Genomic DNA, 230,686 nt, shown 5'->3' on the forward strand with positions numbered 1-230,686 from the left:
TGTTGGGTGTCTATTACCCAGTGACCGGAATGGTGAAGGGGCTGGCAAAGGGAAACATTGATTTGCACACGCTGATTTCGCTAAGCGTCTTTGGGTGCGGGTGTCTGTTCGGCCTGCTTGCTTTTTCGCGGCTTCTGCATTGGTTGCTCGACCACAAGAAAAGCATCACCATGGCGGGGCTGATCGGATTGATGCTGGGAAGTGCTGAAAAGCTTTGGCCTTTGCAAATCCCGACGCCAGAAACAGCGACACTTAAGATGAAAGAACGCGTGATGGTGACGATGTCGCCGTCGCAGTGGGAAGGTAGCAGCGTTTATCTGCTTGCCGGGCTGGCAATTGTTTCGGCCGTTGCAATTCTATTGCTCGAGCGAGTTGCCGACTCCGGTCTGGAGGCTACTCCGGATGAAACCGACGGTTAAAGATCGAAGGGTCGAATGGGTTTTCGACTTTGGGCATGCGTCGAACCCCTTCGTTCGTTGCGCCGTTTTGGGGCAAGTTTTGCGAATCCTCTTGAAGGTTCTGATCTGCCCAAGGGTTTGAGGTTGGTGTCGGAATTGACTGAGCCGCTCGCATCTCAGGTGAGTTCAAAACGGCTGAAGCAGGAGTCGACCCAGAGGGTGCGGTGATGTTGCTTTGGAAAGCTTCCGTGCCATCCGAGTGCGCGTTGGTGCTTGGCGAACGCTGTCCGAATTGACTCGTATCACCGTTGCTTGTTCCTGACAATTGGTTCAGCCAATGGTCTAGACGCTGCATCATTGCCGAGCGTTCGTTGCCGAAGGAGTGATTGCTGCCACCATGCCCATCGCTCGCCCTGACGCGGATGACGCTTGCTTGGGGATTTTCGCGGTCAACGAATTCCAAGATCGACGCGATGTTGTCTCGCGCGGTTGTTGCCGGAGCCCATCTTGCTCGCGAGGCTGGGTGGATCTGGAATGCTCGATCGTTCGATTCGTGTTTGGTGTGGCAATTGTTGCAGCGATTAAGAAAGATCGGCTGCACGCGAGCTTGGAAGTGATAGACAAGTTCGTCCGGCAGGCCAGAATTGTTTTGTGACGGCTGTGAAGTCTCCTCGGCGGGTTCTTCATGTGAGACCGTTTGGATCGCAGATTCGGCGTCGGCTGGCTTGGGTGATGATTGTTCGAGTTCGTTTCGCAAGCGAGAGGCGATCTGTTTTAGAAGCCGACTGGTTTCGGGATGTCTTGGTTCCAGTGCTCGAGCCAGCAAGGCATCTTGCGCGGCTTGCCGTATCATTCCGTATCGAAGGTACCAACGGACATCATTTTGAATCGCTTTTAGATCGACATCGATTCGGTTGCTTTTTCGATACGCGTACAACGCTTCGATCGACGGAGCCACATGCATAATTTGCTGCGCCGAAACCCGGAGTGACGATCCGTCACCGCGATCGACTTCGACCAATTCGCCCAGTGGCAACACACGTCCGACAAGCAGGTTGTCGTTTCGAAGTAAGACGTAGGATGGTGACTCGGCGACGGCGGGCGACGCCGTTTTCAACACAGGTGTGCTGTCATGAGGCGTTGATAGGGTTGTATCTGGAAACGGAAACGCATTCGGTGGTGCGGCGTCAACCGTTGCAAAACTAGCAATCGCCCATGGCATCGCAATTCCGATCGCCATAACGGCGATTCGAAAATGTCGGAAGGAGGCGGTGGAAACGGTTCGCATGATGAATGCCAAAACGATCTTGGTTTTCGCGGGGTCGGGCAACGGAGCGATGAAGGCTGGCTAATCAGTGGAAGCTAACAAATGTTTTTGCCGCCATCGGATCAGTTCCGGTTTTGGGATTCGCTTGGCCTGATCATCGCTTCGAAAAAGCCGGAAAGAACCGCCAAGATTTCTCCCACACGCGTTCACCAGCTAGCAAGATCATCAAGCTGGCGTCAACAGAGAATTCGCAATCTGGTGTCAAAGTGCCCTGTCAAAAGCGGTATTCATAAGCCTGGTTCTTTACCCCGGATTGGCAGGTTCAAGATGTCTGCTTGGGTGTGGATCACGCAATCGTGTTACGCACGATTGGGGCGATGCAACGTAGACCTGAACAAGCAATCTTGCTAAGAAAAAGGTTTCGACAATGCCTTTTCACAACATTGTGTTCGAGAACCCCATTGCGACTTGAGTGAGTCGCTGCGTTTTCGTTGATTTCAAAAGGCATCCTAAAACTGCAAACTCTCTCGACGCCGAAGGACCGAATGTCGACGAAGCCATGCCAGCCGAGAATCCTTTTCGTCGACGACAACGTCCGGTCGATCGGTGGGCATTATTTGGAACTCGCCAGTTTGCTGGCCGAAGGCGCCTCGTCCCTTGGGTATCAGGCTGAGCTTGCAAGTCATCGCAATCTAGGTGGTTTGGTCGCATCAGGCGAACAGGATTCGCGTTTATCTGCATTTAAACTTCACCCGGTTTTTTCAGTCCGAAGGATGGAAAACTGGTCGCTGGGAATCGATGGTCCATCGAACTGCAAACGGGACTTGAGCGGCAGGCCCGTCGGTACCACCACGAATCGGCTTCGTCAGCGGATGTCAGACTTACTTTGTCGGCCGACACGCCGACCGACTGCGATGCTGGAAGCATGGTCCGATAATTTTTTGAAAGCCCTTCGCGACTTTAAGCCAAGCGAACATGACATTGTTGTGGTCAACACTGGCGGCGATTTTCAGTTGACTGCACTTGCCAATGCGGTCAAACGTTTTTCGGTCGGGAATCCCCTTCAGTCGCTGCGGATGCATGTCATCTTTCACTTCGCCGTTTACGATGATCGCCCCGATCGACGAGCCAATTTGTTTGGCGAACAAATCAACGAAGCAATTGAAGGGATTCATGAGGCGGGGCCGCACCGAATTCGACTGCATGCGACAACCGAGCCGCTACGCGAGCAAATGCGAGCAGTCGGAGTCGTTGCGAGCGACGTTCCCTATCCGACTCGTGAACCTATTTCTGTGAAGTCATATGTAGCTGCCAACGTCAGCAAACAAACTGATCAACGGCCCATCAAGCTTTTGTTGGCAGGACTACCGCGAGCGGAAAAAGGACGCGACCAGATCAAGTCGATGCTTAGCGGTATTGAGCTCGATCATATGCGTTCCGGTCAATTCAGTGTCTCGATGCAATGTGATCCCAATCGTTGGCAGCGGGTGATTCCCGATTCGATGGCGGACCTCTATCAACAAGCTGTCCAAGGTCTGGCGACTGGATTGGACAACGATGCGCCACTTGAGATCAAACACGGGAACCTTGACAACTTGCAGTATCACCAATGGCTCGATAGCGCTGACATCGGTTTGTTCTTATACGACCCTAGCCGCTACGTCGCTCGCTGCAGCGGCGTTTTGCTCGAGACGATGGTGCGTGGTGCTGCCGCGATTGTCCCTGATCGGTGCTGGTTAGCGGATCAGGTCCGGCAAGTCGAAAGTGAACTTGGTGGCAACAAGATCGGATGGATTTATCAATCGATCGAACAGATTCCCGAGCTTCTCAGTCAGGTTCAAACCGAGTTTGCGGAAGTCCGGGCGAACTGCGTCCGTGTCGCCGGTTATCTTGCCGAACGACATTCCGGAAAAAATACACTTCTCGAAATGGGGCTCCGACCGGCATCCTCAATGGGCTCCAGTCAGGCGGCATAGGAGGCTTGAAACAATGAAGCTAAAGCATCTTCTCCGCTATCCGTCATGCATTCAGACTGCAAAGGCTCTGCTGAAGCGTGACGAATTCCTGCGGCCAGATTATCGCGGTTCGATCGGGTTGGATCTTTACACCGACCATTTGTTGTTCGATTGCGGGCGACATTTGACGTGTATCGCTGCGTTGGCAACACAGGCCGGACTTGAGGTCCATTTGCGTTGCAGCAAATGGATGCTTGCCGCGATTGCGCACAAGCCGTTGGGGCGTCAGTTTTTGTCGATGGACCATGTTCAATGGTTGGCCCCGTCGCAGATCTTTCCGGGGCATGCGGTCGTGCTTTGTGATGTTGCCGAGTACCAAGCCAATCGGATCCATGCGGGGCAGCACCTGATCGAAATGCTGATCGGAAGCGACGTGGTGCCGGGAACGATGGCAATGCCTTACCCGACTCACCCACGCCAAATCACTAGCGAAAGCATCGCCGATCGCGGTCGGCTCCGTCAGCAGACAAAGCATGGCATCTTTTTCGCGGGCAATCAAAAGCAGCGGTATGGCCGATCGAAAATGGAGAATCAGTTCGGAGTGATTTCCAGGCTCGAGATCATCTCCACGTTGCAGCAAGCATTCCCACAGCAGGTCTGCACAAGCGTCGCGGCAGCTTCAAACGTGCAAGATATTGTCTTGGTTGATACGTCCGTCGACAGGATTGATGTTGATCAATGGATGTCAACCCTCGCGGCGCATCAATTCTTCGTTTGTTGTCCTGGTGCGGCGCAGCCGATGTGCCACAACGTCATCGAAGCGATGAGTGTCGGAGTGATTCCGATCATCGAATATGACGACCGATTCAGGCCGGTCTTGCAAGATGGTGAGAACTGCATCGCCTTTCGGGGACGGCAAGGGTTGGTCAAATCGATTCAGCGTATCAACGCCATGAGCGTTGGCGAACGATTGAGAATTTCCGCGAATGTCTCGCGTTACTTTGACCGCCATCTTGATGGTGTCGTCTTTCTACGTAGGCTGTTCGAAGCTGGACGCTTGCGCCGCGACAATTATGTCTCGATGCCATTTCACGAGTCCAACTTGTTCGATCCGGCGTCTGTTTCTGTCGAAGCGGACAAAAACGACGATCCAAAATCGATCGGTTCTGGGCGACGTCACGCAGCATAGCAGACGGTTGCCTTTGATTGCCGCTCTTCAATCCGTGGAAGTAGCGTTCTGTCCTGCCGGTGTTGCTGAAGGGTTGGCGACTTTGTGAGAGTTCACATCTAAAAATTGACAGGTCGTTAGACGAGCACCAGATCTCAGGTCGGTTGTTGTCAAACCGTCGATCTGTTCAACTTGTTATCGGTTTACAGCCGACAGACGAGTTTCTTTGATTCCGCAAAGTTTGCGTTTTGCACAGCAGTGGTCGCACTGAATAAACGCCATGCCGATGTCATCAGCGCTGCACTTTTATCGATACCGATCGTTTGAGACCGCACTGACAGACTCTCCAATAGGTTCGATTCATCATGGAGAGCCCGAGCATCGAAAGGAGTCAGCTAGGGCTTTGACGTCAACTTCGTCGGTCAATCAATCCGTTACAGCTTGCCGCAACATTGTTTCGCTGAATCCCTATTGCCCCATATCAATCGATGAGAGTGCTCGTTACCGGTCCCGCAGGATTCCTTGGTGGGGAAATTGTTCGCCAGCTGTTGGAACGTGGAGACGAGGTCGTTGGGGTTTCTCGCGGAGATTACCCGGCACTGGCTTCGCAAGGCGTGGACTACCGCCGGGGGGATCTTTCGGACGAGTCGTTCACGCTGTCAGCGGTACGTGATGTCGATGTGGTGGTCCACACTGCAGCGATCGCAGGGGTTTGGGGGGCCGATGAGATGTTTCATCGGATCAATACCTTGGCGACGCAACATGTGATCGAAGCGTGCAAACGCAATGGGATCTCCAAGCTGGTTTTCACCAGCAGTCCTAGTGTCACGTTTGGTGGTGAAGACCAATGCGATCTCGATGAATCTGCGTCCTATCCGGAACGCTGGTTGTGTGCATATCCGCGAACGAAAGCGGCTGCCGAAAAGGCTGTTCTTGATGCCCATCATGCCGGAAGCCTGCATGCCTGTGCTTTGCGTCCCCACCTGGTTTGGGGCGAGGATGATCCACACCTGCTGGCACGTGTGATCGACCGAGCGAAAACCGGAAAGCTAAAGATCGTTGGCGACGGCAATAACTTGATCGATACGGTTCACGTGATCAACGCCGCCGGTGCACACCTCGATGCGATCGACGCGTTGCACAGACAGCCGGATGTAGCGGGGGGGCGAGCCTATTTTATTGCTCAGGATGAGCCAGTGAATTGTTGGGAATGGATCCAGACCATCTGTGAAGCTGCCAACGTGGATCCTCCAACGAAGCGTGTTTCCTTCGGCGTTGCCTACGCTGCCGGAGCAATGCTGGAAACCGTTTATGGGATCCTCGGAAAGACGCAAGAACCACCGATGACACGGTTCGTCGCCGCACAGTTGGCCAAGCACCACTATTTCGATATCAGCGCTGCAAAGGAACGGTTGAACTACCGCGTTCGGATCTCGATGGCGGACGGGCTGCAGAGATTAAAGGACGCGTGGGCGAATCAATCGAATTAAATAGGGGAACGCAAGCTCCGTTTTTATCAGTGAACCTGTGAATCAGTTAAACTGTAAAGAGTCATCGGCAGCGTTTGCCGTCCGCCAAAACACGTTGTGAATCCAGGTCCGAAATGACGACAAGTGATGTTCGAAACATCGAATCCTTGGAACGGTTTCGTCAGGGGGTTCTCAAACTCGCCGACGATTGGGACAAGACGCTCCAGGAAATCCGCATCAGCGTTCATCGGGCTCAGCGATATTACAGCGATGAAGTTCCCCGGTATTGGCGACATCAAGTTGAAAAAGCCGAGCAGGAACTGACTGAGTCGAAAGACGAGCTGCAACGCAAACAGTCCGCCGCGCGGGCGTCTGATCGGGTGAGCGCATTGGAAGCGCAAAAGCGAGTCGCTCGGGCCAAAGCACGGTTAGATCTTTGCCGCGAACGTCAGCGATCTGCAAAGTCATTGTCGATTGAAATCAGCCACCAATGCGACGAGATGCTAGGGCCGCTGGCTGATATGACCGACCACAGCGAAAATCAATTGCCGGCGGCAGCGGCAAAGCTGCAAAACTGGCTCGAGGCACTACATCGATATACCGATTCGTCGTCGCTGCCTCGAATCGAAAAAGTCAATCCGGACAACGAGCAATCTACGTAACAGACTATGCAATCTGAAGTATCAACACGGTCGGACCAGGACGCCGGACTTTTAGACAACATTCGGAACGCCTCTGGCAGTCCGAGAGAGATGTTGGAGCAACTTGTGTCTTTCTATCGCCAGCAGCAGCTGCCCATGGAGTTGTTCGAGGCACGCAAGTTGTTGGTACGTGACCAACTGGGGTTGCCTTTGGTTACCGAAAGCAATGAACCGATCCGCGACGATGAGACCGAGCGGCAGCTGGAGCAAGGCTTGCTACAGGCTTGCCGAGAATCCGGAGAAATGCTGCTGCGACAAGGGCGTGTATTCGAAGGTTGGACGTATCTGCGACCGGTTGGCGACAACGAATTGGTTCGTGGATTGTTGGCCGAGGTTCCAATTACCGAAGACAACTGCGAAGAGATGCAACGTGTGTTACTACACGAAGGCGTCGATGTCGCACGTGGATACCAATCGGTTTTGGATTTCCAGGGGACGTGCAACAGTATCACCGTCTACGATCAGTTTGTGGTTCAGCGTTCCAAAGCGGATCGACAAGCAGCGGGGGCTTGTCTGCTTGAGCATTTTTACAAAGAGCTAACCGACTTGGTCCGTGAAGACATCACGTCACGCGACAAGGCACCCGGGCCAAACGAAACCTTACACGAAATGCTGGTCGCACGACCGTGGGTGTTGAAGGAAGGCGGCTATCATCTTGATACGACACACTTGTCGGCGACAGTGCGGATCGCCTCGGTCCTGACCGATCCCGATCGTCTACGCAAGGCATGGGAGTTGACCCAATACGGGCGACAGCTTCACCATCAATTCCAGTACCCCGGCGATGAACCCTTTGTCGATTTCTATCCGGCTTACTCGGCCTACTATGCGATATTGCTGGGCGAAAACGTCGATGCAGGATTGAAGCTTTTTCAGCGAAAGGCACTTTCCGTTGACCCACAACAGCATGGTACCGGGGCGATCGAAACGTATGTCGATTTACTTGATCGTGTCGGACGACCACTCGAAGCGATCGAGTTCGCAGTCAAGCACGTTCCCGAAGATGTTGCCGCAGCGACTTTGGTACCACAATTGATCGAGATCGCACAACATGCCGATGCGGTTCCAAGTTCGGAAGAATCTTCGAAGGATGAAGCTTACGAAATGATTATGGATTACTGCGTCGATCGAGGTGACGCGCTAAGTTTGGCGATCGCGAAGCACAGCGAGATGCGAAAATCCTGAGTCTGGAATATTCCTAGACTTTTTGAAATTTTGGTTGCCTATCAGCTATATCGATACCAGTGATTTCGATACCAGCGATGCCGACTTGCCCTGAGTAAACGTTTTTCGCGTTCAAAGAAAAATGCCAGCCGGCCGCGTCACCAACGAAATTTGCCGGGTTCGTTGTTGACGCGTCCGACTGGCATCCTAGGACGATTAAGCCGAGTCGTTGAAGTCGATCGCTGCAGAGTATTTCCTCTTGAACAGCGATCCTGTTGTTTTCCATCCTCGGCTTTCACGCTGGTTTCGCGGAGTCGAATTTGACTTTGCGAGGGACCAAACCTGAAAATCCTTAAGTCGCTAGCGAATGCCTCGCGGGCGACCGGCAACACTCTGTTGTTCTTGCATGTGCCCGATCGACATTCCGATCCAGCCATCACGCAATTCGAATTGGGTTATCTTGGTGTCTTCGCTGACACGATCTTGCAACAGTGAAGCCTTGGTCAGTTCCAGTGGACGCGAATGGGCGAGCACTTTGTTGAACACCGCTCGTACGGGTAGACGAGTTCGCATCGACATCCCAGGACCGCTAATGCTTAGGTGACCTTCGCGAACCAACGACGCGTTCAAGCCATCGACCTGAGGCACGTAGGTGGCGCGAACGATGAAGTTGCGTAGGCGTAGTCGTTCGCTGTCTTCAAGTCGGATGATTCGCATCGTGATCCAGACCTTGCCGTCTTCGATTTCAACGGTGATCGGTCGATGCTTTGCGAATTGAATCTGGATGTCTTCTGGAATGTCATCGGGAACCGTTTTGTCCTGCATTCCGAGCAAGTCGAAGCACTGGGCAAGCACATTGCGAATCGGCATCACTTCGTTCTGCGGGACCAGTTGCTCCAAAGTGTTATTGAGCGCCGATTGGTGAATCTGCAAGCTCATCAAGCTATCCGACAATGCACGCGGGCGAGGTGTCATCGCGGCCAATTGCCAGTCACCAGCCATCCGGTAGCGAGCGATCAGGCGGTTGTCGGTCGATTGCATGTCGACAACTTGAGGCTTCAGTTGCAAACGGGTCAGTGGTCCGAAGATCGATTCGCTGAACCGGTCGCTTGACTGGTCAATCTTTTCGCGAACCGACTCAGTGATTTCATCACCGATCTGATTTTGAATTCGCTGACGAGCAATGCGGTTCGATAGCGATTCCTTTTCCATGTACTCCATTTCGGCAAACGTACGGACAAGGCTGCCTACCAGCGGCCATCCATCGTAATCGGTGTTAATGCCTCGCAGTCGCGAGGTGCCACCAACTGAAACGTCAACGGCACCCAATTCAATGTTTGATGGTTGAATCGAAATCGGCGTCGATGCAGAAAACGGATTGTTGCTGGATGTTCGCACGGCCGCAGGACCACGCATCCCGACGCTTCGTGTAGCGACACTTCCGTTCGTGTGCAAATCGATATTCCACGATCCGAATGCCGGGCGAATGCTAAGGCCGAGTTGGCTTTCGATCGTGCTGACGCCGGTCACGCGGCTGCCCAGCATGGTGGTTCGGACCGGTACGTTGCGGGATGGAATTTCTGGTAGGAGCTGATTCAGCATTTCGTCGCTGATCGAAAACCGAACGTTCGCGTTGCGGTAGTACAGGTTGATGTTGTCAGCCAACCGTTGAATGCTTTCGTGGCGTGCATATCGCAACGCTTGCATCGACTGGGCGACTTCGGCGGTGACAAGGTCGATAGCGTTAGATTCAGCTTTTTCGATCTGGTGCAGGAATGCCGAGTAGTCGATCGCACCGGTTGCCCAAGGGCGGATGGCGACGGCAACAGCTTGCACCGAATCGCTTTCAAGCCATTGGCGGTGGGAATCGTCCAGGTTCGGCCACTGTGTCCGCGATAGGAATTTTTGTGATAGCTCCTGGCGATCGCCGTCGTTGCCCGATGCGAACGCTTGCTCAAGCTCGCTTAGAACAAGGAACTGATTCCAACCTTCAGCATCGCCCGTTTCTGGAAGAGCTGCTTTCAACGTCTCAATCGCTTCAACAGCCCCGACAACGTCGTCACCAACGTATTGGGTTTGAGGATAATCACCGGAATTGATTTCGTAGATCGGACGCCAAACGGTTAGCCGACGCTGAATCGAAAAGGCTGCTTGCAGCCAAGCGACTTGCTCGCTTCGTGGTTGAATCGATTCGGCGTGGGTGAACGCGAAGTCGCATGCCTGTTGAAGTTGATCCAATAGCATCGGTACCTGTTCGTCGCCCAGGCGTTTGGTGCGCGGAAGCTGCTGCAGGATTCCACGCACAGACGAGGACCAGTGAAGCAAGTCGTCGGTCGATAGAACCGGTTGTTGATCCGATTGCACGCGGGTGCTAGCGACACGCATCAGGTTTTCGCGTGGTTGGATCACGGCGACCCGTTCAAGTTGATCGAGTTGCTCGATCAGTTTTGCCGCAACAGGCCAAGTCTTCGAACGGGCTTCGGCGAGCGGGCGAGATTTCTCGGAATCGTCTTCTGCAATATCAACGACCGCGGGTGAAGCGGGTTCCATCTCGGGACGAGATAGAACGTTGTGTGTTTCCAGGGCAGGAATTTCTTGTGCCGATAGGTCCGATTCCAACTCTGGCGACAATGCCGTTTGAGGACGCGTCTCTTTCGCGATTCGATCGGGACTCGGTTGATTTGTCGTCGGACGTTCTGCCAAACGCGGTGGAATGAATTCGACTGTTGGCTCGGAAGCTTGGCCCATCAAAGGGAGCTCCAGGTCATCAGTTTGGTTCAATACCGACGCACCCACAGTGCGATCGAGCAATTCAGGATCGAGATTGATCACCGGATTGGTGGATTCCGTTTCGCTGGCAACTTCGTCAGACGCTGGTGCGTTTTGTGATACCGCAGGTGTCCGACTGGCGGCAGGCTCGATTACCAGGTCGAAACCGAACAAGTCGCTCTGGCTGTTCAGGGCTGGCGCGGGGATCGCAGAGATCTCGGCAGCCTGTGGCCCGATCGGAGCCTCCAACCAAGACTCGATCGAGTTTGCTTGATCGGTTAAGGCAGTATTGCTTGATTCAGACGAGGGCGAATCGCTGCTAGCGATCTGAGGTGCCACTAGGGTCGTCGAAGGTAGGACGATCGCGTTTTGAGCAGCCGAATCTTCAGAGGCACGATCTAGTCCAGCCGACGATGTTTGCTTCGCGATGCCACTGGGAATTAGAACGCTCGTCGGAAGGTCAGCCAATTCAGACGCTTCGACACTGGCGATTCGGTCGCTAACTGAGTGTTCGGCGGTTCGAAGCTGTCCAACCGTGGGGAGAGTGATTTCTCCATCAGGCTGGACTAGAGACAACCAGATGCCGCTGGCGCGTTTCGCCAGAGCTTTGGAAAAGGCATCTTTCTGAAGAGCCACGCCACACAATAAAATGGTGAGCGTCGACGCCGTCAGCGGCCAAACGAAAAGTGAGCGTTTCACATCCTTGCGCATTGCATGACCATCGGTCTTGGGGAATAGGAGGTGGCAATCCAAACCGCCTTGCCACAAAATCGGCTAGATCTCCACGATGGTTCAGCGAGGATGGATCGACGTCCGTAAATCTCGCCGAAGTCGCGACGGCATGCTCCGGCAAGGTTTGCCCGTTACCAGAAAATCCTGCCTGTTTTACTCATGTGGACCCCAACAGAGTTGCGGTAGATCCCCAGCGAGGGCGATCCCGGGTGTACGTCAGGCGTTTCGCCAGCAAAACTATGTCACATGGCGACAGGGGCTGCGCCCTGAGGGTGGTTGGACAACGATCGGACGAAATACAACCTCGTGGGCGTGAACAGCAGGGATTTGTCGTTTCGATTCGGTTCCGTTGCCGTCGGCAAAAATGGACAATCATTCGATTGCCCCTATTTAAGATATAAGTGTCCTGGAGAGGAAATGGCGAAGAAGAAATCAAATGCGGCGTTCGAGTATGTTGAACCGATCGGTGACCGCGTTTTGGTCCGCAAGGATGAACCCAAGCGAGAAACACGCGGGGGCATCGCGCTACCCGATGCGGCTGAGATCCCAACGATCACTGGCCGCATCGTGACCATCAGTGCGGTGGTCGAGAACGATGAAGAATTGCCCCTTCGCCAATATGACAAAATTCTGTTCCATCCAAAGAATGCCATCCCTGTCGACTTGGAACACGACAACCAACTTTTTGTAGTTCCGGTTGATGACATCGTTGCGGTCTTTCGGCGGGACAAACCGGAAGAGGCATAGTCAGTCGTATTGGGCGATCAAAACGGCTTGTGGTAAAGCGAGAATCATCGGAACTAAATCCTGTTACCCTCGTAGTTCAGTTGCGGCTCTGCCTTTTCACCTGAACGGCATTTCACCCCGACTGGGCAGTTCGTTTCGTCAACATTGCGATGTGAAGATCGCTGCCAGCGTCCACAGTTTTAGACATTTCGGTTACACTGAACGTGCCATTGTTGAACGCATTGGAACCAGCAATCGACTTCGGATGTCAAAGCAAGGACGATCTGAATGAGGCAGATGTGCGGTCGGTAGTGAACGCGATTGGAAATGCTTTGAATGACCTCCGTTACTGAACTTATCAATCGAAGCCAAGAAGGTGGTGGCGGAGAAACCGACAAACTTTTTTCGGCGATGTATGACGATCTGCGTCGGCTCGCCGGGCGGTTTTTGCAAAACGAACCGCTTCGGAATCGGCTAAGCAGTTCATCGTTGGTTCACCAAGCCTACATGCGGATGGTGGACCACTCGCGAATCAACTGGCAAGGCAAGACCCACTTCTTTGCCATCGGTGCGACCGTGATGCGGCGAATTCTGGTCGACCATGCAAGGAAGGTGCAGTCTCTTAAGCGTGGTGGCGACTGGGAACGTCGGCAACTGCACGATGACGTCACATTCGAGCTCAACCGTGATGAAGACGTCGTGGCGCTAGATGATCTGTTGGAACAACTGGCGACGTTAAATCCACGCCAAGCAAAAATTGTCGAACTGCGTTTCTTCGGCGGGATGACGATGCGAGAAATCGCGGGTGAAATGAAGCTGGGCCTTCGCACCGTCGAAAAGGAATGGGCGATGAGCCGCGCATGGATGAGACGTGAACTGAGACGTGACCAGGAATCGATCGACGGTTCGTCTGCGGATTCAGAGTCGACTTGATGGATGTCGAACGCTACGCCAAGGTTCGAACGCTGTTTCTCGCTGTCGAAGCGATGGAACCTGAGCAGCAGCGGGCCTATCTGGAAAAGGAATGTGATCAAGACTCTGAACTCCTAGGCGAAGTGCTCTCGCTTTTAGACGAGCACGATGTCGAGTCTGCACGGCTAGAAGGCAATTCCGCAAAGCAACCCGCCTTGCCATCCGGGGAGCGAAGTGGCGATTCACTCGATGCATCTGACGTGTCTGGTTCGATCCCGTTTATGCCGAACGCGAGAGATCATGCGGTGGGGAATCCATCGGATCAGCCTCGATCGCCGCGTCAATTCAATCGACGAAAGCGTGACTTGCCCAGCAAGTCGGCGACCGCCAAAGTGGCCGATGCTGGCGAAAAGGAAAAAGCGCATGCGTCTCAAATTACGATGCAGGGTGCACAGCGAACGCATGCATCGCCACGCTATAGCAATGATTCGGCACCGCCACAGCGACCGCCTTCACCTGGGTTGTGGCAATCACGCGCAAAGAAACATCGGCGATTCAATTCCGGTTGGCTGTGGCTAGCTGCAATCCTTCCAACTGTTTTGGTAGGCGCCTGGACCTACACGACCGTCGTCAAAAGTTTACGCCAGTCAACTGAACAAGAATTGGATGGTGTTGCCGACAGTATCAGTTTGACGGTGAAGCGTTACTTGGACGATCAAGCCCGATTGGCTCGTTCGTGGAGTCAGCAAGTCGACCTGCGGCAGTCCATCATTGCTCTGATCGAAACCACTCGGTCCGACGAGTCGATCGACCTACTACGTGACAGTCCTCACGCACTGGAAATTCGATCGCAGCTAAAAGCGCTCTCCCAATTGCAAGAGATCAAGTACTTCGTCTGGGATCGAACCGGACGAATTGTGGCCAGCTGGCGCGAAGACGGAAGTGATCTCGGAGAGCATATTCCGCCGGAAAACGCTTCGTATCTTGCCCGTTCGATGCGTGGCGAAACGGTGTTGTTCGGACCTGAGTGGATGACGGAAGAAAGCTCGCTCGGCGATCAGCACGATGATCAGCCGGTCATGGCTGAAATGCTACCCATTCGCGACAGCCAATCACGAATCATTGCGACGATTTTGATCGGTGGTTTTGGGATGTTCGAAAACTTTGACAAAATCTTTCATCAAGCTTCGCAGTCCGGTGGGTTGGATGTCTATGCGGTCAACTCGCAGGGCAACATGATCACCAATAGCACCCAGGCGATCGCAGAGTTGCTGGGCGATGGTGACAAAAACAAATCGCGTGAAATAGCGGGACAGTTAAGGGTTTCTGATCCAACGGACTCGGGGCAGTCTAGTGCCGTTTCACTTGAAAGCCGACGAAGCCAACCATTGACGTATGCGGTTTCTGGTGTGTCCAACGGGAACAGCGATTCGATGCTGACACCGTACTCGAATTATTCGGGGACATCGGTTGTGGGTGCGTGGCGTTGGATTGACGACTACGACATAGGTATCGTTGTCGAACAGTCCAGCGATTTTGCATTCGCGACGGCAAGGATCGTACGATACGGTTTTTTCAGCCTGGGCTGCATGTTGACCCTGACCGCTTTGGTGGCTGCAAGCGTAATTGCCAAGCGGACCGCATTGGCACAAGCAGCGGTTCATCCGCTGAGCCGCTATGAAATCGTTTCTGAACTGGGAAGCGGTGGAATGGGAGTCGTTTATCGAGCAAAACACGCTCAGTTGGGACGTGATACGGCACTAAAAGTCTTGCGCGCCGATCGCGACAATCTCGAAGATCGCTTGCGGTTTGATCGTGAAGCCAAATTGGCCGCTTCGCTTAGCAGCGCGCACACGGTAACGATTTACGATTACGGTCGTGGCGAAGAAGGTGAAGCGTATTGCGTGATGGAATTCCTAAAAGGGATCACGTTGTATGATGCGGTCGCGCGGAGCGGGTACCAAGAAATTGGCCGGGTGTTGTATATCCTTCGTCAGATTTGTGACTCCCTCGGCGAAGCACACAATTTGGGCTTGGTGCATCGCGACATGAAACCCCAAAACGTCATGTTGTCGATTGACCCATCGGTGGGTGACTGGGCTGTCGTTTTTGATTTCGGTTTGGCGAAGCCGCTTCATTCCGCATCGGACGCTTATCAGACCAGTGAAACGATATGGGCAGGAACTCCGATGTATATGGCTCCCGAACGCTATCGGGAACCGAACAAGATTGATCCTCGATCGGATATCTATTCGGTCGGCTGCATCGCGTACTTTCTGCTTTCAGGCCGACCGCCGTTTATCGAGTGCGATCCTGAATCGTTGTTCGCACTTGTATTGACCGAAGACCCGATCAGTATCGCTGTCCACCGCGACGAGGATGTTCCAGAAAAGGTGGCGGCGTTCGTCAAACGCTGCATGGCGAAAAACATGGATGAACGCTTTGGGTCCATCGATGAATTGGCCAAGCAGCTTGACGAATTGATCCGCGAATACCCCTGGTCGGTCGAACAGTCTCGCGCATGGTGGCGCATTCATGGTGATGATCTCGACTGATGTAATCATCGGGGCAACCTCCGAATCGAAGTCGACTCAGCGATGTAATCCGATCCGGCCAAGACAGCAATACTACGCTCCAGCCCGGCTTCGGTGAACACATCACGCATTCCGATCATCAGCGAATGCCATTTCTGGATGGTATCAGGAACCGGAATTGTCTTGCTCTCATGACCGCCGATACCAACCTCGCTAATCCCGATTTCGGTCGGTAGGTGCAGCAAGGCTTCCAGCATCAGGTGTTGGAGGCATTCACATTCGGATAGATCTGGATCATCGTAGATCCAAAGGTGTGGGGTAAGGATGCGATCCATCATCGCAAGAGCGGCTGTTTCAGCCGATTCAGAATTCAAAACCAATTCCGCTTGCCCGCACCAAATGTAGAATTTTGCCACCGCTTCGCTCCTTCTTGTTGGGACGATGCCAACCGATCGCAATCGATTGCCATCTTTTTGAATTCGAACATCGCGGGTGAAACAGCCGGTTGATCAAAACCGTTGTCCCTTCCCGCGACAGAAGGAATATCGAGAGTGCAATGACACGGTTGGTCACGTCGAAAAAACGCCGCCTATTTGCCGCTGGAAAGCTCGAAAATGAGCATTCTTACCAGGGCGATTTCGATGGGGATGCGCAACGCTCACCTGCCGTTATACTGCTAGTCTTTACCCCTGCGAACTTCCGCAACGCCGCGAAGTTCCGTACCGTTACGAAGTCAGGACGGGGCCCTCGGGGGGCGAAAGGCTCCACGCTCGGCGTCTTTAGTGGTCGCCGACTCCGATTCCTCTAAACAACCTTGCCGATGTTTCGATTTGTCGCTTTGACCGCCGTGTTTTTTGTCCTATTTGCGGCCGGGATTCTATTGCTGTTCTCAAAGCCCGCTGGGGATGGCAAGCCGGAGTCCGATTCAGCGGCGGCGGCTGGTCAGGAATCGACGCAAGTTTCTGATTCGTCGGCGGAGAAAGCACCCTCGTTCAGCTACACGCCGGAAGCTTTCCGAGATGCGGCTTATGAAGGCAAACTGGATGTCGTTCAAAAATGCCTTGACGAAGGGATGGATGTTGAAATCGCAGATTCGCTGGACCATACGCCACTGATCATGGCGGCCTTCAATGGGCACAAGAAAGTTTGCAAGTTGCTGCTTGATGCTGGAGCCGATGTCAACGCTCGCGATCGCGAAGGTAAAGGACCGCTGTATCACGCGGCCAGTATCGAATCACCAGAAACGGTCACTTTGTTGTTGGATTCAGGAGCGGAGATCAACGCGATTGAAGCGACTGAACAATTTACGCCGCTGATGGTAGCCGCTGCAGAAGGAAACATCGAAGTGGTCAAAGTCCTTTTGAAAGCCGGTGCAGACAAGAACATGAAAGACGTTGATGGTGACGATGCCCGTGTTTTTGCGGCTGAGAAAAACCATCAAGAAATCGTTGATCTTTTGGCCGATTAACTTCAGCGTCTCCGACGAAGATCCTATTTTTTTCGCCCTCGGCGATGACCATTCGAGCCTCCAACCATTCCCCCCCTTTCTCGATGAGAGTATCCGTGCAGCAAGTCAAGATTTTCAAAGCGACCGACACCGAACTTGAAGATATGGAGAAACAAATTAACCGCTTTATTCGCAAGAACGATATCCGTGTCTTATCGATTAGCGGTAACCATTCACCGGCACCGTCGGCCGGTAGTGGCCCGATGAATACGTTCGCCGGGGGAGATGTGACGGTCATCATGATGTATGAAATCGACATCGAGAAACGATCCTAAAACCCAGAGCTGCCCCGGTGATCGAAGTCTCCGATTTTGTAAAAAGCTATGGCGATTTCACCGCGGTCGGCGGCGCATCGTTTTCTGTTCCCGCAGGAAGTGTTGCAGCACTGGTGGGGCCAAACGGCGCTGGAAAAACGACGACGATTCGGACGATGTGTGGCATCCTTCGTCCGACTTCTGGGACGATCAAGATTGCCGGTTTCGATTTAGAAACGCAATCGATGGACGTCAAGCGACAGATCGCCTACGTCCCCGATGATCCCCCGTTATTTGACTCACTGACGGTTTGGGAACATCTGCAGTTTGTCGCCTCGTCCTATCAGCTTTCCACTTGGCAGGACGATGCCGATCAGTGGTTAACGCTGTTTGAATTACAGGACAAACGCAAGACATTGGCATCTGAATTGTCGCGTGGAATGCGTCAGAAAGTTGCAATCGCCTGTGCGTATCTTCGGCGACCTCAGGTGCTGTTGTTGGACGAACCCATGACGGGACTGGATCCGCCAAGCATTCGGCGTTTAAAGGAAACGATCAGTGAGCAATCCCAGCGTGGCGCCACGGTACTTGTCAGTTCGCACCTGCTTTCTCTTGTTGATGACCTTTCAGATCACCTCGTGCTGATCCGCCGTGGTGAGATTCTCTACAGCGGAAACCTTGATGAAGCACGTCAAAAGTACGGCGGCGAAAGAAGGTCGTTGGAAGATGTGTTTTTCAATCTGACCAGCCTTCCAGAGTCAGGTGAAAGCGTTTCATGATTCATCCGGCTCTCGTTCGCCTTACATGGATGCTGACCAAAGCTGGTTTGCGCCATTTGTACAAGCGGATTAAAACCCCAGCCGGCGCCGTGTTCGCGGTGGTCATCTTAGGGTTCCTTGGGTTTGCATTTGGGCCATCCCTGATCTTGCTTAACAAGCCTACCGATCTGAAGTTCGAAGGTTTGGCGACATACGGATGGAGCGTGGGGCCCGTCGCACTTTTCTCTGCCGCTGTCATCGCGGTTCTCACCGATAGCGGAAAGTCGATGTTGGATCTGCGACCGCCGGAGTTGCAGTTTGTGTTGGCAGGGCCGTTCACTTCCCACCAAATACTCACGTACCGTTTGTGGACGATCGGGATGGGGTTGGCGCCGGTTTGCCTGATGTGTTCGCTGGGGCTAAAGCCTCATTTTCAAAGCTGGATCGCAGCGACGATTGGAGTTTTTCTATCGATCTTTTTTATCTTTTTGATCGCGTTCCACTACACGCTGCTGTTGCCAAGGCTTTCGACGTTTGCGGTTCGGTCGATTCGAATTTTATTGCTAGGTGCCAGCGCCGCTGTTGCCGCCGAGTCCGCTTACAACATCCTTCAGTATTCTGACGAGCTGAACTTTCCGGCACTCGCTGATTGCATCGGTCACTCATACACGGGGACGGTGTTTGGTTTTCTATTTCGTCCATTCGCTTTCGCGGCACTTTCGCCGCTTGATAGTTCGCTGTTGCTTTGGGCATCGGTAAGCTTCGGTTTGTTGTCGCTGGTCACGATCAGCTGCTACATCAATAGTGTTGGCTTCGCCGAGCTTGCGGTCGCAGGGGTGGCGCGTCGTCAGAAGAGGATCGAACGAATTCGTAGCGGAAACTTCCACGGAGCAAGCCGAAACGATTCCAAACAATACCAATCGCCGATTCCGACGCTCCCGTTTATGCATGGAGCCGGACCGATCGCTTGGACAGAGTTGACGACGATGATGCGCCGGACCGGCAAACTGCTGATCGGGCTAATGCTGTTAAGTTTGGTTGCCAGCATCACGGGGATATTCATTGTCAATGTACATCCGGAGACGCTAAATCCCAACTTTCGCACCTACAGTCCATTTATCGGATTCGGAACGGCGTGCTACGTTGCGGGATTGATTTCGGTTGGCAACGCGATCGGATTGGCGAGGCCATCAAAGGTTTTAACTTGGTACAAGCTGGTACCAATCGACCCGTTGGCGATCGCGGTCGGAGCCCTCGCCGGTCAAGGCGCGATCTTTTTTTGTATCCAGTTTGCGATCCAGTTGCCAACGATCATCATCAGTTCAAATTCGCTACTGCAGTCCGCCAGTATGCTGGTACCGGGGTTTGCGTTCGCGATTGTGCTGTCTTCGCTGACGAACTTGATCGCCACGTTGACCGGTCTGCGTCCGATTCCGCAGGGGACACCCGACATCTTTCAGGGCACGCGGGTGTTGTTTTTTATGCTGCTGCTGGGGATCGGGATGATTCCGCCTGCCATGACCGCATTGGGGACATCCGCCCTGGTGGCTTCGATCTTCGGGATGCAACTGGCATCTTTCGCACTCGGCGGATCGGCGGGGGCCCTGGTGTGGGTGCCCGCGATTTGGTGGATCACGGGAAGAAAATTTCATCAAAGCGAAACCATCAACGCCGATTGACGGTTTCGCGTCCTAATCCGTGGTTTTGCAAGTTGTCAAATTTGGCGGCAAATCCGTACAGTTGACAATCTCACTGTTCCCCGACGAATCACCTGATCGATACACAGTAACAAACGGTGATATTCAGGGGGGATTCCTGAGTGAACTGTTCAATGCATCCGATGACCGATCACGCGTCTAAGCCCCCCGTGTCAGGAGGGGCAATCCAATAAAAACACCTTCTGAGCATGGACTCACAACAGAACGACAACGAATCCGCCAAACCACTCAGTGGTCGCCCCATCGAGAAGACCGTGGAAGCGATCGCTTTGGCGTTGGATTTGCGAATCGACAAACATCCGGTGCGCCGAGTTGTTGAAGAGCCCAAGACGTTGGCTGAGGCTCGGCAGCAGACAATCGAAGTCGCGATGGACGCAGGAATCGTGCTCCGTCTGACCGAATACGTTTCCGGTTCCGAAACATTTGCGGCGGTGCGACAGGGCTATGCCATCGCATTTCAATTAAGCGACGGCAGCTGGTTGGTCACCCAGCATCTGTCAGGAAAAAAGCTGGATGTGATTCGAATCGACTCGAAACAGGTCCACCAGGAAGTCACGCAGTCACAGCTTGAACAAATGCTGCGGCAGGCGGGGAATTTCAAAATGATGGTCGCCAAGAAAGAGATGGAGTGCGAAACGCTGTCGTTAAACAATCCGAATGTCGCTGCTCATCGACATCATCCGGCACCGCTTCAGCGCTTCATTGCTTTGCTGAAATTGGATCGCCACGACATTGGCCTCGTTGTGCTGTTTGCCGGAGTGGCAGGAATCCTTGGCTTGGCGACGCCACTGGTGATCGAAAGTTTGGTCAACGTTGTCAGCTGGGGAATTTACTTTCAGCCTCTGCTGATTTTGTCGGGGATGTTACTGGTTTGCTTGGGGATTGCTGGCGTTTTAAAAATCTTGCAAACCTGGGTGGTCGAGCTCATTCAACGTCGTCAGTTCGTTCGGATTGTCGGTGACCTTGCGCACCGCTTCCCGCGCGCCGGGCGAGCCCAACTGGAAGGCGTTTTCCCTCGGGAACTCGCCAATCGCGTGTTTGACATCATGACGATCCAAAAGGCGAGCGCGGTGTTGTTGCTCGATGGGATCACCATCGTTTTGACAACCATCTTGGGCCTCGTATTACTCGCGTTTTACCACCCGTTCTTATTGGGGTTCGACGTCATCCTGGTGATCACCATGGTCATTCTGACTTGGGTTCTCGGACGTGGCGGGATTCGTACGGCAATCGAAGAATCCAAGACGAAGTATTCGGTCGCGCACTGGCTACAAGATGTGATTTCGATGCCCGGGGCTTTCAAAATCGGTGGTGGTGAATCGCTAGCGGTTTTAAGAGCCAATCAATTGACCAGTGAGTACATCAAAGCTCGCAAACGTCAGTTCGGTGTCGTGATCAGGCAGGTCATTTTCGCGGTCGGACTACAGGTCTTTGCATCTACCGCACTCCTTGGGCTGGGCGGTTGGTTGGTCATCCAGGGTCAGTTGACACTTGGACAATTAATCGCGAGCGAACTGGTGGTCACCACGGTTGTCGGTGCATTCGCAAAGGCCGGCAAGTCGCTCGAAAAGTTCTACGATTTGATGGCCGGCATTGATAAAGTCGGCTACATGATTGATCTGACCTACGACGAACGCGGCGAAATCGGTGATGTTCCCTACGGACCACTTTCGGTCAGTTGGTCGGACATCGTGTTTGAGTCAAAAACATCAACATCAAAGATTCCCGCGACAACAATCGAAGCGGGGCGAATGGTTGCTTTGACCGGACAGAACACCTACGGGAAAACGGAATTGCTGAAAGCGATCGCCGGATTGTCACGGCCAAAGTCTGGTGGCGTCCAGGTTGATCGATTCGATGCATTCGAGGTTGCGTTGGCAAAGCCTGGAGTCTTGGTGGGTTTCGCCGGACCGTCAGAAGTTTTTCATGGCACGATTGGCGAAAACGTCGGGCTCGGACGGGACGGACTTTCTGCCGGTATGATTCGTGATGTGCTTCAAATCGTCGGTTTGCAGCAGGTTGTGCTGGGGCTTCCCGATGGGATTGATACCCGTTTGCAAACCAACGGTGCTCCGTTGGACGAAGTTCAGGTGCTGAAGCTGGTTATCGCTCGTGCGATCGTTTCGAAGCCACAGGTGCTGCTGTTCGATCGCGTATTTGATCATCTCAGTCCAGACGATCGAACAAACATCTTCGACTACCTGACTCAATCGGGACCGCCGGTAACGATTGTGATTGCGACCGACCTGCGCGAAATCGTGGACCGTTGCCAGAGCAAGATTTCGATCCATTAGTGTCAATCCAATGCAGCACTTATGTGTGGCAGTGAAAAGGCGTCAGAACAGGACTGAGTTGTCTCTGTCGTTTTTGTGTCTGCCGATGGCCTGCTGGAAATTGAAAACCGAATTCATAAAAACTGTCGTTCGTAGCGAACTCGATTGAATCGCCAAAGCCAAGCTCGACCAAAGTCAAATGTCCAACGCTAACGATTCCAAAAATCACTTGTCCATCATCGCCACCCGACTTTCTGCAGATGACTTTCCGGCTTTGCAGATGGTCAGGACAGGCCGCTATGTTCGTATCGCCGGGCGGCTAACGATTTGGGTATTGGTTTTCTCGATCGCCGCAATGATCTTCGTCCCTTGGCGACAAACGGCTCGCGGAACCGGTGTCGTCGTTGCGCTCGATCCACAGCAACGGCCGCAGTCGATGCTAAGTCAAGCCAAGGGGGTGATTAGCTACGTGAAGCCTGGTCTTCGCGAAGGAAGCTATGTCGAACAAGGTGAATTGCTGCTTCGGATGACCCCATTCGCTGCCGACGGGGTATCGCAGCTTGACAGTCAGATTATCGCTCTTGAATCCAAAGAGGCTGCGCTGAAAGCCAGTTTGGATGTCGCCCGACAGAACGAAACGTTGCAAAATTCGAGTGGGCAAAGCCTGAAGAATTCTCTGGAACGTGAATTGGAAGCTGCCAAGCAGAAGTGGGAACAGTCCAAGAATGAAGTCTCCGCGGTACAGGCTGAACTCAGCAACAAAGAGAACCAATTACAGGTTGCCGAGCGTGTCTTCCCACAGGGACTGATCTCACAAGAAGAACTAATCACCAAGCGTCGCGCTGTCGAGGCACAGCGTGCCAAGGTTCTGCAATCGGAAAACAAAGTGCAGGAAGTCTACGCGACTTTGGCTTCCAAAGAAGAAGAGATCGAAGCGAAGAAACAAGAGATTTCCATCAAAAACCAAGAAGCGGCGAACAAAGTTTTTGATGCGATCAGCAAGTTGAACACCATCGAAAAAGAGATCTTGGACCTCCGCAACAAACGTTCGGAATTGGATCGTTTGGAAATTCGCGCGCCACGATCTGGATACATACAACAGTGGTACGGTCGGGCGGGTAGCGACACCATCAAGGAGGGCGAACGGCTGTTCGTCATCGTTCCGGTCGCAGATCAATTGGCTGTCGAGCTAAGTGTGAACGGCAACGACATGCCACTTATTAAAGAAGGGGATCGCGTTCGGATGCAATTCGAAGGCTGGCCAGCAGTTCAGTTTGTCGGTTGGCCTTCGGTCGCTGTCGGTAGCTTCGGCGGCAAAGTCAACCGAGTTTTCCCAACTGATGATGGCAAAGGAAACTTCCGCGTAATCGTTGTCCCTGACAATCACTTCGAACGGGAGAACGGCTGGCCGGATAGCCGATATCTTCGTCAAGGTGTACGCGCAACAGGATGGGTTTTGCTGCGTCGAGTTCCTCTGGGTTATGAGATATGGCGTCAATTGAACGGATTCCCGCCGGTTGTTTCCGACGAAGCTCCCAAAGAAGCGAAGGGCGGCAAGGTCAAACTTCCCAAACCTTAGCGAAACGGTTGTTATTGGCCGCCTACGTTTCGCTTGTGGGCGTTAGCCATCTTCAGTCCGATAGTTTCGCGGACGATCCATGGTCGAACCAATCGCAGCAAGAATTGACTGAGACTGCGATGCCGACAAGTGATCGGCAAACATTTGCTGCGTTTTTGCAGATGGTCGAATCAGATTCACTGCATGCAGACGAAGCGATCCGAACCGTTGAACCGACAGCGTTGTTCGTGCAGGAAGTGTCTCAGGACGATGATTCGCAGGCCGCCGAAGCACGGGAACAGCCGTCAGGCCTGACGCTGGCCGATGTTGTGGCAAGTTTGTACCGATCTTATCCCGAGATCGAACAGGCTCGTGAAATAAACGTGATCGCCTCCGGTGAACGTGTTTCAGCATACGGAGCCTATGACACGAAGTTTCAGGCGGAATCACTATCCGAACCGACCGGCTTTTACGAGAACTATCGAAACAGTCTTGGTCTTGCTCGCCAGTTATGGTGGGGGGGCTATCTGTCGGCCGGGTATCGGATCGGACGTGGTGAGTTTCAACCATGGTACGGCGAGCGGGCCACGCATGAAGCTGGCGAAGGCAAGCTGACTTGGATTCAGCCCTTGCTGCGTGGACGGGCACTTGATGCCGAGCGTGTGGCCGTGTTCCAAGCCTCATTGGCTCGCGCCGCGGCCGGACCACAGCTTTTACAACAGATCTTGGCTTCATCGCGAGATGCGACGATTGCTTATTGGGGATGGGTGACATCGGGTGCAGTGCTGGAAGCTCAACAAGAACTGCTTGCACTTGCTGAAGTCCGATCCAAGCAAATCACTGCGGGTGTCGAGGCTGGAAAGTTTAAACGTGTTGACTTAATTTTCAACGAACAACTGATCGCCGAACGGAAAGCAGAAGTCCTCAAGGCCGAGCAAAAATATCGGTCATCATCGATCAAGCTAAGTCTCTATCTACGTGACAGCACGGGCAATCCACTGGTTCCTGAAGACGAATGGTTGCCACATCAATTCCCGAGCATCCAGTCGGACTTGCAAGTGAATCTGCAAAACGAACTGGTGTCGGCATTCTCACGGCGGCCCGAGCCTCAGATTTTGAACTTTCAGCTGCAGCAAGTGCACTGGGATCGTCGGCTCGCTTGCAATGACATGCTGCCAACTTTGGATTTCGTTTCGCAGGCAAGCCAGGACGTTGGCCCGCCCGCATCCAGCAAAGACGACAAGGGCGATTTTGAGCTGGTGATCGGGATCCAAAGCGAGGTTCCAATCCAGCGGCGGAAGGCTCGCGGTAAGATTCAGTCGACGTCTGCGAAGATGCGGCAATTGAATGAAAAGATTCGATTGGTTCGAGACAAGATCGCAACCGAAATTGCGATCGCCAACAATCGGCTGAATCTATCAGCACAAGTTGTCGAGCAACGCGAAACTGCGTTTCGGTCTGCCTTGGATACCCTAACCCGATATCGCATCGGATTCGAACAAGGCTACATCGACTTGATCTATTTGAATCTTCTTGAAACCAAAGCGAACGAGACGGAAATCAAATTGGTCGAGGCTCAGCAAGACTGGTTTCTGGCGCTAAGCGAGCTGCAGCTTTCACTCGGATTGGATCCACTCGAGCAAGCGATGATTATCGCGTCGCTTCCAGAAAGCGAGTTGGTCGGGCCTGGCAATGTCCCTGAAATCACCATTGAGGACGATGACGTTCCTGGAAAACGTGACTGATCACACCGACTGAAACTGTGGCCTGGTCATCTCGATATCGCGATGCACGCGATGGCGATACGATTTCTCGCATGTCCGGCGAGTTTTCAGGCTACCACGGTCTGAGAATTGACAAGATCGTGCTTGTATTTCCCGAGTCCAGCGTTGTTCCGGTCCCGTAAGCTGCCCAATTGTGCTGTGTGTCGGACTCGGCGCGGAAATCATTGGTCATTAGATCAATGGAAGAACCAACCGTTCCATCGCACTCAACCCAAAGTTGGTTTCCCGTGTTGTTGTATTTCAGGGTCACGTGTTCGAAACCCCCGTGCACTTGGTCAACCCAGTAGTGCACTGGTGCCTGATTTGGAGCGATCACGGTCAGTCGGTCGTCCGTTTCGAAACCCGCTGGTCGAGCTTGAAAATATACTTCGGTGCCATTGGGCAATATCCCACCAATTCTTGGCCCCCAAGGTGCTTGGCCGGTGAGGACACGCCCGGCGGCGAAGCATATCCACAGCAGAAAGATTAGTACAACCGCGATGAAAACAACGACGTAAGACCACTTCGTTCGCTGTTGGGCTTCTGCGTTCATGTATGCAATTCCCGATTAACTATTTCTTGTCGTGGCTTCGCTGAGCGAGAAAGCGTCGGTGTAGATCATCGACGATGTCAGAATATTGATCGGAGACATCGTTGCTTTCTTTGGGATCACGGTGGAGGTCGAACAATTCCCAGTCACTTTTCGATGTCGGTTCCCCACGCCCGTATTTGACAAGTTTCCAATGGTCGTACCGCAGCGCCCAGCGGTTTATACGGCTGTTCCAAGTCCAGTACAGAACCCGTTTGGGCGATGCCTCGTTGTCAAAGATCAACTTGGACAAGTCGATCCCGTCAAGTTGTAAATCGTCGGTGTTGAGGCTGCCTGCTGAATTTGACTTGCCAATCGCCGCTAGTGTTGGAAGCCAATCGACAATGTGTGTTGGCGTTGTTTCCTGACGTGGCTTGATTTTCCCTGGCCAGTTCATCAGCCCCGGCACATGGATGCCGCCTTCCCACACGTCCAGCTTTTTGCCGCGGAATGGAAGCGGTTGATTGAAGTCTGTCAATTTCAAGTCATCTGGATAGGCATTCCCTGGCCAATTCCCTTGTGGACCATTATCGGAAGAAAACAGAATCAAGGTGTTCTGCCGCTGGTCGGTCTCATCGAGAGTTTTGATGATGCGGCCGATGCAGTCGTCCAAGTGATGGACCGCAGCGAGTAGCAATCGCTTCTCGGGATCCTTTTCATTTTGAATCTTGCCAGCAGGGTCATTGAACCAAGGGATGTCCTCTTCGTTTAACCAACGATTCGGATTCGCTGGATCCAAAGCTGTCGGTTGGTCAACAAATCGACCACGTTCATCAAGTGGCGTATGAACCGAATGGAACGGCAAGTATAAGAAAAACGGTTTGGAACGCTCTTGTCGGATCACTCGGATTGCTTCAGCAGTAACCAGTTCGGTTGCGTGCACGCCATTCTCAGAACCGTTGATCAATTCCTGATCGCGATGCCAGTTGTATTCGAAGTCGCCTTTACGATATCGGTGGTCATACATTCCTACGGCTCCAGCCAAAGAACCGTAGCTGCTATCGAATCCGAACTCGTTGGGGCCATGAGAAGGCATCGAACCTAGATGCCATTTTCCGGCTAAGAATGTTTCATAGCCACTCGCCTTCAGGATCGATGCGAGCGTCGGTGTGCCTTTAGGAAACGCTTGGGCATTGCTGGCTTGCAATGCCGCCCCGCCAAAGCGACTGGGATAGCGACCCGTTAGCAATGCGACTCTTGTCGGCGTGCATTGAGGCATCACATAGTGCTGTGTGAAAACAATCCCCGTGCTCGCCAATTGGTCCAGATTGGGACTGTAGACGTCAGGATTGTTGTATCCAATATCAGCCCATCCCTGATCATCGCTCAGAATTAAAACGATGTTGGGCGATTCGGCGTAAACGCAGAAAGCATGTCCGAACAGCAAGCACATGATGTGCGTTATTACCAACACCGGGAAACGACGGATCGAATGGAAGGGCATGATTCGCATCACCAGAGAATGGGAAGGGTTGTGGCAACATGTTACACGGTGCTCTGGATAGGGTGTGTGGACCAGCGGGGGGCTGTGTTGTTTTCCAGCGTGTAGTCCAGTCGAATTAGCACAGTCGAATTACCCTGCCGAACAGATTCGATTCCCCACCATCCTGAGACAAGAGGCGGTTCAATCCGTGTGAAGTGCAACGATCTCGCGTATAGTGGATGTCATTGCTCTGTTGGCTCAACGACTACCGCCGGTTTGTGTACGCGGTGTGGTCCCAAGCTGGCGCGTTTTCGCACAAGTTGCAGATGTGGTTGAAGGCCATCATTTGAATTGTCGGTAATCGCGCATCGAGGACAGAGAAATCCCCGCCGACAATTTATGCCCACCTCATCGATTGGATCCTTCCGATGGTTCGTCTTTGGCTTGCTTTGGTAGCTGTTTCTGTTTGCGTGTCGAGGCTTCCTGCTCAGTCGCGTTTGCACGACGATCTTGCGCGGCAACCGACTGCAGAGCTAGCTCGGCGAGCACGGGTGTTGGGCGATCCAAAACGCGGTGCGTTGATTTTTCATTCCCAAAGTCTCGGCTGCATTCAATGCCACGGTGCCAGTAAGGGGAATCATCTGCTGGGCCCGAACCTCTCTGAACTGAAGGATCGTGCGAATTACCTGCATGTGGTTGAATCGATTCTGCGACCCAATCAATCCGTTTTGAAACCCTACGTTGCCGAAAAGTTTCTGCTTGACGATGGGCAGATCGTGACGGGGATGGTCCGCGAAGAAGATGACGAATCGCTTGTCTTGTCGGTGCCTGGTGATGACAGCGTTAAGACCATTGAATTGGATTCGGTTGAAGTACGCAAACCTGCCGACTCTGTTATGCCGGTAGGCTTGGTCAATCAGCTAGACAGTGAATCCGAGTTCTTTGATTTGGTGGCGTTTGTTTTTGAACTAGGGAAAGCCGGCCCAGAAAACGCCTCCTTGTTGATTCCTGATCTCGCATCGATCGCACCACCGCCACTGCCTGCCTATGAAAGCGATCTGGATCATGCCGGATTGATTCGATCATTCAATGACCGCTCGTTTGAAAATGGCAAGCGAATCTACGAGTCGTTGTGTATCAATTGCCATGGCACCAAGGAACTTGTCGGATCGTTACCCAACGCGTTGCGGTTTGCCAGTGGGAAATTCAAAAACGGCAGCGACCCATTGGCAATGTACAAGACATTGACACATGGGTTCAAAATGATGCTTCCGCAGCATCAGTTGGTTCCCAAACAGAAGTACGACGTCATTCACTATATCCGTGAAGCGTACATCAAACCAAACAATCCGGAACAATTCGTTGCGATCACCAAATCCTATCTGGATGCTCTACCGAAAGGGAAGTTGCGCGGACCCGTTGCGGTGCGAAATGAACCCTGGAAAGAAATGGACTACGGCCCATTTCTGATCAGTACCTATGAGATCGTTTCTGAGGATGCGCCTCCACGTCTGGGGATCACCCAGCAGGAACGAATGCAGGCACGAGATGAGGACCGACCACCGTCGGAGGTTTGGCCTGAGGATGTGAATTTTGCCTACAAAGGAATCGCATTACGGTTGGATGACGGACCCGGTGGAATTTCCAAGGGAGATCACTGGCTCGCCTTTGACCACGACACCATGCGTGTCGCTGGGGCTTGGTCAGGTAACGATTTCATCGATTGGCGAGGCGTTTTGTTCAACGGCAATCACAACATGACGCCTCGGACGAAAGGGAAATTGCATTTCGGTTCGCTGCCTGGGCCGGGGTGGGCTCATCCCCGGACAGGATCGTTTGATGATCCGCGACTGTTGGGAAAGGATGGACGTGCCTATGGACCGCTTCCTCGTGACTGGGCTCGGTACAAAGGTCTCTACAAACACGGAGATCGCGTTGTTGTTTCTTATTCGGTTGGTGATGCGGATGTCCTCGAAGGTTATGCCATTGAAAATCAACGTGATGCGACCGTTTGGGTGCGGACAATCAACCTGGGGAAATCGGAGAACGACCTGCAGATGCGTTTGGCACCAACTGAGAGTGCTAGCGCCGCAGTGAACGCGGGATTGGAAGTATCCGAGCAAGGTGGCTACTGGACGATTTCAATCGCCGCGGAACAGACGCCGATTAACTTTTCCGTTCGCCTAGCTAGTAAAGATTCCGACATAGACTTCGATGAATTCACCGCTGCGACCGAAGATCTAAAAGAGTTGACGAAAGGTGGTCCCAAGCAGTGGTCAGATTTATTGACCCGGCAGTCAGATGGTGACCAATCTGGTCCGTTCGCTGTCGACACACTCACGCGTCCGGCGAACAACCCTTGGAAAAGCCGATTGCGGATGTCGGGATTAGATTTTTATTCGGACAATGATTCTCTGGTAGCGTGCTGTTGTGACGGAGATGTTTGGAAAGTCAGTGGACTCAGTCGTTCCGACGGCGAATTGACATGGACCCGAATTGCGTCGGGGCTTTTCCATCCTCTGGGGATCAAAATTGTTGATCAACGTATCTTTGTTACTTGTCGCGATCAGATCGTTGTCCTCAATGATTTGAATGAGGACGGTGAAGCAGACTTTTACCAGTGTTTCAACAACGACCATCAAGTCACTGATCATTTCCATGAATTTGCGATGGGTCTGCAGGCGGATGAACAGGGAAATCTTTACTATGCCAAGAGTGCCCGGCACGCGCGTGATTCGCTGGTCCCACAGCACGGGACGCTTTTGAAGGTCAACGCTGACGGATCGGAAACGTCGATCATTGCGAACGGGTTTCGGGCCGCGAATGGCGTTTGTCTGAACCCCGACGGATCGTTCTTCGTGACAGATCAGGAAGGACATTGGAATCCAATGAATCGGATCAACCGCGTGGTCCCAGGTGGGTTCTATGGCAATATGTATTCCTATGGGGCACCAGATGATTCGAGCGACGAAGCGATGGAGCAACCGCTTTGTTGGCCCAACAAGGCCTTTGACCGTTCACCATCAGAATTGCTGTGGGTGCAAAGCGATCAATGGGGGCCGCTAAACGGTTCGTTATTAAATCTGTCTTACGGATATGGAAAGGTCTTCATCGTCCCGCACGAGGAAATTGATGGCCAATGGCAAGGGGGCATGTGCCGACTGCCTTTGCCGAGATTTCCGACTGGTGTCATGAGAGCGAGGTTCCATCCGACGGACGGACAGATGTATGCGTGCGGAATGCAGGCATGGGGTAGCGATCAAGATCAAAGTGCTGGTGGACTGTATCGAATCCGATACACAGGTGTTCCGGCAAACCTTCCTGTCAAGTTACATGCACATCATGCCGGCGTAACGATTCGCTTTAGCGATAGGATTAGTTCAAAGATCGCGGCTGATCCATCGAATTACTTGGTCGAGACCTGGGATTTGAAGCGTACAAAGAACTATGGAAGCGACCTATACAATGAGCAGGTTCTGCCAATTGCCAGTGCGAAAGTTTCTGATGATGGCCATGCGGTAACGTTGGTCATTCCCGAGATCAAACCAACCTGGTGCATGAACATTTCTTACAAGTTGGAAGACGAAAACGGCACCCAGTTTCTAGGGACCATTCAGAACACGATTCATCAGCTCGGTGGCAACGATCAATAGTGAAGAGTGCTGAAATTAATCCTTATACGCCGGCGAGAAGCGATTCCTCGAATCGGCTTTGTAAGTCGGTTATGCGGCCCGCAATCTTTTCGATGATGTCTATCGCGATGGGGCTGTTCGTTTCCATTCCCGGTGTCGTGATGCTCAATCAAGAATTGCAGTTCATCCCCACCAACACCTTTGTCACGGGAGTCACGGTGGGGGAGACCCAGATCAGCAATCATGCAATCATCACCTGTTCGTTACTGCTCGGATTAGCTTTGTTGGGTATCGGTGCGATGTTATTGCTGAAGTCACTGAGCAACTGGTCGCACAATCAAAAGTTCGAAGACATCGCCAAGCCATAAATCGCCATCATGATCGTATCCAGCACACTCCGCCGTCCTGGGGACATTGGTAAATAGTACCCGTCACAGTCCCTGTGACGCTGGGGATTTAGGGACCGTCGGCACGACGGAGCGTGCCGGGTACTTTGGTTGATAGTACCCGTCACAGTCCCTGTGACGTCCAGGCGTTGGTTCGCTGAGAAGCGCTGTGCGATCAAGCGGTCAGCACGGCGGAACGTGCTGGGTACATTGGTGATAGTACCCGTCACAGTCCCTGTGACGTCCAGGCGTTGGTTCGCTGAGAAGCGCTGTGCGATCAAGCGGTCAGCACGGCGGAGCGTGCTGGGTACATTGGTGATAGTACCCGTCACAGTCCCTGTGACGTCCAGGCGTTGGTTCGCTGAGAAGCGCTGTGCGATCAAGCGGTCAGCACGGCAGAACGTGCTGGGTACATTGGTAAATAGTACCTGTCACAGTCCCTGTGACGCCCGGGCGTTGGTTCGCTGAGATGTGCTGTGCAATCCAAGCGGTCAGCACGGCGGAGCTCGCTAGAATTTGCGTGCACTCATGGAACACCGGTATCCGTTTTTGCCGGCGAATTTAGATTGGGCACGATGTTTGCATCAGGGATTGGTCGCAAAAGTCACCGGCTTTTGCATTTCAGTTCGATTGAAAATAAACCAGTTCTATTCGCCGTGGGATCCTACCGTTCCAAATGGTTCGTCTGGATTTCGGGTGCATTCCCGGATTCAATCGTTGGTCGAGCGTTTTGGTCGGAAAGGAGCCATGCCAGACGACAGGCCACAAAATTGAATTTGTGCCTTAGGCGTTCCCAGATTGCAGGTCCGCTCCTATGTCTAGCCTTCTCGTCCCAGCTCTTCTACACCCGACCCCTCGTTCGACCAAACCAGAGGCTTCGCTTCGGTCCAAAGTATTGGGCATCGTATTGGCGTGTGCCCCAGTAGGATTCGTTGCCGCTGCAGAGCCGCCGACCAGTTCGGCCCAGGTTGCTGAAACCAAAAGTGGTGCCCATCAGACCCCAATTGTTCTCCGTGTGTCGGAAGACATCTTCAATTCGAACTCCGAGTTGGAAACACAGTCGGACGTGGATTGCTGCATCCTGGGTGTGAGGAATCTTGGTACGGCAGACGTCAACGCCAAAACTTTGATTCGGTTTGTTCCCAGCGACGAAAACGCGAGATTGAAAATTCACTTCACTGGACATTTCATCGCGAACACTCATGGTCAGAAAGGTCCAGCCAGAATTCATTCACGTAGCAAGATGAAATTCGACTTGGCGATGGAAGCCACGTTTGATGAAGAATCTGGTTTTAGCAGTGGTGAACCGAATGGATCCGTCGTACCCGTCGATTCAAACAGGCGTATCACGAGTACGTTACCTGGGATCCGAGGGCGTATCGTCCATTCCGTCGCGAAACGCCGTATGGCAGAAACGGAACATCAAGTGGAGCAAATCTGTATCGCCAATGCGAAATCCGAATTGATCAAAGAGATGGAACGAAGGGTTCAAAAAGAACTCGCTACAGCCAACGAGCGTTGGGCACAGATGAAGACAAGTTTGGAAAAGCAGCCATGGAACGAGGAACGGCCTACTTTTCAGTTCACCAGTGATGACGGCTATTTGGTCATCCACGTAAACGAGCCCGGACCAGATCAAAATGCGGAATCGCGTGGATTGCAAATGATCGCGGAATTGCCAGACCCAGCTCCGGACGCGATGACAGAGATTCTATTGAGTCGTGATTGGGTGGAAAGGAACGAACAAAAAGGTGCGTTGCTGTCTTTCGCGGCGTCCTACCCACGCCTGCTAAACTTCACTCTGAAGGCGGCGACGGACTTCAGTTTGCCGTGCAAAGAGGAAGACGATTGGTTGGTCTACACGTTGCATAAGAAAGAGCAACCTGAAGCCGTTTCCACAGCGAGAAAGATCGCGTCGAACTAGCGGTCAATCTTTCCGCACTTCGTTGTCAGTGTGAGAGGCACTTCGATCACGCACGCCCTAGCGAATCGATTCATCGGGGAGTTCAGTTCCGATTCCCTGATCGATTGGCATCTTGTCGTTCGCCTGGCTCAGTCCGACCGATTCCATCGATCGGGCCAAACGGCCTTCCATTTCTTGGACGATCGCGGCGAACTTGGGAAGGTGAATCAAGTTTGTCGTTTCCTTCGGATCTGCTTGCATGTCGTACAACTCAGCCATGTGTTTATCGGAAGAACTGTCACCGTGCGGATACCGGATGTACTTGTATCGGTCACCTCGCACAGAGCGTACGTTAGGTGTGTACGGGAATTGTTTTTCATAGTTGTAGTAGTACAGCCATTCGGTACGCCAGTTGGAGTCATCTCCTGAAACAAGGGGTTTGATCGATGCCCCGTGAATGTTTTCCAGCGGGTTTGCTCCAGCAGCATCCAGGATCGTCGGAGCGACGTCTGCGGTGAGGACTTGCTTTGAAATGCGAACCGGGCTTTTGGTCCATTTCGGGTACCGAATGATCATTGGAACGCGAATACTGGCCTCGTGCGCCGTTCGCTTATCGACCATCCCGTGCTCGCCTTCCAGAAGCCCATTGTCGCCCAAGAACACAAACATGGTGTTTTCCAACTTTCCGTTCCGGTCTAAGTAATCGACCAAACGACCGACACTATCATCAACTGACAGGATCGTTCCCCAGTATGCACGGACCATTGCGGCAAAGTCTGTAACCGCTTCTGCCTTGTCATTGGGAAAGTCTTTTCGCCAATCAAACAATGGGCCATAGATTCCGTGCCAGGTCATCAGACGCTGTGTGATCCACTTTGGCTTGTCGTCTAGTTTGAATGACGAGTGTGGATAGTTCACTTCCACGTGATCGAAAGCGTGTTCGTATTTCGGCTCCGGGTAGTAAAAGCTATGTGGAGCTTTCTGTCCGATCATCAGCATGAAAGGTTCGTCGTCGGACTGTTTCTTCATCCAGTCCAAGGACATGTCTGTGACGACCGTCGTGTAGTAGCCCTCGACGACTTTGGCACCAGCCCCGTTGACATTGAACGCGGTGTCAAAATATTGACCTTGTCCTTTGTGTGTGACGAAGTGATCGAAACCCGGACGCGGTTCATCGTTCTTTTCCCCCATGTGCCACTTGCCGATGTATGCCGTTTTGTAACCGGCTTTTTGCAGACGCAGTGGAAAGCTGTCTAGATCGCGAGGGTACTCGGTGAAATTGTTGGTCACACCGTGAGCATGTGCATAGAGACCACTGAGGATTGTTGCTCGGCTGGGCGAACAAAGGCTGGTGGTGCAGAACATGTTTTCGAAGTAGATCCCCTCGGACGCCAACTTATCGATGTTGGGCGTCTTTAAATGAGGGTGACCGGCGCATGACAGTGCATCGAAGCGAATGTCATCGCAGAGCATCACGACGATGTTCGGCTTGGCTTGGGCTGCCGCTTCGCGAGTCCCTTTAAAGACACTTAACAGGGCGAGAAACGCGAAGGCCGAAATCAGTCGTGATGAAGTTGTCATTTGATGATCGATTTTTCTCGGAGGAGTTCAATGATCTGATTGGCACACTCGTCGATCGAGTCTTTCGATGTATCGACGACAAGGTCCGGAGATTCTGGCGTCTCGTAGTCCGCCGTGACGCCAGGGAAGTTTAACAGGTCTCCGGCGTCCGCTTTGGCATATTGTCCTTTGGTGTCGCGTTCTCGGCAAACTTCTAGCGGAGTCGCGACATGGACGACGAAGAACTGATCTTCGCCGATCACTTTCCCAACACGTTGCCGCACCGCTTCGCTTGGCGCGACAAAGCAGCCGATGCAGATCAAACCGGCATCGTTTAGCGTGTGAGCTAGGTAAGCACTTCGACGCAAGTTTTCACTGCGGTCTTCAGCACTGAATCCCAAGTCTCGCGACAGGCCTTTGCGGACATGCTCACCATCGATGATCGAGACCGCTCGTCCTGAATCGAACAGCTTTCGCTCGACCGCTTGGCCGACGGACGATTTACCCGAGCCGGTCAATCCGGTTAGCAAGACGGTCGCTGGCTTTTGGCCAAATCGAGCCGAGCGTTCTTCGTCGGTGACTACCGAAATTGCCACATCATCGCCGCTCGCCGTCGAGTCTTCGTCATCCCAGACCGACTTGGATTTTCCGTCACCGGATTTGTCCAAGATCATGCCCGCCGCGACGGTCGCGTTGGTGATCCGGTCGATCACGATAAAGGCACCGGTGGACCGGTTGCGTCGATAGGCGTCGAAATGAACCGGTGCGGATAGGCTAATGCCGACACGTCCGATTTCATTGAGTGCGAGTTCTGGTGCGGGGCTGCGGTGCAATGTGTTGACATCAACGCGATAGTTCAGCGTGTCGATTGTCCCTGGCACGGTCTGCGTGGTGTGCTTGAAAAGATAGGTCTTTCCGGGGACCATCGCTTCGTCGCTCATCCAGACCAACATCGCTTCGATGGAATCACGCGACTTAGGCACATTGCCTGGGCGGACAATCATGTCGCCGCGCGAGGCATCAATCTCGTCCTCCAGTGTCAGCGTGATGGACAGCGGAGCGAATGCCTCGTCCAAGTCGCCGTCATAGGTGACGATCGATTTGATCTTGGATGTCTGCTTGCTAGGCAACACCATGATTTCGTCGCCTTTGCGGATAATTCCAGACGAAATGGTGCCGCAGAAGCCACGGAAATCGAGGTGTGGACGGTTCACAAATTGAACGGGCATGCGGAAGTCTTGCAAATTCCGATCGCTACCGATGTAAACCGTTTCCAAGAAATTCATCAGTGTCGCGCCGGTGTACCACGGCATGTTTTCACTGCGTTCAACAACGTTGTCACCATCAAGTGCACTGATCGGAATAAAGTGCAAATCGGGCAGGTCCAGCCGAGTCGCGAATGAACGGTACTCATCACAGATCGCTTCAAATTTCGATTCGTCGTAATCGATCAAGTCCATCTTATTGACGGCAACGACGATGTGCCGAATGCCAAGCAGGGAAACGATGAACGAGTGGCGTTTTGTTTGCGTCAGGACTCCGTGCCGCGCGTCGATCATTAGGATCGCGAGGTCGGCTGTCGAACCGCCCGTCGCCATGTTCCGTGTGTATTGTTCGTGGCCGGGCGTGTCGGCGATAATGAATTTTCGCTTGGCGGTGCTGAAATAGCGATACGCAACATCGATCGTGATGCCTTGTTCGCGTTCGGCTTTTAAACCATCCGTTAGCAGGGCGGGATCAAACTTGCCGCCAGTGGTACCGACGATTTTGGAGTCCGCTTCGATCTGTGCCAGATGATCTTCATAAATCATCTTGCTGTCGTAGAGCAAACGCCCGATCAGCGTTGACTTGCCGTCATCAACACTGCCGCACGTGATAAACCGTAACAGCTGTTTGTTTTCGTGCTGCTTTAGGTAAGCGTTGATATCGGTGGCGATCAGATCGGATTGGTGCGACATTAGGAATTTGGATTCGGTTGATTCGTCTGGGCTTGACCATGGTGGCCACGAAAAGATTCACGGCCAGTCAGGAAAGAATGTGGTGATCGGCTAATTGATCACCCAGCGATGGAAATGAGGGGCATCGTTGATATCTACGCCCCGGCGGTGGACTAGAAGTATCCTCGGCGTTTCTTTTCTTCCATTCCCGCACCGCCTTCGTCTTGGTCGATGATTCGACCTTGTCGCTCGGAGGTGGTTGCCAGCAACATTTCTTGGATCACATCGACCAAGTCGGTCGCTTCCGATTCGACCGCACCGCTTAGCGGGTAGCAGCCTAGCGTTCGGAAACGAACCATCTTTTCTTCTTCGACTTCGCCTTCGAGCAATGGCATGCGGTCGTCATTGCGGAGAATCAGCACGCCGTCGCGGTTAACGACGCGTCGTTTCTGTGACAGGTACAGCGGAACGATCGGAATCTTTTCCAGGTGGATGTACTGCCATACGTCCAACTCGGTCCAGTTGCTCATCGGGAACACACGAATCGATTCGCCTTTGTTGACACGCGCGTTGTAGAGGTTCCAAAGCTCGGGACGTTGATTCTTGGGATCCCAGCGGTGCGACTTGTCACGGAAGCTAAAAACACGTTCCTTGGCGCGGCTCTTTTCTTCGTCGCGGCGAGCGCCACCAAAGGCTGCGTCAAATTTGTATTTATCGAGGGCAGCTTTCAATGCGTCGGTCTTCATCAGTTCCGTGTGACGCTCGCTGTCTTCCCATGGCTTGATGCCGTGCTTGAGTCCTTCTTCGTTGATGTGGACGAGCAGTTCTAGGCCCAAATCCTTAGCGACGTAATTGTCGCGGAACTCGTACATCTCCTTGAATTTCCAAGTCGTATCGACGTGAAGCAACGGAAATGGGGGCTTCGCAGGGGCAAAAGCTTTCAGAGCCAAGTGCAGCAGAACGGAGGAGTCTTTGCCGATGCTGTACAGCATCACTGGATTTTTGAATTCCGCGGCAACCTCGCGAAAGATATGAATGCTTTCTGCTTCGAGTTGTTTCAGGTGGGTCAGGCTATAGTCCGACATCAGCTCACTTTAAGGGAGGCGAAAATCACATTCGCGGAAAACTCATCGACATTGACCGCAAATTGGGGTCATCGAGGTGGCGAGTATAGACAGGAGAGTGCGGAGTCGGAACGGGTTTTGGTTTGAGATCTCGCCTGGGTGGCGATTTTGGGCCCAGCCGGGCGGCTTCATCCGACTTTTCGCCGCTCCCGTTGTCACCACGTCCTTTGACGTTTACGCTTTCGGGTTCGTGCGCTGGCGAAATGACTTTGTGCCAGCCAATCCATTTGCCTCTGGAGTGAATCGGTGTCGGGAACCTGTGTAATCGGTTTGCAGTGGGGAGATGAAGCAAAAGGCAAGTTGGTCGATTTGCTCGCGCCCCAGTTTGATCTAGTCGTGCGTTATCAAGGCGGGGCCAATGCCGGCCATACCGTCGTTGTAGGCGATGAAGTTTACAAACTGCACCACATCCCCAGCGGTATCTTGCATACCGGTGTCGAGAACTTGATCACCCCCGGTGTGGTCATTAACCCAGAAACCATGATCGCGGAAATGGATGGGTTGGCTAAACGCGACATTGATTGCGCTAAAAATATGCGCATCAGTGAACGAGCCCACTTGGTGATGCCTTGGCATATCGCCGAAGATCGTCAGATCAACGCGACAGCGGTTCGTGGCGAATCGATCGGTACGACCAATCGCGGGATCGGACCCTGTTATCGCGACAAAGTCGGGCGGACTCACGCGATCCGAATGATCGACTTGATTCAGCCGACTCGAGACGAGCGAATCGGAACCGTTGCAACGCAAAAGCAGGCGATCTTGAGAAGCCTTGGTGCTTCCGAAGAAGAGCTTGAAACGATCGCTCCAGAAACAGTTATCGCGAAAGCAGCTGCCTGGGCTGAGCGACTGGAGCCGATGATCGCCGATACCACGGACTTCGTGCTTGACGCTTGTGAAGCCGAAAAGCGAATTCTGTTTGAAGGCGCTCAAGGTGCGTTGTTGGACATCGACCACGGGACCTATCCTTTCGTCACCAGCAGCAACAGTAGCGGTGTTGGCGTTTGTGCCGGCGCCGGGGTCCCTCCCCGCTGGATCAACACCGTGCTTGGGGTTTGCAAGGCGTACAGCACACGTGTTGGTGGCGGACCGTTTGTCACCGAACTTGAAGACGAAACAGGTGACCGAATTCGAACGCTAGGCAATGAGTTCGGAACCACCACGGGGCGTCCACGACGTTGTGGTTGGTTCGATGCCGTCGCGGTTCGCTATACGGCTCGGTTGAGCGGGGTAACTCGTTTGGCTCTGATGATGATGGACGTCTTGGCACACTTGGATGAGCTGAAGATCTGCGTCGCATATGAGCTTGATGGAGAACGGATCACCCGTTTCCCAAGCCATGCTGAGCAGCTACGTCGTTGCAAACCGATCTATGAAACGATCCCAGGCTGGAAGCAACCAGTCGATGACGTGCGCCGTGAAGAAGACTTCCCAGAAGGTGCACTTGCCTACGTTCGCCGAGTGGAAGAGTTGGTGGGGATTCCGGTTGGAGTCCTTTCGGTGGGCCCGGACCGCTCGCAAACGATTTTCACATCGAAGTCTGACAAGTTGAACTTGCAGCCGATCGGAGCCTAGACGCTTCATTGAGCGATCAAGTTATGAACGCTAAGGAATCGAACGTCGAAAAGTCGACTGAGGCGTCGGCAAAACGAGGTAAATTGCCCGATCACATTGCGATCATCATGGATGGCAATGGTCGTTGGGCTCAGGCTCGTGGGATGCCGCGTATCGAAGGCCACCGTCGTGGTGTTGATACCGTTCGAATGGTCAGCGAGACCTGTACGGAGTTGGGCATCGAAGCTTTAACTCTGTACTGCCTGTCCAGCGAGAACTGGAAGCGTCCCAAGGAAGAGCTTGCCTTCCTGATGGAACTTTTGCAGCAGTACTTGGTCGAAGAAAGACCTTTGATCATGGAGCAAAAGCTTCGACTGCAAGTCATCGGTCGACGAGATCGCTTGCCTGAGTCGGTTCTCAAGGAAATGGACGAAACGATTCGTGTTTCGGCCGATAACCCCGGAACCAAACTGGTATTGGCGATTGACTATGGCGGACGTGATGAACTGACACGTGCGGCCGTTCAGATTTGCCAAGACGTGCAAGCAGGTCAGCTTCGCTTAGAAAATATCACCGAAAAATCCATCAACGAAAGGCTCTATACGCATGAGCTACCAGATGTCGATTTAATGATTCGCACCGGTGGCGAGATGCGGGTTAGCAATTTTTTGTTGTGGCAGCTTAGCTATGCCGAGTTGTGGGTGACTGAGAATTGTTGGCCCGAGTTTTCTAAGTCTGATTTTGAACAAGCCATCGAAAGTTTTCAGAATCGCGATCGGCGGTTCGGAGGTCTTTCGGTTGGACAGTAACTCATTGCGGGTGAACTTCCCAATGTTCACTAGGCATCTGCGGGGGCGGACAAGTTAATGCTGCGCGATCGAATTTTTTCGAGCACGATCTTAATCACACTGACAGTCATCCTGCTGTGGCTTGACAGTTATCAATCAGTCAGCGGTGCAGAAGGGTTGTGGCTGATGCCATTGTTAGCCTTCTTTGCGATCGGTACCGGCTGGGAAATGGCGTCGATGCTGAAACGCGGCGGTCACCCGATTCGTCCTGTAGACGCCGTTTTTGGTGCCGGACTTGTCGCGCTGTCCGCTGCGGTGCCATTTGTTTGGGGCATATTTGGGTCGACCTATCCGGTTGATTGTCCGGTCGGTCGCTTGGGCTGGATCGTGCTAGCCGCGACGGTCGCCACCTTTCTGATCTTGATGGCCGAGATGCGTGAATATGGACGTGTCGCAGAAGTTGAACTCGGTCGTGCAATCCGGCGAACCTGCTCAGCAGTTTTTGTCTCGATGTATGTCGGACTTCCGATGGCAATTCTGGTCGCGATTCGGAGTCTCGATGGTCCCGGAATTCCGGGGCGTTTTGGGTTGGCCGCAATCATTACAACCGTATTGGTGACCAAGGTCGCTGATATGGGGGCGTACTTTTCGGGACGGGCGTTTGGACGCCACAAATTGATTCCCCGATTGTCTCCCGGAAAAACGATTGAAGGGTCGATCGGTGGGATCTTGGCGTCGACCGTTGTCGCCTACTTTTGCCTGAGTGTCTTATTCGAAGCTCTTGGTGCTGCCCCTGCCGTTTCCGCAAACCCTACGTCTGCGCAAGCCGTTAAATCTGGCTTGGAGGCTTTTTTGGCACAGCCACTATGGGGGGCTGTTCTTCTTGGCCCATCGCTCGCGATCACCGGAATGATCGGGGATTTAGCGGAATCACTGTTCAAACGTGACTGTGGCGTGAAGGACAGTGGAAGCTTGCTTCCCGGTTTAGGGGGGGTCTGGGATGTGACTGATTCGTTGATCGCATCGAGTATCCCAGCATTTTTCTGCTTCGTGTCCGGAGTTGGTGGGTAATAATCGCGTGTGGAATGAGGCACGTGTAGATACGATCCCTCGCATGCCTCGATTGGATAAATGCCCAGCAAATCGATCAGAGCCTTCTAGGCAGAATGCCGTCGCCCTGCAAACAATTAGCGAAAACTTAAGAACCGAGGAGACCACGGCCCACAGTCGGCCCCCTGCTGAATGACTGAAGCCACACTGACCGTCAGTGCCCCCGAAGAGCTGTTGCAGCTATTTGGGCCACGAGACCAGCATTTGCGTATTCTGCGACAGTTGTTCGATGTCACCATCACACATCGAAATGGGCGCGTTCGTATCGCCGGCGAAAGCGATAACGTGAACGGTGCACTGCGCGCATTGGAAAAACTGCGTCACAAAGTTCAAAAGCAGGGCGCGATCGGAAATCAGGATGTCGAAACCGCCGCCCTCGAAGAAGGCGCGAAGCCTCGTAACGGTGAAAAGACAGTCAAGGCTGCCCCTAGTAGCGAAGACATCCAGATTCGACATGCGGGACGGCGAATTCGGCCTCGTACCGACGGTCAGGCACGCTACGTCGATGCGATCCGCAAATATGACCTAACATTTGCAACCGGACCTGCCGGTTGTGGAAAGACATACTTGGCGGTTGCAACAGCGGTCGAAGCCCTCAAGGCTGGCCAGATTCGCAAGATCGTTTTGGTGCGACCCGCGGTAGAAGCCGGTGAAAGCCTGGGTTTTTTGCCGGGTGATTTGCGTGCGAAACTGAACCCTTACCTAAGACCACTTTTGGACGCCTTGGGCGAAATGGTCGACTATGACCGTGCGCGAGAGCTGATGGAGCAGGAAACGATCGAAGTGATTCCGCTCGCCTACATGCGTGGACGCACCCTAAACGATGCGTTCATCATTTTGGACGAGGCACAGAACACAACGATCGCACAAATGAAGATGTTTTTGACCCGGATGGGCGAACGCAGCAAGATGGTCGTCAGCGGTGACGCGACGCAGCTGGATTTGCCACGTGGGGTTACGAGCGGTTTGCACGACGCGTTGCGACGTCTGAGCCGGATCAAAGCAATCGGGGTAGTGCGATTGACGGGCGAAGACATCGTTCGACACGCACTGGTACAACGCATCGTCGAAGCCTATGACGACGACGACAACGCAATCCCAAATCGACAACGGCGCGGCGGTGTTCGCGTCATTGCCGAGTCCAACGCAAATGGCGAGGAAACTTTGGATCGATAATGCCCTCAGTGGCTTCGATCCGATGTGATGAACGGTCAATCCAAAACGCGGACCCGCCAGGAACGAATTGAGTCGCTGGGTATTCCCAAGCCTCGATTCGTCCAGTGGTGGATCGATAGCGACAAGACCGACTGGGCTGTTCGTTCCGCCATCGGTCTGCTTGCTGCCGCAGCACTGCTAATCATTTGTAAGACTTGGGAACCCCGTTTCGCATTCCGCACCGGTTCGATTCCCACACGCGATATCGTTGCCAAAGTCGACTTCGAAGTTGAAAACGAGATCGAAACGCACGCCCGGCGATTGCAGCAGATTCTCGCCGTTCCGGTCTTTTACCGAAACAACCCAACGCCGCTACAGCAGCTTGGTGCGCGATTAAGCAATCGGCTATTCGTCGTTCTCGAAGCTCCCTCGATCAAGGACATGAACGAGGATGAGGGAACGGCGTTTCGTGAGTTCATTTCAAAAGATCCGCTGACTCCCGAAGCGGTCGATGGTAGCCAGCCCAGCGACGAGGATCGTTTCAGCGCACTTAAAGCTGTTTTCAAAAATGATTCGGAGCTAAAGAAGCTGCAAACGGCATTCAAGCATCTTGTCAAAGACGAGTTTGACTTCGGTGTTATTCAGTCGCTTAAGCATGATCCCGAACAGGGCAACCAGCAGTTTATCCGCGTCTATACGGTCGATCCCTCCGATGCGACCACGGTCAGCGTTGAAGACGTTCAAGTCGCGCTGATGGGTGAACGCATCGAATCGATGCTGAAGGAAGAGTTTCGATCTCTCTATAGCGATGAAGTCAGCACCGAACAGTACAGTCTGGTCGCCAAAATGATCAGCCGCTGGATCAGCACTCGATTGCCCGAATACGAGACCCTTTCGTACGACAACGAGGCGAGCGATAAGGTTCGAGCCGAAGTTGCCGCCGGAGTCGCGCCGGTGATGAAGCAGTACTACGCTGGCCGATCCGAGCTGGCCAATGCGGGTAAGCCGCTTGATCAAGACGAGCTCAAGTTGCTGCGGCAAGAGCACCTTCAATGGACAAAGTATCGCGGGATGCTGGATCGGATTTCCCGACTCGCCGCATATGCCGGTATGATTGCCGCGTTGTATTTGCTCTGCGGTTCGTACATCTTCTTTGTAGACGACCGATCACTGGTCATGGATCGGGTCAAGCTTTCGAAGTTGTTGCTGTTGTTTGTCGCCACGATAGGCCTGAGTTTTTGGGCGGCGAGCGACCGCTATCGCAGTGAGTTGGCACCATTGGTGGTCGCATCGATTATTGCCGCGATAGTCTATGGTCGTGACTTGGCATTGTTGTTGATGGCTGCGGCTAGCATCAGTGTGACGCTGTTTCTTAATGAAGACCTTCGCCACTTGGTAATGCTGGCTGCGGCGACAACCAGCGCGACTCTGTTGACCGGCCGAATTCGCTCGACCAGTCACTTACTATTTGTCGGACTGATATCTGCCGCGGTGACAATGCTGACGATGGTCGGTGTCGGCATCGTTGCTGGCGAAACGATGTCGTTGGCTGCCGTCTCGACACCCAAGGTCGAACAGATCGTTCCGACAACGACGACGTTTCTTGATGTGTTGACGGTGTTGTCGCTAGAAAGCCTGCGTGCCGGGGTGTTTATTCTCGTGGCCGCAGCGGCCTTGACTCCCGTGCTGCCGTTTATAGAGAAGTTCTTCGGTGTGCAGACTGACCTCAGCCTATTGAAGCTCAGTGATGCCAGCCACCCGTTGCTACGCCGGTTGGCCCAGCGGGCACCAGGGACATACAACCACAGTATCAATGTTGCGTCGATCGCCGAAGCGGCTGCCGATTCGATCGGAGCCAATGGCCTATTGGTCCGCGTAGGTGCGTACTTCCATGACATCGGAAAGATGTTCAAGCCGGAGTACTTCATCGAAAATCAAAATGGCGTCAATCAGCACGATTCTTTGCAGCCGGCGATGAGCACGCTTGTGATTATCGCACACGTTAAGGATGGTGCGGATCTGGCTCGCAACCACCACTTGCCGCAACCATTAATTGACTTGATCCTGCAGCACCACGGCACGACATTGGTCGAGTACTTTTTCCATGAAGCTGCCAAACGCAGCGAAGAAAACCCCGACGAGAAAGAAGTTAGCGACAAGGATTTTCGCTATCCGGGGCCCAAACCCCAGACTTTGGAAGCAGCCGTTATGATGTTGGCCGATGCCGTGGAAAGTGCCAGCCGAACGCTGGTCGATCCGACACCGGCACGCATCCAAAGCTTGGTCGATAAGATTGCCCAGAAGAAAATGGGCGATGGACAATTTGATGAATGTGGCCTGACTTTCCGGCAGTTAAATCTGGTGCGAAAAAGCTTGGTCAAATCTCTTACCGCGATCTATCACGCACGTGTCAAATACCCCAGTCAGCAGCAGCCCGCTTGATCTTTCGATGAACGAAGGAAGCGACACTTCTCCGGAGGACGACTGTAGTCGGTCGGCCCCATCATCATTCACTGCCCTGGCAGATCATGCTGCCGGAGCTCTTGCCCAAAACGATGCGATGATCATCGATCTAATCTGGGATGATTGTGTCGCCGATTGGCGAGATCAGTTGGGTCTGTCAAACCAGAGGATCTGTGATGCCGCAAAAGCTGCGGCCGCGTTCCGAGGTTTCGACCAAGGACAATTGGGTGTGCTGATCACCGACGACGCATCGATTCATGAGATCAATCGTGATCACCTTCACCATGACTATCCGACCGATGTGATCAGTTTTCCCTATGCCGCCACGGGCGATCATCTTGAAGGTGAACTTGTCGTCAGCATCGAAACGGCAGCCGAAAATGCCAAGGAATACGACAGCACCACCGATGTCGAATTGTTGCTGTATGTCATCCACGGCGTCTTGCATATCGGCGGGATGGACGACCACGAAGATCATGACCGCCAGGAAATGCGTGACGCGGAACGAGCAGTGCTTGCTCGTTTGGGGATAGAGATCGGTGAGGCACCTCAGGCATGAGCAGCGCGTGGCCATACGTGGTGATCTCCGCCAGCGGTTTCATGCTTAGCAGTATCGGTGGGCTGGGGGCTGAACTGCTCGATTCTTTTGCCGGACGATCTTTGGAAGCGTTCTGCCGCGTCAAGCGAAATCGAGATCGATTCGGCGCCGTGCTTGAACACCAGGATTCCGTGATCCGTGGTAGCGAATACCTGCGGATGATCGGGACGGTGCTCTTTCTGGTCGCCGGAACAGCGGCGCTGATTATTTCGAAGCAGGATACCGAAACGGTCGGTCTGACTTGGGAAATCGGATCGTTGCTGGCATGGACTCTGCTTGCGATGATTTCAATGATGTTTGTGCATTCATGGCTACCCGAAGCGGTAACGCGTTTTGCATCCGCACCGGTGCTATATCACACCTGGCCGTTCTGGCGGGCTTTGTCGTCCGCAATGAACCCGTTTTCAATTCCAGGTGATGTGATCGAAGCACTTACAGCACGACTATCCGGGCAAGGTGAAAACGAAGACGATTCGGAAGAACTGCTAGAAGACGAAATCCGAACGATCGCCGCTGCCGGAACCAATGCCGGATACTTTGGTCCGGGGGTTCGCGAAATGATTCAGAACGTGATGGAGCTAAACGACGAAACCGTCGGGCACATCATGACCGTTCGCAGCGATATCGATGCGGTCGAAATTGGCGACAGCTGGAAAGAGATTCTGCACACGGTGATCGAATCTGGCAGAACTCGATTGCCTGTCTATCACGAAACCTTGGATGACATTGTTGGCATCCTGTACGTCAAGGATTTGCTTCCTGAAATTGTTGGCGGGAATAAACCCTCGAAGAGTCTAGAAGAATTGATGCGTCATGCGTGGACCGTGCCGGTCGACCGCAGCGTGGAGTTTCTGCTGCGTGAGTTCCTGCACAGCCGGAGTCATATGGCGATCGTTTTGGACGAATTTCAACAGACATCGGGCGTCGTGACCATTGAAGATGCCTTGGAAGAAATCGTCGGCGAAATCGTTGATGAATCTGACGAAGAAGAAGAAACACGATTTGACGTGATCGATGATCACACCGTCGTGGTCAGTGGTCGCGTGATGATCGACGATTTGAATGACCGACTGCATTGGGATTTGCCAGAGAGCGACGACTATGAAACGATCGCCGGGTACGTGTTAAGCCATCTGGGCGAAATTCCAGAGCCTGGGGCAAACTTCACCATCGGCGATGCGGCGTTCGAAGTCCTGCAGGCCACGCGTCAAAAGATCGAAATGATGGAAGTGCGTTACGAGCCAGGGCAGCGTTTGGCTGTCTGACGTGGTGTTTCGTTGAACAAGTCAGTCTGGCTTTCTTTCAAAAGATGCGAATGAACGTATTCGCTGCGCCGTCATTGCGTTTTGGCTAGAATGGGAACAGTGGTACCGATGTGCCATCCTGCCAATTCCGTCCCGCCCAAAACTACCGTGATGAATGTGTAGGTTGCGATGCCGTTTCGCGGCTCTCGCTTCCTTACAGATTCAGCTTTTGATGAAAGAGTCTACTACTTCGCCATCGCTGTTTCCGTCTGCGGCCTTCACGTTCGGCTTGCTCATCATCGCGGTTATGCCGCGTTTTGCCGACGCGGACGAGGTTTCGTTTTCACACGATATCCTGCCGTTGCTTTCGGACCGATGCTTCCACTGCCACGGTCCCGATGAATCGCATCGCGAAGCCGGGCTGCGTCTGGATCTTGAAGACAACGCAAAAGAAGACTTGGGTGGATATTCTGCGCTCGTCCCCGGTGACTTGGATGCGAGCGAGCTATGGGCCCGTATAACGACAAGTGATCCTGACTTGGTCATGCCGCCGCCTGATTCGCATCGTCCTTTGTTGGACGAATCCGAACAGCAAATGATTCGCGATTGGATCAGTAGCGGAGCCAAATGGGGAAAGCATTGGTCTTTGGAACGCATTGAGCGGCCTGAACTGCCGAGCGATCGAACGCACCCCATTGATGCCTTTGTTGTAGATCGGCTAGATGCAGCCGAACTGGACCTTTCTACGCCAGCGAACCCAATAACGCTACTGCGCCGGTTGTCATTCGATTTGATCGGGATGGGCCCGACAGCGAACGAAATCAAGGCTTTCCAGAGCCGTCTGGATTCGGGAAAGGATTCGTTGGATATCATTCTGAACGACGAAATCAAAAGGCTTTTGAATTCCCCACATCACGGCGAACGGATGGCCATGTGGTGGTTGGATGCCGCCCGGTATTCCGATTCCGATGGCTTTCAGCAAGACGCGACTCGCCAAAATTGGCCATGGCGCGATTGGGTGATTGGTCAGTTCAACCAGAACACTCCGTTCGATCAGTTCACGATCGAACAATTCGCCGGCGACCTTCTACCCGAGCCAACAGAAACGCAAAAGTTGGCAACTTGTTTTCATCGCAACCACATGACCAATGGCGAAGGTGGACGCGATCCCGAGGAATCACGAATCGACTACGTGATCGACCGCGTCAATACGATGGGCACCGTGTGGATGGGACTGACACTGGGCTGTGTTCAATGTCATTCGCATAAATTCGATCCGATCACACAGCACGAGTACTATTCGCTTGCAGCGTTTTTCAACAGCATCGATGAAGACGGGCGGGCCGGAAATCGTGCAAAGCCCTACCTGAGTTATACGTCCCCGGATGCGGCCGCACGGATGGAGACGCAGGCCGAATTTGCTGCACAGCTTGAAAAAGCAGAGTCAGAAGAACGACAAGCGGCTGAGCAACGTTTCGAACTCTGGTTGTCCAGCCTGAACGAAGAGAAGGCAGAAGACTATCAAACTTGGCGGACCCCAAAGCCATTGTCTGTGACGAGTTCCGAAGGTACCGAATTCGAGATTAGTTCTGAGAATGTGGTGCAGACATTCGGTCTTTCATTGATGCATGATGACTATCGCATCACCTTCGAATTGCCTGCGGATATGGTCCCGGTGACTGGGCTTCGATTGGAAGTTTTACCGGATCAAGCGAACGTTGGTGGACGTTTCACGCGGGGAGGAAATGGTGAGTTCGCACTGACCAGCGTCCGTGTTCTTGGCAGGCGTTCGAACAGTCCAAGTGAGCAACAGATTGAGTTGTCAGGTGCGATTGCTGATTATGAAGCTGATAAAAAGCGAAAGACCACGTGGGACGATCGCTATTCACCGATTGCAAAAACACTGAACGATGACGCACGTGATGGTTGGACAACCGAAGGGGCTGAAGCGGTCGAGCCCCACGTCGGCGTTTTTGAGTTCGAGCAGCCTTGGAAAGCGGATAGCGGCGATCGCTTGATTGTGATGCTCCGCCATCGATCAACTCATGGCCATTCAAATATCGCGAAGTTTCGATTGTCTTTGACCAGCGAGCGAGGAGAGACGGTTCGTCGGCATGATGGCGACTCGCCAATCGCCGCTTATTTTCGGCATCACAGTGTGTCTGTTGGAAATAGGGGGCCTGTTGAGAACAAGGAGCATGCTGAGAATGCGGAACTGCCGGGTGAACTTCCGGGGGAACTTCGCGCTCGGCTGTTTGATCAATTCCTATTGGGCGATGATGGATACCAGCAGGTGCTTCGCACATTGCAAATCGCCAAGCGTCAGCTAAACGAATATAAGGATGCAGCAAAACCGCGAAACGTGATGGTGTTGGCAGAGCGGGAAACGCCTCGCGCCACACATGTTCTTGTTCGAGGCGTTTGGGATGCGAAAGGCGACGAAGTTCAGCCCGGTGTGATTCGTCAGGTCTTGGCTGATGAACGCGGTGAGATTCGCACGCGTCTTGATTTAGCGCAGTGGATTCTCGACCGAGAGCATCCGCTGACTGCACGAGTTGCCGTCAATCATTTGTGGCAAATGATGTTTGGGCAAGGGCTGGTGAGAACGCCCGGCGACTTTGGATTGCAGGGTGAGTTGCCGACACATCCAGAATTGCTTGATTGGCTAGCGGTTGAACTTATCGAAAGCAAATGGGATCTTCGCCACGTATTGCAGCTCATCGCTACCAGTCAGACTTACCAACAGTCCAGTGGGACATCGCGATCGCTCTTGGAACTAGACCCGGAGAATCGATTGCTCGCTCGGGCGCCTCGGTTCCGTTTGCCGTCTTGGATGATTCGTGATAATGCTTTGCGTGTGTCGGGGCTATTAAATCCGGCAATCGGCGGGCCTCCGGTACGTCCTTATCAACCAGAAGGTGTGTGGGGCGAGATCACGATGGGGCGATTCAGCTATGAACCAAGTGTTGGAACCGAGCAATATCGCCGGACTGTCTATGCGTTTTGGCGGCGCTCGATTGCACCGACATTTTTGTTTGACAGCGCACAGCGACGCGTGTGTGAAGTCAGCTTGCGACGGACAAATACACCGCTGCAGGCTTTGACGCTGATGAATGACACGACCATCCTGGAGGCGTCGCGAGCCTTGGCTGATCGAGCAGCAACCGTGACAAAGGAAGATGACTTCGATGCAGGGATCAAGTGGCTGGGACTTGCTGTTTTAGGACGTCACTTTGACGCCGATGAAACGGCATCGGTTCGCTCGGTCTGGAATCAAAGTGAAAGTCACTTCCAGCGGCATCCCAATGACGCGATGGCGTACTGCAGTGTGGGGCAGCAAAAGGCACCTGCCGAATCGGAAGTAGCTTCGATCGCTGCCTGGATGGCCGTTGCCAACTTGGCATTGAACTTAGATGAGGCGATGACCCGTGAGTAGTCAATCAAAATCAATAGTCAACGCACAAGCGCACGATCGACTGGGCCGTCGCAGTTTTCTAAACCAAGTCGGATTCAATTTCGGTGCCATTGCAGCCGGCGTCATGCTGGGGAATGAATCATCGAAGGCGAGTTTTCAAACGGCACTGCCACATTTCGCGCCGCGCGCTAAGCGTGTGATCTTTCTTACTCAGTCAGGCGGCCCATCGCAAATTGAACTTTTCGATCACAAACCCGAATTGCATCGACTTGCCGGAACAGAGCTTCCTGACAGCGTCCGGCAAGGCCAGCGACTGACCGGGATGACGGCAGGAAAGAAGCAACTGGTGCTTCCACCGATTACCAAGTTTAAGCCCAATCGGCGCTGTGGCACGATGATTGGTGAATGGTTGCCTCATATCGGTGCGATCGCAGACGAGATCTGTGTTGTTCGGTCGATGGTCACTGACCAAATCAACCACGCGCCGGCGATGACAAAGTTCCTGACGGGGCATCAATTGGCAGGACGTCCAAGTTTTGGCTGTTGGGCAAGCTACGGTCTTGGCAGTATGAATCGGAACCTTCCAGACTATGTCGTCCTACTTTCCAGGATGAAACGCGCAAGCGATCAACCGTTGTACGATCATTACTGGGGCAGTGGTTTTCTGCCCTCGAAGCACCAAGGGGTAAAGCTTCGCAGTGCCAAGGATCCTGTTCTCTACCTGAATGATCCCGAAGGATACCCACGCCAACTCAGGCGAGGCATGTTAGACGGCTTGGAGGCATTGAATCGAAAGCGTTTCCGGCAAACACTTGATCCTGAAATCGAAACTCGGATCGAGCAGTATGAAATGGCGTTTCGGATGCAGGCTAGTATCCCTGAACTGACCGATTTGAGAGATGAAGCGGATGCCACGTTCGAGCTTTATGGACCCGACTCTCGTCGTCCCGGAAGTTACGCCGCCAACTGTATTCTTGCTCGCCGTCTCGCGGAACGAGGTGTTCGTTTCATTCAGTTGTTTCACCCTGATTGGGATCACCATTCGCGTTTGAGTTCCTGGTGTGTTTCGCGCTGCGTCGATACAGACCAACCGAGTGCCGCATTGATCGTGGATTTGAAACGACGTGGTTTGTTGGATGACACGCTTGTGATTTGGGGCGGCGAGTTCGGAAGAAGTGTTGCCGGACAAGGCGATTGGAAATCACCCGAAGCTGGCCGTGACCATCATCCTCGTTGCTTTTCGATTTGGATGGCAGGCGCCGGAATCAAACCAGGGATCACGTACGGTGCGACGGACGACTATAGCTACAACGCCGTCGAAAATCCGGTGCATGTGCGAGACCTTCACGCGACTGCCCTGCATCTAATGGGAGTCGATCATGAACGGTTTACTTACCGTTATCAAGGATTGGACTTTAAACTGACCGGCGTGGAAGATAGCCGCGTGGTCAACGAAATTATCGCGTGAAATTCGGTGCTGACTGAGGAAGTCGCTCAATGTCCGAATGCATCCGGCAATCGGACGTTGACTATGCCCAAGCGTTCTGGATTTGGTGGGGCAGGGTGATCTTGATTGCCGCACCGCCCATCTCGGAGACCCTTTGGTCAACTTCGATTTCACCTTGATGTGCTTCGACGATCCGTTTGACGATAGCAAGGCCCAGCCCTGTACCACGGGTTTTGGTTGTAAAGAATGGTTCGAATACACGGAGGCTTTGGTCTCGCGAAAGACCTGGGCCGTTATCTGTCACCAAAATCGTGGTGTCGTTTTGTTCGTTCTGATCAATCCGAATTTGAATCTTGACCGGATCGCTAGCCGCCGCAAGCGAGTTTTCAAACAGGTTTCGAAAGACCTGTTCCAAGCGAAGCGAATCGAAGAGTGTCTTTTGCTGATGACGATTGTCAATTTCTGCCAGCTCGCAGTCACGGTTTTCTCGGTTGGACGCAAGATTGCGCCAAGCTCGTTGGTAGACGTCACGCAGATCTGCGCTGACTAAATTCAGCTGGATGGGGGCGGCGAAAGAACGAATCTCTTCCAGAAGTGAATTCAGGTCCGCCGCGGCACGCTTGACGGTGGAAAGGTCTTTGATCGCCTCCGGATCATTGCCGACATCCAATTCCAATAGCTCCAAACCCGATTGGATCCGCTGCAAGGCGTTGCGACTTTCATGGGCCAATGAAGCCATCGTCTGGCCGATCGCCGCCAATCGTTCACTTTGAGCAACTTTTACTTGAGCGTCAACAAATTCGGTCACATCAACACCGACGGCAAGCACTGAATCGATGTCGCCAGAATCAGTGACAAGTGTTGTATTGCTCCATCGGATCTGTCGTTCAGCGCCTTCGCGCGTAATGATCGCGTTAATGACGCCCGTTGAAGATCCGTTCGCTTGGGTCAGCAAAAACAAATCGCGAATCGTATTGTGATCACTTTTGGGAACGAAAGTAGAAAACCAATCCTTTCCTTGCACCTCTTCAAGTTTCCATCCCGATAGGCGTTCAAAGTACGGATTGAAGCGAACGATTTTGCCTTCAGGATCGAGCACCAAAACGATGGCTTCGGCAGTCGAGAGTACCCGGTCTGCGAACTGCTGTTCCTTGCGAAGCTTAAGCTCAGTCGTTTTCTTTTGAACGATCCGGCAGACCGTGTGCCGAAGGGCTTCGGGGTTGATCGGTTTAAGCAGAAAGTCTGACGCCCCAGATCGGAACGCGGAAATCGTGCTGTCCATGTCGGCGTAGCCGGTCACGACAACGATGTCGGCATCGGGCGCTTGCCGACGTAGCTTTGGGATGTGCTGTTCGGCTGGTCCGTCAGGAAGTTTACGATCGAGAATGATGATGGCGACTGAATTGTCGAGCAATTCGATTGCCTCGGCGATTGAGCTCGCGACGATGACGTGGTTGCCATCGATCTCCAAGACATCGGTCAGCGTGATGCGAGTATCGTCATCATCTTCGACCAAGAGGATCGAAAGCTCATCCTGCATTTTCGATGGGTTGGTTTCGGAGTAAGTCGATCAAGGATGCTTTGGCGATCGCCGTTTGCAGTATAGCAAATTCGGATTTCAGCTTAATGCTTTGTTGCCGATCAACGATCGCGAATCCCGTTGTAGCCAATCCATTGGCACTATGCGGCAACGTTGGCAATTCGATTGCCAATCGTTGTTGCGGATCGTTTACGAGGTTCGTTTTTCGTAGCGGACACGGTAGACAGGAATTTGATTCTGGCGACTGCGTCGTTCGAAGTGGGTGCGGTAGTCCAAGTCATGCGTCGAGGTTTTTTTCTGCTCTGGGATCGGCACACCGAATTCGGGTGTGACCGCGGCGATCATTTCGACGGTCGATTCAAAGTAGTCCAAGACGTCGGTCCAAAAATGGAAGCGACCACCCGGGCGAAGCACACGCAAAAAATTCTGAATACTGGTCTCGTTAACAACGCGTCGTTTACGATGCCTTTTTTTCCACCAAGGGTCCGGGAAATAGACGTGGACCGCTTCGAGCGAACCTGGCGTAATCCGCTCGCTGACGAGTGGGCCAGCATCCCCCGAGATGACTTTGGCGTTTACACGTTCCGCTTTTGAAAGTCGAGCGGCGGTGTGCTTGGCGTATTTGTGAACGATCTCGATGCCCAAGAAATTGTGCTCAGGCGTCTTTTCAGAAGCCGTTTTCAGGAACAGGCCTTTGCCGCTTCCGATTTCTAATTCCAAGGGGGCTTCGTTTGCGAATAAAGTCGGACTGTCGAGTCGCTGCGGTACTTCTGCCAGTTCTTCCGTGGCGGCAGGATGATGGGGGGAGTGTCCGCGCATGATCAACAAGTGCTCGGACAGGTCGATTGACGGTTTTGGGGATCGAAGTGGGCTGCGAGGCATCTGAAAACGCAGAAAAACGGTCTGGGCGACAGGGATCGGGTTCCAAAGCAGGAAACATCCCTCAATGTGAACCGATCGACAAAAACGGAAGGGTAATCGTAACCTAGGCACAAACGTCTACAATGCCGCCAGATAGGCTTCCGACCGAAAACGATATGCGTCGAAAGCCTTTTCAGCCGATTGATTGATCACCTCCGATTGCGGTCACTTGGCTGCTCCACGGCAAACGTGCTATTTCGCTGAGCCTATTTCGCTGAGCTGAGCATATTTCGCTGAGCGATGCGGTCGTTTGAACGATTTAGATCGATCCGTTGAAGTCATCGCCAATCCCCTCCTTTCTATCCTTTCGCCGAATTGCCCATGTCTGTCGAAGCTGACTATTCTGGATTGCACGTCGCTTCTCTTGAAAGTCGTCGCGCAAGCGAGATGGAACGTTTGATCCAGCGGTATGGTGGTGTCGCACACGTCAGCCCTTCGATGCGTGAAGTTCCGATCGATCCGAACCGTGAAGCGATCGATTTTGCCTATCGGGTGATGACGGGCGAAATCGGAATCGTCGTTTTTATGACCGGCGTCGGATTCCGTTTTCTCATGAAGGCGATCGAAAAGCACGTTGATACCCAGCGATTTATCGATGCCCTTTCGGATATCACGACGATCTGCCGTGGCCCGAAACCGGTGGCGGCCATGCGGGAATTCGGGATCCAGCCGACACACCGCATCGGTGAGCCAAACACTTGGCGTGAAATCCTGCAGTACATCGACCGCGAAAAGGTCGGCATCGCGAATCAAATCGTGGGCTTGCAGGAGTACGGGATTTCCAACGCTTCGTTGATCGCTGGACTCGAGGCTCGTGGTGCAATCGTGGCACCGCTGCGGGTTTACGGTTGGGAATTCCCAGAACAGACTGACTTGCTACGTGAAAACATCAAGGCGCTCTCCGAAGGAAAACGCGACGTTCTGCTGCTGACCAGTGCCCATCAAATTGTCAACATGTTGCGTATGGCGGAACAAATGGGCATGTCAGATCAGCTTCGTCGCGGACTACGCAGCACAGCAATCGTCTCGATCGGTCCGACCACAAGCCAGATGCTCAATGAATGTGAGTTTCGAGCTGACATGGAACCGTCGCATCCCAAGATGGGGCATTTGGTCGTCGAATCGGCTCGCCAGTCGGCAACGATGGTCGCACGAAAACGACGTCTTCGGCAAACCGATGTCGCGATCCAAGAATCCAAAGACTTAGCAATGGAAAACGAACAAGCGTCTACAAATCATCCTTCGGTCGATAGCTTGTTTATGAAAGCTTGCCGAGGCGAAGCGACCGAACGGACGCCGATTTGGTTGATGCGGCAGGCCGGTCGATACATGGCTGAATATCGCGAGGTACGCGCAAACCAGAGCTTCCTGGAGCTTTGCTACAACCCCAAGCTTTGCAGCGAAGTGATGTGCACTGCGGTCGAGCGATTGGGAGTCGATGCGGCGATTATCTTTTCGGACTTGCTGCCCCTATTAGAACCGCTCGGGTTCGACCTGGAATTCGTCGCCGGCGATGGTCCTGTTATTCACAATCCCATCCGTAACGAAGGCGATTTGACACGGCTGAAACGCCTCGAAGACCCGCAATCGCTGGGCTTCGTCTATGAAACTGTCAAGCAAACGAGAAAGGATCTTCCCGAATCGATACCTGTGATTGGGTTCTCCGGTTCGCCGTTTACATTGGCTAGCTATGCGATCGAAGGCGGGGGAAGCAAGGTTTATACGCAAACCAAAAAGTTGATGTATGGTTCGCTTAGCTCCACGACTGGTGGGGCTTGGGGCGAGCTGATGGCGACGCTAACCGAAGCGATCACCGTGTACTTGAATCATCAAATCGCAGCTGGCGCGCAGTGCGTGCAACTGTTCGACAGTTGGGCGGGTTGTCTGTCTCCGATCGAGTACACCGAATTTGTTCAGCCCTGGATGGAGAAGATCATTGCCGGGATCGCTCCCAACGTTCCGGTGATTAACTTTGCAACCGGAAATCCAGAGTTGCTGCCTTTGCTCCGAGGCGATAGCCGGACTGTTGTCGGAGTCGATTGGCGAGTTCCGCTACGAGACGCTTGGGACCGGATCGGTCACGACAAGAGCGTGCAAGGAAACTTGGACCCGGCTGTTTTGTTGGCGGAACCCGATGTGATTCGAAAACGGGCAGGTGCGATCCTCTCCAGCGTTTCCGATTTGGACGGACATATCTTTAATCTAGGACATGGCGTATTCAAGGAAACACCCGTGGAACATGCCATCGCCTTGATTGAAGCCGTCAAAGAGCTGAGTGCCAAGTAGTTTTTGGTCGGCTAGTCGTCGAACTGAACTTTGGCGTAGGCCCCTTTGCCGCTGTAAGAATCACGACGCAGCAATCGCCCTTTCGTCCAAACTTCTGCGCCCTCGAAGGTGGCTTTCAGTGGCAAGAAGTTTGACCGTGCTAAGGCATAGTAAAGTTTGTCGACACCGTTTTCGCGTCGAACTTCCAACAGTAGCAAGGCTTCTGGATCCGTAGCACGGGCGAATGCGAACAAGGCACCTTCTTCGATCCCATTTTCAGGATTCTGGTAGCGGTAAAGCGGTTGTGAAAGCAATCGCAGTGTTTCGACCGAACCGTCTTTATCGGTTAGCTCCACCTCGAATCGTTTGGCAACAAATCGCATCCGAGTGAAGGCTTGCGCCGCTGTCGTACCGGTCGATGGGTTGCCTGGAACCGGTTTCCATGTGATTCCGGGCTGTTCCGTTTGCCAGTCCGTTTTGCCATCTCGCGTTGCCCGGATCGGATCGGTGACAAGAGATTGAAACTCGTGGGTTCGGTGCGTGAACGGTGCATACCATTTGAAGATAGACGCGATCACTGCGGGACGTTTGTCATCGGTCCAGATAAAAACCGCTCCGTAAATTTCACCGACCTCGGGATTGGTCCACGTCAGAACGGGCTCGCTGCGAAGCTTTAGCGTCTGATCCCCGGATTGAATTTCGTAGCTGGAGGCAATCTTTGTTGCCAGTTTTGAAAACCGTGATGAAGCCTCGGTTTCATCTGCCGCTGTCCAATCGTTAGTAAGTATCGACAGTCCGATCAGCAACAGTAGACAACGCATCATCAGTTTGATCCTCATCCAATTTGGATAGTGCGAAAGACGCAACACAAGCACGGTGTTACATGATGAACCGCCGATACCTCAAACCTTTGGGAAGGCGCTGGTTGGCTCGGAAGGTTGAGTGTAAGACGTTCTGTCTAATATCGCAAGGAAAAACTCCGGTCGATGCATTGACCGAAGTTAAGTAGGTGCTCCGTTCCATATCAAAATACGGGTTCGGATCATCAGCCGACGGGCGTTAGCCCCGGTTGTTGCAATGAAACCGTGGCTAACGCCAAAGGGCTAATCCAAAAATCGCGTTGGAACGAAGCGTTTGTGAAATGAGGCTAATGCAATGAGATCGCTTCTTGCAGTGGGCGAAGAACGTTGCCGACCAAGAACTCGTCAATCAGGTCTCGGCCGAGGGCAGCCAATCGTGAAAACTCGGTATGAAACGCCTCATTGGGACCGAGGCTATCGAAACGGCGCACGGTCATGTAGACGCTTAATTGGTCTTCGCTGTATTCACCTGTTCTGACTTGATAGGCTGTCGTGCGTGATTCGAAACTGACGCGGCACTGTGTTCGACATTCCTCATCCAGAGAAAACTGAATCGAAGGCTCGTTGGAGAGAACCTTGCCGTACGGTTGGCTGATCAGTTTTTCTAGCGCCGGTGCCACGCCGATCGCTTGAGTAAGAATCTCGTTATGGTTGCCGCGATACCCAAAGTCGAAGCCGAACATCACGCTCAACGATTCACAGTCCAGCGGAGTAATCGATAACTCGTATGGCACCAATTCCAAGATGGTGCGATGCAGTTCGAACGCGGACTCGATCGACTCGGGGTTGACCGTTCCACTGTTCAGTCGGCGTGGTTCGGACGAAACCCAGCGATAGGCACCACGTTCTTTTTCTTCTTCGAGAACGTATTCGGACTTTTCCCGAGAATAGAAGTTTGCCATCTCGGGAAATCGGCGGCGGACCTGTTCAAAAAAGTGCAACACGGATTCACGGTTCTGTGGCAAATCCAATTCGGTAGCCAAGTTCATGTTGATGTAAAAGTCATCGCTGAACATGCCGTAATCACTCATAAGCAAACATTTGTCCTTGGGGGCAATTCCGATAGTTGGAATCGGTTCCAGGTGAATTGTTGGGGGAAAGGGCGATTGCCGATCGACACTTTGGCTATTTGGCAATCGCAGTATTACATCGCGAGCAAAGCACCGTTTGGCAAATCACCATTGATGAAGGCACGGTGTAGCAACGCGAGGCACTCTGCTACTTCGCAAACACTTTGATGTCATCGAATGCATCCAAGTCGTCGAATGATCCAACTCCAATCCGCCCATTGGAGAACGTTTTGTCGACAACTTGCATGTGTGGTTTTTCCATGTCGTCGAAATAGATGCTGATTTCGCCCGTTTCGACGTCACGGATCAGTTTGACTTGGTGCCACTGGTCGTCCCATGGTGTGCGTTTCTCATTTTTAGTCAAAGGCGCTCGGGGAGCTTCGTTGACGATCATGATTTGACCACTCGCAGGGTCCGGCTTTGCCCCGAGGTGTACATAGTAAAAATGCTGGTCGTCTTTGTAGTTGAAGAAGACACAGCAGTCGCGGTGGTTCCCGGTGTCTTTGGTGCTTTTAACTCGGAAGGTGAGTTCAAAACTTCCCAGTGAAAGATCCTTGATCAGCGCCACGTGATGAGGGCTACGAACCGGTGGCTTGTATTCACTTTCACGAGCGGTGATCTCAATCGCCATGGAGCCGTGCTGAGCGTTGTGGTTCCACGTTTTGGGGTCGAGAAACTCCCAACGTGATGTCCCGGACTCGAAATCCTCGCTGAACTTTTCAGTCAACGCCTTGTCTGGTGACTGACCATACAAAGACGTGTGGGGGGCGAGGGTGGGGAAAAGCAATGCGACCACATAGCCGAACTTGGCCACGGATCGAAAATGTAGTTGTGAGACCATGGCTCTGTTTGGACGAGGGGATCGGTCGTTCAGTGGTTCGCGGTTATGCGGTGTTCGCACCACCGGTTCTGCCAACAGAAGCAAACGTCATGGCGAAAAAAACAGCGGTGTCCCGCGAAACCCGTTCGGCAGTGCCCAACGTGACCGGGTCACGTAGTATAGACCAGCTCGCGCACGCGAACCATGAGCCAACGCCCGTGGTAAACGAGGGATTTTGAGGCTTCATCGGAGGTCCAGGTGCTTCGTTCGATATGAAAATACGGGTTCGGGTCATCAGCCGAGGGGCGTTCGCCCCGGTTATTGCGCTGGAACCGTGGCTAACGCCATACGCTAATCCTGAAATCGAGTTTGAACGAAGCACTAGCCATCCTGAGGTACCGTTTCGGCCGGCCACACGACTTTGATTATTGGGCTTTTTCGTATACTTTCGCTGGAACACATCGCCAATTTGCACGGATCGGTCAATGAACACGCTTGCGACGGACACCACGAAGTTACTCGGACGATTCGGACTGCGTGAATTTCGCAAAGGACAATCGGAAGTCATCGAGGCGGTCGCCGACGGACACGACGTGATGTGTGTGATGCCAACTGGCGGTGGGAAAAGTCTGTGCTATCAGCTTCCTTCGTTGGCTCGCGACGGAGTCACGATCGTTGTTTCGCCCCTGATCGCACTGATGAAAGACCAGGTCGACGGTTTACGACAACTGGGAATCCCCGCCGATCTGATCAATTCGACGCTCGACCTGCGACAACAGCAGGATGTCATGGACTCGATGAAACGAGGTGAGCTGAAACTCGTTTACATCGCTCCGGAAAGATTGCGCAACGGTCAGTTTGTAGAAACGCTTGGGCATTGCAATGTCAGCCTGCTAGCGATCGACGAGGCCCACTGTGTAAGCGAATGGGGGCACGATTTTCGACCGGACTATGCGCGTTTGGGGAAGATGCGCAAAAAGTACCTGGGGAATGTTCAGACGATCGCTCTGACGGCGACAGCGACGGAAGCTGTGCGAGAAGATATTTGCTCGATTTTGGAGTTAGAGTCTCCAAAAATTTTCGTCAAAGGGTTCGCCAGGACCAACCTGTTTCTCGAAGTCCAGCAGAGCAAAGGTGAAGCTGAGAAACAGGAGCAGCTGCTGAAGTTCATCAAGTCGCAATCCGGTACCGGAATCATCTATGCGGCGACACGACGCAACTGCGAATCTGTTGGTGAGTGGCTGCCTGAAAAGTTACGTCGTCCGGTAGGCGTCTACCATGGCGGTATGGAATCCGAGCAGAGGCGGATCATTCAGGAAAAGTTTATGGCTGGCGATTTGGCTGCCATCGTCGCGACCAACGCGTTTGGCATGGGGATCGACAAGGCGGACATTCGATACGTCGTCCACTACAACATGCCGGGCACGCTAGAAGCCTATTATCAGGAAGCCGGTCGTGCAGGACGCGACGGTCTGGAAAGTGCCTGCAAGCTGTTGTTTTCCTACAGCGACCGATACACGCAAGAATACTTTATCGAGAACCGGTATCCGTCCAAAGAGATCGTTCAAAAGGTCTACGAATACCTTTTGTCACGTCCCGAAGATCCGATCGAACTGACATTGGAACAGGTCCGCGATGCGGTTGGGGCAGAAAGCGCTGAATCGGTTGGCATGTCGGAGTCTCTGCTTGCGAAAGCCGGTGTGCTGCGGCGATTGGATAGCAGTCAGAATCAATTGATGCTGCGAATCGACAGTCAAACGCCCACGATGCTTGACTACCTTCCACGCGAAGCCAAGACGCGGCGGAAAGTGATGAAAGCCATCGAGCAATTCGTTGGCAAACGTCGATTCGAAGACGTCTTTGTTCGGCCGGATCGTTTGATGAAGCAGGCCGACGTCAGCCGTGACCAGTTGATGCGAACGTTGCGTGAGCTGAAACGTATGAAGGGATTTGATTATGTGCCTCCATTCCGAGGCCGTGCGGTCCATTTCATCCAGCGTGACGTGCCCTTCGAGATGGTCAAAATCGACTTCGAAGAATTGGCTCGCCGGAAAGCGGCTGAGTATGGAAAGCTGGACGCCGTGATCGGATTTGCCCGCAGCGGAGGCTGCCGCCAACGTGTGATCCTGGATTACTTTGGCGACCCAGACAGCAAGAATTGTGGCAAATGTGATCGTTGCTGTGTCGGCCAATCGCAGGCTTCCGGCAAAACACTGCAAGTCGACGATGCTGACGCCAAGGCGATCTTGTGCGGTGTCCGTGTGATTCTAAGTGGTTTTACCCGAATGCACGGTCGCTTTGGCAAAACGATGATCGCGCAGATGCTGTGCGGTTCGCAGAACAAAAAGATGGCTCAGTGGAAACTGAACCGGCTGAGCACCTATGGCATGCTTTCAGAAATGAAGCAAAGCCAATTGTGCAAGGTGATCGACGCTTTGATCGAACATGGAATGGCGGTTCAACGAGAGGTGGACCAGCGACGCCCGACAGTTGAAATCAGCGATTTCGGCAAGGAAGTGATGCACCTACGCACCGCGTTGCCCCCTTCGTTTTTTGCATCGCTGAGCAAAAGCCTGGCGAAGTCCTTGGTGATCGCTTCACGACATATCGAAGCTGCTGATGTTGGTGAGCCAAGCGATTCAGCCAGTGCTTTGGAGTCAGCCAGTGCTTTGGATACAAGCGATGCCGAGTTTGATGACACCGACGATGCTGCTACTGAGCCCAGCAGCGCTGATGCAAGTGAAACAACTGTGCCAGAGACGAATTCGGCCGCAAGTCCGGCTACCAATATTGACGAAGCCGGTGAGCCTGCTGTGTCTAGCGGGATCAGTATTTCGCTTGATGATCTGACAAGTCCGGAGCAGAAGCTTTCCCAGGTGGTCGCCGATGCGCTGAAGCGATGGCGTCGCCGAACGTCAGCCGCGTTAGGGTTGCCAGCGTTCCGTGTATTGAGCAACGCGACGGTGCAACGCCTTTCGGAAATTCGTCCGGCATCGAGCAGCGAACTCGAAGAGATCTCCGGCATCGGGCCTTCGACGATGGAGCAACACGGTTACGACATCCTTGAAGTGATTCGTTCGAGCGAAAGCGAACATCTGTCTTTGCAGCCGGAGCAAGGTGATGATCCCGTGGCGACGGGTCGTGAATCGTCGGGAGCCGCTGCTGGCATCGTCGACCGTTTAAAGTCTGAGTCGGAAGTGGAAGAGCATCATCCGGTCAGTCGTGCTGAACCAGCGGATAGCAGCGTGGCGACTGGCGCCCAGTCATTATTGGAGCAGCCATCATTGGAGCAGACATCAATCGAGAACGTGAGTGATCGAGATGCCTACTGGACTTGGCGTCTGTTCACCGAAGGGTTCAGTTTTGACGAGGTGTGCGAGATTCGTCACTTGGGGAGGGCCGATGTCGACACACATTTGTCACAAGCGGAATCTGCCGGGCGTCGAGTGCTGCCAAATTGGCGTCTGTGAGCCGGATTCGGTTTTTCGTCGAAATTGATACAATCGTAACGTCACTCGTTGAATCACGACGGAATGTGCCCCCAACAGTAGCTGACCCCTGCGGAACCCCGACCCATGTTTTGACACGCCGTTAAACTGGCACTAGGCGGTAATCGTGTTTGAGCGTTGGAAAATGGCATCGGGTTTGCTGACCCGAACCAAGTCCGCAAGGTCTGCCACGAATGTCCGTTGGAGTCTGTCCGTCGGAGTCGTTCGTTGCTCGACACAAAGCCTGATGAACCGGAACAAAGATCAAAGGATCAATACCGCTTCAGCAGGTTGGACGTGACCGCCCGCTAGGATCTTCACAAACGTTCCGATCAATGCAAGGTCGCATTCGGGGCTCGAACAGTGTTAGCGGCATCATCTGTACTACTTAAAATCTGCGTCCGCTACGGAACGCATCGCACTTAAAACAAATCACTTATGGAAAATCGTCGCGAAGAACCGGAAGCAAAAAGCGATCCACCACGTCGAAACAGCGGTTTGTTGATCGCGTTGGTGATCTTGGCGGCTTTCGCGATCCTGTTTTGGAGAACCGAGGACAACGGGTCTCGGGTTAAATACAGCTTCTTTCGGAACGAACTGCTAACCAAGCGTAACGTCGAGTCCGTCAGCATCGGCGCTGGGCGCGTCTACGGTACGTTTAAAACCGAACCGACCGCACCGCCCGTGATCAAAGACGGTCGCGAAGTCTACGAAAAGGATGACGACGGCAACCCGGTTAAGCTGCAAAAGAAGTTCTTTGTCAATCGGTCGCTCGATTCCGAATCGGCTGCCCGTCTCGAAGAAGACTTGGCGAAGGCAAATGTTCCATTCGAATATCGTGATCGCGACAACTCGCGAGAGATGTTCCAGCTGCTGATCTTCGTCGGATTGCCCATCTTACTGCTGCTGTTTGTCTTCATGATGATCCGTCGAACACGGAACGACATCATGGGCGGTGGCTTTCTGTCGGGGTTCGGCAAAAGTCCGGCGAAACGATTTGAAGCCAACGAAAGGACCGTTACGTTCAGCGATGTCGCCGGATTGGAAGGCGTGAAGGCTGACCTGCAAGAGATCGTCGACTATCTAAAAACGCCCGATAAGTTCCAAAAGCTGGGTGGGCGAGTTCCCAAAGGCGTCTTGCTGAACGGACCTCCCGGAACCGGTAAGACTCTGTTGGCTCGTGCTGTGGCTGGTGAAGCCGAAGTGCCGTTTTATTCGGTCAACGGTAGCGAGTTCATTCAGATGTTCGTCGGCGTCGGTGCCAGCCGTGTTCGTGACTTGTTCCAAACGGCAAAGCAAAACAGTCCAGGCATTATTTTCATCGACGAAATCGACGCGGTCGGGCGCCAGCGTGGTGCCGGGCTTGGCGGTGGCCATGATGAGCGTGAGCAAACGTTGAATCAGATTCTCGGCGAAATGGATGGGTTCACGCCTAGCCAAGCTGTCATTGTGATTGCCGCGACCAACCGGCCTGACGTTTTGGACCCCGCACTTTTGCGTCCAGGGCGATTTGACCGTCACATCACCGTGAACCGTCCGACCATGAAGGGCCGTGAAGAGATTTTCAAAGTTCACGTCCGTGACGTCCCGCTTGCCGACGATGTCAAACTGGATCGTCTGGCTGCCGGCACGATTGGTCTGACCGGTGCCGATATTCAGAACATGGTCAACGAAGCAGCTCTGTGGGCCGCTCGTAATGACAAGAAAGAAGTCGATATGGATGACTTCGACTACGCCCGTGACAAAATCCTGATGGGAGCCAAACGCGAAGAAGTTTTGCGTGGCATCGAAAAGGAAAAAACGGCGTACCACGAGGCCGGGCATACACTGACCGCGTGGCACCTCGACGGCGCTCACACTGTTCACAAAGTCACCATCGTTCCGCGTGGTCGAGCACTCGGGGTGACGCAGTATGTGCCAAACGAAGACCGACTAAACGTCAGCAAGAAAGAACTTGAGCACCAGCTGATCGTTCTTTTGGGAGGCCGCGCGGCCGAAAAGATCATCTACGACGAACCAACTGTCGGTGCAGAAAACGACATCGAACGCGCCACCGGCATCGCTCGGCGAATGGTGACCACGTGGGGGATGAGTCCTAAGCTTGGTCCCGTTTGCTACAAAACGAGCGACGAAGATCCGTTCTTGGGCCGCGAAATGCACCAGCAGCGGCAGTTCAGCGAGCATACGCAGGAACTGATCGACGAAGAGGTGTCGCGAATTTTGTTGGAGGCCGATCAGCGTGCCGAGCAACTGCTTCGCGAGCATCGTTCCGATTTGGACAAAATTGCGCAAGAGTTGGTCGAGCAAGAGGAGCTGGACGAAGAGCAGATCACAACTTTGATCGGCGAATCGATCCAGCGGAAAATGAAGTCGCAAGACTGCGAACCCGAAGGTGTGGTTTCATCGCCCGAAGTCAATGACGCGGGAATTTCCAACCCGGTGATCAACCGCGACGAATGAGTGACACCCAGCCGGTAAAGTCCGATGTCGCTTCGGCTGCTAAGAAAGCGGTCAAGCTTGGGTTTGGACGATCGACACACGTTTTGGTGATCTGCATGGATCGCAAAACCGGGAAATGTTGCAAGGGCGATGCGATGAATGAGGCGTGGAAGCACCTCAAGTCGCGTTGCAAAGAATTGCGGAAGAAAGGGCAGTCACCGGTTTTGCGCATCAAGTCAGCTTGCCTGGATATCTGCAAGGCTGGGCCGATCATCGGCGTGTTGCCCGATGATGTCTGGTACGGCTTCTGTACTCCGAAAGTGATTGATCGCATCTTTGACGAGCATCTTGCTCAGGGGCAGGTGGTCAAAGAGTTTGTTATCGCTTCGAAGGCGGTTTCAAATTAGGCAGTTTGGCATCAACGCGGGGCATCAATCATTGGTGCCTAGGCTCGCAAGGCCGATGGCAGCGAAGCGATTGCTTTCGATGCTTTGACACATTCACGAGTCGTTTGCGCATCAAAAACCGCCGTGCAGTCAGGGCTGCACGACGGAGTGTTTGGTGTCCGGATTGGTTGCTAGCTCGATTAGCCAGCCATTCGGGAAATGCGGTTGCCCGGTTGCGCGATTTCGTTCGCGTTGGGCTGATAGCGATATTGCATAAGGTAGGCGTCTTCGACGGTGTCGTCGTAAAAATCACGTAGGACACTGATCGCTCGGAATCCGAGGGACTTGAAGAACAGTTGTGCTTCAAGATTGGTTTCGCGTACTTCGAGCATGATTCGGTTACGTCGCTCGTGAGAGAGCTTTCCGAATAGCTTGCTGCACATTGCGTTTCCGACACCATCACGTCGGTGGTCGGGGTGAACCGCAAAGTTCAGGATGTGCAGCCGGTTCTTGTGCAATTCGTAGATCATGAATCCTACGATTTCATCATCCTTTTCGGCGACCATGCCAATGCAGTTTCGTTGGCGAAGGCAGCGAATAAAGTCATCTTCGTTCCAAGCGAATTCGAAGCATGCTTTTTCAATACCGAGGACTGATGGCATATCGCGGCGAATCATCCAACGAATATGTACACAGACCGGGGTTTCTTTGGCTTGTTTCACTTCTGGTCTCCTTTCCAGCGAGACGATTACCCCGGCCAGCGCTCCGAAATGCGCGGGGAATCGAATTTAATCCGTCAACCAAACCAGCAAATCGTCCCGTTCATCGTGCCGTTTGCCGTTCTCACGGGAAAATAGCAGACGGTCCAGAGTGAACCAATACGGATTAGGCTTACTTTCCTGGCTGACCGAGATCAGTCGTCGTCGGTGGAATTCTGTCACGTCGTTTCGTACGGTGGTCAGGTGTAATCGACCGACTGGTCCGTACGAGCGTCGCTCATGTGGGGCGGTGTTATTCAACTGGCATGTCGATTTGCCGCCAAGTGAAAAATGAGTTGAAAACAGGAAAAGATTTCGTCAACTCAACGCAGCTTGCCAAAGCCCTAAAGCCGGGTTCTGGATGAAGTAGTAATCGCTGCCGTCGACATCTTTGTGCCATCCATCGGTCAGTTTCGAAGGGTTGTAGCGGGCCATCAATTCGTTGATGTCGCCAGGGGTATATCCGACGGAACTGATTTCATCGGCGGTCAGTTTTCCTGCCGCGTAAACGACTTCAAAACGGTTTTCCGAGGAACCGTGAACCAAGTGGGCTGCGGCGGATGGGTTGGCCGCGAGATCTTCGTTCGTTTCGACCAGACCGACGATTTCGCTTTTGGTCAGGTAACCATAACGACGGATCAGTCGGTCAATTTCGTGGTCCTCGCCAAATTCTTCGACCGCTGGGCCAAGTATGGTCAGCCGACCGCCGTCTGCGATCGCTAGCCTTGTCCGGTAGATCGCCTTGTTACCCAGCCAGGTGCTTTTAAATTCACTCGGATCGAGATAGGCGACAATGTGCTCAGGTGGCTTTTCGAGGTGTGTGATGTTGACCTGATGCGATAACTCGGCAGCTTTGAAGAAAGTTTCGTGATCGTCGCCAATATAAAGGCCGCGAGTGTGCAGGCTGCCGTCTGGCATTTGCTGGATGACCGTCAGTGCGTACAGCAACGGCAGTTCCTTGCAGAACTGGTCCTGAGCGTAGTTAAGGATCTGGCGAAGCGGTGTGTTGGCTCGCCCCAGTGTTTGTTCGATACCGTAGACGGCACTTAAGTAATGACTTTCGTTGATCCCTTCGGCGCCGCCGGTGCCAACGAAAATGTTCTTGTTGTAGTTCGCCATCCCGATGACTTCGTGAGGAACGACCTGACCGATCGAAAAGATCAAGTCGTGTCCACCGTCACGCAGCAATTTATTGACCTGAGCTTGCCAGGGTCGGTTGTACAGCCCGTCGGTTACTTTTGCGACGTACTCAGCAGGGACCGTCCCCAGCGTTACGACATCGTCACGCCAGCGGTGAGGACGAAACAGGTCCAGCGGTACCCCAGGAAACATGTGTGACAGCTGTTCCGGCTTCATCGGGCTGTGTGTTCCCAAGGCCGGCATGATGTCCTTGATCGCATCGCCGAGCATCTCGTAGCACAGCGAGGTGATCTCACCGGCGCGGCTGAAAAATCGCGTATGGTCGGGCGGCAGCAGCAAAGCTTTCTTGGGGGCACCGATTTTTTCAAACGTTTCGCGCAAGGCTTCGCGAAGGTCGTCACTGGTCAACGAGGTCGACGCACTGCCGGTTTCAAAATAAGTCGTCATTAGGCGAGGTGGGGAAGGGCTGCGGAAGCGGATAGGGCAATGGAAAGGATAAGAACACAGCAATGTAGCAGCCAGTAGGGATCCGGTACCGCGAGCCGGCATGGTCCTTTGGCAACTCCGCGTGATTGAGATCTGCCCTGGGAGTTGGACTCTGGTGATATTGGCCTCTGGGAGTTCGATTGACTTTGTCAGGGCAGGTTTGCTACCCCAGGGGCTGGAATCTTCCTCGGAACCTATGGCAATCTCGGATGAAAAGCTCTGTTACAAGCCCGATGCAACGATTAATTGCGGTCCTCGCCGTGATCGGTTTGGTTGTTTCAGCTTCCCAGCGGACGCTCGCCCAAGAACCGGAAATTCCGTTGTGGCAGATGGGCATTGCAACCTTTCCCGGTAAAGCCCCAGCGACGGAGGGAGCCACGTTGTCCGGTAGTGTTCAGGCACCGCCAACCGATGTACCGACAACCGCCGTTCCGTCATCCGAAGTCGCGACCGTCAGTGCAAATCTTCCGGTACCGATTCCCGAGTCGATGATGGATTTGCCATTGGTCGATCCAGGAAACTTGGTCGCAGATGGGCCGGCCTCGGAGTTGCCGATCGGCAGTGCGATCGAATCAGGGCAGACCGCGGAGGAAATGCCTTTGGCGGAAGAGTCGATGTCGTGGTACCAGGTTCCCTGGCAATGGGTGACACAAGGTTGGGTCAATCATGCCGAATTTGGGCTCGATGGTAGCAGCGGTAACTCTAAAACGTTGGCGTTGCAAACGGGTCTGGAAATGAAACGCAAGACGGATCAATACACATTGGCTTTGGATTTCGACTATCGCAAAGCGACCAATCGTGGCGTCACAACAGAAGACAACGGACGCTACAACTTGGATTATGATCGGATGTTTAAAAGTTCGCGTTGGTCAGCGTTTGGCAAGTTCGGCGCGGAGTGGGATCAGTTCAAAGCGTTCGATCTGCGTCTGAATATGAACGGCGGTGTGGGCTATTACTTTTTACGGAGTGATTCGGCCACCTTTGCGACTCGGTTTGGTGCCGGTGCGTCGAAGGAGTTCGGTGCCCCGGATGATGATTGGAAGCCGGAAGCTGTCTTTGGGACCGAGGGTGAGTTTCAAGTCAACAAACGCAACAAGATCAAAGGCAAGCTTGAATATTTTCCTGCTTGGGAAGATTTCTCCGACTATCGGTTGGTCGCCGATGCGGCATGGGAGATCTTGCTGGATGAGGCTGAGAACTTGTCATTGAAACTTGCCGTCACCGATCGCTACGACAGCACCCCTCAGGGGGCTCGTCCCAATGACGTCTACTATTCGATGCTGTTGTTGATCAAGTTTTAACAGCGAGCCTTGTTGAAGCTTTGACGATTGAAATAGAAAAGGCCAACACCAGTTTCTGAAAACTTGTGTTGGCCTTTCGCGTTAGTTTCTGATCAGCAGCTACTCGGGGCTAGATCAATTCAGTTTCGCCCGGCACGGCAAAGCTTGGCTCAGGAAGCTCGCTGTCGTAGCTGAGGTTTTCTGGGAACAGGCTGAGCTTGGATTCTTCGGTCAAGAATTTCCAGTCGACCTTCTTCCCGGTGTAGGCTGCGATTCGTCCAAGGACCGCGGTCATTGAGCTGTCGGCGGTTTCTTTTAGTTCGACGATTGGCTCGCCGGCTCGGATCGAATCGACAAGGTCTTTGTGTTCTTGGCGATAGGCATCTTGGATGTTGCCTTTCATCGACCAGATTTCATTGCCGTCTTTGTCATAGATCATCGCCCCGCCGTTGCTGCCGAGGATCGTAGCGGTACCGTTGGATCCGAAGATGCGGTTACCGACTTCGGACTGTGTTCCGCGGATTTGGCGACACATGAACGAGACTTGTCGGTCGCCTGAGTAGGTGTAGTCGACGGACATGTTGTCCCACATCTCGCTGTCGTCGGGGCGAGTGAATCGTCCGCCACCGGCGTAGGCCGATTCCGGTGGTCCACCCATGACCCAGTTCATCACGTCGACGTTGTGAACGGCTTGCTCGGCAATCTGATCGCCAGACAACCAAATAAAGTGCATCCAGTTGTAGATCTGATACTGGGCATCAGTCATGCCTTCCTTGCGTGGGCGATACCAGATGCCGGTGCTGCAATAGCGGGCGGTCATGTTGATAACGTCGCCGATCGCACCTTCATGGATTCGTTGGATCGCTTCGACGTAATTGGTTTGACGTCGATACTGAGTCCCGGTGACGATTGCGGTTCCTGATTCCTTGGCCAAGTTATGGGCTACCAAGCAAGTTCGGTAACCTTCTGGGTCAACACAAGATGGCTTTTCCGCGAAAACGTGTTTGCCTGCTTGGACTGCCTCAAGGACGTAGTAGGGGCGAAAGCCAGGAGGTGTTGTCATCAACACCAAGTCGATTCCGGGATCATCAAGGATGCGTTTATAGGCATCTAGCCCGACGTAGTTCTTGCTGGAACTGACATCGACTTTTTCACCAAAGGTTTTAGCAAGACGCGGCAAGATGCCTTCGTGCTTTGCCGGATCGATATCCGCAGTGGCGACAAGTTTGATGTTGTCGTTGATCGTCATCGTGTCGTTGAGCGCACCGCTACCACGACCACCAAGCCCAACGATCCCAATTCGCAACATTTCTGTGTTTGCCGCGGCTGGTTCTGCTGAGTGGACCGCCGGGGCATGAAGTGCAGTGGCGCCGATACCGGAGGCGACAGCCGAACCTTTTACCAAGAATTCGCGTCGAGTAGGCGAGTTGTTGGTGTCAGGCGTCGGTTTGTTTGACGGTTCAAAGCGATCTTGCATTGCGAGAGATTCCTAGGCAGTGAAATTGGCGGGAATTGGTGTGGTTAATACAGGCTCACACCAGATCGTAAATGGAGGGAGGAACTCGCATTCTACTCCGCTGCGCCAGTAGCGTGTACGACAACTTGGGCCGTCAGAACCCAACAATCGGTTCTTTGTCAGTGAGCGGTAATCACACCCCGTGGGCAGCTATTGCGCTCGCGAAATCATCAGCTGATCCGGTGATGCTATTGGCGAATGATCCCACAGAGTGGTGTGGATTGGGCAAAGGTTGCGCTGCTGCGAAGCGACATTGGCCATGGTCATCAGCCAGCGAGCGACCTGGTCGAATCGATCACCTTTCGTGTGTGTGGTAGCAGATCCACCGATCCAGTGGGGGAAACGCCTCAATTGGCCTGTCGGAAAACTCTGGCGAAACTACATTGGTGCGTTCGCAAATCGGCCGTATGAAAAATGACGCGAGTCCGCCGCTGCCAGTCGAGTGAAGAAGTCGAGGTGTAGGTCAGTCCAGCTGTGCGAGCCGTCGTTTCCCCTTAATGACACCGGCCATAAAACTGATAAACTTTTGAAATGACAGAACAACAACCAACCAAATCAACCAATCCGATGGTCGCCCCTTCGCGAGCCATCCGTCCTCGCGGTATCGAATACAGCCGCAAACTTGCTGCTGCCGCAGCCACTGTCGCGCTCGATAACAAGGCGCAGGACGTTACTGTGATCGATGTCTGTGGCCAATCTGCCGAGTTTGACTTGTTTGTCATCGCGACCGGCCAGAGTCGTCGTCAATTGCACGCGATCAGCGAACAAATCGATGATGCCCTGGAAAAGGGGCTCGGTGATAAACGCTATGGGATCGAAGGCTATGACGAGAGCCATTGGATCGTTCTGGACTATGGCAGTGTTGTCATTCACCTATTCGACGAAGAGACTCGCGAGTTCTACGACTTGGAATCCCTGTGGGCGGACGGAACGCCGATCCCACTAGCAGACCTTGGCGTCAAAGCTGATCAGTAGGTCAGTGCCCTAGCGCCCCGATCACTCGAGCGTCGATCAACCCTTTTATCGCGACCGGGATCTGGGTCGCTAATGGTTTTCTGGACTAACGATGCACATTCCCCAATTGCTTTCTCAGCGTTTCGCAGACGCCATCTCTCAATGCCCCTTCGCTGACAAAATTGATGACGTTCAGCGTTTTTCGGGGATGATTCGAATCGCGGGGAATCCCAAGTTTGGTGACTACCAAGCCAACTTTGCGATGCCGATCAGCAAGCTCGTCGGTGGATTGAATCCGCGTGACGTTGCGCAGCAAATTGTCGACTTGGTCAAGATTGATGACCTTTGCGATCCACCCGAGGTTGCCGGCCCAGGTTTTATCAACCTGAAGTTGCGCGATGACTATATCGCCGCGAAGATGACGTCGATGCTGGACGACCCACGATGCTTGGTCGATTCGGTCGAGGATCCTAAGAAGATCCTAATTGACTATTCGTCACCCAACGTTGCCAAGCCGATGCACGTCGGGCACATCCGAACCACGGTAATTGGTGACTGCCTTGCCAAGACGCTTTCGTTCATCGGGCATGAGGTCATCACGGACAATCACTTGGGTGACTGGGGCACACAGTTCGGGATGATCATCTATGGCTACAAGCACTTCGGCGATCCCGATGTGGTTGCCGCCGATCCGGTGCCTGAACTTGCAAAGCTGTATCGGTTGGTCCATCAGCTGATGTCGTACCACAAGGCCGTCGATTCCCTCCCGCGACTGCGTGAGCAGATTGATGCGTTTGGTCAGCAGGTAGATGAAGCAAAATCCAAAGCCGCTTCGGCGGAAGGCAAGGAAGCGAAGAAACTGCGTAAGCTTGCCGATTCGTTGGGCAAGAAGATCTCGGCATGCAAGGAAAGTTTGACGAAAGCTGAGGCGACGATTCAAGAGATCGAGTCAGACCCCGATGCGAAGAAACGCGCCGACCAGCATGCGCAAATCGCGACGGCAGTATTGGAAGAAACATCCAAGTTGCACGCCGGTGATGAAGAGAATAAGCGACTTTGGGAGCAGTTCCTGCCGTACTGTAAGGACGAGATCAATCGTGTTTACAAGCGTTTGAATGTCAGCTTTGACCACACACTTGGTGAGTCGTTCTATCACCCAATGTTGCGGGCCACGGTCGATGATTTGCAAGATCGAGGGTTGGCCAAGGAAAGTGACGGCGCGATCTGTGTCTTCTTGGATCAGTTCGACGCACCGATGATCATTCAAAAACGCGACGGAGCGTTTTTGTATGCGACCACCGACTTGGCTACTTTGAAATACCGCGAGGAAGAATTCTCGCCAGATGAAATTTTGTATGTCGTTGATGCTCGACAAAGCGAACATTTCGACAAGCTCTTCGCGGTTGCCGATTTGACAAAGCTAACGACCGCAAAGTTGGTTCACGTTAGCTTTGGAACCGTGCTTGGCGAAGACGGTAAGCCGATCAAAACGCGAAGTGGTACTTTGATAGGACTTGAAAGCCTATTGGACGATGCTGTCGATGCGGCGCACCAAGTGGTGTGTGATCCTGATCGATTGGTGAGCCTGGACCCACCCATGGATGATGAGGAAAAACGCAAGGTCTCCGAAACGATTGGTATCGGAGCCATTAAGTATGCTGACCTATCACACCACAGAACTAGTGATTATCAGTTCAAGCTTTCAAAGATGGTTGCGTTGTCAGGAAATACTGCAACGTACGCCCAATATAACTATGCCCGGACCCCAAGCATCCTTCAGCGAAATGGTGTAACGGAGCAGGATGTACACCAACGCGTGGCGAAATCAGGACTGCAGTTGACGCATCCTGCCGAGCGTGACTTGGCTCTGATGCTGTTGAGATTCGAGGAATCGTTGCGCAGCGTTTATGAAGATTACGCCCCCAATCATCTCGTTGACTATGTGTACGGACTTGCAGAGACGTTTGCAAAGTTCAATGTACAGTGCCATGTGTTAAGGGCTGAATCGGAAGAGATTCAAACAACACGGTTAGCGCTCGTGTTATTAACCGGACGTGTTCTACAAACAGGTTTAGGTTTACTTGGTATTGATGTTGTCGAGAGAATGTAGATAGCAATTCTCGTCCGCATTAAAAAAGTGTGTATAAGCATCGTGTTTTTCGGGGGGGCCCTTGACGATGCTGATTGACACTTGGTTTCAATGCTCTATTTTTAAAAGCGCGTTGAGATGCTTGACTGTCGCAAAGGGCGAGTCATGGATGGTCTTTGAGACCCAATCGCCTTATCAGACTCAACGATCCGGCTTTGATATATGTTGAAGGGGCAGCCGCAAGGATGACTTCTAGGCGGCGGTTTGGGGCTTGGTTTCGATTGTAAGTCGATCGACAAAAGCATCTTGTTATTGTTGAATCCTTTCAAATGTTTCTAGTACCTCCAATGGATGAGGGTATTTGAGAAACCAGTAGGTAAGAGAAGATGGCCAAAAAAGGTAGCGGACCAAACAAGTCACTCGAGATTCGTAACTATCTCGCGAAAAAGCCTGACGCAAAGCCACGTGAAGTTGTCGAGGCGATGAAGGCGAAAGGCATCGAAGTTTCTGCACAGTTCGTCAGCACTGTAAAATCGACGAGCAAGAAGTCTGGTGGGGTTCATCGTGGCCCAGGGCGTCCAGCCGGATCGACGAAGAAATCTGTCGCGCCAGCTCGTCGGCCTGCCGCAAGCACTTCAGGTGACAAGATCTCTATCGAATCGCTTATCCGACTCAAAGCAGTCGTTGAAGATCTCGGTATCGAGGAAACACGCGTTGCTCTGAACGCTCTTGAGCAACTGAGCAGCTAGGACCCACTAGCTGGCAACCATGTGTTGCAGTTCGCGCGTCCATGGCGATTGAATGCGAAGTTGCTCCAGTGCAACATTTATTCTGTCCTGTGGTCGCATGATAAGTGCGTACGCGCAAAACATTGCTGCGAATCTCCCTATCGAACCTGTGTTACCGCTTGGTGCTTGAGGTTTGGACAGCTTGCCCAAAATGTTTGTCTGTTGGGCATCCTGCCTGTCTATTTGGTTCGGCAGTAAGACTTACGATTCCAGCGTCATTGCAATGGTCCGCAGGTATTGCGGGTCGACGGAGGTTGCGAGGCGCTGGCAAGGGGCAAGTGCTTCGATACAACTCGATTTTAGAATTAGCCGTATAACGCTAGCCACGATTACAGTGCGCTAACCGGGCCTAATGCCCGTCGGCTGATGGCTCGAGCTCGTGTTTTCATGTGGAACGAAGCACTCGTTGATTTTGGCAAATCGCTGAGCTTCTTTTTGGGGGCTTCTTTTTCTGGGCTTCTGTTTCTGAGCTCCCGTTTCTGGGCGGCTGTTTCTAATAGCCAATGGCAGGTCGCCGTCTGTTCGGTTTCGTTTCCTGCGTCAAAGACGATTCCGCAATTTCGACTTTTGGCAATGGCGTCCATCTGGGTGGGGTGATAGCCATCGTGCGGTTTTACAGGCAGTTCGTCGCATAATCAGTAAACCAGTCGTCTGATTTTGCTATCGGTGGCAATTGTGTAGAGACGACTTTTCGTTGGTTGGTGTAAACTGTTGGCAGCTAACACCCCCCACACGCGCTGCAAAAATCTGTTTGTAACCGATGCAAATCCAGACTCCGGAAGACTTTGCCCGCCGAATTGTCGATTTAGGCCTCGCCGAACGTCGCCTTGTTGAAAGTGCCATGGGCGAGCTTGGGGGCACCGAATTTACGCTCGACGCAGTTGTCAATCAAATGCAGCGTCGCGGTCTGGTCACTACCTTGCAGACCGAAAAGATCCTGCGTGGTGACCGTATCGGCTATTTCTATGGCGAATACAAAGTCCTGTACCTGATCGGTGCTGGTACGTTCGCGCGAGTTTACCGAGCCAGTAAGGGCGACAAAGTCTTCGCGGTAAAGGTGCTTCGCAAGCGTTTCCGGGACGAGCCCAAGGAAATGGAGCAGTTCTTGCGCGAAGGGCAGATGGGGCTCAAGCTCCGACATCCAAACATCGTCAGCATTTATGAGGTCATTGCCGATCCAAGAAACCCATTCTTGGTGATGGAATTTGTCGAAGGCCAAACGTTGCGCGAATTGGTTCGGTTGCGTGGCAGTTTGCCTTATGATCTTTCGCTCAAGTTGATGGCGGAGATCGCATCGGGACTGGCGCATGCGGCGAGCATGGGGATCTCGCACCGTGACTTGAAGCTCTCGAACGTTTTGATTTCTTCCGACGGAAAAGCGAAGCTGGTCGACTTTGGATTGGCCGCGCTTAGCGATCGAAAGAACCCTGATCAGATTGCCGATTGCCCGAACGCTCGAGCGATCGACTACGCGGCACTGGAGCGTGGGACGAACGTTCGCAAAGACGACCCCCGAAGCGACATTTTCTTCGCCGGAAACATGCTTTATCACATGCTGGCCGGGACTCCCGCGTTGTCGGAAACCCGTGACCGCTTGGCTCGATTGAATGTGACACGTTTTCAGCAGATCAAGCCGATCAACGAACTGGTCGATGACTTGCCGGGTTTGGTCACGCAGCTTGTCGGTAAGATGATGGAGTTCAGTCCTGCGGATCGGATCCAAAGTGCGGCGGCACTGACCGCCGAAGTTCGTCGAGTGATCGATCAACTGGAAAAAGGCGTCACGACAGTTCGTGAAAAGTCTGACGACGGGACGGGGCAGCACTACGATGACGATGACTCGCCGACCAACGAAGGCGAAGGTTACGTTGTGATGTTGGTTGAGTCCAAAGCCAATTTGCAAAACGCGATTCGCGAGCGTCTAAAGGCACGTGGCTATCGTGTACTTATCATCCAAGATCCCAATCGTGCCCTCGCGAGATTTGAGGATAGCGATGAGATGGCAGCTGATTGTGTGATCTTCAGCGCCGCGGAAATGGGGACATTGGCGTTAGAGGCGTACAACAAATTCGCTTCCGACGAGCATACGGCCGAGATCCCTGCAATCTTGTTGGTCGACCGACGACAGGTGAAAATTATTGCCGAGGCGAAACGCGGGCCTCGTCGGCAACTGCTCGCCCTGCCGTTGAAAGTTCGTGAGTTGCGTGCCGGATTGATGAAGGTACTCGCAGGGACGCAGCGTCGTCCGCTGGGAACTTACTAATTTCCATCGGTCTGTACTGACGGCGCATCCTGCTGAGTTCCTGTTGTCGCCCTTGACTCCGTGAAGCCAGCGTTCACTCCCGCTGGTACTGTCTTGTCCAAGGCGACTTTGTGAGAAATCAAAGCTGAAATCAACAGGTCGTTAAACTCTGCGATCTACTTTGTTGTCCATTTCGGCTCTGGTTCGATCGTCTCCGCAACTGGGGAACCTTGGTCTTTCCGCCCGCTGCCTTCCAAGCGGCTGATGATTTCGACCGACATGTCGTCGTCGCAGGCGATTTGGCAACTGAGTCGAACGCCGGGTTCAGTCACCTCACGGACGCGTAAGGTTTCCTTCTCTGCCTCGGTCATCTTTTCTGGTTCGCCTTCGACAATTTTGACGCGACATGTGGTGCATCGAGAGACGCCACCGCACGCGTGCAATTGGTCGGTTCCGCCTTCTTCAACCAGGGCTTTGACCAAGCGTTTCCCGGCAGGAACGTCAACTGTTTTGTCACCGTTAATTGTCAATTTCGGCATTCTAAAATCCGTTGTGAATCGAGGCTTCCGCCGGGGCGGACTGTGAAGTTTGGATCGAACTAGAATCTGAGGCCACTTGGCATCGCATCCTGTCGCCGCATCGGTAGAATAGCGTGTTGGCCACCGTCCTTCACAGCGGACTGGCCCCGCACCCACGTTTGCATGTTCTTTCGTTACGCCTTGTTGGGGTTCGGGAACAAGTTGGGGCTCGGGAAAGTGATCGCTCAGAGAAGGACAACGGATCGACAATGACGAAACACCTAGAAGTTCACTGACAAGTGACGGTAGGGCGATCGATCGGATTTTGTTGTGATGGCAAAATCCGGAAGCAACCGTGTGCGATTGAGCGATTGCAGATTGCCTCAGAAGCTAGACGAACAGGAATTGATTGAAGCATGGATTTGATGACGGAGAACTTGCCTGCGGCGTTCGGATTGCTGTTGGGCGAAGCAGTCTCCAGGCTCGTGGACGATCATCACGAGTCATTGGACAAGCGGGCCGCGATGCTCAAAATTGAACAGCCGAAGTTCTCTCAGAATGACGGCGGGATTTCGTTTGAGTTTCGTTTGCGACCTGATCGAAGCCTTCCCTATGTCGTGCAGCTCGATATCGCCCCCGATTTGGACGACATGGACGAGTCGGACTCACCGATGGATTTGTCCCTTCGGGCCGATGTCAAATGCGAATGCCGTGACTTCCTTCGCACCTTTGAAAAGGTTGGTGAAGGCCGTTGTAGCTGCACCCTTGCTGCCGCTTGGTGGTTGCACGAACAAATCGCACGGCGAAACAGTGAGGAAGTCTTGCTGTTTTTGAGTGACCTTAAAGCTGACAATGTCGCGGCAGGACGAGAAGTCATTACTCAAATCCTGAAACTGACCGACGAGGCTCAGGAAGACGAAACGTCATCGGATTCCCGAGTGCAGTGGCGCGTGCAGATGTCTGGCAACCTGTTGTACGGACCGGTCGCCATCAATCCATTTGTTCAGAAGCTAAAGAAGAACGGGAAAGGTTGGTCACGCGGAAGACAAGCGACATCGTTTGACTTGATTCGACCACAGCCCGGATCTACATCACTGGATTGCCAAGTCGCCGCCTTGGTGTCGCAGGCCAGTGGTGATGTCAATCGTGAATACTACAACTTGTTTCAAGCGATCGATCTGCTTGTCGGACATTCCAACATCGCTTGGGACGACACCAACGGAACGCCGTTGGAAATCATGCGAGGCGAATTAGGCATTTCGCTTCAACCGGTCGAAATCGACTCGTTAGAAGACGACGAGCGAACTGGAGAGATCGTTTCGGAAACGGAGTCGGACCCCAGCCGCAGAAAGACTCTTTATCGAGTCGGCTTTTCCGTTCCGGGAATTGATATTCAGATCGATCAGTGCGAGTTGGTTCTTGGCAATTTGCATCCGGCACAGCCCGTTGTCTTAATCGCCGAAACCAATGGCTCGCGATTGATTTTGGCACGGCTGCGTGACCGTCGGGCCACACGGCTGGTGTCGTATCTATTGCGTAGTGAGCTTTCAGAGATTCTGGTTGATGACGAAACCGCTTCGAAGCTTTCGCTTAAAGCCGGTGCACTCGGTCAATTGGTGCGCATTGACTTGCCAGGCCAGCTTGCCGGACCGATCGAAGACGTCTCCGCCGAATTGGTGATCGAACTGCGTCCGCGTGGTGGGGCGGGTATGTTCGTGCGTTTGGCAATGTTGGATCCACGATTGCACCACACGCTCACACCTGGTGAAGAGCCAGCAACCGTGCCGGCGTTTACCGATGACGGGCCGATCCGTTTGAAGCGAGACGTTGTCGATGAGCGTCGCCGAGCGGCGGACGTCATTAACCGATTCAGCTTGCAGGAACTTGCTCCCGAAGATGCCTATCACTGGGTCGTCCAAAGTGACGAACAGGCACTCGATTTACTTTCCAGGCTCTATGAAGCGGGCGACAACGCACCGCGAATGATTTGGCCAGAAGGCGAAACGATTCGCGTCCGCGGCGAGATCTCTCCATCGGCGCTTCGGGTTCAAATTGACGATTCGAAAGATTGGTTTGGCTTGTCTGGAACCGTGTCTGTTGCAGGACGCGACATCAACCTAGCAGATCTATTGCGCGCCGTGACCCAGCGGCGAGCGTTGGTGCGAGTTGGTGATCGTGAGTTTGCGAAGATCAGCGAATCGTTCCGAAAGCGCTTGGAACAGCTCGGCGATACCTTGGTCGACGATCGCGGAAACTTGCGAGTTGCCGACGCGGCTGTTCCTGTCGTCCAGGATATTTTGGGAACCGATGTTCCGATCGAAGCGGCAGCGCGATGGACACAGACGATCGAAAACCTCGAATCGCTGAAAAATTTCAATCCTGATAAGCCAGACTCGTTGGATGTCGATTACCGCGACTACCAGCATGACGGCTACCGTTGGCTTGCAAGGTTGTCCCGATGGGGCGTTGGTGGCATTCTGGCCGACGATATGGGTCTTGGGAAAACGGTGCAAACGTTGGGCGTACTGGTCGATCGATCCACCGAGGGACCGGCGCTTGTCGTTGCACCAACCAGTGTGGGTGACAACTGGGTGAGGGAAACGCAGCGTTTCGCTCCCGAGCTGAATCCGCTGTTGTATCGCGAATCGAATCGCCAAGAATTGATTCAGGCAGCCGGACCGGGCGACGTTGTCGTTGTCAGTTACCAACTGGTTCAGCGCGACGCCAAGCGCTTTGGTTCTCGCGAGTGGAATACACTCGTGCTCGATGAAGCTCAGTTCATCAAGAACGCGCAAACGAAAACTTCGAGAGCGATTCGTGACTTAAACGCGAATTGGCGAATCGCTCTCTCGGGTACTCCACTGGAGAACCATTTGGGCGAGTTGTGGAGTTTGATGCGAACGATTAGTCCTGGCTTGCTGGGCTCATGGGACCGTTTCCGGAATCGTTTCGCCGATCCGATCGAACGTCATAAAGACCAAGAACGACGTGAGTCGTTGGCCAGTTTGGTGCGTCCATTCATCCTTCGGCGAACCAAAGAAAACGTATTGAAGGAACTTCCGCCACGAACCGAAATCACTTTGCGTGCACAGCTTAGTGGTGAAGAACGTCAGCGGTACGACGATGCCAGGGTCGCAGCGTTGGCAGAACTGTCCGGTTCGGCAACGGAGAAGCCGGGCGAACATCGCATGCGTACTTTGGCGTGGCTGACAAAGCTCCGTCAACTCTCTTGTCACCCTCGATTGGTCGATCGACTTTGGGACAAAGGGTCAGCGAAACTGGACCTGTTGGCAACGTTGATTGATGAGCTTCGTGACGGTGAGCACCGGGCGTTGATCTTCAGTCAATTTGTGAAGCACCTTTCGTTGGTTCGAGAGTTACTTGATCAGCGCGGGATCAAGTATCAGTACCTTGATGGCGCGACGCCTGCCAAAGAACGCGCACGTCGCGTCGATGCTTTTCAAGACGGCGAAGGCGAATTGTTTTTGATTTCTTTGAAAGCCGGCGGAACCGGGTTGAACTTAACTGCGGCTGACTACGTCATACACTTAGATCCTTGGTGGAATCCAGCGGTTGAAGACCAAGCGACTGACCGTGCGCACCGCATCGGACAAGAAAGGCCGGTGACGGTCTATCGGCTAGTTGCCGCCGGTACGATCGAAGAGCAAATCTTGGAAATGCATGCGGATAAACGCGAGTTGGTTGCAGGCGTTTTGGATGGCACCGATCGGGCGGCAAAGATGGATACCGAAGATCTGATTCGTCTGATTAAGATCGGCGACGCGACTTAGTGCCCATTCTATTGGATGTGATCCGATGCTGACGATATTGGCGGAGCAACCTTGGTTGATCTCGATGATGGTTGCCATCATCGTTGTCGGACTGTTTTTCGGTTGGACTAGCACTGGCGAAAAGCGATTGGGAATTGCCGCCATTCTGTCTGCTTTGCTGATTCCACTCGCGTTTCTGTATGCCAGTTGGGTTGAAACGGATCGTGAGACAATCTTGCGGGTCATTGATGAAACAGCAACCGCAGCGGAGTTAAACGACCACGAGTCCGTTGTCGCGATCATCGGCGATCGCAATGTACGACAACGTGCATTGAATGAACTTCCCAACTACCAATTCGAACGAGTTCGGGTCGGCAACATCAAGATACAAATGGTCGAAGGAAGTGTCCCACCGGAAGCGACTGTCGACCTTGATGCGACGGTTCGTGGTGGGCTTGCCAGTGGCGCTGTTCAGGGAATGACCATTCCGCGTCGCGTGATTCTTACCATGCAGAAACAGCCCGACGGACAATGGATGGTGACAGACTACACACACTTGTCACTGATGGGCGAAGCAGATGGCTTCACCCCAAACCGTCTTTAGCGATCAAAGCCAAATCGCAAACGAATCGCATCAATCGCAACTCGTTCGCACATTTTTGTTTCGCTACATCTTTTCGACGTAGACAAAGTAGGCACCAAAGACTTCTTTTTCCGACGTCTCAAACGAAGCCCACATCTTTGTGGTCTCTGGTGTTAGGTCCAACTCCAAAACAACTTCGCTTTCGTTGTCACTGACGGGTGCTGATTTTGATTGGTCACCGATGACCAATGTTGCTTTGACAGGCGAAATAGCTTTTCCTGGAGTTTCGCGGAATGCCCGGTCGCCAGGGACAGGGTCTCCAGCGGGAAGCGGTTGTGATAAAGGTCCATCGACTTCGTTTGGCCAGCGACGCAATCGAAACCGATATCGGCCGGCTTCGGTGATGCGAACATTCCAAAATCCGGTATTTGCGTCACCGTTCATCGCGGCACGGACTTGAGCCTGATTCCATGGAGTCATTCGTGTGGTGATCCAGTCGTGGCTCGTTAGACGCGCGGGATTGTCAGCCGGATGCCCCAGGTCGATTGCGGTCGATTGGGCAAAGGTCGGTTCCAGTTCCGTCCACCACTTTTCATAGAACGATCGCATCTCAGTGACGACTTCGGGATGTTTGTCAGCAACGTTCTTTTTCTGACCGGGATCAACATCCATATCAAACAGTTCCTTGCCGTTGCAAAGACGCCAGCGATCCGACATCACCGCAGAGCTTTTCCATTTGATCGGATCTTTGACTCGCTGCGAGTCGGTGACCAAGTATCGATGCGGCCAATCTTTGACTCGGTCGAAGATCAACGCGGAAATATCAACTCCGTCAAACTTGATGTTATTCGGTGATTCGACGCGGCACATCGAAATCAGCGTCGGCATTACATCGACGTAGCTCGTGATCGTTTCAACATCTCGGCCGTCGGTCAGGCCGGCTTCAGGCCAGCGGATGAAAAATGGGACACGATGGCCGCCGTCATAGTGGCTGCCTTTCTTGCCCCGCATACCCGCGTTGAAAACACGATCACCCGATGATGTTCCGTTGTCGGTTGTATAGATAAAGATCGTGTTGTCGGCGACTTCTAGTTCGTCAAGCAGTTCGCGAAGCTTTCCGACATTCTCATCGATGTTGGCGATCATTCCGTAGAAATTGGCCAGGTGCTTGCCCTGGTCTTCATACGGTTTGCTGTATTCGACTGGTGCATGCATCGGCCCGTGCGGTGCATTCGTCGCCACATAGGCAAGGAATGGCTTGTCAGCGGCAACTGACCGGCGGACGAAGTTCTTCGCATAGTCAAAGAAGACGTCAGTGCAGTAGCCATCAACCGGTGTAATCTTGCTGTTGTGCCAGTATGCACCGTCGAAGTAGGCGTTATCCCAAAAGTCGGGCGTCTGGCCGACGCCACCACCACCGTGACGCATGACTTCCGTGAACCCGCGGTCTTCCGGACGATAGGGATGGTTGTCACCGAGGTGCCACTTCCCGAACATTCCCGTCTCGTATCCCGCATCGGAAAACACCTTGCCGAGCGTGACTTCGTTTTCTCGAAGCATCGATCGACCCATGATCGTATGCCACACGCCGGTTCGATTGGTCCAATGACCGGTCAGGAACGCCGCCCTTGTCGGAGAGCATGTCGGTGCGACGTGGTAGTCTGTCAGCCGTACCGATTCGGCATACAGTCTGTCCAGTTGTGGCGTCTTGATGATGGGATTTCCGTGGCATGACAGATCGCCATAGCCTTGGTCATCTGTCATGACGATCACAACATTAGGACGCGACGTCGGCTCGGCAATTGCGGTTGTTCCGAATGCCAACAACAGAAACACCGAAAACAATTTTCGCCAAAGATTGGTCGGTTCTATTGGCGTGGTGTTTGGAATACCAAGAGGGTTCTTGCTGCGTTGCATGATAGACCTGTTGCCTTCGTCAAACAGAGGTGCGGGCGGCGCGTGGACACACTGCAATCAGTCGCCATTGTTCATCGCAGCAATTGCTGGCCGAGAACGGCGACTGAACTAGTTCGATAAAAATCAAAGCCGTGAACGGGCTGTCGGATTAGAAACCGCGGTCGTTCAGGAACGATTTCAATAGCGGAAGCCAAGCATCTTTTTCTGCACCCGTATCGCGTCCGCCAAATCCGTGACCGCCGGTAGAGAACACATGCAGTGACGATGGAATGTTGTTGGCTTTCAATTCTTTGAACAGTCCGACGCTGCCCAGTGGAGTCAAAGGGTCATCAAAAGCGTGTGCGAAAAAGAACGGGGGCGTATCTTTGGTGACCACCAAGTCTTCGTTCATTTCAATCGAATTGCGATCTTTCGTCAGATACGCTGGATAGATCAACGCGGCAAAGTCAGGGCGTAGTGAGGCTTTGTCGTGTTCGTCTTGTTCTTCATACAAACGTTTCGTTTCCAGCGTCCCGCGGACAACGGTGTGTCCTCCTGCGGAGAATCCTAGGACGCCAATGTTTTCAGTTGGCAGTGATTCAATCGCGCCGGATCGCACAAGAGAGACGCTGCGCTGCAAATCTTGAGCGGGCGGTAACCATTTCGTTTCTTCGCTGTTGGTCGGGACGCGGTATTTCAGAACTGCTGCGCTGATACCGTTGCTTTGAAGCCAAGCAGCAATCTCGGTGCCTTCAAGATCCCACGCCAAGATGCTGAATCCACCGCCAGGGCAAATCACTACGGTTGTTTTCGAATCTTTCGCAGGGAAAACATGTAGCTGCGGAGTGGCGACGTTGCCCAGGCGAATGACGTACTTGTCCGCTACCGTTCGCCCGTCCGGTTTTGTCTGGTCAGCTTCGGGAGCTGTTGGTGCGTTCCAAGCAGGCGGATCGTTCGGCCAAACGTTGACCACCGAATCCGCTTTTGGTGACTCTGCCGAAACGTTTGAAGCGAGCGGGATTGCTACAAACGCCGCGATGGCAAGCACAGGGAACCAATAAGACTGAGTCATCAGATCGGAGCTCGTCGATGTGGGAGGGCAAGGAGAAGGAAGGTGATCCGTGGATCAACCCCGATTATACCCAAGTCGACGCTACGATGATGGTGGCACGGCAGCTACATTGCTGCCGGTGTTAATTCATCACTGGCGGTATTAAAAGTCGGACCCTATTTGTGAAGCGATTCTAAGACTTCATCGGTCGGTTTTGGATCGATCGCTTCAAGTGGGCTGTCGTCGCGTGCAAAGAACATTAAATGCTGCCAGGGCAGACCGTTGTATTCGCGAACCAGTTTCAATCCGTTCGCTTGGTACTCTTTCATGATCTGCTGCTTTGACATTTTGTGCAGCGGCTTGATCGGAACGTTTGGATCTTCCTCGCGATATTCGAGCAGCGCAACGACACCCTTCGGCTTAAGGCTGCGACGAATTTCCCAAAGCATCGATTGCGGATGAGAAAACTCGTGATAGACGTCAACCATTAACAGAAGGTCGATCGCGTTTTCTGGCAATCGTGGGTCATCGATTTTTCCTAGCGTCGGGCGAATGTTTTGTAGGTCAAACTTTGACGCGCGCAGATCCAGTTTCTGCAACATCTCTCTTTGGATGTCGACAGCATAAACGGTTCCTTCGGGGCCGACATCGCGGGCCATCGGCAGAGTCCAATATCCGTTCCCGCAGCCAAGGTCGCACACATCCATTCCCGGTTCCAGTCGCAGTTCTTTGAAGGACTCCGAGGTGTTTTCTTCTTCATCTCGTTCGCGACGGACCAACCAGGGAGCTCCAAGGTGACTCATCGGTTGAGCGAGGACGCGTCCGAGGTAGCTTTTACGTTTCTTTTCGCGTGGCTTTCCCGGCTTTGCTTCCGAGGTGTCGCTTTGGGGGATCGTTTCGGCATTTGACTCATCGACCGCTGTGGTGGCTTCATCCTGACTTGTATCTGCTTGCGCGATCGTCGTTGATGGTAGCGTCACGATACAGACGATGGCGACGAATGCGAGCTTCATCGGTTGGAAGAGCGAGCCGATGCGTGTCGTGTGGATACTTCGGGATCGAAGAATTGACCTGACAAGAATTGAACGCACGGAGAGCATTAAGTTCATCGATGGAGCCATCGTCTGGGAGAGCGGTGAACGCGCCGGGGCAAATGTCGGTTTCTCGATCGATATTCTAGCAAGCATGCCTGCCGTTCGCGGGAAACCAAAACCGGGCGTCCGTATCAACGGCTTTTCGTTGCTAGAACGCCTTGGTCTCTTTCAAGATCGTTTGAATGTCACGGCGAGTCTCCGAGGATAGATGGTCGAATTTTGGTCGCTGATCAGCACCTGACAACACGCCATCGAGTTTGCGAAGGACCTCGGATAATAGCGGTGCTTCCAGGCGTTTGAATTGCTCGGAGTAGATCACGTAGCTACATGGAAAGCGAAACATGCGCGACTGAAGATCAAATTCACGCAGCGACCGGCCTTGCGAATCAAACGGTCCGCGTTTTGAAAATTCGTCGGCAAATTGATTCGATGAAACAATAGGTGATGTCAGTTTTGTTTCATCGCAAAACAGAAGGTACTCCAAGATCTCTTCAGCACTTTGGTCCAAGATGGCTCGGTAAGCTTCGTCGTCAATCTTGCCTTCGTCCTGCTGGAAAGCCGCGCGTCGAACAGCGTAGTCGGCTCTAGTTAAGCGATTGTGCATTTCCACTTGGTGCTCAAGAACCATCAAGGCAACGATGTCACTGTGTGGTGTGGGCCAATCGGCTGTTCGGATCACACCATCAAGAGAATTGAATTGATGTGGATCCATCGGGACCAGGGTTTCGCCTTCAAGAAAAGCGTTTCCCATGTGTTCTGCCTGGCCAGAGTTTCCTGTGACGTACCATCCGCCCCAGCGTTCAGACAATGGGCTCGTGTGGTCGGTCTTGTACTCCGCAAGCAACAAGTTGACTTGGCCGGTCTCTCGTGCCATCACACTGGTAATCGTGTGCATCGGCACTTTACCACTGTCAGTCGTCTTTTCGTGGCAGACGAGGCAGCGGTGATGTTCGCGACGAACCGATGCGCCGCGCGGACTCATTTGCACTGAATAGAACACGGCGCCAAGCTTGGGATCAGCGGTCGCGACCTCCATCAACGAACTGCCGCGAATCCATCCAACGTAAACGTCATCGTTGAAGTAAAAAGCGCGAGGGTTTTGAGGGGAGATACGTCCCGATTGCAGGCTCGTTTTGGAGAATACCAATGACTGCGAAGAAACTGGGATCTCAAGTTCTTTGAGGATCGATCGCAGGTATCCCGTACCGTTTTCGTACTGCAATCGCGTTTCACCCGAAGCGATCTGGGAGGCAAGTTTTTCGATCGGGTTATCTGCATCGGTTTGCCGGTAGTTGATCGGCGACTCATCCAGTCGTCGCTGGGCGTAGGTTTGATGCGTATGTGCGATTGCGACAGCGAAGATGACGGTGATGGAAACGATCGCGCGTTGCATGCAGATGTCTTAAGGGGGGAGATGCGGTAGCCGGGGCCGATCGGGTGTGCATCTTCGGATTTCAGGCCATTAGATGCACTCGCTCAACAGTAAGGCAGATGCGTGGTTGAACAGAATTAGTTTAACGTCCTTTCAACTTCTCTGTGCTGTGAAGTGCATCGTCATACGAATGCGATTCGCCTGCCGGGTTGCTACCGATCGATCTGTTCGGCGTGCTTGGAGCCCCTAGGAGTGACTGTGTGTGAATCGCCGCAATCGGTCGGTAGGGACGGGTTAGACGCCCTCATGCCATCTTCAACGGCTAGATCCTTACGAAATTGGATTGATCCGATATTTTAGTGGTCTCCGTGGCTCCCGGTGAGAGCTTCGTGCGGGCATCTGAAACGCATTGTATTCCCCTAACGGACACCCAACAGGAATTGGAACTATGGCAGTGAAACGTGTCGGAATCTTGACCGCTGGGGGCCTGGCACCCTGCTTGTCGTCGGCGATTGGTTCATTAATCGAAAACTACACCAAGCTTGCACCCGAAGTCGAAATCATCTGCTATCGCAGTGGCTACAAAGGCCTGTTGTTGGGCGATAGCTTTGTTGTCACGCCAGAGATTCGTGAAAAGGCTGCGATCCTTCATAAGCACGGTGGCAGCCCGATTGGCAATAGCCGAGTCAAACTGACAAACGTCGCCGATTGCGTCAAACGTGGGTTGGTTCAGGACGGACAGAACCCGCTTCATGTTGCGGCCGAGCAATTGACCAAAGACAAAGTCGACGTGCTTCACACGATCGGTGGCGACGACACGAATACGACCGCTGCTGATTTGGCTGCGTTCTTGGCAGAGAATGACTACGACCTGACCGTTGTCGGTTTGCCGAAGACGATCGACAACGATGTGATCCCGATCAAGCAAAGCTTGGGTGCGTGGACAGCGGCAGAGCAGGGTGCGTTGTTCTTTGAAAATATCGTTGCTGAGCACAATGCGAATCCTCGCATGTTGATCATCCACGAAGTCATGGGACGGAACTGTGGATGGCTGACCGCAGCGACCGCAGTTGAGTATCGCAAGCGACTTGACCAGATGAGCTTCCTACCCGAAGCCGGGCTCAGTCGAGAACGAAAAGAAGTACACGGGGTGTTCATCCCCGAGATGCACTTCGACATGAAAAAAGAAGCGGACCGCTTGCGTCAAATCATGGACGAAAACGACTGCGTCAACATTTTCATCAGTGAAGGTGCTGGTGTGACGACGATTGTCGAAGAGATGAAGGCACGTGGTGAAGACGTTCCCACAGACGCATTCGGCCACGTCAAACTTGACGCCGTGAATCCAGGGAAATGGTTCGGCAAGCAGTTCGCCGAGATGCTCGGTGCCGAAAAAACACTGGTCCAAAAGAGCGGCTACTTCAGTCGTGCCGCGGCTGCCAATGACGCCGATATCGAGTTGATCGGTAAGTGTGCTGAGAAAGGCGTGCAGTGTGCCTTGGTCGGCGACGGTGGTGTGATCGGACAAGACGAAGAGCGTGGTGACGAACTTCGTGCGATCGAATTTGAACGCATCAAAGGCGGAAAGCCATTCGACATCGATACGCCATGGTTCGGCGAACTTCTCGATGCGATCAATCAGCCCAAGGGCGAAAGCGTCGCAACCGAGCACGCGTAACCAACCGGTTCTAGTGGATCCATTAAAAAACGTCGCGTGGAGCTTTATTCCACGCGACGTGTTGTTTTGCCGATTGCTTTGGGGGCTGTAGTATCGTCCTCAGCCAAGCCTGTTACCAGCGAAGCTCATTGTCGGCCACGCCGATGAGCCATCACGATTACAAAGGCTTGACTTCCAGGTTGCGGAAGTAAACCTTGCTCTTCGGATCATGGGCTTGCAAAGCGATGGTGCCTTCGTTCAGTCGACGCTCGAAGTCTCGACTGAACGCTTCTTTGTCGGCAGGCTCCGTATAGTCAACCATGGTCTTGCCGTTGACTTTCAACTGGATGTGATGGCCCTTCACGATGATCTCTTGGGTGTACCATTCGTTGTCCTTCACGCCTGGATCGGCAACGTTTTCGACCGCATAGAGGCTGCTGGTTTTCTTTGGGTCTGTATGCGACACATTGACTTGGCATTCGTACCCATACTTAGGCCATCCGGTCGCCTGGTACTTCGTGTGGAAGTAAATGCCAGCGTTGCTACCTGGCGTCGTTTTCACTTCGCAGCGGAAGTGGAAATCTTTCATTGGCTGCAGAGGTCCTTCGTAGAACACATGGCAGCGTTCCCCATCACAAACCAGCATGCCGTCTTCAACGTGCCATGCTTTTTGGTTCTCCTCGGCTAGCTTCCAATTGTCTAGCGTCTTTCCGTCAAAGATTTTGACAAAGCCATCTTCGCTAGGTTCTTCGGCGCGAAGTGTCTGTGGTGCCAGCGAAGCGACCAGCCCAAGCAGTAGGGCGATGTAATGAGTCTTTTGCATTTGGTTGGTGTGGGGAGTTGGGGGAGGAGGTGGGATTAATGTCCGCAGAATTATTGCAATAAAAAACGCCTGCCGCACGCGATGGTGCAGGCAAGCGTTTAAAGTTTTATCAAAAGCGGCTGACGGATCAGTCTTTGCCGTGGTCGGTCGCAGGAACCTTGCCCGCTTTGATCTTGTCGCCGAAGGTGTCGCCGTCTTTGCTCTTTTCCTTGGCGGCTTCTACCAAGCCAGCGAAGATCTTCGTGCGAGCTTCTTCTGGATTGTCTTTGACCCAGTCTTTCGGAAAGTCTTCCGCTTTCAGGTACTTGTGAACGGCTTTGCCGTATTCATTGCGGACGTCTTTCTTTTCACCGCTAACGTGGCAGATGTAGCAGCCGTGCTTTCGAGCTGTCTTCTTGAGATCCGCGTTGACGTCGTCGCCTTCGAGGTACTTGGCTTTCCACATCTTATTGAAATCTGAGGTGGCAAACGCCGGTGCACCCATCAGGGCCACACAACCAAAAAGAATCGCAAACCGTTTCATGCATCGTCTCCAAGGGATCTAAAACTGACGGATGGTCTGCCTGAATTAATGCAGGCGACATTGCCGGGACCGAGGCAACATTCCGTCTTGCCCAAGAAAGTGGGGCAAATGGGTGGGATAGCTCGATAGCGGCCGAAATCGACCGCTTACTAGTATTAACGCTCAAATGGGCCCAAAAGTCAAATCGGGGATGACGAAAAAAGGCACCGCGCATGCGAGACGACCTGGATTTTCTGCCCCACGGAAACTGTCGCTCGCACAGCTTCGCTTGAGAAAATCCAGGCCGCTCGACTTACCTATGCAACTGAATCCACTGACAAGGCCTGCCCCACGCACTCCTGATCAGCATCCGTTGCACAAACGGTCATCGGTCGGTGCGGGGGATCCGATTCAGCACGGACACTTCAATTGAGGGGCAACCGCCATCGAATCGATGACGGAATGATCATCTCCCGTCGGAAGAATGCGGCATCAATGTAATGACGCCTGATTTGCCCTTCTGCTGGGCGGGGCGACGCGAGAGCCGTGTTTTTTAGAGGGCTGCGTTCACACTGAAGGGATGTCTTCCCTCCACCAAACGTTTGGCGGGGTGCTTCCAGCTCATCGGGGTGTGTGAAGCACCCCGTTGCCCATCTGGTGATTGGCCTGGCCGGGGGCCTGGCGAGGAACGATGTGCAGACGAGAAGGCTTTAGAAGCACTCGGCAGAATGAACTTACTTGCGCACGAGTTCTCGAAACGCTTGGTTTAGCTGTTGTGTGATCGGACCGACTTTTCCGTCGCCGATCTCTCGGCCGTCCAGCTTGACTGCGGGGATGACCTCAGCCGCGCTTCCTGTCAGGAAACATTCATCGGCGATGTAGATATCGTGGCGAGTCATCGGCAATTCTGTTGTTGGGATACCCGCCTCGATAGCGAGTTCGAGGACGGCGTTTCGCGTGATGCCTTCGAGGATGCCGGCTTCGATAGGTGGCGTGTTCAGTTTGCCATTCTTGATGATGAAGATATTGTCGCCGGTGCATTCGGCAACTTCGCCCTTGTGGTTCAACATCAGCGCTTCGATGCAGCCAGCTTTCAAGCCTTCCATCTTGGCAAGGATGTTATTCAAGTAGTTCAGCGACTTGATTCGTGGGCTGAGTGCGGCAGGGTGGTTGCGGATCGTCGACGCCGTGACCAATTCCAAACCATTTTGGTAATAGGTTTCGGGATACAGGGTGATGCTGTCGGCGATGATGATCAGCTGCGGGTTGGAGCACTTGAAGGGGTCCAGTCCCAATGGTCCTGATCCGCGAGTCACGATCAGGCGAATGTAGCCATCTTCGATCGCGTTCTTTGCGACTGTTTCGTTGGTGTCCGCGGCAAGCTTGTCGAGATCGATAGGCAGCGACAAACCGATTGCACGTGCTGATTCATCGAGACGCACCAAGTGTTCTTTGAGTCGAAAGACTTTGCCGCTGTAGATGCGCATGCCTTCGAACACGCCATCGCCATAAAGTAGGCCATGGTCATAGACACTTACTTTGGCATCTTCGGGAGCAAAGAATTCACCGTTGATATAGATCTGTCGACTCATGATCGTCGTGGCAATGGGTTTCGAGGCAGTGGGCGTTGATTTGAAGTATCGACACGTGTTGCGAGGTGTCGAGTTAGCGCTTGGCTAGGAGCCAAATTTGGAACGGGTTGGCTAGGAGCCAAATTCGGCGTTGGTCACGGCCGAGACGACCGAGGCGTCAAAATAATTGATCGCCATTCCTGCGTCGACAACGATCGATTGAGCGGTAATGCCGCTGCTACGAGGCGAAATCAGGAAAGTGGCGGTGGAAGCGACTTCGTCGGTTTGTAGCGCTTTTCCGCGTGGGATGACCTGTTCGGCGAACAGGTATGAATCGACGTAACCGGGGATTCCCGCCGACGCACTGGTTTTCAGCAAGCCCGCCGCGACCGCATTGAATCGCACGTTGCTAAATCGACTGAAGGACTTTGTTAAAAATGCCAGCGACGATTCCAAGGCTGCTTTGATTGGCGCCATGAAACCATAGCTTTCACTCGCCATTCGAGTCGTGCTTATGCCAATCGTGACAACCGAAGCATCGTCCGTGAAGCGATCCTTCAGGGCGTTGCAAAGGTTGATCAATGAGAAGGCTGAGATGTCCACGGCTTGCAGAAACTGTTGCTTGGTCGTTTCATGAAATGGTCGGATGCCTTCGGGGTAGTCCGCAAATGCGATCGAGTGCACCATGCCCGCCAATTGGACTCCGTCTTCTGCAAGCTGGTTCGCGAGTTGTTCAATTTGATCTTGAAACTCGACATCACAAATTCGCACATCGCGATCTTTGAGCAGCTTTGCGGTGCTTTCCAGACGACTTTGACTGCGGACGACGTAAATGACTTTCGCCCCGGCCTGTTCGAGTTGCTTGGCGATCGCATAGGCGACACTTTTGCGGTTGGCGACACCCAGGACCAAGATCGACTTGCCGGCAAGCTGCAGGAAGTCGAATGCCGGGAAGTTGGGCATGGCATCTTGCGATTCAAGCTGACTCATGACGCGTCTCCTTGGGCATTTCCGCTTGAGCCTTCGACTTCGGTCACGCTGCAAGCGAAATCAAGCCTCATCGCAAGCTTTCCGGCCAGCATGACTTTGCCGGTCAGGAAGTAAGCATTGGAAACCTGTTCTTTGAGAGTGACATGGATTTCCACGCTGTCCCCAGGACGGACGATGCGTTTGAATTTGACACTGTCCATGCGGGTCGCGACGGGCAACAGGTTGCCGGATCCGGACATGAACTTTTCCAGCAGCACCGCGCCAGCCTGCAGACAACATTCGCATTGAATGACGCCCGGGACGACAGGATTGCCGGGGAAGTGTCCTTGGACGAAGAACTCTTCTGCAGAGAATGTCTTTTTGCAGACGATCGACGACTCGTCACGCTGCAAAACTTCGTCCAGCAGCAGCATGTGCGAGCGATGAGGAATCGCTGCCTCGATTTCTTGTTTACTCATCCGGATAATTGAAATGTTTCCTGGGGCCGCGCCAAGCGGGCAGCGAATTGCTGACGACGTTGTGCACACGGGGCTCCGTTGTGCCGCTTGTCGTATTTGAAACCAGCCACAGATGCCGGTGTAGGCGGTTGACGCCCTCGAATCGTGATTGTGCCCCGTTCGTGGTATTTTGTGGGCTGTGTCAGTGGACCGATCCATCGAATCCGAAGAAAGCCGGGGCTGACGGGCCCTTTCCCGAGTAGCTTCTTGGGATCATGATGAATAGGGAAACAAGACATGAATCAACCGAACCATGCCCCGCTCCGCAGGGTGTCACTCGAACCACAAACATCGTTTAAGTTGGCCGAGACGAATTCTCCTGTATCGCGATCGATTTACAACGTCCCAAACATGCTGACCAGCATCCGTTTCGGGCTTGCGATTGCGGTGATGACACTGATCCCATTTGGGCAATATTTCGCCGCCATGGTGGTATTTATTGTCGCCGCCTCCACCGATTGGATGGACGGATACTGGGCACGTAAGTATGGCCAAGTGACGAAGTTCGGTCGGATCTTTGATCCGTTTGTCGACAAGATCATCATTTGCGGCTCGTTTATCGCGCTCGTCGGTGCGGTCGGATCACCGATTGTCTCGTGGATGGCGACGGTCGTCGTCGGACGTGAGCTTCTTGTGACAAGCTTACGTGGGATGATCGAAGGCAGCGGCAAAGACTTCTCGGCCAGCCAGCTGGGGAAATGGAAAATGGTCCTTCAGTGTGCTGCCGTTGTCGCGGCACTGTTGTTTCTGCAGTCCAATACACCCGCGCAGGCACCCGCACAATGGTTGCAGTTGACCACTCAGGTGCTCGTCTGGTCTGCGATCGCTCTTACCGTCTATTCGGGTTACGACTACACCGTCATCGCCGCTCGTTTAATGCAGGACGAGCCGGACGAGGTGAAGTAGCGGAATGGAAAGCGTTGGAGTGTTCGACGAGCAATTCTTTCGTGTCGGCTATTTCGCGATTACCGGAGTCGTAATTGGATCCGTGATCGCAGGAAGTCTTCTGTGGATCGCATGGCTTGCGAGATTTCGCCCAAGGAATCTTTGTGGTGACAAGTCGCCTTTTCTTGTCACGCGATTGCCCCAGTCGGTCCAACGCTGGTCTGTGGCAGATTTCTTTGTCATGTTGGGCATGATCATTGTCATCCAGTCGATCATGAACCCGGCAGCAAAACCTGTCGATCCGTCCGCCGAAACGACATCGCAGATCGTTGCTTCGGAAACAGAGTCCGACGGAAGCACGGTGACTGTTCCTGCGGAAGCGAATTCTGAGTCACCTCAGGAAACCGGAAATCAGGATATTGGCAGCCAGGACGGTGATGCTCCGGCGACACAACCGGTTGACTTGACCAGACGCGTCGCCAGCCAAATGGTGGCCAACGCGGGCTCGTTCGCGATGATGTTGTTTTTCTTATTTACGGCGAGAGATGCGACACCGAAAAGTCTTTCGTTGGTCCCGCACGAATCCGATTTTCGACGCGGTTTGGTTGCCACGGTTTGGATTCTTGCCCCGGTGTTAATCATCAACATCGTTGTTTCTCAGTTGGTCCCCTACAAACACTCTGTAACGGACTTGCTAGCGGAAAGGAACAACGTCGAAACCTTTTTCGCGTTGTTGATTTCTGCGGCCTTCGTGACCCCGATTGTGGAAGAGTTTTGGGTGCGTCTGCTGCTTCAGGGCGGGCTGCAAAAGCTGATGAAAGATACTTCGTGGAAGGATTCACACCCGGCATGGAGCTATTCTTCGGTGGTACCTGTATTGGTCTCCAGTACCGTTTTCGCTGTGATGCACCGTGGCCAAGGCGCAGCACCGATTCCACTATTCTTTTTCGCGATGGGATTGGGGATTGTCTATCAGCGCACCGGTCGGCTTTGGATTGTGATCGTGGTCCATATGCTTTTGAACGGCGCGACCATCTGCAGCGAATTCTTGCGGATCAATTCAGGGCTTATCAGCTAGACGCTTCGGTTGGCCGCGTCGGTGTTCTGGCGAACATGAATGATGTGGCCAAGCCTGGCAATAAAATCGCTGCCGCATCGGCAAATCGGCCGATCGGAGGGCTGGTCAAAATGATGAAGCCGACTTTGAATGCGAAGTAGCTGATCGCAATCATGGCGAATCCATACCAGCCATCGGAAATCACGAATTGACCGACGGATTGACCGCTAGCAGCGATCCAAATCAGCCAACCACACACACCTACAATCCCTATCAGGAACAATGGATGCATCGCGACATTGGCCATTGAACCCCAGACGGCCCGCCGACCTGCCAATGCGATCCACTTCAAGTATGAGATCGGTGACGATCGCAGAATCACTCGGTTAAAGTTCCCGATCAACCGATGCGTTTGAATTCGTGCGTCCACGTCAGTCGATTCGACGGGGATGCTCGCTTGGACACGTTTAGCAGCCGGCCAGATTACTCCGTAGTTGATTTGGCCCCACTGTGTTTCGAGAGTCAAAGTCGGGATCGTTTTTAGTTCCGACGTTGGTAAAACAAAGTCCCGACTTTCTAGATCGCTGGCAATCTCTGCTAACAACTCTGCCGTGCGTGGCTCGGCTTCGGCTGATAGCGATCGCATGTCGTCTGGCGTGACCAATTGAGCCAAAACAGCTGACAGGTTTTGATGACCAAAAGGAAGGATGGCAAAGTCGTTGACGAACACCAGACGTGTTAGCATCCAGCAGAGTACCGCAGCACCAACGCAAATCGAAATCAGTCCACCGCGAAAACGATGGCTTGGAAGTTTAAGGTCTCGTTCGCGATCGCCACGGTGTAGCAGCCAACCTGCAACGGCGATCCAGGGTATGAGGAAAAGATAAGCCGGCCGGGCAAAGATGCATAAAATGGCGGCTGCAATACAGCCTACCGCACTGGAAGTGGTCCCCGAGCGATAGGTGCGTAACAAAAAGGCAACGACCAAGACTGCCATCGATGCCGCAGGAGCATCGGTGCTGATGGTGTTGATGTTGTCATTGAAGGTGCATCCCAACAGCACCGTAATCGCCACCGACATGGACGATTTCACCGAAAGGCCGCGAGCGATCAGTTCGTCACCAAGAAAGGCACTGGCCAAGGTGTGAAGGACCAGTTGCAAGAACGGGACCGCTGCCAATCCTACACTGAGGCTGACGACTTTTAGAAAGAGCGGATAGACCGGCGGTCGGATCGACAGCAACGATTCGGCCAGGGAATCAAACGGATAGTTGATGTAGCTGGGCGAATCGTTGACAAGGTGAACTTGCAGCCGCCCGGTCATCGCTGCCCATACCATTGCCAAACCAAAGTAGGCGATCAATCGAACGATGGCGGCGCGGTTGGGCATGGTTGTGAGCGTCAAATCTTACTTGTTAATCGCGTCCATTTCGTCGTTGCGAGCACGTTTCTGCAGGTACAGCTTGATTGGAACTTCGCCAAATTTTAAGTGATCTCGCAGCACGCTCAATAAATAACGTCGATAGTCATTCGCGAATGCCTTTGGGTCATTGCACATCACGACGACGGTCGGCGGTTCAGTTGCAACTTGGGTCGCATAGTAAACTTTCGGCCGACGGTTTTGATACATCGGTGGTTGGTGGGCTTCGATCGCGCCTCGGATCAGGCGGTTAAGCTGTCCGGTGGAAACGCGTTCCCGGGCTTGCTTGAACAACATCGTCGAGTGGTTCAAAAGTGCTTTCACGTTCTTGCCGGTCTGCCCGGTGATGAACGCGATCGGGGCGTAGGCAAGCGTGGGGAATTGTCGCCGGATGTAGCGGACCCAGCGGTCTGTTGGGACGGTGCCGTGCAGTTGATCCCATTTGTTGATCACAAAGATCACCGGCTTGTGGTTTTCGATCACGTAGCCGACCAGTTGTTTGTCGACTTTGCTGACCGTTTCGGACGCGTCGAAAAACATCAGCACCACATCGGCGCGGCGGATACTCCGTTGGGCCCGGTGTGTACCGTAGAATTCCAAGTCGGTTCGCTGACTTTTTCGCTTGCGCAGACCTGGCGTATCAATCGCGATGAAGGTTTGTCCGTCGACTTCGAAGCGGACGTCAACGCTATCGCGAGTCGTTCCGGCGACTTCGCTGACAATCATCCGATCGGACTCGGCCAACGTGTTGACGAAGGTACTTTTACCAACGTTTCGACGTCCAACGATCGCGATCTTCATCGTCGGTTCGTTGATCGATTCGTCCGACGGTGGCAGACGATCGAGGATCAATTCCATCAGTTCAGATCGGTTACGGTTCTGAGTGGTACTGACGGTGACCAATCGTCCGCGACCGAGTCGGTGAAACTCTTCCGCCAAATTGTCTTGGTGTGGCTGGTCGGCTTTGTTGGCGACCAAAATCACCGGGCGTTCGATACCACGCAAACGCTCCACAACCAATTCGTCCAGCGGCATTGGGCCGGTTAGGACGTCGACGACCAGCAAAATGACATCGGCCGATTCGATCGCCAAATCGATCTGTCGTCGAACATCGGCGGTCAGGTCGTCCGGGTCATCGATGCCCAACCCCCCGGTGTCGGTCAGTTCGAAAAATGCGTCTTCGTTGTTGATAAGCGTCGTCATGCGGTCGCGCGTGACGCCCTCAAAGTCGTCAACAATGGCCAAGCGACGGCCTGCTAACCAGTTAAATAGACTGCTTTTACCGACGTTGGGGCGACCGACGATGGCTACTTGGGGAACAGGCATGGTGTGAGAGTTTTGGGCTGATAATCAATGAAATCGGACGAAAATGCCGGCAGCTACCCCTGAATCGTGGACGCCCGCCGCTGGTATGTTAAACCGCGTGGTGCAATTCCAGTAGCCGGTGTGTTATCAAACCATCATGAACGACTCATCAAAAAAACTTGATCCCTCCACGGTTCTGTCCGGGACTGGTGCTCTGGCTGACCATTTGCAGCGATTGGGAGTTCAGTGGCTGCCCCAGGTGAACGCCGATTCGGTAAACGCATTAGCCGAGTTTTTTGCGATTGGTGGGACCGATGAGGAGCATTCTTCCGCGAAGCCAGCGGTGTCGGATGCACCGGCGGCAGCGATTTCAACTGCTTCGCAGCCGACCGAGACAGTCGCTCCGCCGCAAACTTCGGCACCGGCGTTTTCCCTCAGCGGTGAAGTCGACAATGCCGCCGCCAGCTACCCCGGAACTTCGTTGTCAGCGGAGGCCCGGACAGAGCGACTGGCAAAGGCCGCCGAGCGGGTCGCCGGATGCATGAAGTGCGAGGTGCTTGCCAAGTGCCGCACCAAGACGGTCTATGGCGAAGGCAACGTATCACCTCGTGTCGTGTTCTTTGGCGAAGGCCCCGGACGTGATGAAGATATCTCCGGTCGTCCCTTCGTCGGCAAAGCCGGTCAGCTGCTCACGAAGATGATCGAGGCGTGTCAGTTCAAGCGTGAAGACGTTTACATCATGAACACCGTCAAGTGTCGCCCTCCAAACAATCGCAATCCCGAAACGACAGAGATCGAAAACTGTCGCGAGTACTTCGAGGCTCAACTCGATACCTTGCGTCCGGAGTACATCGTTTGTTTAGGCTTGGTCAGCGCACAAGCACTGCTGAAAAACAAACTGTCGGTCGGACGGATGCGAGGAAAGTTCCATCGATACTTTGATAGCAAAGTGCTCGTGACGTATCACCCTTCTTATCTTTTGCGAACGCCAGCGGCAAAAAAGGCGGCGTGGTCTGATTTACAGATCATGTTGCGAGATGCTGGCATGATTTGATTGTCCGCAGTTTGAAAAATCGACCTTGACCGAAATAGCGATCGAAGAACAATCATCATTGTTGCGGGTGCCTAAAAGAGAGCGAATGGATCGCTCGGCACTTTGCATCTCTGAAATACAAAGATGTGCACGGAGGCCATCCTATGCGTCACGCGTTCTACGATCGCCATTCGATTGATTTTCAAACATCAATCCATCACGACGCAGTTGAGCGAACTGTCTCGATCAGCAAGTCAGAACCTCGAGCCTGGGTGCCGCCGATGATGTCGGCCTCGGTTGAGGAAGTCGAAGTCTCAACCGTCGAAGTTTCTGTCGTGCTCTCGAAAGCTTTGTCGCACGCACGGTTCTTTGGTTGCCAAGACATGGAAGTCGAGACGATCGCGTACGACTTCCGAAACTGTTCCGAAGGTGAAACCGTTTTGTATCGCGTTGGACAGGACGAGCCGACCGAATTCGTCGCAACGGTGCTTGCTCGCGGTGCATCCGGAATCATCACCGAGCAGATGTTGCCATGTCCTTTGCCACAGTGTGTGGTCAGCAGCGTTGATCATGCGTTGGCAAAGATCGCGGCGAAACGAAACAACCGACCCGACCGTCGATTGTTGACCGTGGGCGTTCTCGGCAGCAGTGGTAAAACGTCAACATGTCTGATGTTGGCAACCATGATGAAGTCCTTCGGGATGCGAGTTGCCTATCAATCTGATCTGGGCAGCAGCGACGGTGTGATGTCCGAAACCGCCGGGCAGGCTTTGCCTCGCGGAGAGCAGCTGATTAACTGGCTAGGCGAGTCTGCAGATTGCATGAGCCGCGCGGCAATCATCGAGATTGATGATCAGATCGCCCGCAACGGAGGCTATGACTGCATTCAGTTCGACGTGCTGATCGTGGCGGGTAAAGATGCACCGGGTGAAGACTTCGGCCCAAGTTCACTGCAGTGTATGGCTGATCGATTGACGCCATCGGGCGTCATCATTGCTCCTGAGGGCAACGAGCGAATCGACCAAGTCGTCGCCCAGGCAGAGTGTCAATCGCTGGGCTATGGCACGACAACCGGTTGTGAATTTGGTGCAAACATTATCGACCAGTCGGGCGGCATGTCGACGATCATGTTGTCCGCAGGCGATACGAGCGCGATGATGGAAACATCGTTGTGTGGTCACGCGATGGCGGCAAATATCGCGGCCGCTTCGACATTGGGAGTTTTGCTGGGTTATTCGGTCCACCAAGTCGCCGAAAGCTTGTCGACACTTCGTAGTATTCCGGGGCGAGCACAGCGGTTGGCAGACTTTGGTCGTGCGACTGTAGTGTTGGAAAACGGCGGACGCCCGGATCGCATTTTTGCGTCACTTCGAACCGCACGTGCAACCACGGTGGGTGGAAAAGTTTGGTGCGTCTTGTCGCTTGGTGACTTTGCGAACTCGAACGAACTTGCCCGAGTCGGCGCGATGATCGAACGCCATGCCCATCGATGCATTGTGACGGGCGACAGTGACGACGCCGCTTTTCTGCAGCGTGCACATCAGTTGCTTGATGGAGTAAAAGAGTGTGCGGCGATTCGTTTAGTAGCCGACAACCAGAAGGCGCTTCGTTGGGCAATCCGCCATGCGGATCCGCGAGACACGATCGTCGTATTCACGAATCAAAAGGCAACTTCCCCGCACCAGGATCGTTTGGTGTGGAGCGAAATCGAGTCTTGGGTTGAAGACGAACGCAAGTCTGTTGAAGTTGCCGATGCGTCCAGTCCTCAGGCGACAAAAATCTCTTTGAAGCTCTATCGATAAACGGCGACGGCTGTTTGGAACGACCAGATAGAAAGTCTGGGAAGTCGACAGTCAAAAACAAACAATGAACATCGCAAAAGTGTCCGCGGTAACCGCGGGCACTTTTTTATTTGACGAAACCCTGCCGGTGGTTGGTCAAGAACAATGACTTGAGCTTTGGCGTCGAAAGTGAGGGAAAGTCCTCGGGTCAATAGGGCAATCCTGGGAATGTGAAGATAACCACAACCTAAGCTCCGAAATGGACACTAATTCCCCCTGAATAACTTTCGACCTGTAACAGACCCATGCTTCACCACGATCCGTCAACGTCATTGAACGACATGCGACCGATCGATGATGTACAGCAAGATGAGCATGGGCAAGCAGTCTTGTCGATCCTTTGGCGATTCCGCTTTCTTGTCGTGTTTTGTGTGACCTGCGGGATCACACTGGGGCATTGGTATCACCGGCAAAAACCCGCACAGTACCGTGCGACGACGAAGCTGATGTTCCGAACGGATGCCCCGCTTGCACTGGACAGTTCGACCGGATTGCTCCGTGGCGGATTGCCCAGCGGGCAACTGCTAAAGTCATTGATCAATTCGAAAGCGATCGTCGGTCGGGTCAAGGACAACGAAAACCTTCGCAATGTTCCGGCACTGCAAGGGATGACGGACCGTGCGATCGTTCGGCTCGTCAAACAAGGGATTCACTTTCAGTCGGAAACCGATTTGAAAGACTCTCACGATCGGCTCATTGCAGTCCTGTCGTTTGAGCACAGTGATCCGGCTGTGTGCGCGGCTGCCGTCGATGCGGTCAGTGAAGCAATCGGCGAGCATTTCCAAGAGGAACGCGAGTCGACGATCAACGAGTTCACGCGGCTAATCAACAAGGCGCAAGACAAATTGCTGCCACAGCAAGCTTCATTGGAAAATGAATACAAGCGTTTTCGAAGCGAAGCACCTTTGGAATGGGATACCGCTGGCAAGGCGATCAACCCGCACCGTGAACGATATGACCATCTGCAAGGGATGCGTCAAAGCCTCGAACGTCAAAGACGGCAACTTGGCACCGAATTGCTGTTCGTGACGAACATGAAATCACAAGGGCAAAATCCTGACTATGTCGCACGAGTCATCAGCGAACTGAGCGACGCGGCTCACGACTTAAGCGACGCGCCGGTCGGGATTCGAAAGCTATTGGAGATGAAAGGCGACCTGGATTTGCAACAGATCGAAATCGAAAAGTCTCTGGTGCCGCTACAAATCAAACTGGAGCAACTCGAAACAACGTTCGGTTCGTCACACCCAGAAGTGAAAGCGTTGTCGATGGAAATCGAAGCGTCGAAGCGACGACTGGGAGAGCTGAATCGATTGGTCATGGAACGCCGACAGGAATTAGAATCTGTTGACGGTCATGGCGTCGGTCACCTGTTTGGCAAAAACGATCGTTCGGTTGCGGCCGATTTGGTCGATGCGTTCATCTGCGGGTTGCGCGAGCGAATGAAGGTGACTCAAAAGGAAATTGAAGATCTTGATAAGCAGATCGATGCCGAAAAACGCGCAGCCGACGAACTAAAGCACTTCGAAGAAGATGAGGCTTCGTTTCAACGCCGGATTGCCAGCGTTCAAGGAATGTTGATCCAGCTCGAAGAGCAGCTCGCAGGGCTGAAGCTTGTCGATATGGATGGCGGAATCATTGTCGACCATCTTTGGGGCAGCGCCGGTGCAGCACGAATCGGTCCCGACCAAAAGAAGGACTTGCTTGCCGGCGGAATGATAGGATTCATTCTCGGCGGCATCATTTCAATTCTGATCGAATTCTGGTCGATGACGTTCCGCAGTGCCGGAGAGATTCAGCGGGCATTGCGAGTGCCAGTGTTGACTCATATTCCAGTCGACGCGAGCCGAGTCAAACGTCGACCTAACGACGGCAACGATGCCTTGTCGACCTTATGCGAAAAAATTGCGGTGGTCCACCGTCCGCATTCGCCTGCCGCCGAAGCGGTCCGTGCGGTCCGTACTGCGTTGTTGCTTGAACGAAAGCAAAGCGGTAGCCAAGTGTTCCAAATTACCAGTCCGTTGCCCGGCGATGGAAAAAGCACCTTGGCAGCCAACGTTGGTTGTTCAATTGCCCAAACCGGCAAACGCACTTTGTTGATCGACTTGGATTTGCGCAGTCCGCGATTGTCGCTGCGATTTAACCTGCAAGCTGACGTCGGATTGGCCAACGTCCTCAACGGCGAAATCAGTGTTTCCGAAGCGATTCACCAGTCGTCGATCGAATACTTGGATATTTTGCCTTGTGGGCCACTGCCGGCGAACCCTGCCGAAGCGTTGACGATGCCGGATATCGTCGAAATTATCAGCTGGGCACGCGAACGCTACGACTGCATCATCATCGACACGCCACCACTGTTGATGGTCAGCGACCCATCGATCGTTTCTAGCTACGTCGATGCAGCCATCATGGTGATGCGAATCGGACATCGGTGCAAGCCAAACGCAAAAGAAGCATTGTCGATGCTGCGTTGGTCGGGAACCAAAGTCATTGGCGTCGTCATCAACAAACTATGCACTCGTAGCCAAGCCTACAAAGCGAGCGCAAGTGGCGGCTACCAATCGATTGGGTATGGCTACGGTGACAAGTATCGCCGTCGCTATCAACGCGAGGTCAATGCGAAGGACACATACCTAATCAAAGCCAAGGGGTCGACACATCGGATCGATGGTCCGGGGCAGGAAGTCGAACCGGTGAAAGAGAATGCCAGCCGCAAAACCAGAAAGCGGGACAGGCGACGTTGATCGAGGTCCCGGCTTGTTATGACGTTGGTTAGCAACGTCGACGTATTGATCACCCATATGAAAATACGGGTTCGGGTCATCAGCCGACGGGCGCTAGCCCCGGTTATTGCACTGAAACCGTAGCTAACGCCATGCGGCTAATCCTAAATACGGGTTAGGGTCATCAGCGGATGGGCGTTTGCACCGGATATTGCATTGAAACCGTAGCTAACGCCATGTGGCTAATCCTAAATACGGGATCGGGGCATCAGCCGATGGGCGTTAGCCCCGGTTATTGCACTGAAACCGTGGCTAACGCCATACGGCTAATCCTAAATCCGGGTTCGGGTCATCAGCCGACGGGCGTTAGCCCCGGTTATTGCACTAAAACCGTGGCTAACGCCATTCGGCTAATCCTAAATACGGGTTCAGGGCATCAGCCGATGGGCGTTAGCCCCGGTTATTGCACTGAAACCGTAGCTAACGCCATACGGCTAATCCTAAAATCGAGTTGGATCGAACCACTAGCGTTGCCAAAGGAGCTTACTCGGCGGATTCTTCCACCGACTCTTCAGCAGGTTCTTCTACAGGGCCCAGCAGCTTTGCCAACTGTTTTCCCAGTTCTGGTCCGCGTGCGTTCAGCGAGACCACTTTGCCTTCTTCATTAACGAGCCAGACTGATGGGATCGCGTTGATTCCGTATTCGACGGCCATCGGGTGCTTCCATCCGGCGTCGTCTTCGAAAAGGTTGACCCACGGGACGTCTTCTTTTTCGATGAACGTTTCTAAGCGTTCGCGGTCGGTGTCCAGGCTGATGCCAACGACGTCAAAGCCTTTGTCGTGATAGCGTTCGTAGTTTTCCCGAACATTGGGCGCTTCTGCGATACAGGGACCACACCATGTCGCCCAGAAGTCAACGAGCACAACTTTGCCACGATATTGCGACCAGTCGAACTTGTCTCCACTGACCAGATTGCCAACCAAATCGATCTCTTTACCGAGCAGCGCCAAGCGTTTAGCTGACGATTCGAAACGTGCTTGTAGAGATCGCAATCTTGGGTCGGAAAGCTCGCTCAAGATCTCCGCAAATGACTTATTCGCTTTTAACGCCAAATCTGGATCGCCGGCACGTTCTAGATACGTTGCCAGATTCAAAGCGTTCCTCAGGTTGGGCTGTTGTGGGTTGACTTCCAGGATGATGTTAAGCTCACGCGTTGTCATCGCGAGTAGCTTTTCTTGTTCTTCAACACTCAGGTCGGCAACTTCACGGATCCGGTTGGGCAGAACTAACTTCGCTGCGATCGCGAAGTGACGATCGGAAAGGTCGTCGCCCTGGGCCAAGATCTGTTCCGACGCTTCACGCATCGCGTCATTAATTTTGGCCTGAGCGTCGTTGAACTGTCGATTCAGCTCGGTTTGCAACTCACTGAGTTCGTCGACGTATTGAACGATTTCATCCAAGTCACCATCAGGGACTTCGAATTCGCCAATATCAATCATCGTCGCTGGTTGCGATTGGGTGTCTTGTTCAACGTCTTGAGCGACTGCTGGGGTAGCGGCAAGAACAGCAGCAACGACTAGTGACAAGAATTTACCTTGGCTCATCGCAATTCCCTTTCGGTTTTTGTAAGAGACTGGTCGTGAACGTCAGATTGACGATCAGGTAAAGAATAACAAGTCCGGACGATTTGGCTGAACAAACCCATTGAAAAACCTTGTCATTCTGATTCATTTCATCACGCAATGGTGGGTGTTTGTACCCGGCGGAATTGGGCAAGGCTTCGCTGTGTTTGTCTAAAACACTTTGTCAACTCGCGTTGCCTAAACGTCAAAGTTGGCGTCGACACTTTGCCGACCACCTGATCCAACTTTGGTAAACTAGGGCACCGGACCCCGGTCGTTCCCCCCACGCTATTTGGCCTTCCAACAATGCTGCCCAAGCTTTCACGTCGACGATTTGTCGCAGCCGCTGCTGCTGCCGTTCCTGCAATCATGACTGCCAAACGATCTGCCGCACAAAACGTGCTCGGTTCGGGCGACTTTCAGTTCCGCTATGAACACGCTTGGCCACAGCTTCCAGACCAGTACCACTGGCAAACGACCCATAACGTCACTGTTGACGATCAGAACCGTTTGTACGTCATCCATGAAGGTCAGTCGAAACTCGCTGACCATCCTGCAATTTTTGTCTTTGACGAAGACGGTCGGTTTGTCAAAGCGTTCGGAGAACAGTTTCAGGGTGGTGGACACGGCTTGGACATCCGAACCGAAAACGGTACGCCTTTTATCTACGTCTCTGGCTATCAGCACCTGAAGACGATTTGCAAACTGACGCTCGACGGCGAGGTCGTTTGGCAAAAGTACGCACCGATGAAGTCTGGCAAGTACGCCGAGGGCGAAGCATCGAACCCCAAAGCAAAATGGGGACGCGACCGATTCATGCCAACCAACTTTGCGTTCTTAGACAATGGAGATTTCTTGGTTGCCGACGGGTATGGCGCGTATGTCGTGCACCAGTACGATGCCGACGGGAATTGGAAGGGCGTGTTTGGTGGGGCCGGTGATGGTAACGGAACATTTAACCTGCCGCACGGGATCTGGATTGACCGACGCGGTGATTCGCCAATGATTGTTGTCGCAGATCGAGCCCACAACTCGTTGCAGGTTTTTGATATGGATCACAACTACATCAGAACCGTTGATGGGTTTGGACTGCCAGCCAATATCGATACGCACGGTGACTTGATGCTCGTCCCAGAGTTGGTCGCACGAGTTTCGTTGTTGGACAAAAACTTCAATACCGTCGTCACATTGGGGGATGATCGCGAAAGAGTTTCTGCGGACAAAAAGCGATCGATTCGTGCAAACCCCTCGAAATGGATTGATGGAAAATTCGTCCATCCCCATGACGCTTGCTTTGATAAAAATGGCGATATTGTCGTCGCCGAGTGGGTTTCGACCGGCAGAATCACCAAGCTCACTCGCGTCTAACATCTCAATATTCGATGCGAAATCGCAACATTCGCCAGCGTTTCGCATGGAATCGATGCACCATCGGCTAGGCAAGTTCACTAAAGTGCATCAGGCATGATCAAATATCGAGCCTGCATTCCGTGTAGGCTTTTAGCGGCAGTCAGAACGAACACCACACGCAATGAACTTTTCGACGAATAACGACGGCCAAGCTTTAACTGGCAACAGCTGTTTCGTCTCCGATCTACACCTATTCTCTCGCCGTTCGACGGGCGATCAGGTCGTGCAGTCGCTACATCAGAAAGCACGCGATTGCCATACGCTGGTTCTCGGTGGCGATATCTTCGATTTCAAGTGGAGCTCCGATCCCTGCCCGGATAGCACACTGAACCGAGCCGAGACGTGGATTGAAGATTTACTTCGTCAAAGTGATCGTTGCGAGTTCCACTACATTCTTGGCAACCACGATTCGCACCCTCTGTTTGTTGATCGATTGAGGACTTTGGCGGCACGGTTTCCGAATTTTCAGTGGCATCGCTATTTTGTGCGATTGGATCACTGTCTATTTCTTCATGGCGATGTCGCAGACGGTTCGTTGGATCACGCGCGTCTGGATGCGCGACGTGAGAGGATGGAGAAAAAGAAACGACGCCATCCGGTGCTGCACTATGCCTACGATTTGGCAATCCACGCCAGGTTGCATCGGCTTGCGATCCTTTCGATTCGTGAAATCGTTGTGCTCGGACGCATCCGCGAGTACTGCGAAATTATCGGGCAAGATCCCGATGCCGGTGTGACGGACGTATATTTCGGTCACACCCATTTCGACTTGGACGGAGTCGACTATCAAGGGCTAACGTTTCACAACGGTGGGGCAGCGATCAAAGGCCTTCGATTTAGAATTGTCGATGCATCCTTGCGTTCACCAGCGACGATTCGGGTTTGACGTTCGTCCGAGCTTGATTGCCGGTTGTGCAGGCTTTTTGCGAATGATGACGACGCAATCCGCGTCTGTTGATCGCTCACTATCGGCATCGATCGAGTGAACCACACCGGCGACGGGCGATGCGAAATCTTGCGAGCTTGTGCGTTGGACCAATTGGTCGCGTTTGCTGTTGAGCGAATCGAGAAACCGTTTTGCTTCATCGATCGAGCTCTGCAGATAGGTCCTGGATTGGAAGACACCTGCAGAAACCAACATCTGCTCTTCGCTTTTGGCGGACGCGAGCTCGGCCTGTTTGAGTGCCAACTGTCGCTCGGCAAGGACTAGCTCGGCTGTTTCAAGTTCGTCATGCAATGCGACAACGTCTTTGCGTTCGACTTTGCGTTGCCGAATCAAGGGGATCATTTCGTCCGCACGTTTTTCAAGCGTTGCAAGATTCGCCATCGCCGATTGATAAGATTCACGGCATGACGCTTCGGTCTGATCAAGTGATAAGCGAATCCGTTCGACCTGCGCTGTTAGTCGTTCAAGTTCGGCAGTTTGATCGGAAAGGTAGGTGGCGACGGTCGCAATTTCAAATTCCAGTTTTTTCAATGTGTTCGGATCGACCGGATGTGAAAACCGAGCGAGTGAGTCGCCAACCCGGATGGTTTGCCCTACGACAACGTTGACCTGTTCAAGTAAACCATCGGCCTTGAGAACGATGGGGATCAACTGCTCGGGTGCGGTTGCGACGCTATCAGGAAGTCGCGGCCTGGTTGCTGGTCCCATGGCCCACTGCATGGATCCCCAGCCAATCGACATTAGCACTGCTGCGCTAAGGCCGCGTCCCAGAGTTTTAAGCAGTTGCCGCTGCCTAGCGATGCGAGTATTGGCAAGGTTTCCAGGGGAAGGTTCCGGAGTCGTTGTGATCGTATACCGGGGGAGTTCTTGTTGGAAAACCAGTCGCTGCGGTGGCGGTGAGTCGGCAGGCGGTTGCGGACCGGTCAGGGTGAGCACGCTGGGATCCAGCAGCCAGGGGACTTGGTTGGTCAGGCTGGTTTCAGACGGATCAGACTGATGGGACGGATCGGACTGATTCGAATCGGTCTGATCGGACAGATCCGTCGGATTGGTCTGGTGATTGCCCGGCGCGTCCGGCAGGTCAGCCGGGATTGTCAGGTTGGTTTCAGACGGATCAGACTGATGGGACAGATCGGACTGATTCGAATCGGTCTGATCGGACAGATCCGTCGGATCGGTCTGGTGATTGCCCGGCGCGTCCGGCATGTCAGCCGGGATTGTCAGCTTGGTTTCAGACGGATCGGACTGATGGGACAAATCGGACTGATTCGAATTGGTCTGATCGGACAGATCTGTCGGATCGGTCTGAACCAATTCAGACTGCACGACAGGCTGTAGCTGGGCCAAGGATTTCAGCAGCACTCTCAGTTTCTGTTCGGTGCGTTCGGACAACTGGCCCAGTTCACCGACTAGCGTGATGTCATCGTATCGGTCAACCGCAAACTTAATGGGCAGTGAAACGCCTGAGGCTGTCACTAGAATCCCGGACCGGAACTTTCCATTGCCTGCCGATTGCCGAAGTGTATCGTGGTGCTCCTCAGAAACTGGGCTGTGCTGAGCTCTTGCGACAAACTTCAGTCCGTTGATCTGCGACAGCTGAAACCGACATCCCAACCAGCGCACCTCTCCCCAGCCAGGTTGAACCTGAAGTGAAAGCGTTGACGAAAAGGGAAAGCCCTCGTTCGTGTCCATGTCGGTCAAGGATAGATGGTTGGTCCTAAAAGTTGCGCTGGCGTTTGGCCCCAACCATCTTTTCGACATTCATCACTGTGACCGAGTACGCATTTCCGTGGCAATCGTGGAAGCGTTGCCGCCACGGAGATTTTATCACCTTGATATTCGGATCAATTGGTACGCCTGCTATCGGCGCACGCAATTGTCCAATCCGACCATTGGCTACTGGGCAGTAACGACGCCGAGGCTCCGCAACCACTTTTCACAAAGGGACGGCCATACGGAAGCTCCTGGCTGATCCTTTGCCAAACCAAGTCCGTGGCGGCCTTCTGGGAAGATATGAAGTTCAGCGGGGACTTTGTTATTAGCCAAGGCGTAGTAGTAATCCAAACTGTTTTGCGGTGGGACTGCTTTATCGGCGGCGGTATGAAACAGAAACGTCGGAGGTGTCTGTTCGCTAACGTGAGCTTCGCCAGAAGTGTCTGCGATGGTTGCTTCGTCAGCGTCGGGGCCAAGAAGATTACGCTGGCTCCCTTTGTGCGTGTGATCTTTTCCGAATGCGATTACCGGGTAGCACAAGATGCTGAAATCTGGACGAGACGAGACTTTGGAAATCGGGTCTGTGCCGGCATCCGTATCTGCATAGCGCGTCGACACGGTCGCACAGAGGTGACCGCCCGCTGAAAAGCCGATGACGCCGATGCGTTCCGGATCGATGTTCCATTTCGATGCATTGGAGCGCAGCGTTTGGATCGCTCGTTGAGCATCGTTTAGGGGGATGGGGTGCCCATAGCCTTTACCAGCGTTTCCTTTGCCGCGAAGTCGGTAAGTGCAAATCGCGGATGAGACGCCACGTTCTTTAAACCACTCGGCAAAGTCGTAGCCTTCGTGTCCGATTGCGTGACCGCCATATCCGCCACCGGGCAAAATCACGATCGCTGCGGTCGGTTGATCTGATTTGACGAGTGTCACGATCAACTTCGGAACATCGCCGTCGCCTTGGTGCTCCGATCCGGGAGCCATTCCATCCCAAAGCGGCATTTCGTGTTGCTCTGCAGCGAACTTGGGGCCTTCATTTTCAGCGGCGTGCATGAAACCGGTGTGGAGCAGCGCAAGGAGTAGACAGGAAACGGTGGCGACGTATCTCATTGGTGGGACCTGTGGGGAGGAATAGCAGAGTTGCTCCCACAGTTTAGCGAGCTCAGGCCCTCGAGTCTTAAACCGCGTGGGGACCGGCGACAAAAAAGAATTTGTCGATGATTCGGATCGGTTTCTGCGATGACGCTAGCTGAGACTCAGCAGCAGGCTCAAGTAGCTTCGACGCTCCGTTTCGTGCAGGCCCAGTTCAGCAGCCAGTGAGCGAATGCGATCGCCTGCCGCGGCAACCGCTTCTGGGCTTTCGTCATGGAGTAGGAGCTCGATCTCAGCATATGTGCCAACTTTTTCGACTCGGTCAACCGTCACCGAAAAGTCCGCACGTTCATCGTCTGGCGACCACTTAAACGTCTGACGTTGTTTGCGGACTGTTGCGACAGGTTCAAATCCCAGCGCGTTCATCAGCGATGTCATCTGCTCGCCTTCAGCGTCCGCGGGGGCCAAGCACCATTCGATCTCTTTACGAGCTTTCAAGTCTGAATCAGCGAGGTTTAGCTTGGGACCTTTATAGGTCACCGATGCGACACCATCGACGAGCCGTACCCTCAAGGCTTCTTTTGTTTGAGCGAAGTCGCGGCAGGGATGTCGCAGATACGTGTCAGCATGGGTTTCAATCGGTTGCCGCTGAGCACCAAGCGAAATCAAGTGTTCGCAGACAGCCGACGGGTCGTCGATCCGATATTTAGATTCAATTTCTAGCATCGCGAAGATGGATCACCGTGTTTGTTTTTCAAAGTAGTTGCGGATCAGCTTTGCAACGTGAGGGTCTCGTTCATTCACGATATGTGAACTGAGAATTCTAGCAACACGGGGGTGGGCGATCTTCGACAACGTGGTGACTGCTTCCATCCGATCGAGACGGCTTTGTCGTGAGAGCATCTTTGCCCAGTAATCGATGCGTGCGTTTTGGTATTCCTGCTCGCGTTGATCCGATGCGGTTTCTTCGGGAGTGTCCTGTTGTGGGCTCGATGCACCAATGCTTGGGCGAACCAAAACTGCAGCCGTCCGGCGATCGTTTGGTTCATCGGACACCTGATTCAACACGACAGCAGGTTGGTTGACTTTGTTTAGTGACGTCACTTGCTTGCGATAGATCGTTGGCGAAGTCGGTGGCCAGTCCGTCCAGTTGGTATCCGTCTGGCTAAGCATCGTTGGTGGAGTTGCCATGGAATCGCTCGAAGATTCTGTCTTGTCAGCGGTTGCGACCGATGCTGTGTCAGCGTTGTTGTTCTGCAGTAGCATCGCGATCGCATCAATCGCCATCATGCGAGACTGATTTTGTTCGGCGTCGATCCCAGGAGGAGTCTCTACCAGTTGTTCGAAAACTGCACGCGCGACTTGCTGGGCATGATCTTGGTGATGTCTAGTATCGGATTCCCGCCCCATCATCGAAGCGGTCAGTTCTCTAGCCAAGTTGCAGCGCAATCGCAGCTGTTCGTCGGTTTGGATTGTTGTCCACTGCGAATTGAGTTCGAATAGACGCCTCGCCGCTTCCTTGCAGGTCGCTTCGTTTTCACTGCAAAGGGCTTTGACCAGCAGTTTGGTTTTGTCTGTGTCGTCTTTGACAGTATCGATTTTCGACAACGAGTCTCCCGCATTGGGATCGTCTGTCAAATCGAATTGAGACAGCAGGTCGGCGACACGCAGCTTTTGCGAGTGCTTTTGCGCGAAGGTCAATCCGACGAACATCAAAATCGCGATCAACAGCCATTTTGCCGTCGATACGAATGTCTCACGAGATCGTTTTCCTTCTTCGGCGAAAGGTGAAAACGGATTGGGCATCCGGTCCAAGTCGCGGTCATCCATGAGACAGTCTGTGGCAAAAAGCGAGGGAGCGTATCGGGGGCGCTATCTTCGCCGAGTCGCTGATTTCGCCGCAAGATCAGCTGCATTTGCTGTCAAATGCATTCGCGGTGCCACGGCCATCGGCTACCTGTCAATTTTCATTTCATACAGCTTTTCACGATAAGCTTTTTGATCGGCCTGCCACTGTTTAAGAAGCGTATCAGTGACATCGACTCCGGCTAGCGTGTCGGAAATGATGGCGGGCAATGTGGTCAATTGGTTCGCCATAAATTGATGAGCGGCGAATAGGCATTTTCCACGGGCGTTAATCAGAACGGCTGTTGGTCTGGAGTCGAATTCACGAAGCGCCGCAGGTGCTGACACCAGGATCCATTCTGATTGCTCGACTCCGATCTGCCTCAGTTGCGCAGCACGGTCTGGACTGGTTACGACAACGGGCCGGACTTGTGCTCGCTGCTCTGGTGTAAGATTTGCCAGCTGCAGTGAAGCAAAGCTAATCAATTGCATGTCGGCAGCGACATTCGATTCGGCAGCGTCGTTCGTCGCTATGAAAAGCGTCAGAAGACGATCGACGCCTCGCTGGGTGACATCGTAGCGATCCGATGCATCGCGGACGCGAAACTTGGATAGCTCGCGACCAAGCTGTGGGTGGGGTGCGTGCGGAGGTAGCGGAAGCAGCGAACGCAGGTAAACGGGTCTTGAGGGAAAATCGTTTTTGGGCGCGCTTGGGAACGGTGCGCTAGATGTGTTAAATGTTGCGTCGGCTAACACCAGTTCTAGCGATGCGATACGAAAGCCTTCGACGGTGACTTCGACCTCGGCGACCGATGTTGGTAATTCGATCAGCTTGACGATCGAACGCTGACGGTCTACCCAGAATCGGTAGTATTCGCCTTCGACTTCGGCGAGCACAACAACGCAGTTAACGTTTTGCAATTGCATGATGCCGACGTATTCGATGCGGCTGACTTGTTTGCCGCGAAAGAGGTTGGCCATCGGGTCATCAGCGAGCAGCCATTCCAGTTGTGGAGGCGGGCCGCCCAGTCCGGCTTTCATTTTGGATGTCAGGATGGGATCGCGAAGCATCAGTTCCAGCGTCGGACGTTTGACCACCGCATCGCTGCCTCGCAAGCTTCCTCCGACAACAACCTGGCCATCATGCATGTTCGTACTGGGGTCGGCGATCCACCCCAGTGTTTGCTTTCCATCGGACCAAAGTCTTGCATCATAGGCTGCAAGCTGAATTTTGCCTCCTTCGAGGTGAACACTCATCGGCGCTTCTTCGGTGGTGCTCTGCCCATCACGCTCGACCACCATGCGAACAAAGCCTTGGTCGCGGTAGTGCTTTTCGTTTTGGTAGCGGCTGATCACGCTACGCAAATACTCGCTTGGCTGAATCGCTGGTAGCGTGACTTCTGCCACACGATTGTCGCCATCGCTGGATTTAGCAGCGGGTTGGCTATCCGTTCCGCACCCTGATTGTGCAAGCAATACGAAAGCGAGAAACCAAACCACCGATTGATGAAACCACAATTTGAAGTGGCTGTCGCGGCGAAGGCATGCAGTAACACAGAATCCCGTCTGATGCTGGCCGGAAAAAGGATTCGATTGGCGGGACATTCTGAACTGCAGAAAGAAGGGCCTTTGAATGGGCAGATTGGTGACGGTATGTCATACCAAATTGTTGGCTTTGACCGCGAGGTGGTTGCGTTTCTGCATCGAAACCGACATAACCGCGCTGAGAATGTGTGAGTCCGGAGCCGCAATTGAGCTCGGAAACGTGTTTTGCGTGACCGGATTTTCAGTCGGAGTGTAGATGTTTGTTTTTGCCACTAGGAACGATTTTCCTCATGCTGTTGTTTTCCGTACAAGACGCCAATATTGCTTCGGGCGAGACCTGGGAATTGACGCGGCCCAATGGTGCGAGCTGCGAGAACATTGTCGAAGCGACGGTCGACGCGCTTGCGGCACCCGTTGATTTTCCAGCCTTGGCGGCGGCCATTGTCCCCGGCGACCGAGTTGCTTTTGCCGTTGATCCGAACATCCCGTTCATCGATCAGGTGGTCAAAGGCGCGATTGATGCTGTTCGGAAAACGGAGGCGGGTGAAATCGACATCGTGTTGTGGGATGAAGCGACAGACGAGACAGTTGAGTTGGTCAAGCAAGTCGCCACAGGGTGTTCGGTCTACAGGCATCAGTGCGACTCAAGAGCCGAGTTGAGCTATTTGGCCGCGGACGCTGAGGCGGATCCGATTTATCTAAGCCGGTACTTGGTCGAAGCGGATTTCGTGCTTCCGATCATGGCGATCCGGCCCTGCGAACCAGGAGCGGACGTCGATGTGACGGGGATTTTTCCGACGTTGACCGATTCGGCAACCCGCCAAAGGGCAACGGAGCAATCCCTCCAAAAATCAGCCCATCGAAAAATGCCGACGGGCAATGTGATCAACAAAGAAGTCCCTTGGCTATTAGGCGTTCAATTGGTTTGCGGCGTCGTCGTCAACGATGCCGGTAACCTTGGGGCCGTTGTTGCCGGGACGATCGAAGCGATGGTCGAACAACAGCCTCCACAAGCCGCACCTGCCCGGGCCAGTTTGGTGATCGCATCGCTTGATGGGAACGATCAGCAGCAGAGCTGGGAAAATATTTTACGGGCGATTCGAGGTGCAGAATTGCAGGCTGACGACGATGCGACGATCGTTGTGTGGACTGAATTGTGTCATCCACCCGAGGGGGCCATGTTGGCGATTGACGATGATCAATTCGAAGAAACCGTTTCGCCAATCGGTGACGAAGCGGACGGCTTGCCCGCTTGGGACAGATCATACTCCCATGCCATCGCGTTAAGGCCAATGCTGCAAGATTATCGAATCTTGCTTCACAGTCAGCTTGCACAGGATGACGTCGAGCGTTTAGGTCTGGGGGTGGTTGAATCGCTAGCCGAGCTTGCGAACCTTTCACGTGGATTTGCGTCCTGCTGCGTTGTTCGTGCTGCAGGATATGCGGGCAACCTCTAGCTGCCCCACCTACTACTGGTTTGCGAGGGCTACTATCCTAATGATCAGACAATGAGGCGATCGGGAAGCTCTATTCTGGTTGCCACAAAACTCGCATCACCTCGATTTGATGACCGGAATGGTCACAGCCACCCGTCATGACGACTGCGATCGAAGATACCTACAAGTTCTGCCCGCGTTGCGGTAACCAGCATCCGACCCCGGGGGCGATTCCGTTCCGTTGCCCCGAGTGTCAATTCACAAACTTTTTTGGCCCGGTAGCGGCTGTCGGCGGTTTGGTGGTTGATGACCAACAGCGGTTGTTGCTGGTCCGCCGGGCTCGCGATCCAGGAAAAGGCCGTTGGGGGCTACCCGGTGGATTTGTCGATGTCGGAGAGACGATCGAAGACGCCTTGAAGCGTGAAATCACCGAGGAAACGCAGTTAGCAGTCGATTCGATCGATCTGCTCATGACTTTTCCAAATCAATACAACTACCGCGGTGTCGTCTCACAAGTGATCGACTTGTTTTACACATGTGAGGCCGTTGATGCCTCTGCGGTAACACTTGAAGAAAGCGAACTGGACGATTTCGTTTGGACGGTTCCTGATCAAAGCTACCTCGACAACATGGCGTTCGATTCCAATCGACGAGCGGTCGAGCGGTGGTTGCAGATGAGAGAACGCGATTGAAAACGCTTGTCTTGATTCCGACGGACATGGAGCGACGTGCGATCCAGTCCTCGTTGCCTGCCCTGCCCGAAGATTGGCAGGTGGAAGTGGTCGGTTTTGGTGTCGTTGCGGCGGCAATTCGAACGGCCGAACTGATCGGGCGATTGAAACCTTCAAAAGTCATCGTGGCAGGAATCGCAGGCGTCTACTGCGATGCACAAGTTGATCTCGTGGGCGATGCCTTTTGGTTTGATGAAGTTTCGATCGATGGAATCGGGATCGGGCAAGGCGATCAATTTCGCTCGGCGACTGAGCTCGGATGGAACTGGTACAACAGCGACTCCGATGACGGGGTTTCGCTTAAGCTCGATCGTCCCGAGCTATTGACCAATGATTCCCGGGCAATGAAGTTGCTGACAGTATGCGCCGCTTCGGTATCGATCGAGGAAGCCGAACAGCGTCGCAAGCGATACACAGGTGCGTTCGCTGAAGACCGCATCTGCTGTGAAGACAGCGTTTGCTGTGAAGACATGGAATCCTTTGCGGTTGCACTGGCATGCAAACGCAGTGAGATTCCCGTTCAAGTTTTGCGTGGCATTTCGAACGTTGCCGGCAATCGAGACAAGACAACTTGGCAAATCGGTGCGGCACTCCATGCCGTTGCTAACGAAATTCAAAAAGCGATTATCGAACAATAAGCCTTCGCCGCACGGTTACGTCGTCGGCGACATTGGCTTTGGGCAAATGACGACAAGTCGAGCAAAGACGACGACTGGATCTTAGATGACAACTTCACCGATTCGCCTGGGGATATCGACCTGCCCCAACGACACGTTTGCTTTTCATGCGATCTTGGAACGCAAGATCGATCTGGGCGGACTGGATTTTCAAATCGAGTTGTTGGACATCCAGCAGTTGAACGAACGGCTGTTCCAAGGCGACTTTGATGTCGCCAAATGTAGCTTCCATGCGGCATTGTTGCTGGCGGATCGGACCTGGGTGCTGCCTAGCGGTTCGGCATTGGGCTTTGGCGTCGGACCGCTTTTGCTGGCCAAGCAGTCAGGGATTCTTCCGCAGGAATCGGGGCGGATCACTTTGTGTCCTGGTGAGCACACGACGGCGACGATGTTGCTGAAGCTTTTCTATCCAGAGGCTTCGCAGGTCGAACAAGTCGTGTTTTCGGAGATCATGCCGCGTCTACAGGATCGCACGGCCGATTTTGGTGTCTGTATCCACGAAGGGCGTTTTACGTGGCAGCAGCAAGGGCTTGCCTTGATCGAAGATTTGGGGACTCGCTGGGAACGCGAGACATCGTGCCCGCTTCCGCTAGGCGGGTTGGTTGCCAGCCGAAATCTACCATCAGAGCTGACCAAGGCGGTGCAGTCGGTGGTGCAGCGATCGATCCAGTATGCAAAACAGCATCCGCAGGAAACGCTTCCGACCATGCGGCATTACGCTCAAGAATTCAGCGACGAAGTCTTAATGCAGCACGTCGATCTTTACGTCAATGACTGGACGGTTGACCTGGGGGAAGTCGGCCGAAAAGCACTGGCGATGTTGAATCAGAAAGCGATTTCGGCCGGTTTGATTCAGAGTGATACCCACGCGATCGAAGTGTTTTTGTCCTAAAGCTGGCTACCGCTTCCGGCATTGCCGCATTCTCTGTGCGACCGGCGGCCACGTTATCCGGTTATGTTGGCGGCGTCGTGTCAATTTAGGGCACTGATTCGGTGCCCCTCCCGCAGACCATTGATCGACCGATGAGGCATCGCATAGGCTATGTCCTTGCGATTTAACTCTGTCTATAAAAGATCAATGACCAAAAGTGTGCTATTTGTCTGCATGGGGAACATTTGCCGATCACCCGCAGCAGAAGCCGTAATGAAGCGTTTTGCCGAGGAATTCGGCGCCGATGTCGACGTCGATTCGGCTGGAACGCATGGGTATCACGTTGGCGAAAAGGCTGACGTCCGGATGCGAGCCGCGGCCGAAGCGCGTGGCTATGAATTGACTAGCTTGGCGCGGCAGGTCACCAAGGATGACTTGGAACCCGGGAAATTTGATCTCGTCCTCGCGATGGATAACGAGAACTACCACGGCTTAGTTCAGTTGGCTGGCAAGCCACGCGACCACATCCGTGTCTTCAGTGACTACTTGGATGACACCTGGCCGAACGATGTTCCCGACCCGTATTATGGCGAGGACGATGGGTTCGTTGAAGTTCTCGATATGCTCGAAGAAGGTTGTCCGGCAATTTTACAAACGTTAACCGGCGAAGAGCTATTTGACGAGGGATTTTAATCCGCCGTCGCCATGGCTCTGAGATGACGACGGTTCTGAACGGACACCGGTTCTGAACGGACAACGCCTTGCCGATTCAATTCAGCAAGTGCGGGCTAGCTGATGCACTCCGCGGATACGAATCAGCTGGCAAGCTTGATTCGGATTGCGCTCGCTTGGCCCTGCGGCGTGATGTTGACATTGATGAATTGGTCACCCGCTTCTGTCGAATCGTCGACGCATGCGTTGATGGGGCAGGCTTCATCAAGTGGCTTTGCATTTCGGATCGGGAATAGCTTTTCGCCCAAGCTAACCAGACTGGCGATGGTCTCCACCATTCCGCCGCCGGCACCCAGGTTTCCGAAGTGACCTTTCGCGGTTGTTACCGCCGGTTGTTGCGACACCGGTCCGAACACATCAACAATCGCCGAGGCTTCTTGGTGATCACATTCAGGTGTGCCTAGCCCATGCGCGTGGATGTGTCCGATCGCTTCCGGCGATTCGTCTCCGAGCGCGGCACGCAACACGTTTGCAATCGCGGTGCGAAGAAATTCTTCGCCGCTTAGTTTGCCAACCGCACTGCTGCCGTACCCGACGATCTCCCCTAGGATGTTCGCGTTGCGTGCTTGTGCATGTTCAAGTGATTCGCAGATGATCGCGCCTGCACCTTCGCCAAGAACGCTGCCGTCGCGACCTTCGGCGAACGGGCGACTCATGGTCGTTGGGTCATCTTGTTCCGAAGCAAGCGTTTCTTGCATTGCCGCATGCAGCGAACGGAGCGGGTGGATTCGTGAGCCAGTCGAACCGACGACGAGGACATCCGCATGTCCACGTGAGATTGTCGAGAAAGCTTCCGCCATCGCAACGCCGGCCGAAGCTTCACGCACGGTCAGCGAATTGTTCGGTCCACGAAGGTCGTTGTAGATGGCGATATGGCTTGCCGGCATATTCGGCAAGTACTTCAACAGCCACAGCGGATTGACTTCGGGCTTGCCTTCGGAGCCCCACTTTTCAAAGTGAAAGTTTCCTTCGTCGTCGACGCACTTGGCGATCCCGCTGGCAAACTCCTGCGGCAACGACATGATGTAGTCGGATCCGTAGACGACGCCAAACCTTTCGCGATCGACTTCGCACTGGTCGATACCGGAATCATGAAGGGCCAATTGGGCCGCAGCGACTCCCATCTCGATTTCGCGGCACATCACTTTGCTGCCTTTGCGAATTGTCCGCTGCAGCTTTTTGTCCATCGGGCCATAGTCACCGATGTCACCGGTGAACTCCGATGCTTCGGCCGCGTGGCTGATCGAAAGGACGCCTTGGGGGACCTGAGTCAAAGGAGTGATACCGCTTTGGCCGGATCGCAAACGTGCGACCAAATCCTGCGGGTTGTTTCCGAGAGGTGAGATTACACCGGTGCCGGTAATGACGACCCGGCGGTAGGCGACGTTGTCCATGAATTAAACGCAACGACAGAGTAACAGTGAATGTGCGGTCACATTCTAAGCTTTAGGAGATGTAGCAAAGAGGGGGCGTCTGTGTCAGGCGAATTGCGATGATGCGTCGCCAATTTCACAGAACTTGCTAGGTGTTCGTTCCAAATCGATTTTAGGATTGGCCGCATGGCATTAGGTGCATTAACCGGGGCTAACGCCCATCGGCTGATGACCCAGACCCGTGTTTAGGATTAGCCGCATGGCGTTAGCCACGGTTCGGGTGCAATTATCGGGGCCAACGCCCGTCGGTTGATGATCCGAACGCGTGTTTGGGATTAGCCGCATGGCGTTAGCCACGGTTTCAGTGCGGTTACCTGGGTTAATGCCCCTCGGTTGATGACCCCAGCCCGTATTTTCATCTGGAACGAAACACCAATTCTTTTTAACCGCAGGTCAACTGTTTCGCGGCTGGCGATCGATTAATAACGTCCGCGGTTGGGTGCCAGGGGCCCCTGGGAGATCTGCGGGACGAGCGGGGCGGTTGTCAGGTTCTCTGATGCACGGCCGCGGTATTCGATGAACATTAAAGCGTCGGCGCGCCCAGCGGTTGTCCCGGTGATCATCTCCAAGTTCAGCAGAGGCATCGCTGCTTGAGGACGCTCGGGACTGGCGATCACACCGCAGGAAAGTAGCAAGACCATGTCCGATGGCCAGCGGAATCGTTCGTGCAATCGCCAGCTGACAACTTGTGGCACATCGATCTTGGTTCGGTACGCCGTCCCGTCTGGGAGGGGAAGGTCGAGTTCGACGGGCTTCAGTTTGTCGACCTGGTCGATCTCTGCCTTGATCACGCAGTCGAGTGCTTGGCGGTCAACCGTTAGCAGGGGGCTGATTTCCAGGCGGTAGCCTTCTTGGATTTCGCCGGTTTCTGGTTCATAGGGAGGCCAGCCTGTGGTCGCGGGTTTGACGTTGCGAACGTAGTTGCGGCCGCGTGTGCTGGCCAGTTTTTGCGTTTGCCCGTTGTAGGTGACCAAGTCCAAGGCCTGGACTTGGCGGGCGTCCGTTCGCTGACGGAGCATGTTTAGGACGAGCGCCGCATTTTCCTTGCTTAACAGCCACGCTTGGACGCCTGGGGAGTCAACCGCGACGTGTTGCATCAACAGATGAGCTCGGCTTCGCCAGTTGGGGTTGCCGACCGTCATGACTTTTAGCGAAAGCACTTGGGGGTCTTTTTCGCCAGCAGTGAATCGTTCGACGATTCCGCCGACAACTTCAGCCATTTCGCGTGTGTGATAGATCGAAAGTTGGTCGCGGCTAGCGTTCATGTAGCCGAATGGCGACGTGAACCAAGCATCTGTTCCGGTTTCTCGCAAAACCCAGTCGATCACAGCCTGTTCTGGGCGATCGTGGTTTTGCAGATATCCGGTGTAGGGGCGAAGGTCCCAGTCGTAGGCCTGCTGACCAGCTTGGTTGGGAAGGGTGTTGCTGCGACCACCAGCGTTGCTGTTGGATTGGCGTTGAAAGCTGGGGGGCGTTTCAAGGCTGCGCATCGCCGATCCGGCGCCGGCTGCTGGTTGCGATTGTCCTGCCGCAGCCATGGGATTGGGCTGTCCGACGTTTGTTTGGCCGCCACCTTGCAACGCTGGATCGCCCGGCAAAGCCATGCCAGACTGTGCGTATGCGGTGCTAGAAGCGACGAAGCCAACTGAACCGGCGCATGTGATAGCCAAGCTGGCGACGACATGCTGAAAAGAAACGTAAGGCAACAGATTCGACAGAAAAGTACGCATGTCCCAACCGGTTTTGCGGAAATCGAATGCGATTTCGAAAAAATTTCCAATCGCTCTAAAGACGCTATAGCGGGATAGCGGCACCGGCGGCAAGGCGTGTTCGCGAATGGCGTTGAGGGACTGTAAATCTGTCTAGAAGGCGCTTGAACCCTAGTGTTTCGTTCCGTATGGAAATACGGGTTCGGGTCATCAGCCGACGAGTGTTAGCTCCGGTTATTGCACTGAAACCGTGGCTAACGCCATGCGGCTAATCCTAAAATCGAGCGGGTTCAGGCATCAGCCGACGGGCGTTAGCCCCGGATATTGCACTGAAACCGTGGCTAACGCCATGCGGCTAATCCTAAAATCGAGCGGGTTCAGGCATCAGCCGATGGGCGTTAGCCCCGGTTATTGCCCTGAAACCGTGGCTAATGCCATGCGGCTAATCCTAAAAAGGCGTTTGGACATTGCGGAGCGTGTGTTCGGTCTCGCGCAATGGCAGGCGGTTAATTTCGATTGTTGCCCTTTGCTCCGTGAATGTAGCGTTCTTTGCCGCGGGCTACTCGTCTGCCGCGTGTTCCTGTAATTCTTCGAGCGATGCAAATTCCAGCGTCGAAATGTGGGTGGCCGAAAGCACCACCTGGGGAGCCATGCCGGCGTCGTAAGCTTCTTTCCAACGGGCCGCGCAGAGACACCATCGGTCTCCAGGTTTTAGGCCCGCGAATCGATAAACCGGGTTGGGTGTCGACAGGTCATTGCCGCGAGACTTGCTGAAATCGAGGAACTCAGCAGTCATGACAGCGCAGACGGTGTGCAAGCCCGAATCGGAGGCTCCGGTGTTGCAGCATCCATCACGATAAAACCCTGTCATCGGATCTGTACTGCACTCGCCCAACTCCGTCCCGAGAACGTTCTTCGCCATCAATTTATTGCCAGATTCTTTGTGTTTTGCTGTTTGAGAGACTGGCTCAACGAACCTTCGGCTCTCGGACGGATGCATTAAGCTGTCAACTGTTTTGCAAGCGTCGCACCCATCGGGTTAATTCGCTTGGTGGGCCTTCCAGCATGGGAATCCAAGATGGGCGGCCAACCTAGGCGACGAGGGTAGAGTGTAGCGATTTGCCAATCCGGTGTGTCGTCGTCTTCTGCGAAAGGTCCTCGCAATGTGCGAAGTGTGCAGAGGGAGTAGGCCGAAGCGTGGCACAGCGCTGATAGGGGACACAGGGCTGATCCAGGTCGATGGCCAAGTCGCTGTGGAACGTTATGATGGAAGGACATCTTCGTTCCCCTCGATTATCCCTTTGCTGCCTCATGGATGTGCCTCCCGCTTCGAATCCCAAGCTTCTGCAGCACTTGACCCCCGAGCAGCAGCGTGCAGTGGTTCACGTTGACGGTCCGATGCTAATTCTTGCCGGGCCAGGTAGCGGCAAAACTCGTGTTGTCACGCACCGGGTGGCGCATTTGCTTGAAGCTGGGGTTCCTGAATGGCAAATCGCGGCGTTGACGTTCACCAATAAGGCCGCCGACGAAATGCGTGCCCGTGTCGATTCTTTGGCACCGGGCAAGCAGGTGTGGATGGGGACCTTTCACCGCTTCTGCGCTCAACTGCTGCGGCGATACGCAAGCATGGTCGGGCTGCAGGAGAACTATTCGATCTATGATTCTTCAGACTCAAAGCAGGCGATGAAGCGGGCGATCGAAGCCTCGGGGGTTTCGACGACGCACGCGTCTCCAGATCAGATCGCGAATCTGATTAGTAAAGCGAAGAACAAGCTGATCACGCCGGAGGTTTGGCAAACACAGATCGTTAGCCCTCAGGAAAAGGTCGCTTCCCAAGTCTATCCGGTTTATCAGCAGCAGCTGCTTGTTGCGAACGCGGTGGACTTTGATGATCTGCTGCTGCACGTTGCGACAATGCTGCGGCAGAACCCCGAGTTGCGGGCCGACCTGGACGCGCGGTTTCGCTACATCATGGTGGACGAGTATCAGGATACCAACCTGGCTCAATATGCCATCGTCCGTGGGCTGTCGGTGAACTATCCGAACCTGTCGGTCACAGGTGACCCCGATCAATCGATTTATGGTTGGCGTGGTGCAGACCTAAATAACATTCTTGATTTCGAGAAAGACTATCCGGATGTCAAAACGGTACGGTTGGAGCAGAACTATCGCAGTACGCCGAACATCCTGCGTGCCGCGGACCAGTTGATTCGCCACAACCGTCGTCGCAAACAAAAGGACTTGTTTACCGAGAATGACGAAGGCGCACCGGTGACGCTGCGCTTTTGCTCCGACGGTTTCGAAGAAGCAGACTCAATCGCCGACGACATCGTCAATGCGATCGCAAGTGAAACGGCAAAGCCCAGTGACTTTGCGATATTCTGCCGGATGAATTCGTTGACACGTTCGGTGGAACACGCCCTTCGCGGACGTGGTGTTCCCTATCAGATTGTTAACGGGGTGGAGTTTTACCAGCGGAAGGAAATCAAAGATGTGCTCGCCTACCTGCACTTGGTTAATAACCCCAGTCACGATGTCGCGTTGACTCGCGTGATCAACACGCCGACACGAGGCATCGGTGCGAAAACCGTTCAACGATTGCAGGATTATGGCCACCAGTGTTCGATTCCAATGTTGGAAGCCGCACGACGTGTCCACGAGATTGACTCGATCGCCAAACGTAGCAAGACAATGGTCAGCCGGTTTGTCGAAATCTACGATCGTGTGGCGGCAAAGGCGACGGCTCCGCTAGAGGAGTTGATGCGGTATCTGGTTCAGGAAACCAAGTACGATGACTTCCTCAATAAAACGTCTCCTGAAAGTGATGATTCCAGTCCGCTAGCCAACGTGGATGAACTGATCACGGCGGGAGCTGACTTTGATCGTCGGCACCCGGATGACGGATCGCTTGATGCGTTTCTTGAACAAGTCGCGCTTGTCAGTGACACCGACGCGTTTGACGATTCCGATGAACGGGTCACGTTGATGACGCTACACGCGTCCAAGGGGTTGGAGTTCCCGCGCGTTTATATCATCGGGGTCGAAGACGACTTGTTGCCCCACAAGCGGTCCAAGGAAGACGACGCACAGTTCGAAGAAGAACGCCGACTGTTGTTTGTTGGGATCACAAGGGCCGAGCAATGGCTACAGCTTTCGTGTTGCAAGCGGCGAATGATTCGAGGCGATTTCCGCCCCGTGATTCCTAGCCCGTTCCTGAACGAACTGCCGCTTGCCGAAATCAACCGTATCGAATCGGTTCGAAAAGGTGCGTGGTTTGACGAGGTCAACCAGAGCACCCCGTCAGATTGGGATATGCCCGAAATCCAGGTTAACGATGACAGCGCTATCGATCAGGATACGTCGTTTGACTTTGGTGCCAATGAGCATGAAGCCGACGAGCAAGGAGCCAAAGAGCATGCTGCGGAGTTCGATCAATCGGAATTCGCGGAGGCTCCGGCGGAAGAGCCCGCGCCAGCCAACCCGGTTCCACAACTCGGCAAGCTAAAGACGGCTGCGGATTTGATGACGGTCAATCGGCCGCCAATTACCGCATTCCAAGAAGGGACCAAGGTCCAGCACCGCGAGTATGGCGTCGGGATTATCACGGCGGTCAGTGGGCGTGGCCCCAAGAGAATGGCGCGAGTCAAGTTTGATGACGAAGAGCACAGTTTTCGTCTGGCGTTTGCCCCACTGGAAATCGCTGAATGATTTAGCTTGATGGCAATTGAGTGCGGGTTTCGGAAGACGCCCCAAAAGGGGCCGGGAGAGGCCCGGAAAAGACCCGTGCACGCCTCTGTAAATGATCATTATTCGCTATTCAGGCTTCGCAACGTCTGATCGACGCAAATAAAAAAGGCCGACGTTTTCACGTCGGCCTTTCTGTGTTCTTGCGTTGTTTGCCTACTTGAGGCTCAGTTGCGCGGCGCGGGTTGCTGCTGCTGTTGGGCTGGGTTGCCCTGAGCGATTTGCGGTGGCAAGAAGTTCTGTCGGTCAATCTTCCAGTCCGCTGGCGGCTGTTGCGGGATGAAGTGTCCGAGGAACTGGCTGATACCAGCACCGATCGCGTTGCGTTTAACTTCGCTGAATTCGTAGTGATCCCATTGAGGGGCCAGCTTTTCGTGGAAGTTGGGTGCGTACATGATCATGACTTCGGGTTCGAATCCCGAGCTCAGGACGACCTGTACCATTTTGTATTGGGCACGGTCTTCCTGGCGTTTGGGCCATGCTTGCACCAAGTACGTGTTTGGCTTTGGGGCTTGTTCAAGTCGCACCCAGTACCTTTCTTTGATCTGTTGTGCGTCCAGGTTGAAAACAAAGGGAAGCGGACTGTTGAAGATGTTCGTGCCCTGCATGTTCGGAGGCAGGGACTGAACGTTGCACTTCTTTTGCTCGCGATCGTATTCGATCAGCTCGACGCCGTTGCAGATCCAGTACTCGCCGTACTTGTTGGCAGTCGGCCCGAATTGAGGAGCACCGTTCTTCATGCCTTTGTAGTACATGATGCTGTCAACACGGAACAAACCTTTGTCTGGGTTCGCATATTTGACAACACCTTCGGCTTTGTGGGCGTGAACCCCAGCCGGTGCGGCAAGAAGGTCGAAGTGCCAGCGTTCAAACTTACACTCCAACGTTTTGGTCGATTGGCTTTTCTGTTGCCATGAAGCCAGGACACGATCAAGCTCGGCTTGTTGTGCCGGTGTCAGGGCAGGAAACGGCTGTGCAGCGGCTTGCGGTTTCGCACCGGCAACCGCCTGTTGCTGGGCGTTTGCTGGTGATGCAAAGGTCAATGCACCACAGACGATGCTGAGCAAAAACAAATGACCGCGATGGAGTCGCATTTTCATAGCCAAAAGCACCATCCTTGAAGGCTTTGGTTACGGATTACCGAGCAGGGAGCACACCAATTCGCTCGCTGAACCCTCGTTGTATCAGGTTGATGGGGGTCGCAGAAAGGTCATTCGGTTTGGCATTAAAAACTCCGCCATCGCAATGACTGCCTCCGAGAGCGGCGGAATTTACATCCAACTCTGCCCGTCACCCCTCAGAAAGACTGGGCAAAGCTAGCAAAGTTGTACATTTGCAAGTCACTTCAATCGCCAATCGTCTTCATGCCCCACAGTCGATGCCGTTGGATTGCTATCAATCGACTCTTCTTTCTTTACCGGTTAATGGCGATCACACGAATGTGCCGATGAGTGAAGAGTCGCGGGCTGCGCTGAGTTTAGATCTCGGTTGCATACCTGAGAATTTCGCACCAGTCAGATCTCGGTCGATTGTCTCGGCTGAACCAAGTTTGTCGCACAGGGGGGTAACGATGCAAGCAGTTGAAAACGCAATTCAGCCAACGCTGAATCGACGACGATTTGCAGCCTTCGCACTCGGCGGAGTCTTGATCAGCCAGACACAGTTCACCAGAGCTGAAGAGGGCATCAAGGCGCCTGCAAGCGATGCGGCATACCGATCGGAGACTCCGGTCAACACGATGGTTCGGCGGCTTGAGCCCGTTAGTACTGACTTCAATGGCGCGATCATTCAAGCGATCGCCGCGGGAAATTCGGGAAAGCTGCTGGCGGTCGCTGGCGACGATCACGGCATTCGAATCTTGCATGCCGGGACTTTACAAAGGTTAGCACTGCTGCGCGGGCATTCGGATCTTATCCAAAGCTTGCAGTTCGATTCGACCGGGCGGCGGCTGGTTTCTGCTGGCAATGACGGCGAACTGATCATCTGGAATTGCCAGGACTGGACGGTGTCGCAGCGGATGCAAACATCGCATGCGTTTGCCGGAGTCCGCTTTGCACCAAACGGGATGGAGCTTGCGGCGGTCGGTTTCACCGATGAAGTGTTCATCATCAACAACAAGCCCGTCAATCCGCACCCTCGTGTGCTGTGCGATTGCACCGACTTGCGATCCGTCGAATACCGACAGGATGGCAAGGTATTGGCGGTCGCTGGGCGAAGCGGAAAGCTACACCTGTTCGAACGAACGCAGTACGCACTGTTTGACGAATCCCATCTGCATCACGGTCGGATTCATGACATGCAGTTTGTCGGTTCATCAAATGTATTGGCTTCTGTCGGGGAAGACGGAAAGCTGACGTTGTTTGATACAGAGTCCAAAAAGACGGTGCTTCAAGTTGCTGTCGCAAAGGGCAAGCTCTATGCGATCTGTGTCATCGATGAAAAGTATGTCGCAGTCGCGGGAAGCGATGACTTGATCAGCATCGTCGAGCAATCGACGGGCAAAGTGATCGAACGCTTGAAGGGCCACTCCGGTACCGTGACTTCGTTGGCATCGATCGGGTCAACGCTGTACTCCGGTGGATTCGACGCAACGCTGCGGATGTGGCAGTTGGACAACATCATTGGCGGACCGGATCGGATTGCCGAACGGGACAACCTTTTGGGGCGATAAACCCCAACGCTAGTTTTTGACTTCGTTTTGGAAGGGCACACGGAGGTGCCACGGGTGAATCTGAATAAGAAACGATTGCGACGACCTGCTCGGCCACAAGTGCTTGAGCGTCGTGAACTGTTCGCCGCTGATCCAATCCATGTCGGTGTCGTTTACCTGGAAACCGACTACTTGGAATCGGACAACGATGTCGGAGGCGATTCCAAAGGCGACAAATTTCTGCTGACGTTTAACGGCGGTGCCGATGGCACAACGCTGAATCAAGTTCGCATTCGAACTGATAAGGACGGTGATGGTATCTCGGTCGGTGACCCGATCTTTGACACGGCCGAAGGTGGACGTGGAAAACAACAGTGGCACGATTTTCAGATCTTAAAAATTGAAACGACCGATGGGCGTGTCGCGACCGCAAAGGCAACCGTTGTCGATGGCGGGCAAGAGTTAATTCTGGATCTGACGAACTTTCGAGCGGGTGATCGTCTCGAGTTCACAATTGACGTCGATGAAGTCCTTCGCAACCTACCGGATCTGGATGAATTCAATGACCGGTTGGACGTGATCACGTCCGGTCAGGAATTCCAAGATTCGATCTTAGAGGCATTCTTTGAAGCTCCGCACTACGAACCGACAACCGCTGATGCGATCTTCTTAAACAACTACGGTTCGCCGCGCGATACCTATGGTTTGGAACTTCCCGATGATGACGGAACCGGACCGAACAGTCGTCCCAACCGTAGTGCGGCGGCCGTTCTGGAACTGACGCAAACGCCGAAGCCAATTTCGATTAGCGGCTCTGTTTGGCTAGACAATAATCTTGATTCGGTGTGGCAGCCCGGTGAAGCAGGCCTTGCCGACGTTGAATTAACGTTGCTCGCGGCTGACAACAGTGGTCAATACAAGGACACCGGATACCGAGTGCGAACCGACGCTGGAGGGCACTACAGTTTCGATCGCTCATTGGGGCTGATGCCCGGCAACTATCAAATCCTCGAAACTCAGCCCAGTGGCCTGTTCAGTGTCGCTGCAATTCCAGGACGCGTCGAAGGGATCGCGACAGGATCGGCGATCGGATTGGATGTTTTGTCTTCGATCGAGATTCCACTTGGGGATAGCGATGCGGTCGAGATGAATTTTGCCGAGGCCGAAGCCGCATCGATCGGCGGTTATGTCTATCGCGACAACAATGACAACGGTATCCGTGAAGCTGGCGAAACCGGAATTGCCGGTGTCACAATTCGTATCGTTCCCGTTGTAACGGTTGGCGATCAAGACGCGGTGACCACGGTGACATTGTCCGACGGTAGCTACTACGTCAGCAACTTGTCGCCAGGAACCTACGAGATATTCGAAGTCACCCAGCCGGCCGGATTGATTGACGGAAAGGATACAGCCGGGACCGTCAACTCGGTCACCGTTGGTGTCGCTGATACCAATGGTGATGCCATTCGCGCGATCAACCTCGATGGCGGTGATGTTGGCGTCGAGTACAACTTTGGCGAATTGGAAACGGGCGAGATCAGCGGTCTCGTGTACTTGGCAAATCCAGGTGAAGCCTGCTATCCCACATACGATCCGTCGCTCGCCGAACCTCTCGGTGGCGTGATTGTGGAATTGCAAACGCCCGACGGCAATGTAATCTCGCGAGTTACGACCACGCCAATGGGCGTTTACCATTTTGGCGACGTCGTTCCGGGCCAATATCGCATCGTCCAGTACACTCCGGACGGATTGCTCGATGGCGCATCATACGCCGGTACGATTGATGGTGTCTCGATGGGCCAAGCGCTCGATGGGACCGTGATTCGCCAAATTACGATGACGCCAGGTGGAGTGGGAACGGATTATCACTTCTGTGAAATCGCGCCCGTCACGCTATCGGGTTATGTCTATCACGATCGATCGTTCGAAGGCACTCGTGATCCTGGCGAAGAAGGCATCGCCGGCGCGAGCATTTCATTGGTGGACGATTCCGGAAACACCGTCGCCACAACGCAGACCGATTCGAACGGTTTCTACCAATTCGAGTCATTGCCTCCTGGGAACTACACCCTCATTGAACAACAGCCCAGCGGCTATCTGGATGGTATCGATCGAGCGGGAACGATTGGCGGGCAGACCGTCGGCACCGCAGGCAACGATCGAATCAGTCAGATTGCTATCCCACAAGGGATGTCGGGTGTCGAATATAACTTCGGCGAGTTGCTGCCTGCATCGATCGGCGGCCATGTCCATTTGGATGTTGATGGTGACTGCATTCGCGATCCCGATGAAGTCGGCTTGAACGGTGTCACGATCCAGTTGTTGGACGAATCTGGAACTGTTGTCCGAACGACTCAGACATCGATTGACGGAACCTACCGTTTCTTTGGATTGACACCCGGACGATACACCGTCGTCGAAGTTCAGCCCGAAGCGTTTTTTGATGGCGGAGTCACAGCGGGCACCGTTGGCGGCGTCGTTGGGGTGAATCAAGTCAGTGGCATTGAACTAGGGTCTGGTGTCGACGCGTTTGACTACGACTTTTGCGAGGAGCCACCGAGTTCGCTTTCCGGATCGGTACATATCGACAACGATGGCGATTGTATTCGTTCGCCATTTGAACGAGGCATCGAAGGCGTTGTCATTGAACTGCGAGACGCGACCGGGAATGTCGTTGCGACGACCACAACGGACGCGATGGGCAATTATCAGTTCGTCGGACTTCGTGGTGGCGAATACAAGATCTTCGAAGTCCAGCCCGAAGGCTTCTTTCAAGGCGGGCAGGTACTCGGATCAGCCGGTGGGGCGGTCCTTGGCGTCGACCTTATGTCGGTCTCTTTGACGCCTGGCGAAAGTGCTGTCGACTACATGTTCTGTGAGTATGAACCGGCGACTCTATCCGGAACCGTTTGGTCGGATGACAACGAGAATCAGCGGTACGATGAAAACGAAACGCCAATTGCCGAGGTCACTGTCAAACTGATCGATGACGCTGGCGTTGTCGTTCAGACGACCAAGACTGACCTTAACGGTCGCTATAAATTCACGGGACTTGATCGAGGCGTTTACGAGATCCAAGAAGAACAGCCTGAGGGGTACTTTCAGGGTGGCCAGATCGTGGGCAACCTCGGAGGCCAGCCTTCAGGTGACGATCGTTTGATCAACATTCAAGTTCACGCAGGTTTGACAGGCGTCGGATATGATTTTCCTGAAGTCCCGCCTGCCGAAATCAGCGGCGTTGTGTTTGTCGATGGCGCGGCGATCGAGACCACCGAATTGATCAGTCCGGAAGATCTACGGGAATACAAAGACGGCCAACTGACCACCGATGACACGCGGCTAAACGGTGTTCGAATCACCATTCTGGATGAGTTCGGGTTGCCTTTGACAGATGACGCGTTTCTGTCTGGCAATGCCGTCGCTGATAGTGTGGTGTTAACCAACCAAGACGGCGTGTTCCAATTCAAAGGGCTCCGGCCAGGAACCTACGTCCTGTCCCAAACGCAACCCAGTAGCGACAGCCTGATCGACTCCATCGATACACCTGGATCAACGGGTGGTCTGGCCGTGAATGCGGCTGACGAATACGACGAATCTCAGCTGTTTTGGATTAAGTCCGTTGCACCGGCCAAGGACTTTGACGCCATTTTGGGCGTTACCGTCAAGGCAGGGCAGACGTCCTCGGAGAACTTCTTTAGTGAAGTTGAGATCGATCTATCATCTCCACCACCTCCACCGCCGCCTCCCCCACTGCCACCACCACCTCCGCCGCTGACGATTTTGAAACCGCCCGCGCCGGAACCAGAATTCATCGAGCCTCCACCGTTCGAAGAGTTCGTCGCGCCGGAACCTGTATATCCAGTGACAGCGCCAGAACGAGTCTTGCCTGCACCGATCTTGGGCGAAGTCGACTTCGTCACTTGGCACTTGAGTGTGATCAATGGTGGGCATCCACGTGGTCAAGTCGCCTCACGTGATGCATTCATGAAGGTGGCGATGCGCAGCGACAATGACGCGCAAGACGAACGGCATGAAAAAGACAAAGGACGCTGGACTTTATTAACCATTGATGGCCAGGTTCGACAAGAAAGCGAAACGTTTGAGCTTGGGGCCGAAGATGCCATTGCTTTGGCTGGCGACTTCAACGGTGACGGAGATGACGAAGTCGCCATCTATGTCGAAGGACACTGGTACGTCGACATGAATGGCAACGGTGTCTGGGACGAAGGTGACCTTTGGATTCTGCTTGGGACCGAAATGGACCGTCCTGTCGTCGGCGACTGGGATGGAGATGGTAAAGACGACATTGGAATCTTCGGTCGAAAGTGGGAACGCGATTGGCGTCGAATCAAAACCGATGCAGGGCTTCCCGACCCATCCAACCGTTGGCGACGCTACTTGGAAACCCAAAAGACGCTTGGTCTGGTTTCAATCGAGACTCGCCCCGAGGACTGCCGCAGGATGCTGCGTCATGGCGAAGACGGAAGCTTGCGTGCTGACGCGGTCGATCACGTCTTCCAATATGGCGAGGATGTCGACACGCCGATTTCGGGCGACTGGAACGGCGACGGAATTGATCAGATCGGAATTTTCCGCGCAGGCGTTTGGATGCTGGACGCCGAGGGCGACGGTCGACGAAAGTCTGGCGAAGAACGGTTTGAGTTCGGTCAGCCAGGCGACTATCCGATCGTCGGTGACTTCGACGGTGATGGGATCGACGAGGTCGGCGTCATTCGCGGCAACAGAGTCATCATCGATAGCGATGGTGACCGCGAGGTGACGGCGGCTGACGACCAATTCGACTTGCCGGAAGGTTCGCAGAGCGGACAGCCCGTTGTCGGTGACTGGGACGGCGATGGTCGTGATGAGCTTGGCTGGTATAACCAAGCCAGCTAGTCTCGCTATCGCGAACGCAGTGGTTTGCGATGGTTGGATCAGCGGCTGCGACAGTCAGCATCGAAATTGTTGTCTATTGTCGCCCTACACTCCGGAACGTAGCGTTCTTTCCTGGATGTTTTGCCGAGTGTCATCCTGGGCTGCAAAAACAATCCAAGGCGTGAAGACCCAGTAGATGCTTCAATTGAGAAGCGAATGACAGATGCAAGCTGAGAACACTAATCACCGCTAATCAGCACTAATCGATTAGTGTGTACTAGAGACAATTAGTGTTTTCAAATTTGCAGCACCCACCCGCTAACGTTGCACGGTTTGATAGTCAGTTGCCATTGTTCAAGCTCAGCCGGCAGCAGAGCCAATCCTTGGTTCGCCAGCAAGCAATCTTGAACTTACGCATTCGATCCCGGCGGGCAGCAAGGCCTGCGTTACTACTCAGCCGCAACTTGGCGTCTGCGACGACGACGTCCGCTTCGGGCGAATTTTTCACGAACTTCTTTTACCGCGGCGACGAAGCGTTCGACTTCTTCGGCGGTGTTGTAAAGATAAAAGCTCGCTCGCGCTGTCGCCGTTTTACCCAACGATTCGTGCAGCGGCATCGCACAATGGTGTCCGGCGCGAACTGCGATCCCACGTGTATCAAGCCACTGAGCGATGTCGTGCGCGTGAACTCCCTCGACAGCGAAGCTGACAATCCCCGTTTTCTTGTCGGGGGTCGGCCCGATAATTTCGACGCCATCGATCTGACGCATGGCGGAATCGGCCATCTCGCAGAGTTGATGTTCGTGCCGTTGGATGTTGTCAAACCCTAGATCCGTCAAGTATTGCAAGGCGCTTGCCAAGCCAATCGCTTCGACGATCGGAGGTGTTCCTGCTTCGAACTTTTCTGGCAAGTGGATCGTCGAAAAGCCACTTGTTGTGACCTTGTCGATCATTCCGCCACCACCCAGAAATGCGGGCATCTCATCGAGGATGGATTCACGACCGTAGAGGACGCCAATTCCAGACGGGCCACAGGCTTTGTGCCCACTAAAGACAACGAAGTCTGCATCCCACTTTTGTACGTCGATCTGTTGGTGTGGTGCTGCCTGAGCTGCATCAACAAGGACTTTGGCACCAAACTGATGCGCCAGCTTCGTCCAGCGCTCGACCGGAAAGTTCGTGCCGAGCACGTTGCTGCTCGAGGCAAAAGCAAACAGTTTGGGGCGTAGTGTCTCCAGCCGATCTTGTACGACGCTGTCATCAATCGTGAAGTCATCGCCTAGCGGCAAAAATTCAACTTTGCACCCAACCCGCTGTGCCAATTGATGCCAGGGAACGATGTTCGCGTGGTGTTCGGCGATTGTTAACAGAATGACATCATCGGGGCCGATGAACTTAGATCCCCATGAATACGCGACCAAGTTGATCGCGGCCGTTGTCCCTGCGGTGAAGATCACTTCGGCAAGTGATTTAGCATTCAGGAAACTTCGTGTCGTCTCACGCGCTGCCTCGTACGCGGCGGTTGATTCTTCGCTTAGCGTATGGATGCCACGATGAACGTTAGCGTAGTACTGACGATAACAGTCCGACATCGCGTCAATGACGACGGTGGGGCGCTGCGCGCTAGCTGCGTTGTCCAAAAATGCAAGCGCTTCGCCCGATGCCGCGTTGCGGCTTAGGATGGGAAAGTCTTTGCGAACTTCGAGGGGATCGAATCCCATTGCCTAGCTCTCCTCGCCAAGACTTGGTCCGCCAAAGCTTGGTCCATCTGAATCGTCATCATCCCCATCGATCGGCGAATGCAAAGCCGACTGTAGAACACGCCATGACAATAGACAGCACTTCTGCCGGTTGGGCGTCAACTTTGGGCCAAAGAGTTCAAGCATTTCGTTGGCCGAAAAGTCGCGAATCTCATCGAGCGACTTGCCTTCGATTTTTTCGATCAGCATCGACGCAGAGGCCTGGCTGATCACACAGCCTTCGCCGTCGAACCAAGCTTCGGCAATTTGGTTGTCATCATCCAGACGAAGCGTGATTTGGATAACGTCACCACACAACGGGTTTTTGCCTTCATCCTCGTGCGTTGCGTTTTCCAGGCAACCGCGATGATAAGGGTCTTCGTAGTGGTCTAAGACGTGTTCTTCGTAGATATCCTGCTCGTTAGTCATCGCAAAGTCACGAAAGTCGTGCGTATTCGGGCCGACCTGGCACAATATCTAGTGTGACAGCCCGGCGGGGGGAAGGTTCCGGCGGTTGGAGAGACACCAAGCCTGCCTCTCGGGTTTCTATTAAAGTCTATGCTTGTTGTCAAAAATCGACGAGTCCCCCAATCTCGTTTAAAATATTTGACCGTCAACGGACTGATCCCTTTTCAGCCGGTTTCTCCCTCCTCCCCTCCCCCTGCTGCAGTTGAAATTGATGTTGGTTACTGCCTCTTCTTTGGTCACCCGCTTGGTGTCCAAGGCCGTGAATTATCCGGCCACAAGTTTTCTTTCCATGAATTTTCTCGCACTGTGTCTGCTCACCTGTGCTCCAGTCGCTGCCAAAGCGGCTGAGCTTCCGGCGACACCCAAACGAGATTCGGTGAAGCCTCGCAACGTGGTTTTCATTTTGACCGACGACCACCGCTATGACGCGATGGGTTTTATGGGGCATCCGTTTTTGGAAACGCCGCATTTGGATTCGCTCGCGTCAAACGGTGTTCACCTCAAGAATGCTTTTGTCACCACCAGCCTCTGTTCGCCAAGTCGAGCTTCGATTCTGACCGGCTTGTACACGCACAAGCATCGTGTGATTGATAACAATCGCTTGGTACCCGAGGGAACCATTTTCTTCCCTCAGTACCTTCAGCGTGCAGGATACGACACGGCCTTTATCGGCAAGTGGCACATGGGTGGCGCGCATGATGATCCCCGCCCCGGATTTGATCACTGGATTAGCTTTCGTGGCCAGGGAAATTATCTTCCGCCGGGGCCGAAGTACACGCTGAACGTCAACGGCAAACGCGTCAAGCAGAAGGGATACATCACCGACGAGCTGACCGACTATGCGATCGATTGGCTCGACAACCGTACTGACGACAAACCGTTCTTTCTGTACCTGTCGCATAAAGCGGTGCATGCGAACTTCACACCAGCGGAAAGACATCAAGATCGATACAAAGACGCTGACTTAAGTTTCTTGCCACGCGGGAAAGAGATCAAAGCAGAAAATGATGCGCCACGTTGGGTTCGCGATCAGCGGAACAGTTGGCACGGGATCGATTTTTCCTATCACAGTGACAAGGGCCTCGACTACTTGTACCGTCGGTACTGTGAATCTTTATTGGCGGTTGATGACAGTGTCGGACGAGTGCTCGACCAGCTGAAGAAGATGGGCATCCATGATGAAACCTTGATCGTCTACATGGGCGACAACGGATTCATGTGGGGAGAACACGGTTTGATTGATAAGCGAGTTTCGTACGAAGAATCAATTCGTGTGCCGATGATGATGCAGTGTCCCGACCTCTATCAGGGTGGAACCGTCGTCGAAAAAGTCATTGGCAACATCGATGTCGGGCCGACCATCTTGCACGCCGCAGGCCTGCAAACGCCTGACTATATGGACGGCGAAAGCTTTATCGAACTGCCCAATCGTCCTGACATGCCGTGGCGTGACTATTTCTTGTATGTCTATTACTGGGAAAAGAACTTTCCGCAATCGCCAACTCAGTTCGCCCTTCGCGGTGACCGATTCAAGTACATCACCTACTATGGCTTGTGGGATGTTGATGAGCTGTACGACTTGACGACAGACCCGGGTGAAACCAAAAATCTGATCAACAATCCTGACTACAAGTCTGTCGCCAAAGAGATGGAAGACAAGTTGTACGACATGCTGGGGCAGGCGGGCGGGATGGATATTCCCATGAATCAGCCACGCGGCAACAGCCAGAACAAGCGATGGGATGATCGCGGTGGTAACGAAGCCGCCGCATTTCCAAAGTCGATCGTGGTTGATGAGCCGATCAATCGCGAGGCAAAGTAGCCTCTTCAAACTTAGTTGAAAATCGCATATGTCGGTGGTATTCGTACTGCCGACATTTTTTTCGATTGGCGGGGAGCGACCGAGTTGTCCGCAACGGATGAGATGAGTCCGGCAGGAGCCAACGTCTAGTGATGACACACGACGAAAACGAAAAAACAAACCAACCAAGTCGTCTCTTCAAGGCAACCGAAGCGGCGATGTTGATGGATGATTTGACGTGGCAGCGGCATGCGAATCCCTGGAGCGGTTGGACGCGAGTCGCGACGATGCCGCTGTTGTCGATCGCAATCTGGAGTCGGGTTTGGATCCAATGGTGGGCGCTGGTTCCCATCACTTTGGTTGCGATTTGGATTTGGGTGAACCCTCGCCTGTTTCCACCTCCCAAGTCGTTGGACAACTGGATGTCCCGTGGCGTCTTGGGCGAGCAAATCTGGTTGGGGCGGGTGCAGGCCGCCATCGCCAGCCATCATCTTGCGGTCGTGCGTGCGACGACTTGGATTGCCGGTGTCGGAGGAATTGTTTGGATCGTCGGGCTGATCACCTTGAATTTAACCGCGGCGGTTGCCGGATTGAGCATTTCGATGCTGGGGAAGCTATGGTTTCTCGATCGGATGGTTTGGATCTATCGAGATCATGAGGCGTCTTTGGATGATCGCCCTAGCAAAAGTTCTTGCTAGGAAGCACGCAAAAGCAGCCTGCGAAAACTTCGCCACTTGATGGGCAATCAAAACCGTGCGTGCAAGCAGAAGGTTCCTGCTGCCCCCCATCGTTGCAGCTTGTCGGCTTTGGGAACGTCACTTAACCTCCCACGCTTCATCGCGGCTGGCCTTTGTCGACTTCGATTCGAAGCCTGGAGGTTTGCGAAATTCGCTTTTGCAAGGCAAAAGTCCGTTGACTGCTAAGCTGATGCGAAGTCACATCGAGATTCATATTTCGATCTGAATTCATCTCACTGAAATACTATAACCGAATTAGAACGATCGATGACGACTTTGGATCTTGGACGGCTTCAATATTGGGCACGGACTTTTGTGATCGCAATCGCTTGCTGTTGTATTGCGTTTGGCAATGCGCAAGCACAGATTCCTGATCCGGTGTTTGTTCACGATGCAGATCTTTCGGACAATGATCGCCACGTTCCAAGCGTGTTCCCTCAAGCGAACCAGCCTGCTGACGACTTGTTCGTTTTTGATGCCAGACGTTTGCCTCGGCATACGCAAGCCTTCGTCGCGTCCATCCAAGGACTCGCCAACCGTCAACAGCCGGAACTGTATTTGATTCTAAGCGGGAATCGGATTCGCCCTTTTGATCCGGCGCGTCCACGGCGTGATTCGATCGATCGTGTTTGGTTGGACTGGCTCTCGAGCAACGAATACGTGAAGTCATCGCCACGGATCGAGTCTGTCGAAGCTTTGATCGAAAAGTATGTCTCTGGTGGCGTTGTCGTTGTCGATCCATCGCTACCTGCCAGCCTGAATGTGGCGACGATGATTTCGGCCGTTCAGGGAATCCCCTTGGCATTTCCTGAAGACGTTGAACGCTTTCAGTTGAAGGTCGCCGAAGACACACGCGGACGATGGTCAACAAACATCGAGGCTTACAAGTGGGCATGGGAAAATCTGTGGCCGCAGATGAATCATGCTGCCATTGCGATTTTGTCGCCAAGGTTCCACGGGCATCTTCGCGACTATTTGGTCCAGCAAAAGATCTTCACATTTTGGATTTCACACCCGGACTATCGTGATGCAGCAACTGGCGAGGACGACTTGGCGGAGATCAAGCGATTGCTGCTGAAGATGCCAGTCAATATCCCTGTCTTCGGGTATCCAAACGCCGGGGGTGAAGACACCGGGATCGGTGAAGGCCTGGGTGTCAAACTGCTATCGGATCACGGAAAGTTTCTGGTGCCGACCGATTGGCATACCAACCTTTCGATTTGGACCGGCTGGAAGTCCAAGGCTGAAACCTTAAAACAGCCCAGCCGACCCAAACTGAAATATGATCCCAATAAACGCTACCTGTGCTTGCTGGTTAGCGATGGCGACAACATGAATCTTTGGTTGGATTTCTTGCCCACGGAACGCAATTGGCGAAGTCCGCTCCGCGGTTCACTACCGATCGCGTGGACGATGGGGCCGGCAATGCTGCAGCTTCACGGCCCACTGTTGGATTATTACTACGGATCTTTGACGCCCAATGATTCTTTCGGATGTGCTGTCAGTGGGCTCGGCTACATGTATCCGCTTCACTATGGGGAAGCTTACGGAAAGCACCAAGCGGAGATTCTGCAGCGGTATCTTGCTTTGACCAATCAGTTCAACAAAGGGCTCGATTTGACCTGGTATTGGGGAACGATCATTGGTGAGCGAGGCGGAGAGCAATTTGCTGCGGTCGCCGAAGAACTCGATGGCATGACTTGTCTGTTGGAAGGCTATGGCCGGCAGTGGTGGCGTGATGAACCTTACTTGACCGACGGAATTCCCACGTTTCATTTTCTGAACGACGCGGTCTCGGCCGAGCAGACTGTTGCTCAAGTTCGTCGCAACCTAAGGCGACGGAATCCTCAATTCGGTGTGGTCTTTATTCAGAATTGGGAGTTCGACTTCGATGAGATCAAAGAGCTAACCGAACAAATCGAAGGGGATATCCAGTGGGTGCTCCCAGAACAATTGGCCGATCTGTATCTACAGTCCAAGGCTGAGTAGCGAGCTGAAATAGCAGCGGTTTCGTGCTTCGAAATGCCAATCGTGATCTAAGATACGCGACTTGTCACCGCATACGGATTCAGATCCTGCATTTCGGATTGAGGCGGTTGGCTTAAAACGAGTTCATCGCACCTGCGTCGGATCACGTCGGCTTTGGCTTGATAGCGCTCGGCTTGTTCTGAATCGCCTTGTTTTCGATAGAGGCTAGCCAAGAGCGTGTACGCAGGAAAATTGCGTACGACGTCAGCCGGTTGTGTCTTCAGTCGATGATCGATCGCGCTGTGGGCCGCTTCGATGGCAGACGAGATCTCCCCCAAGCCTTCGAGGGCGCTGGCTTTCAGTAGCCACTGTGTCGCGAAAACGGTCTTCTGAGGAAGGACGAGCGTCTCGATTTTTGCGACTGCCGATTCGACGATTTGCAAGGCGTCAGAGTACCGGTTTTGAGCGATCGCAAGCGCCGCTTTGGCCTCATAAAAGTCAAATAAATACAGCGGGCCTACCTGTTCAAGTTCAGCCTCGCGTTCTTGTACCAAAGCAATTTGTCCTTCTGCTTGCTGGGTTTTGCCCTGATGAAGCAATGCGACAGCCAAGGAGGTTCGGTTCGAAATCGTCGCGATATGTGTCGGTCCGTTGATCCGACTGTATGTCGCAATTGCCGTTTCCATTAACGGCACCGCGCGATCCGTTTGAAGTAAATCGAGCCAATAGATTCCTCGCCAAATTTGGATGTCCGCAATCGTCGTGGATTCCTGTTGGTTCGCGTTGCTGATCTGATGTTCCAATTGGCATAGCAAATCGTCTATTCGAACATAGTCGTCTTGGTGCAGCACAAACGGCAGCAGATGCTGAGCCGCATGGCAGAAATAGACCTTGCCATAGTCAGGGAATCGCTGGATTTTACGAAACGATTTTTCCGCGATTGAAATCGCCTCGTCGTACTGGCCGTAGTACAGCATCGTGGTGGCTAGCGAAAGTTCCCAGAATGCATAGTCAATTCCGGATGCGTATTGGCGATGGAAGTCGATCGCCAACCGTTGGTTAGCGATCGACGATTCGAACTCGCCAAGAATAAACTGTGCTGTTCCGAGAATGCCGCTCGCGCGAGCGGAGATTTCCTGCGATACGTTGTAATGTTCCAGGACCATTTGGCACCGCTCCCGGCATCGACGATAGTCGGAATTTGCACAGTCGATTCCGGCCAAAGCGAGCTGTGATTTGGCCTTCAATACGGCACTCTCTTCAAGAGGTAACCGATTGAGTTGTTCGTCGATCAAAGCGTGGATTTGCTTCGCCAGTTCATATTGATTCACATTGACTAAAACGTCCGTATGTTGACAAAGGTGATCGAGTGTTTCGGGCAGTTCATCGGGGTCGCACGACTGGCAGGCTTGGGCCATCTTTGTGAAATGTTCGGCAGAAGGTCCCGGTTGCGAAAGCGATTTGTAGGAGCTGGCAAGACAGCAATGAATCTGTGCAATCGCGGACTGCGGCGTATACAAGTCGTCGTGTCGCGTTTGAAGTGCTTTCTCCAGTTCGGAAACCGCTTCCGGATAGGCGTTCTGAAAATAGAACGTGACACCACGACCATGGTTGACATTGAAGCGATAGGCTCTCGCGTTTGAATCCTTTTTTGTTCGATCAGCAATGCGATTCATCGCATCGTAAAATTGAAACGCGGCATCAAAGTCGCGTTCTTGCAATGCACGATCGGCTCGTGCCCGAAGCTTTTGAAAACGGTTGTTGTCGTCCAGCCGCACCGACAGATAGATGACAAGGGTGAACGCGGTGCCGACAATTAAAATTTCAATGAGGCCCAATTCACCGACTCCAACAGCAGACAGGATGACTTTGGGAAAAGTCTACCAGAACACGATTCTAAACTGGGGCGGGACTGTAGAACGATCGGTTTTGACGCCACCTCGAGCTTGCACCGGGATGTCCGGAGTGCGTCTCCGTGTAGATGCCTCCAGCGAAGATTCCGGATTTTTCAAGGAATCGGTGTAACTATCTCTCGCTTGCCGGAAACTGCTTGCAACCGGAGAAAAAATGAATCAAGACGCCAATCACGAAGACTTCATTCGATGTTTGACCGAAAGCCAAACGCGGCTATACGGCTATGTCTATTCGTTGCTTGGCGACCATAGTTTGGCCGCAGATGTGGTTCAGGAAACCAATTTGGTGCTTTGGCGAAAGATGGATGAATTTGTTCCCGGGCAATCTTTTTTACGATGGGCGTTCGGCATCGCCCGTTTTCAAGTCCTTTCACACTACAGGGATCAAAAACGCGATCGTTTGCTCTTGGATAGTGAACTGGTCGAAGTCATCGGGCGAGAGTCCGAATTGCAGGCTGAGGGATTTGATTCGTTCCGGCTAGCGTTGCGACCGTGCCTTAAACTTCTCGCCCCCAACCATCGGTCCATGATCGAACAGCGGTATTTTCACTCGATGCCGATCGCCGAAGTCGCCGAGCGATGTGGACGAAGTGTCGGCGCTATCAAGACGGCTCTCGTGCGTATCCGGCAACAGCTAGGCAATTGTGTACAAAAGCGATTGGCGACGGAGGCTTGAACTGATGGACGAAGCTACCGAAGAACTCGAACGATTGCTCATCGAATGGGACGCCGGAACGCTCGACGAAAGTGGCATTCAGCGAGTACGCGAGATTTTACGAAGTAGCGAGGTCGCACGCGAGCACTACATTCGGTCGCGAATGATGAACGCGGCGTTCGAGTTGGATTCGCAAGCCCATTTGGATTCGGCGATAGATCCATCAATTGGCGTTGCGCAAAGCTCTAGCGATCGAGTTGTCAAGCAAAGTTACGCCGGACATTGGCGACTGCTTGCTGTCGCGGCATCGCTCGTTTTCGTCATGCTTGGTGCCCGTTTGATTTATCTGGAATTCGAAATGGGAACCGCGACAGAGTCATCGAAGTCCGGTGAGCGTCTCTACACGGCGAATCAACAAGCGGGCGAAGCGATGGCGAGTGGAATTGCGATCGTCAAGAGTTTGGTCGATGTCCAATGGCCAAGCGATGACGACGTCCGTGAAGTCGGCGACGCGCTGCAGGCAGGAAGGTTCTCGATGGTGTCCGGGATCGCACAGATTGAGTTCTTTTGTGGTGCAAGTGTCGTCGTCGAAGGTCCTGCAGAACTTGATTTGGAAAACCCAATGTTGGCCAAGCTGCACCGTGGACGTCTTCGAGCACAGGTGCCACCGGCCGCTCGCGGTTTTTCGGTTGATGTTGCTGAAATGAAAGTGGTTGACTTGGGAACCGAGTTTGGGATTTCTGTCAACGACGGACAGGCGGATGTTCAAGTTTTCGATGGAGAAGTCGAACTGCATCGTTCGGCTGAACCGGTTCGGCGACTGATCACCGGCGAAGGTATCAAGAAACTTGCCGAAGGGGCAGTGATCGAATCGGAGGCCTCACCGGACTTGTTTGTTGATATCGAAAGCCTGGAATCTCGGGAGCAAGATCAGGAGAATTCGCGATTTAAACGCTGGGACGCTTCGACAGCACGTCTTCGCCAAGATGCGAGGTTGATTACTTACTATCGATTTGATCGTCAGGGTGTCAAACAACGTCGTCTCAAATCGGGTACTTCACCAGCTGACGACGAATTGGATGGTGCGATCGTGGGTGCGAATCGGACCTCAGGTCGGTGGTCCGAGAAGTATGCGTTGGAGTTCAAGAAGCCCGGCGACCGGGTTCGCGTGCAAATCCCAGGAGAATTCAAGTCACTGACATTGGCCGCTTGGGTCAAGATCGACAGCTTGGACCGTTGGTACAACTCGTTATTTCTGACCGACCATTACAACCAAGGTGAACCCCACTGGCAGATCCTTGATAGCGGTCAGCTGTTTTTCTCCGTCAGACACAAGCCCGACGACGCGACCGGAAAGCTCGCGAAACGTCAAACGCACCAACCGATTTTGTCGCCTCCGTTCTGGACCCCATCGCTTAGTGGACGTTGGCTTTTCTTGGCAACAACCTACGACGCGGACACGGGTGAAACGACTCACTATCTAAACGGAGAAATCATCCATCAGGAAACGATTGATCCAAGTCTTGTGGTTCATCAAACCAGGATCGGTGCGGCGACGATTGGTAACTGGTCCACACCAACGCGTGAAGATGCTGAGTTCGCGATTCGAAATTTGAACGGCAGCATGGATGAGTTCGCCATTTTCTCTGCCGTTCTATCGCCCCGTGAGATCGAGGAGATCTATCGAAATGGAAAACCTTAGTCGACCGTCACTCGGTTTTATTTTCTGGGCACTCATTTTCTGTGGACTCTTGTTCGCTTCTGCATTGCCGGTCAACGCAGATGATTCATCGAGCAAAAACAGCAATCCGGGCGTACGTCTATTTACGCTGAAGGTCTTTCCGTTGCTAAAGGAAAAGTGTTTCGGCTGCCATGGCGATGACCCCGACGACATTCGTGGTCAGTACAACATGTTGTCGCGGGAGGCACTCATTGGCGGTGGTGAATCAGGTGATGCCGCCGTGATCGTTGGACATCCGAGTCAAAGCGTGTTGATCGATGCCATCCGCTGGGAAGGCTACGAGATGCCCCCAAAAGAAAACGATCGGCTGACCCCAGCAGAAATTTCCTGGATCGAGGAATGGATCAAGTCCGGTGCACCATGGCCGAACGCAGATACGAGAAATCAAATCCTGCAGGAGGCATCGGCGGAATCAAGCAATGCCGACGGTGTCATTTTCAGAACAAGTGGTGGCACGTCTAGCGAGTGGACTTATCGGCGCTATGAGCCCAATGAGATTTGGGCGTTCAAGCCGGTTGATCCTCCACAATTTGATTTGCCGAGTGGTGTGAATCCGATCGACTTCTTCGTCGATCGAAAAATTGAAGAGGTTGGTTTACAGGCATCCGGGCCTGCGAAGCCCCGTCAATTGCTTCGCAGAATCTATCTCGATGTCACCGGGCTTCCTCCGACGATCGAAGAAAGTAACTCTTTCGCCCAGGTGTTCGCCGAAGTTGGAGAGGAAGCATGGAATGAATTGATCGACCGTTTGCTTCGCAGTCAGCACTATGGTGAACGCCAGGCTCAACATTGGCTTGATGTCGTGCGTTACGCCGATACGGCTGGATTCTCAAACGACTATGAACGTTCAAACGCATGGCGATATCGAGACTATGTCATCCGTTCATTTAACGATGATAAGCCCTTCAATGAATTCGTTGTCGAACAGATCGCTGGGGACGAGTTGCGACCCGATGATCCGGAAGCGTTGATCGCAACTGGCTTTTTACGCATGGGACCTTGGGGAACGGCTATGGTTCCCCAAGACGAAGCAAGGCAAATGTATCTGGACGACCTTGTACACAATGTTGGGCAGTCCTTCTTGGCGATGCCGATGAGGTGTTGCAAGTGCCACGACCACAAGTTCGATCCGATTCCGACACGCGACTACTACCGTATGTATTCCACGTTTGCGACAACGCAACCGGCGGAATTGGATGCGGCGTTTTTGCCCGAAGAGAACCAAGGCGGATTTGAAAAGAAACGTGAACTGGTCGCTGAGCTTCTGGAGTTCGCCAAAGCCGAATTGAAACTCGTTGATGACAAGCAAGAAGCTGCTGCAAAGCTTTGGTACGCAGAACATCAATTGCCATACAAAAACGAGAAAGAACGCAAGGATGATCCAGAAGATCAGAAGCCGCCACGGCACATCGGGCTGACTCCAGAGGAAAAGGGAATCAAAAAGGTTCGCGAACAAGATGTCTGGATTTGGGAACGGCGGTTGGAACGTTACGAGCCGATGGCTCAAGCCGTTTACAGCGGACAAGATGACTGGAAGAATTCCCGCAAACTGCGCAAAGCAAACAAAATCAATCAGCAATGGCGGCCGGAGAATTTCATCTTGCAGGGCGGGAATCTCGGTTCCAAAGGTGACCCTGTGCGGCCCGGTGTCCTTAGCGCATGTGGTATCAAAGTCAACGAATCGGCCGAATTGCCGTGGGCATTGCCCGATGGGTTGGATGGTCGAAGACTTGCTTTCGCACAATGGGTTGTCGATGACAGAAACCCGTTGACCGCTCGCGTTATCGTCAATCGCGTTTGGCAATGGCACTTTGGAAAAGGCATCGTCAAGACGGCGAACAACTTTGGTGTAAAGGGAAGCAAGCCGACACACCCAGAATTGCTCGACTGGTTGACGGCGGACTTTATCGAACATGGGTGGAAGCTAAAACGTTTGCACCGTCAGATTCTCTCCTCGAAAACGTATCGCCGATCGACAGCACCAGTTGACGTCGAGACAACGAAACGACTTGATCCGGAAGACCGCTTTTTAGCTTCGTTTCGACCGAGACGTATGTCGGCCGAAGAAATCCGCGACGGTGTGTTATTCGCTTCGGGTGAACTGCGCACCGAAATGGGCGGCGTTCCAATAATGCCGGAGATCAATATGGAGGTCGCGTTGCAGCCGCGGATGATCCAGTTTTCAATCGCACCGGCCCACCAGCCATCGCGGACACCGGAGGAACGCAATCGCCGCACGATCTATGCCTATCGAGTTCGTGGGCAGGCCGATCCGTTCCTTGAAGTGCTCAATCAACCAAATCCGAATGAATCATGCGAACTGCGTGATGTGGCTTCGGTATCGCCGCAAGCATTCACATTGCTTAACAGCGATGCAATGACCGACCGTTCGATTGCCGTTGCGCTGCGAATTGAACGCGAACATGGAATAGCGTCGAACTCTGACAACATTTTTCTAGTGAATCGAGCAGTTGAGCTGGCGCTCGGCCGTCGACCTTCGGATAGCGAACAACAGTCTTTTGAAGGCTATCTAGCTGCGATGCAGAACTACCATCAAAACCATCATCCCGAAATCAAACACTATCCGACTGAGGTGACTCGTTCGCTGGTGGAAGAGTTCACGGGAGAACCATTCGAATTCATCGAGAAGCTAAATGTCTACAAAGACTACGTACCCGATGCCAAACCTTGGACGGTCAGTGCCAAGACACGGGCACTAGCGGACCTCTGCCTGTTGCTGATCAATTCGAATGAATTCATGTATGTCTATTAGTACTTCGTTCCATATGAAAATACGGGTTCGGTTCATCAGCCGACGGGCATTAGCCTCGGTTACTGCACTGAAACCGTAGCAAACGCCAAACGGCTAATCCAAAAATCGAGCGGGTTCGAGTCATCAGCCGACGGGCGTTAGCCCCGGTTATTGCACTCAAATCGTGGTTAACGCCATACGGCTAATCCAAAATTCGAGTTTGAAGGAAGCACTAGCTGCCGCTTTCGAACGTAAAACCAAAGTCCTCTGATCGCTTTGACAAGTCGCCAATCGGATTCGAACATGAAATCTTTGCCACGTCGTGACTTTTTGTATGGGCTTGGTTCATCCTTGGGGGCGCTGGCTTTGACTGATCTGCAGGCTGCCGAGCGGAAAGCGTCAGGTACAGGGCCTCTTGCCCAAAAGCCGCCGATGCATCCGGCTAAAGCCAAGTCGGTCATCATGTTGTTCATGGAAGGTGGACCATCGCAGGCAGACACGTTTGATCCCAAGCCGGTGCTGAATCGACTGCACAAAACAGAGTCGACTCGTACAGCCGGTTTGGCAAACGGCAAACGTTTCTATGTCGGCAGCCCATTCAAGTCGCGGAAAGTCGGTAACGCGGGTATCGAAATGAGCGAACCCTGGCAGTTCATGGCCGATCCGGAGGTGGCTGACGAGCTTTGTGTCTATCGAGGTTGCCAAGCCGAGTCGCTAAATCATCCCGAAGCGCTGTTGCACATGAATACCGGCAGTCGGCTCGGTGGCGATCCGGGGCTTGGTGCTTGGGCGACCTACGGATTAGGGACCGAGAACCAGAATCTTCCCGGCTATGTCGTGATGACCGAACTGGCGCTTCCGCAAGCTGGGCCGGCGAACTGGACCAACGGCTTTTTGCCTGCGTACTATCAAGGGACACGACTGCGGAGTAGCGGCTCGCCGATCTTGGATTTACAACCACCAGAGTTCAAAAGCCGCGAACACCAACGCAGGGCTCTGGACGAATTGGCGAAGATGAACAGGCGACACGCCCAGTCACATCCCTATCACGACCAGTTGGCCGCACGGATGGAAAGCTATGAATTGGCTTTCCGAATGCAGACGGCGGTGCCAGATTTGATCGACCTGTCAAAAGAGTCTTCGCAGGTTCTACAAGCTTACGGATTGGATCGTAAGGAAACGGCCGAGTTCGGAAAGCAATGCCTGATGGCGAGAAAACTTGTCGAAGAAGGCGTTCGGTTCGTTCAGATCTTTTCAGGCGGTTGGGATTCCCATGACTATCTGGAACGCGGTCATGCGTCACGAATCGCAAGCGTGGATCAACCCATTGCGGCGTTGATCAAGGATCTGAAGCAGCGCGGGATGTTGGAAGATACCCTTGTCGTTTGGACCGGGGAATTCGGCCGGACTCCGGACAATAACTACCGCGGGGGAGTCACCGCATTAGGGCGTGGCCACAATGTTGACGCGATGAACATGTGGTTTGCCGGCGGCGGAGTGAAACGTGGAGCGATCGTCGGTGCGACAGACGAAATCGCAGCAGAAGCTGTCGAAGTCGTCCATCCGATTCGAGACGTGCACGTCACTTTGATGCACCTGCTAGGACTTGATGACAATAAACTGACTTACTTCCACGCGGGACGCTACAAGCAGTTAAGCCAGTTTGGCGGACAAGTCATCAACGAGCTTTTGGCGTAAAGGACGCTAGTTAGACGACCCGACTTGCAGTAGCAGGTTTCCGCTCGAAGGAACCATCTCTACAGTCACATTGGAATTGATCAGTTTGTCAATCTCCATGACCGACAAAACCGTTTGCAGGATCTCGTCATCTTCGGCAGCGATTTCGTTTAGCGCTTTACCGACAATTTTTGGACGTGCGGCCGAGGCCTCGGCCATCTTTTGAGAGACACGGAAAGCGGTTTCACTTTTGATCAGGCCGACTCGGTTCTCACCATCTTGTTTCATCGCGCTGGTGACTTGCACCAAACGTTTGACAACCTTTTCAGTGATGTTGTCGACCATCAGTTGATCGGTAAAGGCAACTTTTCGAATGTAGACCGATCCCAGCGTGTACCCCCATTTCTCCGATAGCGGCGAGACCGTCGCACGAACCGTTCGGCTAAGCGAGTGGCGGTCTTCAAGCATCTTTTCCATTTCAAGGTTGCTAAGTGTCGAAATGGTCGAACTGGTGACGTTCGCTTGCAGAGAGCCATCGGGGTTGGCGTTGGTGAAGAGATAGCTTTCCGGATCGGTGACTCGCATCTCGTACCAAATGCCCACTCCCATCGGGGTTCCTTCTTCGGAGTTGACCATCTGGTTTCGCAAGTAGTGCTGTCGCAGTGCGGTGCCGACAACATACGATTTGCCAAAAAATGGAACCAACAAAGCACGAGGGCCAAACTTCAGCAGCGGAATCTGCAATCCGGGTTGGTCAATCGTACCGATGACCTTTCCGAACAGCGTAAATACATACGCTTGGCACTCGCCTACGCAGGCATAAAGTCCAAAGAACCGTGCGAATCCTAGAAATATCGGAATCGCCATCAGTCCAAAAAAGAAGCCTCCGATCAACCATCCCATCGTTCTATCTCTTATCGTTTGTGTTTTGATTCGTTGCGTTTGAAAACCCGCTGTGAACTTCGGTTTGCCTCGAAGGCCGTCGGTCGGTCAATGAGATTTGAATCTCAGTTGACGCTTTGAAGCGGGTTCTGCTGACAGTTATGTGATGAACACGTTTATCGGGAAATGGTTTCATCGGTGGTTTGGATCACTCGGCTAGCGACTCCGTATAGCGGAATCCGTGCGTTGCGAACGTAAGCCTTCAGCGCCGGCGAACCGCCGTTCTTCTTAATCTCGCTAAGGGTTCCGGCCAATTCACGCAGGGGTGCGACTTCTGCTTGAGCGTTGTTGGTGGCGATTTCCACCGCACGAGCACTCATCGTGATCTGCTGTTCGCTGTCAGCGCGGGCTGTGCTTAAGTCTGCCGCGACTTGGTTTCGAGTGCTATTGATTGCCGAAAGGGCACGATCGACTTCTGATGGTGGGTCGATTTCGGTGATTAGTGCGGCGTCAAGTTCGATACCGTAGCGTGCCGTGGTCGAACGGCATTGTTCTTCCATGTACTGATTTAGCAGTGGCAGATTCTTCCGTAGGTCGTTGATCGAAACGCCTTCAGACAAGTCGACCGATGGTCCGGAGTTTTCACTTTCGGCGGCATCGATTTCTTCTTCCGCGAGCAGGTTTTGTCCTTTGGGATCGACAAAGTTCGCAACGCGTTCACGAAGCACCGAAACGAAGTAACCCATCACGTGTTCTAGCGGACTGGTGACGCCAAACAGATATGGATAGAGATTGCTTTCGCTGACTCGGTATCGCAGTTGGCCGTTGATGCCAGTAGTCAGGTTATCTTTTGTAACCGCTTCGATTGTGTCCTGAGCTTTGGACGGGTCCCAAGATAGGTCAACCGCTTGGGTCGCCACGCTGACTTTGTGAATGCGTTGCCAAGGTAACTTAAAGTACGGCCCGCCCGGACCGACGACACGTACCTGAGGGTATTCGTACCGATGTTGCTCTTCGGCAGACATCGATTCGAAGTCGCTCGACGGGTTCGCCGATTCTCGCAAGCGTTCGGCTTTTCCAAAACTGGTGACAACGGCGCGTTGGTCGGGACTGACGGTATAGAATCCGCCGACGAAACATCGGAAGAAACTGTAGACGATCAATCCCGTGATCAAACCAATCAGGAACATGATGGTCCTCGGGCGGCAAAAAGTATGAAGCTAGTTGGCAACCGTAGCACACTGCCAGCGATGGGGCCAACGGTCATTCCAAACCAAGTCAATCTACAGTTCAGATCTTGGATCGAGATGGACCAAACGGACCATCCCGTCTTTGATCAGGGCGATCGGCATGCCGCTATGGCGTCCATCCAGGTGCAGATCGAGTCCAATCTTCTGGCTTAATACCGGCGGACTTCAGGGCGCGATCGATTGCCATAATTGTCGATTGATTCGGTTTGAACGATCCGGGACGCTTTCCCTGGGCAATTTCACGCGGCGTGCTTCCCAACGCATTGCGATGATGCCAGTCCCTAGGGTGGGCACCGAGTTCAACGCAGCGATCGACCACTATGGCAAAGCTGCGATAAGCCGCGCCGTGGATCACCGTTTCGCCATGCTGGTCCACATCATTGATGTCTCCCCCCCAGTGGACTAGCTGGTCAAGCGTCGCCAATGTTTCTGATTCTGATCCGGGATATTCATCGGCGACAAAGACTCCGACACCTGCCGCAGCCAACATGGGTGTGGTCCCGTCGGAATTGGCGATCGAAATGTTAGCGCCAAGTTCAACGAGGACTTTTGAAAGTGGAACGTCATTCGTGAAGGCGGCATACAGAAGCGGAGTCGCGCCCTTGGGATTTAAATTCGCGTTGGAATACCGCCCACGCTGGAGCTGCAGATTCACATCGGCTCCACGGGCAACCAGTTCACGGACGAATTGTAGGCTGCCAAGATTTCCGCTGCCGATCGGTGCAGGGTCGCCCTCTGGGTTGTCACCGCGTGATGGCCTGCGCACCCACGAAAGGGCATGAAGCGGCGCGAATCCGCTGCGTTGATCATTCGGATCCGCCCCTCGATCAACAAGTTCAATCGCCAATTGGTAGTGCGCACTTTCGACGGCAAGTAAAAGCGCTGACATGCCTTTGCGCGGTGATCGCCCGGATGAATTCACCGGCGTCATCCTATCATTCACATCTGCACCTGCGTCCAGCAGACGGTGTGCAACGGCGCGATGACCCTGGCGGGCGGCAAAATGAAATGCGGTAAAACCACTTCGAAGTTTGGTATCGATATCAGCACCCGCATTGATCAATGCGTCGACGACATCAACATGTCCCGCGGCGGATGCCCACATCAGCGATGTCTGCCCATCACGTTGTTTGTGATTTACATCAGCGCCGTTTTTGATCAGCTTTTCAACAAGCTGCGAATTGCCGGTCCGGCACGCATGCATCAACAATGATTCATCGCCTGCGAGTCGATGCTTTACGTTCGCCCCCGCATCGATCAGCGCCTCAGCGGATTTCAAATCGCCGAAACGACAAGCAATTGCCAGTGGTGTGATCCCGTATTCGTTTGCGGGATCAACGCTCGCTCCCTTTTGGAGAAGTGTCTTCACGCCGGAATGATGCCCCTTGAAAACACACCAGTGCAGGGCCGACATGCCATCGGCTTGCCGTTGATCAAGATCTGTCGTATCGAGAACCGTACGAGCGAAGGATTTCCAATCGGCTCGTTCCGCTTGATCAGCCAACGGCGTTGACTGCGGATCGGTTTCCTGGGCGGCGGTAGCAAAGCACCAGATCGAAAGTGATGCGAATAGACCTAATTGGTAGATCAGGCTCATTGGACAATCTGGAATCGTGACCGATGGAGCGTAAAATTTCTATCGTATCCGATTCCGTCTTGCCCAGGGGCAATGCGAAAGCGGACGCGTTAGATCTGGTGCTCACCTTCGTAGGTCCCCTCGGGGATCGTCGAAGGAGACTCGCTCCCCAGCAAGCTGGCTTCACCTTTGATGACGACATCGGGTGCGAAGCTGACATTCCCTTTAACGCATAGCGACACACAGTTAGCCAGTGATGGTGCGTCAGGGACGCGTTCTTGCAAGTCTGCAATACGTTTGAAGTATTGATCGTCGAGACTGATGGACGGTGGCATTCCGTTGCGAGAATCGATTAAGCCTACGGAATGATCCTGACGAACTTCGTAGGCGTCACTTCGGACAGCAAGCAAATCGCCGGTCGTTTTCACAGGTGCGAATCTTGATCGCGGGACTCGAATTGCATCGGTGTTCGGTAGAACTTCGATCGCCGCACCCATGGCCGTTTCAAGTTGAAAGACTGGAGTGGAACTGGAATCCTTTGGATCCACCGTTTTCCGGTTGGTGATGGTCGGAAGTGCGACGGTCCCGTCACCGGCTTTCAGAAAGTCATCGAGTTGCTGCAAGTCGATCCAAAGATTGTTTGTATTGAAGTAACGATGCCGCGTGATGTCCTGGAATTGTGTTTCTTCATCGGGATGACATTGCGCCTTTTCGCGTAGTAGCAATCCACCCTGTTTGTCCTTGGCGAGATGGCCGCCTTTCTTATCTGCAGCCGTTCGGTCAGCGACCTCCATCATGAACGATTTCTTTCCGTCGACGAAGTGACCGAGAATGCGCAGGTCAAGCGTCGCGCCTAAGTTGTCCGCATTGGAGACAAACAAATAACGTCGGCCTTGGGCAAGCAGTTTCTCTAAGGTGCCACTGGTCACGAGCGCAGCATAAATGTCACCGTGTCCGGGAGGGCACCACTGCATCGATGGATCTTCAGGCCATTCGGCAGGGCACATCGTTTCGGCATCGATCTTGGGGACTTGATGCTGCAAGAACGAAATCACATCGACCTGTCCGCTAAATCCGTTGACCGCCGCAGCCGTTTGCTCTTCAGTCGAAAAGCTGTTCATCAAGACAAGTGGGACGCCAAGGCTTTCGTTTTGCCGAAGGATCAGTTCTAAGAACGTGTCCTCGCCACGAACTGGCAGCAGCGACTTTGGGCCATCCAGTCCCATCGATGTACCCAATCCGCCGTTAAGCTTCAGAACGGCGGTCGCTGATAAGTTCTCACGACCGATCGCTTCGAGCGAATCGTCTAGTGTGTCCGCATCGACGACCGAGTCGACTGGGGAAATCTCTGCTTCTCGGATCGTTGCTTCTTTGCCGTTACACAGGTTTTCGTAGTGTGTCTTGAACAAACGGACGACGATGTCGGGCGTGTTGGCTTCGGCAAGTTTGTTGGCGACGGCGTCCCAGTTGGCTGGCATGAGTTCTTTTGTTTCGAGAATGATTGGAAGTGAACTGTGATCCGATCATCAGACAGTTCCGGGGTCCGCAATGTAGTGTATTGGACGCTGCAGAAGACTGAAGCCAAGCGGGTATTCGTATGAAAGAAGCTTGAAGGGCTGTGAAAGTCACATTCCGGGTGCGGTGCTTCTTACCTACGCCTTCTTGGCGATGAAAGGGCGTTTCCTGTTCGGATACACTTCCTTGCAAATCGCACATCGCGTGCCATCGCAGCCCCGAGCGGTGCAGTGCTCTCGACCATAGAAAATGATCTGCAAATGGAGCTTATTCCATGAAGATTCGGGGAACAGTTTCTTCAGGTCCGCTTCTGTTTGGGTGACATTCTTCCCGTTAGTCAGGCCCCAACGTTGAGCCAAGCGGTGGATGTGTGTGTCGACCGGGAACGCAGGGTGACCGAACGCTTGGCTCATCACAACGCTGGCCGTTTTGTGGCCAACGCCTGGAAGTTTTTCGAGCTCTGCGAACGATTCGGGGACGTCGCCGTTATGCTCGGTCACGATCATTTCCGAAAGTCCCGCCAGACTCTTGGCTTTCTGCTTGGAAAGTCCGAGGGGGCGAATGATCTGCAGGATGTTTTCTTCGCCGAGGTCCCACATCGCTTGTGGCGTCGGAGCTTGCCGGAATAGTTCTGGCGTGATCTCGTTCACCTTCTTATCGGTGCACTGAGCACTCAGTACAACAGCGACCAGCAATGTAAACGGATCGCTATGGTCCAGCGGAATCGGTGTCTCCGGGTAGAGTTCTTCGAGTCGTTCGTGGACCTTTGCGGCGCGTTCAGATTTCAGCATTTTGATGGACAAGCGATCGATGCAGTGAGATCGATTTTGTTTTAGAGGCTAAGCAGCTGGCGGCTGCATCTTCAAATGTTCAAATGCCTTCATCGTCGCGATGCGGCCGCGTCGCGTTCGCACAATCAGTTCGCTCCGCAGCAAGAAAGGCTCGACTTCGTCTTCCAGTGTGTCACTGCTGACGTTCATCGTATGTGCGATCGCTTCGAGACCGCTGGGGCCACCGCTGAAGACGCGAATCAGAGTTTCCAAATAGTTGCGGTCTTGTTTGTCCAATCCCAATCGATCGATACCGATCATATCGAGAGCGTCCCTGGCGACCCCGAGTGTCACGACACCTTTGGCACGCACTTGCGCGAAATCGCGGACCCAGTGCAAGCGGTTGTTTGCCAAACGTGGTGTGCTTCGTGAACGCCGGGAGATCTCACTTGCCGCCGCTTCGTCAACGTCGATCGATAGTTTCTTCGAGTTGCGGATTACCAAATCGGTTAGCTGCGACTCTGAGTACCAACCGAGGTGCTCACGAATCTGAAAACGATCTCGCAATGGTGCGCTAAGCATACCTGCGCGAGTTGTCGCTCCGATCAACGTGAAGGGCTGCAGTTCGAAATTCAATGTTCGAGCGTTGACGCCTTCGCCAAGAACGATGTCGATGCGAAAGTCTTCCATCGCTGTGTAGAGATATTCTTCGACAGCTTTGGGGACGCGATGGATTTCGTCGATGAACAGGACGCTATGGGCGGAGACGTTGGTCAGGTAAGGAAGCAAGTCCTTCGGCGCTGACAAACCGGCACCGTTTGCCATTTGAATCGTCGTTCCCATTTCCGCCGGGATGACGGTCGCAAAAGTCGTCTTACCCAAGCCGGGCGGACCGTCGAACAGAATGTGCCCCAACGGTTCGCCACGGTTCAGAGCCGCACCAATTGCGATCTTCAGTCGCTCGATCACGTCGCGCTGTCCGACCATTTCGTCCAGCCGAGTCGGACGCAGCTTGCCGTCACGCTCTTCCGGTTGTCCCGATTGCCCCGAAAGTCCATCAATGCTTGGAGGATCTCGATCGTCCGAATCATCAGACGGATTTCTATTGCCCATCAATTTTGCGGCCGCGCTGTCGAAATTCTCGGTGTTACCGTCCTGATCACCGGGGTCTCGGGGATCGGATTGTTGGTAGACTGCCTCTCGAGCCATTTGGTCTTCCGTCCGTGCAATTCCACGTGGTGTAATTTGTCCGCACTGTTTTACTCGAAACGGTGAATCTCGTCGGCGCTTATTCCGCAACCAAATCCAGCACATGGTCGATTCATCCGCAAATTCTGACCCTATCGATGTTTCTGATCCGGCCGTGATCGCCAATTACGAGCCCTATTTGCGGATGCTTGCCCGGACGCGGATGCGACAGGCCTATCAAGCCAAGATTGGGGCTTCGGATATGGTTCAGCAAGCGATGATGCAGGCGGTGGCTGGATTTGACGGATTTCGCGGAAGCACTGAAGCCGAGTTGATGGCTTGGCTCAGGCAGATTTTGGCCCACCATCTGTGCCATCTCGATCGTGATTTGCATCGCGACAAACGCGACATCCGCCGTGAGCAATCGATGGAGCAGAAGCTTGCCGCTTCGTCGATGCGTCTGGAAGGCCTCCTTGCCGGAGGTGACCGAACCCCCAGTCAAAACGTGGCGTTTGGTGAGAGCGTTGTGCAGATCAGTCAAGCGATCGCCAAGCTGCCCGAAGCGCAGGCCGACGCCGTTCGCCTGCACTATCTCGAAGGCATGAAGCTGAGCGAGGTTGCCGAGGAGCTTGGAAAATCAACCGGAGCGATCGCAGGCCTGCTCCACCGCGGAATGAAAGCCCTGCGAAAGCAGCTTGATCAGTAGTTTTCCGCTCGCGAATGCGCGATGACGCTCAGTAGATTCGTGGCATTTGGTTGCTAATCGACCAATGGCTGCTGAAGATCGATTTTGGGCGATAAAAATCGATACCGAATGGATATTTGGACACTCTCTATGCGTTCTCCTTGGGTACTCTAGGTGATCGCTAGTTCCCCCTTTGGCGCTGGGGCTGTGCCGGGTGGGGATGTGGGGTCTGAAGTGCATGGTTTGCACCTCGAAAGTTCCAAAAACTCTCTATCGCAGCATCGATGAGCAAGCAACGCGACTGGAAGTGGCTGTTTCGTCAATCTAAACCCGTCCCAAAAAACAGACCGAATCGTCGCAAACGACGATCGCAAGCTGAGCAGCTGGAGGCAAGACGCCTTCTCGCTCGCGAGGTCTCCGGGACGCTTGCGGCCGATGACGTTTGGTCGGGCACGATTTACGTCAAGGACTCGGTGACGGTTCCCCAAGGCGTCAAGTTGGAAATCGAACCGGGGACCGTTGTCAAAGTTGACACCGGTCGCGTGATCCACGCCGAAGGGACGATCGAGGCGATCGGTTCGGCGCTTTCGCCGATCACGTTTACGTCCCATCTGGACGAAAGCATCGGTGAGGATGTGACGACTGGGGACACGGTCGCATTTGCAGGGGCCTGGGAAACGATCAATTTAGTCGGCCCCAGTTCCGTCTTCGAACACGTCAACGTCCAATATGCCGGCGATCAACAAGGCAATGGTTCTGGCAGCGGTAAAATTTCGTCATTGCGATTGCTGTTTGGCGGCACCGATCCGTTAGAGCAGACCCAGTTGACCGATGTCACAGTGTCGGAAGGTTTTGGCAACGGGGTTTACATTCAGTCCGGAAGCCCGTCGCTAACCCGAGTCACCGCGAACGATTTGGCCGAGGTTCCCTTCTATTTTGACCTCGGTGCATCACCCAACATCAATGACATTAACGGTTCGGGTAACCAAGCGGGTGACAAGATTGTCATCACAACAGGAACGTTGACCGAGGACAGGACGTGGAACTATGGCAGCCTACCAATCGAGATTAACGGAGGTGCATTTACGATTGGTCAAGACGCGAACATGGAACCGGTCACCCTATCGATCGCTCCAGGTACCGTTGTCAAAGTTCAAAACTCGTACGCGATCACCGTCGGCCCTGGGAACCTTCATGCCATCGGGACCGAAAACGATCCGGTTGTTTTCACAGCCAGTACTGATGACAGCGCCGGTGGTGATACCAATGGCGATGCGGATTCGACAATTCCCTACCCCGGGTTTTGGGAATCGATCTACCTGAACTCCGCAGGCAGCATTCTTGAGAACGTTGATATCCGCTATGCCGGGGACAACAACGGAAGCGGAAGCGGTGCCGGAGCGGTCTCATCGGTAAGGATTGATTACGACGACCGAGATCCGCTTAATCAGAACCGCTTGACCAATGTAAATATCTCCGACGGGTATTCGCATGGTGTCGCCATCTATTCAGGTGCGCCGGTGTTGGACAACGTGGATGTTCAAGATTCATTCGGCTATCCGTTTTACTTTGGACTTAACGCAGACCCGCAAGTATCTGAACTGACCGGCAGCAACAACTTGGCCGGTGATCGGATTACGATTCAAGGCGGTACGCTGACCGAAGATCGGACCTGGGACTACGGCGATCTTCCGCTGCACCTCAGCAGCGATCTGTCTGTTCGTGCCGATGGAATGGGGGTTCCTGCGACGCTCGATATTGCGGCAGGGACGATCATCAAGGTTTCGCTTGGAAGCTATGTTCAAGCGATCGAAGGAGCTATCGTTGCGATTGGCACCGAGGCCGAACCCATCGTGTGGACCGCATGGACGGATGATTCGATTGGTGATGATTCGGGCGGTGATGGTGACGCAACCACACCCTACCCAGGTTACTGGGAATCGATCTATCTATACGGCGAAGGCAGCGTTTTTGAACACGCGGAAGTTCGCTACGCGGGCGACACCAACGGAAGTGGCAACGGTGCCGGAGCCATCGGTGCGATCGAAGTTAGGCTCGATGACCGGGAAACGCAGAATCAAATTCGCCTATCGGAAGTCCTGGTTGCCGATGCGTATTCCAACGGTGTGAATGTCCGATCGGGAGCACCCGTCCTGCAAAATGTGCATGTGCAGGATTCCTATGGGTACCCGTTCTATTTTGATCTCGATTCGGATCCACAGACTTCCGGTCTGACCGGTCTAGGAAACACAGCGGGCGATCGCATCACATTGCAAGGCGGAACGCTGACCGAAGACCGCGATTGGGACTACGGCAGCCTACCGTTGCATGTCATCGGAGATCTTGTGGTGCGAGCCGACGGGATGAGTGTTCCGGCGACGTTGAACATCGCAGCTGGCACCATCATCAAGATGGAAAGTGCTCGCTATCTGCAAGCCTTAGAAGGAACCATCATCGCGGCAGGAACCGCTGCCGAACCGATCGTGATCACTGCCGCTTCTGACGATTCCGTCGGAGGAGATTCCAATGGCAATGCGGATGCGACGAATCCTTATCCCGGATTTTGGGAGTCCGTGTATTTACAAGGTCCGGGTAATCGCCTGGACCATGTGGAGATCCGCTACGCCGGAGATACCAACGGAGATGGTACGGGATCGGGGGCGGTCGGGTCCGTCGAACTTCGTTATTCAGGAGGTGTCCCTGCCGAAGAAACGCAATTAAGCAATGTGCGAATTTCGGATGGTTTCTCGACCGGATTGAATGTCTTCAGTGGAACACCAACGCTGCAGAATATCCACGTCGAAGATCAGTTCGGTGTTCCATACTATTTCGCTCTGGCAGCCGATCCACAAACCTCTGGATTAAGCGGCCGCGACAACTTGGGTGGCGATCGAATCGTTATCCAAACCGGAACGCTGACGCAGGATCGGACTTGGGACTACGGTGACCTTCCGATTGACTTGACCGCTGGTGACTTGGTCGTCGGCTCTGATGGTGAAGACAACCCGGCGACGTTGACAATTGCACCGGGAACCGTGGTCAAGGTTTGGCAGAGCTACTACATCTGGTCGTCTAGTGGAAACATCCAAGCGATCGGAACCGACGATGATCCGATCGTCTTTACAGCCCGAACCGACGATTCGGTTGGTGGTGATTCCAATGGCGATGGACTAAGCACCAAGCCCTATCCAGGTTTTTGGGAAGCCATCTACTTGGATGGTGCGAATAATCAATTCGAGCATGTTGACATTCGCTATGCGGGTGACACCAACGGTGACGGTGTTGGCTCGGGCGCGATCGGATCGCTAGAACTTCGTCATACCGGAACGGAATCAGAGGCACAGACGCAACTGAGTCATGTGACGGTGTCGCAAGGGTTTTCAACCGGAATCAATATCCGGTCGGGGGCACCGGTGCTGCTGGATGTCGATTCGAGCGACAACTACGGTGCGGCGTACTACCTTGAACTGGTTGCCAACCCGATGGTCAATGACTTAACGGGTGTGGGTAACATAGCAGGCGACCGAATCGCAATTCAAAGCGGCACCCTGCGTTCAGATCGATTCTGGGACTACGGTGATCTGCCGATCCATCTAGTTGGCGGCAATTTGGAAATTGGTACCGATTCGGAATCCAATCCTGTCACTTTGGATATCGCTCCAGGCACCGTTGCTAAATTTGATCCCGCGTATTATCTGTACTCGAATCAAGGTGCCGTAGTTGCCGAAGGGACGCCAACGGAACCGATCGTCTTTACATCGATCCAGGATGATTCGGTTGGTGGTGACACCAACGGCAATGGGAATGTCACGCCGTACCCAGGGAATTGGGAAGGTGTCTATTTGCAGGGGCCCGGTAGTGTCCTGACCAACGTTCAAGTGCGATACGCGGGGGACACCAATGGTGACGGCGTCGGTTCTGGTGCACGGCCTGCGGTCGAAGCCCGAACCGATGTAACACTGACGAATCTGGTGATCGAGTCATCCTTCGGAGGCGGGCTTGTAATCAACAACGGGGCAACGGTTACTTACAACGGAGGGCGAATAGATTCCGTTACATCTGCAAATGATGCGTCGGCCGGTATCGCGGTCAGTAGTGGCGAGCTGATCGCAACGGACCTGTTAGTTGTGGGCAATGGTGGCAACAACGATTCAGGTATCTACATCGCAAACGGTCAGAAGGCGACCGTGACCAATAGCGCGTTCATCAACAATTTCAGCGCTGTGGTTCATGCGGGATCCGATCGCGCGAATGCAAATTTCGAAGGCAATTGGTGGAACAGTCCGGGCGGTCCTTACGATCCTTCGGCGGCAGACGGCTTTGTCAATAACAATCCCGCCGGTGAACCTGTCAGCGACCATGTGAACTATGACAACTTTTTAACGGCGCCTCCTGCGATCCCGACTGGTCCTAGGATCATCGGCGCGACGCGATTGGATCCGACAGCCGAAGCGACACATCATCGGTACGAAGCGGAACAGAACGCGTTAGATTCATCCGGTACTCAAAACGGCACACTGCTAGGCGATGCCAGCTATGGTCCTGGCCGAATCGGCGGATCTTCGTTTTTGCTTGATGGGGACGGAGACTATGTCAGCTTGAATGCTTGGGGACCGAGCGACGAATGGACATTGGCTGCATGGGTCAACGCGAACAGCGTTGACGCTGGCTCCTACCACACGATCCTCGGCGGCATTCACGAGGGACGTGACTGGGCGATCGGAATCTACGACGGGAATTTCGTCGCGCGGTACAAGAACGCTTCGCTGTTGGATAGCGGCATCGCGGTATCGACCGGGGTATGGACACACGTTGCGGCGACGCTCAACGGCAGCAACCTTTCGATCTATATCGATGGCGATCTAAAGAACACCATTGATATTGGAGCGGATTATGTTCCGACGGCTCGTGGAGTCCGCATCGGGAATTCGACTTACAACAACGGTGAATTCTTCAACGGAACCATCGATGAGGTCTCGATTGTCGAACGCGGGATCAGCGCGTCCGAAATTATCTCGCTTCGCGATTCAGGGACGATCGATCCGTTCATTGCTCGTGGCCGAGTGTTGGTGGAATTTGATCGTCCTATCGATCTAGCAAGCTTCACAGCCGAAGACGTGTCCGCTTCGGGACCGATTTCGATTTCGGCAATCGATGTGATTCCGAAAAGCGATCGATCCGCCATTGTCGTTTTCTCCAACGATTTCGATGCCGAAGGGACGTTCGATATCTCGATCGGACCGAACATCTCTGGCATTTCAGATGTGTTGATGGATCAGGATCAGGACGCGATCGCTGGCGAGTCTGTCGATGATGTGTTCACAACTTCGCTTGGTGTCGATCGCACGGGACCAAAAGTTGTTTCGCAGACGCCAACGGGAACGACGACTTCGGTTCTAACATCCATCGAAATCACTTTTGATGAACCGATCGACCCGAACACGCTAGCGCCCGAATCGGCTCGCTTGTATTCGCCGTCGATGGTGGCAGAAAGGGATGCGCATGATCCCAATGACATTCAACCTGGGTTTAGCGTCAAAGCAGTCAAGGCGAAGTCGTCCTTCAGCAACCTTGCTGGTGCTGAGGCTGTTTTGCAAGACGCCAACGATGCGACTACGCAGCGACAAGGCGTTATCGATTTCGGAACGAGTGCCGGAAACTTTCCTAACGACAATCCGACGCCGTTCGATGGTGACTACTTTGTCCATGAAGCGATCGCGACAGTCACAATCCCGACGGCTGGAAGTTGGACCTTCGCTGTAGGTAGCGATGATGGATATCGCTTAGAAATCGGCAGCTTCGAAATGGAGTTCACCGGCGGACGCGCTTTCACGACGGACTTGGCCGTTTTTGATTTTCCCGCCGCTGGTCAATATCAATTGCGATTTGTCTTTTTTGAACTCACTGGAGGCCATGGCTTTGAATTGTCAGCCGCCCCTGGGATCAAAGCCGCCTTTGATACCGATTTTCAGTTGGTTGGCGATACGGACAATGGTGGGCTTGCAGCTGAGTCGGTGCTTCACGAACCGAGCCGATTTATTCCGGTCCAAGCCATCGTTCCCGTCGATTCGGAGAACAAGCGATTTCGGGTTTCTTTTGCGCCACAGCAATTCGATGGCGAGTATGAAATTGAACTCGCGCCGGTCGCTACCGACGCCCACGGCAATCTCCACGATCAAGACGGTGATGGTGTCGGTGGTGAACTGATTGACGACGTTTATCGTCACCGAGTGACCGTCGACCGTGATCCGCTGCGAGTCGTTTCGCAGTCACCAACGGGAACGATCAACGGCGCGTTGACCCAATTCGATGTCACGTTTAACTCGGCGATCGACCCAAATAGCTTCGCAACCACCGACGCGCGAGTCTCCGGCCCCGGCGGATTGGTGACCGTGACTGACATTGTTCAAATCAGCGCGACAACGTTTCGTGTTGTGGTGGAACGCACGACCGAAGACGGTGTCTATCAGTTTCTGATCGGTCCAGACATCACTGATCTTGCCGGCATTCGAATGGACAGTGATGGGGATGCCATCGCCGGTGAATTGGAAGACCGCTATGTAGGCAGTCTTGAAATCGCCGGAGGCGGACCTTTCGTGACCGCCTTCTCGCCGATGAATACGGTCGGTCCAGGTATATCCAAGGCTCAAGTTACCTTTAGCGAGCCGATTCGCTTAAGCAGCTTTACATCGGCGGATCTGGTTTTCACTGGTCCCAATGGGCCGATCAGCATCACTTCGATCGATGCGGTCGGAAGCCGAACATATGAAATCAGCTTTGTCAACCAGTCTACAGATGGGCAATACAACATCCAAATCGGTCCAAATGTCAATGATTTCGGCGGTCTGGCGATGGATCAAGACCGTGATGGTCTGGTCGGTGAACCCAACGAAGATGTCTATCGAGATAGCTTTTTCATCGATGCGATTGGCCCCAAGCTGGTCAGCTACGTCCCCGATTTTGTCAATCGTCCCTACGACTACGTTGACTTCACGTTTGATGAAGCGATTAACCCCGCTTCGTTCACACCACAAGACATCACGCTCGTCGGTCCAAACGGTGCGATAGCGATCAATCAGATTGTCGCGATGTCACTACAGGAGTTTCGTGTTTCGTTTCCGAAGCAATCCACGATTGGTGAATACACCTTTGTACTTGGGCCACAGATTACCGACACGGTTGGCAACTTGATGGATCAAGACGGCGATGGTCTTGGAGCCGAGCCGGTGGATGACCAGGCAACTGGGACAATCCGTTTGGACGCACCCGACCTCGTTATCGCGAATCCATCGATTCCATCGTCGGCGTTCAATGGCGAGATGATTTCGGTCAGTTACACGGTGAAAAACGAAGGGGCCTCTTCCGCACTGAATCCCTGGTCTGACCGGTTGGTACTGTCGGTCAACGATGTTTATGGGGACAGTGATGACACGGTGATTCGGACTCAAAATCGCAACGTCGACCTGGAAGTCGGTGCGTCCTACGTCGCGACAATCGAATTCGAAACACCGTTCATCGATGCCGGCGACTACACGTTATTTATAGCAGTCGATCGCTCGGATCAGGTCTTCGAAGAAGATGAATCGAACAACCTGCTCCAACGCAGTTTTACGATCCAAGAGGCCGCACCTCCGGCTGACTTGATTGTCGACGCCATCAGTATTCCGGCGATCGGTTATCGCGGATCAACCATCGATGTCACTTGGCGTGTGCGAAACGATGGATCGGCAACCACCGCCGTCGACTCTTGGGTTGATCGCGTGTACCTAAGTAGCGATCAAGTCGAAGGCGGCGACATCTTTCTGGGGAGCTTTACCCACACGGGAGCATTGGACGCCGGAGCCTCGTACACCACGACTCGTGCGGCAACGATCCCAAATTCGGTGGCTCTTTCAGACTGGTACGTCATCGTGAAGACCGATGCGACCAATGTTGTTTATGAGCCGACGGTGGAAAACAACAATGCGAGCGCGAGTTCGACGACGGTTGATGTTCAGCTCGCACCGCTTCCTGATTTGGCGATCGAAAATCTGGCTGTTGAGGCTGGGTCCACACCGACGAGCGGAGAACTGCTGGTCGTCCAATGGGACGAGGCGAACAAAGGTGATACGTTTGCTTCCTTGCCGTGGATCGACCGAGTCTATCTATCGTCGGACCAGAGCGTTTCCGCTGACGACATCGTTCTTGGTGAAGTCACTGCGCTGGCTGCACTTTCGGACGGCTCAGCCGTTGCTCGGGAACTTTCGGCGCGTCTGCCTGACGGCATTTCGGGCACTTGGAATTTGATCGTTGTCCCGGATGCGAATGACCAGGTCAGTGAAGGTGATGGCGAGCTGATCGGAACCAGTGCCATTGAAATCGACGTCGTCAGTTATCCGTATGCTGACCTAACCGTTTCCGACGTGGTGGCACCTGAGTTGGTGATCGGTGATCCGGTCGATCTGACAGTCAGCTGGACGGTTTCCAACGTCGGGAGTGGTCCTGGACGCCAAACGGCTTGGACCGATCGAGTTTTCCTATCGAACGATGATACCTTCGGTGATGCCGACGATATTCTGATTGGCGAGTTCGAACATGTTGGCGCCGTTCCAGTCGGGCAGTCGTATTCGCAAACCGAAATTATCCCTTTGGCGGCACGGACCACAGGTCGGTATACGCTGTATGTCCAAACCGATGCCAAGGATGTGGTTTTTGAACTGGCTGGTGACGCGTCAAACGTCGCGTCGCCCACAAACCCAGTCGATGTGGCAACGGCGCCGTTCAGCGATCTGTTCGTTGCCAGCGTTGATCTTGGTCAGGGACAAAACCCAACATCAGGTCAGCCTATCGAAGTGACGTGGACGGTCGGCAACCGAGGTATCGCGACAACAAATCGCGATACCTGGACTGATTACGTCTACGTTTCGAATTCCAGCGACGGAAGCGGCTTGCGACTGTTGGGCAGCAGCACACATGGTGGCGCCCTTGCGGTCGACGGTTCCTATACACGAACCGAGTCATTCAATCTGCCCCGAGATCTGGATGGCAACTACTACATCTATGTTCGGACCGGTGGACCTTACGAGTTCCTCTATGGCGGTTATGACGCGTTCGGTGGAAATCAAGGCCGAAGCGATGCGTTCGATGTGGCCTATGTTCCGCCAACGGCAAACCTCGTGATTGAGAATGGTTTGGTCACCATTCCCAATTCACCAAGCGGGTTCCTGGACGGTTCGCAGATCGAAGTTTCTTGGACGGTCAAGAACGATGCGCTCGATGGGAATGGTGCAACTGAAGGTGGCTGGACCGACCGGGTTTATCTCCAATCGAAAAGCGAATCTTCCCAACGCTATCTGCTGGGAACGTTCGACCACGGTGAATCGCTCGGTGCGGGTTTATCGATTGACCGAACTGAGTTGGTGACATTGCCCCGTGCGACAGGACTTTTCGAAGTCGAAGTCATCACCGACTATCGCAACCAAGTGTTCGAAGCCGATGAGACTGACAACGTTGGAAAGTCGGGTGACCTGCTGCTGAACTATCGTCCGCGTGCTGATCTACAAGTTACCGTTGATAGCCAATACACATCTTCGATCACCGCTGGGACATCAATCGATGTGCAGTTTACGGTTCGAAATTCAGGAACCGCCGACACGCCTTCAGGCGGAAGCCGATGGACCGACCGCATTTGGCTGTCGTCTTCATCTAGCAGCACATCGGGGGCAATCCTGTTGGGTGAACGCCAAAACGGTTCGGCATTGGCATTTGCCGGTTCGCCGAACGGCGGCTCGACAGAGTACACAACCTCCGCTTCGTTTTTGATCCCACGCGCCTTGTCTGGCAATTGGTTTGTGCTCGTCGAAACGGATGCGCGAAATAACGTTGACGAATATCCCAACGACGGGAATAACCGCGCCGCTGCCGCTATCGCGATCGATGCCAATCCTGTACCGCCACCGGACTTGGTTGCCGACTTCATCAGCGGCCCCGCCGATAGTTTCGACGATAGCTCGTTCACGGTTCGATACAAAGTGACCAACCGTGGTGTGGGAGTGACGGATCCCGGCGCATGGACTGACCAAATTTGGTTGACGCTCGGGAAAGATGGCCCCAAGCCTGGTCGCGGTGATCGCCAGATCGGAACCTTCAGGCACGGCGGTGTTTTGGATGTGGGCGAATCGTATGAGGCGGAGACCACAGTCAAGATTCCCAAAGGGCTCACAGGACAATATTTCCTGACGGTCTACGCCGATGGCTATCGCAGCGTCTATGAAGTTGCCTTTGCCGAAAACAGCAACCCAGATGCACCGAACGACTTGGAAGGCAACAACTATGCCAGCACCCCAGTCAACATCTTGCTAACGCCTCCGTCGGATTTGCGAGTCCGCGAAGTCGACGTGTTGACCGATGGGGCGATCCTTGGTGGCCAAAAAGTTTCACTCACCTGGACGGTGGACAATATCGGCCCCGTCGCGACAGACCGATCGACTTGGGCAGACGCGATTTACTTGTCCGACGACGCAGTGCTGGATTCAGGAGACCAGTTGGTCTTCGCGCTTCCGCATTCGGGGCGTTTGCAACCCGGCGAAGAGTATTCGCAAGAAGCCGAGTTCACACTCCCACCGTCGGCCCAGGGGCAGCATTTTCTCGTCAAAACCAACGTCGATCCACGGATCGCGTTGACCGAAGAAGAAAAGTTTCTCGCCGAAGTCGCTGCTGTTCTCAAACGTGTTGAAGCGGCAACTGGGAAACCACTTGGTGAGACTGAGATCGGTGACCTGAAGCAGTTTTCTCGTTCGGAGCTGCTGTCGATTCTGGCAGGACCGACGAACACCCTGGTCGAAGTCTACGAGGGGCCATTCACTGAAAATAACGTCGGTGCAGACGCGGCTTCGGTGAGCGATAGCGTTTCCGATCTGACCGTTCAGTCCGTTGCCGCATCACCGAACAGCCTGTCCGGTGAGCCCATCAATGTGAACTGGACGGTTCGCAATACGGGCAACTTCGCAACTTACGCCGAAACTAGAAGTCTTTCTCAGTACGTGTTCTTGTCGCAAGATCCCGTCTTTGACCATACCCGAGCCAGCCTCGTCGCCACTAAAACGCATGTCTTGGACGGACCGTTGGACGTGGGCGAGACCTACAACGATAGCGTCATCATTCATTCGCCACCGGGTAGCAGTGGCCGATGGTACGCGCATGTGTTCGTCAATATTACTGTCCGACGCGGTGTTCCGAATCTCAGCTCATTTTCGCGAAGCGATTTCCCAGGTTGGCCCGGGTATTTCGAATCACGAATTTGGGAGAGCGGACAAAAGCAGAACAACCAGGGCAGTTCAGACGCGATCGAAATTCAATATGCCGAACCGAACTTGGTGATTTCGGATCTATTCGCGTTGCCGACGGACCCGAGTAGCGGATCACTGATGGACGTTTCGTTTACCGTTACCAACAGCGGAACGCGAACGACACGTCAAAGCCAATGGTCCGATCGCGTTTACTTGTCAACCGACACGTCCGCCGATGCCTACGACATTTCACTTGGGCAGTTTTTGCGAGACGAAGAACTTGCCGTCGGCGAAAGTTACGACGTTGAACTTCAAGTCCGCTTGCCGAACAACATCGGCGGGACGTTTTATGTGATCGCGGAGACCGACGCGGTCTTTCGTCCACAAACGTATTACCGTCCGCTTCCCTATCCGATCGCTGAAGGCGCCACGCGATTGCGAGGCGTCGCTGACGTCGTTGAAGAATTCAATGACGAAGGTGACAATCAAGCGATCGCGGCTCTCGATGTTCAGTTCGTCGAAGCACCTGAACTGGTCGTCGATAGCGTCGACTTCGTTAGCCAGAGCGATCCACCCGTCAACGTGATCGAAGTCGGCAACGATATTCACTTTACATACACGCTCAGCAACGATGGCGGAGCGATACCGGAAAGTCAGGTTCCGTTTTACGATCGGATCTACTTGTCACGTGATCGCTTGCTTGACCCGTCTAGTGACCACTTCATTAAAGAGATTCGCCATAACGAAGTGTTGGCAGCCGGTGAAACGTTGACGATCACTTCGTCGGCCCGCATGCCACGTGGAATTACGGGGGACTATTTCATCATCGTCGAAACCGACGTTGCACGTTCGGCACGACCGGATGGCGAAGTGATCGAGACCGATGAAGACAACAACATCACAATGACCACGGGGGCGATCCTAATCGTTCAGCCGCCGCCTTCCGATTTACAAGTCATCAGCATCGCGGCACCGCTGTCCGCATCGGTCGGCGATATTGCCACGGTATCTTGGACGGTCGAAAATCGCGGCGATGAAAAAGCCAAGGCGCGTATTGCGGATGCCGTTTATCTATCTGCTGACAATGTTTGGGATATCGGGGATCAGTTGCTCGGTCGCGTCGATTCCGTCGGCGTTCGTACGGTCAATCCCGGCGAAAGTTACACCTCGACGCTTGACTTCGAAGTCCCCGCGGTGCTTCCGGACGACTATCGAATCATCGTTCGTACTGACATCTTCGATGACGTCGTCGAAGGCGTAAACAATCGTAACAACAACCTGACGTCCGCAGATCAAGTCGCTGTTTCCGTTCCTGTTTTGCGGATGGACATTCCGCTGGACGAGCAGCTTGCGCAAGGTGTCAGTCGCCTATTCCAGCTGGATACGAGTCCTGGGCAAACGATTCAAATCGACTTGGATAGTCTCGGCGATATCGGGTCACATGAGCTGTATGCAGCGTACGAGCGGTTGCCTTCGCCGTTTGACTTTGATGCCGCCTACGAAGGCTACCTGACTCCTGATCAAACTTTGGTCATTCCAGAGACGCTCGGTGGCCGGTATTTCGTACTGGCTCGCGCCGGGGTTCGTATCGATACCGAAGATGGCGAGTACGATCCTCGACTTCGGTCGGAATACGATGTTCGATTGAATGCGACACGAATACCGTTTGGAATTACGGATGTATCACCAGACAGCGGTGGGGATGATCGCTTCGTCACCGTGACGATCAATGGTGCCGAGTTTCCTGAACAGGCTGCGGTACGTCTAATCCGTCCGACGCTTGCCGAATTTGCTCCGGTCAGCGTCAACCGGATCAATGCAACCAAGATCGTTGCTGTATTTGACCTGCGAGATGCGCCGACGGGCCTTTACGACGTTCAAGTTTTACATCCCGACGGGCGTGTCGCGATTGATCCGTATCGCTTCCAAATCGAATCGTCAGATCCGTTGGAATCAAATATTGGTGTCGGTGGACCGAGTCAAATCGATCTTGGTGCGTCCGGTGCGTACGGCTTTGCGATTGAAAATCTTTCAAACATCGATACGCCGTACACCGTGTTTGAATTCGCGTTTCCAAATGTCGAAAACAAACGCCCCGATTTAATTCCCGGAGCTGCGATTACGTTGCAAGCCGGTTTGCGTGGCGACACGGCGACGATCAATCCGTTGTTCGATTCGATCAGCACCTTTGATACCTCGACCATTCAACCGGAGCTTAATCTTGATGGGGTGTTGACTGCACGCGGGGTCGCGATCGACTTGCCTAATCAAGGTGTCACCGAAATCGGTTCTGTCGTCAGTATTTACCCGGGCCTGCGCGAAAAGTTGGAATCGGATCCGGGCTTCTTGAAAGAACTCAGCCCCTTCGAACTGGATGACTTGGCGTTTGACTTCTATGTCGCGGCGGCGTCAACACCGATGACCTCGGCTGAGTACATCGAATATCAGCGAGATCAGGCCGATGCCATTCGAACTGAGATTCTGTCGGCCGATATCGAAACGATCCTTACCGAACAGGCTAACAATCCCGATTCGGTTAGTAACAACAGCACTGACGCATTCAAAATCGAAGCTCTTTCGGCGCTGCAATCATTTGCTTCGGACGCGGACGCGTTTTTCAGTTTGTATCTTCAGGCCTTGATCGATCAAGGTTTGCTGCGACCAGAGGATACGCCACCAGTTGCCGACGCCAAATCCGATAACGTCAACGGATTCTTCTCAATCATCGGCGGACTTTTGGGTAGCGAAACGGGAGAGGGAATCATCTCCGAAGCGGGAACCAATCTTCCTGCTGCTGCCGACAATTTGACTTGGCTGGTCGAACTGCTTCGGGTCTTCCACGGGCATACGCCGGAGGTGACTTCCGGTGGCAACAACGTTCCCTTGTTTGAGGAATACGACCTCGGATTGTCAAATCCGACTTCCTTTGCCACGTTCGAATTGCGCGCCGGTCCACCGCCGTTGGTGGAGTCTGGTGAAATCGCAGATCAAATCGCATTCAATCTCGACGGACTCGGCGAGACGACCGGTAATGGTGCCGAGCTGAGTGGCCCCAGCGGATTCGGGATCGATAACTATGTGCCGATCGAAACCCCTTTGCCCTATACGGCGAAGGTCACTTACGACAGCGATGCCGTTGATGCGGCGAGACAGATCCGTGTGCTAATTCCTTTGGACGAAACGCTGGATGAACGCAGTTTCCAGCTTGCTGATATTCAGTTGGGTGACGAATCGATTCAGCTTCCCGCCGGTCGGCCCAACTTTGTCGGCGAATTCGATCTGACGGAGACAAAAGGCTACGTGCTGCAGGTCACCGCAGGGGTTGATGCGAATACACGTGTTGCATCGTACTTGCTACGCGCCGTTGATGGTCGAGATGGTCTTCCACCGGTTGATCCGGCCATCGGACTATTACAGCCAGGGCAGACACTGACCGTTGGTTTCTGGGCATCTGCCAATAACGTGCAGGCCGCGGGATCCCAAACCCCGATCGCGACGGGTGACTTAATTGAGATGACGGCGCGGTCAATTATTGACGATGCCGCTCCAATTGACAGTGCGACGATCACAGCGACGATCGATGCGTTTGCACCTACCAGTACGGTAAGTGTATTGCCACTCGGTGGCGATCGCTACGAAGTCCAATGGTCCGCCGAAGACGACGCCGGTGGTAGCGGAGTCGCAATCTATTCGTTGTTGGTTTCTCTCGATGGAGGAAACCGATATCGCAGCGTGCTCTATCGAACCGAAGAGACTTCGTTTACCTATGAAGCGTCCGCCGGACAGACGCCTCTGTTTCTGGTCCGTTCGATTGACAACGCCGGGAACGTCGAGGCGGTTGCTGACGGAATTCGCGTTCCGCGTCTGGTGCCCGAAATCAATCTGGGTTCGGCTCCCTCGGTAACCGTTGTCCGTGAAGTCAAAGTGCCGGTCGCGACTGCGCAATCAGACTCGGTTGCAGATCGCTTGTTCGATGAAGTCGCATTCGGTATTCCGTCAACGACCAGCGCGTCGAAGCCGAGCCGATTTAGTCGAATCATCCGGCCGCTTGCTGCGGAACGTTTCTTGACCATCCCCGGAACCAGCGGAGCCGACATTGGCGCCCTGGCAATGGCAGTTGGGCCGGACGGATCAATCTTTCTATCTGGCGGTGCGGGACGGAACGAGTTGTATAAAGTCGCTTCGACGATCGATCCCAACGGGTCGATGCGAAGACTTGCGGCGTTGCCGAATTCCCAGCCGATCTATGACCTCGCGTTTGACGCATCCGGGCAACTTTGGGCATCGACCGGTGGGGAAGGTTTGATTCAATTGGATCCCACGACCGGAGCCATCCTTGACCGAATTGGTGCCGGTGTCGCTCTCGGTCTCGCTGCTGTCCCCGGTGCCGCAGAAATCTACGTGTCAACCACATCGGGGATAAGTCGACTTGATACGGCGACACGAAAACTGATTCCTTTCAGCGATATCCGTGTCGATTCGATCGCAGTCGCGGCAGATGGAACGCTTTACGGAACTGCTTGGCCCAAAGGTGGGCAGGTGCTGCGATTTGATTTCCGTGGTCGCGCAGAAACCGTTGTCGAAATCGACGGACGTGCCGAGTCACTGGCAGTCGGACCTGAAAACTCGCTCTTCGCCGGGGCGTTGATTGTCGGTCATGAAAAGGACGGCAAAATATCGGTCATCGATCCGTTGTCGCTTCGTCAAACCGTGATCGCAAGCGGCGGTGTCGGACGCGTTGAGGGAATTCAACCGATCGAAGGTGGACGATTCTTGGCGACGCAGGGAGATCAAGTTGACTTGTTCTACACAGTCGCGGCACCTCGTGTGATCGAAACGCGTATCAAGGAAGGCGGCAATCAAGCTGAATTGGTCTTTGATGTCGGACTATTGCAATCGTCCAGCGATCCTGCTGCAGGCAACAACCGTGCGAACTATGCGCTGCGGAATATCGATACCGGTGAAACGGTCAACATCGGTGCGGTTTCATACGATTCACAAACGCGTCGTTCCAGCCTATTGTTCGAAACACTCGCTCCCGCCGAATATGAATTGACCGTCGCATCACAGGTCGAAAGCGAGCAGGGGATCCCGATCGGTGGCGATGGATTTACGACGACCTTCAGGGTTTTTGAAGATGTCTCGATCTCGACGTCCGTGACCTATTCAAACACGCGGCTGAATCGAGCCGAGGGCACATTGCTATTCGATGTTGTTGTGAACAACACGGCACAATTCGATATCGCTGGACCGATCAATGTCATGTTCGAAGGCCTTGGCGACAGTTCCGTTGTGTTCTTCGGCAATAACGGAGCACCCGCGGATGCCAATGGGTTCCAGATACTTGGTGAAGGCACCGTGCTGCAGGCCAACACTTCGTCAGCACCGCAAACGATCACGATTGCTAACCCTAATTTGTTGGACCTGGCGTTCAATCCGCGAATTCTAGCGACTCTACCACCCAATCAATTGCCCCAATTCAGTACGTCGCCTGGCCAGCTTGCATCGGTCAATGCTGCCTATGGTTACGATGCGAGCGCAACGGATCCTGACGGTGTAGCGATCTCCTATGTATTGGCAGATGCGCCAGCGGGCGCACGGGTCAATGCCAGTACCGGCGAAGTGACATGGACACCGGGACGCGAGACCGCTCCGCAAGCAGACTTTGAACTCCGTGCATACGATTCCCGTGGCGCCTACAAACGACAAACTTGGACCGTCGATGTTAGCGGTGCCAATCGAGCGCCGATCGTGGCACCGATTCAGAATGTCTTCGCGACCGAAGGCGACTTTGTCGAGGTTCCGATCAGTGCCGTTGACCCTGATGGTGATTCACTAATCTATTTTGCCGATCACTTGCCGCCTGGGGCTGTCTTCGATTGGTTTAGTCAAAAGCTACGTTGGCTTCCCGGTGGAGACGCCGCCGGGGTCTATGAAGACGCAACGCTGATCGCAAGTGACGGGTTTGTCGAATCGAGTGTTTCGTTCGATATCGTTATCGCCGCAAACAATGTTGCGCCAACTTTGCAACCCATTCCGACTCGTCAAATCAACGAAGGCGACGAATTGGTGATTCGTTTGGCGGGCGAAGACGAAGATGGTGATTCGCTAAAATACTCGTCGCCAAATTTGCCGCCAGGATCATACTTGGATCCCAATACAGGGATCTTTGAATGGACGCCCGGGTTTGATCAGCACGGTGTTTACGATTTGCGATTCTATGTCGACGATGGCAACGTACGGACGGTGGGCGAAACGCAAGTTACCGTCAACAACATCAACGGTCAGGTACGTTTCGCAACCATCGATCCGACCGAAATTTTCGAAGGTCAGACCTTCAGCCTTCGTGTCGCCGCGTTCGATCCCGAGTTCCCTGTCGCACCGACAAGTCCGACGACGACAAGCGAAGATTTCTATGTCGATTTCGAAACGCTATTGCCTGCGTTGACCTACCAAGTAAGCGGACTGCCCAGCGGCGCAAGCTTTGATGAAACTCGGCAACTGCTGACCTGGACGCCCGGGTTTGATGATGCGGGGCAGTACGACCTGACCTTTAGCGCGAGCGATGATGGTGATGGCACGGGTGTTCCCACCAGCGATACGGTTGTTGTTTCGATCAATGTTGCTGATGCTAACTTTGCACCCCAATGGACGGACATCACGGCAAAGTCAGTCGCGGTTGGCGAAACCTTGGACATCCCCGTTGTCGCAACAGACTTCGAAGGATCGGACTTGCATCTTGACGTCCGGTTTGGCGAATCGACTGTCCTGCCTGACTATGCGACCTTCACTGACAACGGCGACGGAACCGGAACGCTTTCACTAGCGCCGCTGCCCGGTGACCGTGATGATGTATTGGTGACTTTGATCGCAAGTGAAATCGATGGAACGTCGCCACTATCGTCGCAAACCCAATTCACGCTTCAGATCACCAGCGAGAACGAACCACCAAAGTTCAAAGCGATCCATGACAGCGTCGTTCTGGTCGGCAGCGAGTTCAAAATAGACCTATTGATTAGCGATGACGACCAGGACGCCTTGACCGTCGTCGCTAGCGGTTTGCCGTCGGGAAGTCAGTTGGTCGACACGGGCGTCTATGGGAAACGTCAATTCATCTGGACACCATCGGCAAGCGATATTGGGTCATATACGCTGACGTTTACCGCGACAGATTCGGGCAACGGCAATGCTACGAATATCTTGTCGGACAATCAGTCCATCTCGTTGACTGTCCGAGACAACAACGTCCGACCGAATCTTAGTCCGATCGGCGAACAAACCGTTGCCGAAGGTCAGACGCTGACCTTTGCCGCATCGGCTTCTGATCCAGACGGAGACAACGTCAGCTTTACTGCAGCCTTGATGTCCGGCGGAATCACATCTGCACTTCCGTCGGGAGCCAAGTTCGACGAGCAAAACGGAGTCTTTAGCTGGACGCCCAATCAATCACAGTCCGGTGTGTACCGCATCCGTATCACCGCGACCGATGGGGCCGGTTCACGCAGCGAAGACGTTTTCATCAATGTGACCAATACGAACCAAGCCCCACGATTCAGTCGGTTGCCGACGCTATTCACACGCGAAGGCGATCAGTTGGTCTTTGCGGTCAATGCGGGCGACGCTGATGGAGAGTCATTGGTTTACAGCTTCGACGGTACGTCACCAGACGGATTCACGTTCGATCCACTGTCACGAACCGTCATCTGGGATATCGATTTTGAATCTGCGGGCGACTACGTGCTTCCATTCAAAGTCACCGACCCGGCTGGCGACATCGATACGTTGAATGTCGATGTTCGAATTTTGTCGACGAACCGTGCGCCGGTGCTGGAACTACCTCAGCTTCGACAAGCGGAAATCGGTCAACTGCTTGAAATCCCGATTTCTGCAATCGACCCCGACGGCGATTCACTGACACTTTCGGTTAGCGATCTACCCGCTGGTGCCACTTTAGACCCAGATGACGTGATTCGCTGGACGGCGGCCAGTTTTCAAGCAGGAACTTACACCGTTCGCGTGACTGCGGACGACGGCGATTTCGTGACGCAGCGACCATTGACCATCGTGGCTTCGGTTGAACCGGCCGGGCCGAAGGTGCGCATCGTGACAACGCCAAGCTTTCCCGCCACGCCAGGGCAGCCGATCACGATCGAGCCAATTTCAGACAGTGATGTTGCATTGGGCGACGCGACATTGCTGATCGATGGCCAGCTCATTGAGCTCGACGATCTGGGACGCGGGCATTTTGTTTCCGGACAACCAGGGCGTTTCGAAATAACCGCGATCGTAACGGATGCCGAAGGCCGGACGACAACGGTGACATCGCCATTGTACGTACGCGACCCGTCGGATTTCGACGCTCCACGAATCGAAGTCCTCCAACTCACGCCGCCGGTATTCACCGAGCCTCGCGACATCATCGTCAATATTTCTGATGCCGGCTTGGCAGACTACAGAATCGAACTGATTCCACGCGGTGGTAGTGGAGCCTTATTGATTGCCGAAGGCACAACCAGCATCACGCAAAACATCGAGATCGATCCGGGCCGATTTGCCAACGGCTTCTATACTCTGCGCGTGACGGCAAGTGACTTTGGTGGTCTTCAATCGCAGACAGACCATGCGATCGAAATCAACTCATCAAGCAAATCACTGGCACTCTTGGAAAGCTCCGTCGATATGTCGGTCGTTCTGGATGGGATCGCCATTCCTGTCACTCGCGTCCATGATTCGCTGACAATGACGGCGCAGGATTCTGCATTCGGCAGTAAGTGGGCGATTCCATTGTTAGAGCCACAACTGTCGATGAGTGTGGGCGGAGCGGAGGCAACCGAGTTTCCCGCGATGACCGATCAGGGCCGCGTCTATGTGACACTGCCCTCAGGTGATCGCGTAGGCTTTAGCTTTGATCCGATAGCACAGGTTAACAGTTCAATCGAGACGTTTACGCCAGCATGGGATGCGGCTGGAACAACCGATTGGCAATTGGAATCGTACCCTGCCAATTTGCGTCAAGCGGGCGGAAAGTACTATGTCGTCGGCAGCGGATTGCCTTACAACCCAAGTGTTGTTGCCGAAGGCGACGTTGCATTCACACTTGTTTCCCCAACCGGACAACGGCATTCGCTTGTCCGTACTTCAACGGGGTATCGGTTGAGCCGGATCACGGCGGCAAGCGGTACGACATCCTTGCGCGTGACTGACAGCGGAATAATCGCTCCATCAGGCCAGCGTCTTTCCATCGTTCGCAACGCCTCGGGGCAAATTAGTGAACTGATAGGTCCGGGTGGTGAGCACCGATTCTATCGCTACGATGACGATGGCAAACTTGCCGCGACTTTGGAACCTGTCATCGGCTCCCGCACCATGTTCGGATATGACAATCAAGATCGCTTGGCTGTTCTAACAGATTCCGGGCAGAACGGAAAAGCTTTTGAGTATCTAAACGGTTCTGTCAACACGTCATCGGTGCAACCAAATCTTGGCGGCACCAATCAATTGGTGTCCGCTCCGCTAGTCGGAACGCACGGAATCACCCCGACTGTGTATACATTCACCGTGACTGATGGTGAATTGCGATCGAGCCCTACCGGTGCTGTAACGTTGGGTATCGATGTTGTCGACGGCATTGGCGATATCGTCGGGCTCGTTGCCGGTACAACGCTCGTTGACGGTGCGCACACCGTAAAGACGTTTACCATTTCCGATCCCGGAACCTATCGATTGCTTATCGATGGTAGCCAGGGGATTTCATATTCGGCCAGTATCTATCTAGCTGCGGACGCAAACACCGATGGAGTCATCGATGCATTCGATAGTTCGATCGTTAGTGCTGCCCTCGGATCGATCGAAGGTGAAGCGAACTACATTCTCGAAGCCGACATGGATCGCAACGGAGTCATTGACGATACCGACGATGCCGCGTTGCGATCTCAGTTCGGGCTTCGTTTGAATACTGCTCCGACCTACACGACCGCTAGTCTTTCATCGGTCAGGACAGAATCAAGTTTCGTTGTCTTGGCCAATGATGGCTGGACCGATTCGGAGGGTGACGAGTTTTGGACCGATGTGATTTCGACTTCGAACGCTACCGCGACTGCGATCGGAGGCGGACTGGTACTGGTGCAGCCAGCGGTTTCAGACGGCATCGTTCAGCTGACCATGGTCTCCGCCGACGGTATCCTTCAATCGACACCGTTTGATCGAACGATCGAAGTCCAGTCGGGCGGCTATGTCGGATTGGAATTCGATCGTTTGGATCCCTCGATCAGATTGGGACAATCAATCGAGATCGGAATTTTCGGCTTGTTAGATGATGGAACGCGAGAGCGATTGTCACCAAGCGACATTGACTACCTATCGCTGACACCGGGTGTTTTCCAAGTAACAGATCTCGGTTTCATCATCGGCGGCAGCGTTGGCAACGGCGCGTTGCAAGTCAACGCATTTGGATTGTCTGCCGCATTGGCGATCAATGTGGGCGGAGCGTCTCGTGAATTTATCGATGTTTACCCAGATAGCTATGTGCTTTCACCAGGCCAGCAACGTCCATTTATCGTCCGCCAGAGGCTTTCGCAGGATGTGGTGGATGTTACCGCAGATGCCGAAACGTTTTATGTTGTCGAAGACCCTACGCTCGCATCGATCGATTCCAATGGGGTGTTGACCGCATTGGCCGCGGGAACGACTCGGGTAACCGTGGTTCGGGGTGGCAAAACGTTCGAAACCGAATTCCATATCACCAGCCCAACAACGGACACATCTGTTGGCCCCGAAGGCGGCTTGATCGCTGGCAACGATGGCATCATCGTCGGCATTCCAACAGGTGCATTGGATGACACGATAAATATCAGCATCGATGCCGCTTTGCAAACTGACCTGCCCTTCTCCTTACCGCCCGGATTCACTTTCGCGGGCGGGGCTGAGATCTTGGGAGTGCCCGACGAAGCGGATTACCCACTTCAGATTTCGATTCCTGCGGGGCCGGGGTTGTCACCGGGCGATGTGACCTATCTGTTCCGAGAAGTCGAAGTGCTTCGTGACGACACTGGACCGCTAAAGACATGGATGATCGTCGATGTCATGCGAGTCGGAAGCGATGGCCAGATGCATACGACAAGCCCACCGAATGTCGGCGTCTCGGGGCGTATTTTGGATGGCAACAACAACCTCTTCCAATTCAGCCCTTCAGGAATGATGTTCGCCGCCAGCCCGGGACTGTTTACAGCCCTGGGCGCGATGTCGGATTTGAGTACACGCATTTCGACAGCCGGTGACGCGCAGTTCGGTGACGCGGTCGTCAGTATGGACGCCGCGATCAACGACGCGACCGACGGTTCGACGAAGTACTACGCGGCAAACGATATCTTTGGCACATTCCTCGTTCCAGCGGTCTATTCCATCGACTATGTCTTGACCCAGTACAAGACAACACCGTCCGGGTTGGTCGAAACCGCAAACCAAAACGTCAGTATTCAAACGGGTTCTATACCAACCATTGTTCTACCTGCGGTTCCTCGTTCACAAACTCGCAACACCCCGCCGACATTGACCGATGCCGAATTGGTTCCGCCGTCAAACAACGGGTCATTCGTTGTGAAATTAAAGGGCACGGATTTTGTAATGGAGAATCCGTACAAGAACGTGCCGCAGCTCGATGGATCGACGCTAGGATCCAAAGTTGAAGATCTTTACGTGACCATCGAAATCGGTGCTCGCGATACCTTCAACACAGACGGCACGCCGCTGATTCTTGGCGGAAAGGACATCAGAATTCCCGGTGATAAGCTGACACTTGATGGTGAATTTCTAAGTTTCGAAATCCCAGTCGGTGCGCAGGTCGCTGGTGGAATCATCACGGTCACTCGCCCGATGGACTTGCCGGTTGATAACGAGTTTGGACGTCAAGAACTGACCAGCAATCCTGTTCAGATTCTGCCGGATCAGCGATACGCAATGGTGGCTTCAGGTGCCGACGGTGCAGTGTTGATCTACGACATCTGTGCGAGCATTGACGAAGGGGAACTCGATCTCAGCTGTTCTGTTGCCAAACCTGATAGTGAGTCAAAACTTAACCCATTCACTCGTGCATCGATCGAGCTTGTCAACGGACAGGCTTCATCAAAGTTGACGCCACGAAAGACCGCTGCCAGTCCTGACGGTTCACGTTTTTATGTGACGATCGATCAAGGGATGGTCGCCGTCGTGGATACGATTGCACTTCAGCAGATCGATACGATTCCAGATGACGACGACAAACCAGAAACACTGGGAGTCAACACCATCGCTTTGCCCGAAGGTGCGAAGCCATTCGATTTGTCGTTTGCGCCATCCGGGCGAAGGCTGTTTGTATCGGATTATCGATCGGCGAGTGTTTATGTCATCGATACGGATCCGTATTCGCCTACCTACAACAAAACCATCCAGACGATCGCGTTTCCGAGATCCATTCCGGGTGTTGGCACTGTCGGCGTGATTGGCCTACGGGGCTTGGCTGTTGATAGCGGTGGCAATCGATTGTTTGTCGCCGCTCCGCAACAAGACCTGTTCAATGTGCGTGGCGGAAACGAGGGTGTCGTCCTGTCGGTTCCGCTCCGTGACGAAGACGGAAACTTTTTAAGTGAGTTGGCGTTTGATCCAGCGGATGACGAACAGGCGGTCACGGTTGTCGGCCCAGGTCCGTACGAACTATCTGCGACGGACGACCCAGACGTCATGCTGGTTACCGATCGCGTCGCCGACTCGTTCGGTTTGACTGTGATTCGCAAGCAAGACGAGGGCCCGTGGCAGTATGAAACCGTAGGCTTTGAAAGTTATGGCGCCATTCCACGCCTGGTTGAAGGGCGTGGCACACAGGTCCACGGTGTGAGCAACGCCCAAGGCGTTCAGTACATTCCTGCAAATACCTTCGAAGATCAGATCGGCAAGCACCCAGCCTACGCCGTTGTCTCTGGATATCGCCAATTTGTTCAAGGCGATCCGAAGCACGACCCGAACATCGGTCCTTTCTTCGCATACAACGCCTATCAAACCGATCAATCGGGTCAGACTCAGTTCGAATTGATCGCCGCTGGCGGAACCATCGGCTTCATCCGAAATCCTCTTGGTGATTTTGACGACCCATTGACCAAGCCACGCTTGGTTGCGGCGACGACACCGATTGTGAACGGTTTCACAGATGACATCGCAGTGTCACTACAAAGCGGTCTGGTGCTTGCACCACAACAAGCACAAGACATCGTGACTGGGTACGATCTCAGTTCGATGATCGCGTTGATCGAATCGGAAGCGAAGGCGGATTCGGTGCCTTCGTGGAGCCAAATTGGTGAAGACCCGGCAGCGAACGGTCCGTTGGCAAGATTGCTCCGCGGGCCACTGTCGACGCTGCCGATCGATCGTGTCGATCCAAAACTCGCGGAAGCTGCGGACTTCAGATTCCACACGATCGATGTCGGTGGCGACTTTGTATTGGCCTATGGCGTTCCAAATGTCGGACCCAATGGCGAGTCGCCAAATACGTACGCGCCGCTTCCTGGTGGTAATTTGCCACGTGGGATTTCGGTTCAACCCGAAGCGTCAGGAACTTTGTTGGCATTGGCACCAACGCCATACAACCAAACGCCATCGATGCTGGGATTTCCATCGCGTCCGCTGGAAGTCGAAGCCGGCGTCAACGCGATGGTCGAGGTCCATTCAGGAGCAGTTCAGCGAAGCGTACCGTTGGTGACGTATCGAAGCCTCGAAACCGAACGCGGTCTGGTGTTGCACTACGACTCGCTTCGAGCTGACCCGCGTCCGATTCATCACCTGAACCTGACTTCGCTTGACAAAGTCACCTACGATAGTGCCAACGACCGTCTTGCCTATCAGGTGACCGCGATCGGACCCGACGGAAAACGATACTCGTCAGACGGTATTGATTCAGCGACTGCGCAAAGCAATGGTCTGCAAGAAGGGTTTGCTTACTTCAAGCTACCTAAAGCCAAAGAGAAGGAAACTTACGGCGTTGGCTTGCAACTTGACCTGTCTGATGCACCAACGGGGCTATACACGTTCGAAGTCAGCTATGGGTTGATGCGTCGAAATGGGGATTCGTACGACGGGCGAATCATCTCACAAACATCAATCGAAGCAGTGGTTAATGAGACCGAAAGCCCGTTCGGTGGCGGTTGGAATCTGGAAGGTTACCTACGGATGTATCCCGGGGATGCCGGTGTCCTGTTAGTCGACGGAAACGGGCTGGAACATATCTATCTTGCCCCTGAAGACGGCAGCAATCTGTATACGGCTACGGTTGAAGACTACAGCGAACTGCGATTCGAAAACAATCATTTTTATCGTCGGTTGCGAGACGGCACCGAGCAAGTCTTCGACAAAGACGGCTACCTGGAATCGTCTACCGATCGCAATGGCAACGCTACACAGTTTGTGCACCAAGACGGCAAGCTGGTCGAAGTGACTGACCCAGTGGGGATGAAGACGACGCTTGTCTATTCGGGAGATTACCTAACTAGCGTTGTCGATCCGATCAATCGGACCACGACGATCAGCAACGACGATGGGAACATTGAACAGATCGTGCACCCCGACGGTGCAAAACTGAGTTTCCAATACGAATACGTCCATCAAGATGATCCCGAAATCGGTGTGCATCTGATGACGGGGCAAACGTTGCCTCGCGGCAATGATAACAACGATCCTTTGTCGGGTAGCTTCAAAGAGACCTACGAATACAACGACTTGAACGGTCGTTTTGAAAGCGGCAAACGTGTCGATGCGAAAACGACGACACTTACGGCAGCTCAAGTCATGTTCCTTGCCGATCCGGAGAAGATTTCTGATCCGACCATGGCTGAGGAACTGCATGTTTTGTCGAGCCCAGCGACGGCGGAGCTTAGCGAAGACCTGGTTAGTCAGTGTGGCGGTGACCCACCGGAGTCATCGGCGGTGCGTTATACCGCTTCGGCGATGCACACGGATTTCAAAGGGACGCGTCGAGAGTTCAAAATGACCAGTTTTGGTCAGTACCATGACTCCAAAGATGACGCACGTCAGACCAAGCAAGTCGGACGTGGTTTGAATGGGGGACGGGTGCTTGTCGAGAAGGACGCGGTCGGGAACTTGACGTGTTACGTCCGTGACTTCCTGGGCAATGTCGTATCGCAAACCGACTATCCCGATGGCTCACCTGCAACGCAGACGATCGTTTACGATTACGACGAGGAGTTTTCCTACAGCGATTCGTACAATATCCCGGTCAAAATCACGGATGCAGTTGGACGAGAAACCCTGCATGCGCTCGACACCCGAGGCAATATCCTTCAGACAACGATCAGCGATCCGCATGCACCGGCAGGAAGCCCGACGCAAACGATTCAGCAATACACGTATGACTCAGGGCATGGCTATCTTCCTGATGTCGCTACGGATGCGTTGGGCCATCAAATCGATCGGAATTACGATTCCCAAGGTTTGATGACCGAGTTGATTTTCGAAGACGGCAAGCGAACGTACACCTACTTTCCATCGGGCTATGTGAAAAGCGTCATTGACGCAAACGGCTTCGAGACCGAATACACGCGTGATGCGATGAACCGCATCACTTCGGAAACTAAACGTGGGCTGGAACAAATGCCCTCGGTGACTCGGACTTACGACTACGACGCTCACGGGAATCAGATCCGAAGTGTCGATGGTGACAATGTCACGACGACAACACAGTGGGATATCCTCGACCGGCAAAAGATGAAGATCGAAGCCGTCGGTGAACTCGATCTGACAACTGAGTATGCCTATGCGATTGGCCAGTTGAACGCTGGCTATGGCATCGCGGCTCAGGCAGGCGGCGATGTGCACCTGATTAAACAGCCCGATGGATCTGTCATCGCGACCGTTTACAACGAGTACAACGAACCCGTTGCCAGCTACGACACGCTCGGACGCAAAACGACTTACGTGCTTGACGATGCCGGACGGACGACTTCGGTGGTGCTACATCACGGGGGAGTCATTACGAATACCCTCGATGGTCGCGGACGGGTCACCGCAGAAACGGGGCCCTTGCCCGATATGCGCACCGAAACGGTCTATGACCATGCCGACCGTGTGCTTCAGACCACGATCTATAACACTACAGAGAACCAAACGACGAAGTATCTGTACAACTTGTTCAACCAAGTTGCATTGATGACCAACGCCGAAAATCAGCAGACTCGGTATGAATATGACCTCGGCGGCAACAAAATTGCCACTGTTCTCGCCCCCAATACGGCAAACGAATTCCGCAGCGAATTTGTCTACGATTCGCGGAACCGATTGGAAAGTGAAACCAATGGTGCCTCTCAGCCAGCCACATTCACCTACTATCCCGAAGGCCAACTGAAAACAACGACGGATGAACTTGGGCACACCACGACAAACGTCATCGATCAATTCGGACGTATCGTCGAATCCATCGATCCCGAAGGCGGCGTCACGAAAACGACTTATAGTGGCGAAGGCAATATCTTGCAGGTCGACGATGCCCGGGACACGACCGATATCTTCCGCTTCGAATACGACGGTGCAAAACGGCTGATTCGAGAAATCGATCCCGATGGTCGCACGACGACGTATGAATACGACGAAGTCGGTCGCAAGACGAAGGTCACCGATCCACGGAATTCACTTGCCAACGGAAACGCCTTTACCACCGAAACAAAGTACGACGTCATGGGACGCGTGACGGAGGTAATTGATCCCGAAGGAAACAAAACGACCTACACGTACGATAAATATGACGCCGTCGCGACGATCACTCGGCCTTTACCGGGCCAAGATCAAGGCCTGTCCGGTGACACCTACGTGGTTACGAACTCCTGGTCAAGCGATCGACGTCGGCAAACCACGACGATTCCTCTCAGCAATGATGTCGGCGACGATCGAAAAGTCGAACTGGTTCAGGTGTTCGATACGCTCGGAAACAAGCTTTCCGAACGCAAGCCCGGAACAAACGTCTATACACAGTGGCAATACGACAAACTCAATCGGATGGTCGCCCAGATCGAGGGTGTCGGTTCCGAAAATCCGGCAAAGGTGCAGCGTCAATACAACGACGTCGGCAAGATCGAAACCTTCGTCGATGCCAAAGGTACGATCACTCGTTACGAGTACGACGATCGACTGTTTCTCAGTGAGACGATTCAAGCTTTCGGAACAGGCTCAGCAATCAGTGTGCAGACGACCTACGACGATGTCGGTAACCTCGTATTACAGTCCGATCCGCGTCCAACGATCGCTCCGACAGAGTTTGTTTATGACAAGCTCGATCGGTTGATCGAACGCATTCAGCCTTCCGGTGACGGACTGGCATCCACCGTGTTTGAATATGACGCTGTTGGCAACATCGTCAAAGAGTACGATGCACGAGACCCGAACTGGTTCACAACCTACGGATTTGATTCGGCAGGCCGATTGGTTTCCAAAACAGACGCGCAAGGCCACACGTGGTTCTACGGGTATGACGACGCGAACAATCAGACGTCCGTTACCAATCCTCAGGGTGAAACCAAAGTCTTTCACTACGATGGGCTCAATCGCCAAATCGGAACCAGCGACGCGATGGGGCACACGATGTGTACCGTCTTTGATGCGGCCGGAAACGTGGTTGCCGAAATCATGCCCAACGCAGGTCTGACGTTCTGTACCGGAATCTCAATCGCCGATGCTGAAGGACTGACTCACACCAAGGTGATGCAGTACGACAATGCTAACCGCATGATTGCGATGACCGATGCCGAAGGCAATACGACACGCTATGGATACGATGCGGCGAGTCGGAAGACGTCGATGATCGATCCTCGTGCGGGCGCCAATCCGGAGCTGTGGACGACCACATTGCAGTACGATCCACGCGGAAACCTGATCGAAGTTGTCAGACCGTCAGGGATGGACGGCAACGATGAAACACTGACAACGACGTATGAGTATGACCTGAACGACAACTTGCTGGTCGAAACGGATCCTCGAGGCGTTTCCGCTCGCTATGAATTCGACGTTTTGAACCGTCGGATCGCGATTCACCAAGAAACCGCGGTGCCGCTTGCGGCTGATGGTACCGGCGAATTCGATGGTTTCGGCATTTTGACAACGCGATTCGATTTCGACGAAGCTGGCAATGTGATTTATACCTATGACCCACGCGGCAGCTTCTTTGACAGTTCATCGACGTACGACGGTGCGAACAATCTGACATCGCGAACGAACAACACCGGGACGCCTTCGGCACCGGGCCCCGTCGCGACGTGGGTTTATTCATACGACAAGAACAACAATGAAATCGCGAGCCAAGATCCTCGGGGACAGTATTACACCACTTACACCACCTACGATGAATTAAACCGCGTCGTTCAGGTCGACCGGCCACGCGGGATTCCGTCGGAGCCACTAGCGCCATCGACAGAGAAGTACATCTATGACAACGTCGGACGGCTAATTGTTACCGAGGGCCCGCGGGTGGGAACTGGCGGTCAGCCTTTGCGAATGACCTATGACTACGATCCTGCAGGACGCCAGATATCGCGTATCGATCCCGCCGGCAATGAGACACAATACGGCTACGATGCCAACGGAAATGTGATCAACGAACGCTATGCGGCTGATGCTTATGCTGCCGAGCGAATGATTGTCCATTCGTTTGACGAAAATGATCGCTTGACTTCGACGACGAATGCCGAAGGCTACATCTTCGAATTGGAGTACGACGCGGTCAATAACAAGACCGCGACCGTTGGGCCATTGCTTGATTCGGATGGCAACACGATACGATTCGAGTCCGTCTATGATGCCGCCAACCGAGTCAGGGTGGCAACCGACGCCGAGCACAATTCGACGACCTATCAGTACGATGGTTCCGGCAATGTGATTGCAATCACCGATGCCCGAGGCGACTACTACACGACAGAGACGAAGTACGATGGGATCGGTCGTGTCGTGGAGACTTCTGTGCCGACCGGTACGGAACTAAGTCCAGGGCCTGCCGCAGTCACACAATACATCTATGATAATGCCGGGCAAATCGCTACGGAAATCGATCCGCGTGGGCCAGATTTTGCAACGATCTACACCTACACGGTTGATGAGCAAATAGGCAGCGTTGACCGGTTCAGCGGCCGAACATTGTCCGACAATGAACGTGAGGTTGAACAGTGGACCTACGATGCGGCCGGGTACCTGGCCAGCTATATCGATTCACGCGGTGCCGGATTTGAAGACCAATTCGTATTCGATGCCAGCGGGCTCTTGATCGAATCGTCAACGCTTGCCGGGACAGAATTGAACCCGAAGCGGCTCTACAAAAAGTCTGCTTACGACGAATCAGGCAACTTGGTGTGGGAGCAAGACTTTGGCGGCCAGGACTACGTCACCCGATTCGAATACGACGATCTCAACTATCCCGCAGCGATCATTGACGCCGTCGGTGATGAAATTCGCTACACCGCAGATCGGTACGGCAACCTCGTTGTGGCGACCGACAAGTTTGGTACGTCACAACGGACGTACGATTCGATGGATCGAGAAACATCGCTAACCAATGGTGAAGGCGATGTGTCCATGACATTCTACCCAGACACCAACACGACGATGACCAGGGACGGGCGTGGGAACGAAACCACGACAACCTATGACGGTCTTGGTCGGATCTTAACGGTTGCCGATCCATTTGGAGATGTAACAGAATACACGTACGACGAAGTCGCCAACCTTGTGCGTCTCGTTGATGCGGTGGGGAACGTTCACGAGACGACTTATGATGCACGTTCCCTTCCGTTGGTACAAACCGTTGGTGTGGGCAGTGAGTCCGAATCGAAAGTGACGTTCGAGTACGATCTGCTGGGGCGTCTGATTCGACAAACGGATCCTCGTGATCCGACGGGGCAATTCTTCGCGAGCACGACCCACTATGACGGGCTCGGCCGAGTCACCGAGGTTCATCGGTCGGCGGCAACGCCTGATTTCTTGAGCAACGTACCGGTGACGCCAGGCTTTAGCGACCTCGTGACGCAGATGTTCTACGACGAGATTGGCAATGTTGTCCGTGAAGTTCCCGAAGGCGGCGACGACTATGCGATCGAATACGTCTACAACCTTTCGAATCAGCCGACCGAAGTCACTCGTGACACCGGAACCGCAGCGGCGTCACGGATCAGCGTCACGCGAATGGACTACAACGACAACGGCGATCTTGTCGAATTGATTGACGCCCTGGGGCATCGCACAACTTATCAATACGATGCCGTTGGACGTCGGACATTGAAAACGATGGAGTCAACCGAGCTCGGTGGCGACATTGTGCAGTCATGGGACTACGCGATGACAGCGAATGGTCCGACCATCGCAATCACCGACGCGACGGGAGTCGTCGCCCAGGTGATGCATTTCGATAAAGCGGGGCGGCAAAGTAAAATCGAAACGGTCGGTGAACCAGACCGTGTCTTCACCTATGACGCTTCCGGCAATCTGAAATCGGAAGCCATCGGAAACTGGTCCGAAACTCATCAGTACGATGCCCGCAACCATCTCAGTCAGACCACCGATGGGGACGGCAATACAATTCGCTACGAGTTTGACGCGATTGGCAATCTTCGATTCTTCTTCGAAGCTGACGGAGCCGACCCCACTGAATATCGCTACAACGCACGAAACGAGACGGTTGGAATTATTGACCCGGTTGGCAACGCCACGCAGTATCAATATGACCCATCGGGCAAGCTAAAAACCTTGATTGATGCTGGTGGGGAAATCACCTCGTATCAATACGATGGTGAAGGACGCTTGATCGCCGAGACGAATCGGTTCGGAACCAAGACCTACACCCTTGATGCTCAAGGCGAACGTGTTGCCATGGTTGACCGTGACGGTCGTCGTTCGACATTCCAGCACACCTTCGCCGGCGATTTGGTGACGGAATCTTGGTTCGATCCCAATGGAACTCAAGTCGGCGCGATCGATTTTCAAGTCGACGCACTCGGTCGAGTGACCAGAATTGATAGTGATGGTACCACCGTCGATTTAGAACTGACTGATGACTCATCTGACCGCTTAGTGCAGCAAACACTAGTGATCGGAAACCAGTCGTTTCATCTCGCGCACACCCCCGACCAGCTTGGACGAGTTACCGAAACCGCAGTTTCGCTGGTCGGTCAGGCTGAACCCTTTGTTGTCAGTCAATACGTCTTTAATCCGGCAACCCATCAACTCGAACGCGTTGATCAATCAGGCACTTTTGTTTCGGACAAGTCCATCGAATTAGCCGATGCGACAGACCTAGCCAACGTCTATTCCACAATCACGCGACGGTCCAATGGCAACGATGATATCGTTACAACGATCGATCGGAACAACCGTGCGCTCGCGGAATCGATTGTCCACACTGTAGGCAGCGCAACACTCCAGTCGTACCAATACGCGTATTATGCCGACGGTCAACTTGCGAGCACGACAGATTCCAACGGGGTGGTGACTTACAGCTACGATGATGCGAATCGTTTGACCGGTGTCCAGTACGATACGACTGCTTTGGACAACGAAGGCTATCTGTACGACGAAGCAGGGAACCGTCTCGACGATGGCTTTGTTGTCGGCGATGGAAACCGGCTGGATTCAAACGGTGACCTGACGCTTAGCTATGACAACGAAGGCAACCTGACTGGCGTTACTGACGAATCAACAGGACAAACAAAGGAACTTCATTGGGATCACCGCAATCGATTAACTCGAGTGACGATGAAAGATTCCGGTGGCAGTGTCTTGTGGCAACTCGATTTCCTATTCGATGGCTTGGATCGCCGCGTCAAACAAACGCTTCAGGTTGCCGAGGCCGGTCAGCCTTTGACGGTCAGCGAGGAACGACTGTTTATCTATGACGGTACTGATCTGGTTGCCGAAGTTCTCGTGGACACCAATGACGTCGCGACCGTGGATGTCGTCTACCTCAGCGAATCCGAAACCGATTCGGTTCATGCCCAAGACTTTGGCGGCGGCGACTTTAGTTGGCTGTTACACGACCGTCAAAAGTCCACCCGATTGATTGTCGATCCTCAGGCTACCGTAATCGACAGTATGATTTACGGTGCTTATGGCGTCTTGCTTTCGCAACAGGCTAGCGGTCCGCAATCAAGGTTCTTGTACACTGGGGGCGAGTTCGTTCCCGAACTGGATCTGTACTACAGTCGTGCAAGGTTCTACGACCCGTCGACCGGTCGGTTTTTATCAGCCGATCCGAGTGGCTTTCTTGGTGGCGATGCCAATCTCTATCGGTACGCGGGAAGCGATCCGATCAACATGGTTGACCCAAGCGGTTTAAAAGCGGTGCCTGTTGGTGGTTCTAGCGTCTCCAATGATGTCGCCGCCTCACACAGTGGTAGAGTCGCACGCGTCTGGGGAAGCGGTGTGGCGAATCCGCTCGGCAATGGGGCACGCCAGTTCCAGTTGTCGATTGACCAAAACACAACCAACATCAATGCCGCGATCGCGAAAGATCTAAAGCCGGTCATCGAATTAACCGGTTTTTACGCGTCGCTTGCGGTCGGCGTCTTCACTTCTCCGGAAACGCTCAAATCACTGTCGATCGAAAACGTCTACCAGGCTGGCTATAAAACGCTAAACCAATTGGGAGCCTACACCAATAGCCAATCAAAAACGATCGGTTCGCATTTGAAGGCCATTTCTGCGGACTCTCGGATGATGAGTCAGCAGTATGACCAACTTGTCAATTCCGATCCGTTTTCAAATTGGGGCCTCATTGCGAAAAACCGATTGATGTTCTGGTCGGCGGTTAGTGCTTCAACATTCCTGACCGTTGCAGATGAACTATTAGACGTCGGCGCGATGTTCGCTGACGCAGCAGTGGTTTCGATGGAAGGCTACGGCCTACCAAGCGAGCGTGCTAAGCGGGAACGCTATTCCAAAGTCGCGACGGCGATCCAGCAGCAAGGCGCACTTGCTGTAGCGAAGGCTGCGATTGATGCCATCATTGACCTGCCAAACCAATTCTTCTCCGATGACGCGACTGTCCGCGCTCAAGCACTGACGACCATCGGTGAATTCATCGCCGCCCCGGCCGCAAAAGCAGCGTCATCTGCGATTGTTCGCACAGGCGGACGCGTCATTAGAAAGTTAGGCGGTCGCCGTCCCGGTGTAGGCAATATTGAATCGTTGCTAAAGGGCATTACCAACCCGACGGCGATGTACGACGAACTGATCGCAGCGGTCCGGACAGATTCGCTTGATTTCGATGGCTTAAAGCACAAGCTTCGAGACAAAAACTACAACTTCGACAAGGTTGAAAAAGAAGTCAACGATTTCTTCAACCTTCCAACAACGAAGGAACGCTTGAAGGGGCTGACTGCCGCGGAAATTGAGCGATTAAAGGATATCTCGAAAACGATCGAGTCATCGAGGTTCATCAAAGAACCGATCGCGCCGAATTACTACGAGGTCATCAAGCCCGATGCCCCAGGTCCAGAGGATTATCTGTTCCACGAAACCGATGGTCTTGCCAAGAGAATGTTGGATTTCAAGGACCCGGACGTTCAGGGCAAAATCGGGCAAACCAGTGCTGTTGCGAAAAAGCTTGAAAAGTTCGCATCCTCGTCACTGGATCCCCGCCTGGCCAAGTTCTCAAAGTCACTTAGCGAATTCATGGGGCACAAGGGTCGCATCGGCCTGCCCAACGTCTGGAATAAGCTTGATAAAGTCATGCACGAAGCAATTGATTCGGTTAAGCCTGGGACTGGGTCGGTTACAGACAAACTAAACCGTTTGTCGCGAAAAGAAGCTGCCGAGGTGATTCGGATCATTGATGAAAAATCAGTACGCAATCCGGTGATGACAGAGATCACGGCTCAGTTCGCATTCTCAGAGCAAGGTAAAGCTTTAGGAATCAATGGTGTATTCGAGCGGGGATCATTCGGAGCATCGATCGATCAATTTCTGTTCCGGGCTGATTGGGTTACCAACATTGTCACCGGAAAGTCGACACCGTTCAGCGTTTTGCAAGGAGAGCGATATGCGTACGCATGGCGGATTGTTTCTGACCTATTCAAAACACCTCTCGGACCGCTTAGCGATTTCGACTTGAACTTCACAACGGCGACGCTGGAGCAATATGAAAAGCTAATTGCGAAGCAGTCGGAAAAGGTCTTCGATAAAGACAAGATTGACCCTAAAACCGGCAAGAAAGGTGTTGTTAAAGATAAAGATATTGTTGGTGCGGACGCTATCAACAAGTTCTATGAGTTTGCCAAGGACGAACTTGATGATCGAATTGCACGCGCCATTTCCAACAATGATGCGGCGCTGACGACGGAGCTGAAGTCTCTTCGAGAATCGTTCGACACCTACGAGAACTCACATCGTAAATATGAGTTGGTGGAACTCTATAAACAGGATGTCGATGAGTTTAGGGAACTTGTGCGTGATGGATTCGATGCCGGTCATCCGGTCAAGAAAGGGGCTCACGGCTACATCTCGACGAGTGCACGCAAATACTCATTCTCCTACTCAGCTCAGCTGGAAACCGCACTTGGCGACGGTGCCTTGCGACGACTTTACGAGCGTATCAATCCCTACCAATCGGTGATTCAGCGTGTTCAGATCACCGGTAGCGCTTTTGTCGGAACGTCCGAGTTCATTGTTCTCGATGGGAACTTTAATGTTCCCGCGCCACTGCGGGCTCCCAAGGCATTGGAGGTCCTCGCGTCAACGGTTTACAGCCCACTACTGTTGCCTTCAGAATTGGAGCTTACGTTCGATCAGATCAACGTTTGCACGATTCCGTCAGGTGACGACGAGATGTTCGCTGAGGTTGACGAACTTGGACTGCGAGCGATGCAGACTTGGATCGATGCGATCGACGCCGTTCCAAATGTTGATATTCAGTTCGTTGTTGATGATCTTGCTGGCGAGGCACTCGCTAGCACTCGGATTTTGCGGCGTGACCAGTGGGGACGTCCCGAAGCGGCGATGATTACCGTCGACGACGATGCCGCAGGGCTCGGTTGGTCTGCTAGCGGGTATGACTTGCAGTCAGTGCTGCTTCACGAAATCGGTCATGCCTTCGGTTTCGACGCTACAACGCCGGGCTTTTCATTTTTCGTCGATAGTGATCAACAGGGTTTGGTCTATCACTTGGGCGATCAAGAACTGCGTTTAGAACGCAACGGTAGCGAGTTGGATAGCGAATACCATTCTGACGCTGTGATGAGCGGACAACTCGATCCGGCTGTGGTGAAAGGTCTGACTGCGTCGGATGTATTGCCTGTCGCCGCGATTTGGAATCTTGATTACCAAAGCAAGCGTTCGCAGACAACGAACAGTGTTCAGGTTGGTCCCGATAGCAGTGCGGCTCTATCAAGCGCAATGGCCTCGGCCGAGCCAGAGTTTGTTGACTTGCCGATAAGCGATCCGGCCGTGGTCAATACAAGGCTGCTGAACACCACCTTTGCTCAATCGGATCCACTGGCCACTGATTTTGCATGGTCTACGATCGGCACCACAACCATTCAGGTCGGTGCGGTAACCTTGCAAGAAAGCAACGTGATGCTGTCCAGCATTTCTCAAGCGTTCGTTGTCCCTGCCGGGAAGAATACGCTGTCCTTCACGATCAGCGGCTTGCAGATCGACGCGGGAACGAACGCTGGAATGCCAATTCATCCCCCCGAGGTGTTCGAAGTTGGTCTGATCAACAGTGTCAGTTCCACAAGCCAACTCAAGCCGATTGAATCGATTTCAGGTGGCGATGCGATCCTGAATATTCAGCCCGATGGGACCATCCGATTTGCCGATGGCGTATCGATCGAAGGTTACGCCAGAAGCGGTTCTAAAATCGACTACAGCCAACCGTTCGATGTCTTCGTTTCATTGCCAGAGTCGACCAGCGGTCAAGCGACGACGTTGACGTTTGATCTGGCGGGGTTCGGAACCGATGCTAGCCAGGTTCAGATCAGTGACATCAGGCTGGATTCCACCAACGGCTGGCAGAACCCTGTCGATAAGTATGACGTCAATGATTCACAAACCGTTAGCCCCATTGATGCTCTCGTTGTTCTCAATCAGCTGGCAATCGGTAGCGTGTTTGACCTGGAAACGGGACGGTTCGCGGAGATCACCGATTTGGTCGGTCCGGCTCCGTTCTACGATGTCAACGGAGATGGCTTTGCGACGCCGATGGATGCTTTGTGGGTGATCAACCAAATTGCTCGACAACAAGTTGCGGAGCCGGAATTCGTCGATCAGGCATTCTCCGATTGGGATGACAGTATCGACATTCAGATTGATTAACAACTAAAGCGAAACATCAAGCTCATGCGACTGGTCGACCCAATCAGCCTGTTCTTCATTGTCGCCCTTCACTCCGTGAAGGTAGCGTTCTTCTCAGTGGAGATTGAGGAGTAACAGGTGACTTTGTGGAACATCAAACCTGATGATCAACAGTCTGCTGTCTGCGGGGGCTGACGATGCGAGGGGCAGAATCAATTCACCAGAATTCGGGATGCCGACTTTTTCATCGTCCCGATTTTGGCTTCCGGCAAAAATCAGCCTATTTGCCCAGCAAGCCGGTTAAGGATCGATGTCCGCTGCGGTTCACATCCGTCGCGACTGACGATCGATTGTGGAGGACTATCAAGTTCGCATATCAGCGTTTTCAAACTGTCCTGCATCGCGAAGGAAATCTTGAAAAAAAGCTTTGTACAAACGAACCTATAGTGCAGTGGTTCCGTCCTATTCTGCGGCGGATCAATCTTGCCTAGCACTTGTCGGGTGAGGATAATTCGCATGTCGGGTCGCACTGACGCGGTGCGACGGACTACTTCCGAACGCCGCCGGTTCCGCTCTTGTTGGCGCAAGGGGCCGGATGCGTCAAACCATGTTTTTAAAGGAGGTGATCAAGTGGAAATTTGCTGTACTAGCCAACGGGGAAGCAACCCGTAGACCAAGTCGGCGGGCTGACGCTTATGGGTCAGCTTCCCCACTCGAGATCATCCTTTTGATCGCGAGATAAACGCCCGTTTGTTGTGGTTTTACCTTGGCCGCAGCAAACGGGTTTTTTTGTGCGCAGGTCATGATTTCATGTGTGGTTCATGAAAGTCGTTTGCGCATAAAAATCGGACGCCACTCATTCAATGACGCCCGATGTGCTCTTTTCATTTCCGACTGTTTAACTATTTGCGTCGGCGTCGTACCACGATCCCGGTCGTCATGGTCAACGCTAATGCAAACGCGGACGAAGGCTCTGGAATTGCAGTTACAACATCAAAATTAAAAGTCGGTGCAGGGCCTGCTGAATTCCCTTGACCAGCGAACGTAGCTGCGACGTTCGGGGTGCTCGCCGACGAAACGACTGCGAGTCGAATCACGCCACCAGTTTGAATTGCCGACAGCAAGGTTGTTGAATCGCTACCGGTGAAATTCAACGCGACATTCGTTTCGGTGCCATCGACTGTCGTTGGAGTGAACGTCGCGATTCCAAGTGGTGTAGCACTTGGATTGAACACTGGGTCGATTGCTGCGAAACCATCGTTTCCGTCTTGATAGGCTGGTGAACCAACCGGGTTGCTGGTGGCATCAATCAGGTTTGCGCTGGTATCGTTCAGCAGGTAAACCTCGATATCGCCAGCCGCGGCAAAACCGGCAGGATCTTCAAACAGGCTAAGACTGGTGTTGGCAAAGCCTGTCGCCAGTGGTGTAGCTGACATTTGAAAGTCAGCGACAGCCAATACCGAGAATGGGCTAACGCCACTACCTTCAACATTGAAAAACAGCGTGGACGTTGCTCCGCTGAAAACGCGGATGCCGCTGTCGTCGTCAGTGCTAGAACCGGTAGCGAGCCGAATTTCGGCGTTCGTCATCGCAGTCACTGCTTCCGCGTTCGCGCTGGAGCTGTCACCGAATGAGAATGCCGCGGCGAGGGCTAGTGAAAGGATCGCCGAACGGCGGGCGATCCGGGTGAGTTGTTTTTTCATGGACATCGTCTTGGAAATACGGAAATTTGGGACATCAAATCTCAGCAAACCAATTTAGTGACAACCCCGAAATCTCGGCCGCAAAGTTTGCATCTTTAGTAAATTTTAACAGTCAATTTTACCAAAATGACAAACCGACAGTCCGGAAGAGGGGAGGGTGGTGCTATCCTTCCGCCGGTATTGCGATTTAGCGACGGCAGGTTGAATTCTTGATGAAGACCTTCAAGGGTGTCTATCACTCCGCCGAATGATCGGTATCGTCACCGCATTGGATTGCAAGAGATTCTCTTCGGGTGACGGATACGAATGGCAAAGCAATTGAATCGTCGCGGGTTCACGCTGATTGAACTACTGGTCGTCGTCACGATCATCGCTGTACTGGCAGCTTTGCTTCTCCCTTCACTCACCAAAGCTCGCGAGGCTGCCAGAAGTCGTCGATGTACCGCAAACCTGCGAAACATTGGTATCGCACTTCTTGTCTTTGCTGATCGCTCTGCAGACGACTCTTTGACAACCGGTGCGTTCGATTTCAAACGATCCGGTTGCGTGGATACTTGGGGTTGGGTTGCTGATGGGGTATCAACTGGACAGATGAGCCAAGACAATATCCTCTGTCCAAGCAGTCCGTCGCGAGGAAGCGAAAAGATCCTTGAACTATACGGACTGGAAACCAACGATGGCCGTAGCGATTTAACGGGCAACCTAAGAAGTCGTTGGGAAGACGGCGTGTGCGGTGATTGCGAATTCAAACAGATCGCCGGCCCCGATACTTGTGGCGATGGGTTCGCCAGCACGGCTGAGTTGACTGCTGCGCGAGTCGAGCTCGTTTCGCGTGCTTTCTTGGGGCGAGGCTACAACAACAATTACGCGACCAGTTGGTTTCTGATTAACACGATGCCTCGCGTGCGGATCGATACCACGGGAGTCTTGCGAACCGCCGGTGAAGTCGCCGCCGAGGGACTCAAGGGTTTGCGTGAAACGATGGGGCCACTACGACTTCAGTATTTGGAGCTGACGCCGCATCCATCCAGCACGATCGCATTGATGGGTGATGCGGGGCCAGGGGATATCGATGAAGCGATCTCACCGGTTGATTTCGAATACACTCCGGAGGGAGTTTTCGCGGCTGGTGATTCCGACCGAAGGACGTTCATCAATCGAGGCAGCTTGCTGAGCGAATCGATCAATGACGGCCCGGCGTACTATCGGTCGAGTGATCGCAAGCTGAAGTTAATCGGCTCAAGCAATTCTCGATTGGCGAAACAGTGGAAGTGTGATTCGGAGCTTCTGGAGTGCCGTCCTCCGACTGGCGGCAGCGGCAACCAGTTCTATTTGCAGTCGACGTTGTCTTGGTTGACGCTTCATGGAGGCGGCAGTGGTTGGGCGAACTTCTTGTTTGCCGACGGATCCGTACGGCAGATTCATGATCTCAACGGAGACCATTACTTGAACCCCGGTTTTGGCATTCCGGAGACGCTGACCGAAGACGAATACGATCGGTTGGGTTACCGCAGTTCGGAGCGAGAGCTTCATCCGGCGCAGTTCTTCAACGGCGTCTTCTTGGTACCGGAACTGATTCGTGGCGAGTTTCAATAGGCGGATGCGTTGCGACTGGCGTGGCTCAAGGATTTTGAGCGCTCGAGTTGCCTAGCTTCTGCGTATCAGGACCCGGACAAAGGTGCGAACCCCTGTCCGTTTCAATCGCTCTTTCAGACTGAAAACGCGTCAATCACGAAGAAAATAGCTCGGTTTTCAACACCGCAGCGATGATCTACAATTGCTGATTCACATGTCGTCTAGCCGCCATTTTGGGTACAACATCAACAGTTGTACCAAGCCTTTTTAGGCTTCTCAGTCGATTTGATTCGACCGGCAATTTACGGTCCCGCGCCCATAGCTCAGCTGGATAGAGCATCGGACTTCTAATCCGACGGTCGGAGGTTCGAATCCTCCTGGGCGTGCTTTCGGTTTGTGACGTTTTTTCTTCGACGTCACTGATCGTCATGCCACGTATTGCCCCATTGTTGCGATCACGCTCCGTCGTGATCAACATGAGCGACCCTTGCAATCACAGCCGTTACATTTGAGAACACCTCAACACGAGCAAACGGATTAGGCTTGCAAGCACCCTTAGCGGCCAGAGAACGCGGCAAGTCGTTGTTGTGTTGGCTTGCGTTAGACGAATGCTTGACGGTGTTTCGGGGGTTGGGGCAAGAAGGAATTGAAACACAGAGACGCCGAGTTCACAGAGTCGCGGTGGTGGTGAGCTTCATCGGTTGATTTGGAATCGAGTTCCCCGCATCTGGCGTTGTCGTCAAACAAAAACAGCCAACGCCCGCCCGGAAAGTCTGTCCTTTGCATCTTCGCGTCATTGCGCCCTTGCGTATTTTGTTCGCAAACATGGGGCCAGAGGTGACCGAGTCAAAGGATCGCTGTGCCTGCAAGATGCTGCGGCCTCGCCTATGACGACACCCAAGGAGATCGGCATGTCATACCATCTCGCGGGCGACACGGCTCGAAGTTTGAAGCTGACGATCATCGAAATGATGGCCTACCGATCGATCTCACGGTAGCGACGGTCGTGCTGCACGCCAGATGCTCTTGGCGTACGCGAGTTTCTGGCCATACGGGCTAGGCGTTGCTTTTCGTATCATCTCTTCGGCACGTTCTCTACACGGTGGGTCAGATACCATTGCTGCGAAGAAATGACGATCGTGCGTAGGCGGTCTAATCAATTCTTTCGCCGCCGCTCATTTAAGCGATGATTGATGCGTATCAACTCGCATCCTTAAAGGGGTTTCGCTCTGGCGGTTCGTCGTGATTGACGGTTTTCATGATTTGCTGCACGACGAAATTGAGGAGAGGAACTCGGTGTCTGACCCAGACGTGAGTCGCCTCTGGTTTGCAACCCAAACGACTCTTGGCATCCAACGCCGTTCGACCGAATGAGATCCGTTTGCATTGCCAGCGAATTGCTTGTTCAATCACGGCCAACAGCAAGGCGTGATACACCGGCAGACGTGAGTTTGCTTCGTAGTCCATGCCCAAGTAGAAGCCGATCGCTGTTTCGCCATCACGGATGATCGTCACAAAGCCTATCAGTAATCCGTTCTCGCGGATCCCTATCGTTACAAAATCATCGGCCAACGACTCGGCGATTCGTGGAAGCGTTGTCTTGCTCAATTCAAACAAACAGACATCGGCCCGCGAAGCGACAGCTTTATAAAGTTCTAAGATGCGCTCTGATTCGTCTCGTAGATTTTCAATCGGTGATATCGAGAGAGTGTCGCAGTCGAACGGTTTTCTTACCTTTCTTGCTGCCGCGCGGTAACGCTTTGTCAGGCTGCCTAGGTAGTCATCCATCACCTGCCAATTTGGATCAATCGAAAGAACCATATTCGGCTCGGTTTCCATCGATCCGTAGCGGAACGGCTGCAGTGCCGATGCATCAAGTGGTTCAGATTCAAGGAGGTCTTTAACGATCACATAGTCGACTTGGCCGTGAAGTCGATTGGCACGTCGGATTCGATACAGACACTCGGCGATACCCTGCCAGATCTGCTGTTGGTCTCGGCCTGCTGCGATTGCAACACCGTGTGGCCCCCACGTATGCACATTGCCGCAAATCATGATTCGTCGTTTCAGCAGTGAAAGCGATTTCCGCTTCCATTGCTCCGGCAGATTCTGCGTGGCCGCTGAGTGATTTCCATAAAGTTGAGTTCCGATGACGTCGAACGTTTGAGTCGCAATTGCGGCGACGGGCTCGCCATCGTCGTAAACGATCGCAAAGTCGCGAACAATCTGCCCAGAGAACTCGTTCTGGGCAGAGAGTAAGTAGCGTCGACTCATGAAAAGGGACGCTCCTGCAGTCACGCGATCCCAGTGCTCCGCATCAAGAAACTCGATTCTGCTCGCAATGGCGAATTGAAAACCAGAGGCCTTCCTAGTGACGGCGTTTTGTTTGTCGTGAGTCATGATGGGGACTGCCTGAAAGTCGTTTAAAGTTTTTAAAGTTCAATGGCAAATCTTGTTGCGGTCGGTTTGTCGGTCGACTGCGGATAGGCTGCTCGACAACCTGAAACTGGAATTTGATTGGTCCCAATTTGAAAAGAGCAAGGATCTATTCACTAGTTATTTTCTCTTTGATTTTTCGATCGTGGCGAGTTCCTGTTCCGGTTTGGACTTTGGTAGGGGACCGCCGCATTCTTGGGGCTTGAGGCGATGGCATTCCTGATTGAGACAGTCTTTTACACCGGCGTACTGACCACGTCTAATAGGACATCGCGGCTGCCATGGTCAATTGCCTTGCGGGCATCGCTACTGGCCAACTTGACCACCGTCTTGCTTGGATTTGTATTGTGATGATCTTCAAAACCGGTCGCCAGCATGACAAATTGGTTTTGTCACAGGGTGCATGCGAGCGAAAAAATCTGTGAGCAGCGAATCAGAGCAGCATTTGTCGGTGAAGATCTGACAGTCGGGCAATTGGAAAAGGCAGACAAGCAGGGCGTCGACGTGGAGAAGATTGTCGACTCGCTGTGTCTGGCAAAGCAAAATGGCCAGAGCTTTGCTTGTGAGGAGCTAGTCGAAACAGAGTTGCGCAAGCCATCCTCGCCAGGCTGAGACTCATTTATTTGGGCAGCGATGTTGTCGGCGGTTCTCAGAAAGTTACTTCCGACGTCTTTTTCTCTTTGACAATCACGATTTGGTCGTCTTTCAAACTGAAATCGGCAATTGTGTCGTAGGCGATGGAGTCATCGTTGCTGGCATCCAAGTCGTGCTCCACGAGGAAGACTCGATATCGTCCGACTGGAATACTCTTCATCGCGCCGGATGAATCTTCGATGGGGATCCAGAAACCGGTCCACCACGCGAACTCGAATGCTTGTTCCAGAGACAGTGTCGCGGAAGTGGTTTCATCCATTCCCCATGGCAGGACGAAAACCGACTGCTTTGAATCGCTGCTAGGAACACGTACCTCAATGTCGCCCTGGTCGACACTTGCCAAGTCGAACTTCAGGTGAGTGATTGGGCGATCGTCGACAACGACCCAAGTCGCAACGAATGGACTGCGAAGCCGCCAGCGTTCCGATTTGACGACGACCTCGCCGTTCAGGGCTCTTGGGTCCGGTGGAGCCCATGCGGCATAGAATAAATAGACACCTGGTGAAAGCCCCAGGCATTGCATGGTTGCCGGTTGGTCGCCGTTGAGTTGCAGTCGGCACACGCGAGGAGCGTGCGTACTAGTTTTCGCTGAACTAAATCCGCTGCTATCAAGCCTCAACCATAAAGTCGCCGAATCGCTAGTCGTCTCACCGTCGGCGCTCATACCTCGGTAGCCAACCGATAACCAACCCTCGTTCTCTCTGTCGAAATCAACGCTGCCCATCGCCAGGGTTGTGTCGGGAAGCCATGGCAGAATCTCGGCTTGTCTCCATTCCAACGCCTCCGCCCCACTAGAGAACATGTATTGGTGCTGGGCTGCTTGAATGCGAATCACCGGCGTACAAATCGCCCGCAGTTTTCGTGTCGGCGTTTCGACGGGCTTCCCATCGAGGAATAGCTCCGTGAGAGACATTGAATCACCATCGACTTTCCAGCGACCGTCAATGCGATAGCCGGTTTCGCCGGGAGGCAACAAGGCATCCGTCAGATCGGATGGCATTCCGGCTTGGCCAGCGATAATGCGAAAGTGTGACTCATCAAACTCCCAAATCATATCGTCAAAGTTATGGCCGCCTGTCCTGCCGCGATAACGTGCCCCAATCAGCATCTGGGGATCGACCGAAACATCACCTGGCCCGGTTTCTCGATTCTCACGCTGCGTGCTTCCACCAAAATCACATCCCGCGGAAAGCAAAATCACCAAACTACAAAGGGTGATTGATAGGGGCCAGTAAAAGAGCAACCGGTCACCGTATGAGCGGACTTCATGCGCCATGACATTTGGATACTCACACATCATTCAAAAGCCTCATTGATTCGGCGTCTATATCCCAATTGTGATCGGAGTTTGGGGAATCCCCGTCTTTGGCACAGTCGCCGCAATACTCCATGCGTGGACGGGCCCATGGGCATGGCTCAGCAATCGCAGGGTATGGCGATGCGCGATCGGTGCGTTTTCGGTTTGTCTTCTAACATGGGGACTCATCATCATGTCGCAGTGATTGGAGCATACGCCCACCATCGCGACAGCTCTGCTGAATCCGCTCTATAGCTACAGTCAAATGACAAGTCAGCAGCCAGGTCAACGCGGGCGTAAGTTTGGAATCTGAATCAAAGAGTATTAATTGGGACCAGTTCTCTTTGTTTCGGTTGCCGAGTCAATGATGGCGGCTGTACTGTTCCAGAGACATGGCTTCTCGTCGAAAGCTGGACAGCCAGGCAGCGATGAGAGTTTTTCGTTTCTGGAAGTTGCATCGGAGTGCATTGACCAAAAGACAGTCCTGCTGGCGTTGTGTTATTCGAGTCGGCAAAAGCATGAACGATCGATCGTGACGTCCGCATGCTCAGTTGCCGAGATGAATTGCTTTCGTATCGTGGCTGCTTCGTCGATTTTTCCCATCTCCATCAGGCACTCAGCGAGACCGTTTAGCGACCAAGGATTTTTTGGGTGCCTTTTGAGATCCGCTCGAAACACTGGATCGGCTTGCTCATAGTGGCGTTGTTCAAGTAGCAACGCGCCCAACGCATGTCGGGCCGGTTGCATCCATCCCCAGGGTTCGTCGTAGTTCATTGCATCGTCAAGCTTGACCGCGTTGCGCAGATGTCGAAATGCCGTTTCGAAATTGCCTCTTCGATAAGCGATTTCGCCAGCCACCATCGCTTCTGCGACTCCTAAAATATCGCGAGACTTGTTGTTGAATAGGATGCTTGTCTCGGGGACTTGCGCTCTGGTACTGGAGAGAAGAGCTTGCTCGGCTTCCGCATCATCAATTCGGTTGGTCGCAGCGTATGCTAACGCCCTTGCATAGTGCCGTACCGAACGACTCATTGGCAAGAATTCGGCTGGCTCCGGTTCGGCGAGTATGTCGTCCCAGCGGCCGAAGCGAATCAGAACGTGGAATTTCATTGGCATGAACGCATCCAAGAAATCAGTCTGAGTGCGCAGCAGCTGATCCGGGACTTGCGTAACAAGATCCTCTGCCGCTTTCATCGCGATCTTGCTTTGCCCCTGAAACATGGCGCCGTACACGACAAAATGATAGTTGTGAATTCGATAGAACGTGTAGAAGTTCATACCACCCTGGCGTTCTAAAAACTCCTTGTCTATCTCAATGGCTCGCAGGTTGGTTTGGACGACGCTTTCATAGTTGCCGAGCAACACATCGATATGCGACGGCATGTGAACAAGGTGCCCGGCGCCAGGCATCAGGTTTCGGAGCCGGTTCGCAGCGGCGAGTGCTTTTTCAGGTGTGGGCGAGGCCTCCATCGTATGAATGTATAAGTGATTAGCCGCAGCAAAGTTTGGTGTGGTTCGCAGGGCATTTTCGAGAACGTTAACGATCTCTGGCGTTTCTGGGGCCGGTGTGCCGTCGGCACTCCACTGTTTCCACGGTCGCAGGATCATCAGCGATTCGGCGAATAACGAAGCGACCAGTGGATCGTCACTGTGATTCTTATAGACATCGCGCATTGCATTGGAATATGCACGATTCAGTGGCTCGCGATCCTCTGGTACAGGCGTCTCGTATCGACTTGCAAATGCGTTGATAATCGCTTTCTCAAGCGATGTGCAGTCCCGCGAATGTAACTGGGCGAGTCGGATTGCGAGATTAGCTTCGGCGATTTGGTGTGGTTCGATTTCCGTGTTGTTGATGTTCGGCCCCCATGCGTATGACAAACCCCAGTAGGCCATCGCCAACGAAGGATCGTCTTCAATCGACCGTTCAAAGCAGCGTGCGCCTTCTTCGTGATTGAAGGCGATGCAAAGGGCCAGCCCACGATCAAACCATTTCTGCGCAGTGGCGGAGTCCGTCGAGACCTTGTAGTGAAATCCGCCGAGGTCGTAGTATCCGTCCTTTATTACGTCCGTTGGTACAGCTTGCGCGACCGTGACGCACGGGAACACAAGGTATACCATCGCAAAACAAAGTAGTGCGGCTTTCATTTTCAACGCTCCTAAAATCAACCATTGGAAGTTGAACCGAATTGATCCGATCAGCTTTTAGTAAAGTACACGCGGACGGCGATGGGGCACATCCGATGGGAAACTGATCGCGTGTTTTCATCATTTGATAACTGCAGTTCACAGCATCCAATGTAACGCCGTAGGAACTAGTTTGTAGCTGAACTGAATTCTCCGTCCTGGGTGGGAAGCTCTCCTTCCGGGTGTGTTCGTGAATGGTTTGCATCCACAATGAGTGACAGCATCAGCTTTAATCTCTCCCTGTTCGTTTTCCGCGTCCTAGTGACACATCAGATGGATGCTGTTAGGGCCGATGCTACGTAGCTGACAAGCAATCGTTTAGTGGTCGGTGACGTAGAAGCGACCACCAACGTCTATAAATCCAAAGAGAGCTCTGGCGGTTGAAGACGGAAAGGAGACGCCGCTTCTGCAGATTCCGACGCGTGTTGGTAAAATTGAATTTTCAAGGAGGCTACATTGACCGGAAATCTCCTTGCTCCAAACGAAGCCGACTACACTCGTCGCCTACGGATGCAGCAGCTTGTGTATCAGTGTCTTCCCGACCGTTCTTTAACTTTCACTTATGATTGATTTTGTTTTCCAGATGCGATGCTTGGCCATTGCGTTGCTCTCCTTTTTGTTGGCTTGTCTGTCGACTGCATCTGCGGAGAATGGGGTTCGTCCAAATTTCATCTTTTTCATTACCGACGACATTTCTTTCGAAGACGTCGGGACCTATGGCGGCCCGGTTCCGACCCCAAATCTAGATCGATTGGCGGCGTCGGGACTTACATTTGAAAACGCTTATGTGACCGCTAGCAGTTGTAGCCCCAGTCGCTGCAGCATCATCACCAGCCGGTACCCACACAACACGGGAGCCCCCGAGTTACACACGCCGCTGCCGCGAGATCAATGGAAATTTCCCGGACGACTACGACGCAAAGGCTATCACAGCGTTCTCTGCGGTAAAAACCACATGAGCTACGACGGACGGTCGAACGATGAGTCTCGATTGGCGGACGCCTTCGATCAGATCCATCATGGAGGGCGTCCCAGCGGGGCGAAGAATTGGGTGGAAACGCTGACTAACCGCCCTGAAAACCAACCCTTTTTCTTTTGGTTTGCTTCGCATGATGCTCATCGTGATTGGCAATTCAACGAGAACGCTCCCCGGTTCCGTGACGAGGATGTCGTTGTGCCTCCGTATTTGGTCGATGGCCCAATGACTCGAACAGATTTTTTGGGGTATTACCACGAGGTCGCGCGGACCGATTTCTACCTCGGGTTGTTGCTCGACGCACTCGAAACGCAAGAGATCAGAGAACAGACCTATGTGATCTTCACCAGCGACAACGGCAAACCATTCCCGCGGGGCAAAACACGGCTGTACGATTCCGGGGCAAAAGTCCCTCTGGTCATTTCTGGGCCTGGAATCGTCGAAGGCCAACGCACCGAATCGCTCGTGAGCTTGATCGATATTGGACCCACCATTCTTGAGCTAGCGGATATTGCGATTCCGCGACAGTTTCAGGGAGTCAGTCTTGTGCCGGTTCTATCTGATCCCGACGCACATGTTCGAGACTATATCTTCGCCGAGCACAATTGGCATACCTATCCTGCGAATGAAAGGATGGTGCGATACAAGAATTGGGTCTATCTCCGCAACCACAACCATCAAGATCAAAACTTGTGTGCCGAATCTGCCGACGTTTTCCCTGCGGGCAAAGAATTGTGGAATACCGAAGCGGATGGCAAATTGCAAAAGCATCAGCGTGACGTCTTCCTCCAGCCACGACCGTTTGAAGAGTTGTACGATGTTCAAACGGATCCACAACAATTCACCAATCTTGTTGAGTCTTCCGAGCATCGTGAGATTTTGGAAGAGCTACGCGGGGTCCTGGATACTTGGTGTGAACAGACGGGAGATACCATCCCGGTGCATCCAACATCGGTCATTGGAAATGTCACTCCAGAGCAGAGGGGCGACTTTCCAGGAGCATCGAGGGATGCACCGCATCTTCTGCATCCCGGCCCGATCCGAAAAGAAACGAAGTGACAATGGAACATTGCAAATTGTAGGGAAAGCAAATACGTCCGCTTGGTACGGTACTCAACTTGGAAAGTTGAGGGACAATGTCGCACGATTCTCCGAATCGTTGGTGTTCTGACCGAAGCGATTGATCGACCGGTCGGGGCCAAGCTAAAGAGCCAGGACTCTCTTTCTGAGCTTCTAGGCCAGGGGGCGTTTTGAATTGTGGCGTGGTTTGATGTGTTGGAGTTACTTGCTTGGTTTGGTTCTCAACTTGGAAAGTTGAGGGACATTGTCGCACGATTCTCCGAATCGTTGGCGTTTTGACCGATGCGATTAGTCGACTGGTTGCGGCCAAGTTAGAGAGCCAGGACTCTCTTTCTGAGCTTCTAGGGCAGGGGGCGTTTTGACTTGTCGCGTGATTTGATGTGTTGGAGTCACTTGCTTGGTTCGGTTCTCAACTTGGAAAGTTGAGGGACAATGTCGCACGATTCTCCGAATCGTGAGCGTTCTGCTTCCTTCACCAATCCATCTAACTCATCTCAAGTCCACGCATCGTTCCAACTCCGGTCCCGAACCTTTCGGTCTCCATGCCAAGACGCTGTAGCATCGAAACAAACAAGTTCGGTAGCGGGTAATTTTGATCGCGATCGAACGCGAGATGCTGGCCGTGCTTAAAGCCTCCACCTGCAAGCAATACTGGCATGTTCTTTGTATCGTGGCTGCTCGCATTGCCGAGATTCGAACCGAACAGGACCATCGTCGAATCCAGTAGTGTCTGCCCTTCTTCGACGGTCTGGTTCAACTTTGCCAGAAACTTGCGGAACTCTTCGATAATCGCCGACTCGACGATCGTTAGTTGAGCAATCTTGGCGGGATCTTTGCCGTGATGCGACAGGTTGTGGTAATCGATGTCGATCCCGGGAATCACAGGCACCGAATTCATTCCGGAGATGTTGTAGGTGATGAATCGTGTCGAATCGGTTTCAATCGCGAGGTGCATGACGTCGTACATCAAACGCATCCGCTCGACGATTCTTGTGTGATCGAGTTCATCACGAGGGACTTTTGCGTCGACGGACGGCTTGGGTTTCTGTTGCCAAGCTTCGGCTTTCGCAAGCCGACGCTCGGCTTCACGGACTGCTTCAAAATATTGGTCCAGTTTTTGGCGATCGCGTCCGGTCAACGTGGTTTGCAATCGTTTGGTTTTCTCGCTTACCACATCCAGCACACTTCGCCCCTCTTGCAACCGCTGGACCTGCAGTTTCTGTTCGTTTGGTTTGCCGGCCAAGAACAGTTGTTTGAACACCTGCGATGGACGCGTTTGAGTTGGTATCTCGACGCCACTGCGAGACCATGACAAGCCGGGGCCAGAGCTGCTCAGTGAGAGCGAAGCAAATCGCGTTTCGCTGCCATACTTAGCCGCCGCGAATTGATCGAGTGAGATTGAGTTTCGGAAACCTGCGCTATTGGGATGAGGAGCGCAAGTCAAAAATGATTTGTACGAATCGTGCCCACCACCGACCTCCGGGTGGGAAACGCCTGACATAATCGTGAATTGATCGCGATAGTCGTCGAGCAATTTAAGATAGGTTGGCGATTGGTAATCGCGACCGGACTGTTGCGGAATGATGTTTGCCGCATGCAACCCCAGTGCAACGTCGATCGCCACGAGACGACGTTTCGGTTTATTCGTAGCATTGCCGAAAGCTTGCGATTCGAGGAGCGGCAAGGCAATCGCGACACCGGCACCACGCAGCAGATTTCGGCGATCGAAACGAGACATGATCAAGTGAACCTAGGGTTGTTGAAAGGCGGGGCTTTGGACGACCGCGTGGACCAATGAACGAAAGCCATAATCTTGTTCACGAGTCTGCTTCACAATTTGGTCGACAAGGGGGCGATCGCTGAAACCAAGTCTTCGGCCCAAGGCGTATGTCAACAGTTGTTCGGCAAGGTTGGTTGTCAATCGATCGGGATCGCTTGCCAAAGCGTTTCGGAAACTCGGTATGTCAGTGATCGTGGTCCCGTTCGGCGTTATCGCCGTGGAATCGACGTCTTGTCCCAAACGATAGCGAACCCAATTGTACGTGAACGGAGCTTGCTTGAGTTTCGGCCGTTGACCTTCATTGGCCATCGTTCGGTACTGTTGTCGATAGCCGCCAATCGGATCGAAACACTCGAGCGAAAATCCGGGAGGATCGATCCTGCGGTGGCAAGCGGCACATGATTCAATGTCCCGGTGTTTGACCAGTTGTTCACGAATCGTCGTCGCACCGCGAATGTCCGGTTCGATCGAGCCGACGTTGTCTGGCGGTGGTGGCGTCGGTGTTCCTAGGATGTTTTCCAGAATCCATACGCCGCGTAAAACCGGGGAGGTCGATGTTCCGTTGGCAGTCACCTTCAAGATACTTGCCTGGGTCAGAACACCGCCGCGTTGACTGTCAGCGGGCAACTGGACCTTGCGAAATGCCTGACCGTGGATTCCATCGATCCCATAGTGGCGGGCAAGCCGTTCATTGAGGAAAGTGAATTCAGAATCGACAAAGTTCACCAAGCTCAAGTCGTTATGAAGGATCTCTTCAAAGAATAATTCGGTTTCTCGAACCATCGAGATCCGTAGCAGTTCATCGAATTCAGGATAGAGATTGGCATCCGGTTGCGTGAAGTCGATTTCGCGTAGGTCGAGCCATTGCCCGGTGAAGCCCTTTGTCAGTCTTGCCGAGCGTGGTGATTTCAGCATTCGTTCGACTTGGTTCCGAAGAACGTCTGGATTTGACAGCGAACCGTTTGCGGCCAACGAGAAAAGCTGTTCGTCAGGCATCGAACTCCACAGAAAGTACGAAAGCCGTGACGCGAGGGCGTAAGGATCGATTCGTGATTCCCGCGGTTCGATCAAGAAGAGGAATTCCGGTGAACACAAGACTGCTTTAATCGCGACGCGAATTGCCGATTCAAACGACTGTCCTGCGGAGACACTCGACTGGTACAGCTTCAGATAGCTTGTTATATCGTCGTCATTGATCGGTCGGCGAAATGCTTTTGGCAACAACCGCTGCAACACCTTTTGGGCGTCCACTTGGTTGGCAGACGTCACGTCGATTTCGCCAAGCAGCTTCGTCCTCGAAACCGGAGGCCACGGTTCGAGAGGACCTTCGATAATGATGTCGCCGATCTCGATTCCCGGGTGCGGCCACGAGTCCGCTTCCTTACGTGTATCCCGGGTCGCATAGCATTTCGGATGAAATGTTCCGCCATCTTCGAGCAAGCGATCCGTGAACTCGATCGTTGTCCAGTTGCCAGGGGGAACGTCGTAGTAACCGACTAGGTGTTGTTCACGGCGATTGACGATTGTGTCGCCGCCGTAGATCCGCAACGTCACCGGGGTTTCGCTTTGGACCGCACGGACTTTGAACGTTCCGCGATAGGTGCCAGCGGGAGCACGCAAACGAGAAAAATTGACAAGATGTGTTGGACAGTATCCGGACTGGAATACCACTAGGCCATCTTCGGTTTTCCGAAACATCTTTCCGATTTGCTGGTCCATCGGTTGGCCCCGCCAATCCACTTGATCAAGGAGATTGGTTTCATGGCGGATCGATTTTGGCTGACCTTTGGGGCCGAGGACAGCATCCAAGACTTGGTCGGCGGCAGCGAGGTAAGCGGTCATCGCTTCCGCAGATACCGCTAAACCTTCGCCGACCGTATCGAAACCATTGGTCGACGAATCCTCTGGTAAGCCATGCACGATCACATTGGTGTCGAACAGATCACGAACTGTGTTTTGATATTCGTGTTTATTTAGACGTCGCAAAACGACATCATTCCGGCCGGCTTCGGCACGAACGATTGTTTGCGAGAGCGAGCGAACGAACGCTGATCGCTGTTCGGGCTCAAGCGACATCGCGTCATTCGGTGGCATCTCTCCGGCAAGAACCCGATCATGGGCTTGTATCCAACGTCGCCGTATTTCTAAGTCATCGAGATCGAAGCCCAAGGTCGCAAGATCTAAGTCTCCATCCGGTTCGTCGCCACTGTGGCAATCAACACAATGCTGGTCGATCAAGGTCGACACATCGCGGGGAACTTCGGTCGCGCCGAGTCGACACCGACCGATAAAGCAGAATGCTAAGATGACAGTCAGCGGGAGTGAGATCGGTCTAATCAAGAACTGCATTCGACTTGTCTAGGTTCAAGTAGGCAGGAGTCATTGTGCCCGCTAAGTCGACGTCTATGTCGCGGGCCTCGCAAGCTGACCACCAATCCTACTTGATGTCGCTGTCGCCGGCACATTCCTGTGTCAATTTTCATGCAGCGTCGCCAATAGTATCGATCACGCTCCGCGTGATCAAATCTGATTACATCGTACCGATCATGCTCCGCCGTGACGCACCTTTCCTAACTACTCATCGTACCCGTCAGGCTCCGTCGTGACGCACCGATGTCCCATCCCACCAAACCAACGCCCGGCATCACGGGGACCGTGATGGGTACAATTTGAGCAACCCAAAAGTACCTGTCGCGCTCCGCCGTGACGCAGCAGTGTCCCATCCCACCAAACCAACGCCCGGCATCACGGGGACCGTGATGGGCACAATTTGAGCAACCCAAAAGTACCTGTCGCGCTCCGTCGTGACGCACCGGTTTCCCATCCCACCAAACCGACGCCCGGCATCACGGGGACCGTGATGGGTACAATTTGAGCAACCCCAAAGTACCCGTCACGCTGCGTCGTGACGCACAACATCGCGATCGCAACCGTCCCAAATGAGATGGGATATTTCGGATCACTGCTCAAGTCGTTTTCGAAGTGTTTCCATCGAAATACCGCTGGGGACCGTCGCGTTAAGATCACTTTCATTTGGCGCATCGAGCGACTGCACGATAAACGCTCCGATTTGACAGAACTCTTTCAAGTACGGTGCGGCACCGAGCACATCACCTAGTGGCTTGTAGTGTTCCAGCGTCGTGTCATCATCCAAGCTTGCGATAAAGCTGACGATACCTTCTGGCTTGCGAGCAAGTCCGAATATTCGTTCCATCGCCTGTTGGTGCGTCTCGTCGCCTTCTGAATTATCGAGTGTGCTGCAGAGTTGGTCAGTGGCATCAACTGGGTTTAACGAGTCAATTTGTGAATCTTGGATCGCTTCAGCCATTTTTACCGTCAGGTCGATGACGACCGAAATGCCATTGACCACATCTCGGGACTGCGGAAGCATCGCTTTGAGCGTCTCTTCGACAATGCCTTTGATGGGATAGATGAGCGATCGAAGCTGAGGCTTCGCGTAAGCGTCTTGGGTTAAAAGAAGATCGTGAACGCCATTGGGTGTCCGAATCACGATGGACGGCTTTTCGACAGTTCCTTCAGACAAGACGGGCTGTAATTTTGGACGCTGCTGTTGCGAGGACTTGATGTACATCGGCAAGCTTGCTGCCCGTCTCGGTCAATATGGTTTGGGACGCTTCGCCACGATTTATATTGGGGCCGTCATCTGATGTCAAATTTTTGTCGATGTGTTTCGTTTGTTCGCTAAGCCGCTTTATGAACTGAGTTGTGAACGATGTTTTGCTTTGACTGGAACGATGAAGCGTAACTCGCAAGGCAAAGATACGATGCGAGTTTAGAAGGCTATTAAGTTTGACCGGTTGTATCGGCTTGGTGGAAACAACCTGACTCGGGCTGCTTCACGCCAGATCGGTTTGATCGTCGCGTCCACGTCTGGACATGTGGTGGGGAGTCCCGTTTGATTTGGTCAACGGAAGCGTGCTGTGATCATGGAGATGCAAAAATGGTATTTGTCCATCCTTCAACTCTGCGTCAACGACTTCTCAAGTGATAGCGGTCGAATCAAGAGGTAGTTGCGAAGTCTTGTTCAATCGAACTTCTTCGGCTTCGGTGAGTTGTGAGTTTCGGCAAGTTGCGATTGATGTCGAAATAAGTAGGTCGAACAACGGCTGGTCTCGCAATGCACGAGAACTCGGTTGCTGGAGTAGTTCACCTGCCTGGTTTTCAGGATCGTCCATTTGTCCTCTCCTTTCTGGGTGGGGCAAGTGGATTAAATTGCCAACATCGGCTCTCGGCAATCCCGGAAGCGATGTGACCCGAACCTGAACCTGAGTCGTTGTGGTCGCTATCGCACGACTGTGCGGAACGACGTTACCTACAGCCGAACCATTGGGGGAATCTGCACCGCAACAGTGCGTGGGAAATTTACCTACAAAATTCTGAGCTTTTCACTCGCCAAATGGCCACTACCAGTACAAGAATGAAGCATGCTTGCCCCCTTTCAAAAAGCTTCGGATTTAGCGATGTACCTGTATTTCATCCAACGCTGCTTTGCGTGTCATCGATCCTGTAGGATTCTGTTTGAGCAACTCGGAACCTCGGTCGAGTGTCACCATTGCAAGGAAAAAATGAATGCCGAACTGAAAACGCCGCAGGATTCGGACACGAGCAACCGTTCGTGGTTGTAGGCTGCGAACGTCTGCCTGAGCGGGCAAGGTAAGTTTCTCTTTGTGTTGGCCCAAGGCGAGAGAACTTCTGCTGTGCATCGTTGTGGAACTAGCTGCTTTGAAGTCAGTGTTGCATTGGATCCGCTTACTTAGGGGCGGCAGTCAGTAGCTGACGAACGTGGAGTAAATCGCAGTTGCGATCAGCTTACTGGTGCTGACGTCCAGCTCGTGAAGGCAAGAAAAACTGCAGGATTAGACAGGCAAGCGAAATGTGGATTTCACAACGCGATGTCGTACTGCGTGAAGTTAGGGAATTGCGTCTGACACTGAGCTAATACGCGTTTCAGTGGGCTCTGAAAAGCAGAGACATGTGTGCTTCAATATGCGTCGGGACGCATCTACATCGATCTGTTGCTACAATTTGATGAGCGTTTTTTTGTCGAATTGGTAGCAGCACTCGTTCTCTGTAACCTCTTCATTTTTGAGTGTGACCTACGACACCTTCAACGGACCGGCGGAATGTTGCAGAAAATGAAATGTTGTTTGCTCACTTTCATGTGCCTCTTCGCCTGCGTCTCGTGGGCCGATGCGGATGAATCGGAAAAACCAAGCCTGGGTGTATCGGTCACTGAGGATCGACTCGCAAATCTTGAACAGAATTCCGATGTGCATCCGCTCATCGTGATGCGGCTCTTAAAATTCAAGAGCGATGATGGCCTGAAGCACTACGAAGAGTTTCTCGATTCGTATTCACCGTTGCTACGAGAATTGGGTGGTGAACTCCTATTCTTGGGTAGCACCACTCCGTACAAGCTAAGCTATGAGTCATCTCATGAGTTGTTTGGATTGAAAGAGAACCCTTGGGATTTGCTTGCCATTGAACGGGTTCGCTCACGCAAAGATCTCCGAAAGCTCCGAGGCACGGAGGCCTACCAAAAAGCCGAAGCTGAGCTTGTATCCCATTTGACGGAATTCAACATTCATGCGCTAAACGGAACGCTTCGAGGAGGCGAGCGCCGCAGCTTGGCCGATACCGTGGTAGCACCGGAATTCCCGGATGGAGAAGAACTTTTCGAACTCAATCTTCTCCGATTTCGACCCGATGGTGGCGAAGATAAGTACTACGGCGAATACGCAAAGCATGTTCTGCCCATGATTCGTGACGTTGGGTCCAAGGTGATCTACGGTCTCAAGTCGGAACTGATGTTGGCCGGGACTGAGCGATACGATCGAGTTGTTCTAGTCATGTATCCATCAGAGAAGGCGTTTCATCAAATGGTGATGAGCGATGAGTATCAAGCGGTCTCACCTAATCGAGAGGATGCTTTGGAGGTAGGGCATCTGTTTGGATTCAAAAACGAAGGACGCCGCCTGAGGCGATTCCGAAATGCGCAACCATCAAACTAGCTTGAACTTTCGGTTCGGTTCGATGAATGCTTGGAATTGCGAGGGCTTGTACTCACTGACCGCTTTGGCCGTTCATCATTGGTGCCATTTTGCAAGTGCAGGACAACGCAGGTACCTCACTGGCAAAGCGAATTGCAGCAATGAAAGCAGGCTTGTTTCTGTGGTGACTCTCGTCTGACACAAGTTGGTCACACGGCATGGGATGCTGGCGAATGGATACGAAGGAAACGTTTTGGTCGTGGTTGATACCCGACACAAACGAGGCCACTGGTGATGTCAACTAGTTAATGCCGAATCGAACCGGTGTCCAGTCCGCGGAACGACGAAGGTGCCAATGAAACTCAGATCGTTGCGTTTCCTGAACACCTGTCGCGCAGCTTCCAACGAGTTTTCACATCGTTTGCGATCGCTGTGAGAGGGCTCAGTCAGTCGTTGTTACCGCCTGCAACGTGCGACATGGCGAGTCATACGTATCTCTGCGATACACGAACATTCGGTTTTCCAGGTTTTGTTGAAGCAAAGTCGGTAACAGAGTCTCGGTCAAGCCGCTTTCCATATTGCACAGAATGCCGATGTGCCTTAGCAGGGAACAGTCGTTGTTTAAATGGAGCAGGTGTTCCGGCAATTGGTACGCGAACCATTCGTCTAGATTGGATTTGGTGGCTCAAAATTGCTAATCACGATCGTTGAGCCAACGCACTCAATGGTAAAATCCAGACTCGCGTTGCTGTCTTCCCCGCAAGGCACTACGGTCTCACTCAAACAAAAATCTTACTATGTCAGCGACTATTCAAGCGAGCGTCGGTCGAAATCGAGGCAACAATGCGAGTAACCGACGACAAGACGTATTGACGATTCAGCAGTTGCTTAGCGAGGCCGCGATCCAACTTCAGAATGATTCTTACAATCCTGGCGATATCGACGGTTTGATTGCGACGCCGCCTCGTTCGTCGGCAACGGTTTCGGCGATCATTGCGTTCCAGAAGCGTTGGATGCGCAATGCTGATGGAGTTGTCGAACCTGGCCGTAAAACTCTTGCGATGTTGAACGAGACATCGCAAGGCCAATCAACACCGACAAAAACATCTGCGAGCTCCGTCAAAGCGGTTCCGGCTCCACACCCCGCGGCGACGGGAACACTTTCGTTGTCGAAAGCGTTTTTGGGTAAAGGGATGAGCGAGATCTGTCCGAGTGGCTACGCCGATACGTCCAATAATCACTGCGCTCATTTTGTCGGTCACGCGCTGGATATCAGAGTCGGATTGACTTGCCATGGGATGGCGAGCCGCAAAAAGCGAAAGGGTGAAAGTGCCAGTTTACGAGTTCACGAAATCTTTGCGGCGTGCCCCACGGTCAGTGAATACGATTCAAGCATGTTGGCTAAGAAAGGGCTGATGTTTGTCAGCGGAGTAAGCAACTTTGTCACCGCCAAGTCGGGTGTGACCAGCTTGCGAAATGTTCCCAAGAAGCATATCGGCATCCTGGTAGGCGGCAAAGTCTGGCACTACAGCAACTCCAGAAACAAGGTCGTCAGTCAGACGCCCGAAGAATTCATCAAACACTACCGCGGACAGAAGAACGCATTGTGGTTCGGCGACCTGCCCAAAGGAGCGATCAGGCAGTTCACTGTCTAGTGAACCGATCGTATCTGCGCTCGAGTCATTTTGTCGGCGATACGGTTGGCATCTGAGTGTTTTCACCGGTTCACGCTAGTTTAGAATTGAAAGGTCCAGTGAGAGTTTTCGTTTGGGCGAGTGAGCTTTGCGCGGCGAGTGGAACCGGGATCACAATTGTCTTCAATCAGTGCGGCGAGGTCGTCTAAAACAGGAATCGTATTCGCGAAGTAAGTGTGCCCCAGCAGATCAGCATTGAACGGGACCTCGATCGTGTCCAGGTTTGGAATGACCATCGGTGGCGGTAGCAGTCCTGCTCGCGGCGTGTGGGAGAGGAGGCGAGAGAATCCGAGGGCGCGGTCTTTTTTGCTCGCGTAGAGCGTCGCCCGCTTGCAAAACTGTTCGATCCCTTCCGTTTCATCTTTGAACGTCTGCTGAAAGACATCCGGAGCGGCGAAGACGATCTGTCCGATATCAAGGTTCTTGCAGGAGGCGATCTTTTCGAATGCTTTTTTCCAAGCTTGCAGTAGACCTCGATTGCCCATGCTGTGTGCGATGACGTGAAGAGTCCCTTCCAACTTCTGCAATCGCTCACACACCTGTTCAAGGGCCTTTCTGCTGCCAGAGATGACCTCGCCGTCTCCGTTGTATCGTGAGATAAAAGGGAAGAGGTTTCGGCTTGGCCAACTGAACGCAATCGTGGCTCCATCAATGCCTAGGTCGAATCCGAGTTGTCCGGCGCGAAGAATTGCATCGGCAAACGAGTTGTTAAAGCCGTGGATGAATAGCAAATGATTGGTCGATGCATTTTCGTTTTGGAGGCGTCTTTTGATCTCTGCAGCGAAGTCTTGAAGCAATCGTGTGTTCTCGATTCGCAAAGCCGAATCGCTGAAAAGACGCGACTCTTTGTACCAAGGCGATTTCAGTTCTCCGCGTCGGTGGGATGTTGGGATCCAGACGTCACATTGACCGTAGTGAACATTGTCAATGTTCGTTGAACCTTCGATTTCAAAAACGTGGCCGTCTTTTTCGAAGAGTTGGCGGTTGGTTCCAAACCAAACAGGGAAAAGTGTGCCAGTCAGGCTATCAGCTTGTTTGCCGGTTGGCATTTCGAGATAAAAATCCGGTTCGGCAACAGGATCACTGCCTGCGATCATCCTAGGAGCCTCCCGATCAGACTGGTCGATCATCACATCGTTGACGATGATCGTTCTCTCTTCGGTGAGTCGCGATTCTTGCTTCCCATCGGTCGCAGTGTCCGCGATGGTCGGAAGCACAATGTCCCAGGGTGCGATTTCAAATAGGTATCGGTGTGATTCGGGAATCGTCCTGTCTAGGTGAATTGTGATTTCTGCTGGGGTAGCACGATGAATCGCGTGACAAGCTGGTTGTCCGATGACTTGCACAATGAGTTCTGTCCATGCTGCAAGGACGCCGGATTGGCTTGCCGTTTCAGTTTCAAGCTTTTCCGTCAGATCAATCGCATGTTGTAGAGTCGGTTCCACTCGGTTCCATTCGTTCGAATGCGATGCATAAGTCAGCCCTTGCGACAGTAGACGGAATTCGAGCGTGCCGTCGTGGTATTTAAAATACAGTTCGAAAGCGGTATACATTCGCGGTATTGGCTCGCAGTGACGGTGCTTTCGTTTGCATCGTTGAAGGTTGAAAACGAAAGTCAATTTTGGAAACGATGGCAAAGCTTCCTGCATACGAGAACGTTGAGTTCACCGCAGTTCAGATCGATCCTGCTAACGCCAACGTGAGTTGGCAGCAGGTTCAGGAAGCAACGAACGGCATCTTAACGGATTGGGGAATCACGCTGCTGCGAAAAGGATTGGATCCTTTTGTGAAGACTGTGCTTGTAGAAACCCCGTATGTCTGTGAAGACTATCGAAGTTTGCATCGGAATTTTTACGGTCGAAAGTTTCGAGAGAGATCCAGCAAGTGCGTCCGACTGCATTTCTTTGACGATCGTCTCGATCAAAGTCAGATGTTGATGGAAGGCTCCGCTGAAAACTACATCGGTAGCTCTGTCGTTGAGCCACTTGTCAAGCGATGTATCGGGCGTACCGTTCTTGATCCGGCCAAGCTTGGCTACGATGCGAAGAATGTGCATTTGTTGGGGACAACGTTTCACAACCGGCTTGGTGGTTTGCGGTATGAGTGCCGGGGATTTCCGTACCGCACGCAAAACGACGAAGCGACGGTTTGCGCACACGTGACGATGTGGGCAGTCTGCCGTTATCTGTCAACAAAGTTTCAGCATTATCGAAAGCAGTTGCCATTCGATTTAGTCGAGATGGCCGATCGACGCAGCGGGCGCGTCATCCCGCACCATGGTCTGACGTATGCGGACTATTCGGAGATGCTTGATCGGTTCGGTTGCCATCCGGTTATCCTGGCAAATCACGGTTACGGCAGCAGTCCATTTTCGATGACGCAGCCGACGCTGAGTGACCAAGCCGCGTTCGTAGATTTCCTTCGCGATCTGTATAGCTATGTCGAATCAGGGTTCCCCGTGATTGCGACCTTTGGTGGGCATGTGGTTAGCATCATCGGTCATGAGTCGCAGCCGGAAGAAAAAGTCCATGATCGTATTTCCGCTTTGACTGGGCCGATTCACGCATCCGAGTTGGTCGACCGATATGTGGTGATGGACGACAACTATTTCCCATACCAATTCATGAACCGGTCCGAGAGTGAACCTGATGGTTACGCGTGGACTCTGAAGGATGTGCGCGGGATCGTCGTGCCATTGCCGGATGAGGCGTTTTTGCGGCCTCAGGACGTCGACCGTTTCACGGAAATGCTACTGGGAACGGATCAGATGAAGGAGATGATCCGCAAGTCTGAAGTCACCGGTCCGGTCATCTATCGACCCTTTCTTGCGACGGGGGTTTCACTGAAGCAGTTCAAATTAAAGCAGCTGATAGACGATCCTGATGACCTTGCGTTGCGATATGTTCTGGTGCTATCGCTACCGCGTTTCGTGTGGTGCGTCGAATTGTCTACTCCGGAGTTGCGCTCGAAAGATCGGGCATTTGGAGAGATTTTGCTGGATGCGACTGCTGGAGAGAGTGATTTGGAGCCAATTTTTGCAAGGATTGGGCCCTATATTGCTCGATCAATAGCTACGGAGCAGAGTTGGCAGCTAGACTATGTCGACGGAAACCCATACAGTACTTTCCGACAGTTCCGCCACAATCTTGGAGTCCCACCCTCTCATGTCTAATTCGAATACCGATCGAACGACATCGGGTTGGATGAGCATCAGTGATCTGGAGGCCCGTTTGTCGGGTGGCAGTCATTGCGGAAGTTTGACCGAGACGGTTCGGCGTGTGAACGACAAAATCTCTGACGATCTGGTTCGCAATCGTCAACGTGAAGCGGCCGATTTTGCCGACGCTCAAAACCAAATCGTCGGTCACGAAGTCCGCCGCTAGTTAGCCATCAGGCAAATACAAACCGCAGGTTCCATTCTTTCGCGGTCCTCTTCTCGCTACCCAAACGATGACTTGGCAGCCATCGTCGCCTTTCGCTCCGCGAAAGCAACGTTCGCTACCAGTGCTTTTGTCTCTCCTGCTCTGGCCCGTCTATTCGACTTGCGCCTGCTGGGGGCGTTCTCGTTGATTGTTGCGATGAAAGCGACTCGGCATTTTCTGGTTTCCAGCATCCAAGTGTCTTGTTTCGGTCAGGAAGCGCCTGGTTGTTCAATGCTCCCCTCTGCTGTTCTGGTCGAGTATCCACCGGTAGAATCGCCGAAGTGAATTGAAAGCAACGATTTCGTTCTTCTTCGGTACTGCATGTTTGACAATTTGATCTTCTCTGATTCTCGGGTCCGGGAAGAATTCCTGGATCGGTTTGATGAACTTGCCTACGAAGCCAGGGGCGGTGGATTGGAGGGGCTGGACAGTCTGTCTTATTCGGTTGACGACGCACATCGTGCGATCAATGGATTTCAGGAGCGACGTGATGATTTTGTCCAGCCTGGTCTGGAAGCAATTATTCGTCGATTTGGACGACCCGCGTATTTCATACAAAATGATGACATTAATACTTCGGAAGCGGCTTCATCCTCGAAAGAAGTTGATGCGATTGTCAAAGCCGCACGCGGTGCATTGTTACCGAGCATGCCAAGCGTTGGGAGAATCAATCTGCGTAACCATGACAAGAAATGGATTGGGACCGGTTGGCTTGTCGCAGACGGGGTAATGATCACAAACCGGCATGTGGCGATGGAGTTTGCAAGCGGAGCCGGCAGTCAATGTGCATTTCTTAAAACAGCCCCAGGGCAGGTCGCTGAAGCATATTTCGACCCCACAAGTGAGCATTGTGTGGCTCGTCAAATTGAATTTCGGATTGGAGCACCATTGTGGATCTCACCGGTCACTGAACCCTACGATGTAGCATTCTTATCAGTGGAGGCAATGGCTACAGACGGGAAAAACGCAAGCCATGCTCCTATCCATTTGATGTGCGCAAAAGACTACGGTTCTCTGTGCGATGGACGCTGGCTAGCCGTAGTCGGGTATCCAGCCTTCTCAGACAGTTACGCGGCAGTTGATCAACATCGAATTTTCCAACACGTGTACGATGTTAAAAGGTTGCAACCGGGGAAGCTAGTTGGAACGCCCGAATTCGATCGGATGCGCCATGATGCGACTACGCTTGGTGGCAACTCAGGATCCGTCGTCTTGGATTTAACTTCTGGCTATGCGGTCGGACTGCATTTTGGTGGGAAACCAGGGTGCTTCAATTTGAGCGTTCCTGCTCCAATCGTAAAGCGTCTCTTGCATCAGCATGTGCTGAATCGAATCGAGGATCAACAATGAGTGGCTATCAGAGTGAATGGTGGAGTCAGCCTACGATTGCTTGGCAGGATCCCGAGCCACAGTTGTTTCTAGATGTGTTTTCTGATGCATACGACGAAATGCGGTGTCTGGTGAATGTGGCGAATCGTTGCGGTTTACCAACGAAGAAGCTCCGTATATATGAGATGCGAGCAGAGGATTCTGCAAAAGATGTTGTAGACATCGCAGCTAAGAAGGGTTTGCTTGGGCATTTAATTAGCGTTTGCTTGGGTGATCAAGATATTGCGGCATCTCATAAGCGAATTCTTGATTTGACTGAAGGGAAGCTCAGGCCATACGTTGCAGTTGCGAGGATCGTCACCAGAGATTTGAGCAAGGTCGATGAGCAGGATGCGGTGCTAATTGCATCGCTTGGTTCCGAGATTGCATCGGTGGATTCCGATTCAGCAGTTTCAGGTTGTCAGGGAATTATTGAAAAAGGACGTGGGTTTGGTGATCCGCTGTCACACATTGTTGCTCTGATCAAGCTATTCCGCTGCACCGCATTGGTGCAGTCTGAAAGTGGAAAGGGTACCGGATTTCTTGTGGGGAATCGCCATTTGCTGACTTGCGGTCACGTGGTAGGCGTCACGGAGCAGAATTCGCGATTTGGAGCAAAGGTTGACGTGACATTCGACTTCTTTGCCGGTGGAACGCGAGCGATTGGAGAACGAGGTACAAAGCTGAGTGGTCGCATCGTCCATTCGAGTCCACCGACGACGGAAGAGGTTTGCGGCTATAGTGATTTGGATTGGGAGTCAGAATTGACTCATCTCGACTTCGCGTTGATCGAGTTGGATCGTGAAATTGGCGCTGAGCCTTTAGGTCCTGGTTTTGGTGTGGAAATTCAAGACAAGGCCTGTAGTCGTCGCGGGTTTCTGTCAATCTCAACGAACCCCGTTGATGTGAATTCTTTAGATATGCTCGTGGTTTCTCAGCATCCCGTTGGTTTGCCATTGTGCTTCTGCGAAGCAACTTACGGATTCCAGTTGAACACCAATAGCACTCGCCTTCGATATTGCACCAATACGCTGGAGGGCTCGTCAGGGGCGCCGGTTATTGACATCCATGGTCGGCTCGTAGCCATGCACCACTACTTTGCTTCGAAGCGTCCGGTGTGCCAAGGTATTCCAATTTCGGCGATCGCCGTTGCCTTGCAAGACAAATTCAGCGATTTGGTGAGGTCTCCAAAGAATAGTGATGCAAGTGCTCATGATCCTATCGAGCTAGGCGTTGCGACATCGGAATCAGACGGGAAATACGAAGTTCCCATATCAAATCAATCTGCTGAAGAACACGATGGAGCAGCGTTTTTAATCAAAACCGTCGACGAGGTCGAACGTTTGTTAAACGAGCACGAGCGAGTTTGTGCTGTGCTGCGAGGTTTTCTTCCCGACGTTGTTTTGGAAGAGGATGAGTGCCTCCGATTAAGTGATCGTATTCGTGGATCAATGTTCCAGCTTCACGTTCTATTGAAGTCGTTGCGTGATGGTCTGTTGCAGCGGGGGCTACCGATTGAGTTCGAGGACGATGAATTTGACGTGTTTGATCATGTTATTGGAGGTCTAGTAGTTCTAGGAATCAGTAGGGCTTGGATTGAGCAAACCCGCGAGATGCGGTCTGAATTCGGATTTCCACTTGTAAATATCGACCTCGAAGCGTCTGAGTTAACTGCGTTTGACTTTAGGTCTGACTCTAAAGCGAACCTCTTGGCAATTGCGACGAAAGTGTTGATCGATTCAGCGACGCGTATCTCCGACGTTTTTCGCGAAGCCAGTTCAGATGGCGATTCGAGTCGAGTCTGTCTTGATATACCAGAACGTGGGAAAGGAACCGCCCAGCGTGACCAGGAGGCAATGTTGAAAACGTTCTTTGTAACCGCGGTATTGCGGCCAAACGAGTATGATAGCGCTCGGCTGAAAGATTCCACGAGATCTGATTACTTGGATTATTTGGATTCCAAATTTTCAAGAGTGAGAGAGTTGATGGAGTATGCTCATCACGAAGATGGTGAGCCCTATGTTGGTATCGGAAAGGGGTACCGAAAGATCGGCGGGATTCTTGGAAGCCTGCAGATCCCCGACTTGTTTGTGATTTGCCCCGCATCTGGCCCTGATTGCGCGATGTTCGACTTTCCAGTTTTCGTGATGAGCTATCTTCACCAGATTCATACGTTCATAGTTAAACAGCGATCCAAGTAGGTGCATCAAAGAATGGGATTTTCTGTTTTTTCACCCAGTCTCGAAAAAGTCTTCAAGCTTGAAAAGGTTGAAACGTGGCCAGAGTCGAAGCATCGGTTTCAGCAAGAAACCGTGGAGGCGGTGCAGGCGGCAATCGCAGCAGGGCGACCTCTGTTGCTGCGTGGCGAACCGGGAATTGGGAAAAGTCAGGTGGCCCGTGCCGTCGCAGCCTATTTGCAAATTCCTTTCTTTTCCTTCGTCGTCGATGAACGTACCGAACGAGATGACTTGCTGTACCGCTTTGATCCCGTCTCGCGGTTGGCGCAAGCACAACTCGCTTCCGTGCGATTTCGACAGCCTGCTGAACGCGGTGATGCTTTAGAAGGCAAATCGTCCGAAGACGGGATGCCAACGATGACTTGGGATGAGGAAATGGCAGAGAAGCGATTCATTCGTCCCGGGCCTCTGTGGTGGGCGTTCAATCGCGAGAGTGCAGAACGGCAAGCAGCAGCTTACTTTCGCGACTGTCCACGTCCTGATTCGCTTAAAAATCAGGACGGGCGCAAAGGATCGAGTGAACAAGCCGCCGGCTGTTGCAGCTCGGTCGTGTTGATCGACGAAATCGACAAAGCCGATCCGTCGGTGCCGAATGGATTGTTAGAGAGTCTTGGAAACCATGGGTTCCGCGTGGGATACACCGACGAATTTGTCGAACTGCCTAAGAATGCCTCGCGGCCATTGGTCATTATCACGACCAACGAAGAACGTGAATTGCCGACCGCATTTTTGCGGCGGTGTTTTGTGCTGATGATGCGATTTCCGCCGACCGGAGTTGACGAGAAGTCGTTCTTGCTGGAGCGAGCTCGTGTCTTTTTCACGAAAGAGGATCTTAGTGATGATGTTTGCTTCGAAGTCACGGACCAGTTGATGGGCGACCGAAAACGCGCGGAACAGGGGGGCGTTGCCAAGCCAGGTGCGGCCGAATTTTTGGATATTGCCAGAGTGCTGGTCAATCTTCATCCTGGTAATGAAGCTGCACAACTTGATCGGCTTGCACGGATTAGCAAATTCGCGTTGCGAAAAGGATCGGAGGCGATTTGAGTGGGTTCGCCGACCGGTCAAAATACTTGCGTTAGTCGAGCCGAATTGTTGCGGCTATTAGACGCCGAAGAATCAGGCAGGCTGACAGCGTCTCTTGATTCTGTAGCGGAATACTGTGGCTTCGATATCGCGCTTAAACCGATTCAGGTAAAAGATTCTGAGATCTTGATGGGATGCGGAGGAACTAGCAAAGTTTCAGCCTCCGCTCCACCGCCCAAGCCGACGGAAGTCCCACCCTTAGAGTTTTTGCTGCCTGTCTTCGCTGCGGCTTTTGAGCCGGACCTGCCTCGCGAAGCGTCTGGGAAAGCGATATCCGCGCGTGCGCTCGCGCTGCCAAAGGTGCAATCACCGAATAAAACGCCCTTGGTCCCCTGGTCTCGTTTAGGCGCGTTTGTTCGATCATCGTTGACCGACGAGTGCCATGGGCATCGATTGGACATCACGCGACTAATTCGAATGGTCGCAAACGGGGAACCGATCGTCGACGTTCCGCGGCTTTCTCAGCCGAGTTTGAACGCACCCGCTGTTGTTCTGCTTGACTACAGCGAAGAAATGATGCCGTTTCGTGACGACCTTCATCATCTGGAACGTCATATAAAGTTCGAGTTTGGTTTACGAGTTGATATTCGATGGATTCGGGACATACCCGGTCGCCAGTTGTTGCGGTCCCTCCCCAGCAAATGCCGATTGCTGGTCGTTTCTGCGATGGGGCAGTTGCGGGCGGATCCGTTTGCGATTCATGCGTGGACTCGATTTGGTGACCAATTGATTCGCGATGGACACTTCGGCAGTGCCTTGGTGCCTTGTCCCCAGCAGCGCTGGTCAACTGCAATCGCCAAACAATGGCGATGTGCCGTTTGGGATCACTTCGCCAAGATGCCTCGACGCGATGGGCTGCGGTCACAACCTGCGCCGCAGCATGACTCCGGTAGCGATTGGCTATTGGATCTGGTTTCGCCAGCCGCCCTCGTCGAACCAGGACTATTGCGAGCGGTGCGGTTTTTGTGCGGAAAGTCCGCCGACGTTGGTGCAGAGTTCGACGCATTCTTTCATCCGGCGTGCAACGCTTCGTTGTTGTGGTTCAGTATTGATAACGAAGAAACATTGGAGCGATTAGTAAAGCTACGCGCTCATATTCGAAGTGGACGTGTCGACGAAGACTTCGAATGTCAGTTGATGAAACTGATTGCGAATTATCATCGCACCTGTTCTGATCCGGTTTCGATGGATGCGTGGTCGCGGGCGGAATTTGTCAGCTCATGGGCGAGAGCAAATCCTTGGGTTGATACGGAGACAGACCATCTCGTAGCGGAGCGGTTGCGTGAATTGGCGGCGAATCCAGGCGGGAAAGACCCTACTGGGCTGGTGAAGCATTGGATCTCACGTATTGATCGTGTGCCGACGGATCAGCGTCGCAAGGCGATTTATGCTAAAGGGACCGCACGTGCGTATTTTGCGGCGCAACTGACGGACGAGGAAGTGGTGTGGCCAGATGGGATTGACGCGGATGAGGCCAACCGAGAACTACAGCGGTTGATCGATCTACCAGAGCAGACAATCCAACTTCGGGTGAGTCTTGCTGACGGTCGAATGGAAATTCAGCAGTCTCAGGCTGGCAGTTCTGCCGCGGGCAATTTCCCCGCAACAATCGTCCGAGCGCGGCGGAAGCAAATCGGCGTTGCAATTGACAATGTCAATCGTACGATTTTGTTAAAGGACGATCACGCCGCGTCGATTTGCGATTTGTCGCCGGTCCCACAAACGTTGACGGTTGTTACCGATACCGAAGGTGTCCATTTTTGCAAAGTTCAGCGTCCCGCTTGGGCAACGAGGTTTGGGCACGACCGTTACGGAATCTACGCAACGGTTGAAATTGAATCGATTGAGTTGCGTCTTCGTTGGATTCCACCTGGGCAATTCATCATGGGGGATGGTGAGTTTGGACCTCAGCAAGAAGTGCTGATTTCACAGGGGTTCTGGATGTCAGCAACGCTGACCACGCAAAACTTGTGGCAAACGGTTGTTGCCAAGCACGGCGACTCGGATCGAAATCTACCTTCCAATCCGAGTCATTTTAGAGGCGATAACTTGCCGGTCGAATCGATCGCTTGGGACGACGCGATGCGGTTTTGCGAATTGATCTCCCAGAGCGTTTCTGGTCTGACATTTTCGCTTCCCACAGAAGCACAGTGGGAGTTCGCATGCCGTGGGGACAGCACCACGGCGTTTTACTTTGGTGATGGTGAAGACGGTCTTGAGAAGCATGCATGGTTCGATCGAAACAGTGAAGAACGCACGCATGAAGTCGGGTCGAAACTTCCAAATGCATTTGGCCTCTATGATCTGTATGGCAATGTGTTGGAGTGGTGCTTCGACGGTAAGCGAGACTATCAAGATCACTTGATAGCAGACCCACTAGGCCCTCTACGCGAGGGCGTCTATCGCGTCGTCCGTGGTGGTGGCTGGTTCTACTCGGCCCGGTTCTGCCGATCGGCTTTCCGGTTCGCGATCGACCCTGGGTCCCGGAACAGCGTTCTGGGCTTCCGCCTTGTCGCAGGTCAGCCGGTTACGAGTACGGAGTCTAGTCACCGCGGAGCGGTGGTCGGGCTTTGGTCCGGCGATGCGGTCGCGGAGCGACCGCTGAGATTTCTGGCACGAAAGCAAACGACAAAACCTGACTGGGCGACCAGAGTTTGGGAGGATGAATATGGATTTCTCGCCGAGTTCGAGATCAACGGGGTTGAATTTCAATTCCGAAAAATCCCACATGGATCGTTTCAAATGGGATCGCCGGAAAGTGAAGACGGGCGGGATTCAGATGAAGGTCCCGTGCATCGCGTAACGATCAGCCAAGACTTTTGGATCGCAACAACGCCCACGACTCAACGGCAGTGGACCGTAATTGCGGAAGCAAACCCAAGTCATTTCAACGGCGAAAGGCGGCCTGTCGAACAAGTGAGTTGGGAAGATGCACAGAATTGGATTGAGAGGCTGAAAAAAAGCGTCCCAGGACTTCCTGCAAGACTTCCGACGGAAGCCGAATGGGAATACGCCTGTCGTGCTGGAACAACGACAAGGTTCGCATCTGGCCAGAGTCAACAAGCTCTCTCCGGCGTTGCTTGGTTCGAAGAAAATAGCGGAGACGAGTCCCACGATGTCGCGATGAAGGCTGCGAATCCTTGGGGCATTTGGGACATGCACGGCAACGTCTACGAGTGGTGTCTAGACGGTTTACGTGAGTTCGAAAATCAGGGTGTCGTAGACCCGGTTGGTCCGCTTGACGGGGGCGTCAATCGCGTCGTCCGTGGTGGTAGCTGGATCATCTCGGCCCGGGACTGCCGATCGGCTTACCGGGACGCGATCGCCCCTGGGGTCCGGGTCAGCGATCTGGGCTTCCGCCTTGTCGCAGGTCAGTTTTTGTCTGGCCCGGAGGGCCAAAACAACCAGACATCCGGCGGAGCCGGATAATTGCTCCGGAGGAGCATTGGGGATTCACATGCAGATCAAATTTTTCTTCATCCCAATGATTGAGAGCGCACAAGCGGAATCTGAGCTGAACGCATTTTTGAAGCAATTTAAAATCGGGAATGTCGAGCGAGTCTTTTTTCCTGGGAATTCACCCGGTTGGTCGGTGTGTGTTGAGTATTTCGCGGCAGCGCAGGATGCTCCCAAACGTGGATCAGAAAGCGTCGATTACAAGGAAGTATTGGACGAGGAAACGTTCAAAGTTTATTCAGCGCTGCGTTCATGGCGCAATTTGCGTGCGGAGGAACTTGGGATTCAGCGGTACGCCATTGCAAGTAATGAGCAACTTGCTTGCATCGCGAAACAAAAACCAAAGACGTTATCGGAATTGTCGAAAATTGAAAGTTTTGGCCCGACGCGACTGAAAAAGTACGGTGACAATCTGATCGAAGTTTGCGGTGTTGAAGTTGCGAAATCGGACGGTGACGGGAGAACGAGATGAAACGCGTCGGATATGTGATCCCCGAGATCGCAACGTACGAAAATTTGTTGCTGGCTTTTCGTCGTGCTGCGAAGGGGAAGCGGCATCGCGGGGCGGTGAAACAGTTCTCCCGTGGACTCTCGTCGAAATTGCATCAGATGGCTGATGAAATCAAGAACGATACAGTCACTGTCGGGAACTACACCCGTTTTATCATTGGTGATCCCAAGGTCAGGGTCATTCATTCGCCATGCTTCCAGGAGCGAGTGTTGCACCATGCGATTGTCAATGTCGTCGGACCTGTCCTCGAACGTGGTGCAAATCAAGCGAGTTTTGCCTGTCGGAAAGGCAAAGGTAATCTGCTGGCGATTCGCTTTGCTCAGAGATACCTTCGGGGAAATACGTTTTGGATGAAGCTCGACATCGCCAAGTTCTTCGACTCGATCGACCACGAGATTCTTAAGAGCAATCTTGCAAAACAATTTAAGGACAAGCAGTTTTTGAATTTGATGGGACGTATCGTCGATGCTTATGAAACTGTTCCAAAGCATGGATTGCCAATCGGGGCACTTGTTAGCCAATACCTTGCCAACTTCACTTTGGATCCACTTGATCGGTTCGTTAAAGAAGTTCTGAGGTGCAAGCCCTACGTCCGATTCATGGACGATTTTTTGTTTTTTGGTGATGAAGAATACCGGCTGAGAGATTGGCAAGAACAGATTTGCGGTTGGCTGTTTCAGCAGACTGGATTGCGGCTAAAAGAGAGTTCACGTCTCGGACGATCGGCCGAAGGGGTACCTTTCCTTGGTTATCGAATAAAGCCCGACCGGATTTACTTGAGCAAGCGTTCTCGGCAGCGTTTTCGGCGTCGACACATCGAAAACGAGCAGGAGTACTCAATGGGCGTTTTGGAGATGGCCGACCTACAGCGACGGACAGATGCATTGCTCGCTTTTACGGATCATTCATCCTGTTTGGATTGGCGGCGAGCGACACTCGCCGAAGTCGATTCAAGCATTGAGAATTAAACCGAGATGTTATTTGGTATGTTATCGACGGCGGAGGTCTACAAGGCGTCAATCGCGTCGTCCGTGGTGGTAGCTGGATCAACTCGGCCCAGAACTGCCGATCGGCTTACCGGAACGCGAACGACCCTGGGAACCGGAACAACAATCTGGGCTTCCGCCTTGTCGCAGCTCACCCGTCGTGGATTCGGCGGCTGACCCGACTTTCGCTGTTGTCCATCTAATGGACAGCGTTCAGCGGATTCGGGCGTTAGTAGGTTCGCGGGATAGCTAGTTCGAAATCGCCCGGTTCCGCAACTTTCAATCGACCGATGAATCAACAGATTAGCAATACGTTACCCAGTCCGTTGCCGCCTTCATGGGCAGTCGACTTTGGTGATGAAAGAGAGTTCGGGATTTACGCTGCATTCGAAATTGACGGCGTACGATTTCCGTTGCGGTGGATACCACCCGGCGAATTCATGATGGGCGCTAGCGACAGTGAAGACGCGTACGACAATGAAAGGCCCCGCCATCGAGTAAGAATTTCTGAGGGGTTTTGGATCGGCAGTACCCCAGTGACTCAAGAACAATGGTTGACAGCGTCTGCTGAAAATCCCAGTGAGTTCCAAGGGCCGCGACGACCGGTTGAAGGTGTAACGTGGGACGATTGCGTCCAATGGCTGTCACGGTTGAATGAAAAGCATCGCGGGCTTGGAGCAAGTCTTCCGACTGAAGCGGAATGGGAATACGCTTGCCGGGCCGGGACAGAAAGCGCTTTCAGCTTTGGCAATGAGGCCGAACGTTTGTCTGAATTCGCCTGGTACTACGCGAATTCAGAGAAAACAACGCAGGACGTTGGAACGCAAAAGCCAAACACTTGGGGACTTTGGGACATGCATGGAAATGTTCTAGAGTGGTGTCTGGATGGCCCTCGACCCTACGACACTTCAGATGTCGTTAACCCAATAGGTCCGCGTGAACGAGGCGTCGATCGCGTCGTCCGTGGTGGTGGCTGGATCATCTCGGCCCGGGTCTGCCGATCGGCTTACCGGAGCGCGTCCGACCCTGGGGGCCGGGTCAACTTTCTGGGCTTCCGCCTTGTCGCAGGTCGGTCCGGCCTGTCGCCGGAGGCGACAATCGGGCCAAGTCCGATTGTCAGTTCGGAGAACTGACAATCTCAAGTTGTATGAACCTGTTGTGATGAGCCGATGGCACAAGAATGCTGTCGAGCACTCTTGCAGATCTGCTTTGAGCAATGTCTTATTGCTTCTTTGAATCGTTGGAAAACCACCGCTACGTTGTGACCGATCTTTTCCTCGTCTTCTCGATTTACAGAAGAATACCTTGGTGAGGTGGATGGCAACGCAATCGAGGGCCTCATATTGTGCGAACATCCCCTTGCGAAACGATGCATTGAAATTTTCGGGGCGTCTGCGCTCTCGTAGACTCGGTGTTGATTTCCCGCTGCAAATCAATATAGAAATTGGATGTGTACCGTCAGCTTGACACTGAATTCTGTTGGCGAGTCTCGCCCATGATTCCCTCATCTGAGTCCCAGATTGCTCTCATTCCAGATTTGCTGAAGGAAGTTTGACAACACTGATTGTCGCGGGCGTTGCTGGTAGCGATGGACGTCCGCAGAGCGTGTACATGCATCATTGGGACCGAGGTGAGTCGAAGCTTACAAGTGCCGATAGCTTCGATCACCGATGAACCGCTAGCAAGGTATGAATCCTAGTCGCCAATGGATTTGCTTTGCGTGAACGTGAGCACGTTGGAAATATTCGGCGTGCTATCGGGTTTCTGAAAGAACATTGGCGACGTCTTGGCGGGGTGGGGCTCCGAACATGCGGCGGTATTCGCGGCTGAATTGGGATGGGCTCTCATAGCCGACGCGATATGCCGCGCCGGCAGCATCCAGCTTCTCGGTCAACATCAGGCTACGAGCTTCCTGAAGCCGAAGTCGTTTTTGATACTGCAACGGCGTCATGGCTGTGACGTTTTTGAAGTGCAAATGAAACGACGAGACGCTCAAACCGACTTGCTCTGCTAGAGACTCGATCGTCAGTGGGTTTGTGAAGTTATCTTTCAACCACCGAATCGCCATCGCAATTCGATTTGCAGGCGCGCCAGCCATCGCGATTTGGCGAAGTCGAAATCCCTGTGGGCCAGTCAAAACGCGGTGAGTGATTTCGCGCAGGATCAGTGGAGCAAGCGGACGAATGTCGTTTGGTTCGTCAAGCAAGTTTGTCAATCTGGTCACCGCATCGAGAAGCCGACTTTCTGCATCGGTAACTGCAAGTCCACGTTCTGAAGATGACCCAGTGGGAATACTTGTCCCGTCGGCAAGCATTTCGCCGATCAATTTAGGGTCAAGCGAAATGCGGAGACCAAGGTAGGGTTCATCTTGGGTCGCTTCAACAACACGAGCATCAACGGGTAGATCGACCGACACGAGTAAGAATTGGGCGGGATCCAAGCGGTAGGACTCGCCCGATAAAACGACTTCTTTGGAACCTTGAGCAATCAGGCACAAACAGGGTTCGTAGACGAGTGAAGTCAGTTCGGTCGGGGCGGCGTACTGTGAAAGTTGAAGTTCGGCAATCGCCGTTTGAATCGTGTTGTCAGGCGTTGAATGCCGCGTGATGCATTCAACCAGCTGTTGAGACGTGATTTCGTTCATCGGCATCCTCGTTTGGGACTTGGTCTTTGGGATACGTCGGCCGGAGACAATCAAAGTCTATCCCCAGATTGCTAGTCAGGCCACTGCA

General features: G+C 53.3%; 138 protein-coding genes and 1 tRNA gene (1 of these 139 cut by a window edge). 82 read left to right on the plus strand and 57 right to left on the minus strand.

What is annotated here, in order from left to right:
* Positions 1 to 419 carry the end of a DUF368 domain-containing protein gene (locus tag LOC67_RS14630; protein ID WP_230263349.1) on the plus strand. Its footprint begins 661 nt before the window's first position, so 419 of the gene's 1,080 nt are visible here — the last part of the coding sequence; the start codon falls outside the window, past its left edge; it ends in the stop codon at positions 417 to 419.
* Here LOC67_RS14630 and LOC67_RS14635 read toward each other — a convergent pair.
* The gene (locus LOC67_RS14635) at positions 394 to 1,638 is read right to left on the minus strand and encodes a hypothetical protein (protein WP_230263350.1); all 1,245 of its coding nucleotides are present in this window, start codon (positions 1,636 to 1,638) and stop codon (positions 394 to 396) included. The two genes, LOC67_RS14630 and LOC67_RS14635, sit on opposite strands and share 26 nt — an antisense overlap.
* A gap of 572 nt (positions 1,639 to 2,210) precedes the next feature.
* On the opposite strand from LOC67_RS14635, the gene LOC67_RS14640 reads away from it, so the two are divergent.
* From LOC67_RS14640 to LOC67_RS14660, 5 genes are all read left to right on the plus strand, one after another.
* On the plus strand, positions 2,211 to 3,641 hold the full coding sequence (locus LOC67_RS14640; RefSeq protein WP_230263351.1) for a hypothetical protein: 1,431 nt from the start codon (positions 2,211 to 2,213) through the stop codon (positions 3,639 to 3,641).
* Between the two features lie 13 nt (positions 3,642 to 3,654).
* Positions 3,655 to 4,809, plus strand: a complete 1,155-nt coding sequence (locus LOC67_RS14645) for a hypothetical protein (protein WP_230263352.1) — start codon at positions 3,655 to 3,657, stop codon at positions 4,807 to 4,809.
* Positions 4,810 to 5,276: 467 nt separating this feature from the next.
* Entirely contained in the window at positions 5,277 to 6,278 is a 1,002-nt protein-coding gene (locus LOC67_RS14650; protein WP_230263353.1) for an NAD-dependent epimerase/dehydratase family protein, read from the plus strand.
* Positions 6,279 to 6,391: 113 nt separating this feature from the next.
* Positions 6,392 to 6,919: a hypothetical protein gene (locus tag LOC67_RS14655; RefSeq protein ID WP_230263354.1), complete on the plus strand. Its 528-nt coding sequence runs from the start codon at positions 6,392 to 6,394 to the stop codon at positions 6,917 to 6,919.
* Between the two features lie 6 nt (positions 6,920 to 6,925).
* The gene (locus LOC67_RS14660) at positions 6,926 to 8,143 is read left to right on the plus strand and encodes a hypothetical protein (protein ID WP_230263355.1); all 1,218 of its coding nucleotides are present in this window, start codon (positions 6,926 to 6,928) and stop codon (positions 8,141 to 8,143) included.
* A 339-nt stretch (positions 8,144 to 8,482) separates the two neighbouring features.
* Here LOC67_RS14660 and LOC67_RS14665 read toward each other — a convergent pair whose 3' ends face one another.
* Positions 8,483 to 11,590 (minus strand): hypothetical protein, encoded by a 3,108-nt coding sequence (locus tag LOC67_RS14665; protein WP_230263356.1) that lies wholly within the window; start codon positions 11,588 to 11,590, stop codon positions 8,483 to 8,485.
* A 450-nt stretch (positions 11,591 to 12,040) separates the two neighbouring features.
* Here LOC67_RS14665 and LOC67_RS14670 point away from each other — a divergent pair, with 450 nt between their 5' ends.
* From LOC67_RS14670 to LOC67_RS14680, 3 genes are all read left to right on the plus strand, one after another.
* Positions 12,041 to 12,370, plus strand: coding sequence for a co-chaperone GroES (locus tag LOC67_RS14670; RefSeq protein WP_230263357.1), 330 nt, complete (start codon positions 12,041 to 12,043; stop codon positions 12,368 to 12,370).
* Positions 12,371 to 12,685: 315 nt separating this feature from the next.
* Positions 12,686 to 13,282, plus strand: coding sequence for a sigma-70 family RNA polymerase sigma factor (locus tag LOC67_RS14675; protein ID WP_230263358.1), 597 nt, complete (start codon positions 12,686 to 12,688; stop codon positions 13,280 to 13,282).
* Positions 13,282 to 15,816 (plus strand): serine/threonine protein kinase, encoded by a 2,535-nt coding sequence (locus LOC67_RS14680; RefSeq protein WP_230263359.1) that lies wholly within the window; start codon positions 13,282 to 13,284, stop codon positions 15,814 to 15,816. Before LOC67_RS14675 ends, LOC67_RS14680 begins: the two co-directional genes overlap by 1 nt.
* Before the next feature lie 5 nt (positions 15,817 to 15,821).
* On the opposite strand, the gene LOC67_RS14685 is transcribed toward LOC67_RS14680, so the two are convergent.
* Positions 15,822 to 16,211, minus strand: coding sequence for a hypothetical protein (locus tag LOC67_RS14685; RefSeq protein ID WP_230263360.1), 390 nt, complete (start codon positions 16,209 to 16,211; stop codon positions 15,822 to 15,824).
* A gap of 404 nt (positions 16,212 to 16,615) precedes the next feature.
* Here LOC67_RS14685 and LOC67_RS14690 point away from each other — a divergent pair, with 404 nt between their 5' ends.
* From LOC67_RS14690 to LOC67_RS14720, 7 genes are all read left to right on the plus strand, one after another.
* Entirely contained in the window at positions 16,616 to 17,263 is a 648-nt protein-coding gene (locus LOC67_RS14690; protein WP_230263361.1) for an ankyrin repeat domain-containing protein, read from the plus strand.
* A 95-nt stretch (positions 17,264 to 17,358) separates the two neighbouring features.
* On the plus strand, positions 17,359 to 17,577 hold the full coding sequence (locus LOC67_RS14695) for a DUF4827 domain-containing protein (RefSeq protein WP_230263362.1): 219 nt from the start codon (positions 17,359 to 17,361) through the stop codon (positions 17,575 to 17,577).
* Between the two features lie 17 nt (positions 17,578 to 17,594).
* On the plus strand, positions 17,595 to 18,335 hold the full coding sequence (locus LOC67_RS14700; protein ID WP_230263363.1) for an ABC transporter ATP-binding protein: 741 nt from the start codon (positions 17,595 to 17,597) through the stop codon (positions 18,333 to 18,335).
* Positions 18,332 to 19,993 carry a putative ABC exporter domain-containing protein gene (locus LOC67_RS14705; RefSeq protein ID WP_230263364.1) on the plus strand — a complete coding sequence of 554 codons (1,662 nt, stop codon included), beginning with the start codon at positions 18,332 to 18,334 and terminating at the stop codon, positions 19,991 to 19,993. The genes LOC67_RS14700 and LOC67_RS14705 overlap by 4 nt, the downstream gene beginning before the upstream one ends.
* A 227-nt stretch (positions 19,994 to 20,220) precedes the next feature.
* Positions 20,221 to 22,326 carry an ABC transporter ATP-binding protein gene (locus LOC67_RS14710; RefSeq protein WP_230263365.1) on the plus strand — a complete coding sequence of 702 codons (2,106 nt, stop codon included), beginning with the start codon at positions 20,221 to 20,223 and terminating at the stop codon, positions 22,324 to 22,326.
* Between the two features lie 178 nt (positions 22,327 to 22,504).
* On the plus strand, positions 22,505 to 23,884 hold the full coding sequence (locus LOC67_RS14715; RefSeq protein ID WP_230263366.1) for an HlyD family secretion protein: 1,380 nt from the start codon (positions 22,505 to 22,507) through the stop codon (positions 23,882 to 23,884).
* A gap of 14 nt (positions 23,885 to 23,898) precedes the next feature.
* Positions 23,899 to 25,608, plus strand: a complete 1,710-nt coding sequence (locus LOC67_RS14720; RefSeq protein WP_230263367.1) for a TolC family protein — start codon at positions 23,899 to 23,901, stop codon at positions 25,606 to 25,608.
* A gap of 91 nt (positions 25,609 to 25,699) precedes the next feature.
* Here LOC67_RS14720 and LOC67_RS14725 read toward each other — a convergent pair whose 3' ends face one another.
* Positions 25,700 to 26,179: a hypothetical protein gene (locus LOC67_RS14725; protein WP_230263368.1), complete on the minus strand. Its 480-nt coding sequence runs from the start codon at positions 26,177 to 26,179 to the stop codon at positions 25,700 to 25,702.
* Positions 26,180 to 26,198: 19 nt separating this feature from the next.
* Positions 26,199 to 27,659 carry a sulfatase gene (locus LOC67_RS14730; protein WP_230263369.1) on the minus strand — a complete coding sequence of 487 codons (1,461 nt, stop codon included), beginning with the start codon at positions 27,657 to 27,659 and terminating at the stop codon, positions 26,199 to 26,201.
* 407 nt (positions 27,660 to 28,066) lie between these two features.
* Here LOC67_RS14730 and LOC67_RS14735 point away from each other — a divergent pair, with 407 nt between their 5' ends.
* The 3 genes from LOC67_RS14735 (at position 28,067) to LOC67_RS14745 (ending at position 33,580) form a co-directional block, all read left to right on the plus strand.
* Positions 28,067 to 31,291, plus strand: coding sequence for a DUF6797 domain-containing protein (locus LOC67_RS14735; protein WP_230263370.1), 3,225 nt, complete (start codon positions 28,067 to 28,069; stop codon positions 31,289 to 31,291).
* Between the two features lie 92 nt (positions 31,292 to 31,383).
* Positions 31,384 to 31,638, plus strand: coding sequence for a hypothetical protein (locus tag LOC67_RS14740; RefSeq protein WP_230263371.1), 255 nt, complete (start codon positions 31,384 to 31,386; stop codon positions 31,636 to 31,638).
* 832 nt (positions 31,639 to 32,470) lie between these two features.
* Positions 32,471 to 33,580, plus strand: a complete 1,110-nt coding sequence (locus tag LOC67_RS14745; RefSeq protein WP_230263372.1) for a hypothetical protein — start codon at positions 32,471 to 32,473, stop codon at positions 33,578 to 33,580.
* Between the two features lie 57 nt (positions 33,581 to 33,637).
* On the opposite strand, the gene LOC67_RS14750 is transcribed toward LOC67_RS14745, so the two are convergent.
* From LOC67_RS14750 to cysD, 3 genes are all read right to left on the minus strand, one after another.
* On the minus strand, positions 33,638 to 35,140 hold the full coding sequence (locus LOC67_RS14750) for a sulfatase (protein ID WP_230263373.1): 1,503 nt from the start codon (positions 35,138 to 35,140) through the stop codon (positions 33,638 to 33,640).
* The gene (gene cysN, locus LOC67_RS14755; RefSeq protein WP_230263374.1) at positions 35,137 to 37,077 is read right to left on the minus strand and encodes a sulfate adenylyltransferase subunit CysN; all 1,941 of its coding nucleotides are present in this window, start codon (positions 37,075 to 37,077) and stop codon (positions 35,137 to 35,139) included. Before cysN ends, LOC67_RS14750 begins: the two co-directional genes overlap by 4 nt.
* Before the next feature lie 152 nt (positions 37,078 to 37,229).
* Positions 37,230 to 38,141, minus strand: coding sequence for a sulfate adenylyltransferase subunit CysD (gene cysD / locus LOC67_RS14760; protein ID WP_230263375.1), 912 nt, complete (start codon positions 38,139 to 38,141; stop codon positions 37,230 to 37,232).
* Between the two features lie 285 nt (positions 38,142 to 38,426).
* Between cysD and LOC67_RS14765 the strand changes: the two genes are divergently transcribed.
* From LOC67_RS14765 to LOC67_RS14805, 9 genes are all read left to right on the plus strand, one after another.
* Positions 38,427 to 39,755 (plus strand): adenylosuccinate synthase, encoded by a 1,329-nt coding sequence (locus tag LOC67_RS14765; protein ID WP_230263376.1) that lies wholly within the window; start codon positions 38,427 to 38,429, stop codon positions 39,753 to 39,755.
* Positions 39,756 to 39,778: 23 nt separating this feature from the next.
* A complete protein-coding gene (locus LOC67_RS14770; protein ID WP_230263377.1) occupies positions 39,779 to 40,543 on the plus strand; it encodes an isoprenyl transferase in 765 nt (254 codons plus the stop codon).
* Positions 40,544 to 40,600: 57 nt separating this feature from the next.
* Positions 40,601 to 41,593, plus strand: coding sequence for a phosphatidate cytidylyltransferase (locus LOC67_RS14775; protein ID WP_230263378.1), 993 nt, complete (start codon positions 40,601 to 40,603; stop codon positions 41,591 to 41,593).
* Positions 41,594 to 41,764: 171 nt separating this feature from the next.
* On the plus strand, positions 41,765 to 42,808 hold the full coding sequence (locus LOC67_RS14780; protein WP_230263379.1) for a PhoH family protein: 1,044 nt from the start codon (positions 41,765 to 41,767) through the stop codon (positions 42,806 to 42,808).
* A gap of 27 nt (positions 42,809 to 42,835) precedes the next feature.
* The gene (locus LOC67_RS14785) at positions 42,836 to 45,229 is read left to right on the plus strand and encodes an HD family phosphohydrolase (RefSeq protein WP_230263380.1); all 2,394 of its coding nucleotides are present in this window, start codon (positions 42,836 to 42,838) and stop codon (positions 45,227 to 45,229) included.
* Between the two features lie 7 nt (positions 45,230 to 45,236).
* Positions 45,237 to 45,809 carry an rRNA maturation RNase YbeY gene (gene ybeY / locus LOC67_RS14790; RefSeq protein ID WP_230263381.1) on the plus strand — a complete coding sequence of 191 codons (573 nt, stop codon included), beginning with the start codon at positions 45,237 to 45,239 and terminating at the stop codon, positions 45,807 to 45,809.
* The gene (locus tag LOC67_RS14795; RefSeq protein WP_230263382.1) at positions 45,806 to 47,113 is read left to right on the plus strand and encodes a hemolysin family protein; all 1,308 of its coding nucleotides are present in this window, start codon (positions 45,806 to 45,808) and stop codon (positions 47,111 to 47,113) included. Before ybeY ends, LOC67_RS14795 begins: the two co-directional genes overlap by 4 nt.
* 211 nt (positions 47,114 to 47,324) lie before the next feature.
* Complete coding sequence (locus LOC67_RS14800) at positions 47,325 to 50,528, plus strand: PSD1 and planctomycete cytochrome C domain-containing protein (protein ID WP_230263383.1); 3,204 nt, start codon at positions 47,325 to 47,327, stop codon at positions 50,526 to 50,528.
* On the plus strand, positions 50,521 to 51,975 hold the full coding sequence (locus LOC67_RS14805) for a DUF1501 domain-containing protein (RefSeq protein WP_410001137.1): 1,455 nt from the start codon (positions 50,521 to 50,523) through the stop codon (positions 51,973 to 51,975). The genes LOC67_RS14800 and LOC67_RS14805 overlap by 8 nt, the downstream gene beginning before the upstream one ends.
* 61 nt (positions 51,976 to 52,036) lie before the next feature.
* Here LOC67_RS14805 and LOC67_RS14810 read toward each other — a convergent pair whose 3' ends face one another.
* Together LOC67_RS14810 and trmB are read right to left on the minus strand one after the other, a co-directional pair.
* Entirely contained in the window at positions 52,037 to 53,494 is a 1,458-nt protein-coding gene (locus LOC67_RS14810) for an ATP-binding protein (RefSeq protein WP_230263384.1), read from the minus strand.
* A 189-nt stretch (positions 53,495 to 53,683) separates the two neighbouring features.
* Positions 53,684 to 54,376, minus strand: a complete 693-nt coding sequence (gene trmB / locus LOC67_RS14815) for a tRNA (guanosine(46)-N7)-methyltransferase TrmB (RefSeq protein WP_230263385.1) — start codon at positions 54,374 to 54,376, stop codon at positions 53,684 to 53,686.
* Between the two features lie 360 nt (positions 54,377 to 54,736).
* On the opposite strand from trmB, the gene hemE reads away from it, so the two are divergent.
* Positions 54,737 to 56,701, plus strand: coding sequence for a uroporphyrinogen decarboxylase (gene hemE, locus LOC67_RS14820; RefSeq protein ID WP_230263386.1), 1,965 nt, complete (start codon positions 54,737 to 54,739; stop codon positions 56,699 to 56,701).
* A gap of 11 nt (positions 56,702 to 56,712) precedes the next feature.
* Here the strand turns inward: hemE and LOC67_RS14825 are convergent, their stop codons facing one another.
* The 3 genes from LOC67_RS14825 to LOC67_RS14835 all read right to left on the minus strand — a co-directional run bounded on the left by LOC67_RS14825 (position 56,713) and on the right by LOC67_RS14835 (position 59,451).
* The gene (locus LOC67_RS14825) at positions 56,713 to 57,504 is read right to left on the minus strand and encodes a hypothetical protein (protein ID WP_230263387.1); all 792 of its coding nucleotides are present in this window, start codon (positions 57,502 to 57,504) and stop codon (positions 56,713 to 56,715) included.
* Positions 57,505 to 57,827: 323 nt separating this feature from the next.
* On the minus strand, positions 57,828 to 58,571 hold the full coding sequence (locus LOC67_RS14830) for a hypothetical protein (protein WP_230263388.1): 744 nt from the start codon (positions 58,569 to 58,571) through the stop codon (positions 57,828 to 57,830).
* 187 nt (positions 58,572 to 58,758) lie between these two features.
* Positions 58,759 to 59,451 carry a hypothetical protein gene (locus LOC67_RS14835; RefSeq protein WP_230263389.1) on the minus strand — a complete coding sequence of 231 codons (693 nt, stop codon included), beginning with the start codon at positions 59,449 to 59,451 and terminating at the stop codon, positions 58,759 to 58,761.
* Between the two features lie 464 nt (positions 59,452 to 59,915).
* On the opposite strand from LOC67_RS14835, the gene LOC67_RS14840 reads away from it, so the two are divergent.
* The 3 genes from LOC67_RS14840 to LOC67_RS14850 all read left to right on the plus strand — a co-directional run bounded on the left by LOC67_RS14840 (position 59,916) and on the right by LOC67_RS14850 (position 65,764).
* Positions 59,916 to 62,900: an ATP-dependent DNA helicase RecQ gene (locus LOC67_RS14840; RefSeq protein ID WP_230263390.1), complete on the plus strand. Its 2,985-nt coding sequence runs from the start codon at positions 59,916 to 59,918 to the stop codon at positions 62,898 to 62,900.
* Positions 62,901 to 63,356: 456 nt separating this feature from the next.
* Positions 63,357 to 65,378: an ATP-dependent zinc metalloprotease FtsH gene (gene ftsH / locus LOC67_RS14845; RefSeq protein ID WP_230263391.1), complete on the plus strand. Its 2,022-nt coding sequence runs from the start codon at positions 63,357 to 63,359 to the stop codon at positions 65,376 to 65,378.
* Positions 65,375 to 65,764 (plus strand): (2Fe-2S) ferredoxin domain-containing protein, encoded by a 390-nt coding sequence (locus tag LOC67_RS14850; protein ID WP_230263392.1) that lies wholly within the window; start codon positions 65,375 to 65,377, stop codon positions 65,762 to 65,764. Before ftsH ends, LOC67_RS14850 begins: the two co-directional genes overlap by 4 nt.
* A 179-nt stretch (positions 65,765 to 65,943) precedes the next feature.
* Here the strand turns inward: LOC67_RS14850 and rimI are convergent, their stop codons facing one another.
* The gene (gene rimI / locus LOC67_RS14855) at positions 65,944 to 66,420 is read right to left on the minus strand and encodes a ribosomal protein S18-alanine N-acetyltransferase (protein ID WP_261366960.1); all 477 of its coding nucleotides are present in this window, start codon (positions 66,418 to 66,420) and stop codon (positions 65,944 to 65,946) included.
* Between the two features lie 399 nt (positions 66,421 to 66,819).
* The gene (locus LOC67_RS14860; RefSeq protein WP_230263394.1) at positions 66,820 to 68,088 is read right to left on the minus strand and encodes a lactate racemase domain-containing protein; all 1,269 of its coding nucleotides are present in this window, start codon (positions 68,086 to 68,088) and stop codon (positions 66,820 to 66,822) included.
* A 248-nt stretch (positions 68,089 to 68,336) separates the two neighbouring features.
* Between LOC67_RS14860 and LOC67_RS14865 the strand changes: the two genes are divergently transcribed.
* The gene (locus LOC67_RS14865) at positions 68,337 to 69,428 is read left to right on the plus strand and encodes a DUF481 domain-containing protein (RefSeq protein ID WP_230263395.1); all 1,092 of its coding nucleotides are present in this window, start codon (positions 68,337 to 68,339) and stop codon (positions 69,426 to 69,428) included.
* 109 nt (positions 69,429 to 69,537) lie between these two features.
* On the opposite strand, the gene LOC67_RS14870 is transcribed toward LOC67_RS14865, so the two are convergent.
* Complete coding sequence (locus LOC67_RS14870) at positions 69,538 to 70,884, minus strand: Gfo/Idh/MocA family oxidoreductase (protein ID WP_230263396.1); 1,347 nt, start codon at positions 70,882 to 70,884, stop codon at positions 69,538 to 69,540.
* A 570-nt stretch (positions 70,885 to 71,454) separates the two neighbouring features.
* Here LOC67_RS14870 and rsfS point away from each other — a divergent pair.
* The 4 genes from rsfS to LOC67_RS14890 all read left to right on the plus strand — a co-directional run bounded on the left by rsfS (position 71,455) and on the right by LOC67_RS14890 (position 77,017).
* Positions 71,455 to 71,898 (plus strand): ribosome silencing factor, encoded by a 444-nt coding sequence (rsfS, locus tag LOC67_RS14875; RefSeq protein WP_230263397.1) that lies wholly within the window; start codon positions 71,455 to 71,457, stop codon positions 71,896 to 71,898.
* A 91-nt stretch (positions 71,899 to 71,989) separates the two neighbouring features.
* A complete protein-coding gene (argS, locus tag LOC67_RS14880; RefSeq protein ID WP_230263398.1) occupies positions 71,990 to 73,987 on the plus strand; it encodes an arginine--tRNA ligase in 1,998 nt (665 codons plus the stop codon).
* Positions 73,988 to 74,352: 365 nt separating this feature from the next.
* On the plus strand, positions 74,353 to 74,715 hold the full coding sequence (locus LOC67_RS14885) for a hypothetical protein (RefSeq protein ID WP_230263399.1): 363 nt from the start codon (positions 74,353 to 74,355) through the stop codon (positions 74,713 to 74,715).
* Positions 74,716 to 75,514: 799 nt separating this feature from the next.
* A complete protein-coding gene (locus tag LOC67_RS14890) occupies positions 75,515 to 77,017 on the plus strand; it encodes a serine/threonine-protein kinase (protein WP_230263400.1) in 1,503 nt (500 codons plus the stop codon).
* 155 nt (positions 77,018 to 77,172) lie between these two features.
* Here LOC67_RS14890 and LOC67_RS14895 read toward each other — a convergent pair whose 3' ends face one another.
* A complete protein-coding gene (locus LOC67_RS14895; protein WP_230263401.1) occupies positions 77,173 to 77,535 on the minus strand; it encodes a 2Fe-2S iron-sulfur cluster-binding protein in 363 nt (120 codons plus the stop codon).
* 404 nt (positions 77,536 to 77,939) lie between these two features.
* Between LOC67_RS14895 and LOC67_RS14900 the strand changes: the two genes are divergently transcribed.
* Both LOC67_RS14900 and LOC67_RS14905 read left to right on the plus strand, forming a co-directional pair.
* Positions 77,940 to 81,305: a DEAD/DEAH box helicase gene (locus LOC67_RS14900; protein ID WP_230263402.1), complete on the plus strand. Its 3,366-nt coding sequence runs from the start codon at positions 77,940 to 77,942 to the stop codon at positions 81,303 to 81,305.
* A 25-nt stretch (positions 81,306 to 81,330) separates the two neighbouring features.
* Positions 81,331 to 81,888 carry a hypothetical protein gene (locus LOC67_RS14905; RefSeq protein ID WP_230263403.1) on the plus strand — a complete coding sequence of 186 codons (558 nt, stop codon included), beginning with the start codon at positions 81,331 to 81,333 and terminating at the stop codon, positions 81,886 to 81,888.
* A gap of 63 nt (positions 81,889 to 81,951) precedes the next feature.
* Here LOC67_RS14905 and LOC67_RS14910 read toward each other — a convergent pair whose 3' ends face one another.
* From LOC67_RS14910 to LOC67_RS14925, 4 genes are all read right to left on the minus strand, one after another.
* Entirely contained in the window at positions 81,952 to 83,784 is a 1,833-nt protein-coding gene (locus LOC67_RS14910; RefSeq protein ID WP_230263404.1) for an arylsulfatase, read from the minus strand.
* Positions 83,785 to 83,932: 148 nt separating this feature from the next.
* Entirely contained in the window at positions 83,933 to 84,835 is a 903-nt protein-coding gene (locus LOC67_RS14915) for an alpha/beta hydrolase (RefSeq protein WP_230263405.1), read from the minus strand.
* Positions 84,836 to 84,990: 155 nt separating this feature from the next.
* Positions 84,991 to 85,827 carry a class I SAM-dependent methyltransferase gene (locus LOC67_RS14920; RefSeq protein ID WP_230263406.1) on the minus strand — a complete coding sequence of 279 codons (837 nt, stop codon included), beginning with the start codon at positions 85,825 to 85,827 and terminating at the stop codon, positions 84,991 to 84,993.
* A gap of 229 nt (positions 85,828 to 86,056) precedes the next feature.
* Complete coding sequence (locus LOC67_RS14925; RefSeq protein WP_230263407.1) at positions 86,057 to 87,301, minus strand: hypothetical protein; 1,245 nt, start codon at positions 87,299 to 87,301, stop codon at positions 86,057 to 86,059.
* Between the two features lie 427 nt (positions 87,302 to 87,728).
* Here LOC67_RS14925 and LOC67_RS14930 point away from each other — a divergent pair, with 427 nt between their 5' ends.
* Entirely contained in the window at positions 87,729 to 88,958 is a 1,230-nt protein-coding gene (locus tag LOC67_RS14930; RefSeq protein WP_230263408.1) for a pyrophosphate--fructose-6-phosphate 1-phosphotransferase, read from the plus strand.
* 157 nt (positions 88,959 to 89,115) lie between these two features.
* On the opposite strand, the gene LOC67_RS14935 is transcribed toward LOC67_RS14930, so the two are convergent.
* The 5 genes from LOC67_RS14935 to LOC67_RS14955 form a co-directional block, all read right to left on the minus strand.
* Positions 89,116 to 89,760, minus strand: a complete 645-nt coding sequence (locus tag LOC67_RS14935) for a DUF1080 domain-containing protein (protein WP_230263409.1) — start codon at positions 89,758 to 89,760, stop codon at positions 89,116 to 89,118.
* A 127-nt stretch (positions 89,761 to 89,887) separates the two neighbouring features.
* The gene (locus tag LOC67_RS14940) at positions 89,888 to 90,283 is read right to left on the minus strand and encodes a hypothetical protein (protein WP_230263410.1); all 396 of its coding nucleotides are present in this window, start codon (positions 90,281 to 90,283) and stop codon (positions 89,888 to 89,890) included.
* Positions 90,284 to 90,996: 713 nt separating this feature from the next.
* Positions 90,997 to 91,854, minus strand: coding sequence for a branched-chain-amino-acid transaminase (gene ilvE / locus LOC67_RS14945; RefSeq protein WP_230263411.1), 858 nt, complete (start codon positions 91,852 to 91,854; stop codon positions 90,997 to 90,999).
* 111 nt (positions 91,855 to 91,965) lie between these two features.
* Complete coding sequence (locus tag LOC67_RS14950; protein ID WP_230263412.1) at positions 91,966 to 92,823, minus strand: SDR family oxidoreductase; 858 nt, start codon at positions 92,821 to 92,823, stop codon at positions 91,966 to 91,968.
* The gene (locus tag LOC67_RS14955) at positions 92,820 to 93,281 is read right to left on the minus strand and encodes a 3-hydroxyacyl-ACP dehydratase FabZ family protein (protein ID WP_230263413.1); all 462 of its coding nucleotides are present in this window, start codon (positions 93,279 to 93,281) and stop codon (positions 92,820 to 92,822) included. The genes LOC67_RS14950 and LOC67_RS14955 overlap by 4 nt, the downstream gene beginning before the upstream one ends.
* A 276-nt stretch (positions 93,282 to 93,557) precedes the next feature.
* On the opposite strand from LOC67_RS14955, the gene pgsA reads away from it, so the two are divergent.
* Complete coding sequence (gene pgsA / locus LOC67_RS14960; RefSeq protein WP_230263414.1) at positions 93,558 to 94,226, plus strand: CDP-diacylglycerol--glycerol-3-phosphate 3-phosphatidyltransferase; 669 nt, start codon at positions 93,558 to 93,560, stop codon at positions 94,224 to 94,226.
* 4 nt (positions 94,227 to 94,230) lie between these two features.
* Positions 94,231 to 95,283 (plus strand): CPBP family intramembrane glutamic endopeptidase, encoded by a 1,053-nt coding sequence (locus tag LOC67_RS14965; protein ID WP_230263415.1) that lies wholly within the window; start codon positions 94,231 to 94,233, stop codon positions 95,281 to 95,283.
* Here LOC67_RS14965 and LOC67_RS14970 read toward each other — a convergent pair.
* Both LOC67_RS14970 and der read right to left on the minus strand, forming a co-directional pair.
* Positions 95,276 to 96,652: a hypothetical protein gene (locus LOC67_RS14970; protein ID WP_230263416.1), complete on the minus strand. Its 1,377-nt coding sequence runs from the start codon at positions 96,650 to 96,652 to the stop codon at positions 95,276 to 95,278. The genes LOC67_RS14965 and LOC67_RS14970 overlap by 8 nt on opposite strands.
* A gap of 18 nt (positions 96,653 to 96,670) precedes the next feature.
* Positions 96,671 to 98,008 (minus strand): ribosome biogenesis GTPase Der, encoded by a 1,338-nt coding sequence (gene der, locus LOC67_RS14975; protein WP_230263417.1) that lies wholly within the window; start codon positions 98,006 to 98,008, stop codon positions 96,671 to 96,673.
* Positions 98,009 to 98,144: 136 nt separating this feature from the next.
* Between der and LOC67_RS14980 the strand changes: the two genes are divergently transcribed.
* The 3 genes from LOC67_RS14980 (at position 98,145) to LOC67_RS14990 (ending at position 103,605) form a co-directional block, all read left to right on the plus strand.
* Positions 98,145 to 99,041: a uracil-DNA glycosylase family protein gene (locus tag LOC67_RS14980; protein WP_230263418.1), complete on the plus strand. Its 897-nt coding sequence runs from the start codon at positions 98,145 to 98,147 to the stop codon at positions 99,039 to 99,041.
* A gap of 143 nt (positions 99,042 to 99,184) precedes the next feature.
* On the plus strand, positions 99,185 to 100,822 hold the full coding sequence (locus tag LOC67_RS14985; RefSeq protein ID WP_230263419.1) for a glutamate ligase domain-containing protein: 1,638 nt from the start codon (positions 99,185 to 99,187) through the stop codon (positions 100,820 to 100,822).
* A 320-nt stretch (positions 100,823 to 101,142) separates the two neighbouring features.
* Positions 101,143 to 103,605 (plus strand): polysaccharide biosynthesis tyrosine autokinase, encoded by a 2,463-nt coding sequence (locus LOC67_RS14990; RefSeq protein WP_230263420.1) that lies wholly within the window; start codon positions 101,143 to 101,145, stop codon positions 103,603 to 103,605.
* Between the two features lie 522 nt (positions 103,606 to 104,127).
* Here the strand turns inward: LOC67_RS14990 and LOC67_RS14995 are convergent.
* Positions 104,128 to 105,189, minus strand: a complete 1,062-nt coding sequence (locus LOC67_RS14995) for a peroxiredoxin family protein (protein WP_230263421.1) — start codon at positions 105,187 to 105,189, stop codon at positions 104,128 to 104,130.
* Between the two features lie 324 nt (positions 105,190 to 105,513).
* On the opposite strand from LOC67_RS14995, the gene LOC67_RS15000 reads away from it, so the two are divergent.
* Both LOC67_RS15000 and LOC67_RS15005 read left to right on the plus strand, forming a co-directional pair.
* Positions 105,514 to 106,575 carry a peptidase gene (locus LOC67_RS15000; RefSeq protein WP_230263422.1) on the plus strand — a complete coding sequence of 354 codons (1,062 nt, stop codon included), beginning with the start codon at positions 105,514 to 105,516 and terminating at the stop codon, positions 106,573 to 106,575.
* Positions 106,576 to 106,738: 163 nt separating this feature from the next.
* Complete coding sequence (locus LOC67_RS15005; RefSeq protein WP_230263423.1) at positions 106,739 to 107,503, plus strand: metallophosphoesterase; 765 nt, start codon at positions 106,739 to 106,741, stop codon at positions 107,501 to 107,503.
* Here the strand turns inward: LOC67_RS15005 and LOC67_RS15010 are convergent.
* The 5 genes from LOC67_RS15010 to LOC67_RS15030 form a co-directional block, all read right to left on the minus strand.
* The gene (locus LOC67_RS15010; protein WP_230263424.1) at positions 107,480 to 109,255 is read right to left on the minus strand and encodes a hypothetical protein; all 1,776 of its coding nucleotides are present in this window, start codon (positions 109,253 to 109,255) and stop codon (positions 107,480 to 107,482) included. The genes LOC67_RS15005 and LOC67_RS15010 overlap by 24 nt on opposite strands.
* 204 nt (positions 109,256 to 109,459) lie before the next feature.
* Complete coding sequence (locus LOC67_RS15015) at positions 109,460 to 110,386, minus strand: alpha/beta hydrolase (protein WP_230263425.1); 927 nt, start codon at positions 110,384 to 110,386, stop codon at positions 109,460 to 109,462.
* A gap of 135 nt (positions 110,387 to 110,521) precedes the next feature.
* Positions 110,522 to 111,094, minus strand: a complete 573-nt coding sequence (gene cyaB / locus LOC67_RS15020; protein WP_230263426.1) for a class IV adenylate cyclase — start codon at positions 111,092 to 111,094, stop codon at positions 110,522 to 110,524.
* Positions 111,095 to 111,106: 12 nt separating this feature from the next.
* Positions 111,107 to 112,198, minus strand: a complete 1,092-nt coding sequence (locus LOC67_RS15025; protein ID WP_230263427.1) for a hypothetical protein — start codon at positions 112,196 to 112,198, stop codon at positions 111,107 to 111,109.
* Between the two features lie 123 nt (positions 112,199 to 112,321).
* Positions 112,322 to 113,713, minus strand: coding sequence for a hypothetical protein (locus LOC67_RS15030; protein ID WP_230263428.1), 1,392 nt, complete (start codon positions 113,711 to 113,713; stop codon positions 112,322 to 112,324).
* 6 nt (positions 113,714 to 113,719) lie between these two features.
* On the opposite strand from LOC67_RS15030, the gene LOC67_RS15035 reads away from it, so the two are divergent.
* The 6 genes from LOC67_RS15035 to LOC67_RS15060 all read left to right on the plus strand — a co-directional run bounded on the left by LOC67_RS15035 (position 113,720) and on the right by LOC67_RS15060 (position 118,166).
* Positions 113,720 to 113,950, plus strand: a complete 231-nt coding sequence (locus tag LOC67_RS15035; protein WP_230263429.1) for a hypothetical protein — start codon at positions 113,720 to 113,722, stop codon at positions 113,948 to 113,950.
* A gap of 98 nt (positions 113,951 to 114,048) precedes the next feature.
* Positions 114,049 to 115,215, plus strand: coding sequence for a hypothetical protein (locus LOC67_RS15040; RefSeq protein ID WP_230263430.1), 1,167 nt, complete (start codon positions 114,049 to 114,051; stop codon positions 115,213 to 115,215).
* Between the two features lie 137 nt (positions 115,216 to 115,352).
* On the plus strand, positions 115,353 to 115,886 hold the full coding sequence (locus LOC67_RS15045) for an NUDIX domain-containing protein (RefSeq protein WP_230263431.1): 534 nt from the start codon (positions 115,353 to 115,355) through the stop codon (positions 115,884 to 115,886).
* Positions 115,883 to 116,563, plus strand: a complete 681-nt coding sequence (gene mqnB / locus LOC67_RS15050; protein ID WP_230263432.1) for a futalosine hydrolase — start codon at positions 115,883 to 115,885, stop codon at positions 116,561 to 116,563. The genes LOC67_RS15045 and mqnB overlap by 4 nt, the downstream gene beginning before the upstream one ends.
* Before the next feature lie 85 nt (positions 116,564 to 116,648).
* Positions 116,649 to 117,494: a 1,4-dihydroxy-6-naphthoate synthase gene (locus tag LOC67_RS15055; protein ID WP_230263433.1), complete on the plus strand. Its 846-nt coding sequence runs from the start codon at positions 116,649 to 116,651 to the stop codon at positions 117,492 to 117,494.
* 186 nt (positions 117,495 to 117,680) lie between these two features.
* A complete protein-coding gene (locus LOC67_RS15060; protein ID WP_230263434.1) occupies positions 117,681 to 118,166 on the plus strand; it encodes a low molecular weight protein-tyrosine-phosphatase in 486 nt (161 codons plus the stop codon).
* A 122-nt stretch (positions 118,167 to 118,288) separates the two neighbouring features.
* On the opposite strand, the gene LOC67_RS15065 is transcribed toward LOC67_RS15060, so the two are convergent.
* The 3 genes from LOC67_RS15065 to LOC67_RS15075 all read right to left on the minus strand — a co-directional run bounded on the left by LOC67_RS15065 (position 118,289) and on the right by LOC67_RS15075 (position 122,269).
* Complete coding sequence (locus LOC67_RS15065; protein WP_230263435.1) at positions 118,289 to 119,599, minus strand: beta-ketoacyl-[acyl-carrier-protein] synthase family protein; 1,311 nt, start codon at positions 119,597 to 119,599, stop codon at positions 118,289 to 118,291.
* Positions 119,600 to 120,057: 458 nt separating this feature from the next.
* On the minus strand, positions 120,058 to 121,368 hold the full coding sequence (locus tag LOC67_RS15070; protein ID WP_230263436.1) for a hypothetical protein: 1,311 nt from the start codon (positions 121,366 to 121,368) through the stop codon (positions 120,058 to 120,060).
* A 538-nt stretch (positions 121,369 to 121,906) separates the two neighbouring features.
* Positions 121,907 to 122,269 carry a DUF2237 family protein gene (locus LOC67_RS15075; protein ID WP_230263437.1) on the minus strand — a complete coding sequence of 121 codons (363 nt, stop codon included), beginning with the start codon at positions 122,267 to 122,269 and terminating at the stop codon, positions 121,907 to 121,909.
* 317 nt (positions 122,270 to 122,586) lie between these two features.
* Here LOC67_RS15075 and LOC67_RS15080 point away from each other — a divergent pair, with 317 nt between their 5' ends.
* Complete coding sequence (locus LOC67_RS15080; protein WP_230263438.1) at positions 122,587 to 125,055, plus strand: ATP-dependent helicase; 2,469 nt, start codon at positions 122,587 to 122,589, stop codon at positions 125,053 to 125,055.
* A gap of 203 nt (positions 125,056 to 125,258) precedes the next feature.
* On the opposite strand, the gene LOC67_RS15085 is transcribed toward LOC67_RS15080, so the two are convergent.
* Positions 125,259 to 126,185, minus strand: a complete 927-nt coding sequence (locus LOC67_RS15085) for a TIGR03009 domain-containing protein (protein WP_230263439.1) — start codon at positions 126,183 to 126,185, stop codon at positions 125,259 to 125,261.
* Between the two features lie 476 nt (positions 126,186 to 126,661).
* Here LOC67_RS15085 and LOC67_RS15090 point away from each other — a divergent pair, with 476 nt between their 5' ends.
* Complete coding sequence (locus LOC67_RS15090; protein ID WP_230263440.1) at positions 126,662 to 127,762, plus strand: WD40 repeat domain-containing protein; 1,101 nt, start codon at positions 126,662 to 126,664, stop codon at positions 127,760 to 127,762.
* 54 nt (positions 127,763 to 127,816) lie between these two features.
* Complete coding sequence (locus LOC67_RS15095) at positions 127,817 to 132,637, plus strand: SdrD B-like domain-containing protein (protein WP_230263441.1); 4,821 nt, start codon at positions 127,817 to 127,819, stop codon at positions 132,635 to 132,637.
* A 428-nt stretch (positions 132,638 to 133,065) separates the two neighbouring features.
* Here LOC67_RS15095 and LOC67_RS15100 read toward each other — a convergent pair whose 3' ends face one another.
* Both LOC67_RS15100 and sufU read right to left on the minus strand, forming a co-directional pair.
* Positions 133,066 to 134,337 carry a SufS family cysteine desulfurase gene (locus LOC67_RS15100; RefSeq protein ID WP_230263442.1) on the minus strand — a complete coding sequence of 424 codons (1,272 nt, stop codon included), beginning with the start codon at positions 134,335 to 134,337 and terminating at the stop codon, positions 133,066 to 133,068.
* Between the two features lie 3 nt (positions 134,338 to 134,340).
* Positions 134,341 to 134,784, minus strand: a complete 444-nt coding sequence (gene sufU / locus LOC67_RS15105) for a Fe-S cluster assembly sulfur transfer protein SufU (RefSeq protein ID WP_230263443.1) — start codon at positions 134,782 to 134,784, stop codon at positions 134,341 to 134,343.
* Between the two features lie 328 nt (positions 134,785 to 135,112).
* On the opposite strand from sufU, the gene LOC67_RS15110 reads away from it, so the two are divergent.
* The 3 genes from LOC67_RS15110 (at position 135,113) to LOC67_RS15120 (ending at position 139,350) form a co-directional block, all read left to right on the plus strand.
* A complete protein-coding gene (locus tag LOC67_RS15110; RefSeq protein ID WP_230263444.1) occupies positions 135,113 to 136,645 on the plus strand; it encodes a sulfatase in 1,533 nt (510 codons plus the stop codon).
* A gap of 131 nt (positions 136,646 to 136,776) precedes the next feature.
* On the plus strand, positions 136,777 to 137,322 hold the full coding sequence (locus LOC67_RS15115) for a DUF6653 family protein (RefSeq protein ID WP_230263445.1): 546 nt from the start codon (positions 136,777 to 136,779) through the stop codon (positions 137,320 to 137,322).
* Between the two features lie 306 nt (positions 137,323 to 137,628).
* A complete protein-coding gene (locus tag LOC67_RS15120; RefSeq protein WP_230263446.1) occupies positions 137,629 to 139,350 on the plus strand; it encodes a GxGYxYP domain-containing protein in 1,722 nt (573 codons plus the stop codon).
* Between the two features lie 47 nt (positions 139,351 to 139,397).
* On the opposite strand, the gene LOC67_RS15125 is transcribed toward LOC67_RS15120, so the two are convergent.
* On the minus strand, positions 139,398 to 141,167 hold the full coding sequence (locus tag LOC67_RS15125) for a tetratricopeptide repeat protein (RefSeq protein ID WP_230263447.1): 1,770 nt from the start codon (positions 141,165 to 141,167) through the stop codon (positions 139,398 to 139,400).
* Positions 141,168 to 141,396: 229 nt separating this feature from the next.
* Between LOC67_RS15125 and LOC67_RS15130 the strand changes: the two genes are divergently transcribed.
* The 4 genes from LOC67_RS15130 (at position 141,397) to LOC67_RS15145 (ending at position 148,088) form a co-directional block, all read left to right on the plus strand.
* Positions 141,397 to 141,918: a sigma-70 family RNA polymerase sigma factor gene (locus LOC67_RS15130; RefSeq protein ID WP_230263448.1), complete on the plus strand. Its 522-nt coding sequence runs from the start codon at positions 141,397 to 141,399 to the stop codon at positions 141,916 to 141,918.
* 4 nt (positions 141,919 to 141,922) lie between these two features.
* The gene (locus LOC67_RS15135) at positions 141,923 to 143,599 is read left to right on the plus strand and encodes a LamG-like jellyroll fold domain-containing protein (protein WP_230263449.1); all 1,677 of its coding nucleotides are present in this window, start codon (positions 141,923 to 141,925) and stop codon (positions 143,597 to 143,599) included.
* The gene (locus LOC67_RS15140) at positions 143,586 to 146,411 is read left to right on the plus strand and encodes a PSD1 and planctomycete cytochrome C domain-containing protein (protein WP_230263450.1); all 2,826 of its coding nucleotides are present in this window, start codon (positions 143,586 to 143,588) and stop codon (positions 146,409 to 146,411) included. Before LOC67_RS15135 ends, LOC67_RS15140 begins: the two co-directional genes overlap by 14 nt.
* 282 nt (positions 146,412 to 146,693) lie before the next feature.
* Positions 146,694 to 148,088, plus strand: coding sequence for a DUF1501 domain-containing protein (locus tag LOC67_RS15145; RefSeq protein ID WP_230263451.1), 1,395 nt, complete (start codon positions 146,694 to 146,696; stop codon positions 148,086 to 148,088).
* Between the two features lie 6 nt (positions 148,089 to 148,094).
* On the opposite strand, the gene LOC67_RS15150 is transcribed toward LOC67_RS15145, so the two are convergent.
* The 6 genes from LOC67_RS15150 to ruvB form a co-directional block, all read right to left on the minus strand.
* Positions 148,095 to 148,970: an SPFH domain-containing protein gene (locus LOC67_RS15150; protein ID WP_230263452.1), complete on the minus strand. Its 876-nt coding sequence runs from the start codon at positions 148,968 to 148,970 to the stop codon at positions 148,095 to 148,097.
* Between the two features lie 155 nt (positions 148,971 to 149,125).
* Positions 149,126 to 150,139, minus strand: a complete 1,014-nt coding sequence (locus LOC67_RS15155; protein ID WP_230263453.1) for an SPFH domain-containing protein — start codon at positions 150,137 to 150,139, stop codon at positions 149,126 to 149,128.
* Positions 150,140 to 150,305: 166 nt separating this feature from the next.
* A complete protein-coding gene (locus LOC67_RS15160) occupies positions 150,306 to 151,796 on the minus strand; it encodes an ankyrin repeat domain-containing protein (protein WP_230263454.1) in 1,491 nt (496 codons plus the stop codon).
* Between the two features lie 89 nt (positions 151,797 to 151,885).
* Positions 151,886 to 153,253, minus strand: coding sequence for a UTP--glucose-1-phosphate uridylyltransferase (locus tag LOC67_RS15165; protein WP_230263455.1), 1,368 nt, complete (start codon positions 153,251 to 153,253; stop codon positions 151,886 to 151,888).
* A 174-nt stretch (positions 153,254 to 153,427) separates the two neighbouring features.
* The gene (gene nth, locus LOC67_RS15170) at positions 153,428 to 154,081 is read right to left on the minus strand and encodes an endonuclease III (protein ID WP_230263456.1); all 654 of its coding nucleotides are present in this window, start codon (positions 154,079 to 154,081) and stop codon (positions 153,428 to 153,430) included.
* A gap of 48 nt (positions 154,082 to 154,129) precedes the next feature.
* Positions 154,130 to 155,269, minus strand: coding sequence for a Holliday junction branch migration DNA helicase RuvB (gene ruvB / locus LOC67_RS15175; protein ID WP_230263457.1), 1,140 nt, complete (start codon positions 155,267 to 155,269; stop codon positions 154,130 to 154,132).
* A 103-nt stretch (positions 155,270 to 155,372) separates the two neighbouring features.
* Between ruvB and LOC67_RS15180 the strand changes: the two genes are divergently transcribed.
* Positions 155,373 to 155,954: a sigma-70 family RNA polymerase sigma factor gene (locus tag LOC67_RS15180; RefSeq protein ID WP_230263458.1), complete on the plus strand. Its 582-nt coding sequence runs from the start codon at positions 155,373 to 155,375 to the stop codon at positions 155,952 to 155,954.
* Positions 155,955 to 156,217: 263 nt separating this feature from the next.
* Positions 156,218 to 193,519 (plus strand): CARDB domain-containing protein, encoded by a 37,302-nt coding sequence (locus tag LOC67_RS15185; RefSeq protein WP_230263459.1) that lies wholly within the window; start codon positions 156,218 to 156,220, stop codon positions 193,517 to 193,519.
* A gap of 881 nt (positions 193,520 to 194,400) precedes the next feature.
* Here LOC67_RS15185 and LOC67_RS15190 read toward each other — a convergent pair.
* Positions 194,401 to 195,201 carry a PEP-CTERM sorting domain-containing protein gene (locus LOC67_RS15190; RefSeq protein WP_230263460.1) on the minus strand — a complete coding sequence of 267 codons (801 nt, stop codon included), beginning with the start codon at positions 195,199 to 195,201 and terminating at the stop codon, positions 194,401 to 194,403.
* Between the two features lie 306 nt (positions 195,202 to 195,507).
* On the opposite strand from LOC67_RS15190, the gene LOC67_RS15195 reads away from it, so the two are divergent.
* Together LOC67_RS15195 and LOC67_RS15200 are read left to right on the plus strand one after the other, a co-directional pair.
* Positions 195,508 to 196,797 carry a prepilin-type N-terminal cleavage/methylation domain-containing protein gene (locus LOC67_RS15195; protein ID WP_230263461.1) on the plus strand — a complete coding sequence of 430 codons (1,290 nt, stop codon included), beginning with the start codon at positions 195,508 to 195,510 and terminating at the stop codon, positions 196,795 to 196,797.
* 291 nt (positions 196,798 to 197,088) lie between these two features.
* Positions 197,089 to 197,162: transfer RNA gene (locus tag LOC67_RS15200), tRNA-Arg, on the plus strand.
* A gap of 814 nt (positions 197,163 to 197,976) precedes the next feature.
* Here LOC67_RS15200 and LOC67_RS15205 read toward each other — a convergent pair.
* On the minus strand, positions 197,977 to 199,176 hold the full coding sequence (locus tag LOC67_RS15205) for a GNAT family N-acetyltransferase (RefSeq protein WP_230263462.1): 1,200 nt from the start codon (positions 199,174 to 199,176) through the stop codon (positions 197,977 to 197,979).
* A gap of 411 nt (positions 199,177 to 199,587) precedes the next feature.
* Here LOC67_RS15205 and LOC67_RS15210 point away from each other — a divergent pair, with 411 nt between their 5' ends.
* A complete protein-coding gene (locus LOC67_RS15210) occupies positions 199,588 to 199,824 on the plus strand; it encodes a hypothetical protein (protein WP_230263463.1) in 237 nt (78 codons plus the stop codon).
* Positions 199,825 to 199,861: 37 nt separating this feature from the next.
* Here the strand turns inward: LOC67_RS15210 and LOC67_RS15215 are convergent, their stop codons facing one another.
* A complete protein-coding gene (locus LOC67_RS15215) occupies positions 199,862 to 201,166 on the minus strand; it encodes a hypothetical protein (RefSeq protein ID WP_230263464.1) in 1,305 nt (434 codons plus the stop codon).
* Positions 201,167 to 201,661: 495 nt separating this feature from the next.
* Positions 201,662 to 203,311 carry a tetratricopeptide repeat protein gene (locus LOC67_RS15220; protein ID WP_230263465.1) on the minus strand — a complete coding sequence of 550 codons (1,650 nt, stop codon included), beginning with the start codon at positions 203,309 to 203,311 and terminating at the stop codon, positions 201,662 to 201,664.
* 601 nt (positions 203,312 to 203,912) lie between these two features.
* Here LOC67_RS15220 and LOC67_RS15225 point away from each other — a divergent pair.
* Positions 203,913 to 205,385 carry a sulfatase gene (locus tag LOC67_RS15225; RefSeq protein WP_230263466.1) on the plus strand — a complete coding sequence of 491 codons (1,473 nt, stop codon included), beginning with the start codon at positions 203,913 to 203,915 and terminating at the stop codon, positions 205,383 to 205,385.
* A gap of 505 nt (positions 205,386 to 205,890) precedes the next feature.
* Here the strand turns inward: LOC67_RS15225 and LOC67_RS15230 are convergent.
* The 4 genes from LOC67_RS15230 to LOC67_RS15245 all read right to left on the minus strand — a co-directional run bounded on the left by LOC67_RS15230 (position 205,891) and on the right by LOC67_RS15245 (position 211,382).
* Positions 205,891 to 207,144, minus strand: coding sequence for a DUF1552 domain-containing protein (locus tag LOC67_RS15230; protein ID WP_230263467.1), 1,254 nt, complete (start codon positions 207,142 to 207,144; stop codon positions 205,891 to 205,893).
* A gap of 12 nt (positions 207,145 to 207,156) precedes the next feature.
* The gene (locus LOC67_RS15235; protein ID WP_230263468.1) at positions 207,157 to 209,526 is read right to left on the minus strand and encodes a DUF1592 domain-containing protein; all 2,370 of its coding nucleotides are present in this window, start codon (positions 209,524 to 209,526) and stop codon (positions 207,157 to 207,159) included.
* A gap of 619 nt (positions 209,527 to 210,145) precedes the next feature.
* Complete coding sequence (locus tag LOC67_RS15240) at positions 210,146 to 210,778, minus strand: hypothetical protein (RefSeq protein WP_230263469.1); 633 nt, start codon at positions 210,776 to 210,778, stop codon at positions 210,146 to 210,148.
* A gap of 409 nt (positions 210,779 to 211,187) precedes the next feature.
* On the minus strand, positions 211,188 to 211,382 hold the full coding sequence (locus LOC67_RS15245; RefSeq protein ID WP_230263470.1) for a hypothetical protein: 195 nt from the start codon (positions 211,380 to 211,382) through the stop codon (positions 211,188 to 211,190).
* 801 nt (positions 211,383 to 212,183) lie between these two features.
* Here LOC67_RS15245 and LOC67_RS15250 point away from each other — a divergent pair.
* Both LOC67_RS15250 and LOC67_RS15255 read left to right on the plus strand, forming a co-directional pair.
* Entirely contained in the window at positions 212,184 to 213,218 is a 1,035-nt protein-coding gene (locus LOC67_RS15250; protein WP_230263471.1) for a DUF1330 domain-containing protein, read from the plus strand.
* Positions 213,219 to 213,994: 776 nt separating this feature from the next.
* A complete protein-coding gene (locus LOC67_RS15255; protein WP_230263472.1) occupies positions 213,995 to 214,852 on the plus strand; it encodes a peptidoglycan-binding domain-containing protein in 858 nt (285 codons plus the stop codon).
* Positions 214,853 to 214,932: 80 nt separating this feature from the next.
* On the opposite strand, the gene LOC67_RS15260 is transcribed toward LOC67_RS15255, so the two are convergent.
* Positions 214,933 to 216,444 carry an alpha/beta hydrolase gene (locus LOC67_RS15260; RefSeq protein WP_230263473.1) on the minus strand — a complete coding sequence of 504 codons (1,512 nt, stop codon included), beginning with the start codon at positions 216,442 to 216,444 and terminating at the stop codon, positions 214,933 to 214,935.
* Between the two features lie 77 nt (positions 216,445 to 216,521).
* Here LOC67_RS15260 and LOC67_RS15265 point away from each other — a divergent pair, with 77 nt between their 5' ends.
* The 11 genes from LOC67_RS15265 (at position 216,522) to LOC67_RS15310 (ending at position 229,087) form a co-directional block, all read left to right on the plus strand.
* Positions 216,522 to 218,063 (plus strand): hypothetical protein, encoded by a 1,542-nt coding sequence (locus LOC67_RS15265; protein WP_230263474.1) that lies wholly within the window; start codon positions 216,522 to 216,524, stop codon positions 218,061 to 218,063.
* The gene (locus LOC67_RS15270) at positions 218,056 to 218,274 is read left to right on the plus strand and encodes a hypothetical protein (protein WP_230263475.1); all 219 of its coding nucleotides are present in this window, start codon (positions 218,056 to 218,058) and stop codon (positions 218,272 to 218,274) included. Before LOC67_RS15265 ends, LOC67_RS15270 begins: the two co-directional genes overlap by 8 nt.
* 72 nt (positions 218,275 to 218,346) lie before the next feature.
* Entirely contained in the window at positions 218,347 to 218,598 is a 252-nt protein-coding gene (locus tag LOC67_RS15275) for a hypothetical protein (protein ID WP_230263476.1), read from the plus strand.
* 36 nt (positions 218,599 to 218,634) lie between these two features.
* Complete coding sequence (locus tag LOC67_RS15280) at positions 218,635 to 219,663, plus strand: trypsin-like serine peptidase (protein ID WP_230263477.1); 1,029 nt, start codon at positions 218,635 to 218,637, stop codon at positions 219,661 to 219,663.
* On the plus strand, positions 219,660 to 221,882 hold the full coding sequence (locus LOC67_RS15285) for a trypsin-like serine peptidase (RefSeq protein ID WP_230263478.1): 2,223 nt from the start codon (positions 219,660 to 219,662) through the stop codon (positions 221,880 to 221,882). The genes LOC67_RS15280 and LOC67_RS15285 overlap by 4 nt, the downstream gene beginning before the upstream one ends.
* A gap of 12 nt (positions 221,883 to 221,894) precedes the next feature.
* Positions 221,895 to 222,962, plus strand: a complete 1,068-nt coding sequence (locus tag LOC67_RS15290; protein WP_230263479.1) for an AAA family ATPase — start codon at positions 221,895 to 221,897, stop codon at positions 222,960 to 222,962.
* Between the two features lie 45 nt (positions 222,963 to 223,007).
* Positions 223,008 to 226,430, plus strand: a complete 3,423-nt coding sequence (locus tag LOC67_RS15295) for a formylglycine-generating enzyme family protein (RefSeq protein WP_230263480.1) — start codon at positions 223,008 to 223,010, stop codon at positions 226,428 to 226,430.
* Positions 226,363 to 226,929 (plus strand): HRDC domain-containing protein, encoded by a 567-nt coding sequence (locus LOC67_RS15300; protein WP_230263481.1) that lies wholly within the window; start codon positions 226,363 to 226,365, stop codon positions 226,927 to 226,929. The genes LOC67_RS15295 and LOC67_RS15300 overlap by 68 nt, the downstream gene beginning before the upstream one ends.
* Positions 226,926 to 227,936, plus strand: a complete 1,011-nt coding sequence (locus LOC67_RS15305; protein ID WP_230263482.1) for a reverse transcriptase/maturase family protein — start codon at positions 226,926 to 226,928, stop codon at positions 227,934 to 227,936. The genes LOC67_RS15300 and LOC67_RS15305 overlap by 4 nt, the downstream gene beginning before the upstream one ends.
* 23 nt (positions 227,937 to 227,959) lie before the next feature.
* Positions 227,960 to 228,157: a formylglycine-generating enzyme family protein gene (locus tag LOC67_RS27750; RefSeq protein ID WP_410001148.1), complete on the plus strand. Its 198-nt coding sequence runs from the start codon at positions 227,960 to 227,962 to the stop codon at positions 228,155 to 228,157.
* Positions 228,158 to 228,244: 87 nt separating this feature from the next.
* A complete protein-coding gene (locus LOC67_RS15310) occupies positions 228,245 to 229,087 on the plus strand; it encodes a formylglycine-generating enzyme family protein (protein WP_230263483.1) in 843 nt (280 codons plus the stop codon).
* A 620-nt stretch (positions 229,088 to 229,707) separates the two neighbouring features.
* Here the strand turns inward: LOC67_RS15310 and LOC67_RS15315 are convergent.
* On the minus strand, positions 229,708 to 230,598 hold the full coding sequence (locus LOC67_RS15315) for an AraC family transcriptional regulator (protein WP_230263484.1): 891 nt from the start codon (positions 230,596 to 230,598) through the stop codon (positions 229,708 to 229,710).
* Positions 230,599 to 230,686: the final 88 nt, after the last annotated feature.

Source organism: Stieleria sp. JC731 (genome assembly GCF_020966635.1).
Lineage (GTDB): Bacteria > Planctomycetota > Planctomycetia > Pirellulales > Pirellulaceae > Stieleria.

Bases quoted from the DNA above. Each gene is read 5' to 3' on its own strand.
- LOC67_RS14635 (WP_230263350.1), bottom strand. From the start codon at position 1,638: ATGGCGATCGGAATTGCGATGCCATGGGCGATTGCTAGTTTTGCAACG.
- LOC67_RS14640 (WP_230263351.1), top strand. From the start codon at position 2,211: ATGTCGACGAAGCCATGCCAGCCGAGAATCCTTTTCGTCGACGACAAC.
- LOC67_RS14645 (WP_230263352.1), top strand. From the start codon at position 3,655: ATGAAGCTAAAGCATCTTCTCCGCTATCCGTCATGCATTCAGACTGCA.
- LOC67_RS14650 (WP_230263353.1), top strand. From the start codon at position 5,277: ATGAGAGTGCTCGTTACCGGTCCCGCAGGATTCCTTGGTGGGGAAATT.
- LOC67_RS14655 (WP_230263354.1), top strand. From the start codon at position 6,392: ATGACGACAAGTGATGTTCGAAACATCGAATCCTTGGAACGGTTTCGT.
- LOC67_RS14660 (WP_230263355.1), top strand. From the start codon at position 6,926: ATGCAATCTGAAGTATCAACACGGTCGGACCAGGACGCCGGACTTTTA.
- LOC67_RS14670 (WP_230263357.1), top strand. From the start codon at position 12,041: ATGGCGAAGAAGAAATCAAATGCGGCGTTCGAGTATGTTGAACCGATC.
- LOC67_RS14675 (WP_230263358.1), top strand. From the start codon at position 12,686: ATGACCTCCGTTACTGAACTTATCAATCGAAGCCAAGAAGGTGGTGGC.
- LOC67_RS14680 (WP_230263359.1), top strand. From the start codon at position 13,282: ATGGATGTCGAACGCTACGCCAAGGTTCGAACGCTGTTTCTCGCTGTC.
- LOC67_RS14690 (WP_230263361.1), top strand. From the start codon at position 16,616: ATGTTTCGATTTGTCGCTTTGACCGCCGTGTTTTTTGTCCTATTTGCG.
- LOC67_RS14705 (WP_230263364.1), top strand. From the start codon at position 18,332: ATGATTCATCCGGCTCTCGTTCGCCTTACATGGATGCTGACCAAAGCT.
- LOC67_RS14710 (WP_230263365.1), top strand. From the start codon at position 20,221: ATGGACTCACAACAGAACGACAACGAATCCGCCAAACCACTCAGTGGT.
- LOC67_RS14715 (WP_230263366.1), top strand. From the start codon at position 22,505: ATGTCCAACGCTAACGATTCCAAAAATCACTTGTCCATCATCGCCACC.
- LOC67_RS14725 (WP_230263368.1), bottom strand. From the start codon at position 26,179: ATGAACGCAGAAGCCCAACAGCGAACGAAGTGGTCTTACGTCGTTGTT.
- LOC67_RS14730 (WP_230263369.1), bottom strand. From the start codon at position 27,659: ATGCCCTTCCATTCGATCCGTCGTTTCCCGGTGTTGGTAATAACGCAC.
- LOC67_RS14735 (WP_230263370.1), top strand. From the start codon at position 28,067: ATGGTTCGTCTTTGGCTTGCTTTGGTAGCTGTTTCTGTTTGCGTGTCG.
- LOC67_RS14740 (WP_230263371.1), top strand. From the start codon at position 31,384: ATGATGTCTATCGCGATGGGGCTGTTCGTTTCCATTCCCGGTGTCGTG.
- LOC67_RS14745 (WP_230263372.1), top strand. From the start codon at position 32,471: ATGTCTAGCCTTCTCGTCCCAGCTCTTCTACACCCGACCCCTCGTTCG.
- LOC67_RS14750 (WP_230263373.1), bottom strand. From the start codon at position 35,140: ATGACAACTTCATCACGACTGATTTCGGCCTTCGCGTTTCTCGCCCTG.
- cysN (WP_230263374.1), bottom strand. From the start codon at position 37,077: ATGTCGCACCAATCCGATCTGATCGCCACCGATATCAACGCTTACCTA.
- cysD (WP_230263375.1), bottom strand. From the start codon at position 38,141: ATGTCGGACTATAGCCTGACCCACCTGAAACAACTCGAAGCAGAAAGC.
- LOC67_RS14770 (WP_230263377.1), top strand. From the start codon at position 39,779: ATGAACGCTAAGGAATCGAACGTCGAAAAGTCGACTGAGGCGTCGGCA.
- LOC67_RS14775 (WP_230263378.1), top strand. From the start codon at position 40,601: ATGCTGCGCGATCGAATTTTTTCGAGCACGATCTTAATCACACTGACA.
- LOC67_RS14780 (WP_230263379.1), top strand. From the start codon at position 41,765: ATGACTGAAGCCACACTGACCGTCAGTGCCCCCGAAGAGCTGTTGCAG.
- LOC67_RS14785 (WP_230263380.1), top strand. From the start codon at position 42,836: ATGAACGGTCAATCCAAAACGCGGACCCGCCAGGAACGAATTGAGTCG.
- ybeY (WP_230263381.1), top strand. From the start codon at position 45,237: ATGAACGAAGGAAGCGACACTTCTCCGGAGGACGACTGTAGTCGGTCG.
- LOC67_RS14795 (WP_230263382.1), top strand. From the start codon at position 45,806: ATGAGCAGCGCGTGGCCATACGTGGTGATCTCCGCCAGCGGTTTCATG.
- LOC67_RS14800 (WP_230263383.1), top strand. From the start codon at position 47,325: ATGAAAGAGTCTACTACTTCGCCATCGCTGTTTCCGTCTGCGGCCTTC.
- LOC67_RS14810 (WP_230263384.1), bottom strand. From the start codon at position 53,494: ATGCAGGATGAGCTTTCGATCCTCTTGGTCGAAGATGATGACGATACT.
- trmB (WP_230263385.1), bottom strand. From the start codon at position 54,376: ATGCCTCGCAGCCCACTTCGATCCCCAAAACCGTCAATCGACCTGTCC.
- hemE (WP_230263386.1), top strand. From the start codon at position 54,737: ATGTCTGTCGAAGCTGACTATTCTGGATTGCACGTCGCTTCTCTTGAA.
- LOC67_RS14825 (WP_230263387.1), bottom strand. From the start codon at position 57,504: ATGATGCGTTGTCTACTGTTGCTGATCGGACTGTCGATACTTACTAAC.
- LOC67_RS14830 (WP_230263388.1), bottom strand. From the start codon at position 58,571: ATGAGTGATTACGGCATGTTCAGCGATGACTTTTACATCAACATGAAC.
- LOC67_RS14835 (WP_230263389.1), bottom strand. From the start codon at position 59,451: ATGGTCTCACAACTACATTTTCGATCCGTGGCCAAGTTCGGCTATGTG.
- LOC67_RS14840 (WP_230263390.1), top strand. From the start codon at position 59,916: ATGAACACGCTTGCGACGGACACCACGAAGTTACTCGGACGATTCGGA.
- ftsH (WP_230263391.1), top strand. From the start codon at position 63,357: ATGGAAAATCGTCGCGAAGAACCGGAAGCAAAAAGCGATCCACCACGT.
- LOC67_RS14850 (WP_230263392.1), top strand. From the start codon at position 65,375: ATGAGTGACACCCAGCCGGTAAAGTCCGATGTCGCTTCGGCTGCTAAG.
- rimI (WP_261366960.1), bottom strand. From the start codon at position 66,420: ATGATTCGCCGCGATATGCCATCAGTCCTCGGTATTGAAAAAGCATGC.
- LOC67_RS14860 (WP_230263394.1), bottom strand. From the start codon at position 68,088: ATGACGACTTATTTTGAAACCGGCAGTGCGTCGACCTCGTTGACCAGT.
- LOC67_RS14865 (WP_230263395.1), top strand. From the start codon at position 68,337: ATGAAAAGCTCTGTTACAAGCCCGATGCAACGATTAATTGCGGTCCTC.
- LOC67_RS14870 (WP_230263396.1), bottom strand. From the start codon at position 70,884: ATGCAAGATCGCTTTGAACCGTCAAACAAACCGACGCCTGACACCAAC.
- rsfS (WP_230263397.1), top strand. From the start codon at position 71,455: ATGACAGAACAACAACCAACCAAATCAACCAATCCGATGGTCGCCCCT.
- argS (WP_230263398.1), top strand. From the start codon at position 71,990: ATGCACATTCCCCAATTGCTTTCTCAGCGTTTCGCAGACGCCATCTCT.
- LOC67_RS14885 (WP_230263399.1), top strand. From the start codon at position 74,353: ATGGCCAAAAAAGGTAGCGGACCAAACAAGTCACTCGAGATTCGTAAC.
- LOC67_RS14890 (WP_230263400.1), top strand. From the start codon at position 75,515: ATGCAAATCCAGACTCCGGAAGACTTTGCCCGCCGAATTGTCGATTTA.
- LOC67_RS14895 (WP_230263401.1), bottom strand. From the start codon at position 77,535: ATGCCGAAATTGACAATTAACGGTGACAAAACAGTTGACGTTCCTGCC.
- LOC67_RS14900 (WP_230263402.1), top strand. From the start codon at position 77,940: ATGACGGAGAACTTGCCTGCGGCGTTCGGATTGCTGTTGGGCGAAGCA.
- LOC67_RS14905 (WP_230263403.1), top strand. From the start codon at position 81,331: ATGCTGACGATATTGGCGGAGCAACCTTGGTTGATCTCGATGATGGTT.
- LOC67_RS14910 (WP_230263404.1), bottom strand. From the start codon at position 83,784: ATGCAACGCAGCAAGAACCCTCTTGGTATTCCAAACACCACGCCAATA.
- LOC67_RS14915 (WP_230263405.1), bottom strand. From the start codon at position 84,835: ATGACTCAGTCTTATTGGTTCCCTGTGCTTGCCATCGCGGCGTTTGTA.
- LOC67_RS14920 (WP_230263406.1), bottom strand. From the start codon at position 85,827: ATGAAGCTCGCATTCGTCGCCATCGTCTGTATCGTGACGCTACCATCA.
- LOC67_RS14925 (WP_230263407.1), bottom strand. From the start codon at position 87,301: ATGCAACGCGCGATCGTTTCCATCACCGTCATCTTCGCTGTCGCAATC.
- LOC67_RS14930 (WP_230263408.1), top strand. From the start codon at position 87,729: ATGGCAGTGAAACGTGTCGGAATCTTGACCGCTGGGGGCCTGGCACCC.
- LOC67_RS14935 (WP_230263409.1), bottom strand. From the start codon at position 89,760: ATGCAAAAGACTCATTACATCGCCCTACTGCTTGGGCTGGTCGCTTCG.
- LOC67_RS14940 (WP_230263410.1), bottom strand. From the start codon at position 90,283: ATGAAACGGTTTGCGATTCTTTTTGGTTGTGTGGCCCTGATGGGTGCA.
- ilvE (WP_230263411.1), bottom strand. From the start codon at position 91,854: ATGAGTCGACAGATCTATATCAACGGTGAATTCTTTGCTCCCGAAGAT.
- LOC67_RS14950 (WP_230263412.1), bottom strand. From the start codon at position 92,823: ATGAGTCAGCTTGAATCGCAAGATGCCATGCCCAACTTCCCGGCATTC.
- LOC67_RS14955 (WP_230263413.1), bottom strand. From the start codon at position 93,281: ATGAGTAAACAAGAAATCGAGGCAGCGATTCCTCATCGCTCGCACATG.
- pgsA (WP_230263414.1), top strand. From the start codon at position 93,558: ATGAATCAACCGAACCATGCCCCGCTCCGCAGGGTGTCACTCGAACCA.
- LOC67_RS14965 (WP_230263415.1), top strand. From the start codon at position 94,231: ATGGAAAGCGTTGGAGTGTTCGACGAGCAATTCTTTCGTGTCGGCTAT.
- LOC67_RS14970 (WP_230263416.1), bottom strand. From the start codon at position 96,652: ATGCCCAACCGCGCCGCCATCGTTCGATTGATCGCCTACTTTGGTTTG.
- der (WP_230263417.1), bottom strand. From the start codon at position 98,008: ATGCCTGTTCCCCAAGTAGCCATCGTCGGTCGCCCCAACGTCGGTAAA.
- LOC67_RS14980 (WP_230263418.1), top strand. From the start codon at position 98,145: ATGAACGACTCATCAAAAAAACTTGATCCCTCCACGGTTCTGTCCGGG.
- LOC67_RS14985 (WP_230263419.1), top strand. From the start codon at position 99,185: ATGCGTCACGCGTTCTACGATCGCCATTCGATTGATTTTCAAACATCA.
- LOC67_RS14990 (WP_230263420.1), top strand. From the start codon at position 101,143: ATGCGACCGATCGATGATGTACAGCAAGATGAGCATGGGCAAGCAGTC.
- LOC67_RS14995 (WP_230263421.1), bottom strand. From the start codon at position 105,189: ATGAGCCAAGGTAAATTCTTGTCACTAGTCGTTGCTGCTGTTCTTGCC.
- LOC67_RS15000 (WP_230263422.1), top strand. From the start codon at position 105,514: ATGCTGCCCAAGCTTTCACGTCGACGATTTGTCGCAGCCGCTGCTGCT.
- LOC67_RS15005 (WP_230263423.1), top strand. From the start codon at position 106,739: ATGAACTTTTCGACGAATAACGACGGCCAAGCTTTAACTGGCAACAGC.
- LOC67_RS15010 (WP_230263424.1), bottom strand. From the start codon at position 109,255: ATGGACACGAACGAGGGCTTTCCCTTTTCGTCAACGCTTTCACTTCAG.
- LOC67_RS15015 (WP_230263425.1), bottom strand. From the start codon at position 110,386: ATGAGATACGTCGCCACCGTTTCCTGTCTACTCCTTGCGCTGCTCCAC.
- cyaB (WP_230263426.1), bottom strand. From the start codon at position 111,094: ATGCTAGAAATTGAATCTAAATATCGGATCGACGACCCGTCGGCTGTC.
- LOC67_RS15025 (WP_230263427.1), bottom strand. From the start codon at position 112,198: ATGGATGACCGCGACTTGGACCGGATGCCCAATCCGTTTTCACCTTTC.
- LOC67_RS15035 (WP_230263429.1), top strand. From the start codon at position 113,720: ATGAAACCACAATTTGAAGTGGCTGTCGCGGCGAAGGCATGCAGTAAC.
- LOC67_RS15040 (WP_230263430.1), top strand. From the start codon at position 114,049: ATGCTGTTGTTTTCCGTACAAGACGCCAATATTGCTTCGGGCGAGACC.
- LOC67_RS15045 (WP_230263431.1), top strand. From the start codon at position 115,353: ATGACGACTGCGATCGAAGATACCTACAAGTTCTGCCCGCGTTGCGGT.
- LOC67_RS15055 (WP_230263433.1), top strand. From the start codon at position 116,649: ATGACAACTTCACCGATTCGCCTGGGGATATCGACCTGCCCCAACGAC.
- LOC67_RS15060 (WP_230263434.1), top strand. From the start codon at position 117,681: ATGACCAAAAGTGTGCTATTTGTCTGCATGGGGAACATTTGCCGATCA.
- LOC67_RS15065 (WP_230263435.1), bottom strand. From the start codon at position 119,599: ATGGACAACGTCGCCTACCGCCGGGTCGTCATTACCGGCACCGGTGTA.
- LOC67_RS15070 (WP_230263436.1), bottom strand. From the start codon at position 121,368: ATGCGTACTTTTCTGTCGAATCTGTTGCCTTACGTTTCTTTTCAGCAT.
- LOC67_RS15075 (WP_230263437.1), bottom strand. From the start codon at position 122,269: ATGGCGAAGAACGTTCTCGGGACGGAGTTGGGCGAGTGCAGTACAGAT.
- LOC67_RS15080 (WP_230263438.1), top strand. From the start codon at position 122,587: ATGGCCAAGTCGCTGTGGAACGTTATGATGGAAGGACATCTTCGTTCC.
- LOC67_RS15085 (WP_230263439.1), bottom strand. From the start codon at position 126,185: ATGCGACTCCATCGCGGTCATTTGTTTTTGCTCAGCATCGTCTGTGGT.
- LOC67_RS15090 (WP_230263440.1), top strand. From the start codon at position 126,662: ATGCAAGCAGTTGAAAACGCAATTCAGCCAACGCTGAATCGACGACGA.
- LOC67_RS15100 (WP_230263442.1), bottom strand. From the start codon at position 134,337: ATGGGATTCGATCCCCTCGAAGTTCGCAAAGACTTTCCCATCCTAAGC.
- sufU (WP_230263443.1), bottom strand. From the start codon at position 134,784: ATGACTAACGAGCAGGATATCTACGAAGAACACGTCTTAGACCACTAC.
- LOC67_RS15110 (WP_230263444.1), top strand. From the start codon at position 135,113: ATGAATTTTCTCGCACTGTGTCTGCTCACCTGTGCTCCAGTCGCTGCC.
- LOC67_RS15115 (WP_230263445.1), top strand. From the start codon at position 136,777: ATGACACACGACGAAAACGAAAAAACAAACCAACCAAGTCGTCTCTTC.
- LOC67_RS15120 (WP_230263446.1), top strand. From the start codon at position 137,629: ATGACGACTTTGGATCTTGGACGGCTTCAATATTGGGCACGGACTTTT.
- LOC67_RS15130 (WP_230263448.1), top strand. From the start codon at position 141,397: ATGAATCAAGACGCCAATCACGAAGACTTCATTCGATGTTTGACCGAA.
- LOC67_RS15135 (WP_230263449.1), top strand. From the start codon at position 141,923: ATGGACGAAGCTACCGAAGAACTCGAACGATTGCTCATCGAATGGGAC.
- LOC67_RS15140 (WP_230263450.1), top strand. From the start codon at position 143,586: ATGGAAAACCTTAGTCGACCGTCACTCGGTTTTATTTTCTGGGCACTC.
- LOC67_RS15145 (WP_230263451.1), top strand. From the start codon at position 146,694: ATGAAATCTTTGCCACGTCGTGACTTTTTGTATGGGCTTGGTTCATCC.
- LOC67_RS15150 (WP_230263452.1), bottom strand. From the start codon at position 148,970: ATGGGATGGTTGATCGGAGGCTTCTTTTTTGGACTGATGGCGATTCCG.
- LOC67_RS15155 (WP_230263453.1), bottom strand. From the start codon at position 150,139: ATGTTCCTGATTGGTTTGATCACGGGATTGATCGTCTACAGTTTCTTC.
- LOC67_RS15160 (WP_230263454.1), bottom strand. From the start codon at position 151,796: ATGAGCCTGATCTACCAATTAGGTCTATTCGCATCACTTTCGATCTGG.
- LOC67_RS15165 (WP_230263455.1), bottom strand. From the start codon at position 153,253: ATGCCAGCCAACTGGGACGCCGTCGCCAACAAACTTGCCGAAGCCAAC.
- nth (WP_230263456.1), bottom strand. From the start codon at position 154,081: ATGCTGAAATCTGAACGCGCCGCAAAGGTCCACGAACGACTCGAAGAA.
- ruvB (WP_230263457.1), bottom strand. From the start codon at position 155,269: ATGGCTCGAGAGGCAGTCTACCAACAATCCGATCCCCGAGACCCCGGT.
- LOC67_RS15180 (WP_230263458.1), top strand. From the start codon at position 155,373: ATGGTCGATTCATCCGCAAATTCTGACCCTATCGATGTTTCTGATCCG.
- LOC67_RS15185 (WP_230263459.1), top strand. From the start codon at position 156,218: ATGAGCAAGCAACGCGACTGGAAGTGGCTGTTTCGTCAATCTAAACCC.
- LOC67_RS15190 (WP_230263460.1), bottom strand. From the start codon at position 195,201: ATGAAAAAACAACTCACCCGGATCGCCCGCCGTTCGGCGATCCTTTCA.
- LOC67_RS15195 (WP_230263461.1), top strand. From the start codon at position 195,508: ATGGCAAAGCAATTGAATCGTCGCGGGTTCACGCTGATTGAACTACTG.
- LOC67_RS15205 (WP_230263462.1), bottom strand. From the start codon at position 199,176: ATGACTCACGACAAACAAAACGCCGTCACTAGGAAGGCCTCTGGTTTT.
- LOC67_RS15210 (WP_230263463.1), top strand. From the start codon at position 199,588: ATGACAAATTGGTTTTGTCACAGGGTGCATGCGAGCGAAAAAATCTGT.
- LOC67_RS15215 (WP_230263464.1), bottom strand. From the start codon at position 201,166: ATGATGTGTGAGTATCCAAATGTCATGGCGCATGAAGTCCGCTCATAC.
- LOC67_RS15220 (WP_230263465.1), bottom strand. From the start codon at position 203,311: ATGAAAGCCGCACTACTTTGTTTTGCGATGGTATACCTTGTGTTCCCG.
- LOC67_RS15225 (WP_230263466.1), top strand. From the start codon at position 203,913: ATGATTGATTTTGTTTTCCAGATGCGATGCTTGGCCATTGCGTTGCTC.
- LOC67_RS15230 (WP_230263467.1), bottom strand. From the start codon at position 207,144: ATGTCTCGTTTCGATCGCCGAAATCTGCTGCGTGGTGCCGGTGTCGCG.
- LOC67_RS15240 (WP_230263469.1), bottom strand. From the start codon at position 210,778: ATGTACATCAAGTCCTCGCAACAGCAGCGTCCAAAATTACAGCCCGTC.
- LOC67_RS15245 (WP_230263470.1), bottom strand. From the start codon at position 211,382: ATGGACGATCCTGAAAACCAGGCAGGTGAACTACTCCAGCAACCGAGT.
- LOC67_RS15255 (WP_230263472.1), top strand. From the start codon at position 213,995: ATGTCAGCGACTATTCAAGCGAGCGTCGGTCGAAATCGAGGCAACAAT.
- LOC67_RS15260 (WP_230263473.1), bottom strand. From the start codon at position 216,444: ATGTATACCGCTTTCGAACTGTATTTTAAATACCACGACGGCACGCTC.
- LOC67_RS15265 (WP_230263474.1), top strand. From the start codon at position 216,522: ATGGCAAAGCTTCCTGCATACGAGAACGTTGAGTTCACCGCAGTTCAG.
- LOC67_RS15270 (WP_230263475.1), top strand. From the start codon at position 218,056: ATGTCTAATTCGAATACCGATCGAACGACATCGGGTTGGATGAGCATC.
- LOC67_RS15280 (WP_230263477.1), top strand. From the start codon at position 218,635: ATGTTTGACAATTTGATCTTCTCTGATTCTCGGGTCCGGGAAGAATTC.
- LOC67_RS15285 (WP_230263478.1), top strand. From the start codon at position 219,660: ATGAGTGGCTATCAGAGTGAATGGTGGAGTCAGCCTACGATTGCTTGG.
- LOC67_RS15290 (WP_230263479.1), top strand. From the start codon at position 221,895: ATGGGATTTTCTGTTTTTTCACCCAGTCTCGAAAAAGTCTTCAAGCTT.
- LOC67_RS15305 (WP_230263482.1), top strand. From the start codon at position 226,926: ATGAAACGCGTCGGATATGTGATCCCCGAGATCGCAACGTACGAAAAT.
- LOC67_RS15310 (WP_230263483.1), top strand. From the start codon at position 228,245: ATGAATCAACAGATTAGCAATACGTTACCCAGTCCGTTGCCGCCTTCA.
- LOC67_RS15315 (WP_230263484.1), bottom strand. From the start codon at position 230,598: ATGAACGAAATCACGTCTCAACAGCTGGTTGAATGCATCACGCGGCAT.